Source organism: Halalkalibacterium halodurans (assembly GCF_005671335.1).
Classification (GTDB): domain Bacteria; phylum Bacillota; class Bacilli; order Bacillales; family Bacillaceae_D; genus Halalkalibacterium; species Halalkalibacterium halodurans.
Map to the genome: position 1 here is coordinate 1,268,775 of NZ_CP040441.1, position 230,686 is coordinate 1,499,460.

Sequence of the window (230,686 nt, forward strand, 5' to 3'; positions counted from 1 at the left end):
AAAAGGCTGTTCGCGCCGCACAAGCCTTTAAATAAATGTCAGATGTCCCTTAGAGCTTACTAGGTTCTGAGGGATCTTTTTTTCGTTCAAGATGTTCAGTGAACATGGAATCTATTTGTCTCCAATGACACGTTCAGGTACAATCATGATGAAGATGAATCCTTATGTGTGGAATAAATGAAGGAGAGGGCCAGCATGCCAGTAGCAGGAAGCTTTCAATTAATGAAGTCTATGAATCGCTCGCTCATATTAAATACGATTCGTTTAGATGGGCCGATTTCTCGGGCTGATATTGCGAAAAAAACGAAGCTGACACCTCCAACAGTAACGAATATCGTTGCAGAATTGATCGAGGAAAAGCTTGTTCGTGAGAGCAAAATGGGAGAGTCTAGAGGCGGAAGAAAGCCTATTTTATTAACGATTGACGCGAAAAACTCCTTTGTGATTGGCCTTGATGTAGGAGGGTACCGCGTCCGTGCAGTGCTTACAGATTTAAATGGAGAAGTGGAAGGGCAAACAACGGTTGAGCTATCTTCTGACTTAACGGAAGAAACGTTGATCGATCAGTTGATAAAAATAACTGTAACGCTTTTTGAACAGTGTAAGATGCAAAAAGATAAAGTAATCGGTATCGGAATTGGTATGCATGGGATCGTCGATCATCAAAGTGGTATGGCCGTGTTCGCTCCCAATTTCCAATTGACGAACATCGACCTGAAAACACCGTTTGAGAGCACATTTGATGTCCCTGTGTTTGTGGAAAATGACGCTCGTGCTCTTGCACTTGGAGAAACGTGGTTTGGTAATGGGCAAGGGATTGATCATGTCATTTGTGTAAATGTAGGTGTCGGAATTGGTGCGGGGATCGTATTAAATAAGCGTCTTTTTCACGGTGTCCACGGAATTGCAGGAGAGATTGGCCATACAACGGTTGATATTCATGGGAAAAAGTGCACATGCGGTAATTATGGCTGTCTGCAAACAGTCGCTGGTGGGAATATGTTAAAAGAACGGGCGATCCACGACATCGCTTCAGGACGAAAAACGATGCTTTTGGAAAAAGTAGAAGGCGACATGGACCGCATTTCAGGAGAGATCATCCATCAATGTGCCTTAGCCGGAGATCCTTTATCGATCGAAATTCTTGAGGAGGCAGGAAAATACCTTGGGATTGGCATTACGAACATCATCAATTTTATTAATCCAGATCGAATCATTGTCGGTGGAGGTGTTTCAAAAGCAGGTGATTTTGTCTTAGAGCCGTTACGAAAAATGGTAAAAGAGCGAGCGTTAACAGCAAAGGCGAGGGAAACCGAAGTAGTCACAGCCGAGCTCGGAGAATGGGGGACGGCGATCGGAGCTGTTACTCTTGTGTTAGAGGATTTATTTGCACCGATTTATCAAAACAGAGAAGCATAAACCGTAATAAAGTAAGCGGTTTCCCCTTGCATTTTTTCCGATGAGCCAGTATACTATAGGTAAGTTAATGAATTGGTCGGAGATTAGGAGAGGCCACAACACTTGGTGATTGCACCAAGATGTTGTGGTCTCTTTTTTTCGATCCATTGGTAAAAAACGACATCGTTTCAAGAGGAGGAGCGCACAATGTTTTCAGCAAAGAAAAGAGATAAATGTATTGGCGAGATGAGTGAAAAGCAACTGGACCTTCTAGTCATTGGAGGGGGGATTACAGGTGCAGGAATTGCCCTTGATGCGCAAGTGCGAGGAATTCAGACCGGTCTTGTGGAAATGAATGATTTCGCATCTGGAACTTCAAGCCGTTCAACAAAACTTGTCCATGGCGGTTTACGCTATTTGAAGCAATTTGAAATTAAGCTTGTGGCTGAGGTGGGGAAAGAGCGTGCAATTGTTTATGAAAATGCCCCACATGTAACGACTCCCGAGTGGATGTTACTGCCGATTTTTAAAGATGGTACGTTCGGCAAATTTTCCACATCGTTAGGGTTGAAAGTCTATGATTATTTAGCCGATGTGCGAAAAGATGAGCGGAGATACATGCTAAATGAAAAGCAAACACTTGAAAAAGAGCCGCTTCTCAGAAAAGAAAATTTAAAAGGTGGCGGAATCTATGTCGAGTATCGAACAGATGACGCGCGTTTAACGTTAGAGATTATGAAAGAAGCTGTTGCAAGAGGGGCAGTCGCCCTTAACTATATGAAAGTGGAATCATTCATATATGACCAAGGCAAAGTGGTAGGCGTTGTTGCGAAAGATCGATTAACAGATACCACTCATACAATTTATGCGAAAAAAGTAGTCAACGCAGCAGGTCCATGGGTGGATACGCTAAGAGAAAAGGACCGTTCAAAGCATGGGAAATATTTAAAACTATCAAAAGGTGTCCATCTTGTCGTAGATCAATCTCGTTTTCCGTTACGACAAGCCGTCTATTTTGATACGGAATCGGATGGGCGAATGATTTTTGCCATTCCTAGAGAAGGAAAGACTTACATTGGCACGACCGATACGTTTTATGATAAAGATATCGCTTCCCCGCGTATGACCGTGGAGGATCGTGACTATATTCTTGCTGCGGCGAACTACATGTTTCCTAGCTTAAACCTTACAGCTGACGATGTAGAGTCTAGCTGGGCAGGATTACGTCCTCTCATCCACGAAGAAGGAAAAAAGGCATCTGAAATTTCTCGTAAAGATGAAATCTTCTTTTCCGATAGCGGACTCATTTCCATTGCAGGCGGAAAGCTAACCGGCTATCGAAAAATGGCCGAGCGAACTGTAGATGCCGTTGCACAGGGATTAAATGTGAACGAACCATGCACGACAGCAGCTATCCGCTTATCGGGTGGGCTAGCGGAAGGTGCGCAAGGATTCCCGCGCTTTTTAGACGAAGCGAGCCGCAAAGGGGCAAAACTGGGCTTTGACGCTGATGAAGTGAGACGTCTTGCAAAGCTGTACGGTTCAAATGTTGATCATGTGCTTAACTATGCTCATGAAGGAAAAGAAGAGGCAGAACATTATGGACTTCCAGCGTTGTTGCTTGGGCAACTACAGTATGGAGTGGAACAGGAAATGGTCGCCACCCCTTTAGACTTTTTTGTCCGGCGTACAGGTGCCCTGTTCTTTAATATCTCGCTGGTTCATCAATGGAAAGAGGCTGTTCTTCGTTGGATGGCGGAAGAGTTTTCTTGGACGGAAGAAGAGAAGACTCGATTTCAAAAAGAATTAGAGATTGAGCTAAAAATGGCTGTCGATCCACTGTTTCAAGTAGAGCCAACAACGGTGTAAACATAAGAATCAAAAAAAGTGACTCTATGTAAATAGGGTCACTTTTTTGTCGTTTATTCACTTTCAGCTTCGAGATCTAATTCTTCCCATGTAATGGTGACGCCCCACTCATTCGCCAACGCCTCAAGTTCATTAGTATATTGATCATACAAAGTAACATACTCATCCATTAATTGATAGGCCCCTTCATCCTCGTGATCCGCTAACCATAATTCGTTTCCTTCAATTAAGGCTTCGTATGATGCAATAAGGAGGTCATGAACTTCCAAGAGCTCCTCATCGTCAAATTGCTCGCGCACGTCGACTGCTTGATTCAAGAAGTCTCTCATCCCAGGTAAAAGTTTATTTTCAGTAAAGTTCAAGAGTTCCTCTTCAGACAGGATGGTTTCTTCCTCCATCAATAATAGGAGGTGGGCACTATCCATATCATTGGTTGACTCTAGATACTCCATCATCGTATCAGATTTACCTGAAAAAAGGCCGACTAACGTGCTACACCCACTGAATATGAAAAGTAGGGCAGTAAATAAGCTAATAACTGCAAGTTTTTTCCCCATACTCGATCTTCTTCCTCTCTTTTCTTTATCTTTTTTTGTTTTGTCAAACAGTCGAATGATGGTTTCACTTGACCATCTTACAGAACTGTAGGGTGGAGGTCAATAAATTTGTTGGAAATTGTTGAAAAATGTAGATTTACTACCATTTTCCTTTGTGGGTCTAAAGATCTATCTGGTATGAAAGAGTCCGGTGTAGTGTATTTTCATTTGTTGCATCATTTTAACAGATTCATACATATTTTGCATTTGCTTTCTAATACTAATGGCAATGCGAATCGCGTGATTCAATCTATGGTTAATTGTTAAGTCATGAATAGGAAAGGGGTGCAGCTATGAGCTTTTTCAAGAGGAAAGGTTTTCGAAGGCTTAATCACCAAGTAACAGAAAAAATCGAGGAGCGCCTCGAACAACAACCTAAGCATATTTCAACAGATCTAATCGAAAACCTTCAACAGGTAAAGAATATTTTTACTCATTGTGAAGACTTAGTTGTGCTCCATTGGCGATACGGATCGGAAATGGCTCATACGGCTTTTTCCGTTTATTTTGACTCCCTTGTTCAGCGTAAAATGGTGAACTATATGAAGGCTTCGTTGCAAGATTTGGTCCCCTATGAAGTTGGTCCAGGGGAGGAAGTGACCCCAGACGACATCATTTCCCATTTTGAACAAAACATTGCGTCAGCTCATTCTCATCGTCTTGTTAAAGATTTTGATGACGTAATTGAAAAAATAACAAATGGTCACATTGTCATTTTTTTTAATCAGTGGGACAAAGCCCTTGCGTATAAGGCGATTAGTGTCGAAACAAGGCAAGTTGACGAACCGCCTACTGAACCGGTCATTAAGGGACCACGAGAAGGGACGATTGAGAATTTAGATAAAAACATTGGCCTAATAAGAGGGCGGTTGAAGTCAGCAAACTTTAAAATTGAAATGTTTACATGTAAAGGTGAGACCCGTACGAGAGTAGCTTACGGATACGTCGATGGGTTAGTGGATCCAAAAGTCCTTGCCGAGTTTAAACAGCGAGTCAAATCGATTCCTGAGGGGGATATTTTGGAAACATCCTACATTGAAGAGTTGATCGAGGATTCGACCTATTCTCCATTCCCCCAATATCGTTATACAGAACGGCCAGATACTGCCGTTGCAGCACTACTGGATGGGAAAATAATCGTCATGGTCGACGGAACGGGATCGATCCTCATTTGTCCGAGCTTGTTTGTAGAATTGATGCAATCAAGTGAAGATTACTACCAGCGAGCGGTGTTTGCGAGCAGCATTCGATTTTTACGAGTAATCGCTCTTATGATCGCGTTAACCCTACCGGCTCTTTATATCGCATTAACGACGTTCCACCCTGAACTAATACCGACCGTTCTCCTCCTTGCGATTATTGATGCCAGGGAAGGGATTCCGTTCCCTTCCTTAATCGAAGCATTAATTATGATGATTTTCTTTGAACTGTTGCGAGAAGCAGGAGTCAGGCTCCCTCGGCCCGTTGGTGCAGCTGTTAGTATCGTCGGCGCTCTCGTGCTAGGAGAAGCAGCGATTCAAGCAGGAATTGCTTCCCCGATTATGGTCATTGTCGTTGCCTTAACAGGAATTGCTTCCTTTGCGTTACCACAGTATACGTTTGCTATCGCGCTTAGGCTTTTGCAATTTCCACTCATGGTCTTGGCGGCACTTCTAGGTGGATTTGGCCTAATGATCGGCTTAATCTTAATTTGGCTTCATCTAGTCAGTCTGCACTCGTTAGGCCAGCCTTATTTAAGTCCTGTTGGGCCGTTTAAATTCAGAGAACTTCGAGATGTGTTTATCAGGGCGCCATTTAAAACGTTGATCAAATCACCACGAAAACGTCCATATGAAGTAAGGGGTGATTAAGACGTATGCTCTTAATATGGAGAAGAATTCCTATGAAAAAATACCTTTCCCGTCTTCTTGTCTTGTGTTTGCTGTTCTCCCTTATGAGTTGCGATGGCCTAGAGCTCACCGAACGAGCTTTTGTAATTGGGCTCGCACTCGATGAGACAGAGGCAGGGAATATTATGTTAACCACTCAACTATACCGCCCTTCACCCGAAGGGGCAGTCGGACAGATGGGAGGCGGGAAGGCAGGACAAAATTATCTCAACATTCAAACATCAGCAGAATCGGTTACAAAGGCTCTTCGTAACATTCCAATGCACATTGGTCGCAAAGCACAGTGGAGCCATATTAGTTCGATCTTAGTGGCCGAGAGATTGGCAGAAGAAAGAGGAGTTGCTGAACTTCTAGAGTTTTTTTATCGTGATCATGAACCACGAATTATTTCGTCGATTGCTGTAACAGAAGGGAAAGCTAGCGATTTTTTGAACATTGCCCCATTGATGGAGATGACCCCAGGGCACCAACTGTTAGTGAATGAAGAGGGGGCTCACACGTTTGCCAATAAAAGCATTGAAACGAGGTTGCTCAAAATTGCCCTGCAATTACGAAGTGAGGTAGGGAATGCGGTCATTCCGTTAATCCATAAAGAGGATGTCCATCCCCAGCCTTCCGCGACAGTATCGGGTGTGGGCTTATTGAAGGACGGAAAGCTAGTGGACAAGCTGTCCCCTGATTTAGTGGAGTACTTACAAATAATTCGAACGGACTATCAAAACGGAATGATCCAATTTCCTTGTCCGGGAAAGAAAGAAGAACCTCAACAGGTGGAAGTGATTGAAGTCGTCTCAATGGATTCTGCGGTACGCCCAATTATTGAAGGGGATTCCTTGCGCGTATCGATCCCTGTTCGGATGGAGGTGGTCATTCAAGAGTTGGCTTGTTCAGAAACGCTGGAGCCTGAGCAGGAACAAGAGTTTGTTGAATACATAAGCCAATTTTTCGAACAACAAATTTTAACCACCGTCGCTACTTTACAGGAAAAGAAATTCGATGCTATCAACATAGGAAACAAAATTTACGGCAAGGATCCGCAAAAGTGGAAGGAATGGAAGGCTGATTGGGATGAACGCTTTGCTAAAGCTGAATTTTCGGTGGATGTCCAATTGCGAGTCATAAATACAGGCACAATGATTGGAAAGCCTACTTTCACCGAATGACGCTCCTTTTTTATCATTAATTTATACGGTCGAGCGGAGGAACTCAAAATGGTCATTAAGCTCATTGTGATGATAGTCGTTTACGCTGTCATATTAGGTTATGACATACCAAAACTAAAAGAAAAGGAAGGGAAAACAATCGGAGTATACACTGGTCTCATGTTTGTTGCCCTTTATCAGAGTCTTATTTTTGTGTTTGATTTAGACTGGCCTTTTTTGCATACGGCTGTCGATGCCTTATTTCGAGAGCCTGCTCGTCACATTGTTGAATTCTTAGAGGCCCCCCCTTCTTAACGCGCGGCCAAAGTGAGGTGAAAGGGAGTGAAAAGTCAGCAGCGTATTCATGCGCATCAGATGTCTAGCTTGTTTTTCCTTTTATTAATAGGAGCTGCGATCATTAATATACCAGGTCCTCTAATCGGTTATGCGGGAAATGGAGCGTGGTTGTCGATTCTCTTATCAGCGGTTACAGGCTTCATTTTTGTGGCATGTTTACTTTATTTGTATCGAAAATTTCCCCACCTTTCGTTTGTCGAGTACAGCAACAAATTAGTAGGGAAGCCACTTACAATTTTGTTCATGTTACCGTTCATTACGTTGAATTTATATCATCTCAGCGGGAATGCCCTTGATATCAGCTTGTTTATGACTGCAACGATGATGCGGGAAACCCCCTTATATGTTTTTGTGCTTTTAACCTTGTCTATCGTTGCTTTAACTGCACGATTAGGAATTACAGTATTTGCCCGAACTAGTACAGTTCTAAATCTAACTGTTTTCGGGGTTGTATTACTCGTTCTCGCACTAGCAAGTGAGCAATATCAATGGGAGCATTTTTTTCCGGTCATGCCGGACGGTATTAAACCGGTCCTACTAGGGGCATCTTTTTCTTATTCATTTCCCTATGCCGACATCGTTCTCTTTTCGATGCTCTTGCCGTTTGTTGATAAAAGAGAGTATGGCAAGCTTAAAAAGGGAATGTACCTTTCTCTCCTCCTAGGTACCTTTTTATTGGGAGGTATTACATTAAGTACAATCCTCGTGTTCGGCCCAATTGCAGGAGAACGAATATATTCTTTATTCGAAATAGCACGTACCATTCATTTGTACGAAATTATTACAGGTGTTGAAATTTTGATTGGATATTCCCTTATCGCAGGGGCCTTTCTATTGGATGTGATTATACTTTACATTCTTAGCTTAGTCATTGGCCAATTATTTGGAATCAAAGATGAGCAAATAATTGTGTTTCCTTTAGCTCTTATAGGTTTTCTATTCTCAATGGTTATTATTTCTGAAGGCGTAGCGAAATGGAATGAATTTGTTCTAGTTACTGATATTCTTCTTGTTACGATTGTCAATCTCCCTCTGTTCATTTTGACAGCTGTAGCAGCTTGGCGAAGACAAATCGAGTGAAAGCGAGATGTACAGATGAAAGGTCAACAACAGATAACGCCAATCCAATTGTCAATGCTGTTTTTTATCTTTTTAACCGGTTCAGCGGTTATTGTCATTCCGGCCCCACTCATTGGCAACGCTGGCAACGGGGCGTGGCTTTCGTTGCTGCTCTCATTTATCGGAGCCATTGCTCTCCTAGCTACCGTGCTTTCCTTGCATAAAATGCATCCTCGTTTAACGTTTATTGAATACAGTCGTTCGTTAGTCGGGAAATGGCTAACCGTTTTGATCGGCATTCCGTTTGCGTTCACACAATTAAACAGCACCGCTGGGATCGTCCTTGATATTGGGTTGTTTATGACTTCCTCCATGCTTCGGGAGACGCCACTTTACTTGTTTAATCTGATCATCTTTATTGCCGTTGCTTTTACTGCGCGAGGGGGAATCGAGCTATTTGCGCGGATGTTTCCCATGCTTATTATCACAAGTATTTTGTTTATAACGGTTATTCTCCTGCTTGCTGCAGGTCACTACGACATTGAATTCTTACTTCCCGTTATGCCTGATGGTATAAAACCAATCCTCCATGGGACCTATTTTTCTTTTTTGGGCTTCCCATATTCCGAACTCGTCATTTTTTCTATGTTGCTCCCGTTTGTGTCTAACCAAGATTATGTCTCTGTAAAAAAAGGAATGGTGAGTGCGCTTACGTTCAATTGGATTTATTTGGTGGCCGTGACGATTTGTGCATTACTCGTTTTTGGCCCGATTGCAGGGGATAGACCGTATTCCACTTATGAGGTGGCTCGGGTAACGAGGTTTGACATCTTAATTGGCTATTCGCTTATTACAACTTCCTATATGAAGGCGGTGATTACGTTCTATATTTTGTATATGACGATCGTTCATTTGCTGAAAGTCAAAGATCCAAACGTTCTTATCTTTCCACTTGCATTCATTTGCTTTCTTTTTTCTCTCATTCAACTATCGTTGGGGCATGCCCGCTGGGGTGAACATGTAACAGTAGCTGAGCCATTGTTAAAGCTTTGTTCTTACATTATTCCTTTAATTTTCATCGCGATCATTGCTTATTTCAAAAAGAATAAGAAACGAGCAGCAACCTAATGAAATAAGATGTAGGTGACATACCGGAAGCAATATGACAAGGAGGTGTTACGAGTGAATAAGCAACAAATTAGCGCCTTTCAATTTAATGCTGTGTTTTTTTCATTTATTACTGGTTCCACGATCTTAAATGCGCCTGCCCCAATGATTGGTTTTGCTCAAAACGGGGCTTGGCTTTCTGTCGTCATTTCCCTTGCAGGCGGCTTGCTTCTTCTATGGGGGATGCTCTTTTTATATGACAGATTTCCCGATTTAAATTTGATTGAATACAGCCGTAAACTTGTCGGTTCTTGGTTCACTTGGATTTTGGCGATCCCATTTATTACGATGCAGCTTCATAGTACCGCTGGTATTGTCGTGGATGTAGGGTTGTTTATGACGACCACGATGATGCGGGAAACGCCGCTCTATGTATTTGTTTTACTTATTTTTCTCGTTTCCTCGTTAACGGCAAGAGCTGGGATTGAAGCGTTCGCTAGGCTATTTCCGATTCTGATGGCAACGGTTCTTCTGTTTAGCATTTTTGTTATGATTTTAGCGAGCGTTGATTACGATCCTAGCTTTCTCCTCCCTATATTGCCTGATGGGATCAAACCGGTTCTTCTAGGTACTTATTTCTTTTTTGGAATTCCAGTCACCGAAATCATTTTATTTTCAATGCTGCTTCCATATGTTCGTAAGGATGAGCGAACGAAGGTGAAAAAGGGAATGGTTTATGCCCTTATTATTAATCATATCTTGATGATATTGGTGACCGTAAGTACATTGCTCGTCTTTGGGCCGATTGCTGGGGATCGACCATTTTCCATGTATGAAGTGGCACGAACTATCGCCCTTTATGAAGTATTTGAAGGCTCGGAAATTTTGATCGGTTATTCTCTCATTATCGCTTCGTTTATGAAAGATGTTGTCTCACTTTATATGATGAATGTGACCCTTGTCGCCATGTTTAAGTTAAAAGACAAGCAAATCTTTATTTTCCCGCTTGCACTCGTTTCCTTCTTGTTTGCGATGGTGTTCATTTCTCTAGGAGTGAGGACATGGGCCACGTTCGTCACCGTAAGAGAACCGCTCTGGAAAGGAGTGGCTTACGTAGTTCCGCTGATTGTCCTAGTGATTGTCGCTCTAGTAAAAGGAAAAAGGTCTGTTCACCAAGCGGAGAAGATGAATACATTTTCATAAAATGGTGTACCTTGTCCTACAATCAAGTTCCTCCACATAAGCTTTTCAAAGAAATACTAGATAAAATATTAGATTTCATCAAATCACAAAGCAAGCAAGATGATATAATGGAAGAAATAAAGAGGATGGAGGGGACTCGGATGAGTTGGAGACAGCGTTATGAAAAATGGAAAGGCTTTAATGAGCTTGAATTAGAGCTAAAACAATCGTTGGAAGCCATTGGTGGGGACGAACAGCAGCTTGAAGACTGCTTTTATAAAAACTTAGAGTTCGGGACAGGTGGAATGCGCGGAGAAATTGGACCAGGTCCGAACCGAATGAATACATATACAATTCGTAAAGCTTCTGAAGGCTTTGCCCGTTACTTGCTTGAGCAAGGGGAACATGTAAAAGCGCAGGGGGTCGTCATTGCCTATGATTCCCGGCATAAATCACCTGAGTTCGCACGTGAAGCGGCATTGACGATCGGGAAGCACGGAATTAAAGCATACTTATTTGAAGAATTACGTCCAACACCTGAACTATCGTTTGCTGTTAGAAAGCTAGGAGCAGCAGGTGGTATTGTGATCACAGCAAGTCATAATCCACCCGAGTATAACGGCTTTAAAGTATATGGTTCAGATGGATGTCAGCTTCCACCTGAGCCGGCTAATCGACTCGTCAAATTTGTTAACGAAATAGAAGACGAGCTTGTGATTCCTGTTGGGGATGAACGCGAGCTAAAGGAAAATGGAACGCTGGAAATGATCGGTGAAGAGGTGGACGTAGCTTATCACGAGGCTCTAAAGACGATTATTGTCAATCCAGAGCTGCTTGAAGCGTCAGCTAAAGATGTTCGTATTGTGTTCACTCCACTACACGGAACGGCTAATCTCCCAGTTCGGCGTGTGCTGGAAGCAGTCGGCTTTGAAAATGTAACGGTTGTTAAAGAGCAGGAGCTACCTGATCCACAGTTTTCAACGGTTAAAGCGCCAAATCCAGAGGAGCATGCAGCGTTTGCCTTGGCGATTGAGTACGGCAAAAAGACAGAAGCAGATGTGTTGATCGCAACCGATCCTGATGCGGATCGCGTCGGTGTAGCTGTAAAAAATCAAGCCGGTGAATACATTGTTCTGACGGGGAACCAAACAGGGGGATTGATGCTTCATTACCTTCTTTCACAAAAGAAGGAAAAAGGGCAACTCCCAGTTAACGGCATCGCGTTAAAGACGATTGTGACATCTGAGTTTGGCCGCGCCATTGCGGAGGATTTCGGTATCCCTATGGTAGATACATTAACTGGTTTCAAATTTATTGGTGAAAAGATAAAGGAATACGAGCAATCTGGCGAGCATCAATTTTTATTCGGTTATGAAGAAAGCTATGGCTACTTAATTGGGGACTTTGTACGTGATAAAGATGCAGTACAAGCGTGCTTATTAGCGGCCGAAATGACAGCTTACTACAAGTCGCGTGGGATGACCCTTTATGATGGTTTATTAGAGCTGTTTGATCGTTATGGGTATTACCGTGAAGGATTGACATCTATCACATTGAAAGGAAAAGTCGGCGTTGAAAAAATTCAACACGTGTTAAGCCAATTCCGTCAATCGCCCCCGAAACAAGTGAATGACCAACAAGTGGTCGTGATTGAAGACTATCAAACAAAAGAAAAAGTGTCGGTCAAAGAACGAACTGTAGAAGCAATCACGTTACCAACATCAAACGTTTTAAAATATATGCTTGAAGATGGCTCGTGGTTTTGTCTCCGTCCATCAGGAACAGAGCCAAAGCTTAAAATTTATTACGGTGTAAAAACGGAAGCTTTAGAGAAAAGCGAAGCCGCATTAGATGCGGTAAAGCGCGACGTAGAAGAGATCGTGCACTCGTATGTGTAAAAAAAGTTGAGCTGATGCTCAGCTTTTTTTACGTGATTTTAACGACAAATCTGCAAATATATGATAGGATACAATTAATAAATTAAATTAATTAAGTAATTCGTTGAGGAATGGGGGATGGACATGGAAGTTGCTTACAAAGAGGATCTGCTCACATCTTTTGCGGAAGCGTTTTCTTTTGATCGTTTGACTGATGTACGGGTGTTTTTTGCCCCAGGACGTGTCAATTTAATCGGAGAGCATACCGATTATAACGGGGGATACGTGTTCCCAGGTGCATTAACGAATGGGACGTATATGGTGATCAAGCTGCGAGACGACGGGGAATACCATCTAAGAAGCGCCAACTTTGATACATCCGTTGTCTTTAGAAACTCTGACTTACGATTTGATCCAAAGGATGACTGGGGCAATTATCCGAAGGGCATTATTGCCGAGTTGGCAAAGCTTGGAGTGGATCTTCCAGGGGCTACTATTTATTTTTATGGAAATATCCCGAACGGAGCAGGTTTATCATCGTCGGCATCAATCGGAATGGTCACGGCCTATGGACTTACACAATGCTCCGGTGTAGACATTGATCGAGTAACACTCGCTAAGCTATGTCAACGGATGGAAAATGATTTTATCGGAGTAAGTACAGGCTTAATGGACCAATTTGCTGTTGGAATGGGAAAGAAAGATCACGCGTTGTTTTTGAATACGAGCACGTTAGAATATGACCAAGTCCCCCTCATTCTGAAAGGGTATAAACTTGTCATTACGAACTCTAATAAACGAAGAGGGCTAGCAGACTCAAAGTATAACGAACGTCGGCGAGAATGTGAAATGGGCTTAGAGCAGCTGAGAAAGAAACAACCGAATCTAAGCCATTTGGGTGAAGTGACAGAGGAAATGTTCGCTGAATTAGGTCCTGTCATTGAGGATGAACTGATCTATCGCCGCGTTCGCCATGTTGTAACAGAGGATGCGCGGGTACTAGCCGCTGTTTCTGCACTTAAAGCAGGAGAGTTGCAAACGTTTGGCGAGTTGATGAAAGCCTCACATCTGTCGCTTCGTGAGGATTATGATGTAACGGGAGTTGAGCTTGACACGTTATTCGACCTTCAAGCAAGTGCACCTGGGTGTATCGGAACGAGAATGACAGGGGCTGGATTTGGCGGCTGTACGGTAAGCATTGTTCATGAGGAAGAGATTACTGCTTTTCAGACTGTCGTTTCTAAAGGGTATGAGAAAAAAATTGGCTACAAGCCAACCTTTTATGTGACCGAGTTAGGTGACGGTGTGAACGAATGGAAAGGAGGCGCTTAACAATGGCAATTCTTGTGACGGGTGGGGCTGGTTATATCGGGAGTCATACGGTGTTGTTTCTTTTAGAGCAAGGTGAGCAAGTCATTGTTCTAGACAACTTACAGAAAGGGCACGCTGGGGCATTGTCCGATGTGACATTCTATCATGGGGATATCCGAGATGATCAGCTGCTCGATACGATTTTTACGACTCATTCGATCGATACGGTCATCCATTTCGCTGCCAATTCCCTTGTAGGAGAGAGTGTAAAACGACCGATTGAATATTATGAAAACAATGTGATCGGCACCCATACGCTATTGAAGAAAATGCTTGAGCATGATGTAAAGAAAATCGTGTTTTCGTCGACCGCTGCCACATATGGCGAGCCAGTGCAAATTCCGATTCAGGAATCGGATCCGACCATTCCGACAAACCCTTATGGAGAGACGAAGCTCGCGATCGAAAAAATGTTCCATTGGTGTCAAGAAGCTTATGGACTCCAGTATGTTTGCCTCCGCTATTTTAATGCTGCTGGGGCAGATCCGAACGGACGTATTGGCGAAGATCATAGTCCTGAAAGTCACCTAATACCAATTGTTTTACAAGTGGCGTTAGGTCAACGGGAGAGGGTCGCGATTTTCGGTGACGACTATCAAACGGAAGATGGTAGCTGCATTCGAGATTACATTCACGTTATGGATTTAGCCAACGCCCATTATTTAGCATGTGAGCATTTGCGTAAAGATGGACAGTCAGGAAGCTTTAATTTAGGGAACGGGAAAGGCTTTTCCGTCAAGGAAGTGATTGAAGTGTGCCGTCAAGTGACGGGACATCCGATTCCTGCAGAGATAGCACCAAGGAGAAGTGGAGATCCTGCTTCGCTTATCGCTTCCTCAGAAAAAGCACAAACCATTCTTGGCTGGGAACCTAAGTATCCTTCCCTTGAAACGATGGTTGAACATGCGTGGAATTGGCACAAGGAACATCCACATGGGTATTCAACAGAAAACAAAGATAAGCAATGACACGTAAAGATTCATGTCTCTTGATCAAATCTACTAGGAAGAAGGTGGAAGAGTCATGTCACAATCATCAATTGCTATCCAGATTGAAGCGCTACTAACCTATGCCCTGCAGCATGGGCTCATTACAAAATGGGATATAGATGCTAGTCGAAACCGAGTTCTTGACGTATTAGATTTAGATGAACTAGAGCCGGTCGAACAAGTGGACGTAGAGTGCGAGATGCCTTACCCAATACTAGAAAACATTCTCGACTGGGCTGCTGAAAATGGGCGACTGGAAGCAAATACAGTAACGTACCGAGATCTACTTGACACGAAACTAATGGGCGCACTACTCGGCCAGCCATCAGAGACGATTCGGACCTTTTATGAGAGGTACGAACAACAAGGGCCAGAGGAAGCGACGAAAGCCTTTTACGACTTTTCTAAACAAGTTCATTACATTCGGACCGATCGGATTGCCAAGAACGAACATTGGTTTAGTGAAACACCGTATGGCCAGCTAGAAATCACCATCAATCTTTCCAAGCCTGAAAAAGATCCGAAAGCGATTGCGCAAGCGAAGCACCTGCAGGCAAGTTCGTATCCAAAGTGCTTGTTATGTAAAGAAAATGTCGGGTATCGCGGAAGAGTCAATCATCCTGCCAGACAAAATTTGCGCGTCATACCTGTCGAGTTGAATCAAGAGCAGTGGTACATGCAATTTTCGCCCTACGTCTATTACAATGAGCATGCGATTGTGTTCTCTGGTGAGCACGTACCGATGAAAATATCGACGGAAACGTTTGCTCGTCTATTGGAATTTACAGAAAAATTCCCCCATTATTTTATTGGCTCGAATGCCGATTTACCGATTGTAGGCGGCTCGATTTTAAGTCACGATCATTTTCAAGGGGGGAATCATGCGTTTCCGATGGCGAAAGCTAGTATGGAAAAAACGTTTAGCATCAGTCGATTCCCTTCGGTTATAGCCGGGATTGTGAAGTGGCCGATGTCTGTCGTTCGCTTACAAGGAATGGACCGAGAGGAGCTCGTCAAAGCGGCGGACCATGTTTATCATGCTTGGCAAGCATACGGTGATGAGGCGGCGGACATCTATCCGTTTACAGGAGATACACCGCATAATACCATTACTCCCATTGCTAGACGACGGGGAGAATTGTTTGAACTGGATCTCGTTTTACGAAACAATCGAACGAGTAAAGAGCACCCGGATGGCATTTTCCACCCGCACCAAGAAGTTCATCACATTAAAAAAGAAAACATTGGCTTAATTGAAGTGATGGGGCTTGCCGTCCTACCTGGCCGGTTAAAGGAAGAGCTCGAGCTTCTGGCAGAGGCGTTGCTCTCAAGTGATCCAAGGCAGGTGATCGCTCGGTATGAGCAAATTCAAAAGCATGAAGCTTGGGCGCTGGCGATTAAAGAGCGTCATGCTCATTTACATGATAGCAATGTAATGGACATTTTGCGAGATGAAATTGGCAAGGTGTTTGCGACGATTTTGGCCCACGCCGGTGTGTTTAAGCGGACGGGGGAAGGAGCAGCCGCTTTTGACCGTTTCATTTCTACTCTTAATCAATAAGAAAAAAGGAAGTGAGCTTCTCTGGCTACACTTCCTTTTTACGTTCGCGTATCATGAGACGCTGCTGCTCCTCGATAGCATCTAACCGCTGGAGAATAATGTCCATTTTGTCATTAAGATCTTCTAATTCAGGGTTCCACTCTTGGCGCATTTCCAATTCCTTTGCTTTATGTCGAAACACAATAAAGACGATCACAGCCGGAAGGGCAATGGCTGCTAACGGAATCAGCAGCTCAAATGACATAGCTTCCTCAGCTCCTTCTTCTCAATTTAACAGCTGTACCTGTGGCTACACACATAAGCATTCCATCTCGAAGGGTTTCAAAGTCTAGCATCACGCCAACGACGGCATCCGCACCTAATTGAGCCGCTCGGTCTTCCATTTCTCGCACGGCAATTTGCCGACCTTCTGCTAGTTTATCTTCATAAGCTGCGCTTCGTCCGCCGATCACATCGGAGATTCCTGCAAGAAAGTCGCGAACGACATTTGCTCCCATAATCGCTTCTCCATTTACAATGCCGACATAGTCTGTAATTTCATGTCCTTCAACAGAGTGAGTAGTAGTAGAAATCATGTCATTGGTTCCTCCTCAAGGTTTAAGAAATTTGTTTCGCTATTTATACGAAGGAATCCTCTTTTTCGTTTCAAATTGTTCCAATATGAGAGAGTTTCACTACTTTAGAGGGGAGGATGAAATGTTTAGTAGTCATGATCAAATGGAGTTAAGGATAAGTGTACGAGGGTTCTACTAGTACCTCGTCTAAGGGAATCGCCGAGTTTTCTTTTGTTCATCATCATTAGGGAAGATGATTCATAAAATGAACAAAGCGGAGCTAAGGAGGGGACGAGATGTCAACAGACGCTTGGAAAGAGCTTCAACATGCGATAGAAGAAATTACGGAGATTGCCGAAGGGTTTGGCTTAGACTTTTATCCGATGCGCTATGAAATTTGTCCTGCTGATATTATTTACACGTTTGGTGCCTATGGGATGCCCACTAGGTATACCCATTGGAGCTTTGGAAAGCAGTTTTATAAAATGAAGCTTCAATATGATCTGGGTTTAAGTAAAATTTATGAACTCGTCATTAATTCAGATCCGTGCTATGCCTTCTTGCTTGATAGCAATAGTCTCATTCAAAATAAGCTCATTGTGGCCCACGTTCTGGCCCATTGTGATTTCTTTAAAAACAACGTTCGTTTTTCGAATACGAGAAGGGATATGGTGGAAAGCATGAGCGCGACAGCCGAACGTATTGCCCATTATGAACACGTTCATGGCAAAGCAGAGGTAGAGCGGTTTCTTGATGCGGTCCTTGCGATTCAGGAGCATATTGACCCAAGTCTCGTGCGGCCAAAGCTATCCTGGTCGATGGAGGATGAACCGGAAGAAGAGATAAAACCGAAGCGCTCAGAATTTGACGACTTATGGAATCTTGATGCAACGAAAGAGCCAGGGCGCCGGGAGTCAAAGAAAAAAGCGTTTCCACCGAAGCCGGAAAAGGACATTCTTTTATTTATTGAAGAATATAGTCGGGAATTAGAGCCGTGGCAACGGGATGTGTTAACGATGATGAGGGAGGAAATGCTTTATTTCTGGCCACAGCTTGAGACGAAGGTTATGAATGAAGGATGGGCATCTTATTGGCACGCTCGAATCATTCGTGAGATGGATTTAACAAGCGCCGAAGCGGTGGAATTTGCCAAGCTGAATGCCAATGTTGTTCAACCGTCTCGAACGACAATCAATCCCTATTATTTGGGTTTGAAAATTTTTGAGGATATTGAGCAGTGCTATAATGAGCCGTCAGAAGAGATGAAGAGGCAAGGAGTAAAGCCGGGGAGCGGACGGGAAAAGATTTTTGAAGTTCGCGAAATTGAATCGGATCTTTCCTTTATCCGTAATTACTTAACGAAAGATCTCGTCATGCGTGAAGATATGTACTTATTTCAAAAACAGGGAGCCGATTACAAGATTGTTGATAAAGACTGGGAGGAAGTCCGTGATCAACTCGTTTCATCCAGAATCAATGGCGGGTTTCCGTACTTAGTCGTAACCGATGGTGACTTTTTAAAAAACGGTGAGCTTTACATTCAACATCGCTATGAGAGCACGGAACTCGATGTCGGCTATCTTGAAAAGGTGCTTCCTTATTTGCATCAGCTTTGGGGACGATCGGTTCATGTAGAAACGGTCATTAATGACAAAGCGGTCACGTTTACGTATGATGGCAACAAAGTGCACCGAAAGTATTTATAAAAGTGGGGGCTGTCTTTAGGCAGCCTTTTTCTTAGTGTATTCTTTTCAAAAAACGTAAAGAATTGTTGATAATGAAAAGAAATTTAACGTTTTTCCTCTATGAGATTATCGTCTTCGCCTTTATACTATGTTGTACCTGTGCAAGTTGCAAAGAAATGTAAGCGGTTTCTTTCGTCCCTGTGCGGGAAATTCTCAAAAGGGGGAAGAGAATGAGGAAAAGGCTGACTTTTCTGTTGATCGTCGTCATGGTCTGTGCAGTTTCTTTAACGGTTCCTTTCTCACATCTACCGGAAGTGAAAGGAAAGGAGAAAGGTAAAGTAACAGGGTTACAGGTTGAAGCACAAGGAGAAGAGTATGTGACGCTCACGTGGGATGATTTTGATCAGACGGATGTGTACGTTGTTTATTGGGCGAATAAAGACACGGCCGATATGAATTATCGACAGGTCGGGGAAGTTTCGGAAACGAGTTTTACTTTTGAACGCTCCACCCACATGCCTCACTACTTTAAAGTGGCTGCACTCATCGATGAAGAAGAAGTGGCAATGTCGGAGACGATCCGTTCGGACAAGCATGACAATCTAAAGGTCCAATTAGAATATTTAGATCGGGGACTTGTCGTAGCGACAACAGATGAAGGGAATTTCTTAAGCTGGCGGCTACTTGTGAATGAAGTTTCCGGTTATTCTGAGCAAGGATTGACCGGTGTAAACTTCAACGTCTATCGAGATGGAAAGAAAATTGCAACAGTTGAGGATAGTACGAACTATCGCGATCTCGAGGGGAGGAGTGATGCAACCTATCACGTACGCGCTGTAAAAGATGGCAAAGAAATGGACAAAAGCGCAGTCGTAACCCCATGGGAAACGGATTATTATGAGCTGCCGTTGCAAAAGCCTGAGGACGGAATCACCCCTGCTGGTGAACCTTATACGTACCATGCAAACGACATGAGCATGGGGGATGTGACGGGCGATGGGCAATATGAATTTTTCGTCAAGTGGGACCCTTCGAATTCAAAGGATGTCTCACAGAAAGGTTACACTGGCAACACGTACATCGATGCGTACCGATTGGACGGGACGCTTTTGTATCGAATTGATTTAGGCGTTAACATTCGTTCGGGAGCGCATTATACGCAGTTTCTCGTCTATGATTTTGATGGTAATGGTACGGCTGAATTGATGTTTAAAACGGCACCGGGAACGAAAGCAATCACATTTGATGAAGAAGGAAATGTAGCAAGTGAGCGCTACATTACGATGCCCGAAGAAGACGTTCAAGCAGGCTACAGCCATGAGGATGATTTTCGGATGAGCGCAGATGACTACTATGCATATTTAGTAAACGTTTTTAAAGGCTGGCATGAACATGAGGAAGTCGTTGCTGGACGCTGGCCAGAGACGATCGAAGAAAGTTTAGGGATTGAACCGCGTTATTCGTACCCACTTACTCAAGAAGACGCGGAGGAACTTGTCGATTACTTTATCGATGAATATGCTCCGAGCCGAAGCGGAAGAAATGATCTTCGCACGTTTGAAGGATTCATTGTGGAAGGTCCCGAATATTTAACGGTATTCGATGGGAGAACAGGCGCTGAGCTCGAAACGATTCACTATAAGCCTGAGCGTCATGATGACGGACTCATGTGGGGCGATTACGCGATGGCAAGAATCGAACCAGCGAACCGCGTTGATCGTTTTCTTGCGGGAGTGGCTTATCTTGACGGAAAACAGCCGTTTGCCGTATTTGCGAGAGGCTACTATACACGGACTACATTGGTCAGCTATCGTTGGGACGGACAATCATTAAAGGAGCATTGGTATGTGGATAGCGGCTGGGTGCCGATGGATAATCCATTTAACGATAGTCCACATGGTCGTAATGGTACTGACCCAGAATATGGGACGTTAACGACCCAAGGAGCCCATTCCTTAAGTGTCGCTGATGTGGACGGGGATGGAAAGCATGAAATCATTTACGGTGCTGCGACGATCGATCATGATGGATCGGTCCTTTACAGTTCAGAGGATGTGCTACCAGAAGGGAGTGCAGATCCTGGAGCCATGGCGAAGCTTGGACATGGAGATGCTCTTCATGTCGCTGATATAAATCCAGATCGCCCAGGGCAAGAAATCTTTATGGTATTCGAAGGTGGACCGTGGGCGCCATACGGGTACGCTTTGAGAGATGCAGAAACAGGCGATGTCATCTATGGTGGATATACAGGGCAAGACACGGGGCGCGGAATGGTCGGAGATGTCATACCATCAACAAGAGGCTTAGAAACGTGGGCAGTTGGCCTATGGACAGCCGATGGTCAGAAAATAAGCGATTCCATGCCAGGGACAAATATGAACATTAAATGGGCAGCGGATATGACGACACAAATTGTCAATGGTGCGATTGAACAGACGCCGACAATTGATGATTGGACTCGTGGGCGGCTTTTAACAGCAACGGGCACGCGGACGAACAATTACACGAAAGGAAATCCGTCGTTAGTTGCAGATGTCTTTGGTGATTGGCGTGAAGAACTGTTAGTAAGAGCGGAGGACAGCTCAGCCATTCGCATTTATTTAAGCACTGAAGTGACTGATCGAAAGCTGTATACGCTAATGCACGATATCCAATATCGAACAGGGATCGCGTGGCAAAACGTTGGCTACAACCAACCATCTTATCCGAGCTTTTATTTTGCCTCCGATACGGATTGGGCGTATGTTCCTGTTCCTGACTTTAAAATGCCTGCTTTGGCGCTCAAGTTACAGCAGCAACTTAGCGAATATGAGAAGAACGGAGAATTAAAAAATCCACTATTGAAGCAACTGCAAACGACGTTACGTCAAGCAATTCATCACGCAGAAAAAGGATCGTACAAACAAGCGATCAAAACAATGGAACGTTTTCAAACACAATTAGATAAACGGAAGAAGAAGCAGTTATCTGATGAAGTAGCTGCCCACCTCCACTATCTAGCTGCACAATATATTGCCGACCTGAGAAAAAAATGAGTAGACGAAAAAGGCCGCTTCAAATAGAATGGAGCGGTCCTCTTCAACAACTGAAAGGAGACAGTCTATGGAATTGGTGGTGCAAAATCGAGAGGAGAGTGGCTACCCCCTTTCCTTTACAAGGGTAGATGCTCAGGAGGGTACTATCCCCCTAATCTGGACACCGTTAATGAATCAAGAGGACGGATTCCGTTCGTATCCGGGAGATTACGGAAAACAAAGACGCCCATCGCTCGTCATTCCGGTGAAAAACGGAAACTATCATGTGAAGGTAGCGCTAGGTGATAAGGAACGGGAAGGGCGCACGTCGATTAAAGCTGGTGCAGGCTCCATTATGCTTCAGCAAATTCGAACAAAGGCAGGGGAGATCACCGAGCGTGAGTTTATTGTCCGTGTTGAACAACAAGAGTTAAGACTTGCTTTCCTTGGAGATGTTCCGCAAGTTCAGTCGTTACAAATTAAACCCATTCACTGCCCAACGATTTTTCTTGCTGGGGATTCCACCGTTTGTGATCAATGTTCTGGTCATTATCCGTATACGGGCTGGGGGCAGGCGTTACCGTTGTTTTTAACAGCAGGTGCCGTTTCCAATCATGCGAAGTCGGGTCGAAGTTCGAAAAGTTTTATCCAAGAAGGGCGATTAGAACGTCTAGAATCATTGCTAGGAAAAGGTGATTTATTATTGATTCAATTCGGTCACAACGATCAAAAGAATGATGAGCGAGGTACAGCTCCCTTTGCCGATTATTTGACCTATTTAGCAGAATATGTTGCGACGGCAAACAACAAAGGAGCGACTCCCGTTCTCATGACTCCTGTGCATCGAAGAGCATTTACTGAAAGCAGATGGCTCGAAGATACCCATGGTGATTACGTACGAGCGGTGGTGGGCCTTAGCCAAATGCTAGGGGTAGCGTGTATCGATTTAGCTGAGAAAAGTAAACAGTTGTTCGAGGCATTAGGTCCTGAGGGAACAAAGCCTTTGTTTATGTGGACAGATCCAAATGAATATCCGCAATATCCTGAAGGAACGGAAGATAATACTCATTTTCATGTCAAAGGAGCCATCGAAATCGCCCGGCTTGTCTATGAAGGGATAACCGAGCAAGAAGGTTTACGTCAAACGTTTGGACAAGCGAATAAAACATTGAAGGAGGAACAGCGATGAATCGTTTCCTTTCCGTCTGTCTTGTATGTCTTATCACGTTTTCATCTCTATTGACGGCTACAGCAATCGGAGCCGAACCGAGAAAGGAACAAGGACAACAGCGTCATGCGTATGATTTTGGTTCAGAGACAAGTCCTGTGGAAGAAGGATTTACAAAGGTGTCTCATACGATGATTTATGACAGCGAGAGAGGATTTGGATTAAATAAGCAAGTGAACGAACGGGATCGCGGGGCCCCTGACGCCCTCAGGAGAGATTTTGTGCTCGATTCGAATTTTCAATTTATAGTCGATGTAGAGCCGGGACACTATTATGTGCGGGTAATTGCCGGTGATCAAATTGCCTTTAACCGTACAGGTATTGCGATGAACGGTGTGAGCAAAGGTTCGATTACGTCAACGGCTGGACATTTTGCCTCCTATACGGAAGTAATTGAAATTACGGATGATCAGCTCGTCATTCATTTTACCGAGAACGGGAGGGTGAACGGGCTCGAGTTAATTCCAGTTATGGCCCCTGAGGAACTAGACGTAACCGAGATACAGCTTGGTGACCCTACGTATGTCGAGCTAAGCTGGAAAGAAGTAGAGCATGCGAATCATTATCATGTGTACCGAAAAGAGGACGGAGACGAGGAATATACGAAAATTGCCGAAGAACAGCAAACGGTCTATCGTGATATGGAAGCGATACTTGGAGCCACCTATCAGTATGTTGTAACAGCTGTAGGCCAAGATGAGGTAGAATCGCACAAAAGTGAAGTGTTAACCGTAAAGCTGTTCGATGAGGCGGTCGAAAAACCGAATGCCCCTGATGAGATGAAAGTTGCGAGTGCTTTATCGAATGGGGTAGCCCTTGAATGGGCACAAACGAACGATGCACTCTTTTATTACGTTTATCGAGCGAAGCGGGAGGAAGGCCCCTTTACGAAGGTCGCTACGACTACAGAAGCATCTTATACCGATCATGACGTTTTAACGACAGCTTCATTTTATTATAAGATCGAGGCTGTAAATGAAGGAGGACGTTCAAAGGCAACCGATCCAGTTGCTTCGCCGATTGCCCATGTGATGCTTAGGCAAAAGGAACAGCTAGACAGAGGGCTTGTCGCCGTAAAACGGGAGGACGGAGTGTTTTTAAGCTGGCGTCTACTCGGGACGGAGCATCCGTTGACTGTCTTTCATGTGTACCGTGATGGAGAAAAAATCACGAAAGCCGGACTGCAAGAAGGGACCAATTTTGTCGACGTTGATGGGACGACAGACTCTGTCTATCAAATAAAGGCAGTAGCTGGGAAAGATGAAGATATGTCCAATCCTGTATCGGTATGGGGTGATGAATATCTTGCCATCCCTCTTGATAAGCCAGAGGGAGGAGTCACTCCGGATGGTGTTGCCTATGAATATACAGCCAATGACGCAAGTGTTGGAGATTTAGATGGGGACGGGCAGTACGAAATTATTTTGAAATGGGACCCAACAAATTCAAAAGATAACTCACGGTCTGGCTATACGGGGAACGTTTATCTTGATGCGTATAAATTAGATGGAACGAAGCTTTGGCGTCTGGATTTGGGACGAAACATTCGAGCTGGAGCCCATTATACCCAGTTTCTCGTCTATGATTTTGATGGAAATGGTCGTTCAGAAGTCGTCTTAAAAACAGCAGACGGAACGGTCGATGGAGTTGGCAATGTGATAGGGGATCGAGACGCCGATTATCGAAATTCATCAGGTTACATTTTAGATGGTCCTGAATATTTGACGATCTTTTCTGGTGAAACAGGCGAGGCGCTAGACACGATTGACTATGTTCCGCCACGTGGGAATGTCAGTGATTGGGGCGACAATTATGGTAATCGTGTAGACCGCTTCCTAGCAGGTGTGGCGTATTTAGACGGAGAAAGACCAAGCTTTGTCATGGCTAGAGGCTATTATACGCGGACGGTGTTAGCTGCTTATCAATGGGACGATGGGAAAATACAAGAGCAATGGGTGTTTGATAGCAATGATCCAGGAAATGAACGCTATGCAGGGCAAGGGAACCATAGTCTAGCAGTCGCGGATGTAGACGGTGATGGCAAGGATGAGATTATCTATGGTGCTATGGTGGTGGATCACGATGGCACGGGGCTTTATTCGACTGGCTGGGGCCATGGAGATGCTAACCATGTGAGCAACCTTAATCCGAATCGCAAAGGGCTGGAGATTTTTCAACCTCATGAAGACTCGCGCTCTCCTGTAGGCTATGGCATTCGGGATGCAGAGACGGGCGAGCTGCTCTGGGGTGAATTTACAGGGACCGACGTTGGACGGGCGATGGCAGCCGATATTGATCCACGCTTTGATGGGGCAGAGCTATGGGCATCTGCACAATGGGATGGGCGTGAAGGAAGTGGCCTATTCTCCGTTGAAGGAGAATCCATTACGAAGAAAACTCCGCAATCGGTTAATTTTGCGATTTGGTGGACGGGTGATTTGCTGCGTGAGCTCCTTGATCATTCCTTTGACCCAAGCAAAGATCCCCACGGAGTAGGAAAAATCGAGAAATGGGATTGGGAAAAGGAAGAGCTAGTGGAGATTTTCGTTCCAGAAGGGACAAGGTCAAACAACTGGACGAAAGGTAACCCATCCTTACAAGCCGACTTGTTTGGGGATTGGCGGGAGGAAGTTATTTGGCCATCTGCTGATAGTACCGAGCTGCGAATCTATACGACGACCGAAGAAACAGAGCACCGTATCCCAACACTTATGCATGACTCTGTCTATCGCTTGAGCGTTGCTTGGCAAAATGTCGGATATAATCAGCCACCGCATACGAGCTACTTCCTCGGCCACGGCATGAAGGAAGCCCCGCTACCAAAAGTGCATGCAGGACAAGTAGTACCAGTTGAGCTGAAAGCAAATCAGCAAGGGAAAAAGAAGCTATCGGTTCAAGTGAGATTCGATTCACCAACGACGGGAGAATCTCTCGTATCATCATCTGTCAGATTATTCGTCAATGGGGAAACAATTCAAGCGGAGAAAGTAACAGGTAAAGGGATTGTAAGACAAGTAGAGTTTGACTTCGAGTCGATCAAAAAAGCATTACCTGATGAGTTCAGAGGAGAAGTGGAAGTATCCCTTGTCGGCTATTTTGATCATCAGCACGCCCTCCAAGGAGCGACTACCATTAGCATTAATAACTAAAAAAGATGTAGGGAGATTGTCAAAATCACGAGACGCCTTGCTCGCGGCAAGCGAGTGTTTTTTTGAAACAATCACCCTATAAAATAAACATTTGAAAAATAAGGGTGGCATTCAGCGTCGGTGAGTGCCACCCTTATTAACGTTGTTTAGCGTCTGTAATGGATTAAAGTATAAGAAAAGTGCTAGATTCGTCATTAAGATTTAAAGGAGGAGCTAGGTTATTCAATTGTCAGACCACCATCTTTTTTTGGGAATTGTATGAGACATTATTTCTTTGTTTTCTGTAATTTTTTTAACATTTGTTAGCTACAAGCAGAGCAGAATCCTTTCTATAATAATAATGTAAGCACTTTCAAAAAAGAGGGGGATGAGGATGAAGCTGAAGGCAGGGTTTAGAAGCTGTCTCCTTGGAGTTGCTTTCCTACTAGTATTAGCTGGATGTAGTAGCGGGACAAGCAACGAAGTCGATGGAGAGCAAGAGGCTGGAAACGAAGACGTCGTCTTACGGGTCGCTTGGTGGGGAGGTCAAGAGCGTCATGATATGACGATTGAAGCGATTGAACTATTCGAAGAGAAGTACCCTCATATCCAAGTAGATCCGGAGTTTACATCATGGGATAACTATTGGGAGCGCCTGACGACTCAAGCGGCGGGGAACAATTTGCCTGACGTTATTCAAATGGATAATTCCAAGCTGAATGAGTACAGTTCACGGGGGCTTGTCATTGATTTACAATCGTTAATCGCAGATGGGACGATTAATTTAGATGACGTCGATGATGTCTATCAAGATATGAACGTGCAAGATGGGAGCGTGTGGGCTGTTTCAGCGGGGTCTAATGCATTAGCTGCCATTTATAACGAAGAGATGTTAGAAGAACAAGGCATCCAATTGGAGCCTGGCTATACGTATGAAAATTTCTATGAGGCCATGCAAACGCTAAAGGAAAACATTGATGGGGACTTTTATGGTTATGATTTTGGAAATGCTGAATATGAAATGTTTTTCGTATACGCACGGCAAAATGGAGAGAGTTTCTATAACGAAGATGGGACAGGACTAGGCTTTGAGAATCAAACACTAATTGATTTTCTCACCTTTGTCAAACAGATGGTCGATGATGGTGTCGCTCCCCCTCATGCGTTAACGCTTGAATACATTCAAGGTGGCGAATCGCTATTAGGGGATCAAATGGCTGGGGCTGCTATGGCTGCGAGTAATGGGATTATCGGTCTGCAGCAAAGCACTGAACATCAATTAGGCCTAATGCTGTTACCTTCTCTCGACGGTGGTGTTCATGGCAACTGGATTCGCCCAAGCATGTCGTATTCGATTAGCTCTCATAGCGAGCAGCAAGAAGCAGCTGCCTTGTTTATTGACTTTTTAACGAATGATTTGGAAGCCAATGAGATTTTAAAAGCAGAACGCGGGGTCCCGATTTCCTCTAAAGTACGCGAACATCTTGCACCAATGGTGGATGGGCCAATTGCGAAAACGTTTGAGTTTTTAGAGCTAGTCGCGAATTACACAAGTCCAGCGGATCCGCTTCCGCCCCCTGGAGAAAGCGAAGTAAGGGGAGCTTTTCTACGGATGATTGAGTCGGTGAAATATGAGCGGCTTTCAATCGAAGAGGCAACAGAGCAATTTAGACAGGAAGCGGAACAAATTTTACGGTAACGTTTGAAAATAGGCCATCTTCGCGTGGCCTATTTTTCCTAAAGGAGGTTCTATGAGAGACGCGGCGAAGGTAAATAGAGAAGCGATTGAACTTTATGATAGTAAGACAAGGCAAGAGAGGAAAAAATGGAAGGAAAGTTTCGTCGGTTATGCGATGATCTCCCCTTGGTTGTTAGGGTTTTTTGGGTTAGTAATCGGGCCGATGATCGCCTCGCTTTACTTTTCATTTACAGACTACGACATGCTTTCCAGTGCAAACTGGGTCGGGCTGCAAAACTATATTCACATTTTTACGAGTGATCCGCGGTTTGTTCAATCGTTAAAAGTTACGCTCATTTTCGTGTTTGTCTCAACACCGCTTAAATTAGCGTTCGCGTTATTTTTAGCGATGCTGTTTAATACCGGGAGGAAGGGTTCCGGACTGTTTTCTACCATTTACTATATTCCTTCGATTATCGGTGGTAGTGTAGCTGTGGCCGTTGTTTGGAAACAGCTCTTCGGAAGCAGAGGAGCGGTCAATTCCTTTTTAGAACTCTTCGGCTTCAGTGGTGTGAATTGGATCGGTAGCACCGATTATGCCTTATCCATTCTTATTTTGCTTGTCGTTTGGCAGTTTGGTTCACCGATGATCATCTTTTTAGCGGGGCTCAGACAAATTCCACAGGAGCTTTATGAGGCGGCCAGCGTTGATGGTGCCAACAGCTTTAGAAAATTTTTTAGCATAACCCTACCGATGTTAACACCGGTCATCTTCTTTAATCTTATCATGCAGACGATCGGGGGCTTCATGACCTTTACACAGGCCTATTTAATTACAGGCGGTGGACCGCTTGATTCTACTTTGTTCTATGCCGTCTACTTATATGAAGTAGCGTTTGAATATTTACGCATGGGATACGCTTCAGCGATGGCTTGGATTTTGCTCGTCATCATTGGCGGTATTACGCTTGTGTTCTTTAAATCATCAAGTTACTGGGTTCACTATGAATCGGAAGGAGGACGGTCGTGAAAACGAAACGAACATGGTATACAGATGTAATCTATTACGGATTTGTGATCGCCTTCGGGTTTATCATGGTGTATCCAATCCTTTGGATGGTGGCGAGTTCTTTGAAGCCGGCTTCGGAAATATTTTCACAGGCTTCCTCCCTCATCCCAAGTGAGTTCGTATGGTCCAATTATCCTGATGGATGGGCGGGGTTTGGCCGTACAGGTTTCGATATTTATTTTAAAAACTCGTTCATCATTACAACATCGGTGGTCATTGGTGCGATATTGTCATCGAGCATAGTCGCCTACGGGTTTGCTCGGCTACAATTTAAATTTAAAAAAGTACTGTTCGCCTGCTTGATTGCTACTGTAATGCTTCCAGTGCAAATTACATTAATTCCTCAATACATTTTGTTTCATAATTTAGGCTGGGTGAATACGTTCTATCCATTAATTGTTCCAGCATTTTTAGGAGGAACGCCGTTTTTTATCTTTTTACTTATCCAGTTTATTCGCGGGATCCCTCGTGAACTCGATGAGGCAGCAATCATTGATGGGTGCTCTACTTTTGGCGTGTTTTGGCGTGTTATTTTACCATTATTAAAACCGGCTCTCGTAACGGTGGCCATCTTTGCTTTTATGTGGACATGGGATGACTTTCTTGCCCCGCTTATTTATTTAAATAAAACGGACATTCAAACGGTAGCTTTAGGCTTACGTAACTTTATGGATGCCGAATCGGGGACGTCTTGGGGAGCGCTTTTAGCGATGTCGACGCTCTCATTGCTTCCGCAGTTTATTATTTTTCTATTTTTCCAGCGCTATTTAGTCGAAGGTATTTCGACGACAGGGTTAAAGTAACGAAACGAGTAGAGGAGGTTGTAAAATGAAACGAGTACAATTTGACCGAGAGGATGTTTTACAGAAAATCGACCGCATCGTGAATCGAACCTTTGAGATGGACCACGTGTGGGATTGGCCTGCTGGTGTAGCGTTTTACGGAGTTGGTTTAGCTTACGAAGCAACGAAAAAGGATGCGTACTTGCAACGGCTTAAAGAATGGTTCGATGAATATATGGATTATGGCATTCCGCCCATGTGTGTGAACATCGTGTCTATGGGACATACACTGCTCACATTGTATCAACATACAGGCGAGGAAAAATATTTACAATTAGCGATCGAAAAGGCTGACTATTTGCTCCATGACGCTCCCCGCTTTGCTGAAGGAGTATTCCAGCATACCGTCGGTGGCGGGGTATCCGTGTTTCCGGAGCAGGCATGGGTTGATACACTTTTTATGGCTGGCTATTTCTTAATTCGAATGGGAGATGCATTGAACAATCAAGCTTATATGGATGAAGGCATTCGCCAATTCCGCGGGCATGAAAAGTATTTACAAGATTCGGAGACGAACTTTTACTACCATGGCTGGGATCACCTTTCCCAATCAAATATGTCCGGCATCTTTTGGGCGCGGGGAAATGCTTGGGCCGCATATACGATGGCCGCGTCACTACGTATGATTGATGTGAAGGAGCCAGCGTTCATGGAAATTCACGGATCATTGCGCGATTTAATGAGTGCCCTCTTAAATGTCCAATCAGAGCAAGGATTATGGCATACCATTTTGACAGATCCTAGCTCCTACGAAGAAACATCTGGTTCTGCTGGAATTGCCGCTGCCCTCGTATTACAAGGAGCGAACACACCGAAAGGGCACCACGCTGCGCAACGAGCGTTTGACGCATTGCTGGAGAAGGTAGATGCAAGGGGAACCGTATTAGGTGTGTCAACAGGCACGGCGGTCATGAACCATGCAGACGGTTATCGGATGACGCCAAATCGACGAATCGAAGGGTGGGGTCAAGGGTTAGCGTTAACGTTTTTTTCCCACGTACTTATGAGATACACCGAGACGGAGCAAGAGTCGGAGCCACCTGTAGAGAGTGAGACACGATGAATCTTAGAGCTCTCTCCCATTCATTCACCGCTATGTGTGACTGGTTAATGAAGCTTGCCTACTTAAATGGTCTTTGGCTGTTGTTTACGGCTTGTGGCGTCCTAGTGTTTGGCTGGGCGCCAGCTACGGCCGCTCTTCATTCGGTTTTGCGCAAACTCCGTGATCCAACAAAAGAAGTCGCGATATTTCGTGAATTTGCTCATGTCTACAAGCAAAACTTTTTTAAGGCAACAGGGATAGGAACGATGTTCGTCCTTGGGATAGGCGCTCTTTTAGTAAGCTATGTAGGTCTGGTGACGATGGCAGCCCCCCTTCTCATGCGGTTCATGTTTCTATCGGTTGCTTGTTTTTATGTCATCATGTCTGTGTTCCTATTCCCTGTACTAATTTCTAGTCGTTGCCGAACATTTTCCGTTTTTAAGCTATCCTTTCTCTATGGGGTGGGACATCTCCATTATGCAGTGATCGGCATTGTCTTTGTTTTTGGGTTCTTTTTCTTATCTCTAACGATTCCGACGGTGGGGATTTTCTTTGGAGTCAGCTTGCCTGCATGGTTTGTTTGTCAGCTGTTTGTAAAAATGGAAGAGGGCCAGAAAGTCCAAGTAGGTGGCGTTCGCAAGGTGGCGTAAAAAATTGCTTCAATTGAAAGCGTTTACGTAGGTTGCTATAATCACAATACAATGATCAACGTTTTCAATCATGAAAGAGATGGAGGAGCCGGATGGGAGTATTTAAACGCTATCAAATTCGCCACATCTTTTTTACGAGCTTCTTTGCCTTTATGCTCTTGGCATTTATCGTTATCATCTCCGTTTCCTATCGCTATTCAGTCAATGAGATGGTTCAGGCGACGACGGAGTATCAGGAACAGCTGTTAACTTTACTTAGCAACGATATTAGCAATTATCTTCAATCCTATGATGACATTTCAGTAGGACTTTCACGGCAAAGTAATTTTCGTCAAGCGCTTAAGGGGAGTGAGGATCCTTATACGTACAATCAATTGTTCCAGTCTCTATCCCGAGATTTATCCAATATTGTCTATAGCGTGCCCGGTCTTCATTCCATTGAAGTTTACTTGCATTCCCCGCCCCATAGCGAAATTCAACAGCCGATTAATTATTTACCCTTGGAAGCTGTCGAAGAAATGGGGTGGACTAAGAGGTTGGATGGGAAAAACTCTGTTTGGATCGGGGAACGGGTGTCCTATACGATGGCGGGGGAAGAGAGAGTGTTGAGCCTTGCACGGAATGTTTTTCAGGCGAGAGGGGAAATAGAAGGAGTTCTCGTATTGAATGTTCATGCGTCCACGATCGAAACCTGGTTAAAGCAAAAAAGCCAAGAGTCGAATTTAATGATTATTGATAAGCAAGGCAGGTTTGTTGCAACATCAGATCCGCAGCACGAATCTGTTTTGTACTCACCGTACTTTGATCAGTATTTACCGTATCAACCTACCATGCAAACCGGTGAAAATGATAAGGATGAAGATGCTTTAGAAGTATCAATGCCGATCCCGAATACAGAGTGGACGTTAAAGCAAGTGACACCGTATTCTGAATTGACGGAGGGAAGTCGACGGATGGCAGCGATCTTGGTCATCATCGGTGCGATTATGATCGTTGTGGCCCTTTTAGTAACATATAGTCTGACAAAAAAGTTTACAACACCTATTTACGAATTAAAAAATGTACTCTCGAAATATCCAGATCAAGATCTATCTGGAGAGTTGCCGAGCGACTACCGAAACGAATTCGGGGAACTATTTGAAGGCTATAAGGGATTGATTCGCCGCAACAATGAGCTCTATCGCTCGCTCCATAGGCAGTACAAACGGCAAAGAGAAGCAGAAATTAAAGCCCTGCAAGCGAACATTAATCCCCATTTTTTATATAATACCCTCGATCAATTAAACTGGATGGCGATTGAAAAAGGGGATCGAACGATGAGCCATATGCTAGAAAACCTCGGGCAAATGCTAAGGATTGGCTTGTCCAACGGGGAAAGCATCCTCCCACTGGAAAAGGAAGTCGAGTACCTGAAATATTATTTGAAGATTCAAAAATTAAAGATGGGTGAACGACTAACATACACCGTCGATGTACCTGTGATGCTTTACCGTTACCTTATTCCTAAGCTAACACTTCAACCATTTGTTGAAAACTGCTTTATTCATGGATTCCAAGATGGACGGGACGGAGAAGTTGTCATTCGCGCGATGGAGGATCAGAACCACATTGTTATGACCATTCAAGATAATGGAATCGGGTTTCAGCCTGTGACGACGAAGCGAAGCAAATTGGATATGGGCGGGTACGGCATTCGCAATGTAATGGAAAGGCTTGATGTGTACTTTGATCGTTATGCATCCGTCCACGTCACTGGAGATGAGCAAGGAGGGACACTTGTAAAAATCATCATTCCAAAAGTCTTGAACAAGGAACGTTTGCTCGATGGCCGCTCGATAACCGAAGCAAAATAGGGGGGGACGCTGATGTGGAAGGTTGTCATTATTGATGATGAAGAGCATGTAGTACGAGGGTTAAAAAAGATCACTTCATGGAAGGCACTAGGTTGTGAGTGTGTTGGTGAGGCAGCTAATGGGAGAAGAGGACTTGACATTGTCCGTGAGACGTCACCGCACATCGTCTTAACGGATATTTATATGCCGATCATGAACGGACTTGATATGATTCAAATTTTAAGGGAGGATGGCTTTGACGGGGAAGTTGTGATTTTGAGCGGGTATAGTGAATTCGAACATGCACGAAAGGCGATGCAATTAAATATTACAGACTATTTGTCAAAGCCAGCTTCTGTCGATACGATTGAAACGGTTCTAAAACGGGTAATCAATAAACTAGAGGAAAAACAACGACAACAAGGCTATTTGCAAGAGCTGACAAACAAAGTAAAACGCTATGAACCACTCGTGGAAACAGAATGGATGAAATCCCTATTGACTGGCCGCCTTCGCAATGGAGAAATCCCTGAAGAATTTTTGGTGAAAATCACCAAATGGAAAGATCAACAGCATATAGCCTGTTCTCTTACGTATGATGGTCCACAAAACAAGGAATTAAAGCCAGCTGACTGGTATTTGTTTCGCTATTCCGTTCATAAAATGATTCGCGAGGTGTTAAATGGCTACCCAATCGACTTTCGTTATTTAGAGATGGATGCATATCGTTCTGCACTCTGTCTACATGTTAACAAAAGCGTATCAGAGCCAGTATTGTCTTGCATGTTAAAGGAGATAAAGGACCAAGTGGAACAAGGGATTTATTCGTCTTTTAACGTCAAGACGACTGTTCATTACGGGAGAGTGAAGGAGAACTGGACCGATCTATCCGAGTCTTTTCATGAAGCATGCATGAAGTCGCAGTCATTCCCTTTAGGGAACCCCTATGAAGATGGTACTCGAGCAACTTTTCCAATGGAAAGTAGCCAAAAGTTGTATGACGCCATTCGCTATGCAGATGCGACTCGAGCGAAAGAGGTTTTGGAAGAAGCGGTAGGGGTGTTGGGCGAAGTTCCTTACTCCACCCTAGTTGGCTACAAGGTTGGCATCGAAATTTGGACGATCATCACATACTCGTTATACGATATTGGGATCTTTATTCAAGAAATGTTTGATGAAGACTTTGACCTTGCACAGCATTTGACGAAGCAAGGGAATTGGCAGGAATGGATTCGATTTTTGTGTGAACAGATTGAGCACATTTGCTACCATCAGCAATGGGATGAGAACATAAAGCATAAGCAGCTAATCGAACAAGTGATGATCTACATTGAAAAACACTTAGCGGAAAACATTACACTACAAGACATAGCGGATGAATTGTACATTTCACGAAACTATTTAGGACAAATTTTCAAAAAGGTGGTAGGAGAATCTTTCAAGAATTACGTCACGAGACTTCGAATGGAGAAGGCGAAAAAAATGATTCAGGAAGGGAATTTTCTTATTTATGAGGTGTCGGAAAAAGTAGGATATGTCAATCCGGCTTACTTTACGACGATGTTCAAAAAATACACAGGCTATACTCCGAGAGACTTAATTCAAAAGCGATAAAGATCAATGCATACGTCAGGTCTTATCTTTCATATGCTATACTTACACTGTAGTGATGATAAAAAAGGAGGCATGCCCGATGCTCAATGAAAAACTACTCCAAGCATTAAACAAACAAATGAATTACGAAATGTACGCAGCTCATTCCTATTTGGCTATGGCAGCGTACTGTTCGGCGGAAAGTCTCGATGGATTTGCGAACTTTTTTATGGTGCAGGCTGAAGAAGAACGGTTTCACGGAATGAAGTTTTACAACTTCATTAACGCCATGGGCGAACGTGCCCGTTTTGAAGGGTTTGAGAGCCCAAATAACGAATTCAGTTCTGTCCTCGATTGTTTCGAAAAATCATTAGAGCAAGAAAAACTTGTGACAAAACAAATTTATGATCTATCCGATTTAGCATGGGATGCACGGGAGCATGCGACGATTAACTTCTTAAAATGGTTTATCGATGAACAAGTAGAAGAAGAGGACATGTTCGATACGATCATTCAAAAGCTCAAGCGGATCGATAATGACAGCAACGCCTTTTTCATGATGGACAACGAGTTTTCAAAACGATCCTTTAACCCAGAAGACGAAGCGTAAGGATAAGACAAGTCACTGTGAAAACAGTGGCTTTGCTTTTTATCAGTAAAGTGCGCTTCGCTTTCTCGTATAAATATGAATTCTTCAAGAGTTTGAGGTAACTAGAAAGACGAATGAACATAAAAGAACAGAGACTACATTCACCATGTCCTGTGGAAACGCCTGTGTAAACCCGCATCACAATCCGATTGGTTTAACTAACATTTTGTCAGGGAGGATAAAACTCTCCACTGAATGAAGTTTCACTTTATCGTTTTTAGTTGACGGATGGGCTTGTCTCCACTTAAGATATTGTTTAGTCTTTCGAAATTTTCGTTTCACGAAGAGAATAATATGGAAGACCTTAGGGGTGGTATGATGGACACATTTAAACGGTTGGCTCAATTTTATTGGCCGTATCGACGCTATTTTTATTGGTCGCTGTTTGCGATGGGTGTGATGACACTAATGACGGTCCTCTATCCAATCATTTTGCAATTTACGATTGACAACGCTGTCATTGGTGGGAGGTACGACCTTATTCCATGGCTTGCTCTAGCTTTGATTATCGTCATGGGATTTAAAGGGGTGATGGTGTACATTCATCAATATTTAGGTGACTTATTTGGTGTGACCGCTGTCTATCGATTGCGAAATTCTTTGTATGAAAAGCTGCAATATCTTCCGTTTCGTTACTATGATAATGCGAAGACGGGTGATTTAATGTCTCGTTTGACGGGAGATGTGGAGACATTTCGTTTTTTCCTTTCCTTTGGATTTGCCCAGTTCATTCAATTTATTTTACTCGTAAGCTTCAGTATGGGTGTAATGTTATACTATTCCGTTCCATTAACATTGGCGACAATGTGTACCCTTCCTTTTTTAGCGATTGTTGTTGCCAAATTTGATCGCCGGGTTCATCCAGGATTTCGTGACATTCGCAAGTCGCTTGCCAAACTAAACACGAAAGTTCAAGAAAATGTGAGTGGGATGAATACCGTAAAGGCTCTTTCTCAAGAAGATGAGGAGGTTTCTCGCTTCGAAAACCGAAATGTCGATTATCGGCAGAAGCATTTAGATATTGCGAGAGTATGGGGAAATTATTTTCCGCTCATGGAGTTTATCGGGAACCTTTCTGCGGTCTTTTTGCTTTCTTTTGGTGGATATCTCGTCATTACAGGTAGCATGCAGACCGGACAACTTGTTGCATTTTTTAGTTTAGTCTGGTACATCATCGGACCGATCATGAACTTAGGTTTTATTATTAACACGTTTTCCCAATCGAAAGCGAGTGGAGAACGCCTGCTTGAAATTCTCGATGAAGAAAATCGAGTGGATGAAGGAAAGGATGAACGCACTAGTCTACAAGGTTCTGTTACGTTCCGAGATGTCTGTTTAAACTACCGAGGAGCTGAAACACCCGCTCTGCAAAATGTGTCATTCGAAGCCCCTGCTGGGAAGACGATCGGGCTCGTAGGGGCAACAGGATCGGGCAAAACGAGTATTGTCCAGTTAGTTAATCGATTTTATGAACGAACGAGCGGAGAGATTTTAATCGATGGGAAGCCGATTGAATCTTATCCTCTAGAGACGCTCCGTTCACAAATCGGTGTCGTCCTACAGGAGTCTTTCCTCTTTTCGTCGACGATTCGCGATAACATTGCCTATGGGCGTCCTGATGTATCGATGAAAGAAATTATTGCTGCAGCTAGGCGTGCCCAAGCCCATGATTTTATCGCGGAACTACCAGATGGCTATGATACAGTGCTCGGTGAACGGGGACTTGGCCTGTCAGGGGGGCAGAAACAGCGGATTGCCATTGCACGTGCGATTCTAATGAATCCGAGCATTTTAATTTTGGACGATGCCACAAGTGCTGTTGATATGAAAACCGAGCACAAAATCCAAGCGGCCTTTCGTGAAGTGATGAAAGGCAGAACGACGTTTATCATTGCTCATCGGATTTCTTCTGTTAAGCAAGCTGATGAGATTCTCGTTCTTGATGGGGGCAAGGTATGTGAGCGCGGAACCCATCACACATTGCTACAAAATAAAAAGGGACTCTATCGACGAATCTATGATATTCAAAGCAAAGATCAAGAATATGTGTTGCAGCACGCATAGAGAGAGGAGAGAAAGATGTCAGAAGGAAAACGTAGAGCTCGCTTTCATTATGCGAGCGATCAAGTGATTGAGAAACCATTTAACTGGGCACAGATGATGCGCTTGCTTACGTATATGAAGCCATATGCAGTATCACTGCTTCCGAAAACGATTGTTGCGATGCTGATCGTGACCGCAGTTCGGCTGTTCGTGCCGATCATCATTGGTGTGTTAGCGATTGATCATGCGATTGCTGCAGGGGATCTGAACGTCATGTATCAGTTGGCAGCTCTTGTTTTAGGGTTGTACAGTATTTCATATGTGGCAAACGTGTTCCGAATTCGCTGGATGAATGAGATCGGACAGCATGTGATTTATGATATTCGCGCTGATCTGTTTAATCATATCCAACGTCTCTCCCACCGTTTTTTTGATCAACGTTCGGCAGGGTCCATTCTTGTCCGAGTCGTCAATGATGTGAACTCGTTGCAGGATCTATTTACGAACGGGGTTATCAACTTATTGATGGATATCGTCATTCTGCTCGGAATTATCGTGATTTTGTTCTCGTTAAGTCCAGAGCTGGCGATTTTAATCTTAATCGTCCTGCCGATTATGTTTTTCATATCAACGAAGCTACGGAGAAACATTCGCAGATCGTGGCAGACGGTGCGTCTCCGTCAATCAAAGCTCAATTCTCATTTAAATGAAAGCATTCAAGGCATTCGTGTCACTCAAGCCTTTTCACAAGAAAAAGAAAATATGCGTTTTTTTCGTGACATCAACGAGGAAAACTTTCAATCTTGGAAAGACGCCACGAGAATGAATGCATTATTCAGGCCGTTTGTGGAGATGGCGAGTGCGATCGGGGCCGTTGTCCTCATTTGGTATGGGGTGAGCTTGATCCAGTCGGAGGTACTAACGGTTGGGGTGTTCGTCTCCTTTGCATTCTACTTAGGGATGTTCTGGGAGCCAATCTCAAGGCTTGGGCAAGTATACAACCAACTGCTTGTCGGGATGGCTTCGTCCGAACGGATTTTTGAATTTTTAGATGAAAGGCCATCGGTTCCAGAAAAAGAGAATGCGGTCACCTTACATGGGATGCGTGGTCATGTGACGTTTGAACAGGTGGAATTTTCGTATGATGACAAACGGAAGGCATTAAATGACATCAGTTTCGAAATAAAAGCAGGGCAAACCATTGCCCTTGTAGGTCATACAGGTTCAGGGAAATCAACGATTGTCAATTTAATTAGCCGCTTCTATGACCCAACGGCCGGTATCGTCAAAATTGACGGTGTGGACTTGCGTGACATTCAGCTGAATAGCCTTCGAACAAATGTGAGCTTTGTGTTGCAAGATACGTTCATTTTCGCCGGCACAATTATGGAAAACATTCGGTTCGGCCGGCCGACAGCGACCGACGAAGAAGTAAAGGCCGCAGCAGAAGCGATCGGGGCAAATGATTTTATTGAACGCTTGCCAAACGGATACGACACCGAAGTGGAGGAAAAAGGAAATGTTCTTTCGGTTGGTGAACGGCAGCTACTTTCCTTTGCTCGTGCACTATTAGCCGATCCGAAAATTTTGATTTTAGATGAGGCGACCGCAAGCATTGATACTGAAACCGAATTGAAAATTCAAGCTGGTTTAAAGAAACTACTTCACGATCGGACGGCCATTATGATTGCCCATCGGTTGTCAACCATTCGTGATGCCGATCAAATCATCGTGCTCGAGCAAGGGGATATTATTGAGCAGGGAACACATAGTGAATTAATGGACGCTCGTGGAACGTATTACGGTCTAGTAAAAGCACAATATGAAGCATCGGCTGGCTAGTAGACAGACTAGGGATTCTCCCTAGTCTGTCGCTGTTTCTAACAGGGCGAATGCTGAGTGAGAATAAAGAATCATAAAGTTCTCATAAAATCATAAAAATTGCGATAAAAACGGTTGACATTTTACTGGAACGGAGTAGTATAAAGTTAACTTTCAAAAAATTAAGTCTATTGGGGTGTCATCATGAAATATGCATTTGCGAAGCGGGTCCGCCATCTACATTCATCTGCCGTACGAGATATTTTAAAAGTCGTTAACCAACAAGGGGTGATTTCCTTTGCTGGAGGCTTGCCTGACGATGAGTTATTTCCGCTCGAGGCAATGGAGGATGCCTTTTCGCGGGTATTTGCCACAGGAAAAAAATCCATGCAGTATTCTGAAACGGAAGGCTTTCTCCCATTGAGAGAGCTCATACTCGAACGAATGGGTCGCAAGGGAATCCGATCATACAGTGAAAGAAATGTCCTGATCACGACAGGTTCCCAGCAAGCGATCGATTTATTTTCTCGTGTCATGTTTAATCCAGGGGATGTCGTATTGACGGAAGATCCAACTTATTTAGCTGCGCTTCAAGTGTTTGAATCCTATGAAGCTGAGATTGTTCCAGTTGCTTCGGATGATGAAGGGATGATCCCAGAAGATTTGGAGCAAAAAATGAAGCAGCATAAGCCGAAATGCGTCTATGTTGTACCGACGTTTTCCAATCCTGCTGGACGTGTTTGGTCGTTAGAGCGTCGCAAACATTTATTGAATATGGCTCATAAGCATCATGTTCTTATTTTTGAAGACGATCCTTATGGGGACATTCAATTTAATCAAGAGGAGACATACGTCCCGCTCGCAGCCATGGATACCGGTTCACACGTTCTCTATACGAGTACGTTCTCGAAAACGGCGGTTCCAGCGCTGCGCACAGGCTGGATTACTGGACCATTTCAAGTCGTACGAATGATGGCCCAAGCAAAGCAAGCGAATGACCTTCATTCAAACTCATTATCCCAGCAAGCTTTATACCAATTGTTTACTCACCACGATATGGACGGGCATATCCAACGTCTCATTGAGGTATATCGTTCGCGAAAAGATGTCATGATCAAAACCTTACAGGGTGCCGATATTCCAGGACTCCGTTTTGTGGAACCAAAAGGAGGAATGTTTCTTTGGGCAGAACTAGATGAGGCCATCAATACATCGTTGCTCATTAAAGAAGCTGTGGCAAAAGGAATGGCGTATGTCCCTGGGGAACCGTTCTACGCTGGTGTGCCAAAATACAATACGTTAAGATTAAATTTCACGCACTCGACTCCTGAGAAAATCGAAAAAGGAATCGGTATCTTTGCCGACGTGGTTCACAAAGAGATGGAATCTGTGGCTATGTACACATAAAAAGCAAGAAAATAATCCCGTATCATCTTAGTTCAAGATGGTACGGGATTTGCTTTGTATCAATTAATTAAAAAAGATTTGGAATGCACTTAAAAAGACGATTAAGATCGCAATTGGTGCAATAAAGCGAAGGGAAAGAATCCAAAGCTTACCCCAAACGCTATCAGTTAAGTCTGATTCTGCAAGGGCGTCTGATGTTTTCCAGCCCCATCCGATGAATAGAGCGATAATCATTCCACCTAATGGAAGGAAGACACTGGACGCGATAAAGTCAACAGAGTCAAAAATGTTCAAGCCAGGAATGATGGTGACTTCACCTAAAACGCCAAAGCTTAACGATGACGGGATGCCTAACAGTGTGATGATCACACCGAGAGTAATTGCAGCCTGTTTACGTGACCAGTCGAATTTACGCATGAAATAAGCGACGGGTACTTCTAACAGCGAGACAGCTGATGAAAGAGCAGCTGCCCCTAACAGAATAAAGAAGGCAATCCCAACGATTGGGCCTAGGCGAATCGAATCAAAAATATCAGGTAGTACGACGAATACGAGTCCTGGCCCGCCACTAGGGCTTAGCCCTAAGGCGAAAACAGCAGGGAAAATCATAATACCAGCAATGATTGCAAAGGCGGTGTCGAGACCAGCGACACTAACAGCAGCCCCTGGCAAACGGCTATCTTTTGAAACATAGCTTCCATAGGTGATTAACGCACCCATCCCAAGGCTGAGGGTAAAGAACGCTTGGGAGATTGCGGCAAGATACACCCCTGGATCTTTTAAGGCGCTCCAATCTGGTGAGAATAAGAACGCTAATCCTTCTTTTGCTCCGCCGAGCGTTAAGCTGTAAATCGCTAGAGCGATAAGGAGCACACCGAGCAGCGGCATTAAAATTTTGTTTGAGCGTTCAATTCCTTTTTTCACGCCAATTGCGACAATCCAGATCGTCGCAATCATGAACAACGCTTGCCAGAAAAGCGGGAGTGTCGGATTGGCAATAAAGCCTTCAAAGAAACCTCCAAAGCCTTCAGCAGGTGCTGACCAAAGTTGCCCAGTGATGTAATTAAACAAATAAAACAAAATCCAACCAGCAATAACACCGTAAAAAGATAGGATAAGAAAACCAGCAGCAACCCCCATAAGACCAGCCACTTTCCACGGCTTTCCAGGTGCTAACTTTTCAAATGAGCCCACAGCGTCGGATTGAGCACGTCGACCGATTGTAAATTCAGCAAGAACAATAGGGATACCAATAAGTGCGATAAATCCTAAATAAACGAGTAGAAAGGCTGCTCCTCCATTTTCACCAGTTACATACGAGAAGCGCCATATATTTCCTAAGCCGACAGCAGAGCCCATCGCAGCTAAAATGAAGCCTAGTCGGGAGGCCCACTGCTCACGGCCTGTTTGTTGCTTTAATGACACAACGTATTCCTCCTTTAAATGATTAAAATCTGAATAAGCGATATTACTATAACATATCTTTCAGGCAGTGTATAGAGAATTTTCTGATACATTCAACTGGAATACGAGGAAAATTTTATAAGGATAATATTTACCTATCATAGCAAAGGACGAATGACTAAGGTATGATGAGAAAAATGAATAAAAAAAGGGGCGATAACATGTATACCCTCATTAAAAACAGTGAAGTTTATACGCCAACTTATATTGGGAAAAAAGATATGTTAATCGTAGGAGATCGGATTGAGGCAATTGAAGATGAAATTGAACTAACGGGAAAAGGATGGGAAGGAACCGTCGTGAATGGAGAAGACATGGTCGTCATTCCAGGACTGATCGATAGTCATGTGCATATCATTGGCGGTGGTGGGGAAGGAGGTTATAAGACGCGAACTCCTGAATTGACATTAACTGATGCGACAACAGCGGGAGTGACGACCGTTGTCGGTGTGATAGGAACAGATGGCACGACACGGACGATGCCTGACTTGATTGCGAAGGCACATGCTCTTGAGGAAGAGGGAGTTAGCTGTTTCGTCCTTGTAGGCTCGTATCAACTTCCCATAAAGACATTAACCGGTACGCTTCAAAGTGACTTGCTATTAATCGATAAAATCATCGGTGTCGGTGAAATTGCCATTTCTGATCATCGTTCTTCTCAACCGACGATTCAAGAATTAACGAGGGTAGCAGCAGAAGCGAGAGTGGGCGGAATGCTTGCAGGAAAAGGGGGGATTGTCAACATTCACGTTGGGGATAGTCCAGAGAAATTGAGGCTGTTAGAGGAAGTAGTGGCTACCTCAGACGTACCAGTTACACAATTTCTCCCCACCCATATTAATCGAAATCAAGACTTGTTTTGGGCAGGTGTCGAGTATGCAAAAAAAGGTGGAATCGTAGACTTTACAACAAGCTCGATCCCTCAATTTCGCAAAGAAGGTGAAATAAAGCCGAGCACAGGGTTAAAAATGATGTTAGAACAAGGTGTACCTCTTGAGAACATTACGTTTACATCCGATGCGCAAGGTTCCTTGCCAGCTTTTAATGAAAGTGGGGAATATCAAGGTTTACAAATTGGCAAAATGGCCTCCCTTTTTAGTGAAGTACGGGACGCGGTAATTGCAGAACAGCTTCCATTGGATGTTGTCCTTCATGTCGTAACGAAAAATCCTGCACGTGGATTAAAGCTCCGTAAAAAAGGGGAAATTCAGCCCGGATTTGATGCAGACCTCGTGATGATTGAGCGCGATTCTTTCACGATCCACCACGTGTTTGCAAAAGGCCAGCATATGGTTCAGGAAGGGCAAGCCATCGTGAAAGGGACATTTGACATGTAGCAGTGAGTTGCACGGACAAGTGCGGCTCTTTTTTGCTCATTTAGTAGGCACGATCATCCCATAATAATGTCAATCGTGCAACGAAGTCTGCTGCACTTAAAATGATAAGAAAAGCAGATAAGTCGAAGTCAGATCTTTATCGAGATAATAGTATGAATGTTAATAATATATTGACATAATTCAGAATGAACGGTACGATTTTGGTAGCGCTTACATCACTGTTCTTTTCTTCATTGTGCGATCATACATTTGTAACGGTACGTATGCGTTTAAATTGAGCGACCGTTCAGATTGGGGGAGATCGAATGAACTTTGAGTTGACGAAAGAGCAACAAATGGTGCGAGACATGGTTCGCGATTTTGCGGAGAACGAAATTGCACCTAACGCAATTCATTACGATAAGACGGCTCAGTTTCCTGAGGATGTTTTTAAGAAAATGGGGGAGCTTGGCCTGTTAGGTATCCCTTTCCCTGAAGAGTATGGTGGATCAGGAGGCGATACCATTTCTTATGCCTTAGCGGTAGAAGAGGTGGGGAGAGCATGTGGAGGAACTGGGCTCAGCTATGCTGCTGCTGTATCTCTCGGCGCAAGTCCCATCTATTATTTTGGAACGGAGCGACAAAAGCAAGAACATTTAGTGCCCCTTGCGACCGGTGAATCGCTCGGTTCTTTTGGATTGACCGAACCGAACGCTGGCTCAGATGCAGGTGGAACGCGGACGAAGGCCGTCCTAGAGGGAGATGAATACGTAATAAATGGCGAGAAATGCTGGATCACCAATGCTGGTTATGCGCGGACGGTGATCGTAACGGCAGTAACAGGCAAAGATGAACGTGGCAAGCCGGTAATTTCTGCTCTCATCGTGCCGACAGGAATTGAAGGGTTCGCCATTTCTTGCAATTACGACAAAATGGGCGTCAGGGCGTCGAATACGTGCGAACTTGTACTAGAGGATGTTCGCGTTCCAAAAGAGAATTTATTAGGAGATCCAACGAAAGGATTCAAGCAATTTTTATATACCCTTGATGGAGGGCGAATTTCCATCGGCGCGTTAGCGGTAGGGATCGCTCAAGCTGCTTTCGATCGAGCGCTCGCCTATGCCAACGAACGGAAGCAATTTGGTCAAAAAATATCAAGCTTTCAAGCGATTCAATTTAAGCTAGCAGACATGGCGATGGAAATTGAACTAGCGCGCAATATGGTGCTGAAGGCTGCCTGGTTAAAAGATCAAAAGAAACCGTTTACAAAAGAAGCGGCTTATGCGAAATTATACGCGTCAGAAACAGCGATGCGCACAGCCAATCAAGCGATCCAAATTCATGGGGGCTACGGCTACATGCAAGAGTATGAGGTGGAGCGAATGCTTCGCGATGCCAAACTACTCGAAATTGGCGAAGGAACGTCAGAAATTCAACGAATGGTCATTGCAAGACAGCTAGGATGTCGCTAACAAGATGAAAATAATCTGTTAGGAGGACGCCGATGTCAGAGCGATTACAAGTAACCGTTGGAGCGTTGTTAGAAAAGGTGGCTAAAAGACAACCGACCCATGAGGCGCTTGTTTACCCAGACCGAGGGTTACGCTATTCATATGAACAGTTTCTTAGCAAATGCCAACAAGCAGCAAAAGGATTGATGAAACTAGGCATTGAACGGGGAGAGCATGTCGCCATATGGGCAACGAATGTGCCTGAATGGGTGATCACCCAATTTGCGACGGGAACAATGGGAGCCGTTCTCGTGACAGTTAATACGAATTATCGAACGAGTGAGCTCGAATACTTGTTGAAGCAGTCAGACGCTACGACTCTCCTTTTAATTGACGGCTATCGCGATGCATCATATGTAGAAATGCTTTATGAAATTCTCCCAGAACTTAAAACGTCAGAGCCAGGGGCGTGTTATTCGAAAAAACTGCCTCATCTGAGACGCGTCATTCATTTAGGGGAAGAGCGATATCCAGGAATGTATACGTGGGAGGATGTGCTGAACCTAGGGACCGAGGTAACCAATGACGAGTTGGCTGAGCGGAGCGCCTCCCTGGACCCTGATGATGTGATAAATATGCAATATACGTCTGGGACGACGGGATTTCCTAAAGGAGTCATGCTCACGCACAACAACATCGTCAACAATGCCCGAAACATTGCCGAATGTATGAAGCTGACGAACGAAGATCGGCTCTGCATTCCAGTTCCGTTTTTTCATTGCTTTGGCTGTGTCCTTGGCACGCTCGCATGTGTGTCGGTTGGCGCCACGATGGTACCAGTTCAAGAGTTTAATCCTACACGTGTGCTGCAAGCGGTTGAAGCGGAAAAATGCACCGGATTACATGGGGTACCGACAATGTTTATTGCAGAATTAAACGACGATGATTTTATGAACTATGATTTATCCCATTTGAGGACAGGAATTATGGCGGGTTCGAATTGTCCAATTGAAGTGATGAAAGCCGTTATCGAAAAAATGGGGATGTCTGATATTACGATTGCTTACGGGCAGACGGAAACGTCACCAGTAATAACCCAGACACGGGTTGATGATCCGATCGAACTCCGCGTGCAAACCGTAGGCCGTCCCTTACCGAATGTAGAAGTGAAAATTGTGGAGCCTGGCACAGAAAAAGAAGTGGCACCAGGGGTCCAAGGGGAATTGTGCACCCGAGGCTATCATGTGATGAAAGGCTACTATAAAAACCAACAAGCTACGCGAGAAGTGATCAAAGAAGATGGCTGGCTTCATACAGGGGATTTAGCCGTTATGGACGAGGCTGGCTATTGCCGAATTACTGGCAGGTTAAAAGATATGATTATTCGCGGTGGGGAAAACATTTACCCAAGGGAAATTGAAGAGTTCTTATACCAGCATCCTGATATTCTCGATGCCCAAGTGGTCGGAGTCCCTGACGAAAAATACGGGGAAGCAGTATCGGCATGGATTAAATTGAAGCCTGGTGTGAGCGTGACGTCAGAAGAAATTCGTGATTTTTGCCAAGGGAAGGTGGCTCATTACAAAATCCCACGCTATATAGAATTTGTTGATGATTATCCGATGACAGCTTCTGGGAAAGTTCAAAAATTTAAATTGCGACAAATGGCAGAACAGATTTTTCAAAAAGGGTGAAGGCTTATGTTTAAAAAGGTGCTTATTGCCAATCGAGGTGAGATTGCGGTTCGCATCATCCGGACGTGTCAAAAGTTAAACATTCGCACCGTTGCTATTTATTCAGAGGCGGATGTAGATTCTCTTCATGTCAAACATGCAGATGAAGCTTTTCTCATTGGGAAGCCTCCTGTTGCCGAAAGCTACTTAAAGGTAGACACGATTTTAGAAGTGGCAAAGCAAGCAGACGTGGACGCCATTCATCCAGGCTACGGGTTGTTATCGGAAAACGCTCGTTTTGCTAGGGCATGTGTTGAAGCAGGAATAGCGTTCATTGGTCCCTCACCTGAAGTCATTGAAAGAATGGGGAGCAAAATTGCTGCAAGAACCGCGATGCAAACTGCGGGTGTTCCCGTCATTCCGGGTTCCGATGTGGCGCTAGCCGATGAAGAGGAAGCAGTACATCTTGCTCACAAGTTTGGTTATCCAGTCATGCTTAAAGCCTCTGCAGGCGGTGGTGGTATCGGCATGCAGCTCGTCAGAAATGATGAGGAAATGAGAAAAGCATTCGCTGGCAATCAAAAACGGGCGACAAGCTTTTTCGGAGATGGGACGATGTTTTTAGAAAAGGCGGTTGAAAACCCGCGGCACATTGAAGTGCAAATCGCCGCAGACCATCATGGCCACGTCGTTCATTTATGGGAACGGGATTGTTCGATCCAACGCCGCCATCAAAAAGTAGTCGAGGAAGCACCGTCACCGTTCGTAGACGAGGCACTTAGGGAAAAAATCGGTCAGCTCGCTGTCAAGGCTGCAAAAGCGATCGATTATAGGAACCTCGGAACGGTGGAATGTCTCGTAGACGGGGAGAAGAACATTTACTTTTTAGAGATGAACACCCGTCTGCAAGTAGAGCACCCCGTGACAGAGGAAATTACCGGAATTGATCTCGTGGAATGGCAACTATTGATTGCAGCAGGTGAACAACTACCCTACGCCCAACATGAGATTCCATTGCAAGGGCACGCGATTGAAGTGCGGATCTATGCAGAAGACCCAGTGACCTTTTTTCCGTCACCAGGGATGATTAAACGATTTACGCTGCCGGAAGGGGAAGGGATTCGTCACGAGTATGCCATTTCAGAAGGGTATAAAGTGACACCGTTTTACGACCCGATGGTAGCGAAATTGATTGTATCAGCAGACACGCGGGGAGAAGCGATTCAGCGACTAGACAGAGCACTCAAGCAATATGAGATCGAAGGAATCAAAACGAATATTCCGATGCTAAAGCAAGTGATCAACCATCCAGTGTTTCAAGCAGGAGAAGCAACAACGGCATTTGTAACCAATCATCTTAAAGTGAAAACAGGGAGGAATCCATAATGGCAAAAATCGAAACCAATATGGCAGGTAACGTATGGAAAATACTTGTGAAAGAGGGAGATCAAGTAGAGGCAGGGCAAGAAGTGGCCATTCTTGAGTCGATGAAAATGGAGATTCCCGTGGAAGCTGCGAGCGGTGGAACAGTAAAAAGCGTATTGAAGCAAGAAGGAGAATTTATCGATGAGGGGGAAGCCCTCCTTGAACTCGAGTAAAAAAGTATCCATTCGGGAAGTAGGACCGCGGGATGGCCTGCAAAATGAGTCAACATGGATCGATACAGAGCAGAAAATCGAGTGGATCAATCATTTAAGTCGCACGGGACTTCCTTACATCGAAGTGAGCTCCTTCGTTCATCCAAAATGGATTCCCGCTTTAGCGGATGCAGAGGAGGTGCTTGCTCGTATTGACCGAGTGGACGGTGTCACATATGCGGCCCTAGTACCGAATGAAAAAGGGTTGGAGCGAGCCCTTCGAGCGGGGGTAGATGAGGTAGCCATCTTCATGTCAGCGACGGAAACGCACAATCGAAAAAATATAAACAAATCAATCGCTGACACGCTACCTGTTTTAAAAAATGTAACTCGAATCGCAAAACAGGAAGGAAAGTCAGTGCGTGGCTATTTATCGACCGTATTTGGTTGCCCCTATGAAGGGACGACAGAGCAAACGAAATTGCTGCAAACGGTAGAAGCGCTTATGACGATGGGGATAGATGAATTATCACTTGGCGATACGATTGGAGTTGCTACCCCGAACTTGGTGGAAGCGGTCGTCAGTGAAGTGACAAAGCTCGTCCCAACCGAAAAAATGGCTCTTCATCTCCATGATACGAAAGGAATGGCGATTGCGAATATCGCGTGCGGTTTGCGCACAGGGGTTAGAAAGTTTGACAGCTCGGTTGGTGGTTTAGGTGGCTGTCCATATGCCCCAGGAGCAGCGGGGAATGTGGCAACGGAAGATTTGCTTTACCTACTTCATGGTCTCGGCTACGAAACAGACGTATCCTTGAATGAAATCATGAAGGCAGGTGCCTATATCCAAGAGAAGCTCGACAAACCGTTGCCAAGTCATAACTTGCAATCGTTTTTAGCAAAGGAGGGATCGGTGTGAGTGAAACCGTGGGAGTCGAAATGCTGTCCAGCGGGGTGTGTAAAGTAACGCTTATCAGGCCAGAGGCTGCCAACGCCCTATCCGTTCAACTGCTTGAAAAATTAAAGGATACGCTGGAAGCATTGGCATTTCAGAAGGAGGTCCGAGCTGTTGTCTTTACAGGAGCTGGCGATAAAGTGTTTTGTGCTGGGGCGGATTTAAAGGAGCGACGGACGATGGAGGAAGAAGAGGTGAGACGCACCGTCGCCCTAATTGGAGAGACAATTGAGAAAGTCGCCAAACTTCCACAACCTACCATTGCGGCAATGAACGGCACTGCTCTTGGGGGGGGGCTGGAACTTGCGCTCGCATGCGACCTTCGCGTAGCGGCAGAGGAAAGTGTTTATGGTTTACCAGAGACGACGCTTGCGATCATTCCAGGAGCAGGGGGAACGCAACGATTACCGAGGTTAATTGGAGTCGGCCGGGCGAAAGAGATGATTTTCACTGGAAAACGAATCACAGGAGCAGAAGCGTATTTGATCGGGTTAGCGCAATACGCTTGTCCCCTTGCAAAAGTAGAGACACTCGCCTTAGATCTGGCAAAACAAATGAGCGCCAATGGACCGATTGCACTGGCTCAAGCGAAGAAGGCAATTGACAATGGAATAGAGACGGATCTTGCAACAGGACTTGAACTAGAAAAGTTGGCGTATGAGCGCACAATTTCAACGAAGGATCGGCTTGAAGGATTAGAGGCCTTTAAAGAAAAGAGAAAGCCACAATACATAGGGGAATAGGAGGGGATTCCATGTTTGAAGAAACAGTTGAAAAACTCAAACGAGGTGGTAGTGAAAAGTATCATGAAGCGAATCAGCAAAAAGGAAAGCTGTTTGCTCGTAAACGATTAGAGCTTCTATTTGACGACGGGCTGGCAGCTGAGGATGGCTTGTTTGCAAACTGTCAGGTGGACGGCTTGCCTGCCGATGGTGTCATTACAGGCATTGGAAAGATTAATGGGCAGACCGTCTGCGTCATGGCCAATGATTCAACGGTGAAAGCAGGGTCATGGGGAGCCAGAACGGTTGAAAAAATAATCCGTATTCAAGAAACAGCAGAAAAATTAAATGTGCCGATGCTCTATTTAGTCGATTCAGCAGGGGCGAGAATTACAGATCAAGTGGAGATGTTCCCAGGGCGAAGAGGAGCAGGTCGAATTTTTTACAATCAAGTAAAACTGTCTGGGCGAGTTCCACAAGTGTGCATTCTGTTCGGTCCATCTGCTGCTGGAGGTGCGTACATTCCTGCTTTTTGTGATGTCGTCATCATGGTGGATGGAAATGCGTCCATGTATCTTGGCTCACCGCGGATGGCGGAAATGGTCATCGGCGAAAAGGTGAGTCTTGAAGAGATGGGTGGTGCGAAAATGCATTGCTCTGTGTCAGGCTGTGGTGATATTCTCGCTCCATCTGAGGAGGAAGCCATCGGACTTGCCCGTGATTACTTACGCTATTTTCCGAGCAGTTATTCAAAGCGACCACCGATAGAGGATGGAAGAGAGCCGAAATCGTTTACCAAAACCATTGAGGAGATTTTGCCCAAAAACCAAAATGCTCCTTTTAATATGTATGACTTAATTGACCGGGTGATCGACGAGGATTCCTTCTTTGAAATTAAGAAGCTTTTTGCTCCTGAGCTTATTACCGGACTTGCCCGAATCGATGGAAAGCCGATCGGGATCATCGCCAATCAACCAAAAATGAAAGGTGGTGTATTGTTCCACGATTCTGCAGATAAAGCGGCGAAATTTATTACCCTTTGCGATGCCTATCACATTCCGCTCCTCTTTTTGGCGGACATCCCAGGCTTTATGATTGGAACGAAGGTGGAGCGGGCAGGAATTATTCGACATGGGGCGAAAATGATCTCGGCCATGTCAGAAGCGACGGTTCCCAAAATCTCGATCATCGTACGCAAAGCTTATGGGGCAGGGCTATATGCTATGGCAGGCCCTGCGTTTGAACCGGATGTCTGCCTTGCGTTCCCGAACGCACAAATTGCGGTAATGGGACCAGAAGCGGCTGTTAATGCAGTGTATGCCAATAAGATTGCCGAGCTGCCGGAAGAGGAACGTGCGGCATTTATCGCAGAAAAGCGTGAGGAATATAAGCAGGATATTGATGTGTACCGACTCGCCTCTGAACTCGTGATTGATGGGATCATCCAAGGGAATCAGCTGCGAGAAGAGTTAAAAACCCGTTTGACCGCATATGCTTCAAAAGAATTAACATTTACTACACGAAAGCATCCCGTATATCCAGTTTAAAAAAGGAGAGGGGGGAGTACGGTGACAGCGCCTGTCTGGTTTCCATCGGATGCTTACAAAGAGCAAACGAGATTGTATCAATGGATGAAAACGCTCGGCTATTCGTCCTATGACGATTTTTATCAACGTTCGATTGACGACATTGCTTGGTTTTGGCGGGAAGTGGAGCGGGAGCTAGACATTCCATGGATGAAGCCTTATGATCATGTCCTTGCAATGGAGAAAGGGCCTGCCTGGCCTGAATGGTTTATCGGTGGCAAATTAAATGTGACGGAAGCAGCCGTGGAAAAATGGGCGAATGATCCAAAGACCGCAAATAAAACGGCGATCGTCTGGGAAGGGGAAGAAGGAAAGACTTCCTTGCTATCGTTTGCAGCCCTTGATGAGGCGGTGAAACGTGCAGCCCATGGCTTAAAACAGCATGGAGTCAAAAAAGGAGATGTGTTCGCCTTATACATGCCGATGATTCCTGAGACGGTGATTGCCATGCTGGCTGTTGCCAAGCTCGGAGCAATCTTCACGCCGATTTTTTCTGGTTATGGTGCAGAGGCGATCGCTACGAGACTACGCGCTTCTGGAGCGAAATGGCTCATAACAGTAGATGGCTGTTACCGGCGAGGCAAGCTGATTGATATGAGGCAAGAGGCGGAGAAAGCACTTGCTGACGCGCCGAATGTCCAATCAATTGCCGTTGTGGAGCGGGTCGGCACGTTAACATCTTATGGTGCCAACGATATACGCTGGACTGAGCTTATGACCTATGCTCCGCTCCAAGAAACGGCAGCGATGAATTCGACAGATCCCTTAATGCTTATTTATACTTCCGGGACAACTGGACGGCCAAAAGGAGCGGTTCATACGCATAGTGGCTTCCCAATTAAAGCGGCGTTCGATGCAGGAATTGGCATGGATTTACGAAAAGAGGACACGCTTTTTTGGCTGACAGATATGGGATGGATGATGGGCCCGTTTCTTGTGTTTGCTGGTTTGATCAATGGGGCAACCATTGTCCTTTACGACGGTGCTCCTGACTATCCGAATCATGACCGACTTTGGCAGCTTGTCGAACAAAAGCAAGTAAGTCATTTAGGTATTTCTCCGACATTAATTCGCGCCATGATGAAGTACGGGACGGAACGAATGGCTGAGCATGATTTGTCTTGCTTAAAGGTGATTGGCTCTACGGGGGAGCCGTGGAACCCTGAGCCATGGCATTGGCTGTTTGAACACGTCGGAAATAAACAGGTGCCTATCTTTAATTACTCCGGAGGGACGGAAATATCAGGTGGGATTTTAGGGAATGTACTCGTTCGACCGATTGGTCCGATTACGTTTAACTCAGCGATTCCAGGGATGGCAGCTGCTGTATATAACGAAAGTGGTGAAAAAGTAACCGCGGAAGTGGGGGAGCTTGTCCTAACAAAGCCTTGGGTCGGGATGACTAACGGCTTTTGGCAGGAGCCTGAACGGTTTCTCGAAACGTACTGGTCACGCTGGAGCAATACGTGGGTTCATGGAGATTGGGTCACTCTTGACACGGATGGATTTTGGACGATAACCGGTCGATCAGATGATATTTTAAATGTAGCTGGCAAACGACTTGGACCGGCAGAAGTTGAGTCTGTCCTAGTCGGTCATAGTGCCGTCATTGAGGCTGGAACCATTGGGGTACCAGATGATGTGAAGGGTGAAGTGCCAATCTGTTTTGTTGTCATTGCCCCAAGTTTTTCTGAGAGCGACACATTAAGACACGAATTGATCCAGCTTGTCGGGACAAAGCTTGGAAAAGCATTGAAGCCAAAGGCAGTGTATTTTGTTTCCGATTTACCGAAGACACGAAATGCAAAGGTGATGCGCCGTGCGATACGGGCGGCCTTTTTGCAAAAGGAGGCAGGAGATTTATCCTCACTTGAAAACGCTCATGTATTAAAAGAAATCGAAAGGTTAGGAAAAAAGCAATCCTCATAGCTGCGAGGATTGCTTTTTTGATGTACGCAATAAGGATCATTTATGCACGAGTCCTTGTAGGCTTCGCTTAGTTAAAAATACCAATAAAAAATCGATTTATTTCGTACATAACAGTGAAAAACCGTTACAAACTATGATTACATCGTCAAGGAGGTGATACACATGGCGAACAACAACTCAAACCAATTACTAGTACCTGGAGTGCAACAAGCACTTGATCAAATGAAAACAGAAATTGCTCAAGAATTTGGCGTTCAGCTTGGTGCTGACACAACTTCTCGTGCTAACGGTTCTGTAGGTGGAGAAATTACGAAACGTCTAGTTGCTATGGCTGAGCAACAACTAGGTGGAGGATTCCAAAAATAATAGCATGGCTATGAAGGGGCGGGATTCCGCTCCTTCTTTGCACTTTAAATAGGTTAACTTCTAATAAAAGGTTCAATTTCGCTAATAAGACTTGGCCTAAGTCAAGTTTTTCTAATAGTAGGAGGAGCAAAATGGCTTATTGTCCTGTATGTAATGGGATGACGACGATCGAAATTACGTGTGATACTTGTGGAAAACGATTAGATGATGCAGGAAAGTATCAAGATTTTTTTGATGATTATAGCCCGTATGAGGAAATTGAGATGATGAAGCTAGAGGACGGAATCAAGGAGAATGCTCGCGACCATCGATGCGCCCATGTTCTTGTCTGTCCCCGTTGTCAAATTACCTCTGTTTATCTTATCGATGAACAGTAAAACAGCCACCTTGATATGAGGGCAAGATGGCTGTTTGGTTTACTTATTTTATTCGCAATTCTGATTCTGGATCGAAGAAATGGCATTTGTTCATATCGAGAGCGAGTTCTACTTTATCACCGCTTTGAATGTCAGAGCGGGAGTCCACACGGGCGATAATTTCTTGATCGCTCAATTGAGAATAAAGAACTGTTTCTGCACCTGTTAACTCGGCTACTTCAATATGAGCGGTAATTTTTGAGCCAGGTGATGATTCAATGAATAAAAGCTCATCATGGATATCTTCAGGACGGATACCGAGAATGAGTTCCTTACCTTCATAGCCATGCTCGCGCAATACGGCTAATTTACCTTCTGGAACTTCGATTGAAACATTTCCAATTTTAAGTTGTGAACCTTCCAAACGACCGTTTAAGAAATTCATAGATGGTGAGCCGATGAAGCCACCGACAAATACGTTCTCAGGGAAGTCATACACTTCTTTTGGCGAACCAACTTGTTGAATGACACCGTCTTTCATAATCACGATTCGAGTCGCCATCGTCATTGCTTCGGTCTGATCGTGGGTTACGTAAATGGTCGTGGTTTGCAGGCGTTGGTGAAGTTTTGTAATTTCAGCACGCATTTGCACACGAAGCTTTGCATCAAGGTTTGATAACGGTTCATCCATAAGGAAAACTTGAGGGTCACGAACAATTGCCCGACCGAGGGCCACACGTTGACGCTGACCACCAGACATCGCTTTAGGTTTACGATCAAGCATCTCCTCTAGACCTAGAATCTTTGCTGCATTTTTAACCCGTTTATCAATTTCGTCCTTTTTAAATTTCCGTAGCTTCAAGCCGAATGCCATGTTATCATACACATTCATATGTGGGTAAAGGGCATAGTTTTGGAATACCATCGCAATGTCACGATCTTTTGGCGCCACATCGTTCATCCGTTTTCCTCCGATGAGAAGGTCGCCTTTCGAAATATCTTCTAGACCGGCAATCATACGTAGGGTTGTGGATTTTCCGCAACCGGATGGACCGACAAACACAATGAACTCTTTGTCCTTAATGTCCAGGTTAAAGTCTGTAACCGCTTGAACGTCTCCATCATAAATTTTGTACACGTTTTTTAACTGAATTTCCGCCATGTCGTCCCCTCCTGAACTGATTTCTGTTTTTATTGTAGCGCTTACAAAAAAATCAGAAAATGGACAACATGCACAAAGATTCTTTTCTCCTTTGTGCATGTTTATGAAAGCGTTTTATTTCAAGGGATTACTGTCCACCGTCGTAAAGTAATAGTGCCAAGTAGACGACAGAGGCCTGAGAGAATTGTCGAATGTCAATCCCTGTTTTTTCAATAAACTTGTCGACCCTGTATTGCAAGCTGTTGCGGTGCAAATGAAGGGATCGGGCTGCAGATGTGATGTTTAAATTATGTTTGAAGTAACAGGTGATGCTTTGCAATAATTCGTGATCTTGCCTGACGTCCTCTGGAAGAAGATGGTCGATTAAGTCTCGTTTCGTATTAGTTGTTGCCTCAGAGAAGAGCAGATGGGGGATTGCTTCCACACCATACCAGATCTCTTGTTTCGACTTGCGCTCGACCGCTGTTTGAAACGCATGCTGTTCAAAGCGAAACAATGCAGGAGTGGCCTCGGTTTGGTGAGGCAAACCGACTAATAAGAATACATTAAAATAAAAATCAGATGAAAGGGCTTCGGTAAAGCCTTCAAGTGCTAACGGATCGTCGATCGAATGATTAAATAGTAGGACAATGCCTGTTTTTTCTGTTTGCCATAAAAGAATAAAAGAATCATGCCCAATGCTTGTCCAAGCCTCTTGAAAAGCTTCGTATTGATCAACAGGTTGATCGAGCTGAAAATGGATCAATTGTAGCTGGCCTTTTGCAGGAGGGGCACCTTGCCCTTTAAAAATCCATGCCGCCCACTGCTCCTCTTCTACCGTTTTTGGCTGTGGTGCCAGGGAATAAGGCTCCAGCAGCATGTTCAACAACACTCGTTCCCGTGATGTGATGAGGTTGCGCTTAATCCCGATCACGTCATGGTTTTCCGTACGAAACCAATCAATGTCTTCATGAGATTTCTCCTCTTGATCGAATGTAACGATGGCATCTTGAAAATGACGTTTCAATTGCTCGAGGTTCATAACCGACTCCTTACCATTCCATTATGCTCTTTTTATTATAGCAGATGTGAAAGGAAGAGCACCGCTTCAGTGAACGAGTCGAAGACTTTTGTTTTCGGAAATGACATTGCTGCTTTTCTACGTATAAAAAACAACCATGAGCAAACAATCACGGTTGTTTTCAAAAGGGTTAGTTTTCTTCTTTCTCGTGGTGGGGTGGTTCCTCTTTTTCTAACGAACGTGCTTCTTCAATGGTACCCGCATGTGTGTCATTCACCGTACCACCGCCAAGACCTTCGTTGATCATTCGGTCCACATCCATAAAAAATTCATCGCGTCCCTCAAACTCGGACGATGGTCGCTTTTCTTTAGCCATGTTGCATCCCTCCTACCTTTAACATGGTACGAGAGGTGAGAAAATATGCACGTCCTAGTGCTCTTCGTAGATGTGATAAAGCATAAGGTCGTGAATTTTTGGTTCAAGAGTCTGTTTTAAGGCATCTGAAGGCGCGGGCGTTCCCCAGTGAATGGCTCCTTCTTTATCATAAATGCCATGGTAGTACGTCCCTTGTGTAAAAAAAGAAAAAGACCACTCGCGGCGCAGCAAATTATTGCGCAGCTCTTTCCACTGAAAATGAGAAATCATCGCTAGCCTCCTGATCGTAAGCGGTTTCTTCTACTATACCATAGCAACCACTTTTCTGTGGACAGCTAAGCCTCTTTTTCCGTTGAACCGGTGGCTATTTTTTCACCGCCTTCAAACCAATACATAGTTTCACAATCCCCGCGATCTTCATACGTATAACAGACGAACCCAGAATCAAGGGCCCAACGAATTTCTCGTTTGGCATCGGCAGGGAACGCGAAATAGCACGTGTGCAAATCACTGAGCAACGATTTTAGCAAGCTCGGCGCAACGTTTGTACGAATAAAACGAGGTTCAACTTGCAGAGAGGCATGCGCTTTTCCTAGCGACTCCACTGCAACAACGGCAATGATTTTTCCTCGCCAGGCAGCGAGGTGAATCGCTGTGTCATTGCGAAGGAATGAGTGTTTTGTAAGCTTTAGAAACCAAGGATAATAAGCTGTATGGTTTTGCTTATCAATTCGACGAACGAAGCGAAGCAACGGTTTTAAATAAATAATTAAATTATCTGAGGTCATTTTGATGATATTCATCATATCCTCCTTTGCCGTCATGAAAGCCACTCCATTCAAAAAAGATAGCGGTTAAGGCTTGAATGATGTTTCGTTGGATGGACGGTTCATCAAATGTCATTGGTTTTGCGTTTACTTCAAACAGCCAAAGCCCACCGTCCTGATCTTCACCAATGTCCAACGAACATTCCCCGTGAGGCCCGTACGCACGTTCTAACGCCATCGCCGCTTTTTTTCCAATCCTCTTAACGACTTGCTCATCAGGGGGGGCAGGGAGCTGATCAATGGAAAGAATCGACCCTCCTTGAGGAACATGGGTTGTTATGGACCCTGCCTTTCCAAGTCGGACACCGATACCCGTCATATGCCAACGGTGCCAGAGTTTATGCATATGGATGCGATAGTCGTACGGTTTGTCTTGATACGTACGAAGGCGGATCGCTTGTTGCAAAATGAGTTGGTCCGTATACGGAAGGAGTAAATCCGTGAGCTTAGGGAACGTTAAGTGTAGTTGCTTTCGATTTGTAGTCATTAAATACTGCTTTTCATCGATCGCTTCAAGTGTGAAGACCCCTTTCCCTTGACTCTTGTTTGTCGGTTTCAAATAGATCCGCTTGTAGTTTCCTAGCATATCCAATAGGTTGGACGGACCCGAAAAAAGACGTGTGGCGGGAAGGAAAGAGCGGAGAAAAGGATCTCGGCTTAAGATTTCAAACATGGACCATTTATTAAAAAAATGAGGATTGAAATAAGGAATTTTTCTTGTTCGAATTTGTTTTAATAGGCGGATGGTTTGTCGTTTATTTTCCTCGGTACGAGATGGGATTTTGTTGTAGATCATGTTTGGATATGGAAAGGTAGCGCGTATCCATTGATCGCTGCCTTCTTTTAAACAATAGCCTTCAATCTCTGACTCCTTCACATCTTCGGGGGTAAAAACGACCAGGCAGCCTCCACGCTTTGCAACTTCTTTTGCCAGCTTGGAAAACAATGGCTTGTTGCCAGAAAAGTGATGGCTTTTGTGTGCGCTCGTTAACAGCCCAATGAGCGGACCGATCCTATCTCCATAAGAGGAGAGAGTAATCTGGGGGCCATTGTCTGATTTGGCTCGGGCAACAGGTTGCTTGTTATGGCCCCATGACATGGTGCGATGGGCATTAAGAGTTCCCCACCGCTTTTCTTCCCCGTTGTATACAAGCTGAATCATGCTTGGATCACGCGAAGCTGCTCGAGACGGGTGTGCTTAGCTAAAAACGTCCCGTAATGGAAAGGAAGGCGCAACGTTTCCCGCTCTTCCTTCTGAAGGTTTGGGTGACGGAAGATCGCACGCCCTGGTTTAGAGTTCGCTTCTAATAGCCAGACACGGCCCGATTCATCAAGGCCTAGGTCGAAGCCGATTTCGCCAATGAACCCGTCGAGTGATTCATCGATCGCTAGAGAAAGCTGAAGAGCTGCTTTTTTTAATCGTTTGACGGACTCATGTTTCTCTGGTAGCCAATCGAGAATTTCTTGAACCGTTCGAATTTCACCGCCTGTTTTTAGATGGGTTGTAATACTTCCTTCTCCCGCAATCTTAGCCGCTATAGCAGTAATGATCCATGTACCCCGCTTGTTTTTATTCGTATGAATACGAAAGTCAATCGGATGATCATTGAGGGTGAAAAGTTTAATTCCTTGCTGGGCGATCATCTGTTGTAACGATTGAGGAAATTGATTGGCGACACACCTTTTTAGTGATGAATAACGTCGTAGACGATTGCCGCCATTTTCATGAAAACGACAGTAAACATAAGGATCATTGTCAGGACGAATGATTTGATGAATCCCTGCACCAAAGCTTCCTTCGACCGGTTTCAAGTAAACGTGTTTGTAGTCGTCCAGCATTCTTTCCAATTCTTCCAAAGAGGGGTTCAGCAAGCTTTCTGGAATGTAGACATTGATCTGACGATGGTTCTTTAGTTTCGTATAAAGGTCCCATTTGTTGAAAAAGTCCACGTTAAACCAAGGAATTTGTTGTTCGTCTTCTAAAAAGTGTCTTACTTCTTGAACGTCTTGGAGTGCGGCGACTTTTCGAGCAGGGATGCGATCATAAACAGCATTAGGCCACGGAAATGTTTCCTGCCGCCATTTTCCGTCTGTAAACGTCAATCCTTCAATGGTCTTAGCGCCTTTATTAACGTGATGATTGCCGAATAAAAAAGCAAAAACGCCTTCTTCCTCTGCTGCCGATAGGAGGTTTGCAAAATAGGAGGAACGAGAGCCAAGCGGATGATAGGTCGACGACTGGAAGCCGGCTGTAAATATGCCAATGAGTGGAGCAAGGCAGAGCGTGCGCTGTTGCTGTGAGCATGAAACATGCTGCTCATATGGAAGGCGGAGCCGATCCCACAAGTCGGCAGATAGTAAAAGCTCTTCCTTATGATCAGGGTGTGGAGCTACTTGAATCGTGCAGGTCTGTTGACCAAAGGATACTTCATTCGGGAACCGTTTAGTATCTACCCACCTTTTAAATAGCGACGAGGCGGCAAATAATGTCCCTTTTGAGGTCACGTGTTTTTTTAGAGGAAAAAGTAGTTTGCTCACATTAATCAGTCTCCTTTAACAGATGGTTCTTTACCGTCCATTCATAAAAGTAGGCGAGCAGTTTTTTCGTCGATGGGCGCACACCTACAGTTAACAACCTGTGCTGTTTAGAAGGTTTCGTGTTCGCTTCAATAATCCAAATGTGATCATTCACATCAATGGCCATATCAAGGCCAAGTTCGATCAATTGTCCGCTTGTTTCTAATGTAGCGGCAGCGTCTTTTGCCACCTGCTTCATTTTTGTCCATTGACTAGAGGCATGAGATTGATCGTACCAAGAAGAAAGGACGTCCTGCACCGTTCGAAACGTACCTCCTTGGGCAATGTTTGTGAGAAAATGGCCTGCATTTGATTGTCTAGCAACGGCAGAGACAACCTTCCAACGCCCATTCGCAGTCTTGATTAACAGAAGGCGAAAGTCAACAACAGATTCGTTTTCCCTCATTAAGGAGATTCCTTGCTGCAACATGTAGTTCTGTTTATTTTTAAAGAAAAATACACGGAGGAAGTGTTCAACTGTTCGAAAGTGAATGACCTGCTCAGTATGACGGTGTACAATGAGTCTCTCCTCATCGAAGGAAAGCTTAAAAATCCCTTTGCCCTCTTTGCCATCTTTCGGTTTCAAAAAGGCATTTTTCCCCTCAGCGAGCAGTTGTAAGAGCGTTGCTTCATCCCATGTAGGCCATGAGGAAGGAACATGCTCACGTACCGATGGCGCATCAGCTAACAGTGTATGAATCTCCCCTTTGTCAAGAAAGCGCTCGTTCCAAATCGGAATGTGGTGGCTATGAAAACTAGCCATCATTCCTTGAACCAACGCGCTTTTTTCGAGGCGCCGAGAGCCAATACGGTTATAGACAACATGGGGGAGAGGAACGAAAGTATCGATCCATTCGCTGTTATAGTACGTTCTAGCATTCGCTTTTTCCATCGACCATTCAGACGGATGTATGACATAGGTCAAGCACCCTTGTTCGTTGCTATACGCGATAAATTCTTCTAAAAAGGCGGTTAAAGAGTGGCCTTCGGTTCGGGTATGATCGCTTAAAATTGCGAAGATTGGTCCAAACCATAGCTGGTTCAATTCAGGTAAAAAAGCGATACGCCATTTTAATGATGGTTTAAAGTAAGGGCACTGCTGAACGAGGCATTCATTTGCGAAAGCATGATCGTCATGTTCGTCATGAATCACGAGCGTTACGGAATGTTTCTCCATACCGATAAGCAGTTCATACTTTTCTCCACTTTCGAGCCCCCAAAGACGACAAAGGCGGCGAGGTAAGGAGATAGCAGGCACTTCGTGTAAAAGGATAGAGGACGGTTTTACGACGATAGGATAAAGGATCATTGGCAGCTCTCCCCACCTACGTGTTGCATTTTGATTCAATCTGTACAAAAATAGAGAGGAAATTCAAAGGCAAATGCCTATAGATGTAAAGTATACTATGAGATAGGCGCCTAATTGGTGCAACAAAGGAGTGAGAGAAACGATTGAACACTGTGTGGTTGATTTTATTTATGATCGTGATCGGAGCAGTAATCGGTGGAGTGACGAACTCACTTGCAATCAAAATGCTGTTTCGTCCTTACTCGGAAAAACGGATCGGTCGCTTTCGCCTCCCATTCACCCCAGGACTTATCCCGAAACGACACGATGAGCTAGCGACTCAATTAGGAAGGATGGTCGTCAGCTATTTAGTGACGTCAGAAGGAATCGGAAAAAAGCTAACCGAAGCTTCCTTTACCGATAGCGTGACAGAATGGGCGAAGCGGGAAAGTCGTAAGTTCCTATCATCTGATCAGTCGCTGTCTTCTATTTTGCACCAAAACTTTCAAGTGGAGGATAGTGAGAAGCTTGTTTTACAACAAGTGGAACGTTGGCTAGAAACTAGCTACGATAGGTGGTTTCGCGAGGCAAACAGTCGGACCATCGGGATGGCGCTGCCTGAAGTGATCGTAGAAAAGGTAGAAAGGAATCTACCAGCTATTCGCAGAATGTTGCTCACGAAGGCGAGGGATTACGTCGCTAGTGACCAAGGAAAAGCGCAACTTTCGGTCATGATTGATCGATTTCTTGAAACCCATGGAACGCTAGGCAACATGGTTTCGATGTTTTTTAGCAATGAGCGACTTGTAGACAAGCTTCACCCAGAACTGTTGAAATTTTTAAATGATCAAGAAACAGAAAAATGGCTACAAAAACTTTTGGATAACGAGTGGGAGCGCTTGAAGGAAAAGCCATTAGCCGATATCCAGCAATATGTTGAAAAAGAAGCAGTGGTCCGCATCGGACGGCAAGTCCTCCAAACGCAAGTACCTGTAATCCAGTGGCTCGGAAAGCCGCTTCATGCTTGGACAGGTCCCTATGAAGAAAAGGTGGCGGAAGAGTGGGTTCCGAAGCTTGTTCACGTGACGATTCAATTGCTCGTCTCCCAACTGGATCATATGTTAGAGCGACTTCACTTAGAGGAAATTGTCCGCGAGCAAGTAAGCGCCTTTTCGGTCGAGCGTCTGGAAGAGCTCGTTCTTTCCATCTCACGGAAAGAGTTTAAGATGATTACATATTTAGGGGCGCTTCTTGGCGGTGGGATCGGTTTAGTTCAAAGTCTCATCATTCTGTTGATCAAGTAATGCTCGACAAAATTTAAAAAAATTGACTGGAATAGATGAATTCTAATCTCATACATGTTATAGTCGTGAAGACTATGGTTTTAGGAGGCTCACGAATTTATGTCAAATGTTTATGATAAGGCACAGGAGTTAAAACAAGCGCTTGCGGAAAGCGAAGAGTTTAAGGCTCTTAAAAGTCTTCACACTCAGATTGATCAGGACGATATTGCGAAGCGGTTATTGGAAAATTTCCGTCAGCTTCAATTGGACTTGCAACAAAAGCAAATGCAAGGTGTTCAAATTACCGAGGAAGAAGCACAAAAGGCGCAGCAGCAATTTGAACTCGTTCAACAACATGAGCTTATTTCAAAGCTAATGGAAGAAGAGCAACGACTAAGTGTGGTCATCGGAGATTTAAATCGGATTATCACAGAGCCTCTAGAGGAAATTTACGGGAACCCGAACGAATAAGGTCAAGGAGCTGTCTCAAAAGTCTATCTTTTGAGGCAGCTCCTTTGCTTATTCGTTCGAAATGGCGACTTGGCGGACGCTTTCCGCGGGCAACGCTCCAGCTTCCTCGAGAACCCCACTCTCGGCGATCTTCCGCTGTTGCTTTTCCTGCAGGAGTCGCCGCCTGTCGCTCGTTTGACTCCCATTAACGCGCGAAAGAACATACAAAAAAATCGCCCAATCGTTTAAAATGAAGGTACCACTACCAAAATTCAAACGAAAGAAGGCGATTTTTTTGCGTAACCAAACGGCTACTTATCAGCAGTATACCATGAATCAACTCGTGCTTCCTATGGATTTTTCCGATCTCATTCCAGAGAACCATGTAGCACGTGTGGTGAATGACATGGTCGAATCGTTGGATGATCAGCTATTTGACGAGGTATACAAAGGGGGCGGTCGTCCTGCATATCACCCGAAAATGATGACGAAAATCCTATTGTACGGGTACACGCAAAAGTGGTTTTCGTGTCGTGCGATCGCCAAGGCTTTGACCGAACATCTTCCGATGATGTGGCTCGCCGCCAGACAGACACCCGACTTCCAGACGATTAATCGGTTTCGCTCGGAACGATTGAAACCGTTGATGGATACATTGTTTTCGGCATTGACGCATCTTCTGATCAAGGAAGGCTACGTCGATGGATCATCGTACTTTCTGGATGGGACGAAAATCGAAGCGAACGCCAATAAGTATACATTTGTTTGGAAAAAGAGCGTCCAAAAATATGAAGAGAAGCTTCAACTTAAGATCGATGAAATGCTTCAAGAAATCGAGAAGCAAGTGGAACTGGATCGCATCCAGATCCAACAGGAGACAAACGCAGAGGAAAAGCGTATCTCCAGTGAAGTGCTTCAAGCCGTCGCCCGATCCGTGGAACAGGAACTCATCAAAAGAGACGAACAGATCAAAGAAACGGCAGACCAGAAAGAGAAGCAAGCACAAAAACAAGCGCTCAAACCGCTCCGAAAGATCTATCGGACACTCACGACCGACACCTTGCCTCGGCTTCGGAAGTATGAAACGTCTTTTCGCCTCTTGGGGGAGCGGAATAGCTATTCGAAAACCGATCCAGATGCCACCTTTATGCGGATGAAAGACGATCACATGAAGAATGGGCAGTTAAAAGCAGGCTACAACTGGCAGATTGGGACTCAGGATCAGTTTATTCTTTTTTATACGGTCCATCCGAATCCTACTGACACCCGCTGCCTTCTTCCCCACGTGGAGGCTCTCAAAGAGAGCGGACTTCCTCTTCCGAAGACATTGATTGCCGATGCGGGCTATGGGAGTGAATCTAATTATGTGGCGATGGCAGACGAACTGTTTGAGACGCTCATTCCCTCCCATACATTCCGCCAAGAACAGAAACGTTCCTTTGCGAAGAAACGCTTTCATCCCTACAACTGGAGGTATGATGAGACGGACGATGTGTACTGGTGCCCAAATCAGCGGAAAGTCTCTTTTAAACGATACACCAAGCGGACCGATCCGTATGGGTATGCACGGGATTTTAAAGTCTATGAGTGTGAGTCATGTGAAGGATGTCCGTTTAAGCCGGAGTGTACGAAGGCCCGGGGAAATCGACAGGTACACTACAACCCGGTGTATGAGGAACTGAAAGCGAAGCAACATCAAAAACTGAAAAGCGAAGAAGGCCGAACGCTCTACCAAAAAAGAAAAACGGATGTGGAGAGCGTATTTGGTCATGTTAAACAAAACCTCGGCTTCCGAAGGCTACATCTTCGTGGCAAGGAAAGCGTGCACATCGAACTCGGGCTTGTGGCTCTTGCCCACAACCTAAGGAAACGAGCGACGGTGGATCGTCGCTCGAAGGAACTAAAGAATACAAATCAACACAAAAATCGGGAGAACCGCATCAAACGGTTCTCCCGATTTTATGTTTTAAGGTGCTTTTGGGACAGCTCCTTTTTACTATGAGTAAAGGTGGTAGCTGGGGGCAAAGCGCCAAACACGAAGCGACTTCAAGTGCATCCTTCTGTAAGTCAGCATAGGTCTGAAGGCTACACTGATCCTTTTATCTTCATGCTTCGGTCCAGTCACTACTTTTTTAAGCAGGCACTTTCTAACTAAAAAGAGTATATACAGTAAAAAAGGTTGTCATCGAGGGAAGTTTCCCGTTACAATTTAAATCGTAATGATAGCGATTATAAAGGATTTGTTACGTTACATACAATCACTCAATGGTGAAGGAGTATATGATTTGTGGATAAAAAGAAACATTCATTAAAGACGCCCGTCATGACGCATCGGGCTTTTCTTGCTTTGGCCATTCCGCTCATCTTTTCTGCGATGACGACACCACTCATTGGTGCTGTTGACACGGCCATTGTCGGACATCTACAAGATCCTGCTCTGATCGGTGGAGTTGCGGTCGGTGCACTCATTTTTAATACGATGTATTGGTTGTTCGGTTTTTTGCGAGTAAGTACATCTGGTTTTTCAGCGCAAGCGCTCGGGAGGAAAAAAGAAGATGACATCATGCTGGCGTTTGTTCGGCCTTTTCTTCTCGCGATGTTTGTCGGGCTGTCATTTATTTTGCTACAACACCCGATAAAAAGTGCCTCGCTATTGATCATCTCTCCGCCCGAACATGTCGGGCTGTTTGCTGAGCAGTATGTGGCGATTCGCATTTGGGGTGCCCCATTCGCCCTCATCTCCTATGTCGTGATTGGTTGGCTGATGGGTATTGGTCGGATCCGCGGGGCAGTCACTATTCAGGTCGGTACTAATTTGCTAAATGTTGCCCTTGATTTTCTCTTTGTTTATTGGATGCAGTGGGGAATCGGGGGTGTCGCAGCTGCAAGTTTGATTGCGGAAGTGACAGGGGCTGTCGCCGGGTGTCTATTTGTTTTACGGTGTTATTCATTTTCTGTATTTTCTTCATTAACGCAAGTGCTCGATAAACGGCCAATTCTCCATATGCTGACCGTTAATCGTGATTTGTTTATTCGCACGATCTGTCTTCTTACTGTGTTAACGACCTTTACGTCGATAGGCGCAAGGTTTGGAGAGGTGTCGCTTGCTGCGAACGCAATTTTGCTGCAGCTTCACTATTTAATGGCATATATGTTTGACGGTGTCGCGAATGCCGCTAGTATTGTCGTGGGGCGTTCGGTCGGTGCACGAGATCGATCGCTGTTCGAACGTGTCGTTCGTCTAGACATAGTCTGGTCCAGTGTCATTTGCTTATGGCTCGTTTGTACATTAGGGCTAATGAAGGAGCCCATCATTGCTCTTTTTACGAGCATTCCGGCTGTTCAAGCGGAAACTCTTCAGCTGTTTGGTTGGATTATGCTGTTTCCAATTGCTGGGTTTTGGGGGTTGCAGCTTCATGGGATGTTTTCAGGGGCAACCGTGGCCCGTCCGATTCGGCAATCGATGATCATCGCTATGCTCGTTTTCCTTATAAGCTGCTGGTTGTTTGTCCCATTATGGGGAAACAACGGGCTTTGGCTGTCGTTTATCGTCTTTACGATCGCCCGTTCTATGACATTACACCTGTCGTACCCTGCTTTGCAACGGTTGTTCCACGATAAAGAACGGTCCATTGGAGCATGAGAGGCACTGATTTCGACAGAACCAGTAAGAAATGAATAGTACGCAGTTCTCTCTGTGCTAGTTCTATTTTTATAGAGTGGATCATAGGGTAAAGGTATAAGCCATGAACAGGTAGGAGTCCTTTAAGGGGGAATCAGCATGACATACCGATTACTTGCCCTGACGATTGACAATGCTGTCCTTCGGTCGAACGGCAAAATTAGCCGACAAACGAAAGATGCGATCGATTATGTGAAGAGCAAAGGGGTATATGTAACCATAGCAACGGAACGTCCATTTCCGGCGACAAAAAAAGTGGCCAAATCGTTAAAGCTCGATGGATACTTGATTTCAAACAATGGGGCGTTCGTGGCGGAGGCGAGCGACCAGCCGTTATTTGCCCGGAGAATCCAACAAGAAAAAGCGATCCATTTAGTCGAGTTATTGGAGCAATTTAATTGCCACATTCGTGTATTTCATGAATCGTATGCCGTGGGTAATCGTATGAATCAGAAAAACCATCTGATTGCAAAGATGACTGTTGGCATTGGAGATCCTTTGTTCTATCCAGTTCATTTCGTTGATACGGTAAGTGATCAGCTTCTGAAAGATCCATTTGCTCCGTTGAAAGTGCAAGCTGAATTTACAGATGACTTGGAAAAAGAGCGAGCATTGCGAGAGTTGAAGGCAGCAATCCCATCGATTACCATATCGTCAGGAGAAGAAGGGCGAATCGATATTGTGAACTATAGTGTGAGCAAAGGGAGAGCTCTGCTTCGACTTGCCCAGCATCTTGGCATCGGTCCAGAAGAAACAGTGGCTATTGGGGCTTCAAAGGCGGATGTGGAGATGGTGAGCCAAGTTGGCTTAGGAGTCGCAATGGGCAATGGAGCAAAGGAAGTAAAAGAAGCGGCCCATTGGGTGACGCGCACCCACGATCAAAATGGCGTATCTTATATGGTGCGAGAAGTATTTCGCAAACAGTTACGCGTTCAATTATAAAGTGAAACTTAAACGGTTGAACAGTTCCCCCTTAAGAAAGACTTAAGGGGGGCATTGTTGTGAGAAGATATGTAAAATCACAGTTGATATTCTGTTTCTAGTTGGGTACACTTAGTTTGATTTTGAAAAGGATAGACATGAGGAGTTAGTGACAATGAACGTTTCCATACACGGGCTTGATCGCCATTATGAACAGCAAATCACTCATTTAGCACAATTATTTATCGAAGAACCAGAGATTTTATGGGGAGAGCAAGAAGCTGATCTTCATGTTTCCTTCGAGCTTTTATCCAATCTAAAAGCACGTGCTTCTCTGAGACATGCGAGCTTAGAACAACCGCTCACGACCTTATTTTCATATCCCGAGTGGTCGATGTTTGATCGGGCGGATGAACAAAAGCTTATGAAGCGAGTGTTAAATTATTTGTTTTTTGATGTGATGGAGCAATGGTCTGGGTTGAAGCAGCCGTGGGGCGTGTTAACAGGCGTAAGGCCGACAAAGCTTATGCACCAAATGCGCAGAGCTGGCTTAAACCGTGAACAGATAAGAAAAGAGCTGAAAGATCTTTATCGAGTCTCAGAAGAAAAAGTCGGTTTACTGGAACGGATTGTTGAGCGTCAGCTTGCCGTTCTTCCAGACTTGGACGAGCTCGATCGGGGTGTGAGTGTTTACATTGGTATTCCGTTTTGTCCGACGAAATGCGCTTACTGCACGTTCCCTGCTTACGCAATTAACGGGAAAAATGGCTCTGTAGAGGCTTTTTTAGCCGGCCTTCATTATGAAATCGAAGCAACGGGCAAGTGGTTAACAGACCATCAAATACCCGTTACGACGGTTTATTTTGGCGGAGGGACGCCAACGAGCATTACGGCTGAGCAAATGGATGCTCTTTATGAAACGTTATATGATTCGTTCCCTGCAATGAATCAAGTACGCGAATTGACCGTTGAAGCGGGGCGACCTGATACGATTACCCCTGAAAAAATTGAAGTGTTGAAAAAGTGGAACGTTGATCGGATTAGCATCAATCCCCAATCGTTTGAAAATGAAACCTTGCAAGCGATCGGTCGTCACCATTCGGTGGAAGAGACGATAGAAAAATACAAAATGGCTCGCGATTTAGGGATGGAGAATATTAACATGGATTTAATTATCGGGCTACCTGGAGAAGGGCCAAAGGAGATGGCTCGCTCTCTAGAAGAGACGGAGAAGCTTATGCCTGAATCGTTGACGGTTCACACGCTTTCCTTTAAGCGAGCGTCCACAATGACGAAAAACCGTGATAAATACAAGGTAGCAACTCGGGATGAAATTGCCGAGATGATGGCGATGACGAGTAGCTGGACCGAAGACCATGAATATGCCCCCTACTATTTGTATCGGCAGAAAAACATTTTAGGGAATTTAGAAAATGTCGGGTATGCCTTGCCTGAAAAAGAAAGCCTCTACAACATCGTCATTATGGAAGAAGTTCAAACCATTATCGGTCTTGGATGCGGGGCGACGAGTAAATGGGTAGAACCGGGGACAGGGAACATCTCGAGACATGCAAACCCGAAAGACCCACGAACCTATAACGAACGGTTTAAACAGTATACAGAAGAAAAGCTTGATAAGCTAAATGAGTTATTTCAATATGCAACTAAATAGATACGGATAAAATGAATCACCTTAAGGCATAAGCAAAGCCGCGGTGATTTATTTTATTGCATCTTTCTCCAATGATTTCTTAAGAAATTCTTCAGATTTTTACTAAGTATTTGTTAAGATCTCATCATTACAATAGAGTTTGACATGGGAAAGGAAGGGACGGTTCAAATGACTCAGGGGTATAACGTGCTTGTGGTCGATGATGATAAGGAAATCCGTGAAGGAATCACCATCTATTTAAAAAATGAAGGGATGAACGTCTTTCAAGCGAAAGACGGAATTGAAGCGCTCGAACGTTTAAATGAAGAAGATATTCACTTGATGCTTCTTGATGTGATGATGCCTCGCCTTGACGGTATACAGACGACGTTAAAGATACGTGAAGCCCGTAACATCCCGATTATTTTTCTCAGTGCGAAAAGTGAAGAAGCTGATAAGGTACTGGGATTGCAAGTGGGCGGTGATGATTATGTAACAAAACCGTTCAACCCGCTGGAGCTCATTGCGAGAGTAAAGTCTCAGCTTAGAAGATACGTGAATCTCGGTACATATGAACAGAAAAAGCAGCTTATTAACTTGAACGGGATTACGCTTGATCTTGATGCGAAAGAAGTAAAAGCTTATGGCGAACCTGTCAAGCTAACACCGATTGAATACCGAATTATTGAATTGTTGATGACTAATGCAGGCCGGGTGTTTTCGATAGCAGAAATCTACGAACGTGTTTGGAACGAACCGTCCTTTCAATCATCAGAAAATACAGTCGCTGTTCATATACGAAAAATTCGTGAAAAGATCGAAATCGATCCTAGCAACCCGAGACACTTAAAAGTCGTTTGGGGAATTGGCTACAAGATGGAGCGATGAACGGAGGAAATCGATGAAACGAGGAAGAGACATTCAAATTCTGCTCTTATGGTTAATGTTGATCACCATCGGCTTTGCATTAGTTGCTTCAGCATTGTTAAAAGCCCCGTATTATACGAAGGACTATTTTGATTCGAATGAGTTTGCCGAAGAGATGGATGATTTTTGGGGCTATTTTTATCTATATGAAATCATAGAGACAAACAAGGCCGAATTGTTGGCAAACCTTGAGGTGACAGAGGATGAAATTAATGAACACCGGTACAGATACGGTACACTGGCCGAACAAGTTGCCAATATCCACGCCCAATACGAGGAGCAGATTCAGCTTGCCCGCCTAGAAGAGAATGAAGATTTAGCTCAGTTCTATGAAAACGAACGAGATGAAAAAATAAAAGACATCACGTTAAATTTTGAAAGTGATGAACATGTAAAAAAGAAAATTCTTAAGGAAAAAGAGGCGCGATTCGATGAACTATTTCAAAGGTTAGAGAGAGATCGCACTTTATATGATAACTACAAGCAATCCATTTATTATGTGTTAAAAGATCGCAACACGGAAAAGACGTTTTGGAACCTGTCAAGCGATCAAACGTGGGAAGAAATGAAAGAAGACGAAAGGTTTTTATATGAAACATCTGTGAAAGGGACAGGGGATGATCATCCGGTAACGCCGGAGACGTATCGGTTCGAACATCACTTTTACGATTTCCTTCATGGAGATTATGTAATGGATGATGAATATGTAGATATGGACTATTATCTTGAGGCTCTAACCGGAGACCTCTCGTATCCAATTTTAGAAGGGAAATTAGCGATTGCAAGTGAACGAGAGGGCAATCGCTTCGTTTCTAATTATGAATACTACCAGTTGCAACAGCAGCGGATGATCTATGAAGGGGGCATCGGATTTGTCCTTTTATTAGCAGGTTTATGGTTTAGTCTTAAAAAGGCACCTTTCCGAGCACTAGGAGGCGGAATTTTTGAGAGAGCCTATCAAAAGCTTCCGATTGATCTTCGTTATAGCGCTTTCCTCATCACGCTATTCATCGACTTGGCTTTTCTGTTCACATTTGCGCAAGAAGGACAGTTTGCATATACGTACACGATAGAGCATGTGATTGTCATAGGATGTCTCATCTTCCTTGCATTTGTTACCTTTAGTCAGCTCGTTTTGTTACTTGATGTCGTGAAAGATCCTGACGTCCATAGCGCCCAATGGCGAAATAGCTTATTGTTCTTGATTATTTCCACGATTCGCGAAGCGTTTTTAGATTTATCGACAGGGTTTCAGTGGGCATTGATGATGATGATTGTTGGTTTATTTGGAGTAGGAGCTGCGGCTGTATTATATCATCCGCCCCTATTGCTCATCTATTTTCCACTCACTCTGCTCGTTTTAGGGCCCACACTTGTGTATCTGTTTCGTCAAGCAGGCTACATCAATCAAATTGTGGCCAATACATGGGACATTAAATCCGGGCATACCCCCCAAGATTTGCCGGTAAGAGGCCGTTCTGCTCTCGCCCTTCTTGCCCAAAACATTAATACGATGAAGAAAGGGATGAAACAATCAGAGCGAGAGCAAGCCAAAAGCGAGCGATTAAAAACGGAATTGATTACGAATGTAAGTCATGATTTGCGCACGCCATTGACTTCGATCATTACGTATACAGAACTGTTAAAGGACGCTGATGAACAAGAACGAGCAGATTACATTGAGATCATTGACCGCAAAGCGCGAAGGCTAAAAATATTAATCGACGACTTGTTTGAGGCATCAAAAATGTCAAGCGGCAACATCGAATTAACTCTGGAAACAGTCGATGTGTTGCAGTTGTTACAACAAGCGCTAGCTGAGTATGGAGAAGCGCTCGAACAGTCGTCCCTTCAACTACGAATTTCGGTTCCAGAGGAGCCTTTATATATAAAAGCAGACGGACAAAAAATTTGGCGTGTGTTTGATAATCTGATCCAAAACATTTTAAAGTATTCTTTGGAGCATACGAGAGTTTATCTATCGGTCAAAGAAAAGAAAGAAACCGTCGAAATTATTATTAAAAATGTCGCCAAGTATGAGTTAGGCGACAATGTGGATGAACTGCTTGAACGATTTAAGCGGGGAGATCAGTCGCGAAACACGGAAGGGTCTGGGTTAGGACTCGCCATTGCTAAATCGATTGTCGACCTCCATGAAGGATATTTAGACATCGATGTAGATGGGGATTTGTTTAAGGTGATTATTCAGTTGCCGATGACAAATTAGAAAGAGAGTTCAGTGGTTTTAAAAATGTATCCCATATAGATAGAGTAGTCAGAGAAGTGCTCCTAATAGGTAGACAGATAAAAAATTTTTTCGCCTATTAGGTGCTTTTTTCGCTTTTAAAGCTCAAGTCTAAGAAAAACGATGACTTCTACCAATAAGTCTAGAGAGTAAGAAGTAAAAAAGTTACCATTATCTTCATTTTTCCGTTGCAATTGAGGAAAGTTTCGATTAAGATATAAAGGCATAGAACGAGTAGATGAAAGGAGGTTGCTGATCATGAAAAGAGATCATGGCATGATGGACGTACGACAATTTCATGAAAAGCGTAGCCTCCTGTTAAATATGAATCTTGACGGGATCTCTGGCTGCGCATAGCAGCTGTTTCGGTTATACAACTGGTTTCCTCATGATTTTTCAAATCAAAAGGCATCCACGGCTGCGTGGGTGCCTTTTTTGGGTGTGCCAGGCATGCGCATATTCTCTAGGGTTCAAGTCCCGAACTGTGAAGGCAGTCGTAACAGTTAGCTTAAGACAAGGGTGTCTGGGGTGACCCAGAATCTGAAGGAAGTCGGCGGCAAACCTCCGCTCCTAGGAACACGAACTTCATATAAGGCTAGGTAGACTTGGGTGAGATTGCCTAACAAATCAAAGTCCAGACTGCCAAAGGGTCTACCGAGTAAATGAAGAGGAGACATGGAGGGGAAGAATGTGTACTTACCCTGGGAGATCTGACTGATACGCGACACGCATGTCGTAACCTTGCATAAGAGTGCAAGCTGAACGGTCAGAAGTCAGCAGAAGCCATAGTACCCGCTTGGTCTAGACAAGAGGGGAAGGGCTGAATCACGTAAGGAGAATCATCCCTTCGCATACACGCATCTTGATGAAACAGAAAACGAAGAACCTCCTTCGTGGAGGAAGCGATGAATCTCGCTGGGGACACGAAGAGAGGGTGGAGAGAGCGCGTCACATAAGAAGAACCGATGATTCACGTAGGAGATTGATACGATGTTGGAACGAATTCTATCCCGTGAAAACTTAATACAAGCACTCGAACGAGTGGAAAAGAATAAAGGAAGTTACGGTGTGGATGAAATGGACGTAAAATCCCTACGCCTCCATCTTCATGAAAACTGGACTTCCATTCGAAATGAGATCATAGAAGGGTCTTATTTCCCGAAGCCTGTCCGTCGAGTCGAAATCCCGAAACCGAACGGTGGCGTAAGGAAACTAGGGATCCCCACGGTGATGGATCGTTTCCTTCAACAAGCGATCGCCCAAATCTTGACTCAACTCTATGATCCAACGTTCTCCGAACGAAGTTTTGGGTTTAGACCGCATCGGAGAGGACATAACGCCGTCAGGCAGGCGAAGCAGTGGATGAAGGAAGGATACAGATGGGTCGTAGACATTGACTTGGAGAAGTTCTTCGACAAGGTGAACCATGACCGTCTCATGAGGAAACTCTCCTCCCGAATCCAAGATCCTCGAGTGCTTCAACTGATTCGCCGATACCTCCAAACGGGTGTGATGGAAAGAGGACTGGTGAGCCCGAACACGGAAGGAACTCCGCAAGGAGGACCGCTTAGTCCACTCCTGTCCAATATTGTCCTAGATGAGTTAGACAACGAATTGGAGAAACGTGGATTGAAGTTCGTCCGCTATGCGGACGACTGTAACATCTATGTTCGATCCAAACGAGCGGGGCTCCGTATCATGGAGAGCGTAACCTCTTTCATCGAAAACAGGTTGAAACTTAAGGTCAACCGAGAGAAGAGTGCCGTTGATCGTCCTTGGAACCGTAAATTCCTAGGATTCTCCTTCACACGAGGAAAGGATCCGAAAATGAGGGTGTCTAAGGAAAGTGTCAAACGACTCAAACAACGGATTCGAGAACTGACGAGCCGAAGACACTCCATGAAGATGTCTGATCGGTTACGCAGACTGAATCGCTACCTAACAGGTTGGCTTGGGTATTATCAATTGGTGGACACACCAAGTATCCTCGCCCAAATCGATGCATGGATCAGAAGAAGATTAAGGATGATTCGATGGAAAGAGTGGAAAACCACTTCCGCTAGACAAAAGAATCTAGTCAGATTGGGGATCAAGAAGGCGAAGGCTTGGCAGTGGGCGAACAGTCGAAAAGGCTACTGGAGAGTCGCTCACAGCCCGATCATGGATTATGCCCTGAACAGTGAATACTGGAAAGGACAAGGTCTCATGAGTCTAGCCGAGAGGTATCAAACAAGACGTTGGACTTAAGTGAAACCGCCGTATACGGAACCGTACGTACGGTGGTGTGAGAGGTCGGGGGTTCGTCACCCCCTCCTACTCGATTGAAGAAAACAGTTGGAATTTTCCCTCTATTCACACGGTTTCATCTACTTGTTTTGAAAAAATAACAGAGGTGATTTGAAATGAAACGAACCATTCAGTTGTTTAAAATGATGGAGCTAGAAGGCGGTTAGTGTCCGAATAAGAAAAAGGAAGTGAACAATTGTCATGTTACGAGTTCTTGGTCAATTATCTTGGTTCTTTAAAGAAGAATGGAAGCGCTACACGATTGCGCTTGTTCTCTTATTAATTGTTGGCATTACCGATCTTGCACCAGCATGGATTTTAGGGCTGGCCATTGACGACTTTCAAATGGGTCAATTATCGGTTCAATCAGGCCTCTATTATGGAGGAATACTTACTTTAATCATGGTCATCAGTTACGGTCTAACCTTTGTATGGATGTCCAAACTGTTTGGTGGTGCCTTTGTCATTGAGAGGAAGCTACGCAGTAAATTCATGCGTCATTTATTCAAGATGGACCCGACTTTCTATGAACGGCAGCGAACGGGTGACTTAATGGCACGAGGAACGAACGATTTAAAGGCGGTATCTAATACAGCTGGGTTTGGCATATTGACACTGATCGATTCAAGTGTGTTTATGTTTACGATCTTGATTGCCATGTGCGTGTTGATTGATTGGAAGCTTACCATTGCCGCTGTCCTACCGTTGCCGTTAATGGCGATTATCATTACGGTGCTAGGGAAAAAAATTCATGGCCGCTTTATGATGGCACAAGATGCGTTTGGCTCTTTAAACGATAAAGTGCTTGAATCGGTTGGGGGATTACGAGTCATCCGTGCGTTCAGTAAGGAGCGAGCAGATGAAGACCATTTTCGCGAAATGAGCGAGAATGTCTATCAAAAAAACATCCTTGTAGCGAAAACCGATGCGCTATTTGAACCAGCCGTCAACATAATCGTTGGAATGAGCTATATTATCGGGTTAGGATTTGGCTCCTACTTAGTGTTCCAGCAACAAATTACTCTCGGCCAATTGGTGACGTTTAATGTCTATCTTGGGATGTTAATATGGCCAATGTTTGCGATTGGGGAACTAATCAACATTATGCAGCGAGGCAGCGCTTCTCTTGACAGAATAGACGAAACGTTGCGAGAGCGGGAGGATGTCCCGAATCCTGAGCAGCCAACTAACACGACCGATTTTCAAGATATTCGCTTTCAACAGTTGTCCTTTAAGTACCCTGGCTCAAAAGGAACGCAATTGAAGCAAGTATCGTTTCAAGTGAATAGAGGTGAGACGCTCGGAATTGTGGGCCGAACGGGCAGCGGGAAAACAACACTTGTGAAACAACTATTAAAATATTATCCGATCCATGAAGGGGAAGTGTCGTTAACGGATACAGCTCTTCGTGATATGGAAAAACAACATGTCCGCAAGTGGATTGGTTACGTTCCACAAGATCATATTCTTTTCTCAAAAACGGTGAAGGAAAACATTTTATTTGGAAAGCAGGATGCGACGGAAGAAGAGCTACAAAAAGCGATTTGTCTTTCAGCATTTGATCAAGATTTAAGCTTTCTACCAGACGGGTTAGAGACGCTCGTCGGTGAAAAAGGGGTGGCCCTTTCCGGGGGACAAAAGCAGCGAATTTCAATTGCTCGCGCCCTCATCGCTGATCCTGACATTTTGATCTTAGATGATTCATTGTCAGCGGTTGATGCGAAAACAGAGGCGAAAATAATTGGCAATATTCGCAAGGAACGTGCAGGTAAAACAACAGTCATTACGACGCATCGTATTTCTGCTGTAGAGCACGCAGACCGAATTCTCGTATTAGACGAAGGCCGCGTAATCGAAGAAGGGACTCACCAACAGCTGCTCCAAAAAGACGGTTGGTATGCAGAGCAAGCGCGAAGGCAAGCGCTTGATCCAGTAGAGGGGGTGAGCCCATGACCGCAGGAAAACGATTGTATCAATATGCATTAACGAGTAAAAAGACAATTTTGTTTGCGTTGGCTTTGTTAACGGTCAGCGTGGCGGCTGGATTAACAGGTCCATTTATTGCGATGACTATTATTGACCGTCATATTACGGGTATCGAGGAGCCATGGTATGAAACGACCGAACAAGCAAAAGCCGTCGAATACAATGGGACATGGTACATTCGCGAGACGTACATGCCAGACGACGCACCGAGAGAGCATGAGGTGCAAATTGCGCAAGTTGGCTTGACATTCGTGTTTACAGAAGAGCCGCTCCCAATGGATGGGGCGAAATCGTACAATGATGGCGTGCTCCGAGTAACAGTAGGAGATGACATGTATGAGACGGAAGCAGTGCCGCTTACGACTCAAGAGGTTATGGCATTTTTTACACCAGAAATTCGCCCGATTGTCCAGTTGCTGTTGTTTTATTTTGGACTGATGGTTGTCGCATCCTTCTTTCAATACGGTCAACGCTTTTACTTGCAAAAGGCCGCCAATCGTATCATTCAACGGTTGCGGATCGATCTGTTTAATCATTTGTCGCGTCTTCCTGTACGCTTTTTTGACAACATGCCAGCAGGGAAGGTCGTCTCACGAATTACCAATGACACGGAAGCCATTCGGGAGCTCTATGTCGCAGTTTTAGCTAACTTTTTTACGAGTATTATTTACATGATTGGGATCTATATTGCGATGTTTTTGTTAGACGTTCGCCTTGCCTTCATTTGTCTCGGCTTAATCCCGATTCTTGTGTTGTGGATTGTGCTTTACCGAAAGTACGCATCGGCGATCAATCATCGAATTCGCTCGAAAATTAGTGAAATCAATGCATCCATGAACGAAAACATTCAAGGGATGAGCATCATACAAGCGTTTGTTCGGGAAAAAGATTCTGCTGACACGTTTGATCGTCTGAATGACTCTCATTACCGTGACCAAGTGAAGCTGCTACGCTTAAATGCCCTTACCGGTCATAACCTTTCATGGGTGTTACGAAACCTCGTATTCGTCGGACTTATTTGGTCGATCGCTGGAACGTCGCTAGGTGCTGGTAATGCGCTAACTCTCGGTGTTCTCTATGCATTTGTCGATTATGTGAACCGACTGTTTGAGCCAGTTAATCGAATCGTCCATCAATTACCAAATCTTGAGCAAGCGCGAGTGGCCGGGGAGCGAGTATTTGAGTTAATGGATAAAGAGGGGACAGAGGTGAGCGATGAAACGATCCCTCGTCCTAAAGGAGATGTCGTATTCGACAATGTTAGCTTTGCGTACAAAGAGGACGAGAAGGTTTTGAAAAACTTAACGTTCCATGCCAAGCCTGGGCAAACGATTGGTTTAGTCGGTCATACAGGTTCAGGAAAAAGTTCAATCATGAATTTGCTCTTCCGTTTTTACGATTGCGATGATGGGCAAATTCGGATTGATGGGCAAGACATTAAGGAGATCTCGCCACAGGCCTTGCGTCAGCATATGGGAATTGTGCTTCAAGAGCCGTATTTATTTACAGGAACGGTCGCATCGAACCTATCGTTGTCCAATCCTGCTATTACGCGAGAGGCGATGGAGGAAGCGCTACGATTAGTAGACGGAGAGCATGTATTTGCCGATTTGGAGCAAGGGTTAGATGAAGAAGTGAAAGAAAAAGGAAGCACCCTCTCCAGCGGTCAGCGCCAGTTGATTAGCTTCGCTCGTGCCCTTGTGGCAGACCCAGCCATTTTAGTGTTGGATGAGGCGACTTCCAATATTGACTCAGAGACGGAGGCGATTATTCAGCGCGGGCTGGAGGCGCTAAAGCGCGGCAGAACGACATTTGTCATTGCCCATCGACTATCAACGATCAAAAATGCGGATCAAATCCTCGTTCTTGATAAAGGAAAGATCATTGAGTCAGGGACTCATGATGAACTAATGGAGCGAGACGGTGCTTATGCGCAAATGTATCATTTGCAAAACCAAGAGAGGAGTGCTGCAAGTACAGCCGGTTAATGACATGTAAGGGTGTCCCGTGATGGGGCACCCTTTTTGTACTATAAATCTTTAACAGGTGATTGTAACCAATATAAGAAAAGAAAGAATAAGCGAGTGGGATTTTTGGTATGGTTTTTCACCTCCCCATAAACCAAGCTTTCGTATAGTCGAGCCATCCGTATGAATTTAAGTGAACATCCTGCAATGTTGGTGGATGGTATGCATATTGGCGTAGCCGATAAAGGGGAAGAAGAACGACCTCATCTAATAGCCTTTTTTCCACGGCTTGAACGTGGTTAAGTAACACGGTGCGGGGGCTTGACAGTTGATTAAGCAAGACCGAGACAGAAACTTTTGCTCGGTCTTTTAGCGGTGGAACAATAATAGTTTTCCGGAACGGATCATGCGGTGGGTGTGCTCCTCATACCCGTGTTCCTTTAGTTTTAGCTCACCTAACTCTTTTGCTTCAGCATCAGATGAAGCTTCAAGTTGTTCATCAAGAAGTTTTTCTCCTGTTGGATCATACACGGTTAGAAAGTAATTCATGTGAAAGCCCTCCCTTGATTTTAGTGTAAAAGGAATCGCTTACATAATCAAGAAAAACGTATTTTTCACTTTTGGGATTGCAAAAAAGAATCTTTTGTTATACTGTGTATATAGATATTAACACATAAACAGTGAGGAGGATTGGGCATGAACGAACGTGAAGTACTTAAACGATTGGTCATGTTTGAGTTAAAAGCAACACCACTGCGTCGATATTTAATGGCTGCTGCTCTTATGGCACTGGCGATCTATTTTGGATCTGAAATGATGTCATTCTATATGGACGGTCAAGTTTCAATTGGAATTGTCACCTTTTTTGATTGCATTTTTTTGTTTGTCCTTGTCTATACACCATATGTATTCCGACATAGGCCATTTCAAGTCCAAGAGCTGAAAGGAAACCTCTATGTTTCTCCTTTCTTTATCTTTCTTAAACAAACACCTCTATCGGAAAAGGTGTTAATTAAAAGTCGGTTTTTTCTTCACTATCTCTTCTATATTCCGGGTACGGTGCTGATATTAAGCGGGATCTATCTATTTTCCGATGGGCTTAGACAGGCGGTGCCGATTGGTCAATTTCCGTTTTATCTTATTTCTTTTCTAGCGCTCGGGATGATCATGAGCGGCATGTTTCCAGCAGCAGAGCCTGGTGCTCTTTATCGAAATAAGCTCGTCATCTGGCTCTATGTAGTTCTCATTTACGGGGGAGCTATTGCGTTTCTAACATTGTTTTCACGGCTGACGGATGGGAATGGCTTTATCCACTTTATCGTTCATCTGAGTGTAGCTTATCCGCTTGTGACGGCAACGGGGGCTGTGATCTTAGTAGTATTATGCCATCAATTGTGGAAACTTGAGTTAAGACGGTTAGGGAGAAAAGTTGATTATCATGTGTAGTTCGTGAATGGCTCGAAAAACAACTTAAACCGCTGAAGAGAGGGGGAGTGAAGTGAAGCTTCCTATTAAAATTGAACAAAACAGTCGGTCGCCAATCTATCATCAAATCGAAGAGCAAATTAAAGCATTAATCGTTTCAGGTCATTTAAATGAAGGGGATCCCCTTCCGTCGATCCGGGCATTGGCAAAGGAAACGGCATGTAGTGTCATTACGACAAGGCGAGCGTATCAAAACTTGGAACAGGAAGGGTACATCCGAACAACTCAAGGGAAAGGGACGTTTGTTGCAAAGGTTGGAGATGAAATAAAAGAACAGACAAAGTTCTCCACTGTCTATCATACACTTTCAATGGCAATTGAAACGGGGAGGCGTCATGATTACTCATTCGAGCAGTTGTTAGACATGGTGCATACGATCATTCAGCAACAAAAAGAAAAAGAAGGGAGAGGGGAAGAATGACATGGGGTTGCCATCACTTAATCAAAAAAGTGGACGCTTCTTTTAGCCTTGGTCCGATTTCCTTTACGCTTGAACCAGGGACGGTGACGGCGCTTGTTGGCGATAACGGTTCAGGGAAATCAACGTTTTTCCGCCTGTGGATGGATCTTATCAAAGCCAATCATGGAACGTGGGAGCGGAAGGAAGGTTGGAAGGAGGATACAGCTTATGTCCCGCAACAGCTAATTGGCATTGAGGCGTTTACACTTGAGGAGTTAGCTTATCTTTATGAAGGGGTGTATGTTAAATGGGATCAGAAAACATTTGAGCGGCTTGTGGAAAGCTTTTCTTTACTGATGAAAAAACCGCTTCATTCCCTTTCTGTCGGAATGCAAAAGAAAGCCCTATTTAGTATGGCCATTGCTCGAAAGCCAAACCTATTTCTCCTTGATGAACCATTTGCAGGAGTGGATATGGATGGACAAGAGCAAATGAAGGATGAATTGATTCGTTATTTAACCGGACATGAGCAAGCGACTGTGCTTTTCGCTACTCATTCTGCGCAAGAAGTGAAAGAATTAGCAGATTACTTGTTGGTGCTTCATCAAGGTCAAATGCTCGGTTTCTATGAAAAGGACCGGCTATTATCTTCATGGGGGCGCTTCTGGCTTGAAGGAAATGCATCTGCAATTAAAAATGAGGAAAACGTCGTATCTATGAAAATAGCAGGTACGAGAATAGAAATAATAACGAGCGATGCTCTTCGTTTTGAGGAACAAATAGCAGCTGCTGCTCTTGAGAAAGTGGAGACACAACCGCTCGAGCTACACGAAATTGTTCGCTTGCTGAAAAAAAGAAACGTATCTGTGTCCTAGTTCGTATTGAAAGAAAAAAGGAGAATGCTAATGAGTTTAACAATTGATGGGGTAACCAAAAAGTTTGGCACCTTTACGGCCGTGAATAATTTACACGTGTCTGTTCCAAAGGGAGAGATGTTCGGAATGCTCGGAGCAAACGGTGCCGGTAAGACGACAACGTTTCGTATGATTCTTGGGTTGCTTGAACCGACAGAAGGAACGATTCATTGGCGAGAACAACCTTTAACTTATAAACGGACGAACTGCATCGGCTATTTACCTGAAGAGCGAGGATTATATCCAAAGCTTACCGTCAAAGAGCAACTCAAGTACCTTGGACGGCTAAAAGGGATGAAAACTCAAGACATTCAAAAAGAAATGAAAATGTGGTTGGAGCGGTTTGAAGTACCTGAATATGAACATAAACGAGTCGAACAGCTTTCAAAAGGTAATCAACAAAAAATTCAATTCATTGCGTCTGTCCTTCATCGGCCAGAGTTACTCATTTTAGATGAACCGTTCTCTGGATTGGATCCTGTCAATGTAGAACTACTGAAAAAAGCCGTCATTGACTTGAAAAAAGAAGGAACGACAATTTTATTCTCGAGTCATCGAATGGAGCACGTGGAGGAATTGTGCCAGCATCTATGCATTTTGCATCGGGGTTCACCAGTCGTCGAAGGAAATTTGAAGAATATCAAAAGAAGCTTTGGTAAGAAAAACGTTATCATTCAAGGGGAGTTTGCGCTTGAACCCCTCGTCGACATTCCAGGTGTCCTACGCCATCAAGAGACAAGTGCAGGTGCAAAATTTCAGATAGCAAATGAAGAAACAGCAAAGCTTCTTTTTCAAGCAGTAGCGACAGCAGGGTTCGTGCAAAAATTCGAATTAGAGGAACCGAGCCTGCATGACATTTTTGTAGAGAAGGTAGGGACGCGATATGAATAATTTTTGGACGGTCGTTGGCCATTCCTATATGAACAAAGTGAAATCAAAAGTATTCGTCATCTCGACAGCGGTTACCCTCACCTTCGTGCTCTTGTTTGCCAATGTGGACTTGATTATCAATCTGTTTGAAGCGGGAGAGTCGAAGGAGCCAGCACATGTTGCTATCCTTGACGAAACGGGCGAATGGTATCCGGCGATTGCAGAGGTGCTGGACAGAGAACAATCAGCTATTGTGCTGACCTCTTTTACAGAGTCCGAGAAGGAGGGGCAAGAAGCTGTATCTTCTGGTCAGTTTGACGGAATGCTTGTGCTGAGGGAAGGGGCAGATGTACCGGAGGCAACATATTATTATCAGTCGGTTAATCAAGCCGTAACGGCCGAACTTCAGCATGGAATGCAAACAGTGAAAGAAGCACAGGCAACGGCTGATCTCGGTCTGTCTGACGAACAACTCCAGCAAATCTACGCCCCTGTTTCATTTACGACAGAACCTGTAGAGGAAGGGGAGGGTGCTGTTAAAACCGAAGAAGAGGTTGCTCAGGCTTCATTCCTTGTAGTGATCTTATTATTCGTTATCTATTTTTCAGTGATCATGTATTGCAGTATGATCGCCACCGAAGTGGCAACGGAAAAATCCTCGCGAGTGATGGAAATTTTGATTTCAAGTGTATCCCCTGTTACCCATATGTTCGGGAAAATTGTCGGTATTGCTCTTGTGGCACTCAGTCAATTTTTTCTCATTGTACTCATAGGAGGAGTGAATGCACTTCTTCGGATGTCAGCTGGAACAGGAGAAGGGTTAGGGGTGGTGAGTGATTTCGTATCGTTAGACGCATTACCTGTCGGACTAATGATGTACGCACTATTGTTTTACATTTTAAGCTACTTTTTGTTTGCTACTCTTGCAGCCATGCTCGGTTCCATCGTCAGTCGTATTGAAGATGTAAACTCAGCGGTAGGCCCGATTAATTTCCTCGTCATCGTTGCGTTTTTTATCGCTATGTTTGGTATGAATGCACCAGAGTCATCGTTTGTCACGGTTACGTCATTCGTCCCGTTTTTCACACCGATGATTATGTTTTTGCGGGTGGGAATGCTTGATGTCCCGTTATGGGAAGTCGCCCTATCCATTGCCTTTTTAGTAGGAACGATCGGATTGTTTGCAATACTAGCTGCCCGTGTCTATCGAGGAGGGGTGCTATTATATGGGAATAGCTCTTCGTGGAAACATATAAAAACGGCGCTTGCTCTATCAAAACGAGAAAGGTAGGCATCTAGAGGAAAAAGTTCAAAAATCATTTTTGAAACTGCTATAGAGTGTGGTATGATGAAAATACTTTGTAATAGAAAGGAGGCGAATGAGCGTGCTTGACGTCCTTTCAGAAATGGTGGCACTATCGTTGACAATTGCCCTAGCGGTAATGGTGATTACGGCTTTTACACCGCTTTACTTTCGCACTGTAGATCGGCCGTTTCGATTAAATTGGCAGCGGAAGCAATTGGATTCGACGCATATGTCAAGCGATGTGTCCGCGTTCATTCGTCCTTTATCGGTTGTTCATCATCCGAAGGTTCACTCGATTAAGGATAAATCGTCAGCAGATGAAGAGGCTCCTTCTTTTATACTCGCTTGACAGAAAAAAGAACAACATCGGCTTAAAAGAAGGAGGATATTTGAATTATATGAAACGTCGTTTATTACTTTTCGCAGGGATTTTACTATTGGTAGCTTTAGCAGGTTGTAGTACAACGGATCCAATTACATCAGAATCGGAAGGAATTTGGAACCACTTTTTCGTATATCCGATGTCATGGCTAATTACAACGGTGGCGAACTTGCTAAACGGTAGCTACGGGCTTTCCATTATCATTGTCACCATCTTGATTCGTTTAGCTCTTTTACCTTTAACGTTAAAGCAGCAAAAAAGCATGCGTGCCATGCAAGTGATTCGCCCTGAAATGGAAGCTATTCAGAAAAAATATAAAGAGAAGGGATCAAAAGATCCGAAAGTACAGCAAGAAATGCAAAAGGAACTTCTTGGATTATATCAAAAGCACGGGGTAAACCCGATGGCAGGGTGTCTGCCTCTCTTTATCCAATTACCAATTCTCATGGCGTTCTATTTTGCGATTATGAGAACAGAGGAGATTCGTTATCATACGTTTTTATGGTTTGATCTAGGACAACCTGACTACATTTTGCCTTTTGTTGCTGGGATCACAACGTATTTTCAGTTTAAAATGACGATGAGCCATCAGCAACAGATGCAAAAGACGAATCCGTCCGATTCCGATAACCCAATGGCGAACATGATGCAAATGCAGATGAAAGTGATGCTTTATGTAATGCCGGTTATGATCATCATCGCGGGGCTATCCCTTCCATCGGCTCTTTCCCTATACTGGGTGATCGGGAACATCTTTATGATTATTCAAACGTACTTTATCGTCGTTAAAGCACCACCGTTAGAAGTCGAACAAACCAAGCAAAAATCATCGAAACCTAACAAAGCTTAAGGCCTGTGCCTTAAGCTTTTTTTTGAATGATCGGATGGTTGTTAGATGAAATAGTCATTCACCTATAGGCATGAGGATGAATAGGATAAAAAGAAAAAGAGGCTCTACAATAAATGTTGGGGTTTTTGCACAAAAGAGGGGCAAAAAAAATGCACGCAGGCTCCTTTATCCATTATCCTTGAATTGTCCAGAAACAAAGAAAGGATAGGAGCTGCGTGTACGATGAATTTTACCATGGATTTGCCCGGATTAAAAGGTGTGAAGGTCACAAAGATGGAGGAACGAGAGGACTTTATCGCGCTCCATGTAGAAATGCCGCGAACGCCTCATCGTTGCCCATCCTGCGGGGAGAGAACCGAGAGAATCCATGATTACCGCATCCAAAAAGTTCAACATCTCAAGCTCTTTGAACGGTGGGTGTATCTATTCTATCGAAAGCGCCGGTACGCGTGCAGATGCGGGAAGCGGTTTGCGGAGAAAGCCTGTTTTGTAGAGCGATATCAGCGTCAGACAGTGGAATGGAATCAAGCGTTTCGCTTACGGCTCATTCAAGGGAAGAACTTTACGGACACAGCGAATCAATTCCAAACGTCCGTGACAACTGCCATGCGCCGGTTTGATCAATTGGCGGCCCCCCTCGTGAAGAAGGTGGATCACCTTCCTCCTCGGATTGCGATTGATGATTACAAAGGGGATACGAATGCGGGGAAATATCAAGTGATCATTGCGGATGCAGATACACGGAAGCCGTTGGATATCTTACCGGATCGTAAAGCCGATACGCTTAAACGATATCTTCAAGAGAAGGGTCATCATGTAAAAACAGTCGTGATGGATCTTAGTTATACCTTCAAGTCGGCTGTTCAAAAGGCCTTAGGCCACCCGCTCATCATTGGGGATCCGTTCCATTTCTGTCGTTACATCTACTGGGCTCTGGAAGGGGTTCGCCGCCGAGTGCAAAAAGCGTTCCATCCGTATCATCGAAAACGATGTAAACGGATCAAACATCTGTTTCAGAAAGAGAGAGAAAGACTGGATGATAAGCAAAAGAAGAAGGTGGAGCGGTACTTAGAGCTATCCCCTGATTTAAGGGAAGCGTATGAGCTAAAAGAACATTTTCGTCAGTGGTATCAAGAAGCGAAGATGCAAGGAAGGGAAGGACGAATGAGCGAGGTGAAACAAGGGCTCTACGCCTTTTACCGAAGAGTGGAGGCGAGCCCGTTAAAGGAGTTCCACCGAGCCATTCAGACGCTGAAGAACTGGCAGACCGAGATCTTGAATAGCCTCGCGTTTGGCTTAAACAATGGTTTTATTGAAGGACTGAATAATCAAACGAAGGTGATTAAGAGAAATGCCTTTGGTTTTCGGCGTTATGATCGCTTGCGAAACCGTATTCTCTTGCATCATCAATTCAAACATCAGACATTCGGGGTAGGATAAGAGGGGCTCGCCCTCCTATGCCACCCCAACATTTGACTAAGAACCGAAAAAGAAGAGGAGGATGATGTCATGAATATGCAAATGCTTTGTCAACAGCACTTGCATCAAATGGTTCAAGTGAACACTCACCCGTACGGAACCTATAAAGGGTTTTTGGAACAGGTCGATCATGAAAATGTATCTTTGTTGGTTCCGATTGATGATAACGGTGATTATATGGAGATGGATAATGAAAGCTTATTTTATTCAATGAATGGCCAGGTACCACAGCAAATGATGGGAGCAAGGGGGGAAGAACGCTTTTACCCATATTATCCGTACCCTTATTTTTATCCATATCCTTATCCATTTTTTCCACGCCCGAGGCGCTGGGGACGACTCATTTTACCATTAGCTGCATTGACAGCTATCGCTGCCTTGTATTAAAGAAAGGTGAAAGAATAACAATAGAAGGTCGGGGCTGTCTCATAAGTCAAAATGATTGACTTATGGGCAGCCCTTTTGAATACAAAAAAATCGCCCCGTTCGTTATAATGTAAGTACCCACACAAACAAAATAAGAAAACGGAGGCGATTCTTTTGAGTAACTCTATAGCTACTTTCATTTATTATAACATGGACCAATTAGTCCTTCCAATGGATTTTAGCGATCTCATCCCCGAAGACCATCTGGCGCGTGTGGTGAATGACATGGTGGAAATGGTGGAGGTAGCTCACGAATGGTAAGCTACCATTATGCAATGGACAAGCTATTGACGATGGCTGAAATTTGCTATACTACATAATAGATAGATAAAGGGCTCTCTTTAGTGAATTTTCTTCGAGATAAAGGGTGTTTTCCCAGGAAATAATATGGAATGAGACTTAAAAGCCGTGGTCGTTTCATGAAAAGTATGGGAAACCGATCAAAAAGTTTGAATTCGTTTATTCTCGGATTGAAAATCAGTTAAAATAATCGATAAGTATCGCTAGAAAGCGGTATAAAGGAGGATGCAAGATGTCGGAATATCTCGTGCATTTAGTAGAAGATGAAGCAAATCTTTCTGAAGTATTAAAAGCGTATCTTGAAAAAGAAGGATGGAGTGTGAGAGTGTTTACTGATGGAAATGCAGCACAAGAAGCCATTAGTGAACAACAGCCTCACTTATGGATACTAGATATTATGCTTCCGGGAACAGATGGTTATCAATTATTAAAGCAAATTAAAGAAAAAGGGGATACCCCTGTCATTTTCATCTCGGCTCGGGATCAAGACTTGGATCGGGTTTTAGGACTTGAGATGGGGAGTGACGATTATTTAGCTAAGCCTTTTCTGCCGCAAGAATTAATTATTCGAGCGAAAAAGCTTTTAAATCGTGTTTACGGTTCCTCGTCACAGGAGCAACGAAAGATCGAAATTAATCATTATGTCATTGATCCAGTGGGACGTACGGTCATCGATCAAGAAAATAATGATGAGTCTGTCGATTTGACAACAAAAGAGATGGATTTAATCTTGCTATTGACAGGAGACATCGGCAAAGCATTCTCTCGAGAGCGGATCATTGAGCATGTATGGGGAGAAAATTATTTCGGCTCTGAGCGTGCGGTTGATGATGTCGTTCGGAGGGTGCGTAAGAAAATGCCGCGGATTCATTTAGAGACATTATATGGTTACGGGTACAGGGTTCTCTCTTCATGATTCGCGTCAATTTAACACAAAGGATTTGGCTTGCCTTTTTCTCACTCATCTTTCTCGTGGGACTGTCAATCATTATTATTTATCCTATTTCGATTAAAGGAACGATGACAGAAGAGACCTATCGTATGATCGAATTAGCGCAGGCACGTCAGGTGAACCCTTTGATTGATTATATGAATCCGCCGCGAAATGATGTCGATTTCCGAGAACGCCAAGAAGCCGATACGTTCGTTTACCACTTTCAAATTAATTCATCTCTTGGTGAATCGGCCTATGGAGATGTTCCACAGCCGACCGAGGTGTTACATGAAATGGCCCAAAAGGCGTTTAATCAAGAGCAGTCCAGAGGTCGTTACGAATTAAGCTATAATGGTGCAACGATTTTTTATGTGGTAACGAAATTTAACAGCTTTGGGCGAGAAGGCTATTTAATCTCTTACATGTGGGACACGTATCGCGATTCGATGGTCAACCGATTATGGGAACGACTGCTTTATATTTTATTGCTCTCAAGTGCCCTAAGTTTGTTGCCGGCCATTTGGTTAAAGCATTATTTGCGTCAGCCGCTCATTCTATTAGGAAACCGTCTCGAACAAATAGCTGATCGAAATTGGAAAGAGCCTTTCAAGTGGGAAGGCGACGAAGATTTTCAGAAGCTATCAAATCAATTTGAACGGATGCGGCAAAACCTTGTTCGCTATGACCAGTCACAGAAAACATTTATTCAGCACGCCTCTCATGAATTAAAGACGCCGATTATGGTTATTAAAAGCTATGCCCAATCAGTAAAAGATGGCATTTTACCAAAAGATTCGATTGAGAAGACAATGGATGTCATTTCGGAAGAAGCGAATCGTATGGAGCGTCGAGTGATTGACATGCTCTATTACACAAAGCTCGATTCGATTAAAGAGGAACGGGTGGAGCACTCGGTGTTTCTCTTTGGTAAAGTTGCGTTTACGATCGAAGAACGTTTTCGCATGCAGCGGGAAGATGTAAAAATAATCGTTGAAGGCGCAGATAAGAAAATATTTGGAGATGAAGAACAAATTGAAGTTCTTCTCGAAAATTTAATAGAAAACGCCTTACGTTATGCAAAAGATACCATTTGGATTCGAGCAACCGAAGATGCTGACTTGTTGAAAATTAGCGTTGAAAACAACGGCAAGCCCATTCCGGATGCAGATCTGCCACAATTGTTTAATCCGTTTTATAAAGGAAACAAAGGGAAGTTTGGGCTCGGGCTTGCGATAGTTAAGCAAATTGCTGAACTCCACCAAGGAGAAGCGGTCGTTGAAAATACGGGACAAGGTGTGAAATTTACGATCTCGATTCCTGCTGTGAAAGAGGAAAAAGAGAAGAAGCAGAAGAAAAGGCGAGATCGAAAAGTAACTAATGGAGAAGGAGTTCAAAAACGTTTAAAGTAGGGATGTTTAGATGACCCGTTCTGAACGAAAACCGTTGCTCATGCTGATGGTCAATATGTTTGTCGTCATGATGGGCATCGGCTTAGTTATTCCCATTCTACCTTATTATATTGAAGCATTCGGGGCATCGAGCGTTGAACTAGGATTGTTAATTGCCATCTTTTCATTCATGCAATTTTTGTTGGCCCCTTTTTGGGGAAGACTCTCTGATAAAGTGGGGCGAAAGCCGTTAATTGCGGTAGGTATGTTCGGCTTTGCTGTAGCAGAATTTATTTTTGCTTTTGCCACACAGTTCTGGATGTTGTTCGTGTCCCGAATACTTGCAGGGGCATTTGGTTCAGCGGTTATGCCAGCCGCGATGGCGTATGTGTCTGATCGGACGAGCGAAGAAAAACGAGGACATGGCATGGGGCTGCTTGGTGCGTCTATGGCTCTCGGAATTGTCGTCGGCCCAGGGATTGGTGGTTGGCTAGCAGAATTCAGCTTAGCGACACCATTTTTATTCGCTGGGTTTGCGGCTTCTTTCGCTGCCATATTCTCACTCTTATGGCTTCCTGAATCGTTACCGTTAGAAAAGCGTAAAACTGAAGTGGAACCTGTGAACCAATTTGTGCAAATGTGGCAGGCGGTCCGCAGTCCTATCGGTTTTTTGCTCTTTCTTGTGTTTGGGTTGAGCTTTGGACTAGCCAATTTTCAAACGATTTTTGGCATCTTTGCCCTTCATCGCTTTCACTATAATCCGAGTGAAGTTGGATTCATCATGGTGCTCACAGGGATCGTAGGTGCGATCGCCCAAGGCAGTCTAGTAGGAAGATTAACTGAAAGATATGGAGAGGAAAAAGTAGTCCTTGGTTCTCTCAGTCTGAGCGGTATAGGGTTTTTAATCATGATGCTAGCATTTAATTATTGGACGGTTATTGCAACTACGTGCTTGTTCTTTTTAGGAAACTCGATTTTGCGCCCAGCCGTTCAATCTTTTCTATCGAAAATGGCAGAGGATCAGCAAGGAATGATCATGGGCTTGAATAACTCCTTTCTTAGTTTAGGAAACGTCGTAGGAGCCCTTCTAGCAGGTTTATTATTTGAGTGGAATATGTTTCTCCCTTACACCGTTGGCGCGTTCGTTATGTTCGCTAGTTTAGGTGCAACCTTTCGTTGGTTGTCAAAAAGAGCAAGTCAAGGGAAGCACCCTGAGAAGTCGAGCCCGTGATAGGTTCGGCTTTTTTCCAGTAAAGAATGAAGATCATTCGAAAGTTAAGTATAAGTGCTACTACAGCTTTGCTAAAGGATCCGGCTATCCCTGAGTTTTGTTTAGGAATGCCTAGATATGTGGTAGAGCTGTTCATCACTTTTATCGCTCGCATAGGGAAGGCTGTGAAAGAAGGACTATGCTATAATAATGATAAACTCGTAGGGAAACGAAGATTAGAGGTGAGGAACTGTTGAGCAGAGGCATTTTGTATTATCAAGTAGGGGAAGCGCTAGAAAGCTATTTTTTGATTAAATCGGCAACAAAGGCGGTTGCAAGCAACGGTAAGCCATTTTTGACGTTGATCCTAAGTGATCACACGGGGGAGATTGAGGCAAAGTTATGGGGCTGTTCTCCTGAAGATGAGGCGACGTTTGTGAGTGGGGCCATCGTTCATATTAGTGGACAACTATCTGAATACCGCGGCAGACAGCAACTGAAAATTGGGAGCATACGACCAACGACGGCGATAGACCAAGTGAAAGTATCTGATTTTGTTCGCTCTGCCCCCCTTTCGCCTGACGATATGTTGGAACAAATTACGCAATACATCTTTGAAATGAAAAACCCGAAGATTCAACGAATGACACGTCACCTCTTAAAAAAGCATCAGACAGCCTTTTTGGAGTATCCAGCAGCCACAACCAATCATCACGAGTTTGTATCAGGGCTTGCGTATCACGTCGTTTGTATGTTGAATGTTGCGAAGTCTTTAGCCGCGCTTTATCCGACACTTGATACAGATCTGCTCTATGCTGGCATCATTTTGCATGACCTCGGAAAAGTAAAAGAGCTATCAGGGCCTATTGATACAACGTATACGATTGAAGGAAAATTACTCGGGCACATCTCCATTTTAGTGAATGAGATTGGGGAGACAGCCAATGAGCTCGGCATAGAAGGCGAGGAAGTGGTTATCCTTCAACACCTTGTTCTTGCCCATCATAGCAAGGGAGAGTGGGGAAGTCCAAAGCCACCGCTGATCCGTGAAGCTGAAATTTTACATATGATTGATAACATTGACGCCAAGATGAACATGATGGATCGCGCCTTGGAACGGGTACAACCAGGAGAGTTTTCAGAGCGAATCAAGGCAATGGACAATCGCTCTTTCTACAAACCGAATTTTCATGAACCCCCTTTAGATCTTTCATAGCATAACTTGTCTCTCCTTTTCATAGAATGTGAAAGAAATGAAAAGGAGGGGACAAAGTTATGAGCACGCCATCTAATAATCGTCTTTTAGCTTTACTTCTTGTAGCTGTAATGGTAGTTATTTTTCTTCTCACCCAAACCCCTTTAGGCTCTTTTCTAGCTAGCAGTCCGTGGTGGGTCTACTTTGTGATTGCAGGTATTCTTCTAAGCGGCTATCTTTCGGTAAAATATACGATTGAGGATCGCAAAACGGATCAAGAATGGATTGAGAAGGAAGGAGAAGCGTTCTTAGAACGTGTTCGAGAAAAGCGAGCTGTCGAACAAAAAGAAGACTAAAAAGCGATCGATGGATCAGGCATTGGACAGTGAGTCTGATCCGTTTTTGTGTTATTTAGGAGTTACATTCCAGGTAATTCCACACAAATGAACCGATTGTTCCATCAAAAAAAGGCACCTTAAGCCTAGCTGTAAAGGTGCCTTTCAAGTTCATTACGATTCGTCTTCCTCTTCAGCGTTTTCATCAGCATCCTCTGCTTGGTCTTCTGCCTCGTCGCTCGCGTCCTCACCGTCTATTTCAGGTGTATCTTCTACAGGAGGAGCATCCGGTAGGTCAAAAAGTCCTTCAAATTGATCATCAAGAACGTTAATATCTGCTTGGGCAAGCAAGTCACGTAACACTTCCTCTTGGGTACGGGAACGTTCTCTCATGAGGGTGTCATGAATTTTTTCTTCTAGTTCTTCATAAGAGTCCTTGCGATCGGTAACTAAAATAATGTGGTATCCATACGTGGACTCTACTGGTTCACTAACCTCATCGATCTCCATGTTAAAGGCCGCTTCCTCAAACTCAGGGACCATGTCTCCTTTACCAAAGAAGCCAAGATCACCGTTGTTCGCTTCAGCGCTAGGATCAACAGAATATTCACTTGCCAATTCTGCAAAATCATCACCTGCTTCAAGGCGATCAAGCACTTCCTCGGCCGTCTCTTCATCTTCGACTAAGATGTGGCTCGCTTCCACTTCGATCAAAGAGTCACGATTCTCATCAAAGTACGCTTGTTTTTCCTCATCTGTGATTTCAACACCTTCAACCGCTAGTTTCTCAAGGACTAAAGGTGGTAGAATATACTCATTTACGAACTCCTCTTTGTTTTCGACGGTGATGCCAAATTGGTTGCTTAATGCATCAAGCATTTCATCGTCAGTTTCTACCCCGATTTGGCTTTTGAATGTTTCGAGTTCTTCATCAATCTCTTCCTGTGGGATTTCCACTGAGTCTGCTGCTTGGGAAATTAAATGTCTTTGAACAAGTTCTTGAAGAATAGCCTCTCCATAGCGTTCTTTTAACATGTCGACGAATTCAGCATCAGAAATTTCGTGTCCATCGACTTCGACAACGGCTTGGCCACTAGAGCCTGCGTCATCGTTATTGCATGCACCTAAAATCATCATGCAAGCTAGTCCAGCAATTAATAAATGGCGTTTTTTCATCGTTTTCCACTCCCTCATTATCAAAAACAAATTGAAGTAAGTTCCTTTTTTTCATAAGGTGTACAGACCTAACTATAGCACAAATTGCCCCAAAGAAAAAAGGGTTCATTTGACGCAACTTTTCTAGAGAAAAGGAAAGGTTAGGTTGTTGTTTCATAATTAGGTCAGCTGCCCAGTACGTCTCTATTTCGCCTGCATACGATAAGGTAACAAAGCTCAGAGGAGGTGTTAGCATGTCTGGCGCTTACCACGGTGGATTCGCGTTAATCGTTGTGCTGTTCATCCTTTTAGTAATTGTCGGAGCAGCTTGGTATTACTAACAAACACGCCTCTTACTGAAGTTGACTAGATAAAAGGAGGAGCTTCTGAAAATGAGTGTACCTCATCATGGTGGATTTGCGTTAATTGTTGTGTTGTTTATATTATTAGTCATCATTGGAGCAGCATGGGTGTGCTAATGATAAAAGATAAAAGATGGAGGCTATATAGCCTCCATCTTTTATCTTTGTCGAGAGAGGAAAAAAGGAGGTCGCTTCGAAACATGCACCTCTTTCTTCCTCTTAAGGGTTTCTACCCGAGGGATGCTATTATGTGAACAGTACCTTTACATACGTAGACGTTAATAAGATGGTCATTAAAATATTGATCGTTCGGAAGACTTTCGGCTGTTTATCAACCGGAATTTCCTTTTGATTGCAAAGAGCATCTGTTAACGTGTTAATTAAATATAAAATGAATAATGCAAAAATCACAAAAAAGGAGACCATTCCTCTTCCTCCAATTCCTAGGGTCATATTGATACTGTACCAAATGATTGAGAAAAAAGATAGGAGATTGAGAGAATTTATCATCTACTTCCTAGAGGCATAACAATAAGTTGACCTAAGAAAGACAGCAAATCATACTTAAGAAGAACGGAAAGGCAACAGTACTTTTTAGTTGGGCGATCGTAGAATGGAAGAGGGGGAGTATACATGTTTCGCACTAAAGGGACCTTTTCTTGGAAACTGGGCTTTTTTGTTCTATTAGCTCTGCTTACACTCATTTTTGCAACTGTGCTCGCTTTTTTGTTCCGTTTGTCATGGAGCAGTGAACCTTATCATTTTGAGGATGCAGAAGAAATGAAAGGTGAAGCGAGCTTTACGATTACGACAGATCGTGATCGCCTAAACCGCTTAATGGAAGTGGAAATTGCCAACTTAATAGAAGATGGGGAGCCGCCGTATCGTGTAGTATTGACAGACGAGCACGTTGAATTTCAGGCAAATATGCAGTTGTTAGGGTTCCAGGCGCCAATCACCATTCAACTGTTACCTACCGTCGCGCAAAATGGGGATCTCGTGTTAGAAGTGGATTCCTTCTCGTTAGGCGGGATCCAACTGCCGATTGAGCACATCTTGCAATGGATGAGTCAAATGGAAGATATTCCAGAGTGGGTCGTTTTTTATCCGAAGGAACGTCTTGTTGTAGCCGAAGTAACGACTCTTCAGGTAGATGAGCGGTTATCGTTTCGTTTTCGTACGTTTGATTTATACAGTGATCAAATCGAAGCGGAGATGATTGTTCACCCGTAACCATAAAAAAGAGGTTACCAATTTAGCTTTTGGTAACCTCTTTTTTGACGTTAAGAAGCTTTTAGCATGAGGTTCTTCTCAAGTTCTTCAGTCATTGAGTTAGCCCACATGGCGAATGAGAATATGAAAGCCCGTTCGATGGTTTTCAATCAACGAAGCCTTTGGTGCTTTCACCACTTGTAGGGCATAGACGATATCATAAACAGCAAGTCCGAGGTTGATAGCTGTTAAAATGGCGAATAGATGCAAGCCTTGTGGGAACAGCAGCACACTTATTGAACAGATAATCGTGATGACAACCCCAGGGAAAAGCAAAGAAAAGAGAAATAAATTTTTTGATAACGGGTCTTTTGTTTTAATGTTTAGAAAAGGTAAGAAGCCTTTGTTATTTCGTTCAATTATAAGTCGTTGGCCACATACCCACAGCGGGAAGATGTGGAGCAGCTTGTGTAATCCGATGACTCCAATCGCTCCTACAATATATAAATAGGGACCAAACCCTAGATATGGTGGCACTTTTATCAATGAGCTTAACACTAAATAGTAGACGAGAAACGTCATTAGCATCGTCGTTGCTGAAATCATGGCTAATCGCAACGTCCCATAGTCCCGTTCAATGTTAATGGATTTCCAGCAATTCATTGTTGTCTCCCTCCCAGTCTACCTAGATAATTTACGACGATTTTTCATGGAATGCAATAGGTATGACAAAAAAAATGTAATTTCGACAATTGCAAAAAAAAAAAAAACAGAAAGCAGGAAGGAGTTTCCTGTTTTCTGTTTAATGTATTATGATCAAGACCAACGGATCATTTTCTGCAGGTACGTGATTGGCTAAACGGTTGATCTTGTTTCACTATCGACAGCTTTAAGCTTTCCATCCTCTTCAATAAAGCCGTCTTCTAGTCGGGTGAGCGCAGTTTCGAACATGTCAATAAAATCAGGCCCATAAACATGGCGCACGATGCTCAACAGCTCGGAAAATTCAGGGAACTTTCCATAAAGGTCTTTGATTGGCAATGCCCCACCATACACACTGTAAGTGGACGGTTTATACGCTTCTAAAGTTTCGAGAAACAACTCTCTACCTTGTTCTGTTAAATCAACATACGTGTTTCGCTTATCATGCTCACGTTTTGAAAACGTTAAGAGGCCGCGCTCTTCTAATTTTTTTGAAAAGTTAAATGCTGTTGACACATGCATGACACCAAATTTAGCAATGTCCGAAATGGAAGCTCCATCAAGGTGATAGGTGATCCAAAGGATATGGTGCTCATTGATGTTCAAGTTAAACGGTTTAATCCATGTTTGCCAATCTTTCTCGACAGACTTCCACAACGCTTTGCTGAGCTGAGCAAACTTATGACTAAAGATGATCGACTGTTTTAAGGAGTAAGCTGTTTGTTGCTCCATGGTTCTCCTCCCATACTCGAAAATTCTGTCTTCTCTCTTTATCTTGTCTTTTAGGAAAGCTTCATCATTTTAGAAAATTATTTTCGGATACTTTTATGATTTCTATTATAGCAAAAATAAAAAGGATTTAAATAATTTTTTAAAAAATTCTAAATTCTATTCATTGGCATAATACAGATCAAAAGAAAGCAGCTACGAGGAGCTGCTTCACCTTATTTGACGATGTAAAGGATCAAAGTGATGTTCTGGCTATTGCTCCGTTCTCACGGAAACAGCCTTTTGTAACTGCTCAATATCATCCTTGAGCTTTTGCAAGGAAGGGTCCACGTCTTCTTTCCATTGGTCAAGAGACGTTTTGATTTCAGGCCCAACGGTTTTCAACGCTTCAGAAGTTATCTTGGAAGTTTTGTTTATTCTATCCTTTAATTGGATTCCGTCATGCTTCATTTGCTCTAGTGATTGCTGCAAGGAACGACCTTTTGCCTTACACTTTTTCTGCAGTTCTTTACCTGATGTAGGTGCAATCAACAACGTTGCAATACTAGCGAGGATAGCCCCTGTCAGGGCGCCGTAAAAAAATGGCCTAATCTTCACGAAACAACACCTCACTTAAATTAGAGTCATGAATTCCCTTATGTCCACATATAAGTGATAGGAAAAAGGAGGAAAATCACATGGACGCGCTCATTTTATTTCTTTTTTCTGTTTCGCTTTTATCTATATATGCCTTTTTACACACCTTGTATTTAATCGCAAAAGATAAGAAGCAACGAGAGCGGTGGAAAGTAAGGGCATGGATCGTACTATTCGTCTTTCTTACGAGTGGAGCGTGTGCCTACTTTCTCGTCCAGCTGAGATTTTCCTAAGACGGTCTAGCGGTGCGTTTGATAAAACGAATGCATGAAGTCAGCCAACGCTTCACAGGCTTCTACTGGTACGCCATTATAAATGGAAGCGCGACATCCACCGACTGAACGATGTCCATTTAAGCCGACAAACCCTTTTTCTTTTGCTTCTGATAAAAACTGTTGGGTCAGCTCTTCGGTAGGCAGTGTAAAGGTCACGTTCATTAAAGATCGGCTCTCTTTAGTCGCATGCCCTTTGTAGAACTGTTCGCTTTCATCAATCGCACCATAGATGAGGTTGGCTTTTGTCTGATTTCGTTCAGCAATCTGCTCGGTTCCACCGATGTTTTTCAACCATTGAAGTACTTCTTTTAACATATAAATACCAAAGGTTGGTGGCGTGTTGTATAGCGACTGTTTCTCCGCATGTGTTTGATAACGGAGCATGGTTGGGACGTGATCAACGTTTCGTTTTAGCAATTCCTTGCGAATAATAACGACTGTTACACCAGATGGACCGAGATTTTTTTGCGCTCCAGCGTAAATCAGATCAAAACTTTTGACTGGAAGCGGCCGTGATAAAATATCACTAGACATATCCACAATAAGAGGTGCATGGCTAACGGATGGATATGTGTGCCATTGCGTGCCGAAAATCGTATTGTTTGATGTCAAATGAACATAGCTGTCATGCTCATTGTACTGAAGCGATGATATATCAGGGATAAACGTATAGTTTGATTCCTTTGTTGAACCAGCGATAGCGGTTTTTCCGATAAACTTCGCTTCTTTTAATGCTTTTTCAGACCAAGAACCGGTTAGAATATAGTTGGCAACCTTTCCCTCATCTAAAAAATTCAGTGGAATCATCGCAAATTGGAGGCTGGCCCCTCCTTGTAAAAACAGAACATCATAATCTTCAGGGATGTTTAATAAATCACGTAATAACTGAGCTGCTGTATGATGAACGTTTTCGTACTCTTTGCTTCGATGGCTTAACTCCATTACGGACATGCCCGTGTTTTCAAAGTCCAACAACTCGCTTTGGGCTTTTTCAAGAACCTCCATTGGTAAAGCTGATGGACCAGCATTAAAATTGTATGCTCGCTTCACGCTCTCCACTCCTTTAACTCTTTCCCCTATTAAAGATTATATTTTATGTTTTATATCGTAACATGAATCAATCATTACGCCCACTAGAATTTTGGCTCTACAATAAATGTTGGGGTTTTTGCACAAAAGAGGGCAAAAAAAATGCACGCAGGCTCCTTTATCCATTATCCTTGAATTGTTGAGAAACAAAGAAAGGATAGGAGCTGCGTGTACGATGAATTTTACCATGGATTTGCCCGGATTAAAAGGTGTGAAGGTCACAAAGATGGAGGAACGAGAGGACTTTATCGCGCTCCATGTAGAAATGCCGCGAACGCCTCATCGTTGCCCATCCTGCGGGAAGAGAACCGAGAGAATCCATGATTACCGCATCCAAAAAGTTCAACATCTCAAGCTCTTTGAACGGTGGGTGTATCTATTCTATCGAAAGCGCCGGTACGCGTGCAGATGCGGGAAGCGGTTTGCGGAGAAAGCCTCTTTTGTAGAGCGATATCAGCGTCAGACAGTGGAATGGAATCAAGCGTTCCGCTTACGGCTCATTCAAGGGAAGAACTTTACGGACACAGCGAATCAATTCCAAACGTCCGTGACAACTGCCATGCGCCGGTTTGATCAATTGGCGGCCCCCCTCGTGAAGAAGGTGGATCACCTTCCTCCTCGGATTGCGATTGATGATTACAAAGGGGATACGAATGCGGGGAAATATCAAGTAATCATTGCGGATGCAGATACACGGAAGCCACTGGATATCTTACCGGATCGTAAAGCCGATACGCTTAAACGATATCTTCAAGAGAAGGGTCATCATGTAAAAACGGTCGTGATGGATCTTAGTTATACCTTCAAGTCGGCTGTTCAAAAGGCCTTAGGCCACCCGCTCATCATTGGGGATCCGTTCCATTTCTGTCGTTACATCTACTGGGCTCTGGAAGGGGTTCGCCGCCGAGTGCAAAAAGCGTTCCATCCGTATCATCGAAAACGATGTAAACGGATCAAACATCTGTTTCAGAAAGAGAGAGAAGGACTGGATGATAAGCAAAAGAAGAAGGTGGAGCGGTACTTAGAGCTATCCCCTGATTTAAGGGAAGCGTATGAGCTAAAAGAACATTTTCGTCGGTGGTATCAAGAAGCGAAGATGCAAGGAAGGGAAGGACGAATGAGCGAGGTGAAGCAAGGGCTCTACGCCTTTTACCGAAGAGTGGAGGCGAGCCCGTTAAAGGAGTTCCACCGAGCCATTCAGACGCTGAAGAACTGGCAGACCGAGATCTTGAATAGCTTCGCGTTTGGCTTAAACAATGGTTTTATCGAAGGACTGAATAATCAAACGAAGGTGATTAAGAGAAATGCCTTTGGTTTTCGGCGTTATGATCGCTTGCGAAACCGTATTCTCTTGCATCATCAATTCAAACATCAGACATTCGGGGTAGGATAAGAGGGGCTCGCCCTCCTATGCCACCCCAACATTTGACTAAGAACCAGAATTTTTTCATTCCGATAAATGAAATAAAAAAGGGAGGGAAAGGATGTCTTTCCCATTACAGATGTTCACGTATGGATGAGGATAATACTTGTAGATCATCTCCCGAATATTGACTACTATGATCTTTCCAAACAGCCCCATATCCGTCTCCTTCACCATATCGTGGAAGAAGATGAAGATGATAATGAAAAACCGTTTGTCCAGCCGCCTCCCCGTTATTATTGACAATATTCATTCCAATGGGTTGAAAGGCATCATTAATCGCGCGGCTAATTTTTGGTACCGCTGCAAATAGTGAGCTGGCTATTTCTTCAGATAGCTCAAACACATTCCGCTTATGTACTTTAGGAATGACGAGCGTATGCCCTTTTGTAACTTGGCTAATATCGAGAAAGGCATAGACGTGGTCGTCCTCATATACGGTTGCAGAAGGAATTTCTCCGGCAATGATCTTGCAAAAAATACAATTTGGATCGTGGCTCATTGTGCACACACCCTCCCATGTTTGTTTCTTTTAGAATAACGATAGAAGGAAAAGGTTTCAAGTCGTCCTTCAGTATCCTAAGATTGGACGAGCGGTAACATTCACAATATTGAAATGTTAAGAGTGGGGGGGACGTGCTATAATGCTTAAAGATGCTAGAAAAAAGAGGTGACATACGGATGAAACGTTTACCGATGTTATTCATAACAGCGAGCTTAGGCTTTGCCCTTGTTGGCTGTCAAACTGATGACCATTCAGAGCATTCACAAGTTGACCATTCCTTGATGATGGGAGATATTCAGGAAGAAACGTCTTCTATGGATGTTTTACCTGTCTTTTTAGATGAGTATGCTGAAGTCATTCAAACCATATATGCCGAAGTCCCTTATTACAGAGAGCTACTCGAGACGATGCCTTGTTATTGTGGCTGCGGGGAATCTGTAGGCCACCGTAGCAGCTATGATTGCTTTGTAGCAGAGCACTCGGACGATGGGCCGTTCACGTGGGATGACCACGGGGCTAAATGTGGTGTTTGTCTAGAGATAGCGAATACTGCGATGCATCTCTTAGACGAAGGCAAGGATCCCGAAGACATTCGCAACCTGATCGATGAACAATATAAAGATGGATATGCACCGCCTACCGATACACCGATGCCAGAGGACAAAATCTAAAGAAGGTTTTGTCTTTTTTCTTTCTCAACGTTAACAATGATCTAAGTTTTTTTGATTAGAGTGTTGAAAGAAGCGATGTGACATTCTATAAAAAAGAAAAAGAAGTAGTCAACGAAAGGAAGGATTTGGTACGATGATATATGAAGGAGGTAAGGGAAATGGAAGAAAGAGTCGTTGTGGAAGGATTAACTGGAGGGTATCGCCCGAACAAACCAGTGCTTCACGATCTTCATTTAAAAATCCGTGCTAATGAACTTGTCGGATTGATTGGATTAAATGGGGCGGGGAAGAGCACCACAATTAAACATATTCTCGGTCTCATGGAACCACATAAAGGGTCTGTTATGATTAATGGAAATACAATCACGACAGATCGTGAAACCTATCGTCGCTCTCTTGCGTACATACCAGAAACACCAATTTTATATGAGGAACTCACGTTGTGGGAACATATGGAGCTTACTGCACTTGCTTACGGAATTGAGCGGAAGGCCTTTGAGGAACGATCAAAGGTGCTGTTAGATGAGTTCCGAATGACAAAAATGAAACATTGGTATCCGAGTCATTTTTCAAAGGGGATGCGGCAAAAGGTAATGATCATTTGCGCCTTTTTAATTGATCCTCCAGTGTACATTGTCGATGAACCTATTGTTGGATTGGACCCGATCGGTATTCAGTCATTTTTACAATTGCTTGCAACAAAAAAGAAAAACGGTGCAGCAGTGTTAATGTCTACTCATATTTTGGCGACAGCTGAACGGTATTGTGATCGATTTATTATATTAAATAGAGGTCGAATCGTTCTTGAAGGGACATTGGAGTCAATGAGAGCCGAATTGAACATGCCAGATGCCACGCTTGATGATATTTATATCGAGATGACAAAGGAAGAGAGCCAATGACAGAAGGCATTCAATTATGGAAAAAACGAGCGGTTGGCTATTGGACGGAAGCGAGCCGATATTTACGACTAATCGCGAACAGTGGTTTTTTGTTTACGCTCTATCTCCTCTTCATCATTGGTAGCTACTATTATAGCGTACTTCTGAAATGGCTCCCGCCTACGTTTCCGGCGGTACCGTTGTTTGTTGTCGTGTTTACAGTGCTGCTCACCCGAGGTTCCGTTCGTACGTTTCTTAAAGAAGGAGATACTGTCTTTCTCCTCGCATATGAAGCGAGACTCGATGACTATTTTCGTCGCTCCATTGTCTATTCGTTTTTTATGCAAGCCGTTTTAATGAGCCTCGTGTTTCTTCTTCTTGGGCCAATGATTTTTCAATATTTGCAGCTCGGAAGTGGGAGCTTTTGGACGATCTTGCTTGCATTGCTTGCTCTTAAGTTCCTAAACTTGTTAATGAACTGGGAAGAACAGCGTTTACCGGCTCGTGTGTATCGCATTCAGCATATGTGCCTTAGAATGATCATTAACGGGGTGTTCACGTTTTTATTGTTTGTCCAAGCCCAGCTCTTTCTTGTTGCAGCAATCATCATTTTAATGGTCGTCATATACTGGATGTATTACAGAGGATTTGCTAGCAAGCACAGCTTAAAATGGGATCACCTTGTGGAAGAGGAGCAACGAATGGTGACATTATTTTATCGTGTCGCTAACATGTTTGCCGATGTACCGAAGCTCAAACAGAGGGTAAAGGCTAGACGTTATGCGAAAGGTTTCGCTCGCTTCTTATCAGGAAATGACAAAGGGACGTATGAATATTTGTTCGCTCGTTCATTTGTTCGTTCCAATGATTATTTCGGTATCTACCTTCGCCTTACGATCGTGGCGATAATTTTAATGGCTGGATTACCTGGCGGATGGTTGAAGCTGGTGGTTAATCTGCTCTTTGTCTATATCGTCGCTTTGCAACTATCCACTTTGAGTAACCATTACAAAACCAATCAAATGGTTGATTTGTATCCGGTTCAAGGTGATGAACGCTCTGGTGCGTTTTCCTTCGTCCTGTTTCGCTTACTCATCATTCATGTTCTCGTCAGCGGACTCGTGTTAATCATGACAACGACGATTTCCTATGGACTTCTTGGCCTCACCATTGGGCTTGGTTTTAGTTACATGTACAGTCATCGGTTGGTCCATCGACAAAAGAAATTCGCATAAAAGGAGAGATGGCTGCATGGAATGGGTATTGAATAGGGGAAAGAGGGTGATGACTTGACGACCTACGAAGAACAAATCCAAGAAGAGTTGTCGCGCTGGAAACGGAAAATGCTGAAACGCCCATCAATGACAGGTCGGTACGCCAAAAAGGTGCAAGGGAAATTAAATGAACTAGTACCGAATAAAGTTCATGAGGTTGTGTCCACAAGTGTGCGCAATATGGTGCAAGCCACGATTATTGGATCAGATTTTACGGCAAAATACCGTCCCGTTTTGGAAGGCTCGCTTGAGGAACGAGAGACGCGGATTGATGAAGTGATTGCGAAGTATAAAAAAACGGCAGCTGCAGAAGGCGCTGGAACTGGAGCGGGTGGTATTCTGCTCGGACTTGCAGACTTTCCTTTGTTGCTCGGAATCAAAATGAATCTGTTGTTTGAGGTCGCTTCCAACTATGGATTCGATGTTCGAGATTACCGAGAGCGACTGTTCTTGCTTCACGTGTTTCAGTTAGCTTTTTCAAAGGATGAGAAGCGCCGGCTAGTGTTTGAGCGAGTGGAAGTGTGGGAAGAGACGCTTGATCAATTCCCAAATCGAAAAGAATATTTAAAAGAGGTTGATTGGAAAACGTTCCAGCTTGAGTACAGGGATTATATTGATTTGCCGAAAATGCTTCAATTGATCCCTGGGTTCGGTGCCATCGTCGGTGCGACCGCCAATTACCGCTTTTTAGATCTGTTAGGCGAAACCGCAAAGCAATGCTATCGAATGCGATTGCTCCATGAGCACTCCTTACAGAAACAATAAACTTTATCCACATGAAAGAGGCTTTTCAGATGAGGTACGACCTCGGCTGAAATGCCTCTTTTTTTACTATAGGTTTTGCCACAAGCTATATACCGAATGGATTGATTCGTGCTAAATACGCGGCGATTGTTGAAAATTGTCCTGTGAACAGGAGAACCCCTAGCGCTACCATAACGACACCACTCCCTTTTTGAATCGTTGGTAACCATTTGTTCAGCTTGCGAACTTTATGCAAGGAACGGGACCAGAGAAGAGCGACAAGAAAAAATGGAATCGCGAGCCCCATGGAGTAAACAAACAACATGCTCATCCCAGACCACATCGTATTTGCGTCTCCAGCTAGTACAAGAATGGCACCTAATACAAGCCCGATACAAGGCGTCCATCCTGTAGCAAATAAAAACCCGATTAATACGGAGTTGGCAAAGCTGGCTGATTGCCGTGGTTTTGCTTGCAACCTTTTTTCACTAAGCAACATCCGAATCGAAATAACTCCCATCATCTGTAAGCCAAAAACGGTTATGATAATTCCACCGATTTGTTCAAATAATTGCCGGTTTCCCCAAAAAAGTTGGCCGATAAAGGTGGATGAGGCTCCTAGAAAGATAAAGATCGATGTAAAGCCGAGAATAAACCCAAGGCTACGCATTAAAATGAGCTTGCGATCAGCCGTAATCTCGTTCCCCGAAATTTGCGTACCGGTTAGTTGAGCTAAATAAACGGGCACGAGTGGGAAAACACACGGCGATAAAAAAGAAACCACTCCTGCAAAAAAAGCAAGCCATATTGTTACTTCAACCATTCTTGTTCACCTCCAGACATGCCTAACACCAAGCTATGTTTCAATCGTACTACATATTCTATCATCTTTTCTTATTATATCGAAAGTTTGTACCCTCGGCTTGCGGCAAGGAAAACGTTCATAAAAAGGACATAGGTCTGACGAGAGACTCAGACTCAAGGCGGAGAGAAAAACATTCTCTAGAGCGTTATCACCAATCCTTTCTTTTCCTAAACTAAATATAGTAAAAGCAAAGGAGGGAAGGACATGAAAGGTGCAGGAAAGTGGATATTTGGGATTCTACTAGTCATTATTGGAGCGAATATGATCCTTGGCATGTTTAATATTCATTTAGGTGGGATCATCGGGCTCGTTCTCGGTGCCTTGCTCCTCTATTGGGGATATCAGCAGTGGCAAGCGCGAGGAAAGCTTTCATTTGGTAGTGTGCTGTTGCTTGCGTTCGGTTCCATACTCGTCATGGGCGGTCTAGGGGGTGTCATCGGTCTTGCGGTTGCGATCCTCTTCATTTATTTCGGATATCGATTATTGAAAAAAAGCGATAATGACGAAGAACAACCAATGGATGTCGCGTTAGAAAAGAGACCAACGTCAAGAGCTTACGACTCCATTGATGAAGAGTTTAACAAAATGATGAAAAAATATGATGAAGCATAAGGGAGGAATTCATGATGGTATTTGATCGTATGAAAAACTTAGTGTTAGCGTCTATCCATGAAGGGTTAGATAAGTTGGAAGATCCAGAAATGATGCTAAATCAATACATTCGGAATGTACAATCAGAGATGGGGCGAGCAGAGAAAGCGATCGAGGAACAAAAGAAGCTCCACGTTTCATTAGAGCGTGATTTAGAGGAAGCAAAGAGATTAATGAAGCGAAGAGAAGAGCAGGCAAAGGCGGCGCTTAGTGCAGGGGAGGAGGAACTAGCAAAGAAGGCGCTTTATTCTAAAAAGAACGCAGCTGAACAAGTGGCTCGCTATGAAGCGCTCATGCAAAAAAGTCATGATCATGTGTTGGAGTTGCGCCTCCAGCTCGAAGATTTAGAGAAGAAATATGAACAGCTTCGTGATAAAAAACGTGAGCTCTTGCTGCGCTCCCAGTCTATTAAAGCATTTGAACAGATGAAGAAAGCGCGCGCTACGTTTTCAACAGAAGGCTCTGAGCGTCAATTCCAGCGAATGGAGGAAAAAATTGAGGACATGGAGCTTCGCGAAGCCGCTCGTGAAGGGCGGAGAGGATTTTCCGTTGACTATGACGAACAAGTGGAGCAGGAATTTTTAAACATGAAAAAATCGCTTGTAGATACTAAGAATGCATCAGAACAGGCGCAATAAGAAAAAGGAAGAGGGGCTCACGGGCCTCTCTCCACTACTATAGAGGAGGGAGGAATAGATTTGAAAAAAATAGCTGGCTTTATTCTTGTTTTCATTGGGGCGGTTCTATTCGTCCATCAAATAACCGATGCCCTTAGCTTCAAGCGTTCGGAATCAGCCGAAGAGATAACCGTTCAAGTTGATGGGAAAGAGGAGCTTGTAGTCAAGGTTACAGCTGTGGATTTGCAGGTGTACCCGACACTAGACAATGAAGTTACAGCTTCACTTTCGGAAAACAATGAAAATGACTATCGGTTAGATGTGCAGGAAAGAGGCAATCGAATCGAAATTGAGATGAAGGAGCCAAGGTTTCACCTGTTCTCATTTAATTTTAGAGCAAAGCCCACCCTAACAGTCTATGTTCCGTATGAGGAGATCGAGCGAGCGGAATGGCATACCGTATCAGGTCAAGTTTATATCGAAGGTGAACATGAGCTAGACCATTTAACCATCCGTACGGTTTCAGGTGATGTGTTTGCTGATTCTTTAAAGGGGAATCAGTTTCGCTTTCACAGCACATCTGGAGACTTGGAAGTACAGACCTTGGAGTCGCTTGATACGTCAATGGAGAACGTCTCGGGCGATGTAACAATCCATGATTTTTCAGGTGACGTCAACGGGAAAACCGTTTCCGGAGATATAAGCCTCCACTTTGATCGTAAAAATGAACAAGTACAATTGCAAACTGTTTCCGGTGATGTTTATATGAGGATACCAGAGCCAGACGCTGCTCTGTCAGCAGAATCAATTTCTGGAACGATCGAGGTCGATGGACCGTTTGTAAATCAAAGCCGTCAATCACGTTCGTTTTCTGGTACAATAGGTTCTGGACAACATGAAGTGTACATTAAGACCACTTCAGGGGATATTATGATTTATTAAACAGAGAAAGGAGCTAGGCGGATGAAAAAGCAAACGCTTTTCGGTTTTATTATTGTTATCATCGGACTGTTGGTCGTCTTACAAGCGTTGCGTTTTTCCGTCAACATTTTTTTAGCTCCGATCGTTTTTTCCGCCATCGGTTATTTCTTTTACACGCGAAGTCATCGATTTTTGGCGATCGTCTTCGTTATTATCGCTGCCACAATCTTATTTGATCGCCTTTTTTCGTTTAATTTTATCGGGTTACTAATCGCAGCTTTGTTTATTTATTACGGCTATAAAATGATGAAGACTAGCGATCGCAAAAAAGAGCGGAAAGTAAGAGAAAAACGAAAAGCCATACAAAGGAAGGACAAGGAAGAAACAAACGCTCAAGCTTACTTCGAAGCCGAGGGGCAAGAGTTCCAACCAACAGATGTTGAATCAACAAAAAAAGCCAGGTCAAAGGAAGACATTATTGTCACTACATCATCGAGACGAAGCTTTATCGGTGATATTCATTACGTTTATGATCCCTTTGAATTGGATGATTTTACGATCTGGAATGGGATTGGCGAGGTGAAAATCGATTTTTCTAAAGCGATGATTCCTGAAGGAGAGACCGTCATCATCATTCAACAGCTGATCGGAGAGATCAACCTTTTTGTTCCTGAGGATTTAGCAGTGTCTGTGCAAGGGACTTCATGGATTGGCGACGTATCGTTGTTTCAACGAAGACAAGGTGGCTTTTTTCAGACGTTGTCAGTGGCGACAAAAGATTACAAACAATCTCCGCGCAGAATTAAGCTCGTCTTATCGACGGTTATAGGTGAAGTGAAGGTGAGGGCTGTATGAAAAAAAGACGGCGCCTCGCCCAGTTGCAATGGCAGTTTATTCGCAATAGCTTGATCGTAAGTTTTTTTGCTGTTTTATTCACCGTTGTCATTATGACGTACGATGATATTGCTGGCCTTACAATGTTGTTTGACAAACAGATTGTTCGACTACCAATTATTGTTCCGATTTTGTTGTCGATGATCGCTATTGGTCTCATTGCCGGGATGATGCAATCACTTCCGATTAAACGAAAGCTAGATCAAATTCTTCATGGTGTCCTTCTCTATGAGCGGGGCACGTTCTCCCATCAGATCGAGAGCGAAGGCGAGGATGAACTAGCCGAGTTAACCGATCGCCTAAATCGTATGGCTGAGCGAGTAGAGGAGCAGGTTGCCTCACTACAGCGCCTTTCATCAGAGCGAGCAAAGATGCAAGAAACGGTGAAAAAAGCCGCAGTTACTGAGGAGCGGCAACGGTTAGCCCGTGATCTTCATGATGCGGTCAGCCAACAGCTGTTTGCCATCTCAATGATGACGGCGGCAATTAAACAAAATTTGCACGAGGCAACGGAAGAAGTACAACAACAGATGGATGTTGTGGAGAAGATGGCGAATACGGCTCAGGCTGAAATGAGGGCGCTACTCCTTCACCTTCGACCCGCTGAGCTGGAAGGAAAAAGCTTACAGCAAGGGGTCGAGTATTTACTTCATGAGTTAGAGCAAAAACAAGGGTTCAAAATTACGAAGCGACTTGAGCCGATGGACGAATTGCCTAAAGGAGTGGAAGATCAACTTTTTCGGATGCTTCAAGAGGCGATATCCAACATTCTGCGCCACGCTCAAGCTCATCATGTCGAAGTCCGTTTTTGGCAAACGGAGCGGCAAGTACGCCTTAAATTGATCGACGATGGTATCGGCTTTGATGTGCAAAAAGAAACCCACGGATCGTATGGACTTCAGACGATGCATGAGCGAATCAATGAAATTGGTGGCGTCCTTGATATTGTGTCGGCTCCGGGAAAAGGAACGCAGTTAGAGGCGAAAATTCCTATCACATGGAGAGGGGAGTGAAGAGTATGATTAAGGTCGTATTGGTTGATGATCATGAGATGGTGCGAATGGGACTATCAGCCTATTTGCGCACGCAATCGGATATAGAAATTGTCGGTGAGGCAAGCGATGGCCATCAAGGTGTTAAGCTTGTCCAGGAAACGAAGCCAGACGTTGTCCTCATGGATTTAGTAATGGAAAAAATGGACGGTGTTCAAGCAACAGAAGCCATTATGAATACAACGGAAGGTGTGAAAGTTATCGTTTTGACAAGCTATATTGATGATGAAAAAGTGTATCCTGTTATTGAGGCAGGAGCTTTTAGCTATTTGCTAAAAACATCATCTGCAAAAGAAATTGCAAGCGCTATCCGTGCTGCGGCCAATGGTGAGGCTGTCGTTGAAGCAAAAGTGACGAATAAAATGATGGAGCGGATGCGGTCGAGAAAAAAGGAGCTACATGAGGAGCTGACACCACGCGAATTGGAAGTGCTTCGCCTTATCGGAGAAGGAAAAAGCAATCAAGGAATCGCAGATGAATTGTATATCGGAATCAAAACGGTGAAAACACATGTGAGCAACATTTTACATAAGCTTCAATTGGAGGACCGTACGCAGATTGCCGTTTATGCCCATCGGCATCGCCTCGTAGAGTAGCGAGACTAGGACAAAACTAACCTAACATAATAAAAAAGGTTCGGATCATTATATTTGGATGACCCGAACTTTTTTTGTTTTATTCGTTGGATTGTCTGTTGTTTAATTGACGATTATGGTTTTGTCCTTTCGTAAGTTCACGGCCATGAAGGCAAGTCCTAATCACCTTCTCTTCAATCAACCCTATATAAAACTTGTTATTAAACTGTGTTTTGTCCCACTCCGTTTTTTTACTTAGCTTAACTTCAGTAAAGCATGTGAAAAATGTCAACAGCGTGTTTAAAGTCGGTAGCGGTAAGTTTGTATAAGGATCGATTGCTAGAGGATTTTCAAACGTTTTTTTAGTTGCGTGAAAATCAATGATTATGGATGGTAGAAAATTGTCCAAACTGTATAGAAGGAATTGGTTTTAATTCGTTTTAAGAACGTTTAACCCCTATTATAAAGCATAAGAGAACGGATTAGCTATATCAACAGTTAGCCCTGAGAATCATAAGACGTAGAGAAATTTTAAGTGAAAGTATAAGTGCAACTACGGCTTTACTACCCTGTACAGGCTCGGCAATCGCCGAGTTTTCAAAGGAGTGACGTTACCATGTTACGAAAGTTAGCGGGTACTGCATTACTTATCTTATCCTCCCTCCTTTTTGGTCTCATCATTTATTTAATCATCATTTATGCTGGTCAGTATGTCATTGATGAAGAAAAGCTTGTGATGAATGCGACGACAACGTTAGTAGATACAAAAGGAAATGTTGTTTCACGGTTATTCATTGAAGACCGTGAGCCCGTGTCGATACTAGATGTACCTGACCATGTGAAGCACGCATTTATTGCGATCGAGGATGCGCGTTTCCATGATCATCAAGGAATCGATTTCCGCGCGATTGGCCGTGCCCTTTACCGAGATATGCTAGCCGGTGAAAAGTTAGAAGGGGGTAGCACAATCACCCAGCAATTAGTAAAGAATGCATTTTTAGATCATGAAAAAACATGGCTAAGAAAAACGAAAGAAGTTCTCATTGCGATGAACTTAGAGCGGCGTTACAGCAAATCTGCTATTCTTGAATTTTACTTGAATCAGATCTACTTTGGCCATGGAGCATACGGAATTCAATCCGCTGCCAACTTGTATTTTGACAAAGATGTGTCAGACTTGACGGTGGAGGAAGGGGCGGTTCTTGCTGGATTAGCAAAGGCTCCGACCATTTACTCTCCGATTATTGACCTTGAAAGGAGCAAGCAACGGCGCGATTTAGTTCTAACCGTTATGCAGCGTCAAGGTTTTATAACGGCGGAAGAAGCTGTACGTGCAAAGGGGAGATTGATTCAATTAGACGTAAATGAACCTGCTGAGGAAGAGGCTTATTTAACGTACATCGACATGGTCATCGATGAGGCCGAATCTCAATATCATCTATCTCATCAAGAGTTCATGACAGGTGGATATACAGTCGTTGTGCCGATAGACCAGGCGTTACAAGAAGTAGCGTTTACCCTTATACATGAAAAGAAGTACTATCCGAAAGGAAATGAAGATGCCCAATCTGCTTTTGTATTACTTGATGCTCGGACAGGTGGTGTATTAGCTGTACAAGGAGGGAAAGATTACGTGCGCCGCGGGTTGAACCGTGTAAATGTTCCACGTCAGCCAGGATCTACGTTTAAACCACTCGCTGTCTTTGCCCCCGCTTTGGAGGAAGGACGAGCAGAACCGTACTCGCTGCTCCGTGACGAATTGCGCACATATGATGGGTATGAACCGCATAACTTCGGCGATGAGTATGAGGAAGAGGTGACGCTCTATGATGCGATCACCCAATCTAAAAATGCCCCGGCTGTTTGGCTCCTAAACGAACTAGGAATTCCAACAGCTAAACAGTATTTGCAAAGACAAGGCTTTCAGCTAGACGATGAGGGGTTGGCGATTGCTCTTGGCGGGTTGCAGGATGGTGTCACCCCACTTGAGCTTGCTTCTGCCTATCAAGTATTTGCAAACGGCGGGAAAAAACGCGAGCCATATTTTATTGAAGCCATTTATAATCGCGAAGGAGAAAAAATGGCAGAGGTCGACCGAACGGAAACACAAGTCTATTCCCCACAAACGGCCTGGTCGATGACACGGATGCTCGAGTCGGTCGTGAGAGAAGGAACAGGAACATCCGCCCAAGGGATTGGTGCCTTAGCTGGAAAAACAGGAACCACGTCTTTTCCAGAGGTCGAAGGGGCAACGATGGATGCTTGGTTTGCGGGCTATACACCTGAAGCGGTAGGAACGGTGTGGATGGGCTATGATATTACATCAACCGAATCTTATTTAAAGGGAGGGAGCCGTTATTCGGCGAAGCTATTTCGCGACATCCTTTCTGAAGCGACACCGCAGCTTCGTGCTACAAACTTTTCAAAGCCTGACGATGTGGAGGAACTAAACCCTCCTGTCCGTTTAGTAGACATCGATGATCTAAAAGCGACTTTTGCTATGGGAGGAACTGGGCTAATGAGCATCAAGCTTGAGTGGTCTGGTTCAGAAGATGAACGGCTACATTACTACATTTATGAGCGGCGGGGAGCGGAACGAACATACGTCGGTCGAACAGAGGGGACGGATCAATATTACATTCCAGCGATTAACGCCTTTTCCATGAATGATTATCAAGTCGTTCCGTATGATCCAACGACGAAGCGAAAAGGGGAGCCGTCCAATATTGCGGAAGTAGAATTTCGCTTCGGGTTTCATGAATCGGTAGGTGACTGATTTCTCGTCAATTTTATGACAGTTCTTCCGTACGTCTATACACGTTTCACTTCGATCTTTATAGTTAAAGGGGAGAACATACTTTCCTAGGTGGAAAGATTGAGAAGTAAGTCGTTGTAAATGATTTTTCGTTTAGGTTTCATTACAATAGGTAACGAATGTGTAAAGACGAAAGGTGTGACGAAATGTCTAATTCATTTAATGATACGTTTTTAAAAGCATGTAAAGGAGAAGTACACGACCATGTACCTGTTTGGTATATGCGTCAGGCGGGGAGGTCGCAACCAGAATACCGAAAGATCAAAGAGAAATATTCATTATTTGAAATTACGAAGCAGCCAGAGCTATGCGCATACGTCACGAAACTCCCAGTGGATCAATATAACAACGATGCGGCTATTTTATATAAAGATATTATGACACCCCTTCCGTTTATCGGCGTGGATGTGGAGATTAAGACAGGAAAAGGACCTGTCATTGACAACCCGATTCAATCGTATGCAGATGTTGAGAGACTAGGCACCATTCAGCCAGAGGAAGATGTGCCATACGTACTTGACACGATTAAACTGTTGCGAGAACAATTAACCGTTCCCCTCATTAGTTTTGCTGGAGCACCGTTTACCCTTGCTAGCTATATGATCGAAGGCGGTCCTTCAAAAAGTTACAATAAGACGAAAGCGTTTATGTACGCAGAGCCGAAAGCTTGGCACTTATTAATGGACAAGCTCGGTGAAATGACAATTACGTATGTGAAGGCGCAAATTGCAGCCGGAGCGCAAGCGATTCAAATTTTTGATTCGTGGGTTGGCACGCTCAACGTTCAAGATTATCGCGTATTTGTGAAACCAGTAATGGAGCGTATCTTTAGCGAATTGCAAAAAGAAAAGGTGCCACTCATCATGTTTGGTGTTGGCGCTAGCCATCTCGTCAACGAGTGGAACGACTTACCGTTAGATGTTGTCGGGCTTGATTGGCGTTTGCAAATTAAGGAAGCACGGGAATTGGGGGTCACAAAAACGGTGCAAGGGAATTTGGACCCTGCGATCTTGTTGGCTCCTTGGGAAGTCATTGAAGCACGAGCTAAGGAGATTTTAGATCAAGGGCTGGAAACGCCGAACTTTATTTTTAACCTTGGGCACGGTGTTTTCCCTGAAGTTGAACCAGATACGTTAAAACGGTTAACTGCGTTTGTCCATGAATATAGCGCAAACAACTAAGGAGTGGTATGGAATGACAAAGAAAAAGATAGGGTTGCTCGTCATGGCCTACGGAACCCCGCGAACGAAAGAAGAAATTGAGCCATATTATACCCACATTCGCCATGGGCGGAAGCCATCACAAGAATTGCTAGATGACCTCACTGAACGATACGAGGCGATCGGTGGCGTGAGCCCGCTCGCGAAAATAACCGATGATCAAGCGATTGCGTTGGAACAAAAGCTGAATGAGCTCTATGATGACATTGAGTTTAAATCTTATTTAGGTTTAAAGCATATCGATCCGTTTATTGAGGATGCTGTTGAGCAAATGAAAGAGGATGGCGTGCAAGAAGCTGTTAGTATCGTGCTTGCGCCTCACTTCTCGACATTTAGCGTGAAATCGTACAATGGGCGTGCTCATGAAGAATCAGAAAGGATTGGCGGACCAAGAATTCAAAGTGTCGAAAGCTGGTACGATGAGCCTCTCTTCATTCAATATTGGGTTGATCAGGTGAATGACACGATGGCCAAAATTGAAGATAAGGATAAGGCCTGTGTCATCTTCTCTGCCCATAGCTTACCGGAGAAAATAGTAGACTATGGGGATCCTTACCCACAGCAGTTGAAAGAGACAGCCGATTTAATCGCGAAGGAAGCAGGGATTACTAACTATGCGGTCGGCTGGCAAAGTGAAGGGAATACACCAGAGCCTTGGCTAGGACCGGATGTCCAAGACTTAACGAGAGACTTATATGAAACCCATGGCTATACTTCTATGATCTATTGCCCAGTTGGCTTCGTTGCAGATCATCTTGAGGTTTTATATGACAATGATTATGAATGTAAAGTCGTAACCGATGAACTCGGCATTAAATATTATCGTCCAGGGATGCCAAATGCTAAGCCGGAATTTATCGAATGTTTAGCGACGGTGATTCAAAAAAAATTAGCTGAGAAAGAGTGAACGGCTATGACGACGAATAACCATCGGGTGGCGGTGATTGGTGGTGGGATGACCGGGCTCGCTGCTGCTTGGGCTCTTCAGAAAGCAAGAAAACAAATGCCAATAGAATATGAACTCATTGAAGCAAGCGATCAGCTTGGAGGGAAAATCCAAACAGATGTAACCGAAGGCTTCGTCATTGAACGCGGGCCGGATTCCTATTTAGCGCGGAAAGAAAGCATGACGAGACTTGCGAGGGAAGTCGGACTCGAGGGAGAGCTAGTTCGTAACGATACTGGACAGGCCTACATTTTAAAGGATGACCAGCTTTATCCAATACCAGGTGGAGCCATTATGGGAATTCCAACTGAGATTGGACCGTTTATCCGCTCCCGGCTTTTTTCCCCTATTGGGAAGCTAAGGGCAGCTCAAGACTTAGTCATCCCTTCTTTTACTCATGAGAATGAGGATGTTTCCCTCGGTTACTTTTTCCGTAAGCGACTAGGAGATGAAGTAGTTGACCAGTTAATTGAACCGCTTCTGTCCGGTATCTATGCAGGGGATTTGGATACGCTTAGCTTACAAGCAACCTTCCCTCAGTTTCAACAGCTTGAAGCTAAATATGGTAGCCTCATTCGTGGAATAAAGGCTTCAAGGGGAAAGCAAAGTCAATCACAGGTCGGGAAAAAGCAAGGAATGTTCTTAACATTTCGCCGCGGGTTGCAATCGTTTATAGCGGCGATCGAGCAGCACCTCGATGAGAAGGCGATTCGTAAAAAAACGGAAGTCCGTTTTTGTGAGCGGGAAGGGAAGCGGTACCGGTTAACGTTTAACGATGGGACCGTTCAGACGTATGATCATGTCATTTTAACAACTCCACCCTACGTAACCGGACGTCTCCTTGAGCCATATGTGGACGTAGACTACATGCGAGAAATGAAAGCGACGACGGTGGCGACGGTGGCGATGGCATTTAAATCCGAGGATCTTCACATTCCATATGAGGGGACTGGATTCGTCGTGCCGCGGAAAAGTCGCTACGAAATTACGGCCTGTACGTGGACGCACAAAAAATGGCGTCATACAACGCCTGAAGGCCATGCGCTCGTACGATGCTATGTAGGCAAGCCAGGATCTGAATCTATTGTACATGAAACGGATGAGGCAATTGTTGAACAGGTGCAAAAAGACCTTGACCAAATCATGACAGTCAAAAGAGAGCCGCTGTTTTACAAGGTGACGCGTTGGAAAAAAGCAATGCCGCAATATGAAGTCGGCCATCGCTATAAACTCGAAAAAGTAAGACAGGAACTAAAAAAAGCAATGCCGGGGATTATACTTGCCGGAGCAGGATTTGATGGCATTGGTTTACCAGACTGTATTGACCAAGGGGAAGCAGCTGTTGCAACAGTCTTGGAAGAAATATTGTAAAATAGGGAAAGGATCATTCGTTGAGTAGATGAACGAATGATCCTTTCTGTCGTTAGAGACGTATCGTATGCACGATTCAAAGGGAGGAGAATCGTAAGGTAAGTCATGGCTTTCAATGAACTTTTGTAAAACCAAATGGGGTGGGCAACTTACATGTTGAGCGATTTACTAGCTGTATTCGATGAGGGTCGCATCTCACAGCTCGGTAATTGTCTTGCTTTTCATCACCTCCTTTGAAATGGATCACGGCTTTAGAAGCTGCTCTCTTTTTCTACGGTGACAAGCAAGACGTGATCAAGATCGCGTACGAGAAATGAATTTCGTTAGGGTAAAAAAAGTTTCTCTAAGGAAACTTAATTGTATTATAGAAACAAAAAAGGATGTTGTCAACCGTTTCTCTTCAAATGGTTAGAAAAATTTGGTCCGTCTCCATCCTTAATGGTGGGAAACGATTATTTTTATGCTCTGATTCATAAAAAGTCGGAATTCAAAGTTTTCTTGTTGAAAGATGTACGAAAAGCTTAGAATGGAAAGGGAAAGGGGGACGTTACGTGTTTCAAACAGCATTATGTAAGCGGTTATCTATTGAATTTCCTATTGTTCAAGCAGGCATGGCGGGGGGGGGCCGACAACTCCGGAACTCGTTGCTGCTGTTTCCAATCATGGAGGGTTAGGAACGATTGGTGCAGGTTATATGACAGTGGAAGCTTTAGAAGTGGCAATTAAACGGATTCGTCAATTGACAGACCGACCGTTTGCCGTCAATTTGTTTTGTACCGACTGGGCATGTGATTATTCAAGATTAGAGGAAGTTAAGCCAGTTCTTGATCAAATCAGAGCGAATCTTGGCCTCGGAAATCTGGAAGAAGTCCCAGCAGGTCGGGATATGTTCCGAGATAAATTTGACCTTTTGCTCAAAGAGAGAGTACCTGTATTTAGCTCTGCTTTCGGCTTGCTGGCTAAACATGATGTAGAACGGTTGACAGAGTTCGGGATTTTGTGGACGGCCATGGTAACGACTGTAGGAGAAGCACAAGAAGCCGAACAGCAAGGGGCGGATGTCATCGTGGCACAAGGGAGTGATGCTGGTGGCCACAGGGGAACCTTTTCTGTTGATGAAAAAAAAGATGGAGCGAATATCGGCACCTTTTCTCTTGTGCCGCAAATCGTCGATCACGTACAAGTGCCTGTTGTCGCAGCGGGTGGTGTAGTCGATGGAAGGGGGCTCGTTGCTGCACTCGCGCTAGGGGCTGCAGGGGTTCAAATGGGGACTCGTTTTTTGCTTACGAAAGAAGCGGGGACTGCCTCCTATTACCGTAAGGCGCTTTTGACAAGTACAGAAGAAGATACGGTTCTAACACGTGCTTTTTCTGGCCGTCCAGCTCGAGGCATCGATAATGAATTTATAAATCAATTTGAAACAAGTGGGGTCGAACCACTTCCTTTCCCAGCACAGAATCATCTAACATCGACGATTCGTAAGGAAGCCGGTCGTCAGCAAAAGCAAGAATATTCCTCTCTCTGGTCAGGTCAAGGACTTAGGTTATTGCAACGAGATGGGGAGGAAGCCGGGGCCGTGGTAGCACAGCTCATGAATGAGGCGAAATCCATATGGAGAGGATGGAATAAAACAGCCCAGGACCCATTGTAAGGCCCTGGGCATCATCCTACAATCCATTTCGATTGTAATAGAGCCAATAATTAACTTCATGCTTTAGCTTTTCTTCTTGAAGCTTTTCATCACGAATGAACTGCTCTAGCTCATTTGACGTGTATTTACGTTTTTTTACTGTAACCGTAAAAACAAGAAAATTAAAGGTCATTCTTTATGCCTCCTAACTGTAAAATCCGTTTCTCCTTTCAGGTGAGGCCTTTCACCTGCTCATACCAGCGTAACAATGCGGAAAATTTGTTCGTCATTTCGCCCATACCTCCTTAATTAGAATAAAATGTAAACGATTTTTTGGACAAAAAAACCGCAGGAAGAAACAACACCTGCGGTTTAGAAAAAAATCCCATGAATAGAGCATAAAAAACCACAGGTACGTTCAACCTGCGGATCTGTGTGTTAAGCCAATCTTAACCATTGTCCACGTGTGAAGCGGTTGAACGATCATTCAATGAAGTTGTCGATGTACTCTTTAAATGCGTTAATCCAAACAACATGTTGTTCAACCTCCTTATCACACCAAAAATTGTTTACGTCTGAAATTATAACCAACAGTTCTTTACTTGTAAAGGGATAATTTTCTTTTTCATTGAAAATGATGATTCTGTCTATGAAAAAAAGAGGTTGGTATTTATATGGAATTGATTGTTTCAAAAACATTCGCTTGCCGCGGGCATGGTTTCAGTTAATCATAGAAGGGCGCACCGGTAGATCTTCAGCTCTTGCTTTCTCTCGGGCGTCTCATCATGTTGACCATCAACTTGGAAACGTCTGCTTCCGTGAGTGCAATGGCGTGAACTTACGTAAGTACTCGGCCATAACCGTAACGGTCCCATGAATCAACAGAAAAAAGGTTCGGATCATTTTATTTTGATGATCCGAACCTTTTGTATTACGTCTGGCTAGCTCTTTCCCAGTCTCGATTGGCTCTTCATTACTCACTTAAAATGGAATCAAGTAAGCTCGTATCAACAAATCCGTCTAAGTTTGGGTCTTCGTCCATGAATTTCAACTCATAGGAAGCGTCGGCCCATGCTTGAAGGGCATCCGGATACGTGTCGGTTGTAACAGCCATCCGTTCCCACGCTTTATAAAGAACATCTTCAGGTAAACGGTTTTGCGTCAGATCAAAGAGGGCGTCATTGACCGTTTCCAATGTAGCATCCACATCTTCTTGTGCAAATTCAACCGATTTAACATGAGCACGTAAAAACGCTTCGACTTGCTCTGGATGATTTTCTAGAAACTCTCTCGTTGTCACGACGACGACACTTGCAAGTTCTTCCCCTAAAAAGACATCATTCCATTCAGCCACGACATGAGCTCCTAATTCTTCCACAAGGTAAGTTCCCCAAGGCTCCGGGGCAGCTGCAGCATCGATTTGGCCTTGCTCAAACATGGCGACCATATTTGACGGAGCAATTCGTGATTGGTGCTCCACGGTTCCTCCCACACGATTGGACTCTAGTCCAAGCTCTTTTAACATAATTTCAAGCTGTACATTATGGGTACAACCGTTTCCTGGTGTACAGAACGATTTACCGTCAAAGTCATCGAGCGTCTCAATCCCAGATCCATCACGGGCGACAATCAAGGTCGCACCGTTTGCTGCGGATCCGAGAACAACGACGTCCCCTCCAGTTAAATAATAATTAATCGCTGGTCCAGGTCCCACATATCCAATATCAATGCTCCCTGTTGATAAAGCTTCAATAAAATCGTTCCCATTCGGGAAATGGGTGAACTCTACTTTTTCTTCTCCTAGTTCTTCTGCAAAAAAACCTTTCTCTTTTCCAACAATGGCCGCTGCATGATCAAGGTTTGGGAAATAGCCAATGGTTACGTCTTGGTCTTCCTCTCCCGATGTGCTAGAACTTTCTGTACCGCAAGCAGCCAACGCTGTTAAAGCTAGAGCTGCGGTTACTCCTAAAAGCCATTTTCTCATGTTGTGTTCCTCCTCTATGATTTTGCATATCCCCAGCGTGAAAGAACTTTACGCTCAATTGGATTAAAGATTAAATACTCAACGATTAAACCGACAACGGCAATAATCATCATAATTGCAATGACAAGTTCCATGTTAAAAAAATCTCTTGCATCAAGGAGCGTCCGACCTAACCCGCCTCGCCCGAGCAATTCCCCGGCAATGAGGGCACGCCAGCCAAAGGCCCACGCGAGGCGCATACCTGTGAGAGCAGAGGGGATGGAAGCTGGGATCATGACCTTCCATACGAGCTCGGCTCCGCGGTATCCCATCGTTCGAGCGGCTCTAATTAATAAGGGCTGGACATTTTTAATTCCCATCCGCATATTCATCGTCATCGCCCATGTTCCACCTAATACGATAATAAAAATAATGGCCGTATTACCCGTTTGCAGGACGACAAGGGCGATAGGTAGCCAAACGATACTCGGTACAGATTGTAACGCAATGACCAATGAGCCGAGCGTCTCGTCCGCTATTTTCGATAACGCAAGTAAAATCCCAAGACAAGAACCAACCACGACGGCGATAGTAAAGCCGATCGCAATTCGTGATAAACTTTCGAAAGTGGCAACAGTTAAAATCCCCGTTTCAAAGAACCCTTTATAAAGTTCAACAAATGAAAGCAGGGGAGACGGAAACAACCTCGTTTGAAACAATTCTAAACGATAAACGAGTTCCCAAATAAAAAACAGAGCAGCAAAAAAGAGGAGTCTTCTAAGAAGGGTAGCCATCGCCCATCTCCTCCTTCATGACTTTTTCAATTTCACCAGCAAGCTGCTGACTAATTTCTTCTTCAAGCTCGTTGAATATCAGACTATTTGTTTTTCGCGGCCGCTCCATGTCAACCGAAAAGGTACCAATGATGCCTCCTGGCCGGACTCCCATTAAGAAAATTTTGTCGGAAAGTAAGATCGCTTCGCGAATATTATGGGTAACAAAAATGATCGTTTTTTTCGTTTGTTGCCAGATCGCTTGGAGTTCCCGATGAAGCATGGAACGAGTTTGCTCATCAAGAGCACCGAACGGTTCATCCATCAAGAGAACATCAGGATCAAGCGCTAATGCACGAGCAATCGCGACACGTTGCTTCATTCCACCCGAGAGCTCATGGGGATAGGAATGGGTAAACTTACTCAAATGGACAAGCTTTAAGTATTCAAGCGCTCTTTTCTTCGCTTCCTCTTTGTTGTACTGCTTCCGAATCGCAAATACAACATTGTCAAGTACTGTAAGCCAAGGCATTAAAGCAGCTTCCTGAAAGACAACCCCTCGATCAGGGCCGGGTTCAATCACTTTATTTTGACCGACATAAACGGCTCCATTACTTGCTTTTTCTAGTCCCGCAACGATGTTAAGTAGCGTCGATTTTCCGCAACCGGACGGTCCTAATAGGGAGACAAACTCTCCTGAATGAATCTCTAGATTGATGTTTTCAAAGACTTGGTACGACGATTGCTCCTCTTTACCTTCAAACGTTTTCCCTACGTCTTTTATCATGACACTCGCCATTGCCTTCCTCCTGCTCCTACAAACATCTGAACTAACTAATGAAATCAGATGAAAATAGTCGGGTTTTCTTGTCTTAGTATATGCACAACGACAGCAGCTGTCAAATGACGACCATGAGCAAAAGGAGGATGGAAGAGTATGGGATTACCCACTTTAATAATCGACTCTTTTTATGGTAAGATAATACCGCGTGACTAAGAATATTTAGATTTATAGGAGTGCAGAATGACTAGCAAAAAGGACATGCTCGATGTGCTTCGGCACAGTCGACACGATTGGTTGAATGTCATTCAATTAATAAAAGGGTATTTGGCGTTAGAGCGCTACGATCGAATTGAAGAGGTGCTTGAGATAGCAATTCAGCAAGCTTTGAATGAAAGCAAGCTGTCCAATTTATCGATTCCTAACGTCTCCTGCTATCTTTTAACATTTAATTGGCTACAGCCACCGTATACACTTGAGTTTGAAGTAATGGGAGAAGTGACGGATTTGCAGTCGATCGAACAAGAGCTAGAATCGTTAGTTCGAGCTGCGGCAGACTTATTTAAAGCTCATTGTTCATTAGAGCGAGAAAATCATCTGTTGTTAACCTTTCAACTGTTCCCTGATTTCCTGCGGCTTACGTTTGATTTTCAAGGGAAGTTGTGCCGTTTAGAGGAGCTTGAAACGGCGCTTAAGCATGTTCTACAAAAGCGAGAAGATTCCTTTGAACTAAGGGAAGAGGAATGTGTCTTTTCTGTTTGCTTTGAGAAAAAATGAGGTGAAAAAAGGATGTTTGTTGATAAAGTTAAAGTTTACGTCAAAGGTGGAGACGGCGGTAACGGAATGGTTGCCTTTCGCCGCGAAAAATACGTACCTGACGGTGGTCCGGCTGGAGGAGATGGGGGTAAAGGAGGCAGTGTGATTTTTAAAGTGGATGAAGGGCTCCGTACCTTGATGGACTTTCGTTACCAGCGCCACTTTAAAGCCGATCGAGGGGAGCACGGCCGTCCGAAAAACCAGCATGGAAAAAATGCGGAAGATAAAATCGTGCGAGTTCCTCCAGGTACGACCGTGATTGATGAGCAAACAGGTCAAGTGCTTGCTGATCTTACCCATCACGGACAGGAAGCGATTATCGCGAAAGGTGGCCGAGGAGGCCGCGGAAATACCCGATTTGCCACTCCGGCCAATCCAGCTCCTGAGCTATCTGAGAACGGTGAACCGGGGGTAGAGCGGGACGTTATTTTGGAGCTGAAAGTGCTCGCTGATGCCGGTTTAGTCGGCTTCCCGAGCGTAGGGAAATCGACCCTTTTGTCAGTCGTGTCATCTGCTAAGCCGAAAATAGCGGAATATCATTTTACGACGATTACGCCTAATTTAGGTGTCGTCAGAGTGGACGATGGAAGAAGCTTTGTTCTCGCTGATTTGCCGGGATTAATAGAAGGTGCTCATGAAGGGATTGGGCTCGGGCATCAGTTTTTGCGGCATATTGAACGAACGCGTGTCATCGTCCATGTGATCGATATGTCGGCTCTTGAAGGGCGAGATCCGTATGACGATTATGTAAGCATAAATGAAGAGTTAAAGGCGTATAATTTACGGCTCATGGAACGACCGCAATTAATTGTCGCCAATAAAATGGATATGCCCAATGCGGCGGAAAACTTAGAGCGTTTTAAGGAAAAGTTATCAGACGACCATCCGATTTTTCCGATTTCTGCTCTGACTCGGGATGGACTGCAGCCGCTACTTCGGGCCATTGTGGATACGATCGAAACGACACCAGAATTTCCGATATATGAGGAGGCAGAAACGGAGAGCCGCGTCCTCTATAAACATGAAAAAGAGCAAGACCCATTTGTTATCAGCCGAGCAGATGATGGAGCTTACGTGTTATCAGGTGCGGAAATTGAAAAGCTGTTTAAGATGACTGACTTTTCTCGAGACGAGTCTGTCCGCCGCTTCTCAAGACAATTGCGTCACATGGGGGTTGATGAGGCCTTGCGCCAGCGTGGAGCCAAAGACGGTGACCTTGTTCGCTTACTCGAGTTTGAATTTGAATTTATTGAATAATGGAGAGCTCGCCGTAGGGCGAGTTCTATTTCTTCCAAATAAAATTACTGTTCTCTTTTTGTGATTGTAACCCTCTTCACATAGGAACAAAGTGTAAAGCTAAGTTTTTCTAATCTTTCCGTTTCTGTTGTCAAAAGGTTTCGGCAATTTTATAATAAGATGACAGTGTTTTGTCAAAACGTTTATTTTAGATGGCTTTTAGAATAATTGGTGGTGAAACGATGACGCGCAAGAAATTTTATCTCGTTCGCGAGGATATGTTGACAGAAGCGATGCAAAAGACGCTCGAAGCGAAGGCACTCCTCGAATCGGGAAAAAAGCGAAAAATTAATGAAGCAGTCCATGAAGTGGGATTAAGTCGCAGTGCATTTTATAAATATAAAGACGGAGTATTTCCATTTCATACGATGACAAAAGAAAAGATCATCACGTTATCCATCAACTTAGAAGATCGCTCAGGTAACTTGTCTGCAATGCTAGCAACGGTAGCGGAAGCCGAAGCAAACGTGTTGACGATTAATCAAACGATCCCGCTACAGGGAAGGGCGAACATTACCCTCTCGATCGACACGGCCACTATGTCACTTGAAATCGATGAGTTGGTCGAAAAAATTGAATCGATGGAAGCAGTGGAAAAAGTCGAGCTAGTTGGATCTGGTTCGTAACAGAAAGGTTGGACAGAGGCATGAAGATTGGTTACTTAGGCCCTAGAGGAACGTTCACAGAGATGGCCGTGCAAACGTTATTCGATGATAAGAATGTATTAAAGCCTTATCGGACAATTCCGGATTGCATGGATAGTGTAGCTAACGGAGACATGGATGCAGCGGTCGTTCCAGTTGAAAATGCAATTGAGGGCTCGGTGAACGTCACCCTTGACTATTTGATTCATAAACAGCGCTTAGAAATAGTGGCAGACATCGTCGTTCCGATCTCGCAACATTTTTTAGTGCATCCTAATCAACGGGATAACGAAATCAAAAAAATTCTTTCTCATCCACACGCTGTTGCTCAATGTCATGAATTTTTACGTTCATCCTATCCAGGTGTAGAAATTGAGTACATGACGTCAACAGCCGCAGCCGCCCAGTGGGTAGCAGATCACCCTAACGAACCAGTGGCAGCCATCGCCAATGAGCAAGCAGCCACTTCATACCAGCTAGACATGTTGGAAAAGGACATTCATGATTACGATGAAAACCGGACTCGCTTTGCTGTTTTAGCAAAAGGTAAGCTCTCTTTGCCGCCGTATCAAGTAGAGCCTTATACGAAAAAAACGACGATGATGGTGACATTATCCTCTGATTTTTCAGGAGCGTTGCACCAAGTGCTGTCCGCTTTTGCGTGGCGCAAACTTAATTTGACGAAAATTGAATCTCGCCCGATGAAAACCGGGCTAGGCAATTACTTTTTTATCATCGATGTGGATTGTGAAGCAGATGATGTGTTGATTCCTGGTGTCATGCAAGAGCTGGAGGCCCTTGGCTGTGGTGTCGAGTTACTCGGCAGTTACCCGTGTTTTTTTCACACTAGCTTAAAATTAACAGAAGCGAGCTCCGTATAAGGGCTCGCTTTTTGCTGGATGATACCTAAAAAGAGTTTAATAAGTAGCCTTTTTCCTCTAGAGCACGAATGGCCTCATCTAGAATGGCCTCAGATTCAGCTTCTAACGTGTGCATATGAACACCTTTCGTCAAGGTAGATAACAATGTGCCATTCGATTCCTCCATCCGCTTGCAAAACAGTGCTACATCTTTCCGCGATTTTAAGTGGAGGGAGGCGGTAATGTCTCCATAAACAGGATGATCAACCGTCACATCTTTAATGAGAACGCCGTGATCGACAAGAGTTAATAGCTCGTCCTTCATATCGGCTGGCCCATGCTGGCATGCGACGACGCGCTGTGCTTGTACAGTATTAGCTTCCTTCATGTATATATAGCCTTGAGCTGTCGCGAGAATCGGATGATTCTTTGCTTTGAGTAGTGATACGTCTTGGACGATTACCTGTCTAGACACATTGGTTCGTTTGGCAAGCTCTGCACCTGTTAAAGGTGTGTCGCTTGCTTTTAACCACTTGATTAATAGGCTTCGTCGCTCCTCACCTAATATTTTTTTCTCATCACTCACATCGGTTCACCTTTCCTATCGATTAATTGTTGTAAAAAGTCAATAAAAGCATTAAATTCCTGTTCCGTCGTACTTATCCCAAAGCTGACACGAAAAAACTGATCAGCTTCCTCCTTTGTTCGGCCAATCGCTGCAAAAACCGGATCAGGCTCATGGTGAGAAGAAGAACACGCCGTTCCAGTAGAGATGGCAAATCCTGCTCGGTTCGCCTCAAGCATGACAAATTGTCCTTCCATCCCATGTAACCGTAAGCCAAAATGGTGTTTCAATCGGTTAGACGGATGACCTTCTAGGATCATAGGCCATTCCATCATTTTTTCTTTAAACTGGTGATGGAGTTTCGTAATATGTTGATCGTATGCTGTCCGATGCTGAAAGCTCTCTTCAATGGCAGCGGTAAAGGCAGCGACACTAGGAATATCAACGGTTCCTTGGCGAAAGCCACTTTGCTGGGTAACGCCAGAAAGAAAAGGCTCCCATTGGATCGCAGGATCGATATAGGCGAGGCCGATCCCTTTTGGGCCATTGATCTTATGTCCTGACATTGTTAAGCTGTGAAGCAGCCTAATCGGGACATCAACTTTGCCGATCGATTGGGTACAGTCGCTATGGAAAAGTATATCATAAGTGACTAGTGGTTCGGCAAAGGTTTCGAGCGATTGAATCGTTCCTAGAACACTCTGGCTATGAGCGATTGAGACGAGGATTGTATCCTCTCGAATGGTCTCCATAAGAGCATCAACAGACACTTGGCCGTAACTGTTCACTGGTACATACGAAACGTCAAACTGCTGGGATTCCAAATAGCGGAATGTGCTCAAAACCGAAGGGTGTTCACATTTTGTCGTGATGAGATGCCTCCCTTTCCTGCGGTGGGCGAGGGCAAGGCTAACAATTGTTAAAAAGTTGGCCTCAGAGGCAGAGCCGGTAAAAAAGATTCCTGCTGGATCTATGTGCAAAAGGTTGGCGATTTGTCGTTTGCACTGCTCTAAAATGTTCGATGCTTCGTAGCCAACATCGTGTAAGCTATTCGGATTTCCATAAAATTGTGAGGCGACCGTTACATAAACGTCTTTTACATAGTCTGACATTGGTGTTGTTGCACAATAATCTAAATAAATCATGTTACGATCCCTCCTTTGGTCAATCTCCACTATTTGTTAAGCGATAAAAAACTCTTGTCGCTAGTTTAAATTTGTGTAAATATAGATGTCAAGACATATGTAAATGAGGGGTGTCTAAATTGAGGTGCGATGGAGAGGTCATCATTGTTGGTAGTGGAATTGCTGCAATGATGAGCGCATACCTGCTTCGAAAGTCTTTTCATGTGATCATGATCACAAAGTCTGATGTTTTTGCGAGCAATTCTTTTCTTGCGCAAGGGGGGATCGCCGCCCCAATCGCAGAAGGGGATGATTGGCAGGCCCACACGGCCGATACGTGGAAGGCAGGGGCCGCACATGGCGATGAAACATCGATTGAAATGATGACAAAACATGCGGTGAACATGATCGAATTGCTTGATGATCTAGGCGTCCCGTTTGATCGTGAAGAAAGTGGCGGGTACTCGCTAGGATTAGAAGGTGCCCACGGTACAAGGAGAATCGTCCACGTCAATGGGGCGGAGACAGGAAAAGCGGTCATGCGTGCTTTATGGAAGGCGATAAAAGATGAAATCACACTGTTAGACCGTACATGTGTGTATCGGTTTATAAAAAATAAGGATGAGATTATTGGTGTGGAGACAGACCAAGGGAGTCTCTTTGCTCCTGTAACGATTGTGGCGACCGGAGGATGTGGACAAATGTATTCGGTCACATCGAACGGAAAAGAGGCAACGGGAGATGGGATCGCCCTCGCGTATCGCAGTGGTGCGGCCATTTCAGATGTAGAATTCATTCAATTTCATCCAACCGTTTATGCCGGCAATGAAAAGGAGAAGGGGCTACTCATTTCAGAAGCCGTTCGGGGGGAAGGCGGTCAGCTGATAACTTCTGCTGGTGAGAGGTTGCAATCATTAAAATCGCGGGACGTTGTAAGCCGTGAGATTTTTAGGCAAGAGAGGGAAGGTCATACAGTCCATTTAGATTTAACGGGGATTAGCGATTTTGAAAGGAAATTCCCGGCCCTTTATAAGGGATTAAACAAATCAGATAGAAGAACATTGAAGCCGCGAGTCACACCAGGCGCTCATTTTTTAAATGGTGGAATTTCGGTTGATGCGTGGGGGCAAACGTCGTTGTCTAGACTCTATGCTGTTGGAGAAGTGGCATGCACCGGTGTGCACGGTGCCAACAGGTTGGCAAGCAACTCATTGCTTGAAGGTCTCGTATTTGCTCATCAAGCAGCTACTCACATTCAACAGACGTTTCAACCACTGACAGCTGGATTGTTCGTAGAAAGAGATAAAGCGGAACCACGTTCTTTCAAGTTGCCAACCCGAGAAGACTTACAGAAAAAGATGATGCGTTATGTTGGAATTGAACGTCATGCGAGATCGCTATGGTATATGAATAATTGGTTTCAGCCGTTCTTAGACACTGCTCACTATAATGGGCCATGGCCAGAGCGGGACATGTTTGAGCAGGCAAACATGATATTGCTCGCCAGCCTCATTACACGTTCGGCGGCCATACGGACTGAAAGTCGAGGGGGGCATTTCCGTGCAGACTACCCGAACAGTCAGGATAAGTTTCAACAACTCATCATCGAATGGCAAAATGGAGCCCATATGAAAAGGCAGCGTCCGACGATAAAGGAGTTGAGTCGATGAATCGATTAGCGGTGAAGAGAGCATTGGAGCGTTTTTTTCTAGAAGATGGTTTCAATGGGGATATAACGACCACTGCCATCTTTCCTCCATCTGAAAAATGTGTTGCCCATGTGAAGGCGAAGGCAAGAGGCGTTGTTTCTGGTCTTTCCCTTCTCGAAATAGGATACAGTCTGTTAGATGATCACATTCATGTGGAAGAAAGAGTGAAGGACGGTCAGGAAGTGCGACCAGGAGATGTGATCGCAACGATTCAAGGGCCGGTTCATCACGTATTGTTTGGGGAACGCGTCCTATTGAATTTAATTCAACGGATGAGTGGGATTGCGACTGTGACGAGGAAGGCGATTGATACATTGAATGACCCGTCCATTCGAATTTGCGATACACGAAAAACGACACCAGGCTTAAAGTTGTTCGAAAAATATGCAGTAAGGTCAGGGGGAGGTTACAACCATCGCCTCAATTTAAGTGACATGGTGTTAATTAAAGATAACCATATTGCCCAAGCAAAGGGCATTCGTCAAGCAGTGACACAGGCGCGCTCTGTGATTGGACATTCGTTGAAAATTGAAGTGGAAGTGGAAAATCGAGAACAACTAGAGGAAGCCGTTGATGCAGGTGTCGATATTATTATGTTTGATAACATGCCTCCTCATATCATTAAAGAGTATGTAGCATTAGTTCCAGATGGAATTGTTACCGAAGCTTCAGGAGGAATTTCGTTACAAACAATTGCTTCCTATCGCGGCTGCGGTGTTGACTATCTCTCGCTTGGGTTCATTACCCATTCAGCTCCGATATTAGACTTCACTTTACTTATCGATGAGGAGGGAGAACAATGAACGTTTTCGATACGTTACAACAGTCAAAAAAACTGCCAGACGTGTATCGGCAAATGACACGAGTTGAATTGGAGGAAAGAATTCGCCAGCATAAAGAAAGGCTTGGGAAAAAACTTTTGATGTTAGGCCATCACTACCAGCGAGATGAGGTATTCCAATTTGCGGATCAAACAGGAGACTCACTACAGTTAGCACAGATGGCAGCAAAAGAAAAAGAGGCACAGTTTATTGTTTTTTGTGGAGTTCACTTTATGGCAGAGACGGCTGATCTGTTAACAAGCGAAGAGCAAACGGTGTTACTTCCCGATTTGCGTGCAGGCTGTTCCATGGCCGATATGGCCGATATTCACCAAACCGAAAGAGCGTGGGAGCGATTGCAATTAATGTTTGGTGATACGATCCTCCCGTTGACATATGTGAACAGTACAGCAGCAATAAAAGCGTTTTGCGGTCGGAACGGAGGGGCTACTGTTACTTCATCAAATGCAAAAAAGATGCTGGAGTGGGCGTTCACACAAAAGGAAAGGTTGTTGTTTTTACCGGATCAACATTTAGGTCGGAACACAGCATACGAACTTGGAATTCCTCTTGAGGCGATGGCTGTTTGGAATCCTGAGACTGAACGGTTGGAGACAGATCAGCCGTTAGAGAACATACGGGTGATTCTTTGGAAAGGCCATTGTTCTGTACACGAAAAATTCACGGTGAAACATATCGAACATTTGCGGAAAAATGAACCTGATATGTCGATCATCGTTCATCCAGAATGTACTCACGATGTGGTGATCCATGCAGATGATGCAGGCTCTACCCATTATATTATTAAGACAATTGAGAGCGCTGATTCTGGAACAAAATGGGCGGTAGGAACGGAAATGAACTTAGTCAACCGTTTAGCAAATGAACACCCTGACAAGGAAATCGTTTCCCTCAACCCGACGATGTGTCCTTGTTTAACGATGAATCGCATCGATATTGAGCATTTATGCTGGAGCTTAGATCAATTGGCGGAGGGGATTTTCCAGCATCCGATCAAAGTAGAGGATAAGGATCGGGGACCGGCTCTTTTAGCGTTGCAGCGCATGCTCGATCGAGCTTAGATGAAAAGTTCACGATGATTGTCGTGAACTTTTTTCATTTCATTTTCAAGAGAAACGTTCGTAAGCTGTGTTTTCCGAAGAAAAAGTTAGAAACGAAGGATTTTGCAAGAAGACAAGCTTTTCTCCTGAAAAAAATCGAACCTTGACACATATTTTTGATCAAGGCGACATAAAGTTTGCTGAGATAGATTGTTACCGGCGCCTTTGTCACATCATGTCAGAAATTTGATAGTGGCGATTTGCCCAATACTGCATAGGATGATGACTATAGGAGGGAGTGTAACGTGAAAATTCATATTGTGCAAAAAGGGGACACCTTATGGAAGCTGGCCAAAAAGTACGGAGTGGATTTTGAACAGCTAAAGGCAGCAAATAGCCAATTAGCGAATCCCGATATGATCATGCCTGGGATGAAGATCAAAATTCCGACAGGAAGCGTGCCAGTGAAAAAAGAAGGACCACACGTTCAGGTGAAAGAGCAACCGGTGCAACCAATCCATCCGAAAGAAGCACCGACTCCACCACCAACTCATGTCATGCCGCAAATGCCAACGATGCCCCACCCAAAAGTGACACAGGAAGCAAAAGTAACGGAAAAAACGCAAAATATGTATGAAACTCATTTGAACTTTAATTATTACGGACAGCCGAAACCGCCTGTGGCACCGATTCCGAAACCACCAAAGAAGGAGATGCCCAAAAAGGAAATCCCTAAAAAGGAGGTACCAAAGAAGGAGATGCCTAAAAAGGAAATGCCTAAACAGAAAGTGACACCGAAAGAATTTCCGAAAAAAGAGATGCCAAAAAAAGAAATGCCAAAAAAAGAAATGCCGAAGCCTACTCCGCCTTCTCCAAAACCGAAGCCGATGCCGATGGTGACCGCACCTGTCCATAAACCGATGCCAAAACCGAAACCAATGCCTGTACAAATGCCTATGCATATGCCAGTGAGTAAATGCGTTCAACCTCAATGGCAACCGGTGAGTCCATTAATGCCAGGATGTAGCCCAGGTCCTGTTCATGGAATGCATAGTCCACATGGAATGTACCCAACGATGCCCCAAATGGATTTTGGCCACCACGAGTGGACACCTGATATGATGCCACCGTCAACGTGGGGTCACCCAATGCAACAACAATGGCCGCAGATGGATCAAAACGTGCATCCGCAACAATGGCCGCAAATGGATCAAAACGTGCATCCGCAACAATGGCCGCAAATGGATCAAAACGTGCATCCGCAACAATGGCCACAAATGGATCAAAACGTGCATCCGCAACAATGGCCGCAAATGGATCAAAATATGCATCCACAGCAATGGCCGCAGATGTCTCAGCAACCAATGCAACCGCAAATGATGCCATTTGGCACACAGCCGCAACAAATGCATGGAATGGGACATTCTCCATATGGAATGATGCCAGGTTCTGGACAGGGATGGGGAGCGCCAAGTCAATTCAGTGATTATGAAGTGCCAAATCAGTATCGGGAAGAAGATGACTACGAAGATTGACAGTCACTCCAGTAACTAACAGACTAAAGAGAGCCTCCTTAAGCCAGTCTAAAAGGTGAAAGGAGGCTTTTAAAACCGATGAAAAAAATGGCCATTTCATTCACAGCAGCAACGATGCTTTTAAGTGGTCTCGCCGCATGTGGTGGAGATCCAGCTGCACAAGATATGCAAACGCATAACCGTCGTGTAGGCTTTGAAGCTCAAGACATGAGTGGTGCTTATACTGCTAATCGCTATCGCGGACAAGGTCCTGTAACAGATATGATGACGCCTGATTACCGTGGAGGTGCCTACGGACGCCTAGACCAACATGGCGCTCGGGGCGGATTTCACCGTGGAGCAGGTCATGGTACGCATATGGGGACATATGATACGGGACGACCAGGCGCTGGTTTCGATGGTGGATTCGGGCCGCAACAGCGTGGGACGATGACACCATATGGTGCTGGTCGTGCTGGTTTTACTCGTGATGGAGTTGCCCCGCACGGTCGTGGACCAGGAATGGGACGAGCTGGTATTACCGGAAATGACCGTCCTGGAATGGTTGATGATAATGGTATCATTAATCCATTAAATCGAGGGCGTCAAGGTGCGATGGGAGGACAGACTCATCGTCAAGGAGCATTAACTCAACAAGATCGAGCAGTACCACGCCAAGAAGGAAGACAACACCTTCGTGGAACAGTGACCGACGATCAAGTTCGCTACCATAAAGACTATGACGGTGAAACTGTTCAAAACATTGTACAGCGTGTGGAACGTTTGGACGATGTTGAAGACTGTCGCGTTGTTGCCCATGATGGAGATATCGTTGTTGCGGTCCAAACACGAGGAGATCAAGAAGATGTCCGTCGTGATGTAAAACGGACGGTTGAAAAGATGACGGATGATGATAAAGATGTTTACGTTGTCTCAGATGCCGATGTGTTTGACCGAGTGCGTACGATGGATGACCGTCTCCGTACTGGAGCGGCTTGGAACGAAGTCGGGGCCACTTTTAGAACGATGTTAGAAGATCTTGGTCGCGCAGCACAACGTCCGTTTGAACGAACTCGATAGTCATTTTGGGAGGGGAGCTGTATTAGCTCCTCTTTTTCTAATGTAAAGGACTTTTCCCTTGAACGAGTAAAATCCATAGAGTTTGGAAACACTTTCTACATAGATCGCTAATTATTTAAGGCGGTGGAGAACAATGGAACAATTCATTTTTATGAAAATGGTTTTTCGTTCGATTTTAGCAGTTATGGTGATCGTTAACTTTTTTCTCATCAGTTCGATTGTAGCCATGGGCGGGAATCAATTTGCAGTGGCAGCTGAAACTAATTCGACCGCCATTTCAGTACGACTCGAACGTCACTACGTAGATGGTGAAATAAGTGAAGAGTATATAACCGAACCATTCGAGACGATTGAACAATTAATGGGGCAATACCATGGATGGATTTTTGTTTCTCAAAACGGAGACGAGATGATTTTAAAAAAGGATGTCCCAGATCTGTCTCCTTTAACAAAGGCTAATGGTTTTTTTAGTATTTCAAACGATGGACAGCTGAACCTGTACGATGGGTCAGCAGAAGAGCAGCCGATCATCCAATCGTTTTTTCGATTGGATACGAAAAAGTTGGAAAGTGGGCTTCACGATCAATTGCGGTCCGGCATTCGGATTGGGACCCTCGACGATTACCGAGAAGTACTTTCCATTTGTCTCCCATATCGTCAAGAGGAAATGTAGAGACGCCCCCTTTTGCGGAAAAAGCAAGAGGGGTTTTTCACGTACTTTCTTCTCGTTATGCTACAATAAAGACGGACTTATTTTGTGGAAAGGAAGTACGAGCTGTGATTGATTACTTGCGAGGAACATTAACGGGTATTGACCATCAATATGCCGTCGTTGAGGTTCATGGGGTGGGTTATCAAGTGTATTGCCCAAACCCATATGAGTTTGAAAAAGAACGGGATTCCGTGATCACCATTTATACATACCAATATGTTCGAGAAGATGTGATCCGCTTATATGGTTTTCGGACAAAGGAAAAGCGTTCATTGTTTGAGAAGCTTTTAAATGTTTCAGGCATAGGACCGAAAGGAGCACTTGCCATTTTAGCTACTGGTCAACCGGAGCATGTCATACAGGCGATTGAAGAGGAAGATGAGGCCTTTTTAGTCAAGTTTCCTGGCGTAGGAAAGAAAACAGCCCGACAAATCATCCTTGATTTAAAAGGAAAAGTGGATGAATTGCACCCAGGTCTTTTCTCTCAGAAGGAAGAGCAGCCAAAACCTCACGAGAAAAACGCTGGGAACCAGGATCTCGATGAGGCGATGGAGGCGCTAAAAGCACTAGGGTATGTGGAAAAAGAGCTTAAGAAAGTGAAGCCAAAACTCGAGCAGGAAACGTTAACGACCGATGCGTATATTAAAAAAGCATTGCAGCTTATGTTGAACCGCTAAGGGAGTGAACGAACATGGAAGAGCGTATGGTATCAGCGGAAGCACAAACAGAAGAAGCTGCGGTTGAACAAGGCATCCGACCGCATTCCTTTGAGCAGTACATTGGTCAAGAAAAAGTGAAGCAAAATTTAAAGGTCTTTATTGAGGCGGCAAAAATGCGCGAGGAAGCGTTAGATCATGTACTGCTTTACGGTCCCCCGGGACTAGGGAAAACGACACTTTCAGCGATCATCGCCAACGAATTAGGGGTGCAAATGCGAACAACATCAGGTCCAGCGATTGAGCGACCAGGTGATTTGGCAGCTATTTTAACCGCGTTGGAACCGGGGGATGTTCTGTTTATTGATGAAATTCATCGGTTAAACCGGATGGTGGAGGAAGTGCTCTATCCAGCCATGGAGGATTATTGTATCGATATTGTTATAGGCAAGGGACCAACGGCGCGCTCCGTCCGTCTTGATTTACCACCATTTACGCTTGTAGGGGCGACGACAAGGGCTGGGATGTTATCCTCGCCGCTTAGAGACCGATTTGGTGTGATGGCACGGTTGGAATATTACAATGTGGAAGAACTGACAACGATCATTGAGCGAACGGCCACCATATTCGATACAGAGCTTGAGCGAGACGCGTCGATTGAAATAGCCCGAAGATCACGGGGGACGCCAAGAATCGCGAATCGTCTTTTGCGGAGGGTTCGTGACTTTGCTCAAGTTTCGGGGGATATGCGTATTTCCTCAAGCAGGGCGATTGAATCCTTGGAACGATTACAGGTGGATCGGTTAGGATTGGATCATATTGACCATAAATTAATAAAAGGGATTATGACGAAGTTTAACGGAGGACCGGTTGGTCTAGAAACGATTTCGGCTACGATCGGTGAAGAGACTGACACAATTGAAGAAGTGTATGAACCGTATTTGCTGCAGATTGGCTTTTTGCAACGAACGCCTCGTGGACGCGTTGTGACACCACTTGCTTACGAGCATTTCAACATGGAGGTGCCAAATAAATGAACATCCCAAAAATATTCATTACCCTTGGCATTGTTCTCATTATCATCGGCATTCTTTGGCAAATCGGTGGTCGGTTTCTACCGCTCGGAAAATTACCAGGAGATATTTTAATTAAACGAGAAAATGCCACGTTTTATTTTCCGATCATGACGTCGATTATCATTAGTATCGTCCTATCGCTCATTTTGTTTTTGCTTGGACGATTTCGTTAACGTTCTTGCCAAAGTAGTCTTCGTTTTTGTAAGATAGGAAAGATCGCAATTTGAACGGATGGAAAAGGTGACGAAAGATGAATGTACGTGATTTTGATTTTCACTTACCAGAAAAGCTTATTGCACAGACGCCGCTTAAGGATCGGACGGCGTCTCGTTTGCTCGTATTGGATAAACATACAGGAGCGGTTGAAGATAAAAAATTCCCTGATTTGCTTCAGTTTATAGAGGCCGGTGATTGTCTCGTCCTTAACGATACACGTGTCCTTCCTGCTCGACTGTTTGGAGTGAAGGAAGAAACGGGGGCTCAGGTTGAAGTTCTCTTGCTAAAGCAAATGGAAGGGGATCGGTGGGAAACATTAGTGAAGCCTGCCAAACGGCTGAAGGTCGGAACGATTATTCGTTTTGGCAATGGCGAACTGACAGCAACATGTGTACAGGAGCTAGAGCATGGGGGAAGGGTGCTTGAGTTTTCATACGAGGGGATTTTCCATGAGGTTCTCGACCAGCTCGGTGAAATGCCCCTTCCACCTTATATTAAAGAACAGCTCGATGATAAGGACCGATATCAGACCGTGTTTGCCAAAAATCGTGGATCGGCAGCGGCGCCAACGGCAGGGCTTCATTTCACGGAGGAGCTGCTCGATCAATTGAAGCAAAAAGGGGTGCACCTTGCGTTTATCACTCTTCATGTAGGGTTAGGGACGTTTCGCCCGGTAAGTGTGGAAGAGATTGAGGAGCATGAGATGCACGCAGAATTTTATCAGATGAGCGCTGGGACTGCTCGCCTGTTAAATGAGGTAAAGCGACAAGGTGGGCGAATTATTGCCGTTGGGACCACATCTGCGCGCACACTTGAAACGATACGTCAAGAACACGACGAGTTTGTCGAGACCTCGGGATGGACGTCTATCTTCATCTATCCTGGTTATGAATTTAAAGGAATAGATGGTCTTATAACGAACTTCCATCTTCCGAAGTCGACGCTCGTGATGCTTGTTAGTGCATTGGCTGGAAGGGAAAATCTGTTGAACGCTTATGCTCATGCCGTCAAGCAATCGTATCGATTTTTCAGTTTTGGCGATGCGATGTTCATTTATGATAAAAAGACAAATTCATAAGCGGCATCGGATGCAGGAAAGAAGGAGGAGTCACAATGGCGGCAGTCACCTATGAACTCATAAAAACATGTAAGCAATCAGGAGCTCGTCTAGGGAAGCTTCATACTCCCCATGGGACGATCGAAACACCGATCTTTATGCCTGTTGGAACGTTAGCAACGGTCAAAACGATGAGTCCTGAGGAGTTAAAACAGCTTGGGGCGCAAATTATCTTAAGCAATACGTACCACTTATGGCTGAGACCAGGTCATGATATCGTGAAAGAAGCGGGTGGATTACACGAGTTTATGAACTGGGATCGTCCGATCTTAACCGATTCTGGCGGATTTCAAGTATTTAGTTTGAGCGATTTGCGTACAATTGAAGAAGAAGGGGTTCATTTTCGCAACCATTTGAGTGGAGAAAAGTTATTTTTATCTCCTGAAGGAGCAATGGAGATCCAAAATGCCCTCGGCTCTGATATTATGATGGCGTTTGACGAATGTCCGCCATATCCAGCGGAACGGGACTATATGCGTCCATCGGTGGAACGGACGAGTCGTTGGGCTGAGCGTTGTCTTAAAGCCCACAAACGGCCAGAGGATCAGGCCCTATTTGGTATTATTCAGGGTGGAGAATATGAGGATTTGCGCAGGCAAAGCGCGCAGGACATTACCTCACTTGACTTTCCAGGTTATGCGATCGGGGGGTTATCGGTTGGTGAACCGAAAGACGTCATGAATCGTGTTCTTGAATTTACAACACCGCTATTGCCTGCCAATAAACCGCGTTATTTGATGGGGGTCGGTTCACCGGATTCCCTTATTGATGGCGCCATTCGTGGGATCGATATGTTTGATTGTGTCCTGCCGACTCGAATCGCCCGCAACGGCACATGTATGACGAGCAATGGTCGATTAGTCGTACGAAATGCAAAATATGCCCGAGATTTCAGACCGCTCGATGAAAATTGTGATTGTCACGTATGTCAAACATACACCCGTGCCTACATTCGTCATTTAGTAAAATGTGACGAAACGTTTGGTTTTCGATTAACCACTTATCATAACCTTTATTTCTTGTTAAAATTAATGAAGGACGTAAGACAAGCGATCCTTGATGATCGATTGTTGGACTTTCGGGAAGAATTTTTTGAGCAATATGGCTTCAATCAGCCGAATGCGAAAAATTTCTGATTGGAAGTCGTTCGTAATGGAAGGGAGGGAAAATGAATGGAAGGTCTTGGAGGATTTTTAATTCCGCTTATTTTAATGTTTGCGATTTTTTACTTCTTGCTTATTCGTCCGCAACAAAAGCGGCAAAAGCAAATTCAAGAAATGCATAATAATTTGCAACGCGGAGACAAAATCGTTACCATCGGTGGACTTCATGGGACCATTGATTCTCTTGATGAGAGCACAGTGGTCATTCTTGTAAACGATAATCGTAAACTTACGTTTGATCGTTCAGCGATCCGCGAAGTCGTCAATCCAGATTAATACATAAGAAAAGCGCAGCTACTGAGGCTGCGCTTTTCTTTGCTCATCCTCTTTTCAACGATCCTTTCCCCCGCTGAAATTTACTCCAATAATGCCCCCGAGCATCCCCGCAAGCAAATACCCTCCATGAATCAGCATTTGGCTCGTCGTAAACGTTGTATTGTAACCGAGAAACATGATAAGAAACGTAACTAATGAGAAAAACAAAGCAGTTAGCGCTCCGATCATCCATCCCCGTTCCTTCGTCTTAGCTCCAGCTACTGCTCCGCCAAGAAAGAGAGCGATAAAGGCAATTGCCAAAATCGCCCACTGGAACGACATCTCTGTCAAGGAAGAAAAATGAACGATAAGAGAGGCGAGCAAACTAAAGGATAAGACGACAATCATAATCGTTAAAAGCCCCATCAATAAAGCAGGACCCCAGTTTTTTAAACTCATGTCCATCCGACTCCTTTCCATGTTTGTACAATACATATTCAAGCTTGTATTTAATTAGAAGTTTTACTTTATTCGCGACAATCGTTGATGAAAAATATGGTGGAACTCCGAGCTATGGACATGTTTGGATATGGCTTGTCATAGGATGGTATAAACGTGATGGAAGGAGTCCGCTTTCATGGAATTAACCCTAGCTTTAGTCATTTTTGTTATATGCTATCTTCTCATCATGGCAGAAACGTTTAATCGGGCCGTTGTTGCTTGTCTCGGTGGGGTCCTCATGTTATTTGTGGGCATTTACCCTCTCGACGCTGCGTTTTTACAGTACATCGATTGGCACACGATTACGTTGCTTCTTTCCATGATGATACTCGTTTCCATTACAAGCCAAAGCGGCTTTTTTGAATACATGGCCATCCGCTTAGCGCAAAAAGTTGACGGACGGCCAATCCCGCTTCTGATTGTTGTTGCTGGCATAACTGCCATCGGATCGGCTTTTCTTAATAACGTGACGATGGTCTTGTTGATTGTCCCGATCGTCTTAACGCTAACGAACCTACTTAAATTAAACGCCGTCCCGTTTTTATTAACACTCGTGATGGCCTCAAATATTGGTGGAACCGCTACATTGATTGGAGATCCGCCCAATTTAATGATTGGGCAGGCCGTGGCCCATTTGTCGTTTAACGATTTTTTGCTTCATTTAGGACCAATTGTGGCAGTGATTTTCTTTGTTGTGCTCATTGGCCTTATTTTATACTACCGCAGGCAACTCTCCGTGACGGCGGAAGATCGCTCAAGACTAAGAGGTGTGGACCCGACGTCATATTTAAAAAATCGTCCTCTCCTTATAAAGTCAATGACCGTTTTGACCTTAACGACCATTGGGTTCACGATCCAACCGTTTTTACCTGTGGAGCTAACAAGTATCGCAATGGCAGGAGCGTTGCTATTAATGTTAATCACTCAAAATGAGCAAGATATGGAGGGAGTCTTTCGTTCGGTTGAATGGGTAACACTGTTTTTCTTTATCGGTCTATTTATGCTTGTCGGTGGAATTAAAGAGGTAGGCATCATTGATGAAATTGCAAAGGCGATTATTTATTATACAGAAGGAGACATTCCAAAGACTTCACTGTTTATTTTATGGGGGTCCGGCATCTTATCAGGATTTGTTGACAACATTCCGTTCGTTGCTGCGATGATTCCCGTCATTTTGGAATTTCAAGAGTACGGAGTCGGAGAGTTGGACCCACTATGGTGGTCGCTCGCCCTTGGCGCTTGTCTTGGGGGGAATGCAACGGTTATTGGCGCTACCGCTAATGTAATCGTGGCAGGGCTTGCCGTTCAAGCAAAACAGTCCTTCAGTTATTTAGAGTTTTTAAAAGTAGGGGCTCCGGTGGCCCTCGTATCGTTTTTACTTTGTACTGTTTATTTGTACATTCGGTATTTGATTTATTTTTAGAAAAATACCTTAACGTCAAGTTCGAACAGGATTTCCAAACTCTTTCTCTTATCGTCTCCTTCATCTGCGGGAACCCTAGTCATAAAGATGAAGGAGGAGCCTGATGGAGTACCCGACAATCATTCTTCGTACAATCCTCATATACTTTATCATTTTGCTCGTCTTGCGAATCATGGGGAAACGAGAAATTGGACAGCTATCTGTTCTAGACTTTGTCGTCTCCATCATGATTGCGGAATTAGCTGTTATTTCAATTGAGAATATCCAAGTGTCGATGATGAATACGATTATTCCGATTGTCGTTCTCTCGCTTATTCAAATTGTTTTTGCATATGTTTCATTAAAAAGTAAGACGATGCGCCGACTTGTGGACGGAAAGCCGACGGTGTTAATTAGTCAAGGGAAAATTGATGAAAGGGAAATGCGCAAACAGCGCTACAATTTTGATGATCTGCTCATTCAGCTTCGTCAAAGCAATGTCCGCGATATATCAGACGTTGAATTCGCCATCTTAGAGCCTTCAGGCAAACTATCGGTAATCGAAAAGCGTCAGTTTTCTGGGAAAAGCTCTTCTTATTTACCGTTACCACTCATATTGGATGGAAAGGTTCAGGAAAAACATTTGGAGAAAATAAATAAAACGTCTCTATGGCTAAGACAGCAATTAAGGAAACTCGGCTATCGAGACATAAAAAAAATTTCCTACTGTGCCATAAAAGAGGATGGGACGTTTTTTATTGACATAAAGGATGAAAAATAAGGGCGAAATACAGTGGATAAGCGTGGAAACGAGAGGAGGGTCAATCCCATAGTATAGTTTAGAACGCTTCACAAAAGGGAGGCTTTACGATACTATGGGATATTACTATGATCTGTGCTGCAAACATCATGGCCAAGTGGTTCAAATCACTGAAAAATGCGGAAAACGCCACGTCGGTCGAATTGTAGCGGTGGATCACCAATATGTCTACTTGGAGCCTGTCGGAGGGCATCGAGGACCTGGTGGTTTTTGTTACGGATGGGGCTGGGGCTGGCGTCCTTTCTTCCCAGTCGCACTTGCAGCCATTGCTGGGTTTGCTCTAGGCGCTGCTCTATTTTGGATTTAATCAAGGAGCTGACTCTCAAATGTAGAGTCAGCTGTTTTTTTATTGATATCCTACAACAATCTATGCTGGAATAAGCTTGCTTAAGAATGAGCCGATCAGAGGGATTCGCGTGGCTTCTTCTTTTTTCACTAAGCCGAGAAGTAGGGCGAGCAACGCATAACATAACACCGTCAGTCCGATCGCTAGCAATGTTTGTATCATAAGGGGCCAATCTGAAAATGCATAACGATGTACGAGACTGCTAAAGACAACGGATGCTCCGAGAAGGACGGAAGCCTTGGCGATAAAGATGATATTCACCGTCAGACTGATGGTTTTTACAACAGAAGCAAAATGTAACGTGGTGACGAGGAGAATCCCGATCACAATCGCTAACGCGGCTCCCATGATGCCAAGCTCTGGTCGAGTAGCAAGAGCGAAGATCGCAGCGATTTTCACAATCGCCCCATAAAAGCTATTCATCATCGCAGCTTTGGCTAAATTTAAGGCTTGTAGCGTCGATTGGAGTGGACCCTGGAAGTATAAAAAGATCGTAAATGGCGCCATTACTTTAATAAAAACAGCCGCCTCAGGCGCGTCGTACATTAACGCCATAACTGGTTCGGCAAATACGTAGAGGACAACAACGGATATCCCGCCTGACAGCATAGCGAGTCGCAGCGCTTGGCCAAGGCGATGATGGATTAATGGATACCGTTTTTTCGCAGCGGCCTCACTAATTGCAGGAACGAGTGATACTGAAAGAGAATACGTAATAAACGTTGGTAGCGTTAATAATGGAATGACAAACCCAGCGAGCTGACCGTATTGCTGTGTGGCTACAGCCGTTGCTACTCCGGCAATCGCAAGGCTTTGGGCGACGACAATTGGTTCGAAAAAATAAGAGACCGATCCGACTAAGCGGCTCCCGGTTGTCGGCAGGGAAATGGCCATAAGGTCGACGAATGTTTTCTTCCCTTCTCCTAAATAAGCAAAAAACTTCTGACGGATACGAAAGCTTTTTTTTCGTTTGAACATGACGATCATATACAGCAAGGAAGCTAGTTCACCGAGGACGACGGAGATCATCGCTCCAGCAGCAGCATATTCGACCCCTAATGGAAGAAAGGCGCTTGTCAATAAAGCGACAAATGTAATCCGAACCACTTGTTCAATTACTTGTGAATAAGCGGTTGGTTTCATGTTTTGCAACCCTTGAAAATAGCCGCGCATGACCGATGAAAGGGCCACGATCGGGACAATTGGGGAAATGGCTACAAGTGGCCAATACGCCCTTGAATCGGTTAAAAGGGTGGACGCTATCATGGGAGCTAACAAAATCATCGCGGTCGTAAAGACGATACTTAGCGTCAGTGTAATCGTCGTAGACACGACGAGAATTCGCTTAATTCGTGAGCGATCATTTAAAGCGTCGGCCTCGGCTACGAGCTTTGAAATGGCAACTGGGAGACCGAATTGGGTAATCGTAATGACGAGAAGCAAGGTGGGCACAGCCATGACATATAGGCCTACCCCCTCAGCACCCATAATACGTGCGACGACGATTCTGTTCACAAATCCGAGAAATCTTGTGATGAGCCCTGCGATAATCAGAATAAAAGTGCCTTTCAGAAACGTCTGCTTGGACATGTTTGCCCCCCTACTTTCTTTGGAAAACTTGGCTCTCTTGCGCCAAGCCGTATTGGTAGAAGCGAATATTTTTTATAGTTGCGCCTTGAAATATGTGTGAACATTTATTACGTACAAAAAAGGATGGATATTTTCCGTTATTACTTATATGCTTAGTAGTGGGTCAAGCATGACAAGTTGTTTTACTAGATTGAAAGATACAGAAAGGACGAAGCAACGTGAAGGAGTTCATCACCGACATTCTTGTCGAGCAATTTGGCTTTTTGCCGACTGAATTACTTGTCGTACTCGTTTCTGCGGTGCCAATCGTTGAATTGCGTGGTGGCATCCCATTAGGTGTCGTCCTTGGTTTAAGCCCATGGGAAGCGCTCCTATTTGGAATCATTGGTAATTTACTCCCCATTGTCCCGATCTTGCTGTTGTTCCGGCCGATCAGTGGTTGGATGCTGAGGTTTAAGTGGTATCAGAGATTGTATGATTGGCTCTACAATCGTACAATGAAGAAGAGCAACAACGTGGAAAAGTTCGGCGCGATCGGTTTGATTCTCTTTACGGCAGTGCCATTGCCAACAACAGGAGCCTATTCGGCTTGTTTAGCGGCCGTACTCTTTTTTATTCCGTTTCGCTTTGCGTTTTTTGCCGTGTCCGCAGGGGTTGTTATTGCAGGCATAGTCATGACGCTATTTTCGTATATCCTCGTTTAACCGACATTTTTGGTTAGAAGGGAGGGGAGTTTGTGGAAGAAAAACAGCAATTTGAACTTTGGCGCGACGACGTTCATCCTGCGATTGTGAGCAAGGTGGACGAACTTCATCTATTAGGCTATGATCGGGCGACAGAGGACGAAGTATGGGCGTGTGTACTACACCGGCTTCGGAAGGAAAAGAATTTTGTTGCAAAGCATGTATTTGTTCATGCGATCTTAGCCTTGTCACCGCAGCAATACATGACATGGCTTACAGCCGAAGCATACAAGCAGCCGGAAGATTGGTTCCAGGAGTTTGAGGTGTAGGCTTCAGGCTCCTTTTCCCATTCCATTGTCTCGTAAACGAATTGTGGAAATTGACAGGGATTTCCGGAAGCCGTTATAATGAAAGGAATTGTACATAGTGATCTTAACCAAAGAGGCGACGAAGAAACGAGAGAAGGTTGCCTTTTGTCGAAGGAGGAAGTCATCTACTATGGTTAAAAAAGGACGGATTGCCGCCTTTTTTCTTATCGTCATTGCTCTTGGCGTGCTTATTTCACAGACGGTCATGGATGTGACCCGTGAGATCAAGCTAGGCCTTGATTTGCAAGGAGGATTTGAAATTTTATATGAAGTGAGTCCAATTGATGAAGGGGCTGAGGTGACGGAGGCAACGTTAACAGCGACCGTCAGCTCGTTGAATCAACGGATCAACGTTCTTGGAGTATCTGAGCCGAACATCCAGATCGAAGGGGACGATCGGATTCGCGTGCAGCTTGCAGGAGTTGAAGATCAGGAAACAGCCCGTGAGCTTTTAGCAACAGAAGCTAATTTAACGATTCGCGACGTAAACGACGAGGTACTGCTCGATGGTGGGGACCTTGCAGAAAATGGTGCAAGTGCTTCGTTCCATCCTGATACGAACATGCCGATTGTCACGCTAACGTTAAAGGATGCCAATCAATTCGGGGAAATTACCCGTGAAATTTCTCAGCGTCCAATGGGAGAAAACTTGCTCGTCATATGGCTTGATTTTGAAGAAGGGGTAGACTCTTATGCGGAAGAAGCGATGAAAGCAAGTCCGAAATATATTTCTGCTGCATCTGTCAATCAGCCGTTGTTTACGCGGGATGTCATGATTGAAAATCGCAGCGGGGACTTTACGGTAGAGCAAACCCGTTTCATTGCGGACATTTTAAATGCGGGCTCACTGCCAGCCAAGCTTGACGTATTGTCGTCCAACTCCGTTAGTGCGTCGCTCGGGGAGCAAGCGATGGAGCGTACTGTTTACGCAGGGTTTATTGGCGTGGCTCTCATCTTTTTGTACATGCTCTTGTACTATCGATTCATGGGAATGATCGCTACCATTACATTAACCGTCTATATTTATTTAGTTCTCCTCATCTTTAATTGGATGAATGCGGTCTTGACTTTGCCAGGAATCGCGGCGCTTATTCTTGGTGTCGGGATGGCGGTCGATGCGAACATCATTACCTATGAGCGGATTAAGGAAGAGATTCGATCAGGAAAATCGATCATGTCCTCCTTTAAGGCCGGGAGCCGACGTTCGCTCTCGACGATTTTGGATGCGAACATTACAACGATTCTTGCTGCATCGGTCCTTTATATTTATGGGACAAGCTCGGTTCAAGGGTTTGCGGTGATGTTAATCGTCAGTATTTTGATGAGCTTTGTTACTGCTGTATTCGGTTCGCGCTTACTCCTTGGTCTTTGGGTGAACAGCCGGGCTTTGAACAAAAAGTATCGCTTGTTTGGCGTGAAGGAGAGTGAGATTAGTGAACTTTAAAGACAGAGAGATCGATTTTGTTAAACATCGAAAAAAGTTCTTCCTCATCTCAGGGCTCTTCACGCTCATTGGGATCATCGTGCTGTTAACGTTCGGGCTGAATTTAGGGATCGATTTTGAAAGCGGCTCGCGAATTGAAGTACAAGGAGAGTCCACCTTAACGAGCGAAGAGGTACTGGCTGAATTTGAAGCGATCGGGTTTGAGCCTGATGACATCACACTCGCAGGGAACAACAATGAATTGGCATATGCTACCTTTAGTCGTGACTTGTCAGAAGACGAAATTGCAACCATTCAAAATCATTTCAATGATGCATATGGACTGATGCCAAACATAAGTACCGTGTCACCAACTGTCGGGAAAGAGCTGGCACGGAATGCGCTAATTTCCGTCCTCATTGCTTCGATTGGGATCATTATCTATGTCACGATTCGCTTTGAGCTATTGTATGGAGTTGCAGCAATTGTCGCCTTGTTCCATGACGCATTTTTTATCATTGCTGTCTTTAGCTTGTTGCAAATTGAGGTTAATGTTCCGTTCATTGCGGCGGTGTTAACGATCGTCGGGTATTCGATCAATGATACGATCGTTACATTTGACCGGATTCGTGAAAATATGAAATATGCCAAGCGAGTCAAAGGCTTTGACGACTTAGCAGACATTGTCAATAAAAGCCTTGTACAAACATTGGCCCGTTCGATCAATACGGTCTTAACGGTTATGTTTGCTGCGGCTGCGATCTTTGTATTTGGTGGCGAGGCGATTCGTAGCTTTGCGTTTGCACTTCTGATCGGATTGGTTGCTGGAACGTATTCCTCCATGTTTTTAGCTTCTCAACTATGGTTAGTATGGAAATCGAAACAGCTAAAAAAGAAAAAGTTCCGTGCCAAACCAGTTCAACCTGAAGAAGAACCAACACCATAAGCTTCTAGACATGACTGACAGGCTCGGTCATGTCTTTTCTTTTTGAGACTTTAACGTTATAAAGGTGTAACCCTCTTTGAATAAAAACGGAGATGGTTAGCTAAAGCAGCAATCGTCATTCATTTGCAAGCTCCCTGTCGCTCGTTTTTCAGCAGGCGCTTTCCTTTTTTTGATGAAATGGAAGAAGAGTTGCTAAATCACTGATAGAAACCATTCCATTTCGGGTATGATAAGAAGACAGTGGTCTTCACACGGATAAGAGTGTTTCATATCGTTAACTTGATAGAGGCTAGCAGTCAAAAACTGTAGGGAGTGATACATTGAGAGAAGAAGAGGTTCGCTACCAAAAACTTCGATTTGCTGCATGGATAGGAATTGTCGCTAACCTTGGATTAGCTGCAATGAAAGCCATTGTCGGCGTGATCGCCAACAGTAAAGCGCTAATTGCTGATGCGGTCCACTCCGCCTCAGATGTGGTTAGCTCAGTCGTCGTTTTAATTGGGGTTCGTGCCGCAAAAATGCCGCCTGATAGAGATCATCCGTACGGCCATGGGAAAGCGGAATCAATTGCTTCGATCATAGTGGCGGTCCTGCTTTTTATTGTTGGTTTTGAAATTGCTGTTTCAGCTTTTCAATCCTTTTTCGAACCGGTTGAAGTCCCACGAACATTAGCGATTTATGCGGTGCTCATCTCCATTTTCGTAAAGGAAGGATTGTTTCGTTATAAACACTATTTAGGTAAAAAATTTAAAAGCGACGCGCTTGTGACCGACGCTTGGCACCACCGCTCCGATGTTCTTTCTTCATTTGCCGCTCTACTCGGGATCGGCGCCGCGATTCTTGGCGGCTATCTTCACATCCAGTGGCTCGTGTACGGTGATGCCGTGGCTAGTGCTGTCGTCGCTGTGCTAATTGGTAAAATGGCATGGGATCTTGGAAATCAAGCGATTCATAATACACTTGATCATGTGCTTCATGATGAAGATACTGTGGAAATGAGAGAAGCGGCAAAAAGTGTGGACGGGGTCATGAACCTTGATGCTTTTCATGCACGAGAGCATGGACATTATGTGATCATAGATATAAAAATTGCCGTCAACCCTCGCATGACCGTAGAGGACGGACATACGATCGCAAAAGCGGTGAAAGAACGGCTCATGTTAGAGCCAAATGTTCACGATGTGTTCGTGCATGTGAACCCTTATAACGGAAAGGACTCGTAGGAGGTTTATATGAAAGGACAGTGGGGATTAATTCTAGGACTCTTGGCAGCACTGATCATTGCCGTTTTTGCTGTCATTAATGTCGATCCGGTCCAGGTGAACTATTTGTTTGGGACAGCCGAATGGCCGCTCATTTTAGTCATCTTAGGGTCTGTGCTCATGGGAAGTTTAATGGCAGGAGGCTTGTCGATCGTACGAATCTATCAGCTTCAGCACGAGGTGCGTCGTCTAAAAGGAACGGCTCGCACAAAGCAGCCTCAACAAACGGGCGCTGATCAACAAGAGAGAGACGACAAATGTCCCTCTACGGACTCTGATAAATCGTAAAAGAACATCATTGTCACCCCTTAATCCCTCTAGTATAATAGGATGGTCAAGGGGTGTTCATATGCTAGAATCGAAAGCAAGATGGAACGTAGCAGAGCAGCTGGACGAACGAATCCGTCCGCTGCTTGAACATTTACATATAGAACCGATCGTTGCCAAACTTTTAGTGATTCGCGGGATCGACACGGTAGAAGAAGCGAAGACTTTTTTACAAGTGGACGAGTCCCTCCTTCATGATCCGTATGAGCTTGATGGAATGGAACAAGTGGTTGCTCGGGTCAGGCAAGCGATCAAGGCCGAGGAAAAGATTTTGATTTACGGTGATTATGATGCGGATGGCGTTAGCTCCACGTCCGTGATGGTCTATACATTGCGTGAGCTTGGAGCCCAGTTTGATTACTACATACCCAATCGGTTTACTGAAGGGTACGGTCCGAACGAAAACGCTCTCAGGTGGGCGAAGGAAGAAGGCTATCAACTAGTGATCACCGTTGATACCGGAATTGCAGCTGTTCATGAAGCAGAGGTTGCGAAAGAGATCGGACTAGATTTTATTGTGACGGATCATCATGAACCACCACCAGTGCTTCCAGATGCAGTGGCCATAATTAACCCGAAAAAGCCTGGCTGCTCTTACCCGTGCAAACACTTAGCTGGTGTTGGGGTCGCATTTAAACTAGCCCATGCCCTATTGGAACGGGTCCCCTATGATTTGCTCGATCTTGTGGCCATTGGCACGATTGCCGACTTAGTTCCTCTAACAGATGAAAATCGCTGGTTAGCAAAAGAAGGATTAAAGGCGATCGAAACAACGACGAAGCCAGGAATTCAGGCGTTGAAAAAAGTTTGCGGTTTTCATGAAGATAACGTTCAGGCGGAGCATGTCGGTTTTGGCATCGGTCCACGAATAAACGCCGCCGGACGCCTCGATTCGGCCAAACCGGCTGTTGAATTGTTGATCACCGATCAAGTAGAGACAGGGCAACAGCTTGCCGAACAAATCGATTTACTGAATAAAGAGCGCCAAGCAATTGTTTCAGAGATTGCTGCTGAAGCAATTAATCTAGTAAAAGAATTATATCCACCAGAAGACAATCACGTTCTCGTCGTCGGTGGACATGGTTGGAATCCTGGTGTCATTGGAATTGTCGCTTCCAGATTAGTGGAGACGTTTTACCGCCCGACGATCGTATTAAGTTATGATGAAGAAAAAGGAATAGCCAAAGGGTCCGCGCGGAGCATTGAAGGGTTTGATATGTTCCATGAGCTATCTAAAAATCGCGAGCTGTTGCCTCACTTTGGGGGACATCCAATGGCTGCGGGTTTGACGATGAGCCTTCAAGATGTAGACGAACTGAGAAAACGGATGAATGCTCAAGCACGGGAGGCGTTACGACCGGAAGATTTTATACCGATCACACGCATTGATGTGCAAGCGTCGGTCGATGAGATCTCCGTTTCTACCATCGAAAAAATGAATGCTCTCGCACCTTATGGCGTTGGCAATCCAGAACCGAAAGTCATGTTAACTGATGTGAAGATCGAAGGGATGCGGAAAATTGGCGCAGCATCAAATCATTTAAAAGTGACGTTTCAACAAAACGGTACAACCCTTGACGGGGTCGGCTTTCATTTAGGCCATTTATCCGATGAGATTTCGCCAACAGCTAGAGTTTCGGCCGTCGGAGTTTTGTCTATTAATGAATGGAACGGTCACGTCAAGCCACAATTAATGATTGAAGATTTGGCGGTGAACGAATGGCAGCTCTTCGACTGGCGCAGTGCACGGGTCGACATATTGTCTGAGCGGATCGTAGGCTTGCCAGAAGAGAAACGACTGCTTATAGCCTTCCGTGAGCAAACAGTACAGGCGTTAGGTTTAGCCTCGTTTAACGTGTTCGATGGAAATGACCTAGCAAATATCCCTAGCATGGAAAATCGCTACGTTGTTTTACTCGATCCCCCGGTGGAATCAAATCAGCTTTCCGCCCTTTTTGTTGAAGGAGGATGTCCAAGTCGGATTTATTCGATCTTCTATCAAGAGGAAGATTCGTATTTTTCAACGAATCCGACGCGAGAGCATTTTCGCTGGTTTTATGGTTTTTTAATGAAGCAAAAACAGTTTAATCTTCATACCCATGGAAGAAGGCTTGCCCATACCCGTGGTTGGACGGAAGAAACGATCTCATTCATGGCCAAGGTGTTTTTCGAACTAGGTTTTGTTACAATAAAAGATGGGGTGATCACGCTTGTGGAGGCACCCGAAAAAAAAGGCTTGGATCAATCGCGAACATTTCGAATGAAACAAGAACAAGCAACGATTGAACAGCAATTTGTTTATTCGTCCTATGAAGAGTTAAAGCAATGGTTCACTCGAGCGATTCAAGAACGTAAGATCAAGGAGACGATTCAGTGATGGATTTTAAACAGCATATTACAATTGTAGAAAACTTTCCAAAAGAAGGCATTCGATTTAAAGATATTACAACATTGATGCAAAACGGCGAAGTGTACAAGCGAGCAATTGACGAAATGGCACGATTTGCAAAGGAAAAGGAAGTGGATCTGGTCGTTGGACCCGAAGCTCGAGGATTTGTGGTTGGCTGTCCAATTGCCTATGCGATTGGCAAAGGGTTTGTTCCTGTAAGAAAGGCTGGAAAATTGCCGCGCGAAGTCATTTCTGTGGATTACGGACTAGAGTACGGAAAGGATCGTTTAACGATTCATCGAGATGCCATTCAGAAAGGTCAACGCGTGTTAATTGCCGATGATTTGCTTGCAACCGGCGGGACGATCGAGGCGACCGTTCAAATGGTAGAGCAACTTGGCGGTGAAGTTGTCGGGATTGCGTTCATGATAGAGCTTGGTTATTTAAATGGCCGTGATAAATTGGAAACGTACGATGTGTTCTCACTTACAACATATGAATAATGAACACCAAGCATCTGCCTAGCAGGTGCTTTTTTAAAACATTTGCAATGATAGAAGTGAATCTTTACTGTTGCCCAGTTTTCTCTTGATGCATGCTTATTTTAGAACGAGTGAACTAGCTATACAGATAAGAATCATGACGATTAGCAAATATGTGGAAACATTGTATCGATTTTGTTCGACAAAATTTATAGCTTTTCCTTTACATACGCTTCAATCTTAACGATAATAGAAGGTATTATAATAAAATGTAACAGTCGATCGTGTCACATGCTGACCATCGTTGATCGTCCTTAGGCGCTGTTCAAGAAATGGGTAGATGGGTGATTTCATGACCATAGATCAAGTCCTGGAAAAGGCAAGTCGCTATTTAGATGAGCATCATATTGAGTTTTTGCAGCGAGCGTATGAGTTTGCGGAGAAAGCCCACGCTGGCCAATATCGGAAATCAGGGGAACCGTATATTTTACACCCTGTTCAAGTGGCTGGCATTATCGTTGATCTTGAGCTTGATCCAAACACGGTTGCTGCCGCCTTCCTCCATGATGTCGTTGAAGATACGGATGTAACGGTGGAGGCGTTAGAAAAAGAATTTAACGAGCAGGTCGCCATGCTCGTTGACGGTGTGACAAAACTGAAAAAAATCAAATACAAATCAAAGGAAGAACAACAAGCGGAAAATCACCGGAAAATGCTTGTGGCTATGGCGAAAGACATTCGCGTCATTTTAATTAAGCTTGCGGATCGCCTTCATAACATGCGTACGTTACGCTACATGCCCCCTGAAAAACAGCGGATCACTTCGAACGAGACGCTGGAAATTTTCGCGCCTTTAGCACATCGCTTAGGGATTTCGACGATTAAATGGGAGCTTGAGGATATCGCGTTACGTTATTTGGATCCACAACAGTACTACCGAATTGTGAATCTCATGAAGAAAAAGCGTGCGGAGCGAGAAGAGTACATTGAAGATGTCATTGACAAGATCCGTAAACAATTGCAAGACATTAAAGTGGAGGCGGAAATTTCAGGTCGACCAAAACATATCTATAGCATCTACCGAAAAATGGTGCTACAAAACAAGCAGTTTAACGAAATTTATGACTTATTAGCTGTCAGAATTATCGTTAAAAATATTAAAGATTGTTACGCAGGTCTCGGGGTTATTCATACATGTTGGAAACCGATGCCTGGTCGGTTTAAAGATTACATTGCTATGCCGAAAGCAAACATGTACCAATCACTGCATACGACCGTTGTTGGCCCAAATGGGGATCCATTGGAAGTACAAATCCGTACAGAGGAAATGCACCGAGTGGCTGAGTACGGGGTGGCGGCTCATTGGGCGTACAAAGAAGGTAAAACTTTGGCTAACCCGATGGAGGACAAGTTAACATGGTTCAGGGAAATTCTTGAATGGCAAAACGATACGAACGATGCTCAAGAATTTATGGAATCGTTAAAGATGGACTTGTTCTCGGACATGGTATTTGTCTTTACTCCGAAAGGGGACGTCATCGAATTACCGAGGGGCTCTGTACCACTTGATTTTGCTTATCGTATTCATACAGAAATTGGCAATCGGTGTATTGGAGCAAAAGTAAACGGGAAAATGGTTCCTTTAGATCACCAGTTAAAAACGGGTGACATTGTGGAAGTTCTGACGTCGAAGCATTCATATGGGCCGAGTCAAGACTGGTTGAAAATTACGCAATCATCCCATGCCAAAAATAAAATTAAGCAATGGTTTAAAAAGGAACGGCGGGAAGAAAACATTGCGAAGGGTCGAGAATCAGTAGAAAAAGAAATTCGTATCCTAGACTTTGATCCGAAAGAAGTGTTAACACAGGAAAACATCCAGGCGGTGGCAAACAAGTTTAGCTTTGCAGGTGAAGAGGATATGTTTGCAGCGGCTGGTTATGGCGGTATTAGCCCGAAGCAAATCGCTAATCGCTTAACGGAAAAGCTGCGCAAACAACAGGATAAAGAAGAAGAACAATCGTTAGCAGAAGCGTTGTCCGAAGTGCAGAGCGTCGCACCGAAGAAAAAGACAACGATCGGTGTGCGGGTAAAAGGGGTCGACAATTTGTTGATCCGTTTATCACGCTGTTGCAACCCTGTTCCGGGAGACGAAATCGTCGGTTATATTACGAAGGGGCGAGGGGTATCGATCCATCGCCAAGACTGTCCGAACATTAACACAGAAGAAGCTAAAACACGACTTCTCCCAGTTGAGTGGGAAGGAGATAAAGAATCAAATAAAAATTACAATGTGGATATTGAGATTACAGGATTTGATCGGAATGGCTTATTGAACGAAGTCCTTCAGGCGGTGACGGAAAGCAAAACACTGATCAACGCTGTCTCAGGTCGTTCGGATCATCGAAATCGGGTGGCGACAATTCATATGACGATCTCTATTCACAACATCGACCACCTTCATAAAGTGGTTGAGAAAATTAAGCAGCTGAAGGACATTTATTCGGTCCGACGAGTGATGAATTAGAACGTTGGTTTTGTAGGAGTGACTAGTAATGAAAGTTGTGTTGCAACGAGCAAAACAGGCACAGGTAACAGTGGAAGGGGAAACTGTTGGTGCCATTGATCATGGCCTTGTTCTCCTTGTTGGTATTACCCATGGGGATACAGAGGAAGACGCTCGCTACCTTGCGGAGAAAATTGCTCATTTGCGTATTTTTGAAGATGAGGACGGGAAAATGAATCAATCGGTAAAAGATGCAGGTGGCGCCATATTGTCCATTTCCCAATTTACCCTTTATGGTGACTGTCGAAAAGGGAGACGTCCGAACTTTATGGAGGCGGCAAAACCGGAACATGCAGAACCGCTTTACGAGATGTTTAACAGCCATTTAGAGCAATTAGGCCTTCACGTGGAGACTGGCCGGTTTGGCGCCATGATGGACGTCCAGTTGATTAACGATGGACCTGTTACCTTACTAGTAGAAAGTAAATAGAGAAGGAAAGATCTGACTACATTCGGTCGGATCTTTTTTTCACTTTAAGGTTCTCGCTACCGCATTTGACGACAACTGAATGCGAGTGGATTTCCCGTCAACAGGAGCATCTCTCCTATCTCCAATGATGACAGCAAGACGATTAATATGTTAAATTTTCTGATTTTTAACAAAAAAATATTGACTGACCGTTATGTATACGCTTACAATTGTTTTGAGCAAATATATGAGAACGATTCCATAGGTGCTCAGAAAGAGGTGATCATGCGATAAATTTGAGTTATGTCCGTCTTGATGTGAAATCGATTCCATATGGGGGGATAAGCGTGAAAAAATTAAAAAAACGTTTTGTGCTAGGAACAGCAACTCTTGTCATGTCAGTAATGCTCGCAGCTTGCGGAGGTTCTGATCCAACAGATGAACCAGCAGAACCAACGGAGCCAGGTGATGAAACAGAAGAGGAAGCAACAGCCGATGATGAAGTTGTCACGATCACCTATGCGAGAGGCTATGATCAAACAGGTGGTAACGAGAAACTGATTGAAGCCTTTATGGAAAAGCACCCAAATATTAAAGTGGAGTTTCAAGAAATGCCTGCTGATACAGGCGCACAGCACTCGGCTTATGTGACAGCGTTCAGCGCACAAAGCTCAGAAATTGACGTGTTCGACGTCGACGTCATATGGCCTGCCGAATTTGCCCAAGCCAACTATGCTTTAGAATTAGACCGTTTTATTGAACGGGACGGAATTGATATGAATCAATACTTCCCAGGGACGGTACAGGCAGGGAATGTAGGAGGCATTCAATATGCGATGCCGAAATTTACAGATGCTGGTTTGCTCTATTATCGAAGCGACATCGTTGAAACACCACCATCAACGTGGGATGAGTTGCTTGAAATGGCAGAAGATTTACAAGGAGAAGAAGGCACTAAGTTTGGGTACTTAATGCAGGCGGCGCAATATGAAGGGATGGTCGTCAATGCGACCGAATTTATCGCAGCATATGGCGGTGCTGTCATTGATGAAAATGGTGAGGTTGTCATTAATTCACCAGAAGCGATTAAAGGTTTAGAGAAAATGAAAGAAATTGTTCAATCAGATGTTGTTCCAAGTGACATAACAAACTTTATGGAGACAGAGACGGCCAACTCCTTTATCCAAGGAAATGCAGTGTTTGCCCGCAACTGGCCATATATGCAAGCGCTTTCAGATGGCGATGAATCAAACGTTTCGGGAAATGTTGAATTCTCTCTCCTTCCAGCAGGAGATGCAGGAAATGCCGCTGGCCTTGGTGGCTGGATGGTGATGATTAATCGCTATTCTGAAAATGTTGATGCAGCGTGGGAGCTTGTGAAGTTTATGACTGGTCCTGAAGGGCAAAAAATTACGGCCATTCACGGAGGAAACGCGCCAACAATCGAAGCCCTTTACTCTGATGATGAGGTGCTTGAAGCTTCGCCACTATTTGCCAACGAGGAATTTGTGGAAACGTTGCAAAATGCCGTTCCGCGCCCAGTTTCACCGATTTACCCTGAAATCTCTGACATTATGCAAGTAGAAATTTCGAAGCTACTCGCAGGTGAACTTACAGCAGAGGAAGCCGTTCAAAACATGGAAGAAAAAATGAACGCAGCGATTAATTAATTCCGTACAAGATCAAAAAGATTTCTCTTTTTGATCATCCTTAAGGGAGGAGGCTAGCTCTCCTCCCTACAATCAATCATTTTTTCGAATAGAGGGTGGTGCTGATGGCGAAAAAAGGAAAGAGGGGCTTACGCTTTAGCTTGTCAGAAACACAGCTTGGCTATGCCATGGTAGCCCCAGCTTTAATACTCGTCATTGTGGTGACACTGTGGCCTGTGGCTTTATCCTTTTATAATAGTTTATTCGATTATCGATTAACGGACCCTACTCGGTCACAGACAATGCTCAGTTCGTCGGTAGATTTGGAAGCCTACGTGAACAACTATTATTATTTGGATCGATCGTTGGATCACCTGTCGACCTCTAGTGCTCCAGAGCATCAAGATATCTTTCAGGATATCGAACAATCGATCCGCCAATATCATGAGCAGTTACAAGCGGACAGTCACGTTAAAGAACGCTATGCAACGGTTGAGGAAATGGTCAATAACTACGAACCCGTTCGGGATCAAAGCCTTAAGTACGCGAAGCTCGATCGTGACATTGCAGAAGGATATCAGGCGGAGTTAAGCGAAGTATTATCAACGGTCGAACCGCTTATCACCGAAGCTGACCAAGAGCATGCTGAACTCTATCAAAACTTTTATCATTATGTGCAAAACATTGAAACAGCCATTCTAGAATCAAATTTTATCGGCTTTTCTCATTACGTAAATTATGTTCAAGATAGTCGAATGTGGGCTGCCATGTCCAATACGTTGTTTTTTACAGTGGTGTCCGTTGCTGCTGAGCTTGTACTAGGCCTTGCAATCGCCCTTTTGATTAACCGGACGTTTAAAGGGAGAGGTCTCGTCCGTGTCGCGGTCTTGATTCCGTGGGCGATTCCGACGGCAGTCGCGGCCATGATGTGGCGCTATTTATACGATGGTCAATTCGGAGTAATTGCCCACTATTTTGAACAGCTAGGGTTGATCTCAGATTCGTCTGTTCTTTTATCTACGGGTGCAGGCGCTATGTTCTCGATTATTTTCGCCGACGTTTGGAAAACGACGCCGTATATGGCTTTGCTCCTTTTGGCTGGACTACAAACAATTCCGAATAGCTTGTATGAAGCAGCTAAGGTGGACGGGGCCAATCGGATTCAAACCTTTTTTAAAATTACGCTGCCTTTATTGAAATCGGCGATTTTAGTTGCGTTACTGTTCCGTACCCTTGATGCGTTCCGCGTCTTCGATTTAATTTTCGTTTTAACCGGGGGTGGACCAGCTAACTCAACCGAATCGATTTCGATTTATGCGTACCGTACGCTATTTTCTCAGCAAAATTTCGGCGCAGGGTCCGCCTTGTCGGTCATTGTCTTTCTATCGGTAGCGCTCATTAGTTTTGCATTTATTAAATTTATCGGCTCCGATCTATTTGAAGGCCGTACGAGGAGGTCATAGGCGATGAAAAAGAAGAGTGGAGCTTCGTTTTATTTCTTCTTAATAGTTTTTGTATTTCTCGTCATGTTCCCATTCATTTGGGTGTTCTTAACATCGATTAAACCTCCCCGTGAGATTTTTGCTTCGTTTGCTTGGTTTTCGGCCGAGCCAACGTTTCAATCGTACGTAAATGCTGTGAATAACCGGCCATTGTTTACGTATATGATGAACAGTTTTGTCATTTCTTCGCTCACAACATTGATTGCCATTGCTTGTGCATCCCTTGCTGCATACGCATTAACGAGATTGCCGATTAAAGGAAAGGGCCTCATTCTCGGGACGGTTTTAGCAGCATCCATGTTCCCGCAAATTGCGATCATTACGCCGATTTATAGTTTTATTACTGACTTAGGCTTGCGTAATAGCTACTTCGGGTTAGTGATCCCGTATATTACGATCAGCCTTCCACTGGCCATCTGGATTTTAGCGACATTTTTTAAAAAGATTCCGTTCGAGCTGGAGGAGTCGGCAAAGCTTGATGGTGCCACCCCATTTCAAACGTTTCGCAAAATCATTTTCCCACTCGCGGCACCAGGCGTGTTCACGACGGCGATTCTCGTGTTTATTGCGGCATGGAATGAGTATTTATTTGCGTTAACGATTAACACGGCAGACCGCTGGCGAACCGTACCAGTCGGCTTGTCACTTTATGAAAGTCAATATACGATTCCGTGGGGAGATATTACAGCCGCGACGGTTATCGTCACGGTTCCCATTGTCATTATCGTATTATTGTTTCAACGGCGAATTGTTGCCGGACTAACATCAGGGTCTGTAAAAGAATAGGAGCGTGTATGAAAATGAACGTCTTGATTTGGAATGAGCACATTCATGAGCAAAACAACCCTCTCGTACAAAACGTGTACCCAGACGGCATTCATGGTGCGATCGCTTCGTGCTTTAAAGGAATGACAAACGTTCACGTACAGACAGCTACCCTTGCCGACAAAGAGCACGGGTTAACAGAGGAGCAACTGGCTAAAACAGATGTACTTATATGGTGGGGACATGTTGCCCACGATCAAGTGGAGGATCCAATTGTCGATCGTGTGCAAAAAAGAGTGCTGGAAGGCATGGGACTGCTCGTCCTTCATTCAGGGCATTTTTCGAAAATTTTCAAGCGGCTGATGGGGACTTCTTGTGATTTAAAATGGCGTGAAGCAGATGAAAAAGAGCGGATTTGGGTCGTTGATCCAAGTCATCCGATTGCTGAAGGAATTGGTGAATCCATTGTCCTTGAAAAAGAAGAAATGTACGGGGAGCATTTTGACATTCCTGTCCCTGATGAACTTGTGATGGTGAGTTGGTTTGAAGGAGGGGAAGTGTTCCGTAGCTGCGCAACGTATCGCCGTGGCAACGGAAAAGTTGTTTACTTCAGGCCAGGACATGAAACATATCCGACCTATTACCATGAGGATATTCGTAAGGTTATTGTGAACTGTGTGAAGTGGCTCGCACCTGTAAGGCGAGGTGGACCAGTTTACGGGAATGCCAAACCGCTTGAAACCATTTCAGAAAAGTAAGAAAATAACATGGAGAATGAATGGAAGGGAGAGGGATTCGCTTGAAAACATTACGAGTTGCTGTCATTGGTTGCGGCAGTATTGCCCAACATCGACATTTACCAGAGTATGAACAAAATCCTCATACGACCATTGTGGCCGTCTGTGATCCTGTTGAGGAACGGGCTAAAAAGGTAGCAAAATTATATGGAGCTATCGCTTACACCGACCACATGCAACTGTTGGAAAAGGAAGAGATTGATCTCGTGAGTGTTTGCACACCAAATGCATACCACGCTCCTATATCAATCGACGCCTTGAAGGCAGGGACACACGTTTTATGTGAGAAGCCGATGGCCACGTCGGCAGAGGAGTGCGAGGCGATGATTAAGGCGGCAGAAGAGGCGGGTATGTGCTTAATGATTGGGCACAACCAACGGTTTGTTTCGTCTCACGAGAAAGCGAGACAGCTCATTGCAACGGGGGACATCGGGAAAATTTACAGCTTCCGCACCACTTTTGGACATGGCGGTCCCGAAGGTTGGAGTGTGGATGGTGAAAATAGCTGGTTCTTCAAAAAAGATCAGGCTTTCATCGGGGCGATGGGTGATCTCGGTGTACATAAAGCCGATTTGCTTCGCTACCTTCTCGGGGAAGAAGTAGTTGAAGTGGGAGCGTTTGTGACGACTAGCGCGAAGCAGGGAGATGTGGATGATAATGCCGTTGCCATTTTAAAAACAGAATCAGGGATTGTCGGTACACTTACGGCAAGCTGGTCTTACGTAGCACAAGAGGATAATTCGACGGTTTTGTATGGAGAAAACGCCATCCTTCGATTAGAGGACGATCCTCACTATTCCCTTATCGTTCACTATAAAAATGGAGAAACCGTGAAATACGAATTAGGGCAAATACAGTCAAATGATGAAGGGGGTCAGACCGATTCTCGGGTGATCGCTCATTTTGTTAATAGTGTACTCGAGGGAAAAGAGCCACCGATTTCTGGAAAAGAAGGGTATGCGTCGTTAAACATCATTTTAGCAGCGATGGAGGCAAGCAGAACGGGGCGAACGATTAAGTTATAATGTAGGAGGTATCGGACGATGAAGTTAGGTGTATTTACGGTTCTCTATGGAAACCTTTCTTTCACTGAGATGCTTGAAAAAGTGAAAGGAGCGGGTGTGCAAGCAGTGGAAATCGGAACGGGCGGCTATCCTGGGGATGCGCACTGTCCAAGACAAGAACTTTTAACAAGCGCGGAAAAACGTAAGCGGTATCAAGAGGAGCTTGAACAGCGTGGTCTGCTCCTTGGTTCATTTAGTTGTCATGGCAACCCCTTGTCTCCGGATGAAGCATTTCGAAAAGAGAGCGATCAAGCGCTTCGTGAAACGATTGAACTGGCAGGGAAAATGAACGTTCCCGTCGTCAACTGTTTCTCGGGAACAGCAGGTGATCATGAAGGGGCTAAATATCCGAACTGGCCTGTCGCCCCTTGGCCGAACGAATATCGTCACATTCTTGAATGGCAGTGGGAAGAGAAGCTTATCCCGTACTGGAAGGAGATTGGTGAATGGGCCGAGACGCATGGCGTGAAGGTGGCGTTAGAACTCCACGGCGGTTTTCTCGTCCATACGCCGTATACCCTGCTCACATTGCGTAAAGCGACGTCTCCGGCGATCGGGGCTAATTTAGACCCGAGCCATCTTTGGTGGCAAGGAATTGACCCTGTGGCTGCGATCAAAATTCTCGGACGTGAGGGTGCGATTCATCATTTTCATGCAAAGGATACTTTTATTGACCAAGAGCAAGTCAATATGTATGGATTAACCGATATGCAACCATATACGCATATTCAAACTCGAGCATGGAATTTCCGCTCAGTCGGCTGCGGCCATGATATACATGAGTGGACGCAGATGATTAGCGCTTTACGCACATACGGTTACGATCATGTGATTAGCATTGAGCACGAAGATCCGCTTATGTCCATAGATGAAGGATTTGAGACGGCGGTTCGCAACTTAAAACCGCTGCTCATTAAAGAAAAACCGACCGAGATGTGGTGGGCTTAAGGGAATAGGTATGATTTGTAAAAAGGATCACCGTCATATGGACGCGATGATTCTAACGGTGAGGAATGATGTCACATGGCGACGATTAAAGAGGTAGCCCAATTAGCTGGATTATCGCGAACAACGGTTTCTCGTGTCATAAACAACCACCCATACGTTTCCGATGAGAAACGACAACAGGTTCTCGATGCGATGAAGCAACTTGGCTATGTTCCAAATTCCTCTGCACAGAGATTGAGGCGAAATAAAACGGAGACGATCGCCGTTGTCATCTCGCGCATCGTGAATCCTTTTTTTAGTGGATTAGTTGATGAAATGGAGCGTGTTGCTTCAGAACACGGCTATCAGCTTATTCTTTGCAACACGAGACAGAGCAAGGAAAAAGAATTAAGCTATTTAGAATTGTTGCGAACGAAGCAAGTCGACGGGATCATCATGGCTTCAATGCAAAATGAATGGGAAGTAATCGAGCCCTATACGGCTTACGGACCGATGGTCGCCTGCAACGAATATCGCCCGGGAATGTCGATCCCTCTCGTTCGTTTAAATCAAGAGGAAGCGGGTTATGTGGCGACTAAGCACCTTCTAGAGCTAGGGCATAGGAAAATTGCGTGTCTTGCTGGGAATAAGGCGATCCCGTTATCGGAAGATCGAAAAGCTGGCTATCTCCGTGCTTTACAAGAATACGGAATCAAGGCGAAGGAGGAGTGGACTTATTACCACGCCTTCTCCATTGATGACGGCAAGCGGTGGTTTCGCCTGTTTCAAACAATTGAAACAAATACCCGTCCGACCGCTGTGTTTACAGGAAGTGATGAAGTGGCGGCAGGGATCTTAAGTGAAGCGAAGGTCCACGGATGGAACATCCCAAAGGATTTAGCGATTGTTGGTTTTGACAACCAACAAATTGCCACCCTAGTCACCCCAAGATTAACGACCATTGAACAACCCATTTCTCTCATTGGTCGCCGAGCATTAGAGGTGATGTTTATGCTTCTTGATGAGCAGATAAACGACCTTCCTCCTTTTGAGGAACGTTTACCGTTCCGCCTCATTGTCAGGGAGTCGACGGTTCTTGCGATAAACATGTAAATTGAGTGAAAGAAATGGAAGAGTTTTGACCATGCTAGAACTAATAGACGCTTGAAAGGAGAAGCACTATGCGTTCTAGTATTCGTCCAGCTACGTTGGAGCAGCGGTTGCCTGTCTCACCATGGTTCGAAATCGGTGAGTTAATGGGCGAGCACCAAAGGCTTGAGCAAGAGGTCGTGTCCCCTAATGGAATAATGCCACATGACGCCAAACGGTCCCGCTGTAATCATAGAAGACAATAACCTATTGACACAGCTTGCGTTCATTCGTATGATAGTAAGCAACAACATACTGCGAATGGTTTCCGATGAAGAGGAAAAGTAATTAAGATCTGTTTTCAAAGAGAGGAAGGTCAGCGGCTGAAAGCCTTCTAAAACAGCCTTAATGAATGAACACCTTTGAGGAGTCTTTCTGAACGCAATCGTTAGTAGGAGAGAACGTAGGCAGGCGTTATCTGCATTTGAGTGGAAGCATGTCATATCATGCTTCAATTAGGGTGGCACCACGGGAATCAACTCTCGTCCCTGATGGATAATACATCAGGGGTGGGAGTTTTTTATTTGTCCTTTTACATAACGTCGCAAGATCAAAAAGGATACCCGTTATTTCGAATCTTCTAGGTTTGGGGACAAGCCGAGTTTTTCTAATAAAATGGAGGGAATAACAATGGCGATACAGATTCCGAGAGGAACACAAGACATACTGCCAGGAGATGTGGAAACATGGCAATGGATTGAGCAAAAAGCATACGACCTATGTCGGCGCTACAATTATCAAGAAATTCGCGTCCCGATGTTTGAACATACGGAGTTATTTTTACGCGGTGTCGGTGATACGACCGATATTGTGCAAAAAGAGATGTACACGTTTGAAGATCGCGGTGGGAGAAGCTTGACCCTACGCCCAGAAGGTACGGCTTCTGTCACACGCGCCTATGTTTCGAATAAACTATACGGACAAGCGAATCAACCGACGAAGTTGTTTTATATCGGGCCAATGTTCCGTTATGAGCGGCCGCAATCAGGACGGATGCGGCAGTTTGTTCAGTTTGGTGTAGAAGCACTAGGAAGCGCTGATCCTGCTATTGATGCAGAAGTGTTGGCCCTTGTGATGAGATTTTACGAAGAGCTTGGACTAAAAAATCTAAAGCTCGTGATCAATAGCCTAGGAGATACGGATAGCCGACTTGCCCACAGAGAAGCACTCGTCAACCACTTTAAGCCAAGAATTCATGAATTTTGCAACGATTGTCAGGATCGCCTAGAAAAAAATCCACTTCGCATCTTAGACTGTAAAAAGGATCGGGATCATGAGCTGATGGGAACGGCCCCGTCGATTCATGACTATCTATCCACAGAATCAAAGGCCTATTTCGAAAAGGTGCAATCGTATTTAACCGCATTAAATATTCCGTTTGTCGTTGATGCGACCCTTGTTCGTGGCCTTGATTATTACAATCATACAGCCTTTGAAGTGATGGTGGATGGGGAAGCCTTTGGTGCGATTACGACCCTTTGTGGTGGTGGTCGTTACAACGGATTAGTCGAGGAGATCGGTGGACCGGAAACACCAGGAATTGGGTTCGCCCTTTCGATCGAACGGGCGATTATGGCGTTGGAGGCTCAACAGGCTAAACCTGCCCACAACCAAGCGATTGATTGCTATGTTGTCACGCTAGGGGAAGCGGCCAAAGATAAAGGGGTCGAACTCGTCTATCAACTAAGAAATGCTGGCATTTCCGCAGAGAAAGATTATTTAGACCGGAAAATGAAAGGGCAACTAAAGGCGGCAGATCGCCTTCACGCGAAATGGACCGTTATTTTAGGCGAGGATGAGCTGGCGGTAGGTAAAGTCAATGTGAAAAATATGGAAACAGGAGAGCAGACAGATGTCGCGCTAACTGATTTAGTCTCACATATGAAACAACAAGTCGAAGGAGGAAACGAATCATGATCGGACGTACGCATCATTGCGGACAACTATCAGAGGAGCAAGTGAACGAGCGAGTTCAATTAAAAGGATGGGTGCAACGAAGAAGAGATTTAGGGCAGGTCATTTTTGTTGATTTACGGGACCGCTCGGGTGTCGTTCAGCTCGTGTTCAACAGCGATATTTCACAGGAGGCACTTGAGACAGCAGAGAAGGTGCGCAATGAGTACGTCCTTGATGTGGAAGGAGTTGTCTTAAAAAGGGACCCAAGTACAGTCAATGACAAAATTGCGACAGGAACCATCGAGGTTCATGTAGAGCGCCTGACAATTTTAAATAAAGCGAAATCACTCCCGTTTCAAATTGAAGCGAACACGGACGCGTCAGAAGACATTCGCTTAAAGTATCGTTACTTGGATCTTCGTCGTCCAGACATGCAGGAGACGATGAAGCTCCGTCATCAAACAACAAAGCTTATTCGCGATTTTCTTGATGGACAGGAGTTTTTTGAAATTGAAACACCCATGTTGACGAAAAGTACACCGGAAGGCGCTCGCGACTATTTAGTGCCGAGTCGGGTCCATCACGGGGAATTTTACGCATTGCCCCAATCACCGCAAATTTTTAAGCAACTTCTTATGGTTTCAGGGTTTGAGCGTTATTATCAAATTGTTCGCTGCTTCCGTGATGAGGATTTACGGGCTGATCGCCAGCCAGAGTTTACTCAAATCGATATTGAGACGTCCTTTATGGATAAAGAAGATTTGCTTACGATGACGGAAAACATGATGGCAAAAATCATGAAAGAAGTAAAAGGGCTCGACGTCGCTTTGCCGTTCCCACGAATGACGTATGACGATGCGATGAACCGATATGGCTCAGATAAGCCAGACACTCGTTTTGAAATGGAACTCATTGAACTGTCTGACATTGTGAAAGATAGTGACTTTAAAGTATTCTCAAGTGCTATCAAGAGTGGCGGAATTGTTAAAGGCCTAAACTTGAAAGGCGGAGCAGGAAGCCTGTCCCGTAAAGAGATCGACGGGCTTGCCGAGTTTGTCAAACCATACGGCGCGAAAGGGTTAGCTTGGTTGAAGGTAGAAGAAGATGAGCTGAAAGGCCCGATTGCGAAGTTCTTTGCAGGAGAGACTGGTGCTGAGTTACAGCAAGCGATGGGGGCAGAGGATGGAGACTTGCTGTTCTTTGCTGCTGACAAAAAGGAAGTCGTCTTCGATAGCCTTGGTGCTCTTCGCTTAAAGCTAGGTAAAGATTTCAACTTGATCGACGAGTCGAAATTTAACTTCCTATGGGTTGTGGACTTTCCACTTGTTGAATACGATGAAGAGGCGAAGCGATTCGTCGCCCTCCACCATCCGTTTACAAGTCCGAAGCAAGAAGATTTAACGAAGCTTGAAACAGATCCAGCGAGCGTTCGCGCCGATGCCTATGACCTTGTGTTAAACGGTTATGAGCTTGGAGGTGGAAGCCAAAGGATTTATCAGCGCCCGGTTCAGGAGAAAATGTTTGCGGCTCTAGGCTTCACAGAAGAGGGTGCCCAAAAAGAATTTGGCTTTTTGCTTGAAGCGTTTGAATATGGGACCCCGCCACATGGAGGAATTGCTCTTGGGCTTGACCGACTCGTCATGCTTTTAGCTGGTCGCTCGAACCTTCGTGATACTATTGCGTTTCCGAAAACAGCAAGCGCAAGTTGTTTGTTAACAGAAGCGCCAGGAGAAGTTAGTCTAGAACAACTGCTCGATTTAAATTTATCAATTATTGGTCATAAGCCAGATAAAGTAAACGTGTGATCAAAATCTTTTCATTGACAGGCGGATATTTCCTGCTTATAATGGCAATCAAGATCAAGTGAAAAGTGATAATAAAAAGACTTATCGAGAGAGGCAGAGGGACTGACCCGATGATGCCCGGCAACCCGTTTGTTAGCCAAGCAAACGAAGGTGCTAATTTCAGCAGAATGATTTCATTCTGGAAGATAAGCGAAGGCGAAAACCTTTCCTTATCGGAAAGGTTTTTTTGTTAGAGAGCCAAGTTTTTATAAAAATGGGCTCTACAATAAATGTTGGGGTTTTTGCACAAAAGAGGGCAAAAAAAATGCACGCAGGCTCCTTTATCCATTATCCTTGAATTGCCGAGAAACAAAGAAAGGATAGGAGCTGCGTGTACGATGAATTTTACCATGGATTTGCCCGGATTAAAAGGTGTGAAGGTCACAAAGATGGAGGAACGAGAGGACTTTATCGCGCTCCATGTAGAAATGCCGCGAACGCCTCATCGTTGCCCATCCTGCGGGGAGAGAACCGAGAGAATCCATGATTACCGCATCCAAAAAGTTCAACATCTCAAGCTCTTTGAACGGTGGGTGTATCTATTCTATCGAAAGCGCCGGTACGCGTGCAGATGCGGGAAGCGGTTTGCGGAGAAAGCCTGTTTTGTAGAGCGATATCAGCGTCAGACAGTAGAATGGAATCAAGCGTTTCGCTTACGGCTCATTCAAGGGAAGAACTTTACGGACACAGCGAATCAATTCCAAACGTCCGTGACAACTGCCATGCGCCGGTTTGATCAATTGGCGGCCCCCCTCGTGAAGAAGGTGGATCACCTTCCTCCTCGGATTGCGATTGATGATTACAAAGGGGATACGAATGCGGGGAAATATCAAGTGATCATTGCGGATGCAGATACACGGAAGCCACTGGATATCTTACCGGATCGTAAAGCCGATACGCTTAAACGATATCTTCAAGAGAAGGGTCATCATGTGAAAACAGTCGTGATGGATCTCAGTTATACCTTCAAGTCGGCTGTTCAAAAGGCCTTAGGCCACCCGCTCATCATTGGGGATCCGTTCCATTTCTGTCGTTACATCTACTGGGCTCTGGAAGGGGTTCGCCGCCGAGTGCAAAAAGCGTTCCATCCGTATCATCGAAAACGATGTAAACGGATCAAACATCTGTTTCAGAAAGAGAGAGAAGGACTGGATGATAAGCAAAAGAAGAAGGTGGAGCGGTACTTAGAGCTATCCCCTGATTTAAGGGAAGCGTATGAGCTAAAAGAACATTTTCGTCAGTGGTATCAAGAAGCGAAGATGCAAGGAAGGGAAGGACGAATGAGCGAGGTGAAACAAGGTCTCTACGCCTTTTACCGAAGAGTGGAGGCGAGCCCGTTAAAGGAGTTCCACCGAGCCATTCAGACGCTGAAGAACTGGCAGACCGAGATCTTGAATAGCCTCGCGTTTGGCTTAAACAATGGTTTTATTGAAGGACTGAATAATCAAACGAAGGTGATTAAGAGAAATGCCTTTGGTTTTCGGCGTTATGATCGCTTGCGAAACCGTATTCTCTTGCATCATCAATTCAAACATCAGACATTCGGGGTAGGATAAGAGGGGCTCGCCCTCCTATGCCACCCCAACATTTGACTAAGAACCTAAAAATGAGGAGAGGGCATACGAAAGGGGAAATAATCAGATGATTAAAGTTGGTGTGATCGGATTTGGCACCGTTGGGCAAGGTGTTGTCGAGAGTCTAGTTCAATTGGAGCGAGGATTAAGGAAAGAAGTTACTCTCGAAATGTTGCTTGTGACCAATCGGAGAAAGCATGAACATAGTGAACAGTACGCCCTTGTAACAGACGATTGGAAGACATTTGCTGCTCGTCATTATGATGTGGTATTTGAGGCGGCTGGTGGAATTGAGCCAGTGTATGATTATGTCCGCTTCTTTTTGAAAAAAGGCGTACCCGTCGTGACCGCAAACAAAAAACTCGTTGCTGAAAGAGGAGAGGAACTGGAACGGCTAGCTGCCGAAAACGACACGTACCTTTGTTACGAGGCAGCGGTAGCCGGAGGAATCCCGATTTTAAATGCCATTAAAGGTACGCTAGCGACGACTTCCTTTACATCAGTAGCGGGGATTTTAAATGGAACGACAAACTATATTTTAACAGGGATGATTGAGCAAAACCGACCGTTTCAAGACATGCTGGAGGAAGCCCAGGCCAAAGGGTATGCAGAGGCTGATCCAACGGACGACATTGAAGGATATGATGCATGGTATAAAATCCGAATATTAGCACGACTTTGTTTTGGGATTTGGTCAAACCGTGACGACATTTCGCGAAGCGGACTACATGACGTGCTCGACTGGCACGTCGAATTAGGTCAATCACTAGGGCTCACGTTAAAGCTTGACGGTAGAGCCTCTGTAAAAAATAACACCATTATTGGGTCTGTTGCACCTGCCTTTTTTACAAACGATCATCCATTTAGTACAGTCTATGGCGTTACGAACGCTGTTGTCTTGGAAGGGAAAGCGATCGAGCGACTGCTGTTCACTGGACCTGGTGCAGGGAAGGAGGCGACGGCCAACAGCATGGTCGAAGATTACTTGTTCCATGAACGATACAAAGGAGAACGTCAACCGATGCTCATAAAAGAAAAAGAGCAAAACAGGATCGCGAACGTCCTTGTCATGGTTGCTGCTCATGAAAAAAAGGAAGCAGAAAAGGTGGTAGAGCACTTACCGTGTCAACGGATCAATACATTTGCGGCGGACGAAGGCGAAGCGTGGTGGCTGAAGGTATATGAGGATGTTATCCCATTCATTTCGAAGCAGCTAGGATTAAGTCTCTATCGTGTTTATGGGGCGTTTGAAAAACAGCTAGCTACGACAAATATGCATCACCCTTCGTCAATCGGTGAAACGCTTGAACAAAAGGCTTAGGGTCATCTTTAATAATAAACGTGCGTACACCGCTGGTCGTATGAAGATAAAGATAGCCCATATCCTCTTCAGACTTACGGTAAGAAATATCTAAAATCTGCTTGAGCGGAAAGGTTTCTGATGATGTTACTAATTGATCAGGAAACAGGTGCATTTCAAACGTTTCCTCGATCGTTCGTTTTTCGATCCATCCTATTTCTTGCCTGATGAGAACATAGCGTTGACTTGCAAGACAGTCCATGTAAACCCTCCATAATCAGTAATGGATTTGCTATTTATCGTATCACAGTTACAAGGTGAGCGACAAAAGAAAACAATGACTGAAAATTGCGAAAAAAGATGGTGCACTCTTGCATAAGATGAGGTCTTTATGCTAGAATAAGGTCAGAAATTGAACAAAGAGTCCTGAGGTGTACGTGCATAACTGTACGTTTTGAGCCAACACTTTTGAATAAGGGAGCTTGTTGTCTCCTCATGGATTACATGCCCTTTCTCATAGATGAGGGACGTAAGAAGTGATGAGCAGAGCACCCACCTGCCGAGGGCAGGTTCAAAACCAAAGTTTTCGACGGCACATTTGGGACTCTTTCACACACTGTATTTTGAGCCTAAGGGGGACACACCCTTAGGTTTTTTTACGCTTAAGAGAGTAAAGCGATCGCTTCCGCCATAAGTAAGACCAACCTCAATGAACCCCTTTTTAACTCATATTCGTTTCCCCAGAATCCAGCGTTGAGGTCTTTGTTTTTTCGATCTGTTATGATATAGTCATTTCCGTAAAAGGATTGACGCATGTGGAAGGAGAAGAAGGAATGTTGCACCAATTTTCAAGAAATGAACTTGCCATCGGACACGATGGATTAGAGCGCTTAAAGCAATCGACGGTTGCGGTTTTAGGAGTTGGCGGAGTGGGCTCGTTTTCCGTAGAGGCATTAGCCCGTTCCGGTGTCGGCCGCATCGTCATCGTTGATAAAGATGATGTGGATATTACAAATGTGAATCGTCAAATTCACGCATTGCTATCGACGGTCGGAAGGCCAAAAGTAGACTTGATGAAAGAACGAATTTCCGACATAAATCCAGAGTGTGAAGTCATTGCCTTAAAAATGTTTTACACAGAAGAGACATATGAGCAGTTTTTCAGCTACGAGCCAGACTACGTCATTGACGCCAGTGACACGATTACGTACAAGATTCATCTTATGAAAGAATGTCTCAAGCGGAACATTCCGATCATCTCGAGTATGGGTGTTGCTAATAAGATGGATCCGACTCGTCTGCGAATTGCGGATATCTCGAAAACGAGCTATGATCCGATTGCAAAGGTGATTCGCACCCGCTTACGCAAAGAGGGGATTCATAAAGGGATCGAAGTCGTTTATTCCGATGAGCAGCCAATTCGAATCAGAGAAGACATTCGCAAAGAAATTGTCCCAGAGGCTGCCGAAAGTGGAAAGATACGAAAGGCGAAAATGCCACCATCCTCTAATGCGTTCGTTCCGTCGGTTTCTGGATTATTCATGGCCGGTCACGTCATCAGCAAACTTCTCGATGGCATTGAAATCCAGCGTTAATACAACACAAAGCCCACTCAGTCACTCATGACCGAATGGGTTTTGTTTCGTTATTTTGCGATTTTTTCTAAATTACCGTTTTTATCCATCTTAAATGCTTGCGTCGAGGCTGGTTCGTCGTCTTGTAAAATCGCCATCCGCCGCGCACGATTCATAATTTGGATCATTGATTGATAATCTTCTTCGATGATACTATGCTCTTGTTTGATTTTTTGTAGTTCTTTTTCAAGCTCTTTGTTTCGTTCTTGAAGCTGTTCATTTTGTTTCATCAGCTCTTCTTGCTCTTTACGCGTTTGTCCGTCTGCTACTTGATGGGTTGCTAACTGCTGTAAAAATTCAATTACCATCGGTAGTGTAAGAGATGTAGCCTCACCAGTTAACACAACTGGTTGTTGGCTCGCTGTAGGATATAGCTGATAGGCATAAGATGCTGCACGTTTTCGGCGCTTTCGTTCCTTTTTCGCTTCCGCAATTTGTTTTACATAACGCTGACGGACAACAGCATTCCAGCGGAATCCGCAGGCTGCAGATGTCCGGTTTAATACGTCACCTACTTCATCAAAGGCACGTAATTGGGTGCTTCCTTCTTCAATATGTTTTAGTACGGTTTCCGCTAAGAAAACATCATCTTCATGAGACCATGCATCTTGTCTTACTTTCATTCTGGATCATCTCCTCATTAAATCATTGTCTAGTTGTATCGTTTCCAAGAATATGAAGAGATATACCAGTATGATAGAAAAATGCTAGCTTTCTTTTGAAAATGTTGATTTTCTAAGCTTCTCATAGACATCTGCTAAGGCATCTTCAAACTTGCCTGTTCGCTTGGGCTCATAGTATGCTCGACTTTTTAAGGAATCAGGTAAATATTGTTGTTTAACCCAACCACGTTCATAATCGTGTGGATATTTATAGCCAATTCCTCGTCCGAGTTGTTCAGCCCCTTTATAGTGGGCATCTTTTAAATGGGCTGGAACGCTTCCGACATGACCTTTACGAATATCGGCAATCGCTGCATCTAAAGCAACATAAGCAGAATTCGACTTAGGGGAGAGGCAAAGTTCAACCACAGCATTTGCCAGCGGGATGCGGCCTTCTGGGAAGCCGAGGCGCTCTGCTGCTTCAATGGCCGCAAGGGTCCGCGGCCCTGCCTGTGGGCTGGCGAGCCCAATATCTTCGTATGCAATCACAAGTAAACGACGGCCAATGCTTACTAAATCTCCCGCTTCAATGAGTCTTGCAAGGTAGTGAAGAGCTGCATTGACATCACTGCCGCGAATCGATTTTTGAAAAGCGGATAAAACATCATAATGGGCATCACCATCTTTATCATGATGAAAGCTTTTTCGTTGAATGCACTCCTCTGCAACAGATAATGTAATTTCCTTCTCTCCCTTAACATTCGGTTGGGTCGAGCGTACGGCAAGCTCTAGTCCATTTAAAGCAGAGCGTACATCTCCGCCACAAGCGAAGGCAAAATGCGCCAACGCCTCGTCGGAAATGACAACAGGCTCCTCCCCAAGTCCGTGTGTTTTATCCGTCAAGGCTCTTGTTAAGGCAACTTTAATCTCATCCGTCGTTAGTGGAGTGAGTTCAAAAATTTGGCAGCGGCTACGGATCGCAGGATTGATGGAGTGGAACGGATTGGCTGTTGTCGCTCCAATTAAAATAAGCAGCCCTTTTTCTAGGTGAGGCAAGAGAAAGTCTTGCTTCCCTTTGTCGAGGCGGTGGACTTCATCTAAAATAAGAATAAGTTGGCCAGACATTTTTGCTTCCTCAACGACAATTTCCATATCTTTTTTATTGTTGACGACTGCATTCAACAACTTATAATGAGTATCTGTACTGCCGGCGATGGCTTGAGCGATCGATGTTTTTCCGACTCCTGGAGGTCCGTATAAAATCATCGATGAAAGCTGCCCAGCATTCACCATGCGACGGATAATTTTTCCTTCACCAACTAAATGTTGTTGACCAATCACTTCATCAATGTTCGATGGCCGCATTCGATAGGCTAATGGCTGTTTTTTCATGTAACGTCACCTACAATGTTTAAGTCTGTCTCAAGTGTAAAACATCTTGAAGAAAAAACCAATGCAAACGCAAACCGTGTGAGATGATACCAATTTGAAAACAATTCATGCTATAATGGCAAGGACTTCAAGAGAGAGAAGGGTATTCAGAATGTTATCTGAAACGGAGTGGAGAACGAAACGCTTACTTTTACGTTGGCTTATTTTCATGATCGGCCTGATCGTCATGTCCTTTGGGATTGCTTTGATGATTCGTGCCAATTTAGGAAGTGCTCCATGGGATGTCCTACATATCGGTTTAACGATGCAGTTTGGCTTAACGGTCGGATCGTGGTCGATTATTATGGGTTTTTGTATCATTGGTCTGACTGCTTGGTTAACGAAGGAATGGCCGCAGCTAGGAGCGTTTGTAAACATGCTTTTAGTTGGTGTGTTCATCGATATCTTTTTATGGATGATCCCTCCATTTGAAGGGTTTGTCGTCCAACTGATCGCTTTGATCGTTAGTATTATAATTATCGGATATGGTATCGGTTTATATATCGCACCGAATTGTGGGGCAGGTCCACGGGACAGTTTAATGCTAGCCATCGCTGAAAAAACGGGATGGAAGGTGCAGTATGCAAGGGGCGGGATGGAAATACTCGTACTCACAGCAGGCTGGCTATTGGGTGGACCGGTATTTCTCGGGACGGTTCTGTTTTGTTTCGGGATCGGAACGATTGTCGGGTTTACGCTACCCCAATGCAAAGCGTTCGTAGATTACTTATTAGAAAGAGGGATTCGTTATGAAAATATCCACGAAAGGGCGTTACGGACTTACCATCATGATGGCGCTCGCGAAAAAATCAGGTGAGGGTCCAATTTCGCTAAAATCGATCGCGAAAGAGCATGACTTATCAGAACATTATTTAGAGCAATTAATAGCACCGTTACGTAACGCTATGCTTGTAAAAAGCGTTCGGGGTGCTTACGGAGGATATATGTTAGCAAAAGAGGCATCAGAAATTACCGCTGGGGATATCATTCGCGTGCTTGAGGGGCCGATTAGCCCGGTGGAAGTGATGGAGAACGAAGAACCGGCCAAAAGAGATCTATGGATTAAAATTCGCGATGCGGTCAAGGAAGTGTTGGATAGTACCACATTGGAAGATTTAGCGAATTATGAAGATAAAGGTGACCAAGAATATTATATGTTCTATATTTAGCATTTGAAGAGGGTGTGTGTAACTATGGAGCCGATTTATTTAGATCACGCGGCAACATCACCGGTTCATCCAGAAGTGATCCAAGCGATGCTCCCCTATTATGAGGAGCAATTCGGGAATCCGTCTAGCATTCATCAGTTTGGGCGCAGAGCGCGTCAAGGAGTGGATGAGGCGAGAGGGACGATCGCGAGGCTCCTTCAGGCGGACCCTTCTGAATTCATTTTTACGAGTGGTGGTACAGAAGCCGATAATTTAGCGATTTTTGGCTATGCTTATCAACATCGGGGAAAAGGAAATCATATTATTACGAGTCAAGTAGAACACCATGCGGTTCTTCATGCATGTCAAGAGTTGGAACATCAAGGTTTCGAAGTGACGTACGTACCAGTCGATCAAACGGGACGCGTTTCGGTAGAAGACGTTAGGCAAGCGTTACGCGATGACACCATTCTCGTAACACTCATGTATGTGAATAATGAAGTTGGGACGATTCAACCGATTGCTGAGATCGGTGCCTTGCTTCAAGACCATCAAGCGGTGCTTCATACAGATGCTGTTCAAGCGTTTGGCGCAATCTCAATTGAGCTTGACCATCTTCCTGTCGATATGCTGTCAGTATCTGCACACAAAATTAACGGCCCAAAAGGTGTTGGTCTTTTGTATGTTCGAGATGGGGTTGTCCTGAAGCCGGCTTTATATGGCGGGGAGCAAGAACGGAAGAAGCGAGCAGGTACGGAAAATGTTGCAGCGATTATCGGTTTTGCTAAGGCGGTGGAAATAGCCATTGCCAATCGGGAAGAGCGGCAAAAAGCTTATTTCGATTATTGTCAAACATTCTTTGACCAGTTCCAACAAGAGGGCGTACAATTTGTCATGAATGGACACCAGACATGGCGCTTACCTCACATTTTTAATGTCAGCTTTCCTGGTGTTCATGTGGAAGCGCTACTCGTTAATCTTGACCTCGCGGGAATTGCTGCTTCAAGTGGCTCTGCATGTACGGCAGGATCGATCGAGCCTTCCCACGTCCTTGTGGCGATGCATGGAAGCGACTCAGAGCTTGTCACATCAGGTGTGCGCTTTAGCTTTGGTTTAGGCAATACGAAAGAGCATGTGCAATGGGCGGCAAAAGAAACAGCGAAGATTGTCAAACGACTTCAGGACCAAGAGGCGTTTATTCGATAAAAAACCCAAGACCAAAAGGTGGTGATGCAAATGGAAGCAAAACGACCAGAAAAGACGCGAGTCGTCGTCGGGATGTCAGGTGGGGTCGACTCATCTGTAACAGCCTTACTTTTAAAGGAACAAGGCTATGATGTCATCGGGATCTTTATGAAAAATTGGGACGATACAGATGAAAACGGTGTTTGTACTGCGACCGAAGATTATCATGATGTCGTTCAAGTATGTAATCAGCTAGGGATCCCATATTACGCGGTCAACTTTGAAAAAGAGTATTGGGACAAAGTCTTCACCTACTTTTTAGAGGAATACAAGGCTGGTCGAACGCCAAATCCAGATGTGATGTGTAATAAAGAAATTAAATTTAAAGCGTTCTTGAACCATGCGTTAACCTTAGGTGCAGACTATGTAGCGACAGGTCATTATGCGCAAGTAAAAAATGTCGATGGCCAATATCAATTAATTCGCGGGAAAGACCCGAACAAGGATCAGACGTACTTTTTAAACGCGTTAAGTCAGCAACAGCTGTCAAGGGTTATGTTTCCTCTCGGCCATTTAGAGAAAAAAGAAGTACGTGCCATTGCGGAACGGGCAGGGTTAGCAACGGCGAAGAAAAAAGATAGCACCGGGATCTGTTTTATCGGAAAACGGGATTTTAAAGAATTTCTGAGCTCCTATTTACCTGCACAGCCAGGAGAGATGCAAACGTTAGACGGTGAAGTGAAAGGCACTCATGACGGTTTAATGTACTACACGCTTGGCCAAAGACAAGGGTTAGGGATCGGTGGTTCAGGAGAGCCTTGGTTTGTGATCGGAAAAAACCTTGAAAAAAACATCTTATATGTAGGACAAGGCTTCCATCACCCAGGGTTGTATTCGGAAGGGCTACGCGCGATTAAGGTGAATTGGATTTTGCGAAGAGAAAGCGACGAGCCGTTTGAATGTACAGCGAAGTTTCGTTATCGTCAGCCAGATCAAAAGGTGACGGTCTATCCACAGAGCGATGGAGCCGTAGAAGTCCTGTTTGCCGAGCCACAACGGGCGATCACACCAGGACAAGCAGTTGTCTTCTATGATGGCGATGTCTGCCTTGGCGGCGGGACAATTGATCACGTGTTGAAAAAGAAAGAGGATCGGGAAAGCGCCTGACGTTTTCCCGCTTTTTCTGAACATTGAACTACACAAAATGGACAGGAGAATGATGGGCCGGGCATGGCGTATGTGCTCGGCTTGATTTCCATCTTTTGGAACCGTGAGGGAAAACCATGAGTAAGGGGGAAACGAAATGAACTTTCATGAGCAAGGAGTTCGCTACATGCGAGAAGGGAACTATGAAGAGGCGGCGAAGGCATTTAATGCAGCAATTGAAGCCAATCCGAGTGATCCAATTGGGTTTGTGAACTTTGGGAACCTTCTTGGAATGGTAGGAGAACTGGACAAGGCGCTTATCTTTTTTGATAAAGCCATTGGCCTTCAAGAAGATTGCGCTCCTGCCTACTATGGGGCTGGGACGATTTATTATAAGCAAGAAAAGTTCGAGGATGGGGCAAAAATGTTTAAGCAGGCGATTGCCCACAAATTAAACGAGACTGATGTTTATTTCATGCTCGGTATGTGCTATTACCAATTAGGTGCGCTTCCCCATGCCCAGGCTAATTTCCAGCGCGCACTTGAGCTTGATTCGAATGATGTGGAAGCCCGTTTCCAGATTGGGCTTTGTCTTGCTCAACTGGAACAGGTTGACGAAGCGATTAAACATTTGCAACTTGTCGTAGAACATGTCCCTAATCATGCGGATGCTCACTTTAATCTTGGAGTAGCTTATGCCTACAAAGATCGACTGGAAGAAGCTTTGGCTCATTTTGAACGAGCGATACATATTCAGCCGGAGCATATTCTAGCCCATAACGGTAAAAAAACGGTGGAAGAAGTGTTAAATAAAGGAGCGAACGAAGCATGACGGATGGGCGCTCATTGACCAATGAAAATGAGCACCTCGAGAAAAGCTATCTCAAAGGGGAAGTCGTTCAGATCATCTTTCGGAACGAAGAGAACCAGTACACGGTTGCGCTAGTTCGTGTCCACGAGTCGTCTGATGATGTGAAAGAGAAAACGATGACCGTGGTTGGTTTGCTACCGAAGCTAGAAGTTCATGATACGTTTACCTTTTATGGTTCTTTCAAAGAGCACCCTCGTTTCGGTGAACAGTACGTTGTGGACGACTTGCGCCGCGAAGTACCGAAAACGTCACAAGGGATCATTCGTTATTTGTCGAGCGACAGATTTCCAGGCATCGGAAAAAAGACAGCTCAGCAAATTGTAGATACACTTGGAGAACAAGCGTTGTCACGAATTGTAGAGGATGAATCGGCCCTTGATGCCGTACCAAAGCTTTCAAAAGAGAAAGCGAAACTGCTTCGAGAACAGCTTTTAGAGCAGCAAGGTTTTGAACAAGTTTTGACCACTTTATCCGATTACGGGTTTGGGGTGGAGTTGTCGATGAAAGTATTTAATGTCTACAAGCTTCACGCCCTTGAAATCATTCGCACGAATCCATACCAACTCATCTATGATGTGGAGGGAATAGGATTCCGTCGTGCAGATCGTCTTGGAGCAGCCATTGGCATTAAAGGCAACCATCCCGACCGAATTCAAGCCGGCTGTCACTTCGTTTTACAAGAGTGGTGCTTACAAGAAGGGCACATTTTTTTGACGAAGGAAGCGCTCATTCCTAAGATTATTCAGCTTTTATCATCACCAGCTGAGCCGATTGAGGAGCAGGGTGTATTAGAGCAAATGCAAATGATGGAAGAAGAAGGAGCTCTCATAGTTGAAGAGGAGCGCGTGTATATAAAATCGTTATACTTTGCAGAAAAAGGAATTGTATCAAGCATCGTTTCGCTACTTCATCAGGAAGTACAAGAGGAGTTCCCTGCTTCAGAATTTTTGCAAAAGCTAGGAGAGTTGGAGGAAGAGCTGAAAATTGAATATGCCCCGTCTCAACGGGAGGCGATTGAAACAGCCCTTTCTTCACCGTTTATGATTTTAACCGGAGGGCCTGGGACGGGGAAAACGACGGTCATAAAAGGGATTGTGGAGCTGTATGCCCGCCTTCACGGACTTTCGCTTAATGTCGCTGATTATCCGAAAGGGACTTCCTTCCCAATATTACTCGTGGCCCCGACTGGCCGGGCAGCCAAACGGATGAGTGAAGCGACAGAACTGCCAGCCACGACAATCCACCGTTTATTAGGATGGAAAGGTGCCAATAGTGGCTTTGACAAAAATGAACACGATCCCCTAGAAGGTGAGCTCCTAATTGTGGATGAAGTGTCGATGATGGACGTGTGGATTGCTAACCAGCTGCTAAAATCCGTACCGAAAGGGATGCAAGTCATTTTTGTTGGCGACCAAGATCAGCTTCCATCTGTTGGTCCAGGCCAGGTGATGAGAGATTTGCTTACCTCGGGTGTCGTTCCTACGGTGGAGTTAACGGATATCTATAGGCAAGCGGAAGGGTCCTCAATCATTGATCTAGCGCATGCCATAAAATCAGGTTCATTACCAAATAACATTGTAGAGCCAATGAAGGACAGGCGCTTTTTTCCGTGCAGACCGGAACAAGTAAAGGAAGTGATTGGGCAAATTTGTCGTGGGGCAAAAAGCAAAGGCTATACTGCTAAAGACATCCAAGTGCTCGCGCCAATGTATAAAGGAAATGCTGGAATTAATGAATTGAATGCCATGCTTCAAGAATTGTTCAATCCAGCGAGTGAGCAGCGGAGAGAGTTACGGTTCGGGGATATCATATACCGCACAGGGGATGTTGTCTTACAGCTTGTAAACAATCCTGATGAGAATGTCTATAATGGGGACCGAGGGGAAATTGTGGCCATCTTATTTGCCAAGGAAACGGTGGAAAAACAAGACCAAGTCGTCATTTCTTTCGATGGCGTGGAAGTGATTTATTATCGTAAAGATTTATCACAGATTACTCATGCGTATTGTACATCCATTCATAAAGCACAAGGAAGTGAATTTCCTACGGTCGTCATGCCGATCATCCGCAACTATTCACGGATGCTAAAGCGGAACCTTTTGTACACAGGAATAACGAGAGCGAAGCAATATTTATTAATGTGCGGGGAAGTTTCAGCGATGGAACGAGCGATTCAAGAATTAGATGAAGACGGCCGGAATTCTATGCTGAAGGAGAAGCTTCAGGCAGTACTGGGAAAAGACAACGGACATGACCTAAAGGACGATTGCTTACACTAAAAAATGTTCGGGAAGGTGGCGATACTTTGCGAACATTTGCCTCACTTGAAGGATTGCCAGTCATCGACAGGCAGACAGGCAATGAGCTCGGATCGGTGATGGATGGGATCATCGCTCCAGATCGGATGATGGGTTTTCTCGTCAACAAAAACGGTTGGTTCCATCGCCATCAATGGCTCCCACTTGATCATATTATTAGTCTTGGTACAGACGGAGTAATGATTGAAGCAAAAGGCCTTTCCAAAGAAATTTCGACAAATGGGGGAGCGGCTTATCCGCTCATGCATGGACAGCATAAATTGCAAGGGAAACCTCTCATTACAGAGGAGGGGGAACGGCTCGGCTTAGTGCAAGATGTATATTTTCTGGAAAAAGCGGGCAAGATCGTAGCGTATGAAGTTACCGAAGGTCTGCTTGCTGATATAACAGAAGGGCGAAAAGTCGTGCGCAGCAATGGACCTGTAACGGTAGGCAAAGATGTTTTGATTGTGTCTATGTAGAGGAGGTCCAGTCCATGCAATGCCCCAACTGTCAGTCGAAAGATATTGGAAAGATCGGTACGCACCAATATTATTGCTGGAATTGTTTTGTTGAAATGACGTTAACGAAGGGAAAGCTATCCCTTCATCAGGTGGAAGAAGATGGGACGTTGAGCTCGTTGGATGATCTGTTTGAGGATCACGATTTGCAAATCGGGTCGTAGCAGATGATTGGAAAGTCGCCAAATGAAGACGTGGAGGTGACGTGCTAATGCGTACAGCAGCTTGGACATCACTTGTTGCTCTTGGAGTAGGAGCAGCTGCGTATTCGATGAGCGACCGTAGAACTAAAAGACGAATTCAGCGATATATCCAACCTATTACCCAAATGAACATGGGAAGTGGTTGGAGATCGATTCGTCGCCAGATTTCAAGAACTTGGTCTTAGTGTTGTGTTAAGGACTGAGCCGTATTTTTGGTTCAGTCTTTTTTTGCTTTAAAAGGACTGAACCTTTTATCAGGAGTGTAAGAAAGCAGCCGAAAAACTATTTAACGTTAAAAAGATACGTTTTGCAAAAATGAGATCTGACCAAGGGAATTTGCGTAAATTTAAATGATTCGATGCACACTAACAAATAAATCGATGACGGGGTTTATGCGAGAGGTGTGGCATGGAACGAGATCAACACATTCGAATCATTTACAAATTAATAATCGTTCTCCTGGTTCTTCTCATCATTTACGTTGTCGTGCAACTAGCCGATCTCTGGGTACCGTTTGTATACGTACTGAAACGGCTCTTAATCCCCCTTGGTCTCGCTGCAATCATTACCTATTTATTTCACCCGCTAATTGAAGCCATGCATCGCCGCGGAATGGGTAGAGGCTTAGCCGTATTACTCGTGTTCGGTGCAATGATTGCCTTGCTTGTTTGTTTTGCTGTCGTTGGCGCCCCATACGTACTTCAGCAAATAGAGGAGCTGACGACATCCTTTCCTACGGTCATGAAAGATGTGGAGGGAACGGTGTCAAAAATGGAATGGCAAATTCAGCAACTCCCACATCCTTTCCACAATCAGGCGGAAAATTGGCTTAACCACCTTTGGAAAAAAGCAGGTAACCTTTTAGGACAAATGGAGCGGGTGATCGTCGTTTTGATTCAATCGATGGTGTTATTGATTACAGTCCCTTTTCTTGTTCTATATTTTCTAAAGGATTTCGATCTGATTGAACGAGCGGCATGGTATGTGACTCCTCGGAAATGGCGGCCTAGTTTAAAACGGTATGTCCGCGACGTGGATCGCTCATTCGGTCGGTATATTCGCGGGCAATTGCTCGTGGCACTGTCTGTTGCCGTTGTTTCAATGATGGCGCTTTGGCTGATCGGGGTTCCTTATCCGATCCTTCTCGGTGGCTTTATTGGTGCGACAAATATTATTCCTTATTTTGGTGCATTTATCGGGGCTGTCCCCGCCCTCGTATTCGCGTATTTTGAGTCATGGCCTGTCCTTTTAGCAACAGCGATTGCCCTGTTTCTCCTCCAGCAATTAGAAGGGAACGTGTTATCCCCGCTCATTGTTGGTCATTCCCTTCACCTCCATCCGATCACGATTATCTTAGCGTTGCTTGTAGGCGTTGAAGTCGGCGGGGTAATCGGCTTAATTTTAGCGGTTCCGATTCTCGCAGTTTTAAAGGTAACGTTTATTCATTTGCGTCTTCACGTTAGTAAAGTTGACAGGGAGGTGTAACGTTTTTTATAATATAGGTGCAAAATGGAAAACAGGCAATACGTTGATGGAACGAGTACGTTGCAGACCATCCAAAAACGCCTACATAGCTAGTGCGCAATCAGAGAGGTTGTTCCTTGGCTGAAAGAACAACTGGATGAAGGGTAACGGAAGGCTACTCCGAAGTGCAGGAAAACCCTGCCGTTTGCTGCGTTAAGGCTTAAAGTGATGGACCTATGTCCATAATTAGGGTGGTACCGCGTGACTTCAGCTCTCGTCCCTTCATCAGGGAGAGGGCTTTTTCTTATGGAACCAAAGCCCACATATAGGAGATAAAGGAGTGTACCTGAAATGAAATATCTTACGTCAGCACAAGTTCGACAAATGTTTCTCGACTTTTTTAAAGAAAAAGGACATGATGTAGAACCGAGTGCTTCTCTTGTACCCCACGACGACCCATCTTTGCTCTGGATCAATAGTGGGGTGGCCACATTAAAAAAATATTTTGACGGGCGCGTGATTCCTGAAAACCCACGCATTACAAATGCGCAAAAATCGATTCGGACGAACGACATTGAAAACGTAGGAAAAACAGCGAGACACCATACGTTCTTTGAAATGCTCGGAAACTTTTCGATCGGAGATTACTTTAAAGAAGAAGCGATCGAGTGGGCATGGGAATTTCTCACGAGCGAAAAGTGGATCGGTTTCGATAAGGAGAAATTATCGGTAACCGTCCATCCGGAAGATGACGAGGCTTACTCGTATTGGAAAGAAAAAATCGGCATTCCAGAAGAGCGGATCATTCGATTGGAAGGGAACTTCTGGGATATTGGTGAAGGCCCAAGCGGTCCTAATACTGAAATATTTTACGATCGTGGACGGGAATATGGTGATCAGCCGAACGATCCTGAATTGTATCCAGGTGGAGAGAATGATCGTTACCTTGAAGTGTGGAATCTTGTCTTTTCACAGTTCAACCATAATCCAGATGGAAGCTACACCCCATTACCGAAAAAGAACATCGATACAGGAATGGGGCTTGAACGAATGGTATCGGTGATTCAGAATGTGCCAACGAACTTTGAAACCGATTTGTTCATGCCGATCATCCGTGCGACTGAAAAAATTTCTGGAACGGAATACGGAAGCCATCACGAAGCGGACGTCTCGTTTAAGGTCATTGCCGACCATATTCGTACCGTAACTTTTGCCATTGGGGACGGTGCGCTCCCTTCCAACGAAGGGCGTGGGTATGTATTGCGCCGATTGCTACGCCGTGCGGTTCGTTATGCGAAGCAGATCGGGATTGATCGTCCGTTCATGTACGAGCTCGTCCCGGTTGTTGGTGACATCATGGTTGATTTCTATCCAGAAGTGAAAGAGAAAGCGGCTTTTATTCAAAAAGTGGTAAAAACAGAAGAAGAGCGATTCCATGAAACGTTAAATGAAGGGCTGTCTATCCTTGAAAAGGTGATTGATAAGGCCAAAAGCAAAGGGGCGTCGACGATTTCAGGATCTGACGTATTCCGTTTATACGATACGTACGGCTTCCCGGTTGACTTAACGGAAGAGTTTGTAGAAGAGCAAGGTCTACAAGTGGATCTTGATGGATTTGAAGCGGAGATGGAACGTCAGCGGGAGCGAGCCCGTACCGCAAGACAGCAAGCGGGCTCCATGCAAGTTCAAGACGAGGTGCTTGGCCAAATTACGGTAGATAGTACGTTTATTGGTTATAAGCAGCTGTCAACTGAAACGACGATTGAAACGATCGTCCTTGATAAAACAGTGGCAGACTACGTTGGAGCCGGTCAAGAGGCGAAAATGATCTTGAAGGAAACGCCTTTCTATGCAGAAAGCGGTGGACAAGTAGCAGACAAGGGGGTCATTCGTGGAGCGAATGGCTTTGCAGTTGTAAGTGATGTACAAAAAGCACCAAATGGGCAACACTTGCATACAGTTATCGTAAAGGAAGGGACTTTACAAGTAAACGATCAAGTGCAAGCTGTCGTAGAAGAAACGGAACGTAGCGGGATTGTGAAAAACCATACCGCCACGCACTTGCTCCACCGAGCGTTAAAGGATGTTCTTGGTGAGCACGTAAACCAAGCAGGTTCCCTCGTATCAGAGGAACGGCTCCGTTTTGACTTCTCCCACTTTGGACAAGTAACAGACGAAGAAAAAGAGAAAATCGAGCGGATCGTAAACGAGAAAATTTGGCAAGCCATCAAAGTGAACATTTCGACAAAGACCCTTGACGAAGCGAAAGCGATTGGCGCGATGGCCTTGTTCGGCGAAAAATACGGTGACATTGTACGCGTGGTTGAAGTGGGTGACTATAGCATAGAGCTTTGCGGAGGCTGCCACGTTACAAACACGTCAGAGATCGGTTTATTTAAAATCGTCTCTGAATCAGGGATCGGGGCAGGTGTTCGTCGGATCGAGGCGGTGACAGGAAAAGAAGCCTTTTTGTTTATGGCAAAACAGCTTGATTTATTAAAAGAAACAGCCGCAACCGTGAAAGCGAAAAACGTAAAAGATGTCCCTGTCCGTGTAGAAGCATTGCAACAACAAATTCGAGAATTACAACGGGAAAATGAATCACTCAACGCAAAATTGGGTAACATGGAAGCTGGAAGCCTTGTAAACGAAGTCCAGGAAATCGAAGGGGTCCCTGTATTAGCAAAAGCGATTAGCGGTGCGGACATGGATGGCTTGCGGTCGATCGTTGACAAATTAAAGCAAGAGATACCGTCTGTGGTGATCGTTCTGGGAACAGCAAGTGAAGGGAAAGTAAATATTGTGGCAGGGGTCACAAAGGACTTGATCAACAAAGGCTATCATGCAGGAAAGCTCGTAAAAGAAGTGGCGACTCGCTGCGGTGGCGGCGGTGGTGGAAGGCCAGATATGGCGCAAGCAGGAGGGAAGCAACCAGAAAAGTTACAAGATGCCCTCAGCTTTGTTTATGAATATGTGAAATCAATTTCCTAAATGAAGCAATTTATTGTACAATAAAGGAAACGAGGAAGTACGACCTAACGCAGTCGGTTGGTCAGAAAGAGGTGTTTGTGATGAGCTCTATGGACAACACGATGAAGTTTAATGTGAACGAAGAACCGGTCAGTGTCGACGTCCAAGAGGTTTTAATGTCAGTCTATGAGGCTCTTGAAGAAAAGGGGTACAATCCAATTAATCAGATTGTCGGCTACCTGCTTTCGGGAGATCCAGCTTACATCCCGCGCCATAAAGACGCGCGGACGCTCATTCGCAAGCTTGAGCGTGATGAATTAATTGAAGAGCTTGTCAAATCCTATTTATCACAGCACCGAAAGAGCTTAGAATGAGAACGTTAGGACTGGATGTTGGGACGAAGACAATCGGAATTGCTGTTAGCGATGCCCTTGGGTGGACGGCTCAAGGCTTGGAAACATGGAGACGATCTGACGCAACTGAACAGGCAGATTTTGAACATATTGCTTCTTTGGTAAAGGAGCACGAAGTAACAACGATTGTCATCGGATTGCCGAAAAACATGGATGGCTCCATTGGTCCAAGCGGTGAACGAAGCGAGACGTTTGCCGCTGAGCTTAGACGCTATGTACCATGTGAGATTGTTATGTGGGATGAGCGACTTACGACCACGGCAGCTGAAAGGATGCTCATTTCCGCTGATGTGAGCCGGAAAAAGCGTAAAAGCGTCATTGATAAAATGGCAGCCGTAATGATTCTTCAAGGATACTTAGACCGACAACAATTAAAATGAAAAGAGGTGCCGTATGGCTCAAGAAGAAAAAGAACGGATTGTTATCCCTGATGAAAATGGGGATGAACATCTATTTGATGAACTATTCAAATTTACAGTAGACGAAACAGGAAAATCCTATATCCTTCTTACACCAGTTGGTGAAGAGGAGGGAGAAGAGGAAGAAGCAGAAGTCTTTGCCTTCCGTTTTGAGGATCGTGAAGGAGAAGAGAACGACATCGCCTTGTTTCCAATCGAAACGGATGAAGAATGGGACATAGTGGAAGAAATGCTCAACACGTTTAGCGAAGAGTAATATTGATCGAAAGCAGGCCTTCATGGTCTGCTTTTTCCATTTGTACTGTTCATTCTCGAAAACCTAGAGCAATATTTAATCATGAAGTTTTTCTTAAATTTGGACATTCCTCGGAAAAGCTTGTCAAAAAAGGAGGGAAGTATAGTATAATGGATCGGTGGAAGGAGGAGAACCATGTCTGATTCCAACGAAAAGGCTCGAAATTCTGTTTTCGAAGAGCGGCTCGCTCAAGCGAAAATGGCTCGAAAGATCGTGTTTTTTTCTGTTCTAGGATTGGTGCTTATATTATTAATTGTGATAGGTAGTGGGTACCTATATGTGAAAAATGCGTTAAGTCCTATGGATCAAGAAAATAATGAAGAAATTGAAGTTACGATTCCTATCGGATCAACAACCACTCAAATTGGGTCAATTCTTGAAGATTCAGGACTCATTCGAAATTCGACATTTTTCCGCTATTATGTAAGGTATAAAAATGAATCTGGATTTCAAGCAGGGGAATATGTTCTGTCGCCGTCGATGACGATGGATGAAATAATCTATGAATTGAAGGATGGACGTATGCTTGAAGATCCTGCGCTCGTTTTTACAATTCCAGAAGGATTATGGTTAGAACAAGTCGTTAAGCTGATTGCGGAGCATACAGATCATGAAGTGGATGATATTATGGAAACGATCAATGATCGTGACTATTTAAACCAACTGATTGATCAATATACGATTTTAACAGATGACATTCTCGATGAAAGGGTTCGTCATCCGCTGGAAGGGTATCTTTTCCCAGCACGATACGATTTTATAGAGGAAAAGCCTGAGATAGAGACGATTATTGAAGCGATGATTTCACGAATGGAAAATGTACTCATGAAACATTCCGACATGCTAGAGGATAGTGAATATTCGGTGCATGAGATTTTAACTTTGGCCTCGATCATTGAGCGTGAAGCGCAAAAATCAGAGGATCGATACCTTATTTCAGGCGTCCTATATAATCGACTTGAGGAAGACATGATGTTACAAGTAGACCCAACGGTAGCGTATGCTTTAGGTGAACATCGCTACATGACTTCACATGCAGATCTTGAGGTCGATTCCCCTTACAACACATATCGATATAAAGGTATTCCTGTTGGACCAATTGGGAATCCTGGGGAAGACTCGATCGTAGCAGCTCTAGATCCAGAGGACACAAATTATTTATTCTTCTATGCTCGTTATAATGGCGAGGTCATTTACAATGAAACCTATGAGGCTCATAATGAAACTCATCAAAAATACCGCCATGAATGGGTTGAAGCACAGGAAGAGCAAGAGGAATCGTAATGGTGCAGGCATGAGACTTGGAACATGAGGGAAATACTTGACTTGAAAACTCGCCAACTGGCGAGTTTTCTTTGCAGGGATCGTCTAAAAGGACACACGACATGAAGATGAAAACATCCAATACAGCCATCCTGTCACTTGGGGTGTTGGCAAGTACAAGGGAGTGGAACATAATGATAGAAGAACGTCTGAAGCACTATTTAGAAAAACAAATACCTGCACGGGATCAGTATATTGAGCAAATGGAGCGAGAGGCCCACGAGCAGCAAGTGCCGATCATGGATTTACTTGGGATGGAGTCCCTTTTACATCTATTAAAAATGGCCGCACCGGCACGGATTCTTGAAATTGGTACAGCGATCGGTTATTCTGCGATCCGCATGGCGCAAGCTTTGCCAGAAGCAACGATCGTATCCATTGAACGAGATGAACGGCGGTATGAAGAAGCGCATAAGCATGTGAAGGCTTTAGGACTCGAGTCAAGAATCGAATTGTTGTTTGGCGATGCGTTGCAGTTAGGTGAAAAACTTGAATTATATCCCCTTTTTGATGTATTATTTATTGATGCTGCAAAAGGTCAGTACCGCCGCTTTTTTGACATGTACAGTCCTATGGTTCGTCCTGGGGGCCTTATTTTATCAGATAATGTGTTGTTTCGCGGTCTTGTCGCTGAGACAGACATTGAACATAAGCGTCACAAGCAATTAGCAACAAAAATTGATACCTATAACCAATGGCTGTTAGAACATCCTCAATACGACACGAGGATTTTCCCTGTTGGTGATGGGATAGCGATTAGCATAAAGAGAGAAACGAAAGGGGATACGGACGATGAAAAAGCCTGAGCTACTCGTCACACCTACTGATGTGGCTGCAGTTGAGCCGCTCGTGAAGGCGGGAGCAGATGCCATTCTCATTGGAGAGCAACGGTACGGCCTGCGCCTTGCGGGAGAATTTACGAAGCAGGATGTGCAAAAGGCAACCGTCATTGCTCAAGAGTTAGGGGCAAAAGTGTATGTCGCGATGAATGCTATTTTTCATAATGAGAAAGTGGACATGCTTGCTGAGTATGTTCGTTTCTTACGGGATACAGGGATAGATGGGATTGTCTTCGGTGATCCTGCAGTCCTCATGACCGTGCGAGAAGTTGCCCCTAATATGAAGCTCCACTGGAACACGGAAACGACTGCTACGAATTGGTATACGGCTAATTATTGGGGACGTAAGGGGGCCAAACGGGCCGTGCTTGCCCGTGAAATAAGCATGGATGCCATTGTAGAGATTAAAGAGCATGCAGAAGTGGAAATTGAAGTGCAAGTGCATGGTATGACAGCGATGTTCCAATCGAAACGGAAGCTTGTCGGCAACTACATGGAGTTCCAAGGGAAAAACTTAGAAGTGGAAAATCGCGATAAAAAACGTAACATGTTTTTGTACGACCCTGAACGAGAAGCGAAATATCCTATTTTTGAAGACGAAAATGGCACCCATATTATGAGTCCGAACGACATCTGTATTATTGACGAGCTAGAGGATATGATCGATGCTGGGATTGACAGCTTTAAGATTGACGGGATTTTGAAAACGACGGAATATATGGAGAAAGTAACCTCTCTTTATCGACAGGCGATCGATTTATGTGCAGACGATCGGGAGGCATATGAAGAGAAGAAGGAAGATTTTATAGAGGAAATCGAAGCGATCCAACCGGTGAACCGATCGATTGATACAGGTTTCTTCTTTAAAGAAACCGTTTATTAAAGGAGGGAAGAAAACATGCAAGCAATCGCGACAAAAACAGCAGAGGGGAAGCGGGTCATTACGAAGAAGCCAGAGCTTCTAGCTCCTGCTGGGAGTTTGGAAAAGTTAAAAGTTGCGATCCATTATGGAGCGGATGCTGTCTATATCGGGGGCCAAGAGTTTGGTCTTCGCTCCAATGCGGACAACTTTTCGATCGAAGAGATGCGTGAAGGCGTGGAATTTGCTAATAAATATGGGGCTAAAGTATATGTGACGACGAACATTTACGCTCATAACGAAAACATGGATGGTTTGGAGGAATATCTCTCGGCCTTGCAGGAGGTCGGTGTGACAGGTATTATCGTAGCAGACCCGCTCATTATCGAAACATGTAAACGAGTCGCACCAAAGGTAGAAGTTCATTTAAGTACACAGCAGTCCTTGAGCAATTGGCTAGCGGTGAAGTTTTGGAAAGAAGAAGGTTTACACCGTGTCGTGCTTGCCCGTGAAGTGGGACTTGAAGAAATGCTCGAAATGAAAAAACATGTGGACATCGAAATCGAAACATTCGTCCATGGCGCCATGTGTATATCCTATTCGGGACGCTGTGTATTAAGTAACCATATGACAGCCCGTGACTCGAACCGTGGAGGATGCTGTCAATCCTGTCGGTGGGATTATGATCTATACGAGCAACAAGATTCAGCGGAAATACCGTTATTTGCTGAGGGCGATGTACCATACACGATGAGTCCGAAAGATTTAAACTTAATTCAAGCGATCCCACAGCTTATTGAAGCAGGAATTGACAGCTTAAAAGTGGAGGGGCGCATGAAATCCATTCATTATGTCGCCACTGTCACGAGCGTGTATCGTAAAGTGATTGATGCGTACTGCAGCGATCCAGATAACTTTAAAATTAAACGTGAGTGGTTAGAAGAGCTTGAAAAATGTGCGAACCGTGATTTCGCACCGCAATTCTTTGAAGGAACACCAACCTACAAAGAACAGATGTATGGAATTCATCCAAAACGGACAAAGTATGATTTCGTTGGCCTTGTCTTAGACTACAACGAAAAAACAGGGATCGTCACCCTGCAGCAGAGAAACCATTTCAAACAGGGAGATGAAGTGGAATTCTTTGGACCTGAGATCAATCGGTTCACCCAAACAGTGGAGAAAATTTGGGATGAAGATGGAAATGAACTGGATGCCGCTCGTCATCCGTTACAAATTGTAAAATTTAAAGTGGATCAAAAAGTGTATCCACAAAACATGATGCGTAAAGAGGTACGATAATGGGGAAAAGACCAATCATCATCGGCGTAGCCGGAGGGACTGGCTCTGGAAAAACAACCGTAGCGAAGGAAATATTTTATCAATTTAATGAAAAATCGATCGTATTAATTGAGCAAGATGCATATTATAAAGATCAATCACAGTTAAGCTTAGAAGAACGCTTGCAGACGAACTATGACCATCCTCTTGCATTTGACAATGATTTGTTAATTGAACATCTGCATAGCTTATTAAACGGTCAAGCGATTGAAAAGCCAGTATATGACTACAAGCTGCATACACGTTCAAATGAAGTGATCCTAGTGGAACCGAAAGACGTGATCATTCTTGAGGGGATCTTACTACTTGAAGATGAACGGTTACGCGAGCTAATGGACATTAAACTGTTTGTTGATACAGATGCAGATATCCGCATCATTCGCCGAATGGTGCGCGATATTCGTGAGCGTGGGCGAACGTTGGAATCGGTCATCGAACAGTATACAAAGGTGGTCCGGCCAATGCATATGCAATTTATCGAACCGACAAAGCGTTATGCAGATGTAATCATCCCTGAAGGGGGACAAAATCGGGTAGCCATTGATTTAATGGTGACAAAAATTCGCGCAATTATTGAAGAAAAAGCCGTTTTATAATAGCATAGAGGGAAGCGAGGGTGAATCACCCCTTGCTTCTTTTCTACATAAGCTCCTTGTATAAGGGGTAAATAAAGGATTTCAGCAATGATTGTAGAAGTAACTTAAGAAGATTTATGAATGTGAATCTGTTTATTTTGTAAGGAATTGAGGAGTGAAAGGACATGGCAGAAGAAAAAAAGCATTACATGACACTTGAAGGGAAGAAAAAGCTAGAGGAAGAATTGGAATATTTAAAAACGGAACGACGTAAAGAAGTCGTTGAACGTATAAAAATCGCTCGTAGCTTTGGCGACCTTTCCGAAAACTCAGAGTACGACTCCGCGAAAGAAGAGCAAGCTTTTGTTGAAGGGCGTATTTCACAAATTGAGAAAATGATTCGCAATGCTGAGATTATTGAAGAAAGTGAAGGGGATGCAAACGTTGTATCCTTAGGGAAAACCGTTAAGTTTGTAGAAATCCCTGACGGTGAGGAAGAAGAGTATACGATCGTTGGAAGTGCAGAATCAGACCCGTTTGAGGGAAAAATCTCCAATGACTCACCGATGGCACAAAGTCTCCTTGGTCATACGATTGATGACGTTGTAATCGTCAATACTCCAGGCGGGGAAATGGAAGTAAAAATCTTAGAAATTCGATAACGTGAAGAGGAGGCGTTGCACAAGTGACGTCTCTTTTTCGTGGGATAAAGGAAAGAATAAGTCTCATGTATAAGCGAGTTTTCTTTCAGTTTGTTAAAAGTTGATCAAAAAGACGGATTCGCTTCCCGACTTAAAGGTTGTTATAATAAAAGAGAAGCTTGACTGACGGATATGGGGGAGTGAGGAAATGCCACGATCTCGATTAGAAGCACGCAAAAAACGCAGAGTAAACACGTTTTTAAATGTGGCCATTGGTGTTGTGGCATTGCTAATTATCTACTACACTGCCCAGCTTTTCATCAACCCAGGGGCAGACGAAACAACAGCAGATGTAGAAGAGACGAACGAACAAGAACAGAATGGAGCGAATTCTGATTCTGCAACTGACGGAGATTCAAACGATCCAGACGGTCAAGAGGTGGAGGAGCAAGAAGAAGAGACGGTCGAAGCTGGAGTGGAGGATGGAGAATGGGAGCCAATTGGTACTCAACAAACAGGCGAGTTTTCACATGACTTCACAAGAGGTAGCGTAAACTGGAACGAAATGGTGCGGGCTATTGAGTATGCGACAGGGTTAAGCGGGGACGAGTATATCTTGGAACGACTCGAAAATGGTGGCACAGCGACAACCGCTAGAGGAATTGTCAGCCTTAAAGGTGATCGAGGTACTCAATACCAAGTGACGATTGAATTTATTGAAGGAGAAGGCTGGATGCCGATTGAACTAATTGAACCTTAGGGAATAACCGATCTCTTAAGATGGAGATCGGTTATTTTTTCGCTCTAAAGTGAACGGTAGCTGTATAAACAGGCTGTGAGGTCTTTGGGTCCAAATGGACATAATGGTGGACATTTGCTACTTCAAGTAGCAGCGCTTGGTTATGTTCAATTTGCTCGTTCATTGCTTTTTCCAATGCTTTAAAATCTCTCGCTTCGAAGCATTCGACTTTGTCTTGAATCATCTCTAGTTTTAGTTCCATGACATTCATCCTCCTTGAACGATTCTAACGTTTCTTACTATAGCAGAAAACCGATACACGAGAAAGAAACTCGTGCGTTTCTCGTAGAGGGTGTGTATACTTATCAATGGATGTTTAGAAAAGAGGTGTAGAGGATGACAAAAATAGGGATCATTGGTGCGATGGACGAAGAAGTAGAGCTTTTAAAAAGCAAACTAAGCAATTGTTCAGAGCGAACGATCGCCGAATGTGAATTTTATACAGGAACGATTGAAGGAAAGGAGATCGTTCTCCTTAAATCGGGGATTGGAAAGGTCAATGCAGCGATAGGGACTACATTGCTTATTCAGCTATTTCAACCGACGGCTATTATTAACACAGGGTCTGCAGGTGGATTAGATTCTTCACTCCATGTTGGTGACTTAGCGATCTCAACCGAGGTTCGTTACAATGACGTGGATGCAACTGTATTTGGTTACGAGTTTGGACAAGTTCCACAAATGCCCGCTTTTTATCAACCGGATGACATGTTAATTGATATCGCGATAGAAGCAGCAAAAACCGTCGGTACTCCATCAAAGAAAGGGCTTATTCTCTCAGGCGATTCGTTCATGAGTGATGCGGCCCTTGTGGAGCAATTAAAAAGACGGTTTAACTACCCACTATGTTCAGAGATGGAGGCTGGTGCTATCGCTCAAGTGTGTCATCGCTTTGGCGTGCCGTTTGTAATCATTCGATCGCTCTCGGATATTGCGGGAGCAGAAGCGAAAATTTCTTACGATGAATTCCTAGAAACGGCTTCAGTGAACTCTGCTAACCTTGTTCTAGCAATAGTCGGGCGATTGGGATAATCTCACTCCATTGCTGACAATTGCTTCCCCTTTTAAGGCATAGATGATGTTATACTAGTCTCGTCTGGAGGGGAAAACGGATGGAAGAAAAAAAGATTGTTGAATTGGAGAAACAAGTAGAAGACTATCGACAGTTCAGTTTTGTTCTACTTTCGTTGAGTATCTTTTTGTTTATCGGGCTAGTCCTCCCACCAAGTTATGCACCTCAAGTGGCGGCAGAATGGCTGATTGCAGGTATAGGGGGAGCGTTAACATTCGCTTGGCTCTTTAATCGAAAAGTCGTTCAATGTCAACAAAAACTGTTTGAAGAAGAAGATCAACAATAACAAGCCAACCTCAGAATGAACGAGGTTGGCTTTTCTTAAGATGGTTTGAGAATCGTAATGACGTGCCGAAGAATTTTCGCAGTTAGTCCCCAAATGACATACGATTGATAGTAATAAAAGGATTCGGTGATTTGACGTGTACTTTTTTGATAGGCGCTTTGATTGGCAATTCGCTCAATGGGAAACCCTGCTCCAGGCTCGAAATGAACATTTATCCGATATTGTTCAGGAGGGTGACTGATAAAATGGTCAATGGGAACCGTGAAAACGTGGTCTACCTCCGCTTGATTCAATGGATAATCGTTCTTGTGCGGAATAGAGCCTATGACTGGATAAATGATCCCCCTGAATGGTGTGACTAGCACATCTAATGAAGTAATCGGTGCGATGACTGACGAAGGAATTCCAAGTTCCTCGCTCGTTTCGCGGATCGCAGCTTCTTCAGGTGAAGCATCCTCAGGATCAATGCGTCCTCCAGGGAAGCAAATTTCTCCTGGCTGTTGCTTTAACGTGTGTGCCCTTACTTCAAATAAAACATGCACCCCGTCGTCTTTTTCAACAAGGGGAATGAAGACGGCAGACTTTTTGACGTATTTCTCCCCAAGAATACCAGCATGATAGCTTAACAATTGGGATTTCAACTGTTGTAGAGAATGCAATACGAAGTCCTCCTCACGTTTTCCACTAGCAAATCTCTCCTCCTTTGAGTATAACATACCGTATTTAAGAAAAACTGTGATATTATCTAACGAAAATGCTGAAACATCAAGAGAGGTTGGGTATTCTAGAATCAGGAACGGTCACTGACCTAGCTCCAATTGTTCTCTCTACTCTCCCCCATGGACTATCCGCAATCCGCGGATAGTCATTTTTTTACTTTAAGGCGTCAATTGCTCTTTCATTATATCGATTAAACCATCCTAATTTTGTAAATGTGTAGCTCGGAAATACATATTGCCTTCATCTGAGAGACATAGTAATCATGAGGTTCGTTACAAAAAAGGAGTTGAATCAAAATGATCAAGAGAGGATTCGTTGTCCTAGTACTTATGGCGGCTATGTTTTCAAACCCTGCCTTTGTCCAAGCCCAGCAGCAGGCTCATGTCAGAGTGTTACATGCTTCGCCTGATGCTCCACCAGTAGATGTGTATATTGATGGAAAAAAACAGATGGAGGGCGTGCCATTTAAGCAAACGAGCAGCTATTTCAACGTCCCGGCTGGGGATCATATGATCACAATTTTTGCAGCAGGGGATGATCCGGCAGAAACCCCTGTGATTGAAGAAACTTTATTAGTCGAGGCTGGGAAAAATTACACAGCAGCTGTCGTAGATGAAGTAGATGCGATCCACTTAGTTGTTTTAGAAGATGAACAAGAGGTGAATCGAGGAGGAGCGGCTAAGCTTCGAGCGGTTCACCTATCTCCAGATACACCAGCTGTTCAACTACACCTCTCAGCAGCCAATGTTGACATGCCATCCCTTTCTTTTGAGAATGCGTCCCGTTATATCGATCTACCCGCGGGTGCATATGACCTCGACATTCGAATGATTGAAACGGATGATGTGGCAACAGAGGGGAACAGACTGCAGGTGAAAGAAGGAACAGCATACACGGCTATTGTTGTCGGACTTCAACGGGGTGAACCTGAGTTTGAAGTGGTTTTACTTACAGACACTAAATAAGAACGTACGTCCTTACCAAGCAGCAAGTCGACTCGGCTTGCTGCTTAGTTATGCGAGTTAGGAAGGATTCATCTCATGTGTTAGTACAGCTTAAAATGGTGGAAATAGTAAAACCATAGAACCTGCCAAAGGAAAAATGACAGGTTGCTCGCTTTTTTTTAAAATAGATTGTTTTCCTTACTCCATAACCGATCATTTGTTATCATATGAAGGGGAAGAAAGAGAGGTTGATTAAGACGTATGTTTGAAACGTGGAATAAATATGGGGCAAAAAGTGCGATTGTTTTTGCTGGTGGTATCATTCTGATTGGAATATTTCAGATCATGATAAGTATCGATGTAGCTATGTGGGAACGGCTAGGCATTAGCGTTCTCTTTATCCTGATCATTTCAGGCTTTATGTACGGCTATTACAAGCTCATCACGTTTCTGGTTAAACATTTATCGAGCAGGTGACCTACTGATGGGGGGGCTTGATAAAAGAGGGGACGGAATGTACGTAACATGCAAAAAAGCGGACTATACTGAGCCGCTTTTTTGCATACTTTTATCCAACTTGACGTTCTTCAGACGTGTCTTCATCCCAGCATTCCGTGTTTTCAATGCCTAATTTGGATGGAGAGAATGTCGGATCGAGTCCTTGTTTACGCTGAGTCTCATAGTCTTTTAATACCTTGAAGGCCACCCGTCCTAAAAGGGCGATACCTACGAGGTTAATAACGGTCATCAAAGCCATGAAGACGTCGGCTAAATCCCACACAAGGCCGAGGCTTGCGTTGGCGCCAAACATGACAAGACCCATCGTAGCAAGACGATAAAATAAAACCCCAGTTTGACTCTTTTTAATAAATTCAATATTCGTTTCCCCATAGTAATAGCTTCCGATAATGGAGCTAAAGGCAAATAGGAAGATCGCGATCGCGACAAAAATGGACGCCCATGGACCAATATGAGAACTTAAAGAATCTTGCAAGAGTGTAATTCCGGCAGCTTCAGTAGATGTGCCAAATCCTTCAGCCATAATGATAATAAAGGCAGTTGCCGTACAAACAATCAACGTGTCAACAAATACTCCGAGAGTTTGAATAAATCCTTGCTTTGCTGGATGTGTAACGTCAGCTACAGCAGCAGCGTTTGGTGCACTACCCATCCCTGCTTCATTGGAAAATAGGCCACGGCGCACCCCTTGCATGATGGCAGCCCCAATTCCTCCACCGATCGCCTGCTCTAATCCAAAAGCGCTTTGAATAATTAAAGAAATGGCAGCAGGAACTTGAGAGATGTTCATGATGACCACAATAGCGGCGATTGTAATATATAACAGAGCCATCACTGGAACAATGACGCTAGAAACATTGGCAATCCGGTGAACGCCACCGAAAATAATCGCACCAGTTAACACCGTAATAATAACCCCCATTAACCAAGTAGGGATCCCGAAAGCGTTATTAAAAGCTTCTGCAATCGTGTTGCTCTGTACAGAATTAAAAATAAGTCCAAACGTAATCGCAATTAAAACAGCAAACATGATCCCGAGCCAACGCATGCCAAGTCCTTTTTCAATGTAGTAGGCAGGACCACCGCGAAAAACAGATTTCTCTTTATCCTTTATTTTGTAGACTTGAGCGAGTGTACTTTCAATAAAGCTAGTGGCACCACCGAGTAAAGCGACTAACCACATCCAAAAAACAGCACCTGGTCCACCGACCGTAATCGCGACAGCAACACCGGCTAAGTTACCGGTTCCAATTCGAGTCGCAGCTCCAATACAAAACGATTTAAAGGAGCTGATGCTCTTGCCTTTCTGTCCGTCCTTTGGTGGATCAAATAGGACGCGAATCATTTCCTTTAAGTATCGAAATTGAACAAAGTTTGTGCGGAACGTAAAATATACGCCGAGGCCGAGTAATCCGCCGATGACGACATACGTCCACAGAAAACCATTGACCCCGTCAATGAGTTGTTGAAGCATTGAGATAACCCCCTATTCATTGTTATACGACAGATTATATCTAGAAAAGTAAAAAATAGATACAAAGCATGTCAGATTATTTAACATACTTTTTTAGAATATTACATAATTCGTTAGGAAGTCTAACAATTTCTATCCAATTTCTAACAATGAGAATCTCCTCCGTGTGATTTTGACGTGTACAGACACGACCAAGCCCAAGTCGACATACCTATAAAGGTAACGAACTGATCATGGGGGTGATGTCGTGTCGAGCATTATCGCGGCACTTACGTACTTTTTTAAAGAAGTATTAGTGTTCGTTTCGTACGTGAAAAACAATGCCTTTCCGCAACCGTTAAGCAAAGAAGAGGAGCGACATTATTTAAAGCGAATGGCAGAAGGGGATGAGGAGGCGCGCAACCGTCTAATTGAACATAACTTACGACTGGTCGCCCATATTGTAAAAAAGTTCGAAAATACAAGGGAGCATACGGAAGATTTAATATCCATCGGTACGATTGGCTTAATAAAAGCGATTGAAAGCTTCTCTGAGGGGAAAGGAACGAAATTAGCCACTTATGCGGCCCGCTGTATAGAGAACGAAATCTTGATGCATTTAAGAGCTCTGAAAAAAGTAAAAAAAGATGTCTCGCTCCATGACCCGATCGGAACGGATAAAGAGGGAAACGAAATTACACTTATTGATGTTCTTCAGGAAGATTCGGAGGACATTGCCGATTCCATCCAGCTAAAAATGGAAAAGAAACAAATTTACGAATACATTCATGTTCTCGATGACCGGGAAAAGGAAGTGATCGTAGGCAGGTTCGGACTTGACTTAGAAGAGGAACGGACCCAGCGGGAGATTGCCAAAGAACTCGGAATATCGAGAAGTTATGTATCCCGAATTGAAAAACGGGCGCTTATGAAGCTATTTCATGAGTTTTATAAACATAACCATGGGAAAGGGTAAAGGGGCTGTCTCAAAAGCCCTTAAAAAGAAAAGCCTGAAGTGACATTTATAAGTCGCTTCAGGCTTTTTGTCTCCGATGATCGGTTTATCTCTTCCTGAAACAGGCGGATGGTCTTCGCCTGTTTCAGGAAGTTGTGGGCGATTGCGATCAGCCCAAACTCAATGTTCACCTTGTCAAGGCCACGAAGGTGAAAACGACGGAACGACCGATTGCCCTTGATATGACCGAACACGCTTTCGACCTCTGTTTTCCGTTTTCGATAGGTCTTTGCGCCTTCTTCCGTATCAAGGGCTCGTTTCATTTTTGATTTTCCTTCTTCATATACCGGATTATAGTGAATCTGGCGATTGCCTTTCGCTTTTGTACAATCCGTCTTGAATGGACACCCGGTACAGTCTTCACATTCATATATTTTGAAGTCTCGTTCGTATCCGTAGGCATCCGTTCGTTTGCGGTAGTATCGAAAAGTCACTCTCCGGTTATTTGGGCATATATAGGTATCATCATGTTCCAAATACGTCCAGTTCTGTACCTTCCATGGGTCGTTCCGATAGACCCGGCTTTCTTCTTTTCTCATCGTATGATAAGGGATGAGGGCATCCCATTCGTTTTCAGCGATATATAAATAGTTGGGCTCACTTCCATAACCAGCGTCTGCGATTAGCTTCTTTGGAAAGGGGAGTTGGCGTTCTTCAAGCATACGAAGGTGTGGAATCAAACAACGAGTATCTGTTGGGCGTTGATGAATGGAATAACCGACAATGAATTGATTTTCGGTCCCTGCCTGTACATTATATCCGGGTTTCAGTTGACCGTTTTTCATATGATCTTCCTTCATACGCATAAATGTGGCATCTCGATCGGTTTTGGAGAAACTATTTCGATCACCGAATGTCGCTAATTGATCTTCGTATCTTTCTAAGCGTGGCAGATAGTCTGTGTTTAACTTCTTATGTAATTGGCGCCAGTGACGAGCTTCCGCTTTTTTCTCTTTTTTCAGAACCGGATCTTGTTCGTCATGAAGGGCTTGTTCCGCTTGATTCGCCTGTTTTTCCACTTGAGTGACAGCTTCACGTAACTGTTCAGAAGTCACACGCTTGTTTTCCCCTTGATCATTCTCTACCTGCTGGTTATCGGAATCAATCGTCTCTTCAATGTGGGCGAATAATTCTTCGAGCTTGTCCTGTAGCCGCTCCTTATACTTCTGGACGGACTTTTTCCAAACAAACGTATATCGATTGGCATTCGCCTCGATTTTGGTTCCATCGAGAAAGTAGTTGTCCATGGTGATGTAGTTTTGGTCGAGCAGTAACTGAATGAGGGACGTAAACAATGGCTCAATGATGTCTTTCATTCGTTCCGAGCGAAAACGATTAATGGTGCGGAAATCTGGTGTTTGACGAGCGGCCAACCACATCATCGGAAGATGTTCACGCAGGGACTTGGCAATGTCGCGACACGAATATAATTTTTGCGTGTAGGCATACAAAATGATTTTCGTCATCATCTTTGGGTGGTAGGCACTCCGGCCGCCACCTTTGTATGGGGCGTAGAAGAGATCTTCATCCACCATTTCCACCATGTCATTCACCACACGCGCCACATGGTCTTCGGCGATGAGATCGCTAAAATCCATTGGAAGGACTAATTGGTCCATGTTATAATGAATGAAAGTAGCTATAGAGTTACTCAAAAGAATCGCCTCCGTTTTCTTATTTTGTTTGTGTGGGTACTTACATTATAACGAACGGGGCGATTTTTTTGTATTCAAAAGGGCTGCCCATAAGTCAATCATTTTGACTTATGGGACAGCCCCTTTTACTGTAAATTAAGGGGTGGGGCCACCGACGCCATTCCCATTTCCATTTGGTGGTGCAGGAAAGGTAACGGTAGGAGGAGTAGTGAATGGCTGACAACGATGTTGAACTAAGTCGCATTTATGACCTTCTTTATCCACAACGATTGGTCGAGTTACAGTGAGTGTAGTACGTAGGATAACTTTGACTAAAATACCCTCGACTAACTCTAATCCTGCTACGCCAAGAACAGGTACCCCTGGTTGGGTAAATATCCCTTCTACTTCAAGAGGCGTTTCGTGTAACCTGTCTTCTGGACAGGCTCCTGGACAATCTGTATGCTCTTGAAATGGTAAGCTCGTGGTTAGAGTAAGAGGCAGATCAACACCTAAAACGGTTACTGTTATTGTTGCAGGAATTAACCCGATATTAACGACTTTATCTTGGATAATTCTAGCGTTTTGAGTAATTCCATTTAGATCTGGTACAACATTGATAGAGATTATATCAGCAATCGTAAGGATTTTGTTATTATATGTTAATTTTTCGACGGTTTTTATCGATATATATTGGATATGAGTTTTGGGTGGTGGGTAAGTATCATGCAGAAAACCCATAAAAATAAAGGTTTATATGGAAGGCAATGATGTTTATGGGTATAAGTACATTTTTTTGCAAATGGGGAGAAGCCTATGAAAGCTATTGATTAAATGCTCAAAACTTAAAACAGCCTCTCACATCCATTTGCAATACCTCCTCAAGGTCCTCCATCCTGATTAAGAAAAAATTAGCTTCATTAACGGCCTGAGCGGGATGACCGTTCACTGTGAGATCTCTTTGAACGGTCGGAAGGTGGATGGAAAAATGGGAGGATGCGGAGGGATTTTTCATTAGAGCGCCTTGACTAACGGATAAGATCATATGATGATCGTAGAAATCTTCAGGATAGAAGCGTTCAAAGGGAGTGGTAAGGGAATACGAAGGAGCTTCCTCCGAGGCGAAAGCCGGGACTAGTAACCATTGCGGCTGAAGCTGTCCATCAATGTCCTCGTAATAAACGTGAAACCTCATAGTTTATGTTCTCCTCTCCGACTTGGCTTTCTAATTGTTTTAACACATCATAGGTTGATGGATAGATTCGTTTAGGTTGCAAGCTTTTTGTACGAAATTTTGACTCCTGTTCGTGTAATTGAATTTGCTGATTTGTACGCCATTGCTCCCTTTGAATCGTTTTTACCCGTTCATTGATCATCTCTTCAGGCAGCTCAAACAATTCAGCTAACGTTGCAATACATTGATGCTTAAAAGCGAGCGGTTCAAAAATGTGGCGTGGCATTGCAAGATAAAGAGAAATCCAGTAGGCTTGCCTTTCTTGTAAAGAGTTGAACTCCTGAGGAAGTTGATTCTGATCTCCGTAGTGGGCAATGACATGGGCTAATTCATGAAAAAATTCTTTGCGCATCGTTGGGACAGGATTTCGCTTTAAGCGAATGATCGCAAAGTCATGATCATATGTTGCGTGACTTGGAAAATCATGATAAAGGACCATTGTATTAAATGCGGTTGCTACATGGTCAATTGCCAGATGTTCCACTGTTTCGAAACCTTTGTTTTTCATTAATTGGCTATATTTTGAATCATTAGTCGTTCTAAATCTCATGAAAAATCACCTGTTCACACGAATGTATGTTCTATCTTTTGTTAAAAGAAGAAGCCACGCTTTAAAAAAGGGGCTTTAGTAGATTTGATACGTTTTTTTAATTATAACGTATTTTTGGTACAGATTCCATAAACGTTTAATCTATCACTATTCTCTCAGCTTTTCATGGAAAAACCGCTCCTTAAGCTCACGATATTTTTTTAATTCTTGCTCAAGGTGAGCTTTTTCATCCTCTGTTAATTCTTCACCACCGTGGGAGAAAGAAATGCTTAGCTGAGTCGTCTCATCATCGACTCTGCCAAGAATATAATCGGTTGTTACTTGGAAGAAATCAGCCATTTTTGTTAGGGTTTCATAATCAGGTTGGGTATTTTCTAATTCGTATCGAGCTAGAGTTGACCGATTAAGACCTAACGTTTTCGCAAGCTCTTCCTGCGATAGCTTTTTGTTTATTCGCAGTGATCGTAGCCTTTTACCGAAACTCATCATTATCACCTTATTGTGTAGTATATGAACATTATACGTGAATTTTCTGCACAATCAAATATTTGTGCAAAAAATGAACAATATCTCTTGACCGTGAAGAAAATGCACGTTACCATATGTGTAGAAACTTCACACTGGAGGTGCAAAATGTGAACGATCTAAAAGAGATTTGTGAATGTAATTTAGATCACACAAGCAGTATGATTTATTTTTTAACTGTTATTGTGCAAAAAATGCACGTTCAGGTTATGTTTATTTTAATTCATCTGGTGGTGAAACTGCGTGCTCATCTTGGATGACTTCATAAAAGAGGCTACCATCAATATCGGCCGATTGATTCTGTTTTATGACCATCGCACCCATTAACTTTTTGAATTCACCTACTGTTAACGGCCTTGCATCAGGCTTTAGCTCATATCCCATTTGACCGTTTGGCTCAATTGTTGCATTTTTAATGTCTGCAATATTGGAAATGCCATTTTGACGCATTTGCATTTCGATTTTGTCAATCGTCATTCGAATTTTCTTTATGTTTTTAAGATTAAACTGACCGTTTTCAATTACGCTAATGGCTTGACCAGACAGCAGCTTTTCTAGAACATCAATCTTCATTTGTAAAAACTCAAGAACGATAAGAAGAGCTACAAAAATGGCGATCGTCACAATCGTTTTAATTATGCTATGTTCGATAATCGGTTGAACGATAATGGCACCAATCGAAATCATAACGACAGTTGTAGGGATGGACATCTGAGCAATTGACTTTCTGCCAGAAATGCGAAGTAAGAGGAAACCTGAAAGCATCATGATGATCGCTTGCCATGCAAAATCCATGTTCTCAGCTCCTTTAAGAAAAACAAATTCACAACTAGTAGTATAAACAAAGAACAACATTTTATGAGATAAGCTACTTGGAATTGTTCCTATAAACATCCGTAAGGAAAAATGGACAAGCTGGAGATCTCAATTGATAACCATTGCAAGAAAGATAAGAAAAAACGATAAGGGGGAAAAACAAATGACATCGTTAGCTATACCAAAGCTGGATCAGAAGAAGGTTCGTGCAGCTGTGGAAAAAGAATTAGAAGCGTATCGTTTCTGCCTATTAACCCTTGACGAGTCGGAGCTACCGAAAATGACTCAATCGTTCTCCCTCATACCACCGAGTCATACAAACGCATTTTACAGTAAAACGGAGGAAGCCGCAGTCCATAATGTGGACCGAAGGAATGAAAAAAGAGCCCACATCAATCGGGTCGTAAAGGCAGTAAGCAAACTTACAGAAACAGAGAGAGCCATTGTTGTCCAGCGGTATTTGCAAGAAGACGAGACGTTCGATTATATCATTTACAATGAAATGGGACTGAGCCACCGGCAATATTATCGGATTAAAGCTCGAGCCTTTTACAAATTGGCTTTAGCTTTAAAGCTATCATTGTTGTATGAGTAGGTGGCACTTTCTTGGCACAAAGGTGGCACTTCGTGTTTCAAATAACATTGTATTATGGTAGTAGGGAATAGCACCTAACTTGAACAAGCACATGCAATAAAAAGGAGCGCATTTTATGGGTGAGCTGAAAAGGCTCCCTTTTTTTGCGTAGGTCAAGTGTAAGGATGTTCATTCCTATAGTGTGAGAAAAGAGGGGGAAGGGAGTGAAGCGAATGATTCTTACAAAAATAAATTCATCTTGAATGGGGCAGAATGGAATGACTTTATAGCTCAAGAAGCCAAGTATCAATCCTTCATTTAAGCGTCCAATCATGTTAATTAGTGACGAAAAAGGAGGCTCTAGAGTGTGGATTACACCGTAGCAAATGAAATCGCGACAAGTCAAGCCGTTTGGGCGATTTTGTGCATTTTGCTTGCCGCTTACTTTATCCGTGAAATGAAAAAGGAAAATCAGATCCATCGTGAAGATTCACGTAAGCGTGAAAATGCATTGATCGAACATCTTCATCGCTCAAACGAAAGCCAAGAAAAAACAGCAGAAACGTTGGAACAAATTCAACTTTCACTTCGTTCGTTAGAAAAGCGAATGGATCGAGTTGAACAAAACATGTATGTGCAGAGGCGCAGCTAAGTGTTGCATTTTTTTATATAAAAGGGGGTGGAGTATACAAAATTCTAATTTGCTTGGAAGGGGACAGCCATATTGGCAATCGCCGTTTCGGTCGTGTTTGGACAATCATATGGTATAGAGAAGTCATTTCAATAGGAGAGTGATTGGATATGACAAAAATTTTTATTGACCCAGGTCACGGTGGTAGCGATTCGGGTGCAGTAGGCAATGGGATGCGTGAAAAAGATTTAACCTTAACGATTTCGCGGCAAATTCGGGACATGCTCCTAACCGAATATGATGGAGTTGAGGTGAGAATGAGCCGAGATAGCGATACAGCCGTCAGTCTATCTGAACGTGCGACGATGGCGAACAATTGGGGAGCTGACTATTTTTGTTCCGTTCATATTAACGCAGGCGGGGGAACCGGATTTGAATCCTACATTCATTCTAGCCTCCCTACACGAACGCAGCAACTACAAAACATCGTTCACCCAGCGATCGTCCAAGAGATAAATGTGACGGATCGGGGTCGTAAACATGCGAACTTTGTGGTTCTTCGGGAAACGGCCATGCCTGCCATCTTGACAGAAAACTTGTTCATTGATAATGCGAATGATGCTGAGCGCTTACAAAGTCCTTCGTTCTTGACTCGAATTGCACGCGGTCATGTGACTGGCATTACCCAAGCATTCGGTCTCGAAAGAAAAACGAACAGTTTGTACAAGGTTCAATGCGGGGCATTTTCGCAAAGAGCGAACGCTGATACCTTAGCCGAGCGCTTACGTAATGACGGCTACAGCCCGTACATCTATCAAGCAGACGGGCTATTCAAGGTTCAGGTTGGTGCATTCGCCCAGCGTCCAAATGCAGAAGCTTTAGTGGAAGAACTGCAATCCAAAGGATATGAGGCAGTTATTACTGTTGGCTAAATGAATCATCACTTTTAGTAGGTCTATTTTAGAGGACCTACTTTTTTTATGGTGGTCGAAAAAATCAAATTTAAATGGAGGGGATCTATTAATGAATTTTCCAGGTGTTTTATATTCTGTTGGTTCAAGAGGAGACGAAGTTGCAGCGATACAACGTCAGTTAAATCAATTAGGTTTTAATGTTGGAACAGCCGACGGGATTTTTGGTCAGAGAACTGAATCGGCTGTTATTGCGTTTCAAAAACAAAATAATTTAAACTCTGATGGAATTGTCGGAAGATTAACATGGGACAAGCTGTTTGATCATCGTGCAAGTGGAAATCATCCATTCCCAGGTACGTTGATTGGGACAGGATCAAGGGGAGAACAAGTAGTAAAAGTGCAGCAAAGATTAAATTCTCTTGGGTACAATGCCGGGGTTGCCGACGGAATTTTTGGTCAAGGGACCCGGCAAGCTGTGATTAATTTTCAGAGTGATTATTTTTTATCACCAGATGGAATTGTCGGAGAATTGACGTGGAACGCTTTATTTAATGGAGTATCCCAAGGAATTTCTGCGCCATATCCAGGGTTTTTACTGCGTGTTGGATCTCGTGGAGAAGAAGTGAAGATTGTGCAAAATCAGCTAAATCGGTTGGGGTTTAACGTCGGAACAGCCGACGGAATTTTTGGCTCTGGTACGGAACAAGGTGTGAAGGATTTTCAAACCTCACGGAACCTCCAAGTGGACGGCATTGTTGGTCAGGAAACATGGAATCGTTTGATGAGTTCATCCTCAAGTGGAGAAGGGATCAATAATAACGTACCGTATCCAGGTGTTCTTTTATCTTTAGGCGCTACTGGTGATTTGGTGCGAAGTGTTCAGAGGCAGCTAAATAGCAATCATTACAATGCTGGTGTTGTAGATGGGATTTTTGGTGGACAAACACAACAAGCCGTTATGAATTTTCAACGAACGAATGGGCTAAGTGTGGATGGGATTGTCGGGCGCTTAACATGGGATGTGCTGTTCAGAAACAACACGACTACTGTTTCCATCCCTTATCCAGGCTATTTAATTTCATCGGGTTCATCAGGAAATGACGTGAGACGAATTCAAGAGCGCTTGATTAACATGGGGTACAGTGTAGGAGCTGCTGATGGGATTTTTGGTCCGATCACAAAACGGGCTGTTGAAAGCTTTCAACGTGATACGGGATTAGATGTAGACGGCATCGTAGGACGGCTGACATGGAATCAATTATTTAATGGCGCAAATGTTGATAACCCTGGTGGCGCAACGCAATCTTACCCAGGAGTATTGTTATCAACGGGTTCAAGCGGAGATAGTGTAAGAGCGGTTCAAAGAAAGCTACAAGAACGAGGTTACTATCATGGTGTAATTGACGGGATTTTTGGTTCGATGACAGATCGGGCTGTACGTTCATTTCAGCACGCGATGGGGCTACAGGTTGACGGAATTGTCGGAAGAATGACATGGAATGCTTTATTTTCGGTGAAGCACCAATATCCTATTCCACCAGATTATGATACCGTTGTACCTGGTCATCATAAGATCTTCATCGATGCTGGCCATGGCGGGCATGATCCGGGAGCTGTAGGCAATGGTCTAAGAGAAAAAGATATTGCGCTTGCTATCTCTTTATATCAGAAAGAGGCGCTAGAAGATGCTGGTTACTCCGTCATGTTATCACGTTCAACAGATCGATTTTTATCGTTAAAGGAACGGACAGATAAGGCAAATGCGTGGGGAGCAGATCTTTTTATCTCAAACCATGTCAATGCAGGAGGCGGCCGAGGCTCAGAAGTATGGTGCAGCATGTTTATGGCAGAATAAAAATGTAGGTTATGGCATTCCTTTTATGCAGGCCCCCCGCGGGGGGCCTGCATAAAAAAAGCCACTTGCTAACACCCCAAAAATTCAATACACTTCCTGTTGGACCCAATAATCTGGCAGGAGGTAGTTTTAGGAGATGTTACAAGTGGACGAAATTAAGTATATCAGAAATGAAGTTAACTCAAAAGGGTATTCGTACTCAGATGTTGCGAGAAGAACAAACACGGATTTCCGCACAGTCAAAAAGTATGCCGATATGGACAATTTCCAACCGGAAAAGAAGAAGAAGAAAGCTCAGCCGGCTCCAGTAATGGATCCAGTCAAAGACATAGTTGATCAATGGTTGAGAGAGGATATGAAGAAGAAAAAGAAGTATCGAAGGACTGCCAAACGTATTTGGCAATTACTTAAAGATGAAGTAAGTTTCAAAGGTTCAGAGCGAACTGTACGCGGGTATGTCTCCAAACGGAAAAAGGAGTTATTGGAAGAAAGCGATGACGCTGCTCTTCCGTTGGAATCCAAGCCAGGAGACGCTCAAGTAGATTTTGGGGAAGCCCCTTTTAAAGTAAAGGGAAAGGTTATAGACCTGCCGTATTTGGTGCTTTCTTTTCCATACAGTAACGCATTCTTAGTTCAGGTGTTTGAAGCTGAAAATCAGGAATGTTTCCTGGAGGGCTTAAAACGGTTCTTCCATCATCTGCAAGGAGTGCCAAAAAGGATTCGTTTTGATAATTTATCCCCCGCAGTAAAAAAGGTTTTACCACAAGGAAAACGCGAGCTTACTGAGGGTTTCAAGCGCTTCGCTTTGCACTACGGGTTTGAGTATGAATTTTGTAATCCGGGTGCCGGCAATGAAAAAGGACATGTAGAAGCGATGGTTAAATATGCGAGGAATAATTTCTTCCTTCCGGAACGAACGGTATATCAGCTGGATAATTTGAATGATCGGTTATGGGAGGAGGCAGAAAAGGATCGAAACCGTCCTCATTATGAAAAGAAACAAGAAATTGCCAGGCTGTTTGAAGAGGACAAAGAAGCGTTAATGTATTTACCGCCGGAAGAATACTCTTGTGTACGCTATGAAACTCTCAAAGCAGACAAGTACGGCTATATCTTAGTAGATACGAAAAGGTATTCTACTTCCCCGCGCTTTGCCAATCAAAAGGTATTGGCTGGCATCACTTATAACAGGATAGATATCCTTTCGGACAACTATGAAGTGATTGTGAGCCATGAACGACTGTATGGAGAAGAATCAAAGTCGATGAAATGGCAGCCTTATCTGTACCTAATGGCTAAAAGGCCGACGGCGCTAAAATATACAACTTTCTATGATCAACTGCCCTTTAAATGGCAAACTTATCTGGAGGAATGTACTCTGGAAGAAAAGAAAAAGGCGCTTCAGTTACTCTCAGACCTTCTTAAAGACCATAGTCTGGAGACAGCTACAGAGGCCCTGGAAATTGCATCCGAGCGATGTCATCCATCCACAGAAACAATAAAGCAAGTCTTTCATCAGCTCATTCATGGCAGAGGCTCCAGAGAGACAGTAAGGCTAAAAAGTACAGTTCCAGTAATGCCAATAGCTGAACGAGGTATGAATCAATACGATGTCTTCTTCCAGCAGGAAAGGAGGAAGGCCTAATGCAGGAACAGATCCAAGAATATGCCAAGCGCTTAAAGCTAAGCTGGATTCGAGAGAACTACCGAGAGGTAGAAGCGGCGAACACAGAAGAATATTTACTGAAGCTCTTTGAAAAAGAAATAGAACAGCGTGAAGAACGAAAAATTAATCTTTTGTTCAAGGCGGCAACCCTGCCGAACGTATCCGGCAAACCTTTTGACTGGAAGGATATTCAGCTGGGGCAGGGGTTAAGTCAACAATCTCTCCTGGACGGTGAATTTATTGAATCAAAAGAAAACATGGTGTTTTATGGCGGCGTTGGTGCAGGAAAAACCTACCTTTCCACCCTCATTGGCATGAATGCGATACAAAAATATGGGAAACGAGTAAAGTTTTATACCATTGCTTCTCTAGCCAATGAGTTATTAGAGGCGAATGACAAAGGAAATCTCAATAAGCTGTTTAAGAAAATCGAGAAGCTTGATCTTTTAATTCTGGATGAGCTGGGATATATACCGCTTCACAAACATGGGGCCGAGCTACTCTTCCAGGTCATCTCCTTGTGTTATGAAAAGCGGAGTATTATCATCACTACAAATCTGCAGTTTGGGCAATGGAATCATGTATTTGGCGACCCTATTTTAACGGAAGCCGTGGTAGATCGCCTGATTCACCACTCTCATTTAGTGATTTTCGGAGGAGATAGTAACCGAATGAAAGAGTCATTCCTTTTGAACAATATGTAAGGAATAAGTGTTATTAAGTGGCTGCAAAAAGGCTTGCCGTTTTATGCATTTTTCTCTTGCCAAATACATGCAGCATTTATGGGGGAGTCGGCCGAAGCTATGCCGAACGGATTGCTAATAACCTTTCCTCCTTGTTTTATAATCGAGGCGTAAAAACTCGACAAGGAGCAAATGGTGACTATTTACATGTTATTCGCGAATCACGAATGCCGGCAGTTCTAGTGGAGCATGGATTTATTGATAATGCTGGCGATGCTCGTATTTTAGCAAGTCAACAAAATTTAAGGCAAGCAGCCATGGCGACTGTAAATGCGATTCGTAGTGTCTCACCACCGCCGCGAGAAGATAGCGAAATTTCAATTAAAAATAACACATTATTTACAAAACTCTTTAACTTGGATGACCGTTTAAAGCCAAATGTTGAAATATCGCATCGGATTGCCATTCCTCCAACTTCTCCAAAAGTGACTGGACAAGTTAAACAGACACTCCATACGAGTGATCGAGGTATTACATGGAGTCTTGATAAAAAATATGGGTTAGATAAAGAACAACTTGTAGATTTTTTTGCTGGAAAAGGAATGTCGACTATACTCAAAGAGCTAGGAATCGATGAAGTTCCTTTAGCTTTAAGATCAGAGCAAGTTAGTGTGAAAAACGGAGATGCTATTCTTGAAGTTAGGGCAGATATTGGTGTGTTCGATCCTAATGAATTGGCATCAGGTAAAATTAAATTTAATCATTTTAAGATGGAGGTATTACTTGACCCGGGTTTCAGAGGTTGGAAGGTAAAAGAGACTTTAACTTTGAACGGAGAGTTTGATTATCGTAACCCTCCACCCAATATCGTAGTTGAGCCATCCTTTATAGCCATTGTATTACTTCTTATTATGATAGTAGCAGCAGCTTCATCAAGTTTGGTTGCTGCATTTGCAGTCATATTATTGGCTCTTGGAGCAGCATTGAAACAACTTGTTCCGTCACTTACTTGAATTCGGTAACTGTAAAGATGCAGAAGTTTATTTAGGAATTTTGGTATGAGCCCGTCAATACTGGGCTCATACTTTTTTTTTACAAAAAGTAAGGAATCCTTACTGAGGAAGCCTTATTTATATATTAAAGCGATTCTATTAATCAATTTAATAACTAACTTGAAGTTTAGTCGGTCATTGATTATCTTGTTTCTAACACTAAACGTCGGTTCGTTTGTATACGAATACTAAACCCTTCAGATACTTGAGTAAGATCTTCAACACGAAAAGCTGGTTTTTCCTCAGGATAATATTCAAGAAGCTTGACACCTTCGCGATAAATATCACCGGGTATGCTTGCTTCCCGTTCTTCTTCCGTTTCTATTGATTCTAATAGTGATTCTACAAATGATTCAGAAATATGGTTCGATAAATCGTCCATTGAAAAGTCAGGAAAGGTTACTTTTTGTTCTTCTATTGTATAGGTCTCTGGTAAATGTAGTGTTATAAACTCAATATTTTCGGGCTCGTTGTTAGGGACAGGAAACATGATTTCTGAAAATGCTAAAACAGCACTAGGATAAAGAAAATAAAGCTCAAATGGATTTGGGTCTATCTCGATTTGGTTTATCTTATTAGAATTGTTGGTCGAAATGGTTGTTTCCGTTGGAAGCATGTCATAGACTTCGTGTACATCAAAAACAGAATAGTGGTCTGTTTCTAAGTTTTTTGTGTCAACACGAAAAATTAAGAAATACTGATCCGTTTCAACATCTTGGAAGATATCCAACTCATTTAGCGCGAAATAAACAGACCCAACCTCTTTTTTAACGTCTAACCCATTTAAAAGAATATGTCCTTTTTTCACTAAGTTTTCCATTGTCGGATGTTCATCCCCGATAGTAAAAAGCGGTTCAAAGTCATCGCGTGGGATCAGATCTTGTTCATTTGATTCTTCTGCTGTTTCTTCATGGAACGAGCATGCAGATACAAGATTGGCCACTAGGATAAATGCGATCAAGTGCATACAATGTTTGATCATGTGATCCTCCTTTTAGTACCCATACATTACGATCATTAAGGTGCTCACGTTTCCATCATAGCAAAATTTTAGAAAAAATTCACAGATTCGCTAAAATACAAAAAATAGAATCCGATACAATTGATAGGAAGGAAAAATAGTTTGAAATATGGGAGGCTCTATCTATGGTAAAAAATGGTCTTGTCGTTGCTCTTGTTGCTGTTTCTTGTTCCAACTAATTTGGTGCATGCAGAAAGTGAGCCTAGAATTATTGACCAGTATGAGGAAAACAATACGTTTAACACTGCGTATCCACTAGGGAATTGGAAGTACAAACTGTTGTCAGGAACGATACATGCGCCGGAAGATTACGATTACTATCAGTTTACTGCTAGTAAAGGGGATCGTTTAGCGATTCGCTTATCACAAATTCCGAATCATGTGAACTACGATCTCTACCTTTATAAAGACAGCTATGGATACCCTCTCATCGATTATTCCACAAGATCGGGCAACCAAGATGAAATCATTCGCTTTGATGTTCCTGAAACGGGCTCCTATATTGTCCTCGTACGGTCTGCAGATGGTAGCTATGACGACTGGAATTTCTATCGTTTAACCTTTATCGACCGTATTAAAACGGCCACTTATACGGCTAATTTGACGCCTACGGTATTAACAAGTCCAGGAGCAGGAACTACTTCACAAGTAGCTTCCGTTAATCTGAGTAATCAACAGGCGGTTCCTGATGGTGCAATCGTACGGAGTGTAAGTGCTCAAGGGACCATCTCGCCAAGTTTAGGTCACACGTACCGAGAAGTAATGAACGGATCAGAAGGGATCTGGTATACCTCGATTTCAGGGAGTGGCTCGTTTCCTGATATTACAGTCGCTAAGGAACTCCCTGTAAAAACGATATGGAATGTAAGATACTATTCCTTAGCACACAGCAGCTCGACTTGGCGAAACCCTCAATTAAGAATTACGTACGAATATGATGAAACATATCATTATTAATCGAAAGGCGTGGAAAATCAGATGAACTTGTTTTTTCATGATCTAATGAATAGCCGCTACGATCGTCAACTGTATAAAAATATAATGAAAAAACGAGCTGACTCGACCGATTACTCAGCTAGAAAGATTCATCGTCAGTATGATACGGTGAGCATTAGTCAAAAGGCGTTAGACAAACAAAATGTACGAACTATGGGAAGTCAAATGAATGGGCTTGATTTTTTAAACTATAGTTTGGCACAGGATCGAGAGCGCTTAAGTAAAACGATCCAGGATCACCTTAACGAAAACGACATTCACCTAGAGGAAGGGGAATCCTTCACAATCGACGTTTCTTACCGTTTTCAGATAACAGTTACAGGATTATCTGATAAGGAAAAAGCCAAACAAATCGAAGCCGTTTTAAATCAAACGAACATTGGTTTTCGCTTACTTGAACATGACCAAACGGTAAAATCCTTTAAAAATGGTGCCTCAGTCGAACGAACACAAATGTACGATAAATGGCATGCGGATCATTTTTTAAGACAATTTGCTAACACGACTATTGAGGATGTATCCCTTAATCAAGATGGGAAACTTACAGGTAATGATCAATTAAACGAATTGATGGAGAAAGCTAGTAGAGGGAAGGGTGAGCTTAACGAATACGTTCAAGCGATGATTGCAAAAGTAAGGGCCGTCCTACTTATAGGAATTGATCACATTCCCAATCGTTCAGCTACTTTTACGTACTCTGATGAATTGCAGTATCCATGATCAAAAGAAAAAGGGGCCCTAAAATTGGGCTCCTTCCTCTTTGCTTGTTCGTTTGACATACACCGTTAGCTTAGTAGTCTTTCCTTTGGAATTTTCTATGACTTCGCCCTCATCGCGAAAGTGAAGCTTTTCTAGGATTTTGATGGAGCCCACGTTAGCTGGTTCTACCTTGGCTACCATTCTTTTGAGTTGAAGATGGTCAAATGCATAATGTATTAAAGCGGTGATTGCTTCTGTTCCGTAGCCTTTACCCCAATAGGATTGATCAAGTTCATAGCCAATTTCAGCGCTCCCTACCTCCCAATCGATTTCGTTGTAGCCACATGAGCCAATGACTGTATTCGTTCCTGTCTCAATCATGGTAAAACGAAGTGCTTTTTTTTCTGCTGATAAAGAGGTCAACAGCTTAATCATATCAATGGCTTGTGCTTCCGTTTTGAATGCTTCCACGTTCATGAATTTAGTTACATCAGGGTCTGACCAGATGCAAAAGAGAGCCTGGGCATCGTCTAACGTCATTTCTCGTAAGTAAAGTCGTTCGGTTTTTAGTTCTGCTTTCACGCTTTCCCCTCCAAATAAAAATCATTTCCGTTCGTTAACTGTTGAAATGATCTGTGCATGAGTCAGTCCCTTCTGTTCCGTACTATGATTTATCATATCATGATGAGCAAAAAATCATCATGCCATTACTGAAAGTTTTGTTAAACGATGATAGTCTGATAGACAGAATGAAAAAGTATAACAGGAGGTATTTATGAGAAAGGGTTTGATTATCCTTCTGACGACTCTTACGATACTTTTGGGCGTATATGGAGTGAACGAATGGTCAAAGTCGAGAAGTTTCCAAGTTTTTGGTGGGCTTGTTAATCATGTTGCCACAAATGAGCCTGTTATTGCCTTGACATTTGACGATGGGCCGACGGCTTTAACGGATGATATCCTTTCAATTCTACAAGAGGAAGACATAAAGGCAACCTTTTTCCTAACAGGGAGAGAAATAGAAGAGCATATGGAGGAGGCGCAAAAAATCGTTGCAGCAGGGCATGAAATAGGCAATCACTCGTATTCTCATCAGCGAATGGTGTTCAAGTCTCCTTCGTTTATTCGCGAGGAAATTGAACGAACGGATGAATGGATCCGTCAAGCTGGATATGAGGGAGACATTCATTTCAGGCCACCGTTTGGAAAAAAGCTAGTGGTGTTGCCTTATTATTTATCCCAACAGGAGCGAAAGACGGTCTTATGGAATATTGAGCCAGAAACATTCCCAGAAATCACAATGGATTCACAAAAAATAACCGATTATGTAATGGAAACGGTGGAACCTGGTTCGATTATTTTGCTGCACGTTATGTATGAAAGTCGAAAGCCGTCGATAGAAGCGGTTAAGGAGCTCATTCCAGCGTTAAAACAGGAAGGATACACCTTTGTTACGGTGTCCGAGCTACTTGAATATGAAGAGATCGATTCATAAATTACTTGGATCGATCTCTTTTCTTGGATACATACCCGTTTGCTCCGTATCACTTCTCCAACTGGCTCGATTTAGTAATCAGAGCACCACTCACTTTATTGAAAAAGCGTCAGCCTGAAGATCAAGTGAGCGATGTGAAGAAAAAAGATATGTAATGCCCCCTATTTGATTTGATAGGGGGCACATGCATTTAAAGAGGGCGCCAGACGTCAGCGCTTCCTGGTACCTCGCCGAGTGTCCACCATCTTGCTTCATACGCGCGACCGTCATACAGGACGCGGTCACCACCTAAATAAACGGTTGTTGCATCCCAAATAGGGTAAGGGGAAGGTTCTGGTGGTTGAGGGCTAGGATCTACGGGTGGCGTGTCATTTCCATTTCCGAATTCAACGTCAATGACATTGTAAAAAGCATTGGCTGTATCAGCGACATCCCATACACCTAAGATCACGTGGTAACCTGTGCGCTCTGGGATCGTTACTTCGTGAGTGACCTTCTCCCCTGGCCGTGCTCCGCCATCATATTGTTCATAAAAAGGAATGAGCTCAAATTGATCTCTTGTTAAGGGCTCATTTGGATTCCAGTTCGGCTTTGTCACGTAATAATGCCATTTAGCTGTTGCATGCCTTGCGGTTAGGTGCCAAGTGAATGTTTGAGTTCCACTAGAAAGGGGAACCTTTGACCAACGGGTCGAGCTTTGTTCATCAAGCTTCGGAAACACACCACCGGCTGAGGCGATTTGCCCATCGGGAATGCTCGGTCCCGGAAAGCCTTTAGGGGCTTCTAAGCTTTGAGGTTCCCAAATAACCGCACCACAGTCTTGGTTGATGGATTGTTGGCAGAGTAGGGCTCGAGAGCTAGGATTTTCAATATAGCCATGGGCTGAGGCTACTTGAATCCCTGCAAGCATCAACAATCCGAGTACAGCTGTGTGTACCACAATGAGACGACAACATTTCGTGAGGTTTTGTCTTACCATAACATCCTCCTTGAATAGGTAATTACAACTTTCACGAAAATGTATATTATCAAGCAATGAATTTTAATACGAATTTTTCTTGATTGTAATGATTTGTGAAAAATTAGGGGGGTGAGACAGTTGTAGATATAAGGGGATCTCAGAAAAGTGGGTTATCAGAAAAGGAGGCAGAGCAACAGGTTATTTTTAATACAATTCAAAGCCATATGCTGCTGCCCATTTTCCATCAACTTGATCAACAACATAGAACAAGTGACTGTCTTCTTTTTTGATGATAGCTTGTTCATCAGTAGCAAACAATCGTGCATCCGTTATTTCTTCAAACGGAATCGCGTCAATGTTCCGGTTATGAACCGTGAGAATCTGCATTTGCAAGCAGCTCCTTTTGATTTAACGTTTCATCTATAGCATGACCTTGTAGAGACAAATCATTCTCAGGAATTGGAAGGCTTCGACGTTCACATTCCTCTATTAAAATATGGATAAAATCAGGATCTAGGTTAAGCTTTATGGCATATTTACATGCTTCCATAAGAAATGTGTCTGATAATGTCTCCATGAAATCCCTCCTTTTTTTTACATAATGATGGAAAGTTTGTGCAAGCTAATAAAGATCATAGAGTGAAGGAGTGATAAGATGAAAGATCAAAATCAAGATCCCAATAAGCGATCTGACAATGAAACAGATGAAACGTTAACGAACAGACAGGGTCATCCTGTCACGAACAACCAGCATGTTCGAACAGTGGGAGATCGCGGGCCTACTACTTTAGAGAATTATGATTTTCTTGAGAAAATTAGCCATTTTGACCGAGAACGTATTCCAGAGCGTGTCGTTCATGCCAGAGGGGCAGGGGCACACGGTTATTTTGAAAGCTATGGTACATATGGGGATGAACCCATTTCGAAGTATACTCGTGCGAAAGTGTTCACGGAAAAAGGCAAGCAAACACCGGTTTTTGTTCGTTTTTCCTCGGTCATTCACGGTGGGCATTCACCAGAGACATTACGAGACCCTAGGGGATTTGCGGTGAAGTTTTATACCGAAGATGGTAACTGGGATTTAGTAGGGAACAACTTAAAAATCTTCTTTATCCGTGATCCGTTGAAATTTCCTGATTTGGTTCATGCGTTCAAGCCAGATCCGGTTACGAATGTACAAGATGGAGAACGGATCTTTGATTTTATTTCACAAACACCAGAGGCCATGCACATGATCACATTCTTGTTCTCACCGTGGGGCATACCTGCTAACTATCGAATGATGCAAGGTTCTGGCGTAAACACCTACAAATGGGTAAATGAAGAGGGGAATGCGGTTCTCGTTAAATACCATTGGGAACCGAAGCAAGGAATCAAAAATTTAACGCAGAAGGAAGCAGAGGCCATACAAGCGAAAAACTTTAACCATGCAACTTTGGATTTGTACGAAGCGATTGAGGACGGAGATTATCCAGAGTGGGAATTGTATGTGCAAATTATGAGTGATGATGCCCATCGAGAGCTTGATTTTGACCCGCTAGATCCCACGAAATTGTGGTATAAAGATCAATTCCCATGGGTACCCGTTGGCAGAATGGTGTTAAATAAAAATCCTGAAAACTACTTTGCAGAGGTGGAACAAGCCGCCTTTGGGACGGGTGTACTCGTCGATGGCCTTGATTTCTCAGACGATAAGCTATTGCAGGGCCGAACGTTTTCTTATTCTGATACACAACGGTATCGGGTAGGGGCAAATTATTTACAGTTACCTATCAATGCCCCCAAAAAACGGGTAGCAACGAATCAGCGAGATGGACAAATGGAATACCATGTGGACATAGGACCAAAGCAAAACCCCCATGTAAACTATGAGCCATCTTTATTAAATGGGCTAAAAGAAGCAAAGCAAGATGGCCAGGACCATACCCCGTATGTTGAAGGTGAACTGCAACGGGCGAGCATCGATAGGCGAAACGATTATGGACAGGCAGGTGAAACCTATCGCCGGTTGTCAGACTGGGAGCGAAATGATCTTATTTTGAATCTTGTGAACACACTCGCACCTTGTCATGAAGACATTCAAAAGCAAATGATTGATCACTTTAGCCAATGTGACCCTGAGTATGGACGAAGGGTGAAGGAAGGGTTAGAGAAACAAAAGGGAGCAGATACTCATAGGCAGCCACAAGGCGGTGTAGATGGGGATGCGGCGATGCATGCGGCAGAAGCTCTGGGGCATCCTTCAGATCCTTATTAAAGCATTGCGAGAACCTCATGTTGTGAGGTTCTTTTTTTAATCATAAAATATAGCTCTTTTGGACTGAAAATAGGATTATAATGTATATGTAAGCGCTTAATTATTGAGGGGGAGGTACTTTCGTTGGCGAATACCCATTCACCTTTATCCAGACCACCAGTAAAGAAACGTTGGCTTCACCGTGTCATTTTAAGTGTTTGCGTGCTTGCGTTTCTTGGGGGTCTTTCGATTGTAGGAATATCTGTTTATGTCGGGTGGAACTTATCCCATCCAGAAAGGGAAGTGATTGACGAATCACCGACTGATTATGGGCTACTATTTGAAGATGTTGTCTTTTACAGCGAGAAAGATGAAGTCGAATTAAAAGGCTGGTGGATACCGGCTCAAGACAACGGAGAAGAGCTAGGGACAGATCGCGCTGTTGTTTTCTCCCATGGCTATCGTCATTCGCGTCTTCAAGGAGAAAACGATATTTTGCCTTTTGCTAAGCGGTTGGCGAAAGAGGGGTATCACTTATTACTGTTTGATTATCGTGGTTCAGGCGAATCAGGTGGTACGTATACAACGATTGGTCAATACGAAACAGATGATCTTCTTTCCGCTATCGCGTTTGTAAAAGCAGAAAAGCACGTTGAGGAGATCGCAGTCATTGGTTGGTCGATGGGGGCGGTTTCTGCTATTTTGGCTACGCAACAATCAGAGGATGTTCAAATCGTCATAGCCGATAGTCCATTCGCGAATTTGCGCCAATACTTATCGGAAAATTTATCCCATTGGAGTGACTTACCAGACGTCCCATTCACTTGGGTTGTATTGCAAACGATCCCGGTTTTAATTGGTGCCGATATTGATCAAGTTAGTCCCGTAGATGCTGTTTCGCCGATTGGAGAAACAAAACTCTTTCTTATTCATGGAAGATGGGATGAAGCGATCCCCCATAGGGACAGTGAAGCGATTTTTGAGGCAGCAGACGGCCAAGCAGAACTGTGGCTACCTGAAAATGAGGGACATGTAAAAACGATCAATGAGCAGTCAGAGGAATATGAAGAGCGCATTCTCGCTTTTCTCGAAAAAAGCTTTACAGAATAAACGCGGCGAGAAGGGTTGTTGGCTGAAAAAGGAGCGAGGGGTTGTCCTCGCTCCTTTTTTCAATCGCCGAGGTATGTACCTCGTCTTTAGTTTACTGCGTCTTTAAGTTGTTTACCAGGCTTGAACGCAGGGTTTTTTGTAGCTGGGATTTCGATTTCTTCACCAGTTTGAGGGTTGCGACCTTTACGAGCAGAACGCTCACGTACTTCGAAGCTACCGAAACCAACAAGTTGAACTTTGCCGCCTTCTTTTAATGCACCAGTAATGCTTTCAAAAACAGCGTCGACTGCTTTAGAAGCGTCCTTTTTAGAAAGTTCTGCTTGCTCTGCCACTGCATTGATTAAATCTGTTTTGTTCATGAAAAAACTCCCTTTCATTCCTTGGATAATAAAGCCTGCAAGTAAAATTTCTCATGAAACCCTTGTCGTGTCAAGCCTTCAGACCAAATTTAAAGCAAAAAACCCGATATTTTCACGATTTCTGTCATTTTTTCTACAAGTTTTGACCCTTTTCGCTATCGATAGCTTACATTTTCCGGACGCGGATTGTACTAACCATGAGAAACGACAAAATTAAAATCGCAAACATGAACGTATAATCTGGCCAATAACCGACAGCTAAATAGAGCAAGGTGAGTATGCAGCCAGCAGCTGTGATTGGCAATCCGATGAAACTATTATGATTTTCTGTAATGTTGAAGCGTGCTAGGCGAATAGCGCCACAAGCAATGTAAAAGACAGTAAACAGTGCTCCAGCGTATCCGAAATCAAATAAGATGGCATGATAGATCATGAGTGCAGGAGCTACACCGAAAGAAATAATGTCTGTTAAGGAATCAAGTTGCTTTCCAAAATCAGATGCACAGTCAAACTTTCTTGCAGCTGCTCCATCTAGACGATCAAAGACAGCAGCTATCGTAATAAAAAGTAAACTTACTCGTAGTTCCCCTTGAAGGGTAAACAAAATCGCAAACACGCCGCAGCTTAAATTTATAATTGTGAAGAAATTTGCTAGTTGGCTTTTCATTTTCTTTACAGTATGATCTAATTGTTGAAGTAGAAACATGTTGTTCCCCTCCCCTCAGAAAAAAATGTAAATTCCTCTTCTTAAAAGATTATAATAGCACATTACTAACGAAATAACTAGAGCGAAAGAATGATTGTTTTATGAAAGTTTACTGATGAAATAGTAGGTGAAAGAACGTCGTGAGAAAAACATTTTTTAGACTATGCTTCGAATTGAGTAGTCATCCTGTCCTGTCATCTATGCTACAAGCATTTACTACTTCTAAAGCGAGCCGTTGGTTAATTCCTTCGTTTGTAAGAGTTTATAACATCAATGGGCAGGAAGCAGAAAAACCACTTCATACTTATCAATCGCTTCAAGAGGTATTTACAAGAACGTTAACGGAAAACTGTCGTCCAATTGATTTATCACCTAAAAGCATTGTCAGCCCAGTTGATGGCGTTTTAGCTGAGCAAGGAACTCTATCAGACGAGGCGAACTTTGTCGTGAAAAATCAGACCTATACACTGGAGGAAATGTTAGGTGGAAAAGAAAAAGCTAAGCTCTATCGAGAGGGGACGTACTTGCTTTTTTATTTAAGTCCAAGTCATTATCACAGAATTCATAGTCCAGTAAACGGCACAATCAAAGAGCAATGGACATTAGGGAATAAATCGGCTCCTGTAAATAATCTCGGATTGCGTTATGGGAAACGGCCACTATCAAGGAACTATCGTTTGCTCACCGAGTTAGAGGCAGAAGAGGGGCGCTGTATCGTGGCCAAAATCGGGGCCCTTAACGTGAACAGTATTGTACCGACTCATCAATCAGAGCATGTAGACAAAGGGGAGGAGATCGGCTATTTTGCCTTTGGTTCATCCGTTATGCTGTTTTTTGAAAAAGGAACGATTCAATTGGATCATCAGCCTCGAGCTGTTGAGGTAAAGATGGGGGAAAAGGTAGGGAGCTGGCTACGCTAAACAAGTCTATTAGCGTTGAAACCAGCTAAATCCATAAAACGCCCCAACCGCAAAAACAACGATCCAAAGCGCCAAGCTAAAGGTAATCCATCCAGTCACTAAATATTTCGGTGAGCGAAAGGCAAGGGCCATTAACGCGGATAGATGGGTACCGATGACGAGCGGTCCCCCTAAGGCTAAACCTGGGAGGCCGTATCGGTTCCAAATATGACGTGCCCGCTTTTGCCGTTTTGATTCTGGCGGTGTTTCTATCCCTTTTTGGATTCGGCGTTTTTCTCGCCATGCTTGAAACTTTTCATAAAATATAATGACGAGCAAAATCGTCAGCCAATTACCGATAAATGCTACGACTGATACGAGCCATGGATTTAGCCCGCGAATAATGCCTAATGGTACAACAACGATCGCTTCAAGCCAAGGAGTAGCCGCCGCTAAAAAAATGAGCACGTATTCCCAAAGGGTCATCATGAAACATTCTCTCCTTTTCGTATAAGTCACAAATTACAGTGTAGCGTCCAAGACATCATTTAGCAATGGTTCAGCTTGCACAAAAAAACAGGGCAGTGGTGCCCTGTTTTATGTTTGTCTCTTTTTAGCATACACTTTTTTTAAATCGTCCTGAACCGATTGATCCCATAATGGAACACCAATCCGGTAGGCAGAGCGGGAAATCATAAGCCCAGCCACAGGTGCGGTCAGAAACACAAATAAGATCGTAAATAGAATTTTCCCAACGAACAGACCTTCAATCAAGAGGAAGTAAAGGAAGGTGGCGACCATGATCGAGATAACACCGAGCGTCGCACTTTTCGTTGCCGCATGTATTCGGCCATAAACATCTGGAAAGCGAATAATCCCAACACTGCCAAGAAAGCTTAAAAACGCTCCTAGCAAGATGAATAAACTAACGATGATCTCGACTGCGGTCAAAAATAGTCCCCCTTTCTAAAAACTTAGCTAATGCGATGGAACCGACAAAGGCTAAGATGCCTAGCACTAGAATAACTTCCGCATAGGCGATGGTCTCTTGAAGGATCATAATAATCCCAATAAACCCAATAAGGTTAATCCCAAACGTATCAAGAGCGACAATTCGATCCGACATCGTCGGGCCGACAATGGTTCGATAAAAGCAAGCCGCAAGGGAGAGGGACATAATGACTAAAACGACGTGTAAAACCGTTTCAAACATTACGCAGTCACCTCCAAAATCGCTTTTTCAAACGTGTCGTGAATTTCCCGTATCATCGCTTCCTTATCAGGCACGTGAATGGAGTGAATATAAATGTATTTCTTGTCATCTGAAAAATCCATTGACAACGTACCAGGAGTGAGAGAGATTAAGCCAGCTAAAAGGGTTAACTCCCAATCTGATTTTAGTTTTGTCGGTACCGCTACGATTCCTGGAGTAATGTCAAGCTTTGGACTGAGAACAATTTTAGTCACGTCAATATTGGCCAATACGAGCTCCTTGAAAAACAAAACAATTAACTTGATCCATGCCCAAACCTTGCGAAAATAAAGGTCAAAGATCATAAACCTGCGGAGCGCGATTAAGATTCCAATACCGACTACATAGCCGACTAAAAAGTCAGCGAACGTAAAGCTGTTTTGTAGGAACATCCAGATGATCGCGATGACAAGGTTTAGTAATATTTGTAACGCCATGGCAACTACTCCTTAAGCACAGATTCGATGTAGACGGATGGATTTAATAGCTCGTCGGCCACTTGCAGCGAGTATTGGAAGATTGGTTCTGCTCCGAACCCTAAGACGATCGTTAGCACGACGAGAGGAGCGATCGGTAGCAAAAGTTTTCCAATTGGCATTTTTGCTTGCTGCTCTGTATGCTTTTGCTCGCCCCAAAACGCATAAATGAAAATCTTCATCATCGAGAAAAGGGTGAGCAAACCGACGATGAGCGCGACAGTTACGATCACATATCGACCTTCTTCAAAGCCTGCAAGAATCAGAGCGAATTTACTGAAGAAGCCGCTTAGTGGAGGAATTCCTGCAAGTGAAATGGCTGAAATAAAGAACAACCATGCAAGCCATGGGTGGGTCTTTAAAAGGCCGCCCATCTTTTTCAATTCCGTCGTCCCTGTGATTTTTTCTGTTGCCCCTGCAAATAAGAAGAGGGCTGCTTTTACAATAATATGGTGGGCGATATAATAAATCGCACCTGCAAGGGCAAGGGGAGTAAAAATCCCGAGCCCCATGACCATGTAACCGACCTGACTAATGATGTGGTAGGAGAGGATACGCTTAAAGTCAAATTGCGATACTGCTCCCAAGACACCGAAAAACATCGTGAATCCAGCCAAAGCGAGAATTATCGTATGCGTAAAGCTCGGGTCATGGTTAAAAATAAGTGTAAATGTCCTGATAATCGCGTAAATTCCAACCTTTGTTAGCAAGCCACCGAACAAGGCGGCAATTGCAGCAGGTGGTCCATAATAGGATCTTGGAAGCCAGAAATAGAGAGGGAATAAAGCACCCTTCATCCCGAATACGACCAAGAACAAAATCGCGATCACATTGAGCACCCCTTGTTGCTCTAGCTCTGCCACGCGAATAGCTAAGTCCGCAAAGTTCAGTGTCCCTGTGACTGAATAGAGATAGGCGACACCTACGATAAACAAAATGGAAGCAAAAACATTAATCACGACATATTTGAAAGACTCACGTAACTGATACTTCGTGCCTCCCAAAACAATCAACGCATAGGAAGCGATGAGCATCACTTCGAAAAAGACGAATAAGTTAAAGAGATCGCCAGTAAGAAACGCCCCATTCACTCCCGCAATTAAAAACAAGTAAAACGGATAAAAGTAATAGCGTTCTCTTTCAGATGAAATAGTCTGAAAGGCAAAAAATAAACATGCGACGCCAACAATGCTCGAAAGAATGATCATCATCGTCGCAAACATATCAGCGACGAGCACAATTCCGAACGGGGCTGGCCAATTTCCAAGCTGAAGTGTATAGATTCCTTCTTGGTAAACAAGGGTTGCTAAATAAAAGGAAAACAGCAGCAGGCCAACCATCGTTATTGCTGTAAGAAATCGTTGAATCCCGTGATGCTTTGCAAACAAAATGAGAAAGGAACCAACGATAAACGGTAATAAAATTGGTAGAATGACTAAGTTACTCATCAGCAGTTCCCCTTAATTGATCCAGATCATCTGTTTGATGTTCTTTATAGGTTCGATAAGCAAGTACGAGCAAAAAGGACGTTACCCCGAAGCTGATGACGATAGCCGTCAAGATTAAAGCTTGAGGAAGTGGATCTGCAAAGTATGGTGCATCAATGGACAGAAGCGGTGGCACGCCCCGTTGTAAGCCCGCCATCGTTAAAAGCAGGAGGTGTGCTCCATGAGACAGGAGCACAAGCCCTAAAACGACGCGTAATAGACTTTTCGTTAGAATCATGTATGTGCCGACCATAAATAGGACACCGACTGTGATGGACATTAAAATTTCCATTACGCATCATCCTCCGCGATCGTCAAAATAATGGTGAGGGCGATTCCTATCACGACTAAGTAAATGCCTAAGTCGAATGGAAGTGCCGTCGTTAACTCTGTTTCTCCTAAAATCGGTAGCTGAAAGTATCTAAAATATTGAGTGAGAAACGGATCGCCAGCGAGCATGCTAGATACGCCTGTGAAAATGGCGAGCAGCAGTCCGATCGCGATCAAAGCTGTAAAGTTAAACGGAAGCGCCTTCTTGATGCTATCCATATCAAAGGCAAGGTACATGAGCAAAAAGGCACTTGCCGTCATCAATCCTCCAATAAAGCCGCCCCCTGGATCATTGTGTCCAGCAAAAAACAAGTAGACGGAAAAGGAGAGAATGATGAAGGTCACAATTCGTGTTACCGTATGAAGCATCACCTCGTTGGATTTGAACGAGTTGTTTTTCATACATCCTCCCTCCCAGTCATCCGTAATTTAATCATCGCAATGACACCAAGTGCTGCGATTCCAAGTACGAGTACCTCAAGAAGTGTATCGAGTCCACGGAAATCAACAAGGATGACATTGACCATGTTGTATCCACCTGCAAGCTCCTTTGAGTTTTCGATGAAGTACTCAGAAATGGTTCCCAAGCCTGCTTCTGTGCCCAATGCGAAAGAGCTTAAAGCAATCAACGTGACAAGCCCACCAACACCGATGGAAATAAAGAGGTTGACGAGATTGAAACGCGGTGTGAACTTCTCTTTTCGTAGCTCTGGCAAGTGATAAAAGGCCAGCATGAAGAGAACAACTGTCACGGTCTCTACAAGTAACTGCGTAAGTGCCAAGTCTGGAGCTCGGAATATAACAAAGAACAAGGCAAGGAGAAATCCGATGACACCGACGACAATAATCGCTGTAATGCGATGATTAATAAAAGGAATTGCAAGGGTTGACCCGATGAAAACGAGTGTTAATACCCACATATAAGGTGAAATAACAGAGACATTTACCGTGTCAATAGCGAAGGCATTATAGCGAACCATCGTATAGCCAAACAGCAAAATCATAAAGACACACATGTACGCAAAATAATCGCGTAGCATCCCTGTCATTTGCACTCGTGTAATTCCTTGAGAACCTTTAATTAACCAATCGAGGGAGCTGTCGTACACTCGGTTTAATGGATCGCGCTCTCTTAAGTAAAAGGCTGTTTGCTGCCATTTTTTCATGTTCATAAAAATCAAGGTTCCAAAAGCAACGACAGCGATCGTCATAAAGAGCTCAGGGTTAAACCCATGCCAAAGATAAATGTTCGCCTCTCCTCCGCCGAAAACATCTGCTCCTAAAATGGCAGTAACGGCTGGCTCTATAATCGTGTAAGTTAGCAAGTTAGGGAACAATCCGAAAATAACGACGAGAGAACCAAGGATGACTGGACTGATCAGCATTCCCATTGGTGCTTCATGGACATGTACGTCGTAATTTTCCTTCTTAAACTCCCCTGTAAATGTGCGGAAAAACATGATTGCACAGTAGACGAATGTAAAAACACTTGCAACCCACGCAAGAACAGGGAATAGGAATCCCCACGTTTCCATATTAAAAATTCCTAACGTAGTGGCAGTTACGACTCCAGAGAAAAACATTTCCTTACTAAGGAACCCATTGAACGGTGGTAATCCAGCCATAGCGGCGAGTCCAATTAATGAAACAGTAAAGGTCACAGGCATGATGGCCATTAATCCGCCGAGTTTACGAATATCCCTAGTACCGGTTTCATGATCAATGATTCCAACCGTCATAAACAAGCTTCCTTTAAAAGTAGCATGGTTAATTAAATGAAAAACGGCTGCCAAAGTGGCGGTTGCATAAAACTTTATCATGCTGTCAGTAGGGTCAAAATGGAGAGTAGCTGACCCTAGACCGAACAAGCACATAATTAACCCAAGCTGGCTAATGGTTGAGAAGGCCAAAATGGATTTAAGGTCTTTTTGACGAACGGCTGAGATGGATCCCCAGCACAATGTAATGATCCCAAATCCTGCAAGTAACCAAAACCACTCTGGCGTTCCGCCGAAAACAGGTGTTAAGCGAGCTACAAGGTAGAGCCCTGCTTTAACCATTGTTGCGGAGTGGAGGTAAGCACTGACTGGCGTCGGTGCTTCCATTGCATCCGGAAGCCAAATGTGGAATGGAAATTGTGCAGATTTTGTAAAAGCTCCAAGAAGAACAAGAAGCATGGCTGGCAAAAACAACGTACTAGCAAGAACAGCATCTGCTTGCTCAATGATCTCTCGGATGCTAAACGTGCCCGTAATGACGTAGAGGAGTGAAAACCCCCCGAGCATGGCAAAGCCACCAAAAACGGTAATGAGCATCGATTTCTGGGCACCGTACGTTGATTTTTCACGATGGAACCAATAACTAATTAATAGGGATGAGGCTAAACTTGTGAGCTCCCAAAATACGTAAAGAACGATCAAGTTATCGGAGAGGACGACTCCGAGCATGGCGCCCATAAACATAAGTAAATAAACATAGAAGTTGTTCAGTTTTTCGGTCTTTTTCGACAAATAGTAGATAGAGTAAAGGGCGACAAGAGTACCAATCCCAGTGATTAAAAGAGCAAACAATAAACTGAGTCCGTCAACATAGACAGTAAAGTTGATTCCAAGTGAAGGAACCCAAGGAATGGTCTCGTGGATTACGCCTCCGTTCGAGGTTATCGGTAATAACGATAAGAAATAGCCAAACAGCACGAGCGGAAGGACGAGCACAAACCATCCCGTATGTATGGATCTTGTGTATTTATACAAAATAGGAATGAAGATCGCAAGTAAAAAAGGTGAAACTGTAGCCCAATGCAAAAGCGTCAAGTCAAAAAACCTCCTTCTAGTATCAAATCAATCAACTGGGCAATTTCTTTAATTCCCCCCTTAAGCAGATCCGAAAACCGAACATTCTCCAAACTAACGTAAATTATAACGCAATTTAGTATGGTGTGCATCCTTTGTGGCTATTCGGTTTAGAGAGGTTTCATGATTTATTAAATATGTAGAAAGGCGATTATTTTTCAAAAAAATTTTTTAAAATGGACGGAAATTAACGCACATTCACTTCAAATTGATGGAATTCAAACCAAATCATAATGTATATTATGTGCAATTTTTCGCAATCCTAATAAAAAAACATCAGGGTGAGCGGAAATGAATAATAAAGCGAAACTAATGATTTCAGGTGTGATTTTTTTGTCACTTTTTGTCTGTGCGGTTTTTGCCCATCAAGTGAACGAACGAATGATTCATGAGAGAGGATACGATTTGGACACAGTTGACATTCAGCAATTGGAAGAAAACACCCCTTTTACGGCTCCTATCAGATCGAGGAAATATTTCCGGGATACCAATGAACTTCGTCGTTCTTTAATAGAAGAATGATGGCAAAAAAAGACGAAGCCCATTTTAGACTTCGTCTTTTTTACACGTTTTAAAAGTTAGAATTGATACAAGAAGTAAAACGAAGGGTTATTGGCGAAAGAACGTGAGGCCAAACCTTCGTTTTTTTACAATACAACTCTAGGATGTCAGTTTTAATTTCTCAGTTAATGAACGGCGCTCGATCTCTTCTTTGATGAGCCCGATAAAATCGTCTCCTAAATCCAACTCAATCGCCTTGTGGTATGTCTCAATGAGCAAATCATCTGATAATGTCTTCATTGATTATTCTGCCGGTACGGCAGTTCACCTCCTATGCGAAATTATCCGTATTTATACAAGGAGTGGACTAGCATTGTTTCAGGAACGGCGCATATACTGTTAGGTTCTTTTATTTTATACCCCTTATGCTACCATGTATTGTAAAATAGAACAACCGTTCGTGGTATCCACAGATACCAGTGGATAACTTGTGAGTTAGTTGTTTATATTTATCAAAAACCTTAATATACCTTGCCTCAAACCGTGTATAACTTTATCCACAGGTGTTGAGATGGCAGAGTTTTTGTCGAAAATTTTTTGTGATTTTCTTTTGAATGGGATGAGAGAATGTACAATATTCATGAAAAATAGTTGAAAAAGCGAAGGATCTGTTGATATTATTTTCTATTCGTGGTATACTTACGGTTTGATTGTAACTATTTCCATCGGGCAGACATCGTGATGACTATATTTTAGATGAGAGGTGCTTATTCGTTTTGCTGAAAAGCTTGCTTCCGAACGATTATGTTAAGACAGTCCATGACATCCCGTTAGAGGAATTGAAACAGCAAGGTATAAAAGGAATCATAACCGATTTAGATAACACTTTGGTTGAATGGGATCGTCCTGAGGCAACCCCAGAAGTCAAAGAATGGTTCCAACAAGTGAAAAATGCTGGTATGAAGCTAACGATCGTTTCAAATAATAGCGAAAAGCGAGTTCGCTCATTTGCTGCACCTGTTCAGGTCAACTTTATTCATAGTGCAAAAAAACCGATGACAAAGGCGTTTGTTGAAGCGTGTAAACAGATGAATATTTCAGTAAGTGAAGCGGTAGTAGTTGGCGATCAAATTTTCACTGATGTCCTTGGTGGCAATCGCGCGAACATTCATACGATATTAGTCGTACCAGTGACCGATACAGATGGAGTATTTACAAGGTTTAACCGTCGTATGGAGCGGTATGTTTTAAGCTGGATGAGAAAAAAAGGAATGATCCATTGGGAGGAGTAGACATGAACGAACGAGACATCATTTGTGCCGGCTGTGGCGTGAAAATACAAACAGAATCCAAAGAAATGCTAGGTTATACCCCCCCTTCAGCTTTAAAGCGAGACGTGATCATTTGTCAACGTTGTTTTCGGATGCAGCATTACAATGAAGTGCAAGATGTTTCATTGACAGATGATGACTTTTTAAAAATTTTACATACGATTGGTGAACGAAAGGCGTTAATTGTTAAGCTTGTCGACATATTTGATTTTAATGGCAGCTGGCTTCCTGGTCTCCACCGATTTGTCGGGGGGAATGACGTGCTCTTGATTGGCAATAAGGTAGATCTGTTGCCGAAATCCGTCAATCGAAACCGAATGATCAATTGGATGCGGAAATCAGCAAAGGATTTGGGCTTAAAACCTATAGATGTCGCTTTAATCAGCGGTGAAAAGGGTATAGGAGTAAAAGAGGTCGCTAGCTTAATTGACCGGTTAAGAAAAGGAAAAGATGTTTACGTTGTCGGTGCAACCAATGTAGGAAAGTCAACGTTTATAAATAAAATGATTCAGATCTTTGGCGGCGATGAAGAGCAAATGATTACCACATCCCACTTTCCTGGAACAACGCTCGATATGATCGACATCCCGCTCGATGATGGTAAAACCCTTTATGATACCCCAGGCATTATTAATCACCATCAAATGGCACACTATGTGGCCAAAAATGAGCTCAAGCTAATTACACCGAAGAAGGAAATTAAGCCAAAGGTCTTTCAATTAAACGAAGAGCAAACTCTGTTCTTTGGCGGATTGGCTCGATTTGACTTTGTAAAAGGTGAACGTACGTCTTTTGTATGCTATGTGTCAAACGATCTTTTCATTCATCGGACGAAGCTAGAAAAAGCAGATGAACTTTATGAAAAGCGTCTTGGGGATGTGTTAACGCCACCTGAGGATCCTCAACACTTGCCTTCGTTAGTGAAGCATGAGTTCACCATCCGTGATCAAAAAGTAGATGTCGTGATTTCTGGTTTAGGCTGGGTCACAGTGAATGGAACAAATGTAAAGGTTTGTACATATGCACCGGAAGGCGTTGGCGTCTCCATCCGTGAATCATTAATTTAGGGGGAGAGAAAAGATGAAAAAGCTTTTTGGTCTTTTGGGGCACCCTGTCGGTCATTCATTATCACCGCTCATGCATAACCAAATGTTTCAATTGTTAGATTTCGATGGTTATTACCATGCATTCGACGTGGAGCCGTCTCAGTTAGAAAAAGCTGTAGAAGGGGCTCGGGCGTTACAAATGCAAGGCTTCAATGTGACAATCCCGCATAAGGTGACAATTATGGATTATCTCGACATGGTCGATGAAGAAGCGCAAGAAATTGGAGCTGTAAATACGGTGGTAATGAAAGACGGGCAATTGTTCGGTTCTAATACAGATGGGCAAGGGTACTTAGAGTCTTTGATGGATGTTGTGACAACTCCTTTTCCGACACACGATGTGTTGATTATTGGTGCAGGTGGTGCCGCTCGAGCGATCGGGACGGTGCTTAAACGGGAGAAGGTTCGATCCATTACGATCGCGAATCGAACGTTGGCAAAAGCCAAGGAATTTAGCGAAGTCCTTGAATCGAGTGAGACAAGCTGTTCAGCTCTTTCCCTAAAAGAAGCTGAACAACAACTAGAACGTTTCTCGGTTATTATTAACACTACATCTGTCGGGATGAGCCCCCGTGTCGACGATATGCCTTTATCCCTTGAACGTTTATCAAGGGAGACGGTTGTTAGCGATTTAATCTATAATCCACTTGAAACGAAATTTTTACGTGAAGCCAAACAAAAAGGCGCAAAAACGGTAGATGGGTTAGGGATGTTTGTCAATCAAGGGGCGCTTGCTTTCGAATTATGGACAGGTTTACGCCCTGATCGTGAAAAAATGAGACGCTGTGTTTTAGAACAGCTAGGAGGATAATGCAATATGTTAACAGGAAAGCAAAAACGTTTTTTACGGGCGAAAGCTCACCACCTTCAGCCTATTTTTCAAGTAGGAAAAGGTGGGGTCAATGAGAACATGGTTAAACAAATTAGTGAAGCTCTTGAAGCGCGCGAATTAATTAAAGTCAGCGTACTACAAAATTGCGAAGAGGATCGTGACGAGGTGGCCGAGGCTTTGGCTACCGGTGCTGAAGCTGAACTCGTTCAAGTGATCGGCAATGTTATTGTGTTATATAAGGAATCAAAAGAACAGAAAACAATTGAGTTGCCGTAGGAAGGGAGCGGAAACGGAGTGAAGCGCATCGGACTTTTAGGGGGAACGTTCGACCCGCCGCATATCGGTCATCTTTTATTGGCGCAAGAGGCGATACATTGTGCGGACTTGGATGAAGTTTGGTTCGTACCGGTCGGCATCCCTCCCCATAAAGAGCGAGAGGAGATCGCTTCCAACGATGATCGGCTTGCCATGATCAAGAGAGCGATTAAAGGGAAGGAAACGCTTTTTAACATCTGCACAATCGAGTTAGAGCGAGAAGGGAAATCGTACACCATTGATACGGTTCGGACGTTAACAAAGAAACACCCAGATGTTCGCTTCTTTTTTATTATCGGCGGCGACATGGTCAAAAGCTTACCGACATGGAAAGGGATCGATGAGTTACTTGCCACTGTAACGTTCATTGGCTTTAAGCGACCAGGTGTTTTGCTTGATTCCCCTTATCAAGACCAACTGATGCTCGTAGAGGGGCCAGAGGTGAACGTTTCATCGACGATGATCCGTGAGCGGATGACGGAAGGGAAACCGATCTCGTACTTATTACCTTTAGATGTAGAACGCTATATTTATGAAAAGGGGTTGTACAAAACCAATGAATCGCGGAAAAGCCCTTCAGTTAGTAAAACCTCATCTAACTGAACATCGTTACCAACACACCATTGGGGTAATGGAAACGGCGATTGATTTGGCAAAGCTTTATGGTGCGGATCAACAAAAGGCTGAGCTTGCTGCCATTTTTCATGATTATGCCAAATTTAGAGATAAAAATGAAATGAGAACTTTAATAAGGGAAAAGCTGTCGCAGCAGGATATATTATTTTATGGAGATGAGCTGTTGCATGCTCCATGTGGTGCATACTATGTACGAGAAGAAGTCGGAATTGAGGATGAAGACGTTCTTCAAGCGATACGCTTCCATACAACGGGGAGGCCGAATATGAGTCTGTTGGAGAAAATTATTTTTCTAGCTGATTATATAGAACCAAACCGTCAATTTCCCGGTGTGGAAAAAGTGCGCACACAAGCAAAAACAGATTTGAATGGCGCCATTATTTCTTCTTTAGTAAATACAATTACGTTTTTGCTTAAAAAAAACCAGCCTATATATCCTG

Annotated in this window: 230 protein-coding genes, 1 other RNA gene, 1 riboswitch and 1 other annotated feature (2 of these 233 only partly in view); of the genes, 174 read left to right on the forward strand and 57 right to left on the reverse strand. The window is 44.0% G+C overall.

Annotated features, from left to right (window positions below):
- The 3 genes from glpK to FED51_RS06170 form a co-directional block, all read left to right on the forward strand.
- A protein-coding gene (gene glpK, locus FED51_RS06160; protein ID WP_053431675.1) for a glycerol kinase GlpK crosses the window boundary here: on the forward strand, positions 1–35 show its 3' end. It extends 1,459 nt beyond the left edge of the window; 35 of the gene's 1,494 nt are visible here — the last part of the coding sequence; its start codon lies beyond the left edge, outside the window; the stop codon is at positions 33–35.
- 160 nt (positions 36–195) lie between these two features.
- On the forward strand, positions 196–1,419 hold the full coding sequence (locus FED51_RS06165; protein ID WP_010897264.1) for an ROK family transcriptional regulator: 1,224 nt from the start codon (positions 196–198) through the stop codon (positions 1,417–1,419).
- A gap of 186 nt (positions 1,420–1,605) precedes the next feature.
- A complete protein-coding gene (locus FED51_RS06170; RefSeq protein WP_053431674.1) occupies positions 1,606–3,267 on the forward strand; it encodes a glycerol-3-phosphate dehydrogenase/oxidase in 1,662 nt (553 codons plus the stop codon).
- A gap of 53 nt (positions 3,268–3,320) precedes the next feature.
- Here FED51_RS06170 and FED51_RS06175 read toward each other — a convergent pair whose 3' ends face one another.
- The gene (locus FED51_RS06175) at positions 3,321–3,824 is read right to left on the reverse strand and encodes a hypothetical protein (protein ID WP_053431673.1); all 504 of its coding nucleotides are present in this window, start codon (positions 3,822–3,824) and stop codon (positions 3,321–3,323) included.
- Between the two features lie 332 nt (positions 3,825–4,156).
- Here FED51_RS06175 and FED51_RS06180 point away from each other — a divergent pair, with 332 nt between their 5' ends.
- From FED51_RS06180 to galT, 10 genes are all read left to right on the forward strand, one after another.
- A complete protein-coding gene (locus FED51_RS06180) occupies positions 4,157–5,713 on the forward strand; it encodes a spore germination protein (RefSeq protein WP_083445579.1) in 1,557 nt (518 codons plus the stop codon).
- A 32-nt stretch (positions 5,714–5,745) separates the two neighbouring features.
- Positions 5,746–6,915 (forward strand): Ger(x)C family spore germination protein, encoded by a 1,170-nt coding sequence (locus FED51_RS06185; protein WP_053431672.1) that lies wholly within the window; start codon positions 5,746–5,748, stop codon positions 6,913–6,915.
- A 48-nt stretch (positions 6,916–6,963) separates the two neighbouring features.
- Positions 6,964–7,209, forward strand: a complete 246-nt coding sequence (locus tag FED51_RS06190; RefSeq protein WP_010897272.1) for a hypothetical protein — start codon at positions 6,964–6,966, stop codon at positions 7,207–7,209.
- 27 nt (positions 7,210–7,236) lie between these two features.
- Positions 7,237–8,331 (forward strand): GerAB/ArcD/ProY family transporter, encoded by a 1,095-nt coding sequence (locus FED51_RS06195; protein WP_053431671.1) that lies wholly within the window; start codon positions 7,237–7,239, stop codon positions 8,329–8,331.
- Between the two features lie 15 nt (positions 8,332–8,346).
- Positions 8,347–9,438, forward strand: a complete 1,092-nt coding sequence (locus tag FED51_RS06200) for a GerAB/ArcD/ProY family transporter (RefSeq protein ID WP_053431670.1) — start codon at positions 8,347–8,349, stop codon at positions 9,436–9,438.
- A 54-nt stretch (positions 9,439–9,492) separates the two neighbouring features.
- Positions 9,493–10,620, forward strand: coding sequence for a GerAB/ArcD/ProY family transporter (locus FED51_RS06205; protein ID WP_053431669.1), 1,128 nt, complete (start codon positions 9,493–9,495; stop codon positions 10,618–10,620).
- 140 nt (positions 10,621–10,760) lie between these two features.
- The gene (locus tag FED51_RS06210) at positions 10,761–12,497 is read left to right on the forward strand and encodes a phospho-sugar mutase (RefSeq protein WP_053431668.1); all 1,737 of its coding nucleotides are present in this window, start codon (positions 10,761–10,763) and stop codon (positions 12,495–12,497) included.
- Between the two features lie 123 nt (positions 12,498–12,620).
- Positions 12,621–13,808 (forward strand): galactokinase, encoded by a 1,188-nt coding sequence (locus tag FED51_RS06215; protein WP_175414309.1) that lies wholly within the window; start codon positions 12,621–12,623, stop codon positions 13,806–13,808.
- A gap of 2 nt (positions 13,809–13,810) precedes the next feature.
- A complete protein-coding gene (gene galE, locus FED51_RS06220; RefSeq protein WP_053431667.1) occupies positions 13,811–14,815 on the forward strand; it encodes a UDP-glucose 4-epimerase GalE in 1,005 nt (334 codons plus the stop codon).
- 55 nt (positions 14,816–14,870) lie between these two features.
- The gene (galT, locus tag FED51_RS06225) at positions 14,871–16,397 is read left to right on the forward strand and encodes a UDP-glucose--hexose-1-phosphate uridylyltransferase (RefSeq protein WP_053431666.1); all 1,527 of its coding nucleotides are present in this window, start codon (positions 14,871–14,873) and stop codon (positions 16,395–16,397) included.
- 25 nt (positions 16,398–16,422) lie between these two features.
- On the opposite strand, the gene FED51_RS06230 is transcribed toward galT, so the two are convergent.
- Together FED51_RS06230 and FED51_RS06235 are read right to left on the reverse strand one after the other, a co-directional pair.
- Positions 16,423–16,641 carry a hypothetical protein gene (locus FED51_RS06230; RefSeq protein ID WP_010897280.1) on the reverse strand — a complete coding sequence of 73 codons (219 nt, stop codon included), beginning with the start codon at positions 16,639–16,641 and terminating at the stop codon, positions 16,423–16,425.
- Positions 16,642–16,648: 7 nt separating this feature from the next.
- A complete protein-coding gene (locus tag FED51_RS06235) occupies positions 16,649–16,972 on the reverse strand; it encodes a YbjQ family protein (RefSeq protein ID WP_010897281.1) in 324 nt (107 codons plus the stop codon).
- 275 nt (positions 16,973–17,247) lie between these two features.
- On the opposite strand from FED51_RS06235, the gene FED51_RS06240 reads away from it, so the two are divergent.
- The 15 genes from FED51_RS06240 (at position 17,248) to FED51_RS06310 (ending at position 40,632) form a co-directional block, all read left to right on the forward strand.
- Positions 17,248–18,657, forward strand: a complete 1,410-nt coding sequence (locus FED51_RS06240) for a SpoVR family protein (RefSeq protein ID WP_053431665.1) — start codon at positions 17,248–17,250, stop codon at positions 18,655–18,657.
- 209 nt (positions 18,658–18,866) lie between these two features.
- Complete coding sequence (locus FED51_RS06245; RefSeq protein WP_053431664.1) at positions 18,867–21,671, forward strand: rhamnogalacturonan lyase; 2,805 nt, start codon at positions 18,867–18,869, stop codon at positions 21,669–21,671.
- Positions 21,672–21,738: 67 nt separating this feature from the next.
- On the forward strand, positions 21,739–22,839 hold the full coding sequence (locus FED51_RS06250; protein WP_053431663.1) for a rhamnogalacturonan acetylesterase: 1,101 nt from the start codon (positions 21,739–21,741) through the stop codon (positions 22,837–22,839).
- Positions 22,836–26,027, forward strand: a complete 3,192-nt coding sequence (locus FED51_RS21550) for a rhamnogalacturonan lyase family protein (RefSeq protein ID WP_053431662.1) — start codon at positions 22,836–22,838, stop codon at positions 26,025–26,027. Before FED51_RS06250 ends, FED51_RS21550 begins: the two co-directional genes overlap by 4 nt.
- Positions 26,028–26,400: 373 nt before the next feature.
- Entirely contained in the window at positions 26,401–27,705 is a 1,305-nt protein-coding gene (locus tag FED51_RS06260) for an ABC transporter substrate-binding protein (RefSeq protein WP_138090340.1), read from the forward strand.
- A 52-nt stretch (positions 27,706–27,757) separates the two neighbouring features.
- Entirely contained in the window at positions 27,758–28,714 is a 957-nt protein-coding gene (locus FED51_RS06265; protein WP_053431660.1) for a carbohydrate ABC transporter permease, read from the forward strand.
- Entirely contained in the window at positions 28,711–29,556 is an 846-nt protein-coding gene (locus FED51_RS06270; RefSeq protein ID WP_053431659.1) for a carbohydrate ABC transporter permease, read from the forward strand. Before FED51_RS06265 ends, FED51_RS06270 begins: the two co-directional genes overlap by 4 nt.
- A 25-nt stretch (positions 29,557–29,581) precedes the next feature.
- Positions 29,582–30,658 carry a glycoside hydrolase family 88/105 protein gene (locus FED51_RS06275; protein ID WP_053431658.1) on the forward strand — a complete coding sequence of 359 codons (1,077 nt, stop codon included), beginning with the start codon at positions 29,582–29,584 and terminating at the stop codon, positions 30,656–30,658.
- Positions 30,655–31,287, forward strand: a complete 633-nt coding sequence (locus FED51_RS06280) for a YesL family protein (RefSeq protein WP_083445577.1) — start codon at positions 30,655–30,657, stop codon at positions 31,285–31,287. Before FED51_RS06275 ends, FED51_RS06280 begins: the two co-directional genes overlap by 4 nt.
- Positions 31,288–31,379: 92 nt before the next feature.
- Positions 31,380–33,140: a cache domain-containing sensor histidine kinase gene (locus FED51_RS06285; protein WP_010897292.1), complete on the forward strand. Its 1,761-nt coding sequence runs from the start codon at positions 31,380–31,382 to the stop codon at positions 33,138–33,140.
- A gap of 12 nt (positions 33,141–33,152) precedes the next feature.
- Positions 33,153–34,733, forward strand: a complete 1,581-nt coding sequence (locus FED51_RS06290; protein ID WP_134228604.1) for a response regulator transcription factor — start codon at positions 33,153–33,155, stop codon at positions 34,731–34,733.
- Positions 34,734–34,812: 79 nt separating this feature from the next.
- Positions 34,813–35,322, forward strand: coding sequence for a ferritin (locus FED51_RS06295; protein WP_010897294.1), 510 nt, complete (start codon positions 34,813–34,815; stop codon positions 35,320–35,322).
- Positions 35,323–35,679: 357 nt separating this feature from the next.
- Positions 35,680–37,425: an ABC transporter ATP-binding protein gene (locus tag FED51_RS06300; RefSeq protein ID WP_053431655.1), complete on the forward strand. Its 1,746-nt coding sequence runs from the start codon at positions 35,680–35,682 to the stop codon at positions 37,423–37,425.
- A gap of 15 nt (positions 37,426–37,440) precedes the next feature.
- Positions 37,441–39,246: an ABC transporter ATP-binding protein gene (locus FED51_RS06305; protein ID WP_053431654.1), complete on the forward strand. Its 1,806-nt coding sequence runs from the start codon at positions 37,441–37,443 to the stop codon at positions 39,244–39,246.
- 183 nt (positions 39,247–39,429) lie between these two features.
- Entirely contained in the window at positions 39,430–40,632 is a 1,203-nt protein-coding gene (locus FED51_RS06310; protein ID WP_010897297.1) for an aminotransferase-like domain-containing protein, read from the forward strand.
- A gap of 63 nt (positions 40,633–40,695) precedes the next feature.
- Here the strand turns inward: FED51_RS06310 and FED51_RS06315 are convergent, their stop codons facing one another.
- Positions 40,696–42,057: a sodium-dependent transporter gene (locus tag FED51_RS06315; protein ID WP_010897298.1), complete on the reverse strand. Its 1,362-nt coding sequence runs from the start codon at positions 42,055–42,057 to the stop codon at positions 40,696–40,698.
- A gap of 200 nt (positions 42,058–42,257) precedes the next feature.
- On the opposite strand from FED51_RS06315, the gene iadA reads away from it, so the two are divergent.
- From iadA to FED51_RS06370, 11 genes are all read left to right on the forward strand, one after another.
- On the forward strand, positions 42,258–43,433 hold the full coding sequence (iadA, locus tag FED51_RS06320; RefSeq protein ID WP_053431653.1) for a beta-aspartyl-peptidase: 1,176 nt from the start codon (positions 42,258–42,260) through the stop codon (positions 43,431–43,433).
- Positions 43,434–43,738: 305 nt separating this feature from the next.
- Positions 43,739–44,884, forward strand: coding sequence for an acyl-CoA dehydrogenase (locus tag FED51_RS06325; RefSeq protein ID WP_053431652.1), 1,146 nt, complete (start codon positions 43,739–43,741; stop codon positions 44,882–44,884).
- 32 nt (positions 44,885–44,916) lie between these two features.
- Positions 44,917–46,557, forward strand: coding sequence for an AMP-binding protein (locus tag FED51_RS06330; RefSeq protein ID WP_053431651.1), 1,641 nt, complete (start codon positions 44,917–44,919; stop codon positions 46,555–46,557).
- A gap of 6 nt (positions 46,558–46,563) precedes the next feature.
- Entirely contained in the window at positions 46,564–47,922 is a 1,359-nt protein-coding gene (locus tag FED51_RS06335) for an acetyl-CoA carboxylase biotin carboxylase subunit (RefSeq protein ID WP_053431650.1), read from the forward strand.
- Positions 47,922–48,134: an acetyl-CoA carboxylase biotin carboxyl carrier protein subunit gene (locus tag FED51_RS06340; RefSeq protein WP_010897303.1), complete on the forward strand. Its 213-nt coding sequence runs from the start codon at positions 47,922–47,924 to the stop codon at positions 48,132–48,134. The genes FED51_RS06335 and FED51_RS06340 overlap by 1 nt, the downstream gene beginning before the upstream one ends.
- A complete protein-coding gene (locus FED51_RS06345; protein ID WP_053431649.1) occupies positions 48,103–49,032 on the forward strand; it encodes a hydroxymethylglutaryl-CoA lyase in 930 nt (309 codons plus the stop codon). The genes FED51_RS06340 and FED51_RS06345 overlap by 32 nt, the downstream gene beginning before the upstream one ends.
- Positions 49,029–49,811 (forward strand): enoyl-CoA hydratase, encoded by a 783-nt coding sequence (locus FED51_RS06350; RefSeq protein ID WP_083445576.1) that lies wholly within the window; start codon positions 49,029–49,031, stop codon positions 49,809–49,811. Before FED51_RS06345 ends, FED51_RS06350 begins: the two co-directional genes overlap by 4 nt.
- An 11-nt stretch (positions 49,812–49,822) precedes the next feature.
- Positions 49,823–51,337 (forward strand): acyl-CoA carboxylase subunit beta, encoded by a 1,515-nt coding sequence (locus FED51_RS06355; RefSeq protein ID WP_010897306.1) that lies wholly within the window; start codon positions 49,823–49,825, stop codon positions 51,335–51,337.
- A 21-nt stretch (positions 51,338–51,358) separates the two neighbouring features.
- Positions 51,359–53,305, forward strand: coding sequence for an AMP-binding protein (locus tag FED51_RS06360; RefSeq protein ID WP_053431648.1), 1,947 nt, complete (start codon positions 51,359–51,361; stop codon positions 53,303–53,305).
- A gap of 162 nt (positions 53,306–53,467) precedes the next feature.
- Positions 53,468–53,671 carry an alpha/beta-type small acid-soluble spore protein gene (locus FED51_RS06365; RefSeq protein WP_010897308.1) on the forward strand — a complete coding sequence of 68 codons (204 nt, stop codon included), beginning with the start codon at positions 53,468–53,470 and terminating at the stop codon, positions 53,669–53,671.
- A 131-nt stretch (positions 53,672–53,802) separates the two neighbouring features.
- Positions 53,803–54,048, forward strand: coding sequence for a hypothetical protein (locus tag FED51_RS06370; RefSeq protein WP_010897309.1), 246 nt, complete (start codon positions 53,803–53,805; stop codon positions 54,046–54,048).
- A 43-nt stretch (positions 54,049–54,091) separates the two neighbouring features.
- On the opposite strand, the gene FED51_RS06375 is transcribed toward FED51_RS06370, so the two are convergent.
- The 8 genes from FED51_RS06375 to FED51_RS06410 all read right to left on the reverse strand — a co-directional run bounded on the left by FED51_RS06375 (position 54,092) and on the right by FED51_RS06410 (position 61,278).
- Positions 54,092–55,189: an ABC transporter ATP-binding protein gene (locus FED51_RS06375; RefSeq protein ID WP_010897310.1), complete on the reverse strand. Its 1,098-nt coding sequence runs from the start codon at positions 55,187–55,189 to the stop codon at positions 54,092–54,094.
- Positions 55,190–55,316: 127 nt separating this feature from the next.
- A complete protein-coding gene (locus FED51_RS06380) occupies positions 55,317–56,210 on the reverse strand; it encodes a PucR family transcriptional regulator (RefSeq protein ID WP_053431647.1) in 894 nt (297 codons plus the stop codon).
- A 169-nt stretch (positions 56,211–56,379) separates the two neighbouring features.
- The gene (locus FED51_RS06385) at positions 56,380–56,565 is read right to left on the reverse strand and encodes a hypothetical protein (RefSeq protein WP_010897312.1); all 186 of its coding nucleotides are present in this window, start codon (positions 56,563–56,565) and stop codon (positions 56,380–56,382) included.
- 54 nt (positions 56,566–56,619) lie between these two features.
- Entirely contained in the window at positions 56,620–56,835 is a 216-nt protein-coding gene (locus tag FED51_RS06390; RefSeq protein ID WP_010897313.1) for a YheE family protein, read from the reverse strand.
- A gap of 65 nt (positions 56,836–56,900) precedes the next feature.
- Positions 56,901–57,368, reverse strand: coding sequence for a hypothetical protein (locus tag FED51_RS06395; protein WP_041820382.1), 468 nt, complete (start codon positions 57,366–57,368; stop codon positions 56,901–56,903).
- Positions 57,340–58,554 (reverse strand): YheC/YheD family endospore coat-associated protein, encoded by a 1,215-nt coding sequence (locus FED51_RS06400; RefSeq protein ID WP_053431646.1) that lies wholly within the window; start codon positions 58,552–58,554, stop codon positions 57,340–57,342. Before FED51_RS06400 ends, FED51_RS06395 begins: the two co-directional genes overlap by 29 nt.
- Positions 58,551–59,930 carry a YheC/YheD family endospore coat-associated protein gene (locus FED51_RS06405; protein ID WP_053431645.1) on the reverse strand — a complete coding sequence of 460 codons (1,380 nt, stop codon included), beginning with the start codon at positions 59,928–59,930 and terminating at the stop codon, positions 58,551–58,553. Before FED51_RS06405 ends, FED51_RS06400 begins: the two co-directional genes overlap by 4 nt.
- Before the next feature lies 1 nt (position 59,931).
- Entirely contained in the window at positions 59,932–61,278 is a 1,347-nt protein-coding gene (locus FED51_RS06410) for a YheC/YheD family endospore coat-associated protein (protein ID WP_053431644.1), read from the reverse strand.
- A 152-nt stretch (positions 61,279–61,430) separates the two neighbouring features.
- Between FED51_RS06410 and FED51_RS06415 the strand changes: the two genes are divergently transcribed.
- The 11 genes from FED51_RS06415 to FED51_RS06470 all read left to right on the forward strand — a co-directional run bounded on the left by FED51_RS06415 (position 61,431) and on the right by FED51_RS06470 (position 78,676).
- Positions 61,431–62,561 carry a DUF445 domain-containing protein gene (locus tag FED51_RS06415; protein WP_233443912.1) on the forward strand — a complete coding sequence of 377 codons (1,131 nt, stop codon included), beginning with the start codon at positions 61,431–61,433 and terminating at the stop codon, positions 62,559–62,561.
- Between the two features lie 99 nt (positions 62,562–62,660).
- Positions 62,661–63,011, forward strand: coding sequence for a YlbF/YmcA family competence regulator (locus tag FED51_RS06420; RefSeq protein WP_010897319.1), 351 nt, complete (start codon positions 62,661–62,663; stop codon positions 63,009–63,011).
- 274 nt (positions 63,012–63,285) lie between these two features.
- Positions 63,286–64,992: an IS1182-like element IS660 family transposase gene (locus FED51_RS06425; protein ID WP_138090342.1), complete on the forward strand. Its 1,707-nt coding sequence runs from the start codon at positions 63,286–63,288 to the stop codon at positions 64,990–64,992.
- Positions 64,993–65,277: 285 nt separating this feature from the next.
- Positions 65,278–66,633: an MATE family efflux transporter gene (locus FED51_RS06430; protein WP_083445575.1), complete on the forward strand. Its 1,356-nt coding sequence runs from the start codon at positions 65,278–65,280 to the stop codon at positions 66,631–66,633.
- Positions 66,634–66,771: 138 nt separating this feature from the next.
- The gene (locus tag FED51_RS06435; RefSeq protein WP_053431642.1) at positions 66,772–67,614 is read left to right on the forward strand and encodes a Cof-type HAD-IIB family hydrolase; all 843 of its coding nucleotides are present in this window, start codon (positions 66,772–66,774) and stop codon (positions 67,612–67,614) included.
- 154 nt (positions 67,615–67,768) lie between these two features.
- Positions 67,769–69,265 (forward strand): coproporphyrinogen III oxidase, encoded by a 1,497-nt coding sequence (locus tag FED51_RS06440; protein ID WP_053431641.1) that lies wholly within the window; start codon positions 67,769–67,771, stop codon positions 69,263–69,265.
- Between the two features lie 168 nt (positions 69,266–69,433).
- Positions 69,434–70,132: a response regulator transcription factor gene (locus tag FED51_RS06445; protein ID WP_010897323.1), complete on the forward strand. Its 699-nt coding sequence runs from the start codon at positions 69,434–69,436 to the stop codon at positions 70,130–70,132.
- Positions 70,133–70,145: 13 nt separating this feature from the next.
- On the forward strand, positions 70,146–72,398 hold the full coding sequence (locus FED51_RS06450; RefSeq protein WP_053431640.1) for a sensor histidine kinase: 2,253 nt from the start codon (positions 70,146–70,148) through the stop codon (positions 72,396–72,398).
- Positions 72,399–73,406: 1,008 nt separating this feature from the next.
- The gene (gene ltrA / locus FED51_RS06460) at positions 73,407–74,663 is read left to right on the forward strand and encodes a group II intron reverse transcriptase/maturase (RefSeq protein WP_010896223.1); all 1,257 of its coding nucleotides are present in this window, start codon (positions 73,407–73,409) and stop codon (positions 74,661–74,663) included.
- A gap of 240 nt (positions 74,664–74,903) precedes the next feature.
- A complete protein-coding gene (locus FED51_RS06465; protein WP_053431639.1) occupies positions 74,904–76,655 on the forward strand; it encodes an ABC transporter ATP-binding protein in 1,752 nt (583 codons plus the stop codon).
- A complete protein-coding gene (locus FED51_RS06470; RefSeq protein ID WP_053431638.1) occupies positions 76,652–78,676 on the forward strand; it encodes an ABC transporter ATP-binding protein in 2,025 nt (674 codons plus the stop codon). The genes FED51_RS06465 and FED51_RS06470 overlap by 4 nt, the downstream gene beginning before the upstream one ends.
- Positions 78,677–79,024: 348 nt before the next feature.
- Here FED51_RS06470 and FED51_RS06475 read toward each other — a convergent pair whose 3' ends face one another.
- Positions 79,025–79,204 carry a YhzD family protein gene (locus tag FED51_RS06475; protein ID WP_010897332.1) on the reverse strand — a complete coding sequence of 60 codons (180 nt, stop codon included), beginning with the start codon at positions 79,202–79,204 and terminating at the stop codon, positions 79,025–79,027.
- 147 nt (positions 79,205–79,351) lie between these two features.
- On the opposite strand from FED51_RS06475, the gene FED51_RS06480 reads away from it, so the two are divergent.
- The 15 genes from FED51_RS06480 (at position 79,352) to FED51_RS06545 (ending at position 92,150) form a co-directional block, all read left to right on the forward strand.
- Entirely contained in the window at positions 79,352–80,101 is a 750-nt protein-coding gene (locus FED51_RS06480) for a hypothetical protein (RefSeq protein ID WP_053431637.1), read from the forward strand.
- A gap of 52 nt (positions 80,102–80,153) precedes the next feature.
- Positions 80,154–80,561 carry a GntR family transcriptional regulator gene (locus FED51_RS06485; RefSeq protein WP_053431636.1) on the forward strand — a complete coding sequence of 136 codons (408 nt, stop codon included), beginning with the start codon at positions 80,154–80,156 and terminating at the stop codon, positions 80,559–80,561.
- The gene (locus FED51_RS06490; protein WP_053431635.1) at positions 80,558–81,415 is read left to right on the forward strand and encodes an ATP-binding cassette domain-containing protein; all 858 of its coding nucleotides are present in this window, start codon (positions 80,558–80,560) and stop codon (positions 81,413–81,415) included. Before FED51_RS06485 ends, FED51_RS06490 begins: the two co-directional genes overlap by 4 nt.
- A gap of 30 nt (positions 81,416–81,445) precedes the next feature.
- Entirely contained in the window at positions 81,446–82,345 is a 900-nt protein-coding gene (locus tag FED51_RS06495) for an ABC transporter ATP-binding protein (protein ID WP_053431634.1), read from the forward strand.
- Positions 82,338–83,615, forward strand: coding sequence for an ABC transporter permease (locus tag FED51_RS06500; protein ID WP_053431633.1), 1,278 nt, complete (start codon positions 82,338–82,340; stop codon positions 83,613–83,615). Before FED51_RS06495 ends, FED51_RS06500 begins: the two co-directional genes overlap by 8 nt.
- Before the next feature lie 94 nt (positions 83,616–83,709).
- Positions 83,710–83,979: a hypothetical protein gene (locus FED51_RS06505; protein WP_010897338.1), complete on the forward strand. Its 270-nt coding sequence runs from the start codon at positions 83,710–83,712 to the stop codon at positions 83,977–83,979.
- 49 nt (positions 83,980–84,028) lie between these two features.
- A complete protein-coding gene (yidC, locus tag FED51_RS06510; protein ID WP_041820389.1) occupies positions 84,029–84,862 on the forward strand; it encodes a membrane protein insertase YidC in 834 nt (277 codons plus the stop codon).
- 222 nt (positions 84,863–85,084) lie between these two features.
- Entirely contained in the window at positions 85,085–86,302 is a 1,218-nt protein-coding gene (locus tag FED51_RS06515; RefSeq protein WP_138090344.1) for an ISL3-like element IS651 family transposase, read from the forward strand.
- Positions 86,303–86,371: 69 nt separating this feature from the next.
- Entirely contained in the window at positions 86,372–86,728 is a 357-nt protein-coding gene (locus FED51_RS06520) for a hypothetical protein (protein ID WP_010897341.1), read from the forward strand.
- Positions 86,729–86,881: 153 nt separating this feature from the next.
- Positions 86,882–87,028, forward strand: coding sequence for a hypothetical protein (locus tag FED51_RS21045; RefSeq protein ID WP_175414310.1), 147 nt, complete (start codon positions 86,882–86,884; stop codon positions 87,026–87,028).
- Between the two features lie 271 nt (positions 87,029–87,299).
- On the forward strand, positions 87,300–87,983 hold the full coding sequence (locus FED51_RS06525) for a response regulator transcription factor (RefSeq protein ID WP_053431632.1): 684 nt from the start codon (positions 87,300–87,302) through the stop codon (positions 87,981–87,983).
- A complete protein-coding gene (locus tag FED51_RS06530; protein WP_053431631.1) occupies positions 87,980–89,410 on the forward strand; it encodes a sensor histidine kinase in 1,431 nt (476 codons plus the stop codon). The genes FED51_RS06525 and FED51_RS06530 overlap by 4 nt, the downstream gene beginning before the upstream one ends.
- Positions 89,411–89,420: 10 nt before the next feature.
- The gene (locus FED51_RS06535) at positions 89,421–90,620 is read left to right on the forward strand and encodes an MFS transporter (RefSeq protein WP_053431630.1); all 1,200 of its coding nucleotides are present in this window, start codon (positions 89,421–89,423) and stop codon (positions 90,618–90,620) included.
- A 232-nt stretch (positions 90,621–90,852) separates the two neighbouring features.
- Positions 90,853–91,815: a 3'-5' exoribonuclease YhaM gene (yhaM, locus tag FED51_RS06540; protein ID WP_053431629.1), complete on the forward strand. Its 963-nt coding sequence runs from the start codon at positions 90,853–90,855 to the stop codon at positions 91,813–91,815.
- A 59-nt stretch (positions 91,816–91,874) separates the two neighbouring features.
- Positions 91,875–92,150, forward strand: a complete 276-nt coding sequence (locus tag FED51_RS06545; protein WP_083445574.1) for a sporulation YhaL family protein — start codon at positions 91,875–91,877, stop codon at positions 92,148–92,150.
- Between the two features lie 153 nt (positions 92,151–92,303).
- Here FED51_RS06545 and FED51_RS06550 read toward each other — a convergent pair whose 3' ends face one another.
- Complete coding sequence (locus FED51_RS06550) at positions 92,304–93,305, reverse strand: peptidylprolyl isomerase (protein ID WP_053431628.1); 1,002 nt, start codon at positions 93,303–93,305, stop codon at positions 92,304–92,306.
- Between the two features lie 233 nt (positions 93,306–93,538).
- On the opposite strand from FED51_RS06550, the gene FED51_RS06555 reads away from it, so the two are divergent.
- Entirely contained in the window at positions 93,539–93,625 is an 87-nt protein-coding gene (locus tag FED51_RS06555; RefSeq protein WP_010897348.1) for a YjcZ family sporulation protein, read from the forward strand.
- 51 nt (positions 93,626–93,676) lie between these two features.
- Positions 93,677–93,763: a YjcZ family sporulation protein gene (locus FED51_RS06560; RefSeq protein ID WP_010897349.1), complete on the forward strand. Its 87-nt coding sequence runs from the start codon at positions 93,677–93,679 to the stop codon at positions 93,761–93,763.
- 129 nt (positions 93,764–93,892) lie between these two features.
- On the opposite strand, the gene FED51_RS06565 is transcribed toward FED51_RS06560, so the two are convergent.
- On the reverse strand, positions 93,893–94,072 hold the full coding sequence (locus FED51_RS06565; protein ID WP_053431627.1) for a hypothetical protein: 180 nt from the start codon (positions 94,070–94,072) through the stop codon (positions 93,893–93,895).
- Between the two features lie 207 nt (positions 94,073–94,279).
- Between FED51_RS06565 and FED51_RS06570 the strand changes: the two genes are divergently transcribed.
- Complete coding sequence (locus tag FED51_RS06570; RefSeq protein WP_053431626.1) at positions 94,280–94,879, forward strand: YpmS family protein; 600 nt, start codon at positions 94,280–94,282, stop codon at positions 94,877–94,879.
- 99 nt (positions 94,880–94,978) lie between these two features.
- Here the strand turns inward: FED51_RS06570 and FED51_RS06575 are convergent, their stop codons facing one another.
- From FED51_RS06575 to FED51_RS06585, 3 genes are all read right to left on the reverse strand, one after another.
- The gene (locus FED51_RS06575; protein ID WP_053431625.1) at positions 94,979–95,521 is read right to left on the reverse strand and encodes a DUF3267 domain-containing protein; all 543 of its coding nucleotides are present in this window, start codon (positions 95,519–95,521) and stop codon (positions 94,979–94,981) included.
- 192 nt (positions 95,522–95,713) lie between these two features.
- Positions 95,714–96,292 (reverse strand): HTH-type transcriptional regulator Hpr, encoded by a 579-nt coding sequence (locus FED51_RS06580; RefSeq protein WP_053431624.1) that lies wholly within the window; start codon positions 96,290–96,292, stop codon positions 95,714–95,716.
- Positions 96,293–96,541: 249 nt separating this feature from the next.
- A complete protein-coding gene (locus FED51_RS06585; RefSeq protein WP_053431623.1) occupies positions 96,542–96,886 on the reverse strand; it encodes a YtxH domain-containing protein in 345 nt (114 codons plus the stop codon).
- Positions 96,887–96,966: 80 nt separating this feature from the next.
- Here FED51_RS06585 and FED51_RS06590 point away from each other — a divergent pair, with 80 nt between their 5' ends.
- Positions 96,967–97,158 (forward strand): hypothetical protein, encoded by a 192-nt coding sequence (locus tag FED51_RS06590; RefSeq protein ID WP_053431622.1) that lies wholly within the window; start codon positions 96,967–96,969, stop codon positions 97,156–97,158.
- 6 nt (positions 97,159–97,164) lie between these two features.
- Here the strand turns inward: FED51_RS06590 and serC are convergent, their stop codons facing one another.
- Entirely contained in the window at positions 97,165–98,250 is a 1,086-nt protein-coding gene (gene serC / locus FED51_RS06595) for a phosphoserine transaminase (protein WP_053431621.1), read from the reverse strand.
- 214 nt (positions 98,251–98,464) lie between these two features.
- Here serC and FED51_RS06600 point away from each other — a divergent pair, with 214 nt between their 5' ends.
- Complete coding sequence (locus FED51_RS06600) at positions 98,465–99,682, forward strand: ISL3-like element IS651 family transposase (protein WP_138090175.1); 1,218 nt, start codon at positions 98,465–98,467, stop codon at positions 99,680–99,682.
- A 103-nt stretch (positions 99,683–99,785) separates the two neighbouring features.
- Here FED51_RS06600 and FED51_RS06605 read toward each other — a convergent pair whose 3' ends face one another.
- Positions 99,786–100,214, reverse strand: coding sequence for an HIT family protein (locus FED51_RS06605; protein ID WP_010897358.1), 429 nt, complete (start codon positions 100,212–100,214; stop codon positions 99,786–99,788).
- Positions 100,215–100,393: 179 nt separating this feature from the next.
- Between FED51_RS06605 and FED51_RS06610 the strand changes: the two genes are divergently transcribed.
- The 4 genes from FED51_RS06610 to FED51_RS06625 all read left to right on the forward strand — a co-directional run bounded on the left by FED51_RS06610 (position 100,394) and on the right by FED51_RS06625 (position 103,808).
- A complete protein-coding gene (locus FED51_RS06610) occupies positions 100,394–100,888 on the forward strand; it encodes a PCYCGC domain-containing protein (RefSeq protein ID WP_053431620.1) in 495 nt (164 codons plus the stop codon).
- Positions 100,889–101,046: 158 nt separating this feature from the next.
- Positions 101,047–101,790 (forward strand): ABC transporter ATP-binding protein, encoded by a 744-nt coding sequence (locus FED51_RS06615; protein WP_053431619.1) that lies wholly within the window; start codon positions 101,047–101,049, stop codon positions 101,788–101,790.
- Complete coding sequence (locus FED51_RS06620) at positions 101,787–103,004, forward strand: ABC transporter permease (RefSeq protein WP_053431618.1); 1,218 nt, start codon at positions 101,787–101,789, stop codon at positions 103,002–103,004. The genes FED51_RS06615 and FED51_RS06620 overlap by 4 nt, the downstream gene beginning before the upstream one ends.
- A 54-nt stretch (positions 103,005–103,058) precedes the next feature.
- Positions 103,059–103,808, forward strand: a complete 750-nt coding sequence (locus FED51_RS06625) for an EcsC family protein (protein WP_010897362.1) — start codon at positions 103,059–103,061, stop codon at positions 103,806–103,808.
- An 85-nt stretch (positions 103,809–103,893) separates the two neighbouring features.
- On the opposite strand, the gene FED51_RS06630 is transcribed toward FED51_RS06625, so the two are convergent.
- Positions 103,894–104,610 (reverse strand): cytochrome c biogenesis CcdA family protein, encoded by a 717-nt coding sequence (locus FED51_RS06630; RefSeq protein WP_010897363.1) that lies wholly within the window; start codon positions 104,608–104,610, stop codon positions 103,894–103,896.
- 246 nt (positions 104,611–104,856) lie between these two features.
- On the opposite strand from FED51_RS06630, the gene FED51_RS06635 reads away from it, so the two are divergent.
- The 11 genes from FED51_RS06635 (at position 104,857) to FED51_RS06685 (ending at position 117,365) form a co-directional block, all read left to right on the forward strand.
- Entirely contained in the window at positions 104,857–105,264 is a 408-nt protein-coding gene (locus FED51_RS06635) for a LiaF transmembrane domain-containing protein (protein WP_053431617.1), read from the forward strand.
- A gap of 11 nt (positions 105,265–105,275) precedes the next feature.
- A complete protein-coding gene (locus FED51_RS06640) occupies positions 105,276–105,941 on the forward strand; it encodes a PspA/IM30 family protein (protein WP_233443883.1) in 666 nt (221 codons plus the stop codon).
- Between the two features lie 60 nt (positions 105,942–106,001).
- Positions 106,002–106,862, forward strand: coding sequence for a DUF4097 family beta strand repeat-containing protein (locus FED51_RS06645; RefSeq protein WP_053431615.1), 861 nt, complete (start codon positions 106,002–106,004; stop codon positions 106,860–106,862).
- A gap of 21 nt (positions 106,863–106,883) precedes the next feature.
- A complete protein-coding gene (gene liaF, locus FED51_RS06650) occupies positions 106,884–107,696 on the forward strand; it encodes a cell wall-active antibiotics response protein LiaF (protein WP_053431614.1) in 813 nt (270 codons plus the stop codon).
- Positions 107,693–108,748: a sensor histidine kinase gene (locus FED51_RS06655; protein ID WP_053431613.1), complete on the forward strand. Its 1,056-nt coding sequence runs from the start codon at positions 107,693–107,695 to the stop codon at positions 108,746–108,748. Before liaF ends, FED51_RS06655 begins: the two co-directional genes overlap by 4 nt.
- A 5-nt stretch (positions 108,749–108,753) precedes the next feature.
- Positions 108,754–109,383 carry a response regulator transcription factor gene (locus FED51_RS06660; RefSeq protein WP_010897369.1) on the forward strand — a complete coding sequence of 210 codons (630 nt, stop codon included), beginning with the start codon at positions 108,754–108,756 and terminating at the stop codon, positions 109,381–109,383.
- A gap of 595 nt (positions 109,384–109,978) precedes the next feature.
- Positions 109,979–112,138, forward strand: coding sequence for a penicillin-binding protein 1A (locus FED51_RS06665; protein ID WP_053431612.1), 2,160 nt, complete (start codon positions 109,979–109,981; stop codon positions 112,136–112,138).
- A gap of 185 nt (positions 112,139–112,323) precedes the next feature.
- The gene (gene hemE / locus FED51_RS06670) at positions 112,324–113,358 is read left to right on the forward strand and encodes a uroporphyrinogen decarboxylase (protein WP_053431611.1); all 1,035 of its coding nucleotides are present in this window, start codon (positions 112,324–112,326) and stop codon (positions 113,356–113,358) included.
- Positions 113,359–113,371: 13 nt separating this feature from the next.
- A complete protein-coding gene (gene hemH / locus FED51_RS06675) occupies positions 113,372–114,304 on the forward strand; it encodes a ferrochelatase (RefSeq protein ID WP_053431610.1) in 933 nt (310 codons plus the stop codon).
- Between the two features lie 6 nt (positions 114,305–114,310).
- A complete protein-coding gene (hemY, locus tag FED51_RS06680) occupies positions 114,311–115,714 on the forward strand; it encodes a protoporphyrinogen oxidase (protein ID WP_053431609.1) in 1,404 nt (467 codons plus the stop codon).
- A 589-nt stretch (positions 115,715–116,303) separates the two neighbouring features.
- Complete coding sequence (locus FED51_RS06685) at positions 116,304–117,365, forward strand: NAD(P)H-dependent flavin oxidoreductase (RefSeq protein WP_338035677.1); 1,062 nt, start codon at positions 116,304–116,306, stop codon at positions 117,363–117,365.
- A 16-nt stretch (positions 117,366–117,381) separates the two neighbouring features.
- On the opposite strand, the gene FED51_RS06690 is transcribed toward FED51_RS06685, so the two are convergent.
- From FED51_RS06690 to FED51_RS06705, 4 genes are all read right to left on the reverse strand, one after another.
- The gene (locus tag FED51_RS06690; RefSeq protein WP_010897375.1) at positions 117,382–117,537 is read right to left on the reverse strand and encodes a YrzI family small protein; all 156 of its coding nucleotides are present in this window, start codon (positions 117,535–117,537) and stop codon (positions 117,382–117,384) included.
- A 780-nt stretch (positions 117,538–118,317) separates the two neighbouring features.
- Positions 118,318–119,328 (reverse strand): aliphatic sulfonate ABC transporter substrate-binding protein, encoded by a 1,011-nt coding sequence (locus FED51_RS06695; RefSeq protein WP_053431608.1) that lies wholly within the window; start codon positions 119,326–119,328, stop codon positions 118,318–118,320.
- Between the two features lie 14 nt (positions 119,329–119,342).
- Positions 119,343–120,101, reverse strand: coding sequence for an ABC transporter permease (locus FED51_RS06700; RefSeq protein WP_010897378.1), 759 nt, complete (start codon positions 120,099–120,101; stop codon positions 119,343–119,345).
- Complete coding sequence (locus FED51_RS06705) at positions 120,085–120,879, reverse strand: ABC transporter ATP-binding protein (protein WP_010897379.1); 795 nt, start codon at positions 120,877–120,879, stop codon at positions 120,085–120,087. The genes FED51_RS06700 and FED51_RS06705 overlap by 17 nt, the downstream gene beginning before the upstream one ends.
- Positions 120,880–121,104: 225 nt before the next feature.
- Here FED51_RS06705 and FED51_RS06710 point away from each other — a divergent pair, with 225 nt between their 5' ends.
- The 4 genes from FED51_RS06710 (at position 121,105) to pheA (ending at position 124,498) form a co-directional block, all read left to right on the forward strand.
- Positions 121,105–121,638: a sporulation initiation phosphotransferase B gene (locus FED51_RS06710; RefSeq protein WP_010897380.1), complete on the forward strand. Its 534-nt coding sequence runs from the start codon at positions 121,105–121,107 to the stop codon at positions 121,636–121,638.
- 12 nt (positions 121,639–121,650) lie between these two features.
- Positions 121,651–122,934: a GTPase ObgE gene (gene obgE, locus FED51_RS06715; RefSeq protein WP_053431607.1), complete on the forward strand. Its 1,284-nt coding sequence runs from the start codon at positions 121,651–121,653 to the stop codon at positions 122,932–122,934.
- 221 nt (positions 122,935–123,155) lie between these two features.
- Positions 123,156–123,599, forward strand: a complete 444-nt coding sequence (locus FED51_RS06720) for an ACT domain-containing protein (protein ID WP_053431606.1) — start codon at positions 123,156–123,158, stop codon at positions 123,597–123,599.
- A 20-nt stretch (positions 123,600–123,619) separates the two neighbouring features.
- A complete protein-coding gene (gene pheA / locus FED51_RS06725) occupies positions 123,620–124,498 on the forward strand; it encodes a prephenate dehydratase (protein WP_010897383.1) in 879 nt (292 codons plus the stop codon).
- A gap of 25 nt (positions 124,499–124,523) precedes the next feature.
- Here pheA and FED51_RS06730 read toward each other — a convergent pair whose 3' ends face one another.
- Together FED51_RS06730 and FED51_RS06735 are read right to left on the reverse strand one after the other, a co-directional pair.
- A complete protein-coding gene (locus FED51_RS06730) occupies positions 124,524–125,063 on the reverse strand; it encodes a transcription repressor NadR (RefSeq protein WP_010897384.1) in 540 nt (179 codons plus the stop codon).
- Positions 125,060–126,187, reverse strand: a complete 1,128-nt coding sequence (locus FED51_RS06735; protein WP_053431605.1) for a cysteine desulfurase family protein — start codon at positions 126,185–126,187, stop codon at positions 125,060–125,062. The genes FED51_RS06730 and FED51_RS06735 overlap by 4 nt, the downstream gene beginning before the upstream one ends.
- A 119-nt stretch (positions 126,188–126,306) precedes the next feature.
- Here FED51_RS06735 and FED51_RS06740 point away from each other — a divergent pair, with 119 nt between their 5' ends.
- The 12 genes from FED51_RS06740 to yajC all read left to right on the forward strand — a co-directional run bounded on the left by FED51_RS06740 (position 126,307) and on the right by yajC (position 137,567).
- The gene (locus FED51_RS06740; RefSeq protein ID WP_053431604.1) at positions 126,307–127,836 is read left to right on the forward strand and encodes an L-aspartate oxidase; all 1,530 of its coding nucleotides are present in this window, start codon (positions 126,307–126,309) and stop codon (positions 127,834–127,836) included.
- The gene (gene nadC / locus FED51_RS06745; protein ID WP_053431603.1) at positions 127,833–128,678 is read left to right on the forward strand and encodes a carboxylating nicotinate-nucleotide diphosphorylase; all 846 of its coding nucleotides are present in this window, start codon (positions 127,833–127,835) and stop codon (positions 128,676–128,678) included. Before FED51_RS06740 ends, nadC begins: the two co-directional genes overlap by 4 nt.
- A gap of 53 nt (positions 128,679–128,731) precedes the next feature.
- Positions 128,732–129,778, forward strand: a complete 1,047-nt coding sequence (nadA, locus tag FED51_RS06750; protein WP_412733913.1) for a quinolinate synthase NadA — start codon at positions 128,732–128,734, stop codon at positions 129,776–129,778.
- A 284-nt stretch (positions 129,779–130,062) separates the two neighbouring features.
- A complete protein-coding gene (gene safA, locus FED51_RS21555) occupies positions 130,063–131,292 on the forward strand; it encodes a SafA/ExsA family spore coat assembly protein (protein WP_175414311.1) in 1,230 nt (409 codons plus the stop codon).
- A 78-nt stretch (positions 131,293–131,370) separates the two neighbouring features.
- On the forward strand, positions 131,371–132,351 hold the full coding sequence (locus tag FED51_RS06760) for a YhcN/YlaJ family sporulation lipoprotein (protein WP_138090346.1): 981 nt from the start codon (positions 131,371–131,373) through the stop codon (positions 132,349–132,351).
- Positions 132,352–132,484: 133 nt separating this feature from the next.
- Entirely contained in the window at positions 132,485–133,024 is a 540-nt protein-coding gene (locus FED51_RS06765; protein WP_138090348.1) for an intercompartmental signaling factor BofC, read from the forward strand.
- Between the two features lie 104 nt (positions 133,025–133,128).
- Entirely contained in the window at positions 133,129–133,740 is a 612-nt protein-coding gene (gene ruvA, locus FED51_RS06770) for a Holliday junction branch migration protein RuvA (protein ID WP_138090350.1), read from the forward strand.
- Positions 133,741–133,754: 14 nt separating this feature from the next.
- A complete protein-coding gene (ruvB, locus tag FED51_RS06775; RefSeq protein ID WP_138090352.1) occupies positions 133,755–134,756 on the forward strand; it encodes a Holliday junction branch migration DNA helicase RuvB in 1,002 nt (333 codons plus the stop codon).
- On the forward strand, positions 134,753–134,968 hold the full coding sequence (locus tag FED51_RS06780; protein ID WP_010897394.1) for a DUF2905 domain-containing protein: 216 nt from the start codon (positions 134,753–134,755) through the stop codon (positions 134,966–134,968). Before ruvB ends, FED51_RS06780 begins: the two co-directional genes overlap by 4 nt.
- Before the next feature lie 77 nt (positions 134,969–135,045).
- Positions 135,046–136,089 carry a tRNA preQ1(34) S-adenosylmethionine ribosyltransferase-isomerase QueA gene (gene queA / locus FED51_RS06785; protein ID WP_010897395.1) on the forward strand — a complete coding sequence of 348 codons (1,044 nt, stop codon included), beginning with the start codon at positions 135,046–135,048 and terminating at the stop codon, positions 136,087–136,089.
- Positions 136,090–136,124: 35 nt separating this feature from the next.
- Positions 136,125–137,264, forward strand: a complete 1,140-nt coding sequence (gene tgt, locus FED51_RS06790) for a tRNA guanosine(34) transglycosylase Tgt (RefSeq protein WP_053431595.1) — start codon at positions 136,125–136,127, stop codon at positions 137,262–137,264.
- Between the two features lie 36 nt (positions 137,265–137,300).
- Complete coding sequence (gene yajC / locus FED51_RS06795) at positions 137,301–137,567, forward strand: preprotein translocase subunit YajC (protein ID WP_010897397.1); 267 nt, start codon at positions 137,301–137,303, stop codon at positions 137,565–137,567.
- Positions 137,568–137,621: 54 nt separating this feature from the next.
- Here yajC and FED51_RS06800 read toward each other — a convergent pair whose 3' ends face one another.
- Positions 137,622–138,005, reverse strand: a complete 384-nt coding sequence (locus tag FED51_RS06800) for a TIGR04086 family membrane protein (RefSeq protein WP_010897398.1) — start codon at positions 138,003–138,005, stop codon at positions 137,622–137,624.
- Positions 138,006–138,183: 178 nt separating this feature from the next.
- Here FED51_RS06800 and FED51_RS06805 point away from each other — a divergent pair, with 178 nt between their 5' ends.
- From FED51_RS06805 to FED51_RS06815, 3 genes are all read left to right on the forward strand, one after another.
- A complete protein-coding gene (locus FED51_RS06805; protein WP_010897399.1) occupies positions 138,184–139,470 on the forward strand; it encodes an ArsB/NhaD family transporter in 1,287 nt (428 codons plus the stop codon).
- 103 nt (positions 139,471–139,573) lie between these two features.
- Positions 139,574–140,230, forward strand: a complete 657-nt coding sequence (locus FED51_RS06810; protein ID WP_053431594.1) for a DUF421 domain-containing protein — start codon at positions 139,574–139,576, stop codon at positions 140,228–140,230.
- Positions 140,231–140,324: 94 nt separating this feature from the next.
- A complete protein-coding gene (locus FED51_RS06815) occupies positions 140,325–140,576 on the forward strand; it encodes a hypothetical protein (RefSeq protein ID WP_053431593.1) in 252 nt (83 codons plus the stop codon).
- Between the two features lie 60 nt (positions 140,577–140,636).
- On the opposite strand, the gene spoVB is transcribed toward FED51_RS06815, so the two are convergent.
- Positions 140,637–142,205, reverse strand: a complete 1,569-nt coding sequence (gene spoVB, locus FED51_RS06820) for a stage V sporulation protein B (protein ID WP_053431592.1) — start codon at positions 142,203–142,205, stop codon at positions 140,637–140,639.
- Between the two features lie 218 nt (positions 142,206–142,423).
- On the opposite strand from spoVB, the gene FED51_RS06825 reads away from it, so the two are divergent.
- From FED51_RS06825 to FED51_RS06925, 22 genes are all read left to right on the forward strand, one after another.
- A complete protein-coding gene (locus FED51_RS06825) occupies positions 142,424–142,909 on the forward strand; it encodes a COG2426 family protein (RefSeq protein WP_138090354.1) in 486 nt (161 codons plus the stop codon).
- Positions 142,910–142,941: 32 nt separating this feature from the next.
- Positions 142,942–143,217 (forward strand): post-transcriptional regulator, encoded by a 276-nt coding sequence (locus FED51_RS06830; RefSeq protein ID WP_010897403.1) that lies wholly within the window; start codon positions 142,942–142,944, stop codon positions 143,215–143,217.
- Positions 143,218–143,386: 169 nt separating this feature from the next.
- Positions 143,387–144,700: a protein translocase subunit SecD gene (secD, locus tag FED51_RS06835; protein ID WP_083445571.1), complete on the forward strand. Its 1,314-nt coding sequence runs from the start codon at positions 143,387–143,389 to the stop codon at positions 144,698–144,700.
- Complete coding sequence (gene secF / locus FED51_RS06840) at positions 144,690–145,625, forward strand: protein translocase subunit SecF (RefSeq protein ID WP_083445570.1); 936 nt, start codon at positions 144,690–144,692, stop codon at positions 145,623–145,625. The genes secD and secF overlap by 11 nt, the downstream gene beginning before the upstream one ends.
- A 320-nt stretch (positions 145,626–145,945) precedes the next feature.
- Positions 145,946–146,848, forward strand: coding sequence for a cation diffusion facilitator family transporter (locus FED51_RS06845; RefSeq protein WP_053431591.1), 903 nt, complete (start codon positions 145,946–145,948; stop codon positions 146,846–146,848).
- Between the two features lie 9 nt (positions 146,849–146,857).
- Complete coding sequence (locus FED51_RS06850) at positions 146,858–147,175, forward strand: LapA family protein (RefSeq protein WP_053431590.1); 318 nt, start codon at positions 146,858–146,860, stop codon at positions 147,173–147,175.
- Between the two features lie 61 nt (positions 147,176–147,236).
- Complete coding sequence (gene recJ / locus FED51_RS06855; RefSeq protein WP_053431589.1) at positions 147,237–149,591, forward strand: single-stranded-DNA-specific exonuclease RecJ; 2,355 nt, start codon at positions 147,237–147,239, stop codon at positions 149,589–149,591.
- A complete protein-coding gene (locus FED51_RS06860; RefSeq protein ID WP_053431588.1) occupies positions 149,591–150,106 on the forward strand; it encodes an adenine phosphoribosyltransferase in 516 nt (171 codons plus the stop codon). The genes recJ and FED51_RS06860 overlap by 1 nt, the downstream gene beginning before the upstream one ends.
- Positions 150,107–150,425: 319 nt before the next feature.
- Positions 150,426–152,612, forward strand: coding sequence for a RelA/SpoT family protein (locus FED51_RS06865; RefSeq protein ID WP_053431587.1), 2,187 nt, complete (start codon positions 150,426–150,428; stop codon positions 152,610–152,612).
- Positions 152,613–152,640: 28 nt separating this feature from the next.
- Positions 152,641–153,081 (forward strand): D-aminoacyl-tRNA deacylase, encoded by a 441-nt coding sequence (gene dtd / locus FED51_RS06870; RefSeq protein WP_053431586.1) that lies wholly within the window; start codon positions 152,641–152,643, stop codon positions 153,079–153,081.
- Positions 153,082–153,455: 374 nt separating this feature from the next.
- Positions 153,456–154,730 carry an ABC transporter substrate-binding protein gene (locus tag FED51_RS06875; RefSeq protein WP_053432010.1) on the forward strand — a complete coding sequence of 425 codons (1,275 nt, stop codon included), beginning with the start codon at positions 153,456–153,458 and terminating at the stop codon, positions 154,728–154,730.
- Positions 154,731–154,834: 104 nt separating this feature from the next.
- On the forward strand, positions 154,835–156,172 hold the full coding sequence (locus tag FED51_RS06880) for an ABC transporter permease subunit (RefSeq protein WP_053431585.1): 1,338 nt from the start codon (positions 154,835–154,837) through the stop codon (positions 156,170–156,172).
- A 3-nt stretch (positions 156,173–156,175) separates the two neighbouring features.
- Positions 156,176–156,997 carry a carbohydrate ABC transporter permease gene (locus FED51_RS06885; RefSeq protein WP_053431584.1) on the forward strand — a complete coding sequence of 274 codons (822 nt, stop codon included), beginning with the start codon at positions 156,176–156,178 and terminating at the stop codon, positions 156,995–156,997.
- Positions 156,998–157,011: 14 nt separating this feature from the next.
- Positions 157,012–157,734 carry a ThuA domain-containing protein gene (locus FED51_RS06890; protein ID WP_010897415.1) on the forward strand — a complete coding sequence of 241 codons (723 nt, stop codon included), beginning with the start codon at positions 157,012–157,014 and terminating at the stop codon, positions 157,732–157,734.
- Between the two features lie 41 nt (positions 157,735–157,775).
- On the forward strand, positions 157,776–158,798 hold the full coding sequence (locus FED51_RS06895; protein WP_053432009.1) for a Gfo/Idh/MocA family protein: 1,023 nt from the start codon (positions 157,776–157,778) through the stop codon (positions 158,796–158,798).
- An 18-nt stretch (positions 158,799–158,816) separates the two neighbouring features.
- Positions 158,817–159,785 (forward strand): sugar phosphate isomerase/epimerase family protein, encoded by a 969-nt coding sequence (locus FED51_RS06900; RefSeq protein WP_053431583.1) that lies wholly within the window; start codon positions 158,817–158,819, stop codon positions 159,783–159,785.
- Positions 159,786–159,860: 75 nt separating this feature from the next.
- Positions 159,861–160,877: a LacI family DNA-binding transcriptional regulator gene (locus FED51_RS06905; RefSeq protein ID WP_138090356.1), complete on the forward strand. Its 1,017-nt coding sequence runs from the start codon at positions 159,861–159,863 to the stop codon at positions 160,875–160,877.
- Between the two features lie 68 nt (positions 160,878–160,945).
- Complete coding sequence (locus FED51_RS21055; RefSeq protein WP_166740043.1) at positions 160,946–161,119, forward strand: hypothetical protein; 174 nt, start codon at positions 160,946–160,948, stop codon at positions 161,117–161,119.
- A gap of 56 nt (positions 161,120–161,175) precedes the next feature.
- Positions 161,176–161,406: a binding site (T-box leader), on the forward strand.
- A 137-nt stretch (positions 161,407–161,543) separates the two neighbouring features.
- Positions 161,544–162,830, forward strand: coding sequence for a histidine--tRNA ligase (gene hisS / locus FED51_RS06910; protein WP_053431581.1), 1,287 nt, complete (start codon positions 161,544–161,546; stop codon positions 162,828–162,830).
- Positions 162,827–164,614, forward strand: a complete 1,788-nt coding sequence (aspS, locus tag FED51_RS06915; protein ID WP_053431580.1) for an aspartate--tRNA ligase — start codon at positions 162,827–162,829, stop codon at positions 164,612–164,614. The genes hisS and aspS overlap by 4 nt, the downstream gene beginning before the upstream one ends.
- A 78-nt stretch (positions 164,615–164,692) precedes the next feature.
- Positions 164,693–164,806, forward strand: a riboswitch (SAM riboswitch).
- A gap of 185 nt (positions 164,807–164,991) precedes the next feature.
- Entirely contained in the window at positions 164,992–166,209 is a 1,218-nt protein-coding gene (locus FED51_RS06920) for an ISL3-like element IS651 family transposase (protein WP_138090144.1), read from the forward strand.
- A gap of 85 nt (positions 166,210–166,294) precedes the next feature.
- Positions 166,295–167,548, forward strand: coding sequence for a homoserine dehydrogenase (locus FED51_RS06925; RefSeq protein WP_138090358.1), 1,254 nt, complete (start codon positions 166,295–166,297; stop codon positions 167,546–167,548).
- Here the strand turns inward: FED51_RS06925 and FED51_RS06930 are convergent.
- Positions 167,490–167,789 carry a hypothetical protein gene (locus FED51_RS06930; RefSeq protein WP_010897422.1) on the reverse strand — a complete coding sequence of 100 codons (300 nt, stop codon included), beginning with the start codon at positions 167,787–167,789 and terminating at the stop codon, positions 167,490–167,492. The genes FED51_RS06925 and FED51_RS06930 overlap by 59 nt on opposite strands.
- Before the next feature lie 158 nt (positions 167,790–167,947).
- On the opposite strand from FED51_RS06930, the gene ssrS reads away from it, so the two are divergent.
- Positions 167,948–168,136: non-coding RNA, 6S RNA (ssrS, locus tag FED51_RS06935), on the forward strand.
- Between the two features lie 224 nt (positions 168,137–168,360).
- A complete protein-coding gene (locus tag FED51_RS06940; RefSeq protein ID WP_053431578.1) occupies positions 168,361–169,122 on the forward strand; it encodes a tRNA threonylcarbamoyladenosine dehydratase in 762 nt (253 codons plus the stop codon).
- Positions 169,123–169,172: 50 nt separating this feature from the next.
- Here the strand turns inward: FED51_RS06940 and FED51_RS06945 are convergent, their stop codons facing one another.
- Positions 169,173–169,784, reverse strand: a complete 612-nt coding sequence (locus tag FED51_RS06945; protein WP_010897424.1) for an RsfA family transcriptional regulator — start codon at positions 169,782–169,784, stop codon at positions 169,173–169,175.
- A gap of 84 nt (positions 169,785–169,868) precedes the next feature.
- A complete protein-coding gene (locus tag FED51_RS06950; protein WP_053431577.1) occupies positions 169,869–171,155 on the reverse strand; it encodes a replication-associated recombination protein A in 1,287 nt (428 codons plus the stop codon).
- A gap of 151 nt (positions 171,156–171,306) precedes the next feature.
- Between FED51_RS06950 and FED51_RS06955 the strand changes: the two genes are divergently transcribed.
- The 21 genes from FED51_RS06955 to FED51_RS07055 all read left to right on the forward strand — a co-directional run bounded on the left by FED51_RS06955 (position 171,307) and on the right by FED51_RS07055 (position 190,464).
- Positions 171,307–172,011 (forward strand): YczE/YyaS/YitT family protein, encoded by a 705-nt coding sequence (locus FED51_RS06955; protein WP_010897426.1) that lies wholly within the window; start codon positions 171,307–171,309, stop codon positions 172,009–172,011.
- Entirely contained in the window at positions 171,944–172,363 is a 420-nt protein-coding gene (cymR, locus tag FED51_RS06960) for a cysteine metabolism transcriptional regulator CymR (protein WP_010897427.1), read from the forward strand. The genes FED51_RS06955 and cymR overlap by 68 nt, the downstream gene beginning before the upstream one ends.
- A 24-nt stretch (positions 172,364–172,387) precedes the next feature.
- Positions 172,388–173,548, forward strand: coding sequence for a cysteine desulfurase family protein (locus FED51_RS06965; RefSeq protein WP_053431576.1), 1,161 nt, complete (start codon positions 172,388–172,390; stop codon positions 173,546–173,548).
- Between the two features lie 30 nt (positions 173,549–173,578).
- A complete protein-coding gene (mnmA, locus tag FED51_RS06970; protein ID WP_053431575.1) occupies positions 173,579–174,694 on the forward strand; it encodes a tRNA 2-thiouridine(34) synthase MnmA in 1,116 nt (371 codons plus the stop codon).
- Between the two features lie 136 nt (positions 174,695–174,830).
- Positions 174,831–175,505 (forward strand): tetratricopeptide repeat protein, encoded by a 675-nt coding sequence (locus FED51_RS06975; RefSeq protein ID WP_053431574.1) that lies wholly within the window; start codon positions 174,831–174,833, stop codon positions 175,503–175,505.
- On the forward strand, positions 175,502–177,823 hold the full coding sequence (gene recD2 / locus FED51_RS06980) for an SF1B family DNA helicase RecD2 (RefSeq protein WP_053431573.1): 2,322 nt from the start codon (positions 175,502–175,504) through the stop codon (positions 177,821–177,823). Before FED51_RS06975 ends, recD2 begins: the two co-directional genes overlap by 4 nt.
- 26 nt (positions 177,824–177,849) lie before the next feature.
- On the forward strand, positions 177,850–178,323 hold the full coding sequence (locus tag FED51_RS06985) for a PRC-barrel domain-containing protein (RefSeq protein ID WP_010897432.1): 474 nt from the start codon (positions 177,850–177,852) through the stop codon (positions 178,321–178,323).
- Positions 178,324–178,337: 14 nt separating this feature from the next.
- On the forward strand, positions 178,338–178,526 hold the full coding sequence (locus FED51_RS06990) for a hypothetical protein (protein WP_010897433.1): 189 nt from the start codon (positions 178,338–178,340) through the stop codon (positions 178,524–178,526).
- A 47-nt stretch (positions 178,527–178,573) separates the two neighbouring features.
- Positions 178,574–178,750, forward strand: coding sequence for a DUF3918 family protein (locus FED51_RS06995; protein ID WP_134229292.1), 177 nt, complete (start codon positions 178,574–178,576; stop codon positions 178,748–178,750).
- A gap of 223 nt (positions 178,751–178,973) precedes the next feature.
- Positions 178,974–180,050, forward strand: a complete 1,077-nt coding sequence (locus tag FED51_RS07000) for an AI-2E family transporter (RefSeq protein WP_053431572.1) — start codon at positions 178,974–178,976, stop codon at positions 180,048–180,050.
- A gap of 330 nt (positions 180,051–180,380) precedes the next feature.
- Positions 180,381–183,020, forward strand: coding sequence for an alanine--tRNA ligase (gene alaS / locus FED51_RS07005; protein ID WP_053431571.1), 2,640 nt, complete (start codon positions 180,381–180,383; stop codon positions 183,018–183,020).
- Positions 183,021–183,100: 80 nt separating this feature from the next.
- On the forward strand, positions 183,101–183,373 hold the full coding sequence (locus tag FED51_RS07010) for an IreB family regulatory phosphoprotein (protein WP_010897436.1): 273 nt from the start codon (positions 183,101–183,103) through the stop codon (positions 183,371–183,373).
- Positions 183,370–183,792, forward strand: coding sequence for a Holliday junction resolvase RuvX (gene ruvX / locus FED51_RS07015; RefSeq protein ID WP_053431570.1), 423 nt, complete (start codon positions 183,370–183,372; stop codon positions 183,790–183,792). Before FED51_RS07010 ends, ruvX begins: the two co-directional genes overlap by 4 nt.
- A 13-nt stretch (positions 183,793–183,805) precedes the next feature.
- Complete coding sequence (locus tag FED51_RS07020) at positions 183,806–184,087, forward strand: DUF1292 domain-containing protein (protein WP_053431569.1); 282 nt, start codon at positions 183,806–183,808, stop codon at positions 184,085–184,087.
- Between the two features lie 174 nt (positions 184,088–184,261).
- Entirely contained in the window at positions 184,262–185,410 is a 1,149-nt protein-coding gene (gene mltG / locus FED51_RS07025; RefSeq protein ID WP_053431568.1) for an endolytic transglycosylase MltG, read from the forward strand.
- Between the two features lie 101 nt (positions 185,411–185,511).
- Positions 185,512–186,255, forward strand: a complete 744-nt coding sequence (locus FED51_RS07030; protein WP_276399885.1) for an O-methyltransferase — start codon at positions 185,512–185,514, stop codon at positions 186,253–186,255.
- The gene (locus FED51_RS07035) at positions 186,242–187,171 is read left to right on the forward strand and encodes a peptidase U32 family protein (protein WP_010897441.1); all 930 of its coding nucleotides are present in this window, start codon (positions 186,242–186,244) and stop codon (positions 187,169–187,171) included. Before FED51_RS07030 ends, FED51_RS07035 begins: the two co-directional genes overlap by 14 nt.
- A 15-nt stretch (positions 187,172–187,186) precedes the next feature.
- Entirely contained in the window at positions 187,187–188,449 is a 1,263-nt protein-coding gene (locus tag FED51_RS07040; RefSeq protein ID WP_010897442.1) for a peptidase U32 family protein, read from the forward strand.
- A complete protein-coding gene (gene udk / locus FED51_RS07045; RefSeq protein ID WP_010897443.1) occupies positions 188,449–189,084 on the forward strand; it encodes a uridine kinase in 636 nt (211 codons plus the stop codon). The genes FED51_RS07040 and udk overlap by 1 nt, the downstream gene beginning before the upstream one ends.
- 164 nt (positions 189,085–189,248) lie before the next feature.
- Positions 189,249–189,725: a transcription elongation factor GreA gene (gene greA / locus FED51_RS07050; protein ID WP_010897444.1), complete on the forward strand. Its 477-nt coding sequence runs from the start codon at positions 189,249–189,251 to the stop codon at positions 189,723–189,725.
- Between the two features lie 187 nt (positions 189,726–189,912).
- Positions 189,913–190,464 carry a YrrS family protein gene (locus tag FED51_RS07055; protein ID WP_053431567.1) on the forward strand — a complete coding sequence of 184 codons (552 nt, stop codon included), beginning with the start codon at positions 189,913–189,915 and terminating at the stop codon, positions 190,462–190,464.
- 31 nt (positions 190,465–190,495) lie between these two features.
- Here the strand turns inward: FED51_RS07055 and FED51_RS07060 are convergent, their stop codons facing one another.
- Positions 190,496–190,705, reverse strand: coding sequence for a YrzA family protein (locus tag FED51_RS07060; RefSeq protein ID WP_053431566.1), 210 nt, complete (start codon positions 190,703–190,705; stop codon positions 190,496–190,498).
- Positions 190,706–190,839: 134 nt separating this feature from the next.
- Between FED51_RS07060 and mtnN the strand changes: the two genes are divergently transcribed.
- Both mtnN and FED51_RS07070 read left to right on the forward strand, forming a co-directional pair.
- Positions 190,840–191,535 (forward strand): 5'-methylthioadenosine/S-adenosylhomocysteine nucleosidase, encoded by a 696-nt coding sequence (gene mtnN / locus FED51_RS07065; protein ID WP_053431565.1) that lies wholly within the window; start codon positions 190,840–190,842, stop codon positions 191,533–191,535.
- An 80-nt stretch (positions 191,536–191,615) separates the two neighbouring features.
- Complete coding sequence (locus FED51_RS07070; RefSeq protein ID WP_053431564.1) at positions 191,616–191,861, forward strand: YrhC family protein; 246 nt, start codon at positions 191,616–191,618, stop codon at positions 191,859–191,861.
- 35 nt (positions 191,862–191,896) lie between these two features.
- Here the strand turns inward: FED51_RS07070 and FED51_RS07075 are convergent, their stop codons facing one another.
- Complete coding sequence (locus tag FED51_RS07075) at positions 191,897–192,520, reverse strand: NUDIX hydrolase (protein WP_053431563.1); 624 nt, start codon at positions 192,518–192,520, stop codon at positions 191,897–191,899.
- Positions 192,521–192,877: 357 nt separating this feature from the next.
- Between FED51_RS07075 and FED51_RS07080 the strand changes: the two genes are divergently transcribed.
- Positions 192,878–193,546, forward strand: a complete 669-nt coding sequence (locus FED51_RS07080) for a DUF4397 domain-containing protein (protein ID WP_010897450.1) — start codon at positions 192,878–192,880, stop codon at positions 193,544–193,546.
- 240 nt (positions 193,547–193,786) lie between these two features.
- Positions 193,787–194,002 carry a hypothetical protein gene (locus FED51_RS07085; RefSeq protein ID WP_010897451.1) on the forward strand — a complete coding sequence of 72 codons (216 nt, stop codon included), beginning with the start codon at positions 193,787–193,789 and terminating at the stop codon, positions 194,000–194,002.
- 91 nt (positions 194,003–194,093) lie between these two features.
- On the opposite strand, the gene FED51_RS07090 is transcribed toward FED51_RS07085, so the two are convergent.
- Positions 194,094–195,518, reverse strand: coding sequence for an alanine/glycine:cation symporter family protein (locus FED51_RS07090; protein ID WP_053431562.1), 1,425 nt, complete (start codon positions 195,516–195,518; stop codon positions 194,094–194,096).
- A 247-nt stretch (positions 195,519–195,765) separates the two neighbouring features.
- Here FED51_RS07090 and sigK point away from each other — a divergent pair, with 247 nt between their 5' ends.
- A complete protein-coding gene (sigK, locus tag FED51_RS07095) occupies positions 195,766–196,473 on the forward strand; it encodes an RNA polymerase sporulation sigma factor SigK (RefSeq protein WP_010897453.1) in 708 nt (235 codons plus the stop codon).
- A 20-nt stretch (positions 196,474–196,493) separates the two neighbouring features.
- Here sigK and FED51_RS07100 read toward each other — a convergent pair whose 3' ends face one another.
- From FED51_RS07100 to FED51_RS07125, 6 genes are all read right to left on the reverse strand, one after another.
- Positions 196,494–198,131, reverse strand: coding sequence for an IS1182 family transposase (locus FED51_RS07100; RefSeq protein WP_138091072.1), 1,638 nt, complete (start codon positions 198,129–198,131; stop codon positions 196,494–196,496).
- Positions 198,132–198,302: 171 nt separating this feature from the next.
- On the reverse strand, positions 198,303–198,887 hold the full coding sequence (locus FED51_RS07105) for a hypothetical protein (protein WP_138090360.1): 585 nt from the start codon (positions 198,885–198,887) through the stop codon (positions 198,303–198,305).
- Between the two features lie 97 nt (positions 198,888–198,984).
- Positions 198,985–199,341 (reverse strand): hypothetical protein, encoded by a 357-nt coding sequence (locus FED51_RS07110; protein WP_053431560.1) that lies wholly within the window; start codon positions 199,339–199,341, stop codon positions 198,985–198,987.
- A complete protein-coding gene (locus FED51_RS07115) occupies positions 199,310–199,930 on the reverse strand; it encodes an ImmA/IrrE family metallo-endopeptidase (protein ID WP_053431559.1) in 621 nt (206 codons plus the stop codon). Before FED51_RS07115 ends, FED51_RS07110 begins: the two co-directional genes overlap by 32 nt.
- Positions 199,931–200,077: 147 nt before the next feature.
- A complete protein-coding gene (locus FED51_RS07120) occupies positions 200,078–200,416 on the reverse strand; it encodes a helix-turn-helix domain-containing protein (protein WP_010897456.1) in 339 nt (112 codons plus the stop codon).
- Positions 200,417–200,668: 252 nt separating this feature from the next.
- The gene (locus tag FED51_RS07125) at positions 200,669–201,250 is read right to left on the reverse strand and encodes a DUF421 domain-containing protein (protein ID WP_053431558.1); all 582 of its coding nucleotides are present in this window, start codon (positions 201,248–201,250) and stop codon (positions 200,669–200,671) included.
- Between the two features lie 184 nt (positions 201,251–201,434).
- Between FED51_RS07125 and FED51_RS07130 the strand changes: the two genes are divergently transcribed.
- From FED51_RS07130 to FED51_RS07160, 7 genes are all read left to right on the forward strand, one after another.
- Complete coding sequence (locus tag FED51_RS07130; RefSeq protein ID WP_053431557.1) at positions 201,435–201,866, forward strand: ArpU family phage packaging/lysis transcriptional regulator; 432 nt, start codon at positions 201,435–201,437, stop codon at positions 201,864–201,866.
- Between the two features lie 346 nt (positions 201,867–202,212).
- The gene (locus FED51_RS07135; protein WP_053431556.1) at positions 202,213–202,497 is read left to right on the forward strand and encodes a BhlA/UviB family holin-like peptide; all 285 of its coding nucleotides are present in this window, start codon (positions 202,213–202,215) and stop codon (positions 202,495–202,497) included.
- Between the two features lie 149 nt (positions 202,498–202,646).
- Entirely contained in the window at positions 202,647–203,408 is a 762-nt protein-coding gene (locus tag FED51_RS07140) for an N-acetylmuramoyl-L-alanine amidase (RefSeq protein ID WP_053431555.1), read from the forward strand.
- A gap of 91 nt (positions 203,409–203,499) precedes the next feature.
- Positions 203,500–205,245, forward strand: a complete 1,746-nt coding sequence (locus FED51_RS21255; protein WP_053431554.1) for an N-acetylmuramoyl-L-alanine amidase — start codon at positions 203,500–203,502, stop codon at positions 205,243–205,245.
- A 136-nt stretch (positions 205,246–205,381) separates the two neighbouring features.
- A complete protein-coding gene (gene istA / locus FED51_RS07150; protein ID WP_134230280.1) occupies positions 205,382–206,890 on the forward strand; it encodes an IS21 family transposase in 1,509 nt (502 codons plus the stop codon).
- Positions 206,890–207,615, forward strand: a complete 726-nt coding sequence (istB, locus tag FED51_RS07155; protein ID WP_134229558.1) for an IS21-like element helper ATPase IstB — start codon at positions 206,890–206,892, stop codon at positions 207,613–207,615. Before istA ends, istB begins: the two co-directional genes overlap by 1 nt.
- Positions 207,616–207,632: 17 nt before the next feature.
- A complete protein-coding gene (locus FED51_RS07160; protein ID WP_053431553.1) occupies positions 207,633–208,607 on the forward strand; it encodes an N-acetylmuramoyl-L-alanine amidase in 975 nt (324 codons plus the stop codon).
- A 181-nt stretch (positions 208,608–208,788) separates the two neighbouring features.
- Here the strand turns inward: FED51_RS07160 and FED51_RS07165 are convergent, their stop codons facing one another.
- Positions 208,789–209,628 carry a hypothetical protein gene (locus tag FED51_RS07165; RefSeq protein ID WP_138090362.1) on the reverse strand — a complete coding sequence of 280 codons (840 nt, stop codon included), beginning with the start codon at positions 209,626–209,628 and terminating at the stop codon, positions 208,789–208,791.
- Between the two features lie 174 nt (positions 209,629–209,802).
- On the opposite strand from FED51_RS07165, the gene FED51_RS07170 reads away from it, so the two are divergent.
- On the forward strand, positions 209,803–210,624 hold the full coding sequence (locus FED51_RS07170; protein ID WP_053431549.1) for a PPC domain-containing protein: 822 nt from the start codon (positions 209,803–209,805) through the stop codon (positions 210,622–210,624).
- Positions 210,625–210,645: 21 nt separating this feature from the next.
- A complete protein-coding gene (locus FED51_RS07175; protein ID WP_053431548.1) occupies positions 210,646–211,383 on the forward strand; it encodes a hypothetical protein in 738 nt (245 codons plus the stop codon).
- 18 nt (positions 211,384–211,401) lie between these two features.
- Here FED51_RS07175 and FED51_RS07180 read toward each other — a convergent pair whose 3' ends face one another.
- The gene (locus FED51_RS07180; RefSeq protein WP_010897468.1) at positions 211,402–211,944 is read right to left on the reverse strand and encodes a GNAT family N-acetyltransferase; all 543 of its coding nucleotides are present in this window, start codon (positions 211,942–211,944) and stop codon (positions 211,402–211,404) included.
- 193 nt (positions 211,945–212,137) lie between these two features.
- Here FED51_RS07180 and FED51_RS07185 point away from each other — a divergent pair, with 193 nt between their 5' ends.
- The gene (locus FED51_RS07185; RefSeq protein WP_134229306.1) at positions 212,138–212,857 is read left to right on the forward strand and encodes a polysaccharide deacetylase family protein; all 720 of its coding nucleotides are present in this window, start codon (positions 212,138–212,140) and stop codon (positions 212,855–212,857) included.
- Between the two features lie 190 nt (positions 212,858–213,047).
- Here the strand turns inward: FED51_RS07185 and FED51_RS07190 are convergent, their stop codons facing one another.
- From FED51_RS07190 to FED51_RS07200, 3 genes are all read right to left on the reverse strand, one after another.
- On the reverse strand, positions 213,048–213,836 hold the full coding sequence (locus tag FED51_RS07190; RefSeq protein ID WP_134229307.1) for a lytic polysaccharide monooxygenase: 789 nt from the start codon (positions 213,834–213,836) through the stop codon (positions 213,048–213,050).
- Positions 213,837–214,022: 186 nt separating this feature from the next.
- A complete protein-coding gene (locus FED51_RS07195; protein ID WP_138090364.1) occupies positions 214,023–214,205 on the reverse strand; it encodes a hypothetical protein in 183 nt (60 codons plus the stop codon).
- Complete coding sequence (locus FED51_RS07200) at positions 214,183–214,395, reverse strand: sporulation histidine kinase inhibitor Sda (protein ID WP_010897472.1); 213 nt, start codon at positions 214,393–214,395, stop codon at positions 214,183–214,185. The genes FED51_RS07195 and FED51_RS07200 overlap by 23 nt, the downstream gene beginning before the upstream one ends.
- A gap of 78 nt (positions 214,396–214,473) precedes the next feature.
- On the opposite strand from FED51_RS07200, the gene FED51_RS07205 reads away from it, so the two are divergent.
- Positions 214,474–216,075, forward strand: a complete 1,602-nt coding sequence (locus FED51_RS07205; protein ID WP_138090366.1) for a catalase — start codon at positions 214,474–214,476, stop codon at positions 216,073–216,075.
- Between the two features lie 123 nt (positions 216,076–216,198).
- Positions 216,199–217,164, forward strand: coding sequence for an alpha/beta hydrolase (locus tag FED51_RS07210; protein ID WP_053431545.1), 966 nt, complete (start codon positions 216,199–216,201; stop codon positions 217,162–217,164).
- 86 nt (positions 217,165–217,250) lie between these two features.
- Here the strand turns inward: FED51_RS07210 and FED51_RS07215 are convergent, their stop codons facing one another.
- Positions 217,251–217,523 carry an HU family DNA-binding protein gene (locus FED51_RS07215; RefSeq protein ID WP_010897476.1) on the reverse strand — a complete coding sequence of 91 codons (273 nt, stop codon included), beginning with the start codon at positions 217,521–217,523 and terminating at the stop codon, positions 217,251–217,253.
- Positions 217,524–217,689: 166 nt separating this feature from the next.
- Complete coding sequence (pssA, locus tag FED51_RS07220; RefSeq protein WP_010897477.1) at positions 217,690–218,229, reverse strand: CDP-diacylglycerol--serine O-phosphatidyltransferase; 540 nt, start codon at positions 218,227–218,229, stop codon at positions 217,690–217,692.
- A gap of 140 nt (positions 218,230–218,369) precedes the next feature.
- On the opposite strand from pssA, the gene FED51_RS07225 reads away from it, so the two are divergent.
- Positions 218,370–219,149, forward strand: a complete 780-nt coding sequence (locus FED51_RS07225; RefSeq protein ID WP_010897478.1) for a phosphatidylserine decarboxylase — start codon at positions 218,370–218,372, stop codon at positions 219,147–219,149.
- Positions 219,150–219,158: 9 nt separating this feature from the next.
- On the opposite strand, the gene FED51_RS07230 is transcribed toward FED51_RS07225, so the two are convergent.
- From FED51_RS07230 to FED51_RS07265, 8 genes are all read right to left on the reverse strand, one after another.
- Positions 219,159–219,617, reverse strand: coding sequence for a small multi-drug export protein (locus tag FED51_RS07230; protein WP_010897479.1), 459 nt, complete (start codon positions 219,615–219,617; stop codon positions 219,159–219,161).
- A 108-nt stretch (positions 219,618–219,725) separates the two neighbouring features.
- Entirely contained in the window at positions 219,726–220,079 is a 354-nt protein-coding gene (mnhG, locus tag FED51_RS07235) for a monovalent cation/H(+) antiporter subunit G (RefSeq protein ID WP_053431544.1), read from the reverse strand.
- Entirely contained in the window at positions 220,054–220,341 is a 288-nt protein-coding gene (locus tag FED51_RS07240; RefSeq protein WP_010897481.1) for a Na(+)/H(+) antiporter subunit F1, read from the reverse strand. The genes mnhG and FED51_RS07240 overlap by 26 nt, the downstream gene beginning before the upstream one ends.
- Positions 220,341–220,817, reverse strand: coding sequence for a Na+/H+ antiporter subunit E (locus tag FED51_RS07245; RefSeq protein ID WP_010897482.1), 477 nt, complete (start codon positions 220,815–220,817; stop codon positions 220,341–220,343). Before FED51_RS07245 ends, FED51_RS07240 begins: the two co-directional genes overlap by 1 nt.
- Positions 220,818–220,822: 5 nt before the next feature.
- Positions 220,823–222,304: a Na+/H+ antiporter subunit D gene (locus FED51_RS07250; protein ID WP_010897483.1), complete on the reverse strand. Its 1,482-nt coding sequence runs from the start codon at positions 222,302–222,304 to the stop codon at positions 220,823–220,825.
- Positions 222,297–222,635 (reverse strand): Na(+)/H(+) antiporter subunit C, encoded by a 339-nt coding sequence (locus FED51_RS07255; protein ID WP_010897484.1) that lies wholly within the window; start codon positions 222,633–222,635, stop codon positions 222,297–222,299. Before FED51_RS07255 ends, FED51_RS07250 begins: the two co-directional genes overlap by 8 nt.
- Positions 222,635–223,075, reverse strand: a complete 441-nt coding sequence (locus FED51_RS07260) for a Na(+)/H(+) antiporter subunit B (RefSeq protein WP_053431543.1) — start codon at positions 223,073–223,075, stop codon at positions 222,635–222,637. The genes FED51_RS07255 and FED51_RS07260 overlap by 1 nt, the downstream gene beginning before the upstream one ends.
- Positions 223,072–225,486 carry a Na+/H+ antiporter subunit A gene (locus tag FED51_RS07265; RefSeq protein WP_010897486.1) on the reverse strand — a complete coding sequence of 805 codons (2,415 nt, stop codon included), beginning with the start codon at positions 225,484–225,486 and terminating at the stop codon, positions 223,072–223,074. The genes FED51_RS07260 and FED51_RS07265 overlap by 4 nt, the downstream gene beginning before the upstream one ends.
- Positions 225,487–225,816: 330 nt before the next feature.
- Here FED51_RS07265 and FED51_RS07270 point away from each other — a divergent pair, with 330 nt between their 5' ends.
- A complete protein-coding gene (locus tag FED51_RS07270) occupies positions 225,817–226,047 on the forward strand; it encodes a hypothetical protein (protein ID WP_010897487.1) in 231 nt (76 codons plus the stop codon).
- Between the two features lie 138 nt (positions 226,048–226,185).
- On the opposite strand, the gene sda is transcribed toward FED51_RS07270, so the two are convergent.
- Positions 226,186–226,326 (reverse strand): sporulation histidine kinase inhibitor Sda, encoded by a 141-nt coding sequence (sda, locus tag FED51_RS07275; protein WP_010897488.1) that lies wholly within the window; start codon positions 226,324–226,326, stop codon positions 226,186–226,188.
- A 476-nt stretch (positions 226,327–226,802) separates the two neighbouring features.
- Between sda and FED51_RS07280 the strand changes: the two genes are divergently transcribed.
- The 6 genes in view from FED51_RS07280 to yqeK are tightly spaced (at most 18 nt apart) and all read left to right on the forward strand, a layout consistent with a single transcriptional unit that may run on beyond the window.
- Positions 226,803–227,318 (forward strand): YqeG family HAD IIIA-type phosphatase, encoded by a 516-nt coding sequence (locus FED51_RS07280; protein WP_053431542.1) that lies wholly within the window; start codon positions 226,803–226,805, stop codon positions 227,316–227,318.
- Between the two features lie 2 nt (positions 227,319–227,320).
- Positions 227,321–228,424 (forward strand): ribosome biogenesis GTPase YqeH, encoded by a 1,104-nt coding sequence (gene yqeH / locus FED51_RS07285; protein ID WP_053431541.1) that lies wholly within the window; start codon positions 227,321–227,323, stop codon positions 228,422–228,424.
- 13 nt (positions 228,425–228,437) lie between these two features.
- Complete coding sequence (gene aroE, locus FED51_RS07290) at positions 228,438–229,274, forward strand: shikimate dehydrogenase (RefSeq protein ID WP_053431540.1); 837 nt, start codon at positions 228,438–228,440, stop codon at positions 229,272–229,274.
- Positions 229,275–229,280: 6 nt separating this feature from the next.
- Positions 229,281–229,571, forward strand: coding sequence for a ribosome assembly RNA-binding protein YhbY (gene yhbY, locus FED51_RS07295; RefSeq protein WP_010897492.1), 291 nt, complete (start codon positions 229,281–229,283; stop codon positions 229,569–229,571).
- 18 nt (positions 229,572–229,589) lie between these two features.
- Positions 229,590–230,213, forward strand: a complete 624-nt coding sequence (locus tag FED51_RS07300; RefSeq protein ID WP_010897493.1) for a nicotinate-nucleotide adenylyltransferase — start codon at positions 229,590–229,592, stop codon at positions 230,211–230,213.
- Positions 230,167–230,686, forward strand: the 5' portion of a protein-coding gene (gene yqeK, locus FED51_RS07305) for a bis(5'-nucleosyl)-tetraphosphatase (symmetrical) YqeK (RefSeq protein WP_010897494.1). The gene runs 44 nt beyond the window's last position; only the first 520 of its 564 coding nucleotides appear in the window; its start codon is at positions 230,167–230,169; the stop codon falls past the right edge of the window. Before FED51_RS07300 ends, yqeK begins: the two co-directional genes overlap by 47 nt.

What these genes read in the sequence shown, in the direction of transcription:
- FED51_RS07100 (WP_138091072.1), bottom strand. Translation starts at nt 198,131, where the DNA reads ATGGACCAATTAGTCCTTCCAATGGATTTTAGCGATCTCATCGCCGAA.
- queA (WP_010897395.1), top strand. Translation starts at nt 135,046, where the DNA reads ATGAATGTACGTGATTTTGATTTTCACTTACCAGAAAAGCTTATTGCA.
- FED51_RS07215 (WP_010897476.1), bottom strand. Translation starts at nt 217,523, where the DNA reads ATGAACAAAACAGATTTAATCAATGCAGTGGCAGAGCAAGCAGAACTT.
- FED51_RS06655 (WP_053431613.1), top strand. Translation starts at nt 107,693, where the DNA reads ATGAAAAAAAGACGGCGCCTCGCCCAGTTGCAATGGCAGTTTATTCGC.
- FED51_RS06560 (WP_010897349.1), top strand. Translation starts at nt 93,677, where the DNA reads ATGAGTGTACCTCATCATGGTGGATTTGCGTTAATTGTTGTGTTGTTT.
- FED51_RS06555 (WP_010897348.1), top strand. Translation starts at nt 93,539, where the DNA reads ATGTCTGGCGCTTACCACGGTGGATTCGCGTTAATCGTTGTGCTGTTC.
- FED51_RS07190 (WP_134229307.1), bottom strand. Translation starts at nt 213,836, where the DNA reads ATGGTAAGACAAAACCTCACGAAATGTTGTCGTCTCATTGTGGTACAC.
- FED51_RS06335 (WP_053431650.1), top strand. Translation starts at nt 46,564, where the DNA reads ATGTTTAAAAAGGTGCTTATTGCCAATCGAGGTGAGATTGCGGTTCGC.
- FED51_RS06690 (WP_010897375.1), bottom strand. Translation starts at nt 117,537, where the DNA reads ATGACCTTTAATTTTCTTGTTTTTACGGTTACAGTAAAAAAACGTAAA.
- FED51_RS06735 (WP_053431605.1), bottom strand. Translation starts at nt 126,187, where the DNA reads ATGATTTATTTAGATTATTGTGCAACAACACCAATGTCAGACTATGTA.
- FED51_RS06850 (WP_053431590.1), top strand. Translation starts at nt 146,858, where the DNA reads ATGAAAGGACAGTGGGGATTAATTCTAGGACTCTTGGCAGCACTGATC.
- FED51_RS06630 (WP_010897363.1), bottom strand. Translation starts at nt 104,610, where the DNA reads ATGGTTGAAGTAACAATATGGCTTGCTTTTTTTGCAGGAGTGGTTTCT.
- FED51_RS06700 (WP_010897378.1), bottom strand. Translation starts at nt 120,101, where the DNA reads ATGGCTACCCTTCTTAGAAGACTCCTCTTTTTTGCTGCTCTGTTTTTT.
- FED51_RS06900 (WP_053431583.1), top strand. Translation starts at nt 158,817, where the DNA reads ATGAAGTTAGGTGTATTTACGGTTCTCTATGGAAACCTTTCTTTCACT.
- mtnN (WP_053431565.1), top strand. Translation starts at nt 190,840, where the DNA reads ATGACAAAAATAGGGATCATTGGTGCGATGGACGAAGAAGTAGAGCTT.
- ruvX (WP_053431570.1), top strand. Translation starts at nt 183,370, where the DNA reads ATGAGAACGTTAGGACTGGATGTTGGGACGAAGACAATCGGAATTGCT.
- FED51_RS07040 (WP_010897442.1), top strand. Translation starts at nt 187,187, where the DNA reads ATGCAAGCAATCGCGACAAAAACAGCAGAGGGGAAGCGGGTCATTACG.
- FED51_RS06245 (WP_053431664.1), top strand. Translation starts at nt 18,867, where the DNA reads ATGAGGAAAAGGCTGACTTTTCTGTTGATCGTCGTCATGGTCTGTGCA.
- nadC (WP_053431603.1), top strand. Translation starts at nt 127,833, where the DNA reads ATGAATCGATTAGCGGTGAAGAGAGCATTGGAGCGTTTTTTTCTAGAA.
- FED51_RS07240 (WP_010897481.1), bottom strand. Translation starts at nt 220,341, where the DNA reads ATGTTTGAAACGGTTTTACACGTCGTTTTAGTCATTATGTCCCTCTCC.
- alaS (WP_053431571.1), top strand. Translation starts at nt 180,381, where the DNA reads ATGAAATATCTTACGTCAGCACAAGTTCGACAAATGTTTCTCGACTTT.
- yhbY (WP_010897492.1), top strand. Translation starts at nt 229,281, where the DNA reads ATGTTAACAGGAAAGCAAAAACGTTTTTTACGGGCGAAAGCTCACCAC.
- FED51_RS07205 (WP_138090366.1), top strand. Translation starts at nt 214,474, where the DNA reads ATGAAAGATCAAAATCAAGATCCCAATAAGCGATCTGACAATGAAACA.
- FED51_RS06445 (WP_010897323.1), top strand. Translation starts at nt 69,434, where the DNA reads ATGACTCAGGGGTATAACGTGCTTGTGGTCGATGATGATAAGGAAATC.
- FED51_RS06410 (WP_053431644.1), bottom strand. Translation starts at nt 61,278, where the DNA reads ATGATCCTTTATCCTATCGTCGTAAAACCGTCCTCTATCCTTTTACAC.
- greA (WP_010897444.1), top strand. Translation starts at nt 189,249, where the DNA reads ATGGCAGAAGAAAAAAAGCATTACATGACACTTGAAGGGAAGAAAAAG.
- FED51_RS07250 (WP_010897483.1), bottom strand. Translation starts at nt 222,304, where the DNA reads ATGAGTAACTTAGTCATTCTACCAATTTTATTACCGTTTATCGTTGGT.
- FED51_RS06260 (WP_138090340.1), top strand. Translation starts at nt 26,401, where the DNA reads ATGAAGCTGAAGGCAGGGTTTAGAAGCTGTCTCCTTGGAGTTGCTTTC.
- pssA (WP_010897477.1), bottom strand. Translation starts at nt 218,229, where the DNA reads ATGTTTCTACTTCAACAATTAGATCATACTGTAAAGAAAATGAAAAGC.
- FED51_RS06940 (WP_053431578.1), top strand. Translation starts at nt 168,361, where the DNA reads ATGTTGCACCAATTTTCAAGAAATGAACTTGCCATCGGACACGATGGA.
- FED51_RS07255 (WP_010897484.1), bottom strand. Translation starts at nt 222,635, where the DNA reads ATGGAAATTTTAATGTCCATCACAGTCGGTGTCCTATTTATGGTCGGC.
- FED51_RS06865 (WP_053431587.1), top strand. Translation starts at nt 150,426, where the DNA reads ATGGGTGATTTCATGACCATAGATCAAGTCCTGGAAAAGGCAAGTCGC.
- hisS (WP_053431581.1), top strand. Translation starts at nt 161,544, where the DNA reads ATGGCGATACAGATTCCGAGAGGAACACAAGACATACTGCCAGGAGAT.
- pheA (WP_010897383.1), top strand. Translation starts at nt 123,620, where the DNA reads ATGAAGATTGGTTACTTAGGCCCTAGAGGAACGTTCACAGAGATGGCC.
- recJ (WP_053431589.1), top strand. Translation starts at nt 147,237, where the DNA reads ATGCTAGAATCGAAAGCAAGATGGAACGTAGCAGAGCAGCTGGACGAA.
- FED51_RS06930 (WP_010897422.1), bottom strand. Translation starts at nt 167,789, where the DNA reads ATGGACTGTCTTGCAAGTCAACGCTATGTTCTCATCAGGCAAGAAATA.
- FED51_RS06480 (WP_053431637.1), top strand. Translation starts at nt 79,352, where the DNA reads ATGAACGAACGTGAAGTACTTAAACGATTGGTCATGTTTGAGTTAAAA.
- FED51_RS06170 (WP_053431674.1), top strand. Translation starts at nt 1,606, where the DNA reads ATGTTTTCAGCAAAGAAAAGAGATAAATGTATTGGCGAGATGAGTGAA.
- FED51_RS06400 (WP_053431646.1), bottom strand. Translation starts at nt 58,554, where the DNA reads ATGATTCAGCTTGTATACAACGGGGAAGAAAAGCGGTGGGGAACTCTT.
- FED51_RS06330 (WP_053431651.1), top strand. Translation starts at nt 44,917, where the DNA reads ATGTCAGAGCGATTACAAGTAACCGTTGGAGCGTTGTTAGAAAAGGTG.
- FED51_RS07200 (WP_010897472.1), bottom strand. Translation starts at nt 214,395, where the DNA reads ATGGAGACATTATCAGACACATTTCTTATGGAAGCATGTAAATATGCC.
- FED51_RS06300 (WP_053431655.1), top strand. Translation starts at nt 35,680, where the DNA reads ATGGACACATTTAAACGGTTGGCTCAATTTTATTGGCCGTATCGACGC.
- FED51_RS07115 (WP_053431559.1), bottom strand. Translation starts at nt 199,930, where the DNA reads ATGAGATTTAGAACGACTAATGATTCAAAATATAGCCAATTAATGAAA.
- FED51_RS06950 (WP_053431577.1), bottom strand. Translation starts at nt 171,155, where the DNA reads ATGAAAAAACAGCCATTAGCCTATCGAATGCGGCCATCGAACATTGAT.
- cymR (WP_010897427.1), top strand. Translation starts at nt 171,944, where the DNA reads ATGAAAATATCCACGAAAGGGCGTTACGGACTTACCATCATGATGGCG.
- FED51_RS06515 (WP_138090344.1), top strand. Translation starts at nt 85,085, where the DNA reads ATGAATTTTACCATGGATTTGCCCGGATTAAAAGGTGTGAAGGTCACA.
- udk (WP_010897443.1), top strand. Translation starts at nt 188,449, where the DNA reads ATGGGGAAAAGACCAATCATCATCGGCGTAGCCGGAGGGACTGGCTCT.
- aspS (WP_053431580.1), top strand. Translation starts at nt 162,827, where the DNA reads ATGATCGGACGTACGCATCATTGCGGACAACTATCAGAGGAGCAAGTG.
- FED51_RS06265 (WP_053431660.1), top strand. Translation starts at nt 27,758, where the DNA reads ATGAGAGACGCGGCGAAGGTAAATAGAGAAGCGATTGAACTTTATGAT.
- FED51_RS07080 (WP_010897450.1), top strand. Translation starts at nt 192,878, where the DNA reads ATGATCAAGAGAGGATTCGTTGTCCTAGTACTTATGGCGGCTATGTTT.
- FED51_RS06955 (WP_010897426.1), top strand. Translation starts at nt 171,307, where the DNA reads ATGTTATCTGAAACGGAGTGGAGAACGAAACGCTTACTTTTACGTTGG.
- FED51_RS07000 (WP_053431572.1), top strand. Translation starts at nt 178,974, where the DNA reads ATGGAACGAGATCAACACATTCGAATCATTTACAAATTAATAATCGTT.
- FED51_RS07085 (WP_010897451.1), top strand. Translation starts at nt 193,787, where the DNA reads ATGTTTGAAACGTGGAATAAATATGGGGCAAAAAGTGCGATTGTTTTT.
- FED51_RS07035 (WP_010897441.1), top strand. Translation starts at nt 186,242, where the DNA reads ATGAAAAAGCCTGAGCTACTCGTCACACCTACTGATGTGGCTGCAGTT.
- FED51_RS06235 (WP_010897281.1), bottom strand. Translation starts at nt 16,972, where the DNA reads ATGATTTCTACTACTACTCACTCTGTTGAAGGACATGAAATTACAGAC.
- FED51_RS06355 (WP_010897306.1), top strand. Translation starts at nt 49,823, where the DNA reads ATGTTTGAAGAAACAGTTGAAAAACTCAAACGAGGTGGTAGTGAAAAG.
- FED51_RS07110 (WP_053431560.1), bottom strand. Translation starts at nt 199,341, where the DNA reads ATGAGGTTTCACGTTTATTACGAGGACATTGATGGACAGCTTCAGCCG.
- sda (WP_010897488.1), bottom strand. Translation starts at nt 226,326, where the DNA reads ATGAAGACATTATCAGATGATTTGCTCATTGAGACATACCACAAGGCG.
- FED51_RS07245 (WP_010897482.1), bottom strand. Translation starts at nt 220,817, where the DNA reads ATGGCGTTACAAATATTACTAAACCTTGTCATCGCGATCATCTGGATG.
- FED51_RS07170 (WP_053431549.1), top strand. Translation starts at nt 209,803, where the DNA reads ATGGTCTTGTCGTTGCTCTTGTTGCTGTTTCTTGTTCCAACTAATTTG.
- FED51_RS06370 (WP_010897309.1), top strand. Translation starts at nt 53,803, where the DNA reads ATGGCTTATTGTCCTGTATGTAATGGGATGACGACGATCGAAATTACG.
- ltrA (WP_010896223.1), top strand. Translation starts at nt 73,407, where the DNA reads ATGTTGGAACGAATTCTATCCCGTGAAAACTTAATACAAGCACTCGAA.
- FED51_RS07030 (WP_276399885.1), top strand. Translation starts at nt 185,512, where the DNA reads ATGAAGATGAAAACATCCAATACAGCCATCCTGTCACTTGGGGTGTTG.
- FED51_RS21055 (WP_166740043.1), top strand. Translation starts at nt 160,946, where the DNA reads ATGCGTTCTAGTATTCGTCCAGCTACGTTGGAGCAGCGGTTGCCTGTC.
- FED51_RS06545 (WP_083445574.1), top strand. Translation starts at nt 91,875, where the DNA reads ATGAGCACGCCATCTAATAATCGTCTTTTAGCTTTACTTCTTGTAGCT.
- FED51_RS07270 (WP_010897487.1), top strand. Translation starts at nt 225,817, where the DNA reads ATGAATAATAAAGCGAAACTAATGATTTCAGGTGTGATTTTTTTGTCA.
- FED51_RS06435 (WP_053431642.1), top strand. Translation starts at nt 66,772, where the DNA reads ATGACATACCGATTACTTGCCCTGACGATTGACAATGCTGTCCTTCGG.
- FED51_RS07230 (WP_010897479.1), bottom strand. Translation starts at nt 219,617, where the DNA reads ATGATGACCCTTTGGGAATACGTGCTCATTTTTTTAGCGGCGGCTACT.
- FED51_RS06325 (WP_053431652.1), top strand. Translation starts at nt 43,739, where the DNA reads ATGAACTTTGAGTTGACGAAAGAGCAACAAATGGTGCGAGACATGGTT.
- FED51_RS06390 (WP_010897313.1), bottom strand. Translation starts at nt 56,835, where the DNA reads ATGATTTCTCATTTTCAGTGGAAAGAGCTGCGCAATAATTTGCTGCGC.
- istA (WP_134230280.1), top strand. Translation starts at nt 205,382, where the DNA reads ATGTTACAAGTGGACGAAATTAAGTATATCAGAAATGAAGTTAACTCA.
- FED51_RS06635 (WP_053431617.1), top strand. Translation starts at nt 104,857, where the DNA reads ATGAAAGGTGCAGGAAAGTGGATATTTGGGATTCTACTAGTCATTATT.
- FED51_RS06395 (WP_041820382.1), bottom strand. Translation starts at nt 57,368, where the DNA reads ATGAATATCATCAAAATGACCTCAGATAATTTAATTATTTATTTAAAA.
- FED51_RS07125 (WP_053431558.1), bottom strand. Translation starts at nt 201,250, where the DNA reads ATGGATTTTGCATGGCAAGCGATCATCATGATGCTTTCAGGTTTCCTC.
- FED51_RS06295 (WP_010897294.1), top strand. Translation starts at nt 34,813, where the DNA reads ATGCTCAATGAAAAACTACTCCAAGCATTAAACAAACAAATGAATTAC.
- FED51_RS07260 (WP_053431543.1), bottom strand. Translation starts at nt 223,075, where the DNA reads ATGAAAAACAACTCGTTCAAATCCAACGAGGTGATGCTTCATACGGTA.
- FED51_RS06470 (WP_053431638.1), top strand. Translation starts at nt 76,652, where the DNA reads ATGACCGCAGGAAAACGATTGTATCAATATGCATTAACGAGTAAAAAG.
- FED51_RS06215 (WP_175414309.1), top strand. Translation starts at nt 12,621, where the DNA reads ATGGAAGTTGCTTACAAAGAGGATCTGCTCACATCTTTTGCGGAAGCG.
- FED51_RS06760 (WP_138090346.1), top strand. Translation starts at nt 131,371, where the DNA reads ATGAAAAAAATGGCCATTTCATTCACAGCAGCAACGATGCTTTTAAGT.
- FED51_RS06210 (WP_053431668.1), top strand. Translation starts at nt 10,761, where the DNA reads ATGAGTTGGAGACAGCGTTATGAAAAATGGAAAGGCTTTAATGAGCTT.
- FED51_RS06805 (WP_010897399.1), top strand. Translation starts at nt 138,184, where the DNA reads ATGGAATTAACCCTAGCTTTAGTCATTTTTGTTATATGCTATCTTCTC.
- FED51_RS06640 (WP_233443883.1), top strand. Translation starts at nt 105,276, where the DNA reads ATGATGGTATTTGATCGTATGAAAAACTTAGTGTTAGCGTCTATCCAT.
- FED51_RS07185 (WP_134229306.1), top strand. Translation starts at nt 212,138, where the DNA reads ATGAGAAAGGGTTTGATTATCCTTCTGACGACTCTTACGATACTTTTG.
- istB (WP_134229558.1), top strand. Translation starts at nt 206,890, where the DNA reads ATGCAGGAACAGATCCAAGAATATGCCAAGCGCTTAAAGCTAAGCTGG.
- liaF (WP_053431614.1), top strand. Translation starts at nt 106,884, where the DNA reads ATGAAAAAGCAAACGCTTTTCGGTTTTATTATTGTTATCATCGGACTG.
- FED51_RS07120 (WP_010897456.1), bottom strand. Translation starts at nt 200,416, where the DNA reads ATGAGTTTCGGTAAAAGGCTACGATCACTGCGAATAAACAAAAAGCTA.
- FED51_RS06365 (WP_010897308.1), top strand. Translation starts at nt 53,468, where the DNA reads ATGGCGAACAACAACTCAAACCAATTACTAGTACCTGGAGTGCAACAA.
- FED51_RS07140 (WP_053431555.1), top strand. Translation starts at nt 202,647, where the DNA reads ATGACAAAAATTTTTATTGACCCAGGTCACGGTGGTAGCGATTCGGGT.
- hemH (WP_053431610.1), top strand. Translation starts at nt 113,372, where the DNA reads ATGACAAAGAAAAAGATAGGGTTGCTCGTCATGGCCTACGGAACCCCG.
- FED51_RS06720 (WP_053431606.1), top strand. Translation starts at nt 123,156, where the DNA reads ATGACGCGCAAGAAATTTTATCTCGTTCGCGAGGATATGTTGACAGAA.
- mnmA (WP_053431575.1), top strand. Translation starts at nt 173,579, where the DNA reads ATGGAAGCAAAACGACCAGAAAAGACGCGAGTCGTCGTCGGGATGTCA.
- iadA (WP_053431653.1), top strand. Translation starts at nt 42,258, where the DNA reads ATGTATACCCTCATTAAAAACAGTGAAGTTTATACGCCAACTTATATT.
- FED51_RS21550 (WP_053431662.1), top strand. Translation starts at nt 22,836, where the DNA reads ATGAATCGTTTCCTTTCCGTCTGTCTTGTATGTCTTATCACGTTTTCA.
- FED51_RS06165 (WP_010897264.1), top strand. Translation starts at nt 196, where the DNA reads ATGCCAGTAGCAGGAAGCTTTCAATTAATGAAGTCTATGAATCGCTCG.
- FED51_RS06880 (WP_053431585.1), top strand. Translation starts at nt 154,835, where the DNA reads ATGGCGAAAAAAGGAAAGAGGGGCTTACGCTTTAGCTTGTCAGAAACA.
- FED51_RS06875 (WP_053432010.1), top strand. Translation starts at nt 153,456, where the DNA reads ATGTCAGTAATGCTCGCAGCTTGCGGAGGTTCTGATCCAACAGATGAA.
- FED51_RS06905 (WP_138090356.1), top strand. Translation starts at nt 159,861, where the DNA reads ATGGCGACGATTAAAGAGGTAGCCCAATTAGCTGGATTATCGCGAACA.
- FED51_RS06385 (WP_010897312.1), bottom strand. Translation starts at nt 56,565, where the DNA reads ATGGCTAAAGAAAAGCGACCATCGTCCGAGTTTGAGGGACGCGATGAA.
- FED51_RS06965 (WP_053431576.1), top strand. Translation starts at nt 172,388, where the DNA reads ATGGAGCCGATTTATTTAGATCACGCGGCAACATCACCGGTTCATCCA.
- FED51_RS21255 (WP_053431554.1), top strand. Translation starts at nt 203,500, where the DNA reads ATGAATTTTCCAGGTGTTTTATATTCTGTTGGTTCAAGAGGAGACGAA.
- recD2 (WP_053431573.1), top strand. Translation starts at nt 175,502, where the DNA reads ATGACGGATGGGCGCTCATTGACCAATGAAAATGAGCACCTCGAGAAA.
- FED51_RS06800 (WP_010897398.1), bottom strand. Translation starts at nt 138,005, where the DNA reads ATGAGTTTAAAAAACTGGGGTCCTGCTTTATTGATGGGGCTTTTAACG.
- FED51_RS06995 (WP_134229292.1), top strand. Translation starts at nt 178,574, where the DNA reads ATGCGTACAGCAGCTTGGACATCACTTGTTGCTCTTGGAGTAGGAGCA.
- FED51_RS06920 (WP_138090144.1), top strand. Translation starts at nt 164,992, where the DNA reads ATGAATTTTACCATGGATTTGCCCGGATTAAAAGGTGTGAAGGTCACA.
- aroE (WP_053431540.1), top strand. Translation starts at nt 228,438, where the DNA reads ATGAAAAAGCTTTTTGGTCTTTTGGGGCACCCTGTCGGTCATTCATTA.
- FED51_RS06190 (WP_010897272.1), top strand. Translation starts at nt 6,964, where the DNA reads ATGGTCATTAAGCTCATTGTGATGATAGTCGTTTACGCTGTCATATTA.
- FED51_RS06860 (WP_053431588.1), top strand. Translation starts at nt 149,591, where the DNA reads ATGGATTTTAAACAGCATATTACAATTGTAGAAAACTTTCCAAAAGAA.
- FED51_RS06275 (WP_053431658.1), top strand. Translation starts at nt 29,582, where the DNA reads ATGAAACGAGTACAATTTGACCGAGAGGATGTTTTACAGAAAATCGAC.
- FED51_RS06290 (WP_134228604.1), top strand. Translation starts at nt 33,153, where the DNA reads ATGTGGAAGGTTGTCATTATTGATGATGAAGAGCATGTAGTACGAGGG.
- FED51_RS07195 (WP_138090364.1), bottom strand. Translation starts at nt 214,205, where the DNA reads ATGCAGATTCTCACGGTTCATAACCGGAACATTGACGCGATTCCGTTT.
- FED51_RS06200 (WP_053431670.1), top strand. Translation starts at nt 8,347, where the DNA reads ATGAAAGGTCAACAACAGATAACGCCAATCCAATTGTCAATGCTGTTT.
- FED51_RS06280 (WP_083445577.1), top strand. Translation starts at nt 30,655, where the DNA reads ATGAATCTTAGAGCTCTCTCCCATTCATTCACCGCTATGTGTGACTGG.
- FED51_RS06580 (WP_053431624.1), bottom strand. Translation starts at nt 96,292, where the DNA reads ATGGAGCAACAAACAGCTTACTCCTTAAAACAGTCGATCATCTTTAGT.
- FED51_RS06495 (WP_053431634.1), top strand. Translation starts at nt 81,446, where the DNA reads ATGAGTTTAACAATTGATGGGGTAACCAAAAAGTTTGGCACCTTTACG.
- FED51_RS07020 (WP_053431569.1), top strand. Translation starts at nt 183,806, where the DNA reads ATGGCTCAAGAAGAAAAAGAACGGATTGTTATCCCTGATGAAAATGGG.
- yidC (WP_041820389.1), top strand. Translation starts at nt 84,029, where the DNA reads ATGAAACGTCGTTTATTACTTTTCGCAGGGATTTTACTATTGGTAGCT.
- FED51_RS07060 (WP_053431566.1), bottom strand. Translation starts at nt 190,705, where the DNA reads ATGGAACTAAAACTAGAGATGATTCAAGACAAAGTCGAATGCTTCGAA.
- FED51_RS07165 (WP_138090362.1), bottom strand. Translation starts at nt 209,628, where the DNA reads ATGATCAAACATTGTATGCACTTGATCGCATTTATCCTAGTGGCCAAT.
- FED51_RS06975 (WP_053431574.1), top strand. Translation starts at nt 174,831, where the DNA reads ATGAACTTTCATGAGCAAGGAGTTCGCTACATGCGAGAAGGGAACTAT.
- FED51_RS06475 (WP_010897332.1), bottom strand. Translation starts at nt 79,204, where the DNA reads ATGAATTACTTTCTAACCGTGTATGATCCAACAGGAGAAAAACTTCTT.
- hemY (WP_053431609.1), top strand. Translation starts at nt 114,311, where the DNA reads ATGACGACGAATAACCATCGGGTGGCGGTGATTGGTGGTGGGATGACC.
- FED51_RS07010 (WP_010897436.1), top strand. Translation starts at nt 183,101, where the DNA reads ATGAGCTCTATGGACAACACGATGAAGTTTAATGTGAACGAAGAACCG.
- FED51_RS06660 (WP_010897369.1), top strand. Translation starts at nt 108,754, where the DNA reads ATGATTAAGGTCGTATTGGTTGATGATCATGAGATGGTGCGAATGGGA.
- FED51_RS06490 (WP_053431635.1), top strand. Translation starts at nt 80,558, where the DNA reads ATGACATGGGGTTGCCATCACTTAATCAAAAAAGTGGACGCTTCTTTT.
- FED51_RS06450 (WP_053431640.1), top strand. Translation starts at nt 70,146, where the DNA reads ATGAAACGAGGAAGAGACATTCAAATTCTGCTCTTATGGTTAATGTTG.
- FED51_RS06810 (WP_053431594.1), top strand. Translation starts at nt 139,574, where the DNA reads ATGGAGTACCCGACAATCATTCTTCGTACAATCCTCATATACTTTATC.
- FED51_RS06535 (WP_053431630.1), top strand. Translation starts at nt 89,421, where the DNA reads ATGACCCGTTCTGAACGAAAACCGTTGCTCATGCTGATGGTCAATATG.
- FED51_RS07055 (WP_053431567.1), top strand. Translation starts at nt 189,913, where the DNA reads ATGCCACGATCTCGATTAGAAGCACGCAAAAAACGCAGAGTAAACACG.
- secD (WP_083445571.1), top strand. Translation starts at nt 143,387, where the DNA reads ATGGTTAAAAAAGGACGGATTGCCGCCTTTTTTCTTATCGTCATTGCT.
- FED51_RS06520 (WP_010897341.1), top strand. Translation starts at nt 86,372, where the DNA reads ATGAATATGCAAATGCTTTGTCAACAGCACTTGCATCAAATGGTTCAA.
- FED51_RS06570 (WP_053431626.1), top strand. Translation starts at nt 94,280, where the DNA reads ATGTTTCGCACTAAAGGGACCTTTTCTTGGAAACTGGGCTTTTTTGTT.
- FED51_RS06815 (WP_053431593.1), top strand. Translation starts at nt 140,325, where the DNA reads ATGGGATATTACTATGATCTGTGCTGCAAACATCATGGCCAAGTGGTT.
- FED51_RS06575 (WP_053431625.1), bottom strand. Translation starts at nt 95,521, where the DNA reads ATGAATTGCTGGAAATCCATTAACATTGAACGGGACTATGGGACGTTG.
- nadA (WP_412733913.1), top strand. Translation starts at nt 128,732, where the DNA reads ATGACACGAGTTGAATTGGAGGAAAGAATTCGCCAGCATAAAGAAAGG.
- FED51_RS06375 (WP_010897310.1), bottom strand. Translation starts at nt 55,189, where the DNA reads ATGGCGGAAATTCAGTTAAAAAACGTGTACAAAATTTATGATGGAGAC.
- FED51_RS06765 (WP_138090348.1), top strand. Translation starts at nt 132,485, where the DNA reads ATGGAACAATTCATTTTTATGAAAATGGTTTTTCGTTCGATTTTAGCA.
- FED51_RS06230 (WP_010897280.1), bottom strand. Translation starts at nt 16,641, where the DNA reads ATGTCATTTGAGCTGCTGATTCCGTTAGCAGCCATTGCCCTTCCGGCT.
- mltG (WP_053431568.1), top strand. Translation starts at nt 184,262, where the DNA reads ATGTCTGATTCCAACGAAAAGGCTCGAAATTCTGTTTTCGAAGAGCGG.
- FED51_RS06610 (WP_053431620.1), top strand. Translation starts at nt 100,394, where the DNA reads ATGAAACGTTTACCGATGTTATTCATAACAGCGAGCTTAGGCTTTGCC.
- FED51_RS06665 (WP_053431612.1), top strand. Translation starts at nt 109,979, where the DNA reads ATGTTACGAAAGTTAGCGGGTACTGCATTACTTATCTTATCCTCCCTC.
- FED51_RS06180 (WP_083445579.1), top strand. Translation starts at nt 4,157, where the DNA reads ATGAGCTTTTTCAAGAGGAAAGGTTTTCGAAGGCTTAATCACCAAGTA.
- FED51_RS06710 (WP_010897380.1), top strand. Translation starts at nt 121,105, where the DNA reads ATGACTAGCAAAAAGGACATGCTCGATGTGCTTCGGCACAGTCGACAC.
- FED51_RS06945 (WP_010897424.1), bottom strand. Translation starts at nt 169,784, where the DNA reads ATGAAAGTAAGACAAGATGCATGGTCTCATGAAGATGATGTTTTCTTA.
- FED51_RS06990 (WP_010897433.1), top strand. Translation starts at nt 178,338, where the DNA reads ATGCAATGCCCCAACTGTCAGTCGAAAGATATTGGAAAGATCGGTACG.
- FED51_RS06705 (WP_010897379.1), bottom strand. Translation starts at nt 120,879, where the DNA reads ATGGCGAGTGTCATGATAAAAGACGTAGGGAAAACGTTTGAAGGTAAA.
- FED51_RS07105 (WP_138090360.1), bottom strand. Translation starts at nt 198,887, where the DNA reads ATGGGTTTTCTGCATGATACTTACCCACCACCCAAAACTCATATCCAA.
- yajC (WP_010897397.1), top strand. Translation starts at nt 137,301, where the DNA reads ATGGAAGGTCTTGGAGGATTTTTAATTCCGCTTATTTTAATGTTTGCG.
- FED51_RS06305 (WP_053431654.1), top strand. Translation starts at nt 37,441, where the DNA reads ATGTCAGAAGGAAAACGTAGAGCTCGCTTTCATTATGCGAGCGATCAA.
- FED51_RS06340 (WP_010897303.1), top strand. Translation starts at nt 47,922, where the DNA reads ATGGCAAAAATCGAAACCAATATGGCAGGTAACGTATGGAAAATACTT.
- yqeH (WP_053431541.1), top strand. Translation starts at nt 227,321, where the DNA reads ATGAACGAACGAGACATCATTTGTGCCGGCTGTGGCGTGAAAATACAA.
- FED51_RS06380 (WP_053431647.1), bottom strand. Translation starts at nt 56,210, where the DNA reads ATGAACCTCGAGCAATTGAAACGTCATTTTCAAGATGCCATCGTTACA.
- FED51_RS06500 (WP_053431633.1), top strand. Translation starts at nt 82,338, where the DNA reads ATGAATAATTTTTGGACGGTCGTTGGCCATTCCTATATGAACAAAGTG.
- FED51_RS06175 (WP_053431673.1), bottom strand. Translation starts at nt 3,824, where the DNA reads ATGGGGAAAAAACTTGCAGTTATTAGCTTATTTACTGCCCTACTTTTC.
- galT (WP_053431666.1), top strand. Translation starts at nt 14,871, where the DNA reads ATGTCACAATCATCAATTGCTATCCAGATTGAAGCGCTACTAACCTAT.
- FED51_RS06780 (WP_010897394.1), top strand. Translation starts at nt 134,753, where the DNA reads ATGAACATCCCAAAAATATTCATTACCCTTGGCATTGTTCTCATTATC.
- FED51_RS06590 (WP_053431622.1), top strand. Translation starts at nt 96,967, where the DNA reads ATGGACGCGCTCATTTTATTTCTTTTTTCTGTTTCGCTTTTATCTATA.
- FED51_RS06925 (WP_138090358.1), top strand. Translation starts at nt 166,295, where the DNA reads ATGATTAAAGTTGGTGTGATCGGATTTGGCACCGTTGGGCAAGGTGTT.
- FED51_RS07175 (WP_053431548.1), top strand. Translation starts at nt 210,646, where the DNA reads ATGAACTTGTTTTTTCATGATCTAATGAATAGCCGCTACGATCGTCAA.
- FED51_RS06550 (WP_053431628.1), bottom strand. Translation starts at nt 93,305, where the DNA reads ATGAAAAAACGCCATTTATTAATTGCTGGACTAGCTTGCATGATGATT.
- FED51_RS07070 (WP_053431564.1), top strand. Translation starts at nt 191,616, where the DNA reads ATGGAAGAAAAAAAGATTGTTGAATTGGAGAAACAAGTAGAAGACTAT.
- FED51_RS06465 (WP_053431639.1), top strand. Translation starts at nt 74,904, where the DNA reads ATGTTACGAGTTCTTGGTCAATTATCTTGGTTCTTTAAAGAAGAATGG.
- FED51_RS06525 (WP_053431632.1), top strand. Translation starts at nt 87,300, where the DNA reads ATGTCGGAATATCTCGTGCATTTAGTAGAAGATGAAGCAAATCTTTCT.
- ruvB (WP_138090352.1), top strand. Translation starts at nt 133,755, where the DNA reads ATGGAAGAGCGTATGGTATCAGCGGAAGCACAAACAGAAGAAGCTGCG.
- FED51_RS06185 (WP_053431672.1), top strand. Translation starts at nt 5,746, where the DNA reads ATGAAAAAATACCTTTCCCGTCTTCTTGTCTTGTGTTTGCTGTTCTCC.
- FED51_RS06310 (WP_010897297.1), top strand. Translation starts at nt 39,430, where the DNA reads ATGAAATATGCATTTGCGAAGCGGGTCCGCCATCTACATTCATCTGCC.
- FED51_RS06885 (WP_053431584.1), top strand. Translation starts at nt 156,176, where the DNA reads ATGAAAAAGAAGAGTGGAGCTTCGTTTTATTTCTTCTTAATAGTTTTT.
- galE (WP_053431667.1), top strand. Translation starts at nt 13,811, where the DNA reads ATGGCAATTCTTGTGACGGGTGGGGCTGGTTATATCGGGAGTCATACG.
- tgt (WP_053431595.1), top strand. Translation starts at nt 136,125, where the DNA reads ATGGCGGCAGTCACCTATGAACTCATAAAAACATGTAAGCAATCAGGA.
- FED51_RS06285 (WP_010897292.1), top strand. Translation starts at nt 31,380, where the DNA reads ATGGGAGTATTTAAACGCTATCAAATTCGCCACATCTTTTTTACGAGC.
- FED51_RS06620 (WP_053431618.1), top strand. Translation starts at nt 101,787, where the DNA reads ATGACAGAAGGCATTCAATTATGGAAAAAACGAGCGGTTGGCTATTGG.
- FED51_RS06600 (WP_138090175.1), top strand. Translation starts at nt 98,465, where the DNA reads ATGAATTTTACCATGGATTTGCCCGGATTAAAAGGTGTGAAGGTCACA.
- spoVB (WP_053431592.1), bottom strand. Translation starts at nt 142,205, where the DNA reads ATGTCCAAGCAGACGTTTCTGAAAGGCACTTTTATTCTGATTATCGCA.
- FED51_RS06530 (WP_053431631.1), top strand. Translation starts at nt 87,980, where the DNA reads ATGATTCGCGTCAATTTAACACAAAGGATTTGGCTTGCCTTTTTCTCA.
- FED51_RS06240 (WP_053431665.1), top strand. Translation starts at nt 17,248, where the DNA reads ATGTCAACAGACGCTTGGAAAGAGCTTCAACATGCGATAGAAGAAATT.
- FED51_RS06890 (WP_010897415.1), top strand. Translation starts at nt 157,012, where the DNA reads ATGAACGTCTTGATTTGGAATGAGCACATTCATGAGCAAAACAACCCT.
- FED51_RS07090 (WP_053431562.1), bottom strand. Translation starts at nt 195,518, where the DNA reads ATGCTTCAACAACTCATTGACGGGGTCAATGGTTTTCTGTGGACGTAT.
- FED51_RS06440 (WP_053431641.1), top strand. Translation starts at nt 67,769, where the DNA reads ATGAACGTTTCCATACACGGGCTTGATCGCCATTATGAACAGCAAATC.
- FED51_RS06695 (WP_053431608.1), bottom strand. Translation starts at nt 119,328, where the DNA reads ATGAGAAAATGGCTTTTAGGAGTAACCGCAGCTCTAGCTTTAACAGCG.
- dtd (WP_053431586.1), top strand. Translation starts at nt 152,641, where the DNA reads ATGAAAGTTGTGTTGCAACGAGCAAAACAGGCACAGGTAACAGTGGAA.
- FED51_RS06345 (WP_053431649.1), top strand. Translation starts at nt 48,103, where the DNA reads ATGAGGGGGAAGCCCTCCTTGAACTCGAGTAAAAAAGTATCCATTCGG.
- FED51_RS06615 (WP_053431619.1), top strand. Translation starts at nt 101,047, where the DNA reads ATGGAAGAAAGAGTCGTTGTGGAAGGATTAACTGGAGGGTATCGCCCG.
- obgE (WP_053431607.1), top strand. Translation starts at nt 121,651, where the DNA reads ATGTTTGTTGATAAAGTTAAAGTTTACGTCAAAGGTGGAGACGGCGGT.
- FED51_RS06605 (WP_010897358.1), bottom strand. Translation starts at nt 100,214, where the DNA reads ATGAGCCACGATCCAAATTGTATTTTTTGCAAGATCATTGCCGGAGAA.
- FED51_RS06250 (WP_053431663.1), top strand. Translation starts at nt 21,739, where the DNA reads ATGGAATTGGTGGTGCAAAATCGAGAGGAGAGTGGCTACCCCCTTTCC.
- FED51_RS07130 (WP_053431557.1), top strand. Translation starts at nt 201,435, where the DNA reads ATGACATCGTTAGCTATACCAAAGCTGGATCAGAAGAAGGTTCGTGCA.
- hemE (WP_053431611.1), top strand. Translation starts at nt 112,324, where the DNA reads ATGTCTAATTCATTTAATGATACGTTTTTAAAAGCATGTAAAGGAGAA.
- FED51_RS06420 (WP_010897319.1), top strand. Translation starts at nt 62,661, where the DNA reads ATGTCAAATGTTTATGATAAGGCACAGGAGTTAAAACAAGCGCTTGCG.
- FED51_RS06565 (WP_053431627.1), bottom strand. Translation starts at nt 94,072, where the DNA reads ATGGTCTCCTTTTTTGTGATTTTTGCATTATTCATTTTATATTTAATT.